Here is a 230,089-nt window from a genome sequence, read left to right as displayed (position 1 = left end):
CGGAACCGGTGGCAACGCCCGCCGTGAGCGCTCGGTCTGCGCGCGTCTAGCGCCCTGTTCGGCCGTGTGCAACGGGGTGCCGGGCTCGACCGAGATGCGGGAGGCTCGAGACGTCGGCCCGGAAACCGGGTCTCGACGGACGACGAACTCCCGAACCCAGGAGGTTTATTCATGTCACATCTCACCGGCAAGCGCGTAGCGGTTCTGGCAACCGACGGCTTCGAAGACTCAGAGCTCACGGAACCCATCTCCGCAGTGCAGGAGCACGGCGCGGAGGTCATCGTGGTGTCCACGAAGACCGGTTCGATCACCGGCAAGAACGGCCATGAGCAGGAGGTCTCGCTCACCTCGGCCGACGCGAACGCGAATGAGTTCGATGCGCTCGTTCTGCCAGGCGGCGTCGTGAACGGCGACCAGATCCGGCTCGATGCCGATGCGGTCGCCTTCACCAAGGACTTCTTCGCGCAGCATAAGCCCGTCGGCGCGATTTGCCACGGCGGATGGATTCTCGCCGACGCCGATGTGCTCAACGGCCGCACCGTCACCTCGTACGCGAGCCTGCGCACCGACCTCCAGAACGCAGGAGCAACCTGGGTCGATGAGGAGGTCGTCGTGGATCAGGGACTCGTGACGAGTCGCACTCCCGATGACCTGCCCGCCTTCAACACCAAGCTGGTCGAGGAGATCGGCGAGGGGGAGCATCCCGGCCAGACGGCATAGGCCGTAGGCTCTGCACTGCACAGCGATGCCGCCAGCACCGGGCTCCTCCAAGAGCGCAACGGTCGCGGGCGGCATCGCTGCATGTGCCCTGCGAGGGTTGCCCGCCGCGAGGATCAGGTGCCGCAGAACGTCACGTGCGCCGGGCCACCCTCCGGCGCCGGACGCTCGAACCGCTCGAAGCCCTCTCGCGCGGTGTACGGTCGCTCCAGCACCGAGAGCAGGTGTGAGAAGGGCTCCATGCCCCCCTCGGACGCAGCCTCGAGAGCCTCCTCGACGAGGTGGTTGCGAGGGATGTAGATCGGATTGACCCGATCCATCGCAGCGGGATCGGGTGCGGCCTGGAGCCAGCGATCGACCCAGCCCCCTGCCCCCTCGGCATGCGGGAGCACGTCGTCGAGCGCGGTGGTATCGCCCGAGCCGGCTCGCGCGAGCGCCCGGAAGAAGCTCGTGTAATCGATGCGATGCCGCTGCAGATCGGTGAGCATGTCGGCGGTCAGTTCCGCGAGCGCGCCGTCGTCGACGGCCGTGCGCCCCGCGGAACCCGCCAATCCCAGCTTGGCCCGCATACCCTCCATCCAGGCGTCGTTGTACGCCGCCCCGAAGCGGTCGAGCGATGCGACGGCGACCGCTTTCGCGGCTTCGGCATCCGGCGCGAGGAGGGGAAGGAGCGTCTCGGCGAAGCGCGTCAGGTTCCACAGAGCGATCGACGGCTGATTGCCGTACGCGTACCGACGCTGGTGGTCGATCGAGCTGAATGCGGCCGCCGGGTCGAACGCGTCGATGAACGCGCACGGACCGTAATCGATCGTCTCGCCGGAGATCGTCATGTTGTCGGTGTTCATCACGCCGTGCACGAATCCGACGAGCACCCAGTGCGCGACGAGCCGCGCCTGCGCAGCGACGACCGCGTCCAGCAATCCGGCGTAGCGATCGGGCTCCCCCGAGAGCGCCGGCGCGTGCCGCTCGATCGCGTAGTCGGCGAGGCGGGCCAGCAGGGCTGCGTCGCCCTGCGCGCGCGCGAACTGGAAACTCCCGACTCTGAGGTGGCTGCTCGCCACACGCGTCAGCACCGCCCCTTCGAGCAACTCGCCGTCGCGCGGAACGCTCCTCCCCGTGGCGACCACGCCGAGCGCGCGGGTCGTCGGCACGCCGAGCGCCGCCATCGCCTCACCCATGAGGTATTCCCGAAGCATCGGCCCCAGCGCGGCGAATCCGTCCGCCCGCGCGAAGGGCGTGCGTCCCGATCCTTTGAGGTGCAGATCGCGCAGCCGCCCCGCCGGATCGCGGATCTCCCCGAGCAGCAGCGCGCGACCGTCGCCCAAGCGGGGCGAGTACCCGCCGAACTGGTGCCCGGCGTACGCCTGAGCGACGGGCTCACTTCCTTCTGGCAGCGCATTCCCGAGGAGGAAGCGGACGAGGGAATTCCCGGTGAAGCGGTGCGCATCGATGCCGAGTTCTTCTGCCAGGGCTTCGTTCCACACGACGATACGCGGCGATTCGGGGCGGAACGCGTTCCACGGCACCGATAGTTCGGGGAGCCGGGATGCGAACCCATGTTCGAGGGTGACGCCGGCTGCGCTCGGCAAGGGATCGAACGACGTTTCGGCGCCGCGAGCGCTGTCCGCGCGCGTCGGATCAGTCGAAACAGCAGGGGCCGGGATGCGAGGCGATTCTGGCATGTGGCGAGTCTACGGAGCGGGCGCTCATCAGGAACGGGCTGGACAGCGGCGCCGAGACGTGGCACGCCGAATTTCGACTTCATAAAGCCCGTCACACCCGCTAGAGTTTCACTAGCTTAGCTAGATACTTTCTTTGGGAGATTGTAGAAGAATGTCTGAACACCACGCGTCACCCGCTCACGCCGCGCAGCCGGCCGCACCTCGGCCTCGACGCCGGTGGCTTCGCATCCTCCTGCCCGCCGTTCTCATCGTGCTCTGGTTCGCCGGCGCCGGTGCCGGTGGTCCGCTATTCGGGAAAGTCGACGAGGTGTCGTCCAACGACCAGACGACGTACCTCCCCTCATCAGCCGATGCCACCGCGGTGCGCGATGTGCAGGGCGATTTCCTCGGGGACGACTCCATCCCCGCCATCGTGGTGTTCTCCTCGAAGGACGGAACCGAACTCACCGACGATCAGCTGCAGGCCATCGACACGGCGGCCAGCGACGCGACCTCCCTCAGCGGTATCGGCGATGAGAGCTCTCCCGCGATTCCGTCGGAGGACGGGCAAGCCGTTCAGCTCTTCGTGCCCATCGATGCCAACGCGGAAGTCACCGACGTCGTCGCCGAGCTCGGCGAGACGCTGCGCGACGACGCTCCGCCCGGCGTCGATGTGCACGTCACCGGGCCTGCGGGCTTCACCGCAGATCTCGCAGCCGGCTTCGCCGGCATCGACGGCATCCTCCTGCTCGTGGCGCTCCTCGCAGTGCTCGTCATTCTCGTGATCGTCTACCGGTCGCTCCTCCTCCCGCTCATCGTGCTCAGCACGAGCCTGTTCGCGCTCTGCGTCGCGCTCTTCGTCATCTGGCATCTCGCCGACGCCGGAGTGCTGCTGCTGAGCGGCCAGACTCAGGGCATTCTCTTCATTCTCGTGATCGGCGCCGCGACCGATTACTCGCTCCTCCTCGTCGCGCGCTTCCGCGAGGAGCTGCGTGTGGCGCAGGATCGCGGAGCCGCCGTGATCGCGGCCATCAAGGGCTCGTTCGAGCCGATCCTCGCATCGGGCGGAACGGTGATCGTCGGACTGCTCTGCCTGTTGCTGAGCGATCTGAAATCGAACAGCACCCTCGGGCCCGTGGCCGCGATCGGCATCGTGTTCGCCATGCTCGCAGCGCTCACACTGCTCCCCGCGCTGCTCTTCGCATTCGGTCGGGCCGCGTACTGGCCCCGGCGCCCAAAGTTCGAGCCGGAGGTCGTCGCGGCGGAGAACGGCATGCCGACGCGGGGCATGTGGCGCCGGCTCGCCGCGTGGATCCGACGCCACCCGCGCCCCATCTGGATCATCACCACGGTCGTGCTCGCACTGGGCGCAGCCGGGGTCACGCAGCTGCAGGCGACCGGCATCCCGCAGTCCGACCTCGTCGTCGGGCAGTCCGAGGCTCGCGACGGTCAAGCCGTGCTCGGCGAGCACTTCCCCGGCGGCTCCGGCAGCCCGGCTTACGTGCTCGTCGATGAGGATCGCCTGCAGGAGACCGCAGACACCCTGCTCGCGCAGACCGGCGTCGACAGCGTCGCAGTGACGGCAGCGGACTCCCCGAGCGGCACCGCGACGGTCACGGAGGACGGCATCCAGGCCTTCGGTCCGCCCGGCACACCGGCCCCCGAGGCGACGGTGAGCGACGGCAAGGTGCTGCTGCAGGCGACCCTCGCAGACGCGGCCGATTCCGAGGCCGCGGCAGAGACGATCACCGGCCTGCGCTCCGAGCTCGATGGAACATCGGCGCTCATCGGCGGGGTCACGGCGACCGCGGTCGACACCAACCAGGCATCGATCCACGACCGGAATCTCATCATCCCGCTGGTGCTCGCGGTGATCCTCGTGATCCTCATGCTGCTGCTCCGCTCGATCCTCGCCCCCGTCCTGCTGATCCTCACCACGGTGCTCTCGTTCGGCACAGCGCTCGGCGTCGCGGCACTGGTGTTCAACCACGGATTCGGATTCCCCGGAGCGGACCCCGCCGTCCCGCTCTACGGCTTCGTCTTCCTCGTCGCTCTGGGCATCGACTACAACATCTTCCTGATGACCCGGGTGCGCGAGGAATCCCGACGGCACGGCACTCGAGAGGGAGTGCTCAGAGGACTGACGATCACCGGCGGGGTCATCACGTCCGCCGGCCTGGTGCTCGCCGCGACATTCGCCGCACTCTCGGTCATCCCGATTCTGTTCCTCGTGCAGATCGCATTCATCGTCGCCTTCGGCGTGCTGCTCGACACCTTCATCGTGCGCTCGCTGCTCGTTCCCGCCCTCGCAACCGACATCGGGAAGGCCATCTGGTGGCCTTCGAAGCTGTCGCGCATGGAGAATGGGGAGCGATGACGACCTCCGACACCTCACCCCAGGCCGCACCCGCCCCACCGCGGGTGGTGATCAGCGGCGCCTCCGGCCTGATCGGAGACGAGCTCGCACGATCGCTCGGCGCCGACGGCATCGCCGTCACGCGGCTCGTGCGCCGCGCTCCGCGCAGCACAGACGAGGTCGAGTGGCGCCCCGGCGAGACCCCGCTCGATCCCGCAGTGCTCGCGGGCGCCCTGGCCGTCATCTGCCTGAACGGGGCCAGTATCGGCAAGCTCCCGTGGACGCGCCGCTATCGGGAGACGCTGCGCGAATCGCGCCTCGCGCCGACGCGCACCATCGCCAGCGCCATCCGTGAACTCGGCCCGGACGCTCCGACCCTGCTGAGCGCCTCGGCCGTCGGCTTGTACGGCGATCGCCCGCACGAGCGACTCACCGAGCGCAGTGCGCCGGGGCGCACGTTCCTCGCCGAGCTCTGCGTCGCGTGGGAGGATGCGGCGCTCGAAGCCGGGCCACAGGCCCGCGTCGTGCTGCTGCGGACGGCGCCGCTGATCGACCGGGGCGGGGTGCTGAAACCGCTGCTACTCCTGACCCGGCTCGGGATCAGCGGGCCCCTCGGAGGCGGGCGACAGCACTGGCCCTGGATCTCGCTCGCCGACGAGGTTCGCGCGATCCGCCACCTCATCGACAGCGATGTCTCGGGCCCCGTGAACCTGACGGGCCCCGCACCCGCCACGGCCAACGACACCGGGCGCGCACTCGCGAGAACACTGCGCCGCCCGTTCGTCGTGCCCGCCCCGGCGTGGGCGTTGCGCCTCGCCCTCGGAAGCGACGCCGCAGACGCACTGCTCCTCACAGACGCCGTCGTCACCCCGGACGTGCTGCTCGGCTCGGGATTCCGGTTCACGCATCGCACGGTCGAAGAGGCCATCGACGCCGCGCTCACCCGCGACCATTAGACGTCGAGGTCGATCGCCGCACCCATCGCCCGAAAGGCGCGCTCCGCGATCGCAAGTTCCTCGACCGAGAACCCGGTCATCGCCTCCCGCATCGCGACCAACTGCGGCGCGAAGCGGCGGAAGAACTCGTGGCGCGCCGCATCCGTGAGCTCGATCACCCTGGCACGGCGATCGCTCGGATGCGGAGCACGGCGCACGTGCCCCGAAGCACTGAGGCGATCCAGCAGCTTCGTCGTCGACGCGGTCGAGATGCGCAGGTGCGTCGAGAGATCGCGAGGGCTGACCGGACGCCCCTCCTCCTCGCGGATGATGAGGAGGCGCAGCGCGGCGAGGTCGCTGGCGTTCATCGCCATGCCCTGCTTCATGCCCGCCGACATCCGATCGTGGGAGTCGCCGAATCCGCGCACCGCGCGCATCAGGGAGAGCACGAGGGCGTCGCGCTCATCGTCGCCATGCATCGTTCGCCGTCACTCCTGATCATCCCGATCGCCGGGCGCGACGACATCGCCGCATCGGAATAATACCGCCTCCGGCACGCGCGGAACCGCAGGTCAGAGGATGAGTGCGAAGAGCAGTACGAGGATCGCGAGCAGCGGGAGCGCTCCCTGCTTCACTGCTGCTCCGCGCTTGTCGGGCGACGTCGCGAACAGCACGACCGCGGCCGCGAGCATCGACCCCGTACCCGCGAAGGCCAGGGCGTACCCGACAGGCCCGCCGACGAGGAGCGCGAGGCCGACTCCGACCAGTGCGATCAGCGCCAGGAAGAGGTTGTAGAACCCCTGGTTGAACGCCATCTCCTTCGTCGCTTCCGCTTGTTCCGCGGTCAATCCGAAAGTGGCTCGGGTCTTCGCGCTCGTCCAGGTGACTGATTCCATCCAGAAGATGTAGACGTGCAGCAGTGCGGCCAGAGCGGCGAGCACCAAACCGAATACGACCATGACTGCACCTTCATCCGTCAGTGACCCGTGTGTGTCGGAATTCAGACTACCGGCGATGGCCGGGGCGGGCGCGATCGCTCCTCGCCCGAGATCATCATGCCGGCAGTTCAGGGCGCTCTCGGAGCACCCCGTGCGCGTCGATCTCGATGACCGTGTCGATCCGGAGGGTGTCGAGGAACGCGATGTCGTGACTCACGATGAGGATCGCCCCGCGATACGCGTTCAGCGCGTCGGTGAGCTGACCGATGCTCGCGAGATCGAGGTTGTTCGTCGGCTCATCGAGGATCAGCACCTCGGCGGGCGGATCTGCGAGCAGGAGGCGCGCGAGCGACACCCGGAACCGTTCACCGCCTGAGAGCGAGCCGACCGGCCGATCTGCACTCGAGCCGCGCAGAAGGAGTCGCGCGAGACCGTTGCGTATCGCTCCGGGTGGGGTGGCTGGCGCGACGGCCTGCACGTTCTCGAGCGCACTCGCCGTGTCGTTGAGCCCATCCAGACGCTGCGGCAGATACCCGAAGCGATTCGTCAGGAGCCGCCCGGTCGGCCCCGCACCGCTGCTCCCACGCACCAGGCGCTCGAGCAGCGTCGACTTGCCCGTGCCATTCGCGCCGACGAGTGCGACTCGCTCTGGGCCCTGCACCACGATCGGATGATCGGCGCCGTCGAATTCGATGAGTCGACGCCCCCGGGGCACCGAGGGGGCTGGCAGATCGACGGAGATGCGTTCATCTCGGCGCACCCGGGCATCGGCGTCGTCCACGGCGGCCTGCGCGGCCCGGACGTGCGCATCGAGCGACGAGCGCATCGAACCGGCCGCGACCTGTGCGCTGTTCGCCCGGCGGCCGGCGAGGATCTTCGGGATGTCACCGCTCAGCTGCGTCTTGCGACCCGCGCGTTCACGGCGCGCCAGCTTCGTCTCCGCCTCGACGCGTTGCCGCTTCTCGACCTTCAGCGCCTGCTGCGCCGCGCGCGCCGCCTGCTCTGCCGCTGCCTGCTCCACTTCGCGGTGCTCCCGCCATGCGCTGAACGGCCCGCCGAACGTGCTGAGCGCACCGTCGTGAATCTCCGCCGTGTGCTCCATGCGTTCGAGCAGTTCGACATCGTGGCTGACGACGATCAGCGTGCCAGGCCAGTCGTCCACGAACTCTCCCAGTCGTGCGCGCTTCGACCGATCGAGATTGTTCGTCGGCTCGTCGAGCAGGGTGATCGGCGCACGACGCAGCCGCAGGCCCGTGATCGCGATGAGCATCGCCTCCCCGCCCGAGACGGTCGCCACGCTGCGGTCCAGATCAGTGGTCGAGAAGCCGATGCGATCCAGCGCCTCTGCGGCCCGGGATTCGATATCCCAGTCCTCGCCGACCGCATCGAAATGGCGCACGTCCACGTCTCCGGACTCGATGGCGCGAAGTCCGTCGAGTGTGCGCTCGATGCCGAGCAGCGCCGCGATCGTCTGGTCCCGGTGCAGCGTGAGCAACTGCGGCAAGGCGGCGACATCTCCGACGGCCGAGATGGAGCCGGAGGTGGGTGTGAGCGTCCCGGCGATCAACTTGAGCAGGGTCGACTTGCCGGCGCCGTTTCTCCCGGTCAGGCCGGTGCGACCCGATGGGAACGTTCCCGAGACGTCGACGAGCGCCGGGGAGCCGTCAGGCCAGTGGTATGAAAGTCGATGCAGCGAAATCGCTGATGATGCGGACATGCAGACTCATTTCAGGTCAACCCGGCGACCGCCGAACGGTGCGGCGCGCAAACGGGGAGGGAACAGAGGGATCTCACCTGATCCGCTCGACGCTCAACGGCGTCGTGCGGCGGCGGATGAAGTTCTGTCGACCTCGATATCCATGTGAGGAATTCTACCCGAACGCGCGTTTCCCGCTACCCCCGGCGAAGCCGCACGACGCAGGCGACACCGGCGAACACGATCACCACGGCCCCGTACCCGAAGGCCACCGGGGTGAGCCCGACGAATTGCACGAGCAAGCCGGCGAGCACGGCGGGCACCCCGAATGCGAGATATGAGACGAGGAAGATCACCGCGAAGACGTCAGCGCGCTGGGTCGCGGGAATGTGCGGCGCGAGCGAACTCACCACGCCGAAGAACGCGGTGCCGAACCCCGAACCGGTGATGGCCACCGCAACGAGGTATCCGGGAAGGGAGCCTGCGGCGAGCGCGATCAGCGAGCACGCAGTGCCGATCGCGAGCGCAGCCGCGCCGTACACCGCGATCACCCGAGCCGAGCGCCTCCGGAGCAGGAATGCGGCGACGGCGCCGGCCCCCGCGAGCACGCCGACCGAGAGCCCTTGCCAGACGTGCGCTTCTCCCCCGAGCTCGACGTGCACGATGCTCGCCCCGAGCGAGAGGAACAGGCCGCCGGTCGCCCAGCCGGCGAAGATCGCCGGTGCGCCCTGCATGAACTCGACGCGCATCTCGCTCGGCACGGTGAGCCGGAACTGGAGGGACCGCAGGGCGCCCGGTGAGCGAGGCGCGGTCTCGGGCACGAATCGGAAGAGCACTGCCAGCACGACGTAGATCGCCGAGAGCGGGCCGAAGATCGCGGTCATCGCGTTCTCGGCGGCGTCGAGTGCGATTCCTGCTGCCAGAGCGCAGATTCCGAGCCCCAGCATCGGCGCGACCGCGTTCCACACGGCCGCAGAGCCCGGACGCTTCGGGGATTCGAGGTCGGTGATCGCTGCGGAGACGGCCGAGAGCAGCAGGCCACTCGCGATCCCCTGCAGCACGCGAGCGATGACCAAGAGCGGCACGGATTCCGCGTGCCAGAACACGACGATGCTCGCCGCGAGCAAGAGCAGGCCGACGCTCGCAACCGGACGTCGACCGACGTGGTCGGAGAGGGAGCCGGCAGTAAGCAGCGTGCAGAGCAGCGCGAGCGCGTACACCGCGAAGATCGCCGTGGTGACGAGCGCTGAGAACCCGATCGTCTCGGCGAGCACAGGGTAGAAGGGAGACGGCGCACTCGCTCCGGCCATCATGGCCGTGATGCTCGTGATCGACAGCGCGAAGCCGAATCGTCTCCGGCGAAGTGGATCGCCTGCGTCAGCAACTCGAGCGGTCACGCTTCCCCCGTTCAGTTCGAACAAGCTCGAACTGAACGAGCCTAGTCGCTTTCGGATCGAACCTCGCGCCGTGCGCCGTTCGTGCTGCCTCGAGTCGTCGCACGAGCGGCGTGCTCGACCGTCGGAGCGCGCTTCTCGGTCACATCGAACTCCTCGCGGTACGCGCCGATGAGCAGCCGGTACTGCGCCACCAGGGCGCTCGCGGTGTTGTAGCAGAGGAGCGTGACGGGGAGCAGCACCCACTGGGCGAGCATGCCGAAGCCGCGCAACCGGGAGACGCCGGGCGGGCGCTCGGGAGTCAGCAGCAGCGTCAGCACGACCGTCACCGCGACTCCGACGAGAGCGAAGCGCTGCACCGCGCCGATCATTCCCGGGAGTTCAGCGGCGAGTTGCGCCACGGAGAACGGAGGCGTCGCCACGATGTGCTGCAACGGGTTCGGGCCGGCGAACGCTGATCCCCGCACGGCTTCCACGGCTGCGGAGAACGGGATCCCGAGGGCGTGCGTGGCCCACGCCGCACCGTTGGCACTCGCGCTCCCGGCCTCCCGCAGCACCATCGCGAGGGGCGTCCCCGCTCCGCCCGAGATGCTTCCGACGATGATCGGAATCCACGCCCCGAACGCGACCATCGGCGCGATGCACGCGAGTGTCACGTGCGAGTCGAGCAGCGTCGCGAATCGGACGAGGGTTGTTCGGAACGGCGCCCTGCGATCCTTCGCGAACAGCCGCGTTCCGACGAAGGCGATATCCGATGCCCCGTACGCCCACCGGCACAGTTGCGTGAACTGGGCGCGCAGGGTGCGGGCGAACGACGCGCCGAGCACCGCGTCCTGCATGATGGGCAGGTGGATGGGGGTCACCCTGTACCGACCGTCGAAGTGGAAGTAGCTGCGCCAGTACTGGTGTCCGTCCTCGACGATGGTGCGTCGGCTCCAGTAATCCATCCCGATGAGCGCGCTCAGAGGTTGCGAATGCGACGCAAAGTTGCGCAGCGTGCGCGGTCGGACGGTGGAGATGAGGTTCCAGAGCGTGTTGCCGGCCGCCACGACTCGCGTGGGCGCCGGTGCGTGCCAGAGGTTGTTGACGAAGGTCGAAATCGGCTGATACGAACGCCGGGCGCGATCGGGGTCGAGCACGAACGCGTACGTGACGTTCTCGAAGTAGTTCGGGTGCACGCGGTTGTCGCAGTCGAGCGTGGTGACGACGACCTCGGCAGCCGGGATCTCGCGCCTGTGCAACCAGATGCGGAGCTGCCTGGCGGCATACGTGATGTTCGCCCCCTTGCCCGCGATCTCGTCAGCGAGGCCGGCTGGATGCTCCACTGCGAGAAAACCCGCGAAGCGGTCGGCATACTGCTCGCGCAATCGCATGGCGCTCGCACGCACGTCTGCACCGCCCCGCTCTTCATAGGCGAAGACGACGACCAGCCGCTCAGCCCCTGAAGCGGCCGCGAGCGACCGGAAGCTCGATGCGATCACCTCGAACGGCTCGTTGTAGGCGGCCACAATGACCGCATGCACGACACTCGAAGGCAGCGGGAAATCTTCCGGATGAGCCGACACCCGTCGCAAGAACCTCCGATGCGCTGCGGCGAACGGCTCGGGCAGGCGTCGAACCGCTGGCCCGGCGATGCGCTCCAGCGACCCCGTCGGCCGCATGCGCGCAAGCCGGACCGCGGTCTCGGTCTCGATCACAACGCCAGCCCAGTCGATCTGTTCGGCGCAGCGCAGACGCCGATACCCGCGAAGCGCGTCGACACCGCCGCGCGCAGCGCGAACCAGCGTGGTCGCGATGAACGCGATGACGAAGAGCATGCCGAGACGGAGATCGATGCAGGAGAGCAGGATCGCGAGCACGGGCACGCTGAAGCTGAGGAGCGCCGGCAGCATCTCAAAGAATCGGTATCGGGCGCTTCGACGGCCCCGCGGGATCTCGTTGCGGAGGTCAGCCTCAGGGGTGACCTCCGGCTCGAAGCCAGCGTCAGGGAACTCGAACCGAGGAGTGGAAACGCACCTGCTCACCGCACCGAGTGTATGATCTGCTGACCAGGAAAAACGGCCTGCTCACGCGCTGTTCACCCGGCGTTGATCGCGCGTTCGCGGACACGTTCCTTCGCGTTCGGGACGGCTTACAGGAGATCCGGATTCTTCTTCGCGTACGCGACCGCATCGTCCTCTGAGATGACGACCAGGCCCCGAGGGGTGTGCGAGAGCGCATTCATCGTCCTGACCCAGGCGACGTTCAACTCGGGCGGACGGCTCCCGGAGAACCGGAAACCCACGGTGATGTACGGGGACAGCCAGACCGACACGCGCCCGCTGCCCTCCTCCGGGGTTTTCGTCCAGCTCAAGAAGAAGCACTCCTGCTTCTTCAGCTTCTGACCGATCACCGTCTTCAAGTGCGCCAGCAGGCGATCCTCGAACTCGTACTCGCTTTTCCCGTGAATCAAAAACCCCATGTCCCCATGCTGCCAGCCGATTCGCGCGGTCGGCCGCGCTCCCGTTCACGCCACGCTGACCCGTACAATAGACGAAATCCCCGTTCGCTCGAGCTACCCTTTTGCGTCGTTTCGCGGCCCGAATCGTCGCTTCTCGTCTGAAACCATCTGCGATCCAGACCGGCTCTGCTGGAACTCGGGTACAACTGCATAGGTCGTAAGAGCACGCGTGCGCGCGCTCCGGAATGAAAGTCAGGTTCGGTGGCACCCATGGAGATGCGGCGGTTTCGCTCGACGAATTCCGAGACGGTTGCGGAGACGTGGCACGAGTTCGCCCCGTCCTCCCGTTTGCTCAGCGTTGACCCAGAGCAGTGCAAGCTGGAGTGGTTCTCCGCGACCGTCGACGGGTTCTCCCTCATCCGATACGAACTCACGGCGGACATCGAGTCCTCGATCGCGCCCGAATCCCAGTTGTTCTCGTGCAGCGTGCAGGCTCCCCGCGGCGGCACCATTGCAGGGCGCCGCCCGCTTCCAGCCGGAAGCCCGTGGGCCACTCACGGAACACCGGTCAGCGCGCGATGGGAGGACACCGCCGTGGTGCGCGCCATGGTGTTCGATCGCGACTATGCAGAACAACTCGCGCGTCAGATGTCGGGCGACGACGGGCTCACGCTCCAGCTGCGCACGCCAGAAGCTTCGGGTGAGCGAGAGGCGGCGCAGTGGGAGCGCACATTCAACTACCTGGCCGCCTCCGTGCTCGCAGGTGATGCCACGCTCGACCCGAGCACCATCGTCGGGACGGGCCTCCTCCGCCACGCCCTGTGGACCGTGCTGACGAGTTTCTCGACGAGCTTCTCGAATACGCGCGACTTCTCACCCCAGCGTTCCGCTGCCCCCGGCACCGTGCGCCGCGCCCTCGCACACATGGACGAGCACGCGCACGAGCCGATCTCCGTCGACGACGTAGCGAAAGCGGTGCACATCTCCACCCGGGGACTGCAGTACGCGTTCCGGCGGTCGCTCGATTTCACGCCGAGCGAGTACCTGCGACGCGCCAGACTCGCAGGCGCCCACCACGATCTTGCTGCCGACCCCGATGCCAGCGTCGGCAAAATCGCACGTCGATGGGGATTCACCAACGTCTCCCGCTTCTCCGCCGCCTATCGCGCCGCATACGGAACGCACCCTGGGCAGCCACGCTCAATGTGACGGATCGGAGCGCACAGGGCCTGTGCGCGGCGGCCCCGCCCCGCTAGGGTCGAACCATGGCTGATCCCGAAGAGTTCCAGGTCGACGAAAGCGTCATCGCTCTCACCGGCGCCCGCGGTACCGTGTGCGACGTGCGGCAGATGACGAACGGCGCCACCGTCTACGGCGTCGTCGACACGACCGGAGCCGTGCGCTACTACACCGCAGACAGCATCAAGCGCGTGCTGTGAGCTGAGCTTGATGCTGGCCGCGGTGTAGGTACTGCTCTTCCGAGCCCCCTTGCTCCCGCCTCAGCGCGAACTCAGGAGCGAGACCTTAGTCCTCTTCGTCGGGGGTGGGCGTCTCTTCGCCCGTGGAGGGGCGCCGAATGAGCTCCGGGTTCTCCTGACCGTACCGAGGGTTCTTCTCCTGGCCCTCCTGGCCGTAATCCTCGGTCGAGCCGTCCAGCACCGGGCGGTCTTGGGTGTCGCCCTCACGCGGGGTACTGACGGTGCCTTCCCCATTCGAGGCCTCGTGCTCGCTCGCGTGGTGCGGTTCGTTGTGTGATGCATTCATGAGTTACTCCTTCCCGAAGTGATTCTCACGTTAGCCAGGTTCACTCGCCGCCGGCTACCCCGGTGCGGCTCGAACTCGCAACATGCTAAGCGTCGACGAGAGGCCCGCCTCTCAGAGTTCCTCCGCTTTCGCGATTCAACCGACCGGAGTAGCACTAACAACCTTCGAATCGTAGAAGTGCACTGTTTGCCGAATGACATCCGCGAACCGATAGATTTCATCGAGCGATTCAATGGGATGACGCGTCTCGTTCTTCTCCGAGTCGAATAGGCCGATGTACTTCTGGTTCGTGTTGAACCACAAACGCGCGAGGGGTCGTCGATTATTGTCGTCCAGGAGCACTCCGAAGTAGGTTTTCGCATCTCGCTGGGAGATCCGCGACGGCGCAACCTCACTGCATGCGATGGCCCGGATGATCTGAAATGCCTCGATCTCTTCGAGCGTCGTCTCAATCCCGTCGGACCGGCGCGATTGCTCGACGGAGGCTTCGGCAACACGCTCACTCGCATCCGAAGATGACACGGATGTGTTATCGCTCGCCAACGCTTGACCGCCGAGGGCAGCCTTAAGCCGGTCGTTCACTCGATCATTCAGAAACTGCTTTGTCGCTTTTTCAACCAGGCCTGCGAACTGTTCTCGCACTTTCTGCGTGAAAGCACCTTCGTACACCCGCGCAGTAAGGAACTTCACCCAGTCGGAATCAGGCGACGCGAACTGAGCAGCCAGAACCCGCTTCAGCTCGCCAACATATTTCAGTTCCTCAGCCGCATTGACAATCGAATCAATATCGAAGGCGTCCTTCGTGAGTTTCCGAAGCTCAGGAACCAGAGCGGAATCGAGGTCCGACACCTGAATGACAAGAAAAGGCTTTTCATCCATCCGGTTCGGCGCGTCGAGGTCAGTGAAGAACTGGTACTCGTCTCCGTTGGTAAGAATGGCAATCCGCGCATGCGCAACGGCGAAATACCGGAAAAGCTGCGATGTGTGTTTGACATTCAGCGGCGCCCCGATGTGCTTACATTCGATGAGAATCTGGACCTCACCATCTTTCACGATGGCGTAGTCGATCTTCTCACCCTTCTTGGTGCCGACGTCCGCCGTGAATTCTGGGACCACTTCAGCTGGGTTGAAGACGTCGTAGCCAAGAACCAGCGAAATGAAAGGCATCACGAAAGCGTTCTTCGTCGCCTCCTCAGTTTCAATCTGCGCGCGCTGCTGCTGAATCTTTGTTGCCAAGCTCGCAAGGCGTTCCGCAATTTCAACCGACATTGACACTCCTATGTGTTCGTCGAACGTTTTACGGCTCACCTTATCGAAACCCGTCTCGACGTAGAAGACTGTCTTACTTCCGGAGCTCCCGCTCCCGGCAAGAATGTCTGAGCCGTCGCGTAACATCCATGTCAGCGAAGGGGGCCCCATTGGGAATCAGAGAAGAGCACACGCTCGCCAACGGATATTCGCGTTTCGACGCTGCCACGGCCGAGGAGACGCTGCGAGAGCTCGAGGCTCAGTTCGAGGCGGGCGAGCTCAGCCGTCACGCGTACTTCGAGAAGAAGCAAGCGCTGGTCCGACTCTTCGTGAAGTCGACCACGTCTCCGAGGCGCAAACGGCGCGACACGGATTACGACGCGGAGCAGGCGGGTCGCTAGCCCTTACGCCTTGCGGTACTGCGCGGTGATCGGGCAGTCGAACGGATCGCGTGCCGCCAGGCCGACCCGGTTCAGGTAGTCGACGACGATCGCATACGAGCGCCACAGCGACGTCTCCGTGTACGGCACGTCGAGGGTGCGGCAGTGCTCGCGTACGATCGCCCGCGCTTTCGACAGGTGCGGGCGCGCCATGCTCGGGAAGAGGTGATGCTCCACCTGGTAGTTCAATCCGCCCATGAGCCAGGTCGCCCACCATCCGCCGCGAATGTTGCGCGACGTGCGCACCTGCTTCGAGAAGAAATCGAGCTTCGCATCGTGCGCGATGACCGGCATGCCCTTGTGGTTGGGCGCGAACGAGGCCCCCATGTACACGCCGAAGACGGCGAGCTGCACGCCGAGGAAGGCGAACGCCATGCCGATGGGGAGCATCAGGAAGACGGGCACGAGCACGATGGCGAAGCGCGCGAAGATGATTGCGAGCTCGGTCCAGCGCCCGTTGACCGGCTCCTTGCTGAACAGGTACTTGAAGCTGTGGAAGTGCAGGTTCAAGCCTTCGAGCGTCAGCAGTGGGAAGAAGAACCAGCCCTGACGCTTGGTGATCGCCCGGACGAACCCGCGCGCCTGCACGGCATCCTCCTCGATGAACGAGATCGTATCGACCTCGATGTCGGGATCCTTGCCGACCTTGTTCGGGTTCGCGTGATGCCTGCTGTGCTTCGAGTCCCACCAGGAGTAGCTCATGCCGATCGCACCGGCGAGCCAGCGTGCGAGCCGATCGTTCGCCGGGCCCGACGCCAGGATCTGGCGGTGCGCCGCTTCGTGCGCGAGGAAGGCGATCTGCGTGAAGATGATGCCGAGAGCGCCCGCGATGAGCAGCTGGAACCAGCTGTCGCCCAGCAGGATGAACCCGGTGACGGCCCCGCCGAGGGCCACGGTGATGGCCAGCGCCACGGAGGCGTAGAACCAGTGCGCGCGGCGCAGCAGCCCTGATTCGCGTACGACCTGCGATACCCGCGTATACGCCTTGGCGATCGGAGGGAAGTCGGTCGCGCGAGCCCGCGTCGGCTGCAGTCGACCCATTCCTTCGAGGGTACGGGTATTCGCTGTCGTCATCGTCGGCACCGGTTCCGTTCCGAGCCATTCAGATACTGGCCCTTGTTTCGCCACAGGCCGTTTGCCGATCGCTGACTTCACGCTAGCGGGTTGAGCATGCGATCCGCTGCATACGCTCGAGCTGCACAGCGCACGCCCAGGTGCCCCTCAGGAGCGACGCGCGATCCTCGTCGCCACGATGCAGGATCGCGAGGGGCTAGGAAGCGAGCGTCTCGGCGCGGCTCAACTCGAGCAGCTCGCGCAGCACCGTTCGATCCACCTTCGAGAGTCGGGTGATGTACAAGCACGCCTTGCTCGCCCGATGCGGCCCGAGCGCCTCGAGCGCTTCGGGCCACCGTCCGGCGAAGTCGCTGACGAGGTAGAGCGTGTGCTTCGTCGCGCCGGAGGCGAAGGCGAGGACCGGCATCGTTCCCGAGTGCCCGCTCTCGTACTCGTAGCGCTGCTCGCCGAAGCCGATGATGCGATTCGCCCAGACGACGGGCGTCTCACCGCTCACCTCCTGGTGCAGGGCGAGCAACTCATCGGCCTCCGCGCGACGCGCACCGGTCACGCGGTCGAGCACGGAAGCGACCGAAACCTCGGACGGCGACATCGCCGGGGTGCGCGCAGACATGTTCGCTCCTTCAGTCGGGTTCTACGTCACTGTGACGCGCTCGGTCGTAGGCGGCGAGGGCACGCGCTCGGGACGCACGGAGGTCGACGATCTCGGGGAACAGCACACTGTCATTCGCCCACAGGTTGACATAGTGTCCGTCGGGATCGAACTTCTTCTGCTGGGTCGCCGGGTTGAAGATGCGGAAATAGGGTGCGGCGTCGGCTCCGCACCCGGCCACCCACTGCCAGTTGAACGGGTTGCTCGCCGTATCGGCATCGACCAGTGTGTCCCAGAACCAGGCTTCGCCGATCCTCCAGTCCGTGAGCAGGTTCTTCGTCAAGAACGACGCGGTGACCATGCGCACCCGATTGTGCATGTAGCCGGTGTGCCAGAGCTCGCGCATTCCCGCGTCGACGAGGCCGTATCCTGTCTTCCCCTGCTCCCACGCCTGCAACTGGTCGACGTCCGGCTCCTTCCATGGGAAGCGGTCGAACTGCGGATTGAGTCCGTGCAGATGCAGCGGCGGATTGTGGAAGGTCGTGTGCCAGGCGAACTCGCGCCACCCGAGTTCCGAGAGGAACGTTCCGACGTCGGCGCCCGAAGCGAGCGACCGGTGCCACACCGTGCGCGGGCTGATCTCACCCCAGCGCAGGTACGGGGAGAGCCCCGAGCAGACGTCCTCCGCCGGGAAGTCGCGGCGACTCGCGTACGCGTTCGTCGGACCGGAGAGGAAGCGCTCGAGCTGCTGCAAGGCCTGCTGCTCCCCCGGCTGCCAGCGCTCGGCGATCCCTGTAGCCCAATCTGGGTGAGTCGGCTGCAGCTGCCAGTCGTCGAGTGAGTCGCTCGGCAGTGAGATATCGGCACCGCGCAGCTCTTCGGGGATCGGCAGAGGCGTCGACGGTTCAGGCATCGAGAGGCAGGCCCGCCAGAACGGCGAGTACACGCGATAGTGGCCGCCCGTCTGCGTCTCGATCGTCCAGGGCTCGAAGAGGAGCCCGCCAATGAACGAATGCGCATCGATACCGCTATCCCGCAGCCGCTCCTTGATGCGCGCGTCGATGTGCCGCTCGGCGCCGTAGCGCCGATTCCAATACACGTGATCGGCGCCCGCTTCAGCCGCGACGTCGAGCACCACCTGCTCCGCAGCCCCGCGCCGCAGCACGAGCGGCACTCCGCGCTCGTGCAGAGCCTCAGCGAGTCGGGAGAGCGACTCGTGCAACCACCACTTCGCGGCACCGCCGAGGGCCCGTGTCTCCACCGATTCCTCATCGAGGACGTAGAGCGCGACCGCACCGTCCGGATCAGCGGCGCCCGCCGACAACGCTGCGTGGTCGGCAAGTCGCAGATCATCGCGGAACCAGATCAATGCGGTCATGTGCCCATCGTAGGGTTCCAGACCGACCACGCGCCCGGGCTCGCACTGATGCTTCTGCTTCACCGAAAAATCAAGGGGGTGATGCTGTTTTCGAGCAGAACACACACTGGATGCTGTCGTTCCCGCTAAACCGTGTACCCCATGCACTTGCGAGTAAACGACGCATCGCCCCTTCCAATGCCTGTGCCGGGAGGGGCGATACCTTTTCTCGGGCGAGGAGATCGCAACTCGTCCGAGTTCGAGCGACCTCTGCATCGGCGCAGAACGCAAAAAAGAACCCCCGCGTGTAGAAGCCACGCGAGGGTTCAGTGGCTCCGACGGGCGTCGATCCCGTGACCTCTCGATTTTCAGTCGAACAAGTCACAATTCACTTGTATGGGTGAGCAAAGGCTTCCCCAATTGAACCCCATCTCCAACAAGATGTTGATTCTCATGCAGTGTCTTGGCACGATGTCGGCATGGGCGACACGACCACCAGCACCTCACACGCACTCCACGTCCCAAGCGGAGAGATCATAAGCGCTTCGCAGGTGGGGGAAGCCACCAAGCCCGGCCCGTGGGAGTGTCCGAGCAATAAGTGCAGACTTGCGCTTACGCCAGTTCGAGCCACGCTTGTTGCCGGACAAGGCGCCTCAACTATCGAACGTGGTCCTTTCTTTAAACGCAAGACACCAGGAACACTGCACACGAAAAGCTGCGACCTCCACGTCGGCGATCTGGAAAAGATGTCCGCCTATACTCCCCGGCCAGGAAACGCGCCGCGCAACGAGACAGTACTTCTCTCAGTCGGGTCACACCCCAATACCAAGGTCCCAGAGGCCTCTCTGTCGCCTCGAACCCAACGTAATGTTGGGCCAGACTATGCAGGCAGAGCCGGGTCGATGGCCAGCCTCCTTCGCCTGATAGAACGAATGGGTGGTGAGGAAGCAATGAAGCGGCTTTGGCATTCCCACCATGGGCAACGATATCGCTGGCAGGAGATCGCCTATGGTGCCGAGCATTCTGAATACGTTCGTCTCCGCGATGAGGTGACTGGTCTCTTCAAGTATGACGAGCATCGGCCTTGGATCATCTGGGGGACAGTACAGGAGGGGCCAAAGGAGCCGAAGTATGACCACACTAAGAGAGTGCTTAGAGTAGGAGCCACGTACGGCGCTTCGGTCCCCAAAGTTCGAGTTTACGTTCCCAATACCTCCGAGTTTGAGCAAGTCATTGAGAACGCTATCGCAGGCACGGATGTGGCATTCGTGCTTTCCGGCGTGAAAGAAACCGATGTTGCCATTGGTGTATACGGAAACCTCAAAGCACCCTCCGACATCGCCTTCCTGAACTAAGCGTTCACGCAAAGTGATTTCCAGAGCGTCCGGTAAATCGCGGCCGTTGGGTCTGAGGGTCTGATGCACGTTTAGGTGACAGTTTGGTCAGGCAGCGAGTGCGACCTGCCTGTTCATGATGGTCTCGTATTCGATCGGCGTCAAACGCCCCAATCGGGCTTGCCTGCGGCGTCGATGGTAAGTGCGCTCGATCCACGTCACGATCGCTGACCGTAGCTCGTCACGTGTGGCCCAGGTCTTGCGGTTCAGGACGTTCTTCTGGAGCAAGCTGAAGAACGATTCCATCGCCGCGTTGTCGCCCGCAGCGCCCACGCGACCCATCGAACCGGCCATGCCGTGACTAAGGAGCGCTCGCTGTAGTTTCCGGCTTTGAAATTGCGATCCACGGTCCGTGTGCAGCACGCACCCTGCGACGTCACCGCGGCGCAGCACGGCGTTGTTTAACACGGTCACCGCAAGTGCGGACGTCATCCGCGAGTCGATGGAGTAGCCCACGATCCGGTTTGACCACACGTCTTTCACCGCACAGAGGTAGAGCTTGCCTTCACCAGTCCAATGCTCGGTGATGTCCGAAAGCCATAACTCGTTCGGGACAGCTGCCACGAACTCGCGCTGCACCAGGTCGTCATGAACGGGCGGGCCAGGCTTTCTTCCTTTCCCGCGGGCTTTCTTCTTCCCAAACGCTGACCACCATTGCTGATCGCGGCAGAGCCGCCACGCAGTCCGGTCACACATCGGTTCCCCGAGGCTCTTCGCTTCGTCTGCGAGGAACCGGTACCCGAATTCGGGGTCTTCAAGGTGTGCGTTGTGGAGCGCGTTCGCGCGATACGCCTGCATGAGCTCTCGCCCGGTGACTTGACTACGCAGCCACCGATAGTAGGGCTGTCGTGAAAGCTTCAATACCCGGCACGACACCACGACGGGGATCCCGTCATTGGTGAGCTCTTTCACGAGCGGGTAGAGCCTTTTCCCGGCAGATGCGCCTGCGAGAGATACGCGGCCGCACGACGAAGCACCTCGACTTCTTGCTCGAGGAGCTTGTTCCGTTTGCGTAGTTCACGCAGCTCAGCATTCTCAGAACGCGTGGCACCGGGTTTCTGGCCCTGTTCGACGCGTTCCTCACGGAGCCATTTGTCGAGGGTTCCGACGTGGATTCCAAAGTCCCTCGCGATCTGCGCGAGTGTCACTTCTGGGCCGCGGTCCAACGCGATCCGGATGACGTCATCGCGGAACTCTTTCGGGTAACGAGGGGGCATGGGTTCATCCTTCCAGGCCAGCAGAAACTAGCCATGTTGAATGTCACCTAAACCTGCATCAGACCCCGTTTCCCAAACAACGCCACAACTGGTCAGCGCCGAGATTTCATTGCCGAAGTTGTCCGACTCTTGCACGATCTAGAGATGAGCATCGAAACCGATGTAAGGATGCTCACCGAGGAGGTACGACGCGCCCATGAGTTTGGAAGCGGGCTCAACATCCGCGACGCCGCGGAAATGTCAGGGATCTCCGCCGCAACAATTTCACGATGGAGAGACAACAGCTACGAACTCAGTTACCCTCGCAACCGCAAGAACCGACCAGACTGGCACAAGAACGAATTCCCCAACGAGTTCAATCCTTTGACAGCACGAGGCGCATAACGAGAAATGGCACTCACACACGGGAGTCTCTCGAGGGATTCGTGACGGAGCAACTCCCAGCTGCCTACTAGTCCTGGATTCAATCCGGGATGGAGCCTGGGGCGAAGGCGGATCCGGGTAGATCCTTGAGGTTAAACGCCACCCTCTCGTAAGCCTCAAACAGCCTCGTCCTCGGTGCGTTCTGGCCACCGAGCCATGTAACCAAGCTCTCACAAACCACCTTCATGGCAAGTAGTAGCTGACTAGTAACCGACGTAATCACCGGAAGAGGCGCTCGTAAAGTCGGCGTAGATCCGTCGAGCGCATTCTCCACAAATGCGTTCAATCCCGCTAGCTGCCCATGTGCGATCGACGAGTACACTGAATACAACCTCCCCCGATCAGTGGACGAAGCAGTCTCCGCTATCAAACGCTGCACCAAATCTGTGAGCAGGGGCTTTTTGACGGGCTCAAGACCTAAACGCTTGATTTCACTCGCGTAATACGCACGCCGTTCATTAGCATCAACGTTGCGATCACCGAGGACCGAAACCAACGCATCCTCTTCATCTGCAGCATGCCGTAAGTCTGCATAGAGCATCGATAGCACCTTGTGCAAATAAACCCCTACAGGAACGTCTTCTATCAACCACAAGGAACGTGCGGCAGACTCAATGGCGCCCCGTGCCACCGTAATTAGAGCCGTGGATGGTCGGTTCGGGGTACGAATAAGCATCGCGAACGCCTTCACATGATCGCAGCTACTTAAGAACGATCGCTCAGCGAGACGCGCACCTTCTAGAACATGCTCTTCCGCATCGACGCCTGCAGCAGCTTGATACAGGTTTAGCACATTCGAAGGTTCTTCCAGGCCAACAGACATGCCTGCCGGAAGCGTCTTGACAGCCGCACTCACGAGATCCAAAAGCGAAGACGAGAGTCTCTTCGCGACCCTCGTGTCGTCGTCTAGAGCTTGATTCGAGTACACCAGGCCAGAATAGCGATTCTCATAGACCGGAGAGCCACCTGAACTCGGCGAAAATCCTCATCCCCTGAGCAGCGTAAATGAGACTCGCTTCGGAGCGGGAACAGGAAAATCAGATACACCAGGAAAGTTGTCCAGCACAGGAGGCAACACTCGGGATCAATCAATTAATCCAAATTGAGCTCAGAACCAAGCATGAGATCCTGAACGAAAGAACCCCCGCGTGTAGAAGCCACGCGAGGGTTCAGTGGCTCCGACGGGCGTCGATCCCGTGACCTCTCGATTTTCAGTCGAACGCTCTACCAACTGAGCTACAGAGCCAGGCACTCACCTTAGGCGACCGCCGGAGACGAAGAAGCCCTTCCGAGGAAGGGCTCTTCATCCAGCGACCCTGACGGGACTTGAACCCGCGACCTCCGCCGTGACAGGGCGGCGCGCTAACCAACTGCGCTACAGGGCCATAATGTGTTGCTATTCAATTGTGTTTCGGTAAGAGTGACCCCAACGGGATTCGAACCCGTGCTGCCGCCGTGAAAGGGCGGTGTCCTAGGCCGCTAAACGATGGGGCCGAAGCGATTTCTCGCTTGCTACCGAGATCAAATCTTACGGGGGTTCTCCACTGCGGCGCAAATCGAGCCCGCGATCGCGGTATCTCTGGCGTGTCGCGGCGGGAGCGAGAACGCGTGAGCGGTCAGTAAGGTGCACTTCAGGCGCGAATACTGCACCTCACTGACCGCTCGCCCGCACCGCCCCTACCAGTGCCGGTGCTCGTGCGATCCCGACAGATCGGTGCGGTAGTCGGGCCAGGGCAGGTCGATCGGCGGCTCGAAGTCCGCAGGCAGGAGCGGCGGCACCGGGTCGGCGGCCATGCGCTCAGCGAATTCCCGTCGCGCCTCGGCGAGCACCTCCGGCTTCGTGAGCAAGTCGAGGAAGGTGCCGGCGACGGTCTTCCCGGCGGTCACGATCGTGGGGGCGATCGTCTCCGGGATCCCCCCGAGTGCGTTCATCACCCACGAAGGGTACGGTCCGGCGCCCGGAACGGGTTGCAGCGCGGGGCGCGACACGTAGAAGCGCACGAGCGGCGCGTAGTGACTCATCTCGACGTAGTCGTCGCTCGTCCAGTTGCGCTGCCAAGCTGGCATGTGCTCGCGCAGCCCGCGTTCCGCTTCCTGGGGCGCGATGAGCTGCTCGGTCTCGGCGAGGAAGGGCCGTTCGCTCGGCTCCAGCCCGAGCGAACGCTGCACCTCCTGCGCCACAGCGACCGCTTCCGGTCCGTAGCTCGGCGCCCCCACCTCGGACAGGTTGTCGAAGAGCAACGTTGCCATCGCGTGATTCGTGCGGCCGGGTCGGCTGCGGGCGATCCAGCGCTCTTCGAGTTCGCAGTGCCCCATCGAGGCCGCTGCCGCAGCGTTGCGGTCGAGCACCTGCAGAATGTGCTCGGCCATCTCGATGTCGGGCGTGCGCCACGAGAACTGCACGCGAGCGACCCGCTGGGGCAGGTTGTCGGCGGTGGCCTGGCCATCGGTCAGGATCGCATCGGAGAAGCTCCATCCACCCGTCGCGGGCAGCATCGCGTCGAGCATGCTCCGCGATGCAGAGTACATCTGCATGAGCGACAGGTTCGCGCCGGGGGCGCGTGCGGCCGAGTGCGACGCCGGGATGGGCGAGTTCGGATCGGCGCTCGACAGCTGCCACTGCTCGGGGTGGTCGCAGATGAAGCTGTACACCTTGCTGTAGTACGCGCCGCACTGGGTGTCCCAGCGAGCCGTGTTGCACAGCGGCAGCATGTAGAAGGGGTGGAAGGAGACGATCGCGTCGGCGTCGTCGTAGTACCCGCGCAATCCGTGCACGACCTTCGACCCGTGCATCTTCTCCGCGGGCTCACCCGTGTAGTGCAGGGTGCCGGCGATATCGTGCTGACGCATCGCGTGCTGCGTCGCGAGCACTCCTGCGAGTGTCGAAATGCCGAGCACGGAGTGCGGGTCGGTGTGCCCTGGCGCGAACCGCGAGAGGCCGTCTCGCGGCGCCTCCGTCGTCGCAGCGGCCTGACTGTTGCCCGGCACGGCGTCGTACTCGGCGTAGGTGAGGAGCGTCGGGCCGTCTCCGTTCGACCAGCGGGCGCTGAATGCGGTGGGCATGCCTGCCGAGCCGTCTTCCACGGTGAAGCCCTCGGCGCGGAGCCGTTCGACGTACCACTGCTGCGAGCGGTACTCGCGCCATGCGGGCTCCGCGAGCTCCCAGATATGGGTGTGCCACTCGGTGAGCTGCTGCAGGTGCTCATCGATCCAAGCCTGGGCGGTGCGCTTGGCCGCTGCGGTGAGTTCGGTCACGATCGCGGTGTCCTTTCTGCTGCGGCGAGCGCGCGCACTGCGTGCTCAGCCGGCCGGTTGACGGGTGAGTCGGGTACCCCGTTCTCGGCGAACGACGCCCCGTTCTGCGCTTGGATGCGGACATACTCGATCTCGGTGCGCGCCGAGAAGTACGCGATGTGCGGCGTGAGCACGACGTCGCGGCGTCCGACGAGCGGGTGCCCATCGCTCGGCGGCTCTTCCGAGAGCACGTCGAGCGCCGCTGCCGAGAGCTGCCCGGCGTCGAGGGCTACGGCGAGCGCGGGTTCGTCGATGAGCGCGCCTCGCGACACGTTCACCAGTACAGCGCCCCGCGGCATCTGGCCGATGAACTCGGCGTCGACCATGCGCTCCGTCTCAGGTGTGAGCGGCAGGTGCAGCGAGAGCACGTGCGAGGATCGCCGCACCTCGTCGAGGTCGGTGCGCGTGACCCCGAGACGCTCCAGATCGGCACGCACCTCGGTGGTGTCCGGGAGCAACGGGTCGTACCCCAGCACGCGCCCGAACAGCGGGCCCGCGAGCCTCGCGAGTTCGCGACCGATCTTTCCGAGCCCCACGAGCCCCAGCGTCGTCTCACTGAGACGTGCCGGCGCGACCGCGGCGCGAGAGTTCCAGTCGCGCGGAGTGGCGGAGTCGAGGTAGAAGGGCAGTTGGCGAACGGCGTGGAGCAGGATCGCCAGTGCGTGCGTCGCCACCTCCTCGGTCGCGGCGCCGGGAACGTTCGTCACCCACACGCCTCGCTCCGTCGCGGCGTCGATGTCGACGTAGTCGAAGCCCATCGACATGAGTGCGATCACCCGCAGGTTCGGCAGCGCCTCGATGATCTCGCGCGTGACGCTCGCGTACCCGGGCAGGAGCACCTCGGCGTCGCGCGCCCCCGCGATGATCTCCGCGGCATCGCGGGTGCCGAGCACTCGGACGGTGTAGCCCGCGGCTTCGAGCAGCTTCACCCCCGGCGTGATGTCGGAGTCGTCGGCGTCGGTGTAGACGGCGACGGGGCGCGCGCTCCGTGTGTTCGTCGTCATCGCTGCACCTCTTCCGCGTCGAGTGCGAAGGTCGCCTGATCGATGTGGATCAGTTGCAGACCGCCGCCCGCGACCGCAGCGTCGACGGCCGTCGCGAGCTCCGCGCCGTTCGTCGCACGGTGCCCGGCGCCGCCGAAGGCCGCAGCCACTGCCACCCAGTCGGGCTGCACGAGATCGACGCCGACCGGGGCGATGCCAGCGTCCGCTTCGTTCTGCTTGATCTCCGCGTACCCGCCGTTGTCGACGACGATGACCGTGACATCGAGGCGCTGCTCGATCACGGTGATGAACTCCTGCATGGAGAACATGAGCGCACCATCACCGGTCACCACGAATGCCGGCCGTTCCGGCGCAGCGATGCGCGCGCCGAGCGCCGCCGGCAGGCCGTACCCGAGCGTCGCGTAGGTCGCCATGTACGGCGTCGAGTTCGGCTCGGAGACGCGCAGCGTGTTCAGCAGCCCCCAGTAGGCGATCTGCGACGAGTCGGTGGCCACGATCGCCCGCTCGGGCAGCGCCTCGGCGATGCTCTCCGCAAGCCCCGTGTTCTCAGCCGAGAGGTCGGCGGATTCGGCGCGTACGAGCTCCCGCGTTTCCGCGACCGACGCCTCGGCCCGCTCGCGGCGGGCGATCGCGGCAGCCGCATCGGCTGGATGGGCTTCGAGCGCGGTGAGGATCGCGGCGAGCGCCTGCGATGCGTCCGCGACGATGCCGACCTCGGCGCTCTGATTCTTCTCGATCTGAGAATCCAGCAGGTCGATGCGGATCACGGCGCCCTGCGCTTCGAGGCGGTCCACCCAGAGCTCGGCCTCGCCGAGCTTCGAACCGACGACGAGCAGCACGTCAGCCTGCTGCGCGCGCGAACGGGCCGCAGCGAGCCGCAGACTCGACCCGATCGCGAGCGGATGGTGCTCGTCGAGCACTCCCTTGGCGTTCAACGTCGTGACGACCGGCGCGGACAGCCGCTCGGCGAGGGCGCGCAGCTCTTCGGAAGCCCCTCGGGAGCCGCCGCCCGCGAGGATCACCGGCTCACGTGCCTCGGCGAGCAGCCGCGCGGCAGCGGCGACGCGCTCCGCATCGGGAGCGTTCACCGACGAGAAGGTGCGCGGCGCGAGGGCCGCGGCTGGGATTTCGGCGACCTCTTCGAGCAGGTCGAGCGGGATCTCGATGTACACCGGCCGAGGTCGCTTCGTGGCGAAGAGCTCGAACGCGTCGTGCACCGCCGCGACGGCTTCATCCGCGGACTGCACGCGGCGGCCCCACTCGACGATAGCGGAGGCGGCGGAGAGCTGATCCTTCGTCTCGTGGAGCGTGCCGACATCGGCGAACTCGGCGCCGCGCGCGGGCCCTGGCGACACGATGATCATCGGACGCGACTCGCAGTAGGCGGTGCCAGCGGCCGAGAGGGCGTTGAGCAGCCCGGGGCCGCTCGTCGTGATGACGACACCCGGCAATCCGGTCTGCAACGACCAGCCGTCAGCCGCGTAACCCGCGCCCTGCTCGTGGCGGGTCGTGACCGGGCGGATCCCGAGCGCGCTGAGCGGCCGGTAGAGCTCGAGGTTGTGCGTGCCGGGAATGCCGTAGACGGTGTCGACGCCGTAACCGCGGAGAGTTTCGATGACCACCCAGCCGGTGGTGCGGCGGGTCTCGGTCGTGGTGACGCCGCTCATCAGCGCGCCTCGTCTGCGGTGAAGCGGCGGCTGCCGTCGACCCAGGTCTCGTGCACCGTGATCGCCGCGATGTCGCTCCCCGCGACCTCGAGCGGATCGGCTCCGAGTACGACGAAGTCAGCGCGCTTGCCGACGGTGATCGAGCCGAGCTCGCTCTCGCGGCCGAGCGTGATCGCTCCCTCGAGGGTGTGGCCGCGGAGGGCGGCCTCCGGGCTGATCCGCAGGGAATCCGGTCCGAGCTGCGCGCCACGACGCGTGATGCGCGTCACCGCGGCTTGGATCGCCTCGAGCGGACGCGGCTCGGCGACGGGCGCATCCGAAGAGATGGTGACGGGCACACCGGCGGCGACGAACTCGCCGAGCGGGTTGAAGCGCTCACCGGGCGTGCCGATGGCCTGTTCCACGCCCTCGCCCCAGTTGTAGTAGTGCTGGGTCTGGTTGACGGGGCGGATGCCGAGCTCGGCCATGCGGGTGATCTCCTCCGGCGTCGGCAGGCCGCAGTGCTCGATGCGGTGCCTCGCGTCGGCGTCGGGGCGCTCGCCGAGCGCCTGCTCGATCGCGTCGACGACGAGCTTGATCGCGGTGGGCGACTGGGCGTGCGTCGCAGTCTGCAGACCGGCGGCGTGCGCCTTGCTCACGAGCTCCGTGTACTCGCGCGGCTCGTGGTAGAGCTGACCGGTGCGGCAGGGATCGCCGACGTATCCTTCCGGGAAGTACGCCGTCCACCCGCCCAGCGTTCCGTCGGCGTAGAGCTTGATGCCCGTCGCCGAGAGGAACGGGTTGCCGAACGGGCCGGTGAGCCCGAGGTCGAGCACCTGATCGAGCAGGTGCGAGAGGAAGTACATCGAGACGCGCATGTCGAGCGCACCGCGATCCGCGGCTTCGAGGTACGCCGCGAACTCGCGCTTCGACACCTGCGCATCGCCGATCGCCGTCACTCCCCCGCGCAAGAACTCGCGCTGCACCAGGTCGAGCTGGCGCTGGTGCTCCGCTGGCTCGTCGCCCAGGTGGAAGTTCGGCCCGTGATGCCCGATCTTCACGCCGTGCAGCCCGGTCAGCACGTTGCACGCGGCATCCGACAGCTCGCCCGTGAGCTCGCCATCGGCATCTCGGAAGAACTCGCCGCCCTCGGGGTTCGGCGTATCGCGGGTGATGCCGAACTTCTCGAAGGTGAACGTGTTCACGACACCGCCGTGACCGGAGGCATTCATGATGTACACCTCGCGATCCGTCGCGATCTCGTCGAGCTCCTGACGGGTCGGGTGGCGGCGCTCCACGAGATTGCGCTGCTCGTACCCGTAGCCGCGGATGGGCGTTCCGGCAGGCAGCTTCTCGGCGCCCTCGCGCATGCGGGCGACGATCTCAGGGATCGATCCGGCCTGAGCCGGCGAGATGTCGATCCAGGTGAGCATCTGGCCGTACATGAGCGGGTGCGCGTGCGGGTCGATGAATCCGGGAACGATCGTGGCCTCCGGATAGTCCGCCCGCTCGGGCGTCAGCCCTGCGGCGACAGCCGCCGCCTCGACGTCGGCTGCGCTCCCCACGGCGAGAATTCGCCCGCCGGCGCTGAGGAACGCCTCGGCCTCCGGGGTTTCGGCGTCGACGGTGAGGATGCGCTTCGCGGTCACGATCGTGGGGATCGAGTCGCGGGCGTCGTAGGTGGCGAGCTGTCGCACGGTGCTGCTCCTTGAGTGAGGTGGTGGTTATTTCCGGGCTGCTGAGCGGCCGGAAGTGGAAACGGCGGTGGTATCGAGGCGCGCCTTGAGCGAGCCCGTCGCCGGAGCCGTGTCGGAGTGCTGCGGCGCGAACACCGTGCCGAGAATCGCGAGCAGTGCGAGCAGTCCGAAGAACGCGATGACCGACCAGAAGTTGCCAGTCGCTACGAGCAGGCCGGTGGCGATCGCGGGCGACAGACCGCCCCAGACTGCGGCGCCGATGCCGTAGGAGAGCGACATCGACGTGTAGCGGGCCTGCGGCCGGAACATCTGAGCCATCAGTGTCGAGAGCGGAGCCCAGGCGCCGCTGAGCGTGAGTCGCAGCACCGAGACGAAGAGGTAGATCATCGCGACGTTGTGCGCGTCGATGAAGAGCACGAGCGGAATCACCGTGACGAGCGACAGTCCGGAGCCGAGGATCATGATCGTCTTCGCACCGATCTTGTCACCGAGCAGGGCGAGCGGCAGCGTGACGAGCGTCTCGACGAACGCGGCAACGGTCATCGCTCCGAGGATGATGTCGGCGTCCAGGCCGATCTCGGGGCTCGTGGCGTAGCTCTGCACGAATGTGGTCGCCAGCACGTATCCGCCCGAAGCCATCGCGATGATGCCGAAGCCGAGCAGCATGGGCCACCAGTTGTTCTTGAGTGCGAAGAGAATCGGCGTCGACTGCTCGTGTCCCTCGATCTTCGCTTCGAAGACCGGCGTCTCCTCGACGCGGTAGCGCACCCAGAAGCCGACGCCGATGAGCACGATGCTGAACAGGAACGGGATGCGCCAGCCCCAGGTGAGGAGCACGTCGTCGCCCATGAGGGCGAGGATCCAGAATGCGCCGGTCGACATGAGCGCGCCGAGCGGGTTGCCGATCTGCGTGAAGCCGCCGTAGAAGGTCTTGAACTTCGGGGGTGCGCTCTCGACCGCCATGAGGCTCGCACCGCCCCATTCGCCGCCGACCGCGAGGCCCTGCGCGATGCGGAGCACGATGAGCAGGATCGGCCCCCAGATGCCGATCGTGTCGTATGTCGGCAGTGCGCCGACGAGCGTCGTCGCGATGCCCATGAGCAGCAGCGTGATCGTCAGCGCCGGTTTGCGGCCGAGCTTGTCGCCGATGTGGCCGAAGATGATGCCGCCGAGCGGGCGGGCGAAGTACGCGACCGCGTACGTGCCGAACGAGGCGAGCGTGCCGAGACCCCGATCGAGCTCCGGGAAGAACACGACGGGGAAGACGATCGCGGCAGCCGTGGCGTAGACGTAGAAGTCGTACCATTCGATCGTGGTGCCGACGGCTGCGGCGAATCCTGATTTGAGCGCTCGACGGTGAGTGTTCACCGGGGCGGTGGCGGTAGACATACGGAAGCTCCCTTGCTTGAGGACAGCGCGATGCGCGCAACTGGAACGACTGTAGGCCAGCCGACGCGCTCGTGCACGGAAAGCGTTCGTCGATGCCGGGTGTTTCACCGCCGATTTGCAGCCGCGAAACCTCGATATTCCGATTACGCTTGCAGAAGACCAAATTTTGCCGCGTTCTTGCGGGCCGCTCGACTCAGATCCGCGTATTTCGAGAAGCCCTGAAGCGACGCCCGCTCACACCCAGAGGAGACGTTGCGGTGCAGCCCATCACCCGTCGCACGAACGCGCCGCGCACGCCGCAAGGCGCGGCCGATCTCGACGAGTTCGACGCCGCCCTCATCCGCGCCCTCCAGGCCGACGGGCGCGCCAGCATTCACGATCTTGCGATCCAGCTCGGCGCGAGCCGCGACTTCGTCGCCCAGCGCATGCACTTGCTCACGCACGGCGGGGGCCTGCGCGTCGTCGCGGCACTCGACCCCGGGTTCGTGGGGCACCACGTGCTCGTGCACGCCAAGGTCGAGGTCGACGGCCCGATCGCCCCGATCGCGGAAGAAGTCATCCAGCTCCCTGACGCGGTCTTCGTCTCCATGACGAGCGGCCCGCTGCCGCTCGTTTTCGAGTCCCGGCACGGCGACGGCCACGAGCTGCTCGACATGCTCGATCATGTCCGGCGCCTGCCCACGGTGCGGCGCGTGCTGGTCTCCACGTACGTCGAAGTGCTCAAGGGATTCTTCGTCTCGCACGGGCAGACCGACATCGTGCTCGATCGGATCGACTACGAGCTGATCGCCGTGCTGCAGCAGGACGGGCGCACCAGCTACCGAGCGCTCGCCGACACCGTGCACCTCTCCCCCTCGTCGACGCGGGCACGCGTGCAGCGGCTCATCGACGCCGGCGTCATCCGCATCGCGGCGATCAAGTCCGGGAGCTTCTCGCGCAACCGTCTCGCAATCGGCGTCGGCATCACCATCGACGGCCCTCCCGACCCCATCAGGGAGTTCGTCATGGAATCGCCGTACATCGACTTCGCGGTGCGCTGCCACGGAAGCTACGACTTCATCGCGACGCTCGTGTCAGCGTCTTCCTCGCAACTGCTTCCCGCCATGGACGCGATGCGTGGACTTCCGGGCGTCAGTGCGCTCGACTCGTGGACGCACTACGACATCGTCAAAGAGGACTACGCGCGAACGCTCGGCCGAGTGCTCGTCAGGGAGTGAGCGCGGAATCGGGCTGACGTGGCTCAGTAGCCGCCGAGCGCGCGCTGCACGCGGCTGAGCGAGATGTTCTCGTGCAGCATGACTCCGGAGCTCGTGCGCTGCTCGAAGTGGTAGCCCATCCGGCCCTGACGGAGCAGTCCGATCAGGTGCGGTTCGGCTGCGTTCCACATGATCCAGGTGGGAAGCCCCTCGGAGTTCTTGCCGAGGTAGGTGATTTCGATATTGCGAGACCCGATGCGCTGCACAACGGGCATCAGCTTATTCTTCGACAGGGCGACGCTGCCGGTATCCGCCTGCTCCATCTCACTCATAGCACGATCCTAGCGAATCAGGCGTGTCTCGGGCACCGAAACGGCCGATGAGGCGCGGATGTGTTGACCGATTCGTGCGTCGGGGGGATCAGCCGCCCGCAGAGCCGCTGGGCGGCCGATCCCGGCGCTGCATCTGCTCGGCTACGCGTGCGCGAAGAACGCGCCCGTGATCTTCGCGAGCCCGTGCAGGTCGTCGACGTGCGCGAGCTCACGTGCCGAGTGCATCGAGAGCAGGGGCACGCCGACGTCGACGGTGCGGATGCCGAGGCGGGTGGCGGTGATCGGGCCGATGGTCGAACCGCAGGGCACCGTGTTGTTCGAGACGAACTCCTGGGTCTCCACTTCAGCTGCTGTTCCGAGCCGGCTCCACAGCGCGGCGCCGTGAGCGTCGCTCGCGTACCGCTGGTTCGCATTGATCTTGAGCATGGGCCCGCGACCCGCGAGCGGTCTCACCCTGGGGTCGTGCTTCTCGGAGTAGTTCGGGTGCACCGAGTGGCCGGCGTCGGCCGACAGGCACCAGGAGGCCGCGAGCGCGCGAGCCGCGTCTTCTCCGGTCGCGTGCAGCCCGCCGCGAAGTCGCTGGAGCACGTCTGCGAGGAAGGGACCAGCGGCACCCGAGCGCGTGTTCGATCCGAGCTCCTCATGGTCGAACGCCGCAACCATCGAGATGGTGCCGGGATGCGGCTCGGTCTCGATGAGCGCCGCGAGGCCGGCGTACGTGGAGCTCAGGTTGTCGAGGCGGGGCGATGCGAACAGTTCGGCATTCGCACCGATGCGCTGAGGCCCGTGCGTGTCGTACAGGCGCACGTCGACGCCCGCGAGGTCGTCGGGCGTCAGCGCGGCACGCGCGGCGGATCGGGCTGCAGCGCGACCGCGGCCCGATCCCGTGCGCCCGCCGCCGAGCTCGCGCACGAGCAGTGCGAGTATCGACACCTCTTCACCGGCCAAGCCGATGATGGGCTGCGTATGCCGCTGCCGATCGAGGGTCAGATTCTTGTTGGCGTCGCGGTCGAGGTGGATCGCGAGCTGCGGGATGCGCGCGACGGCACCCGTGCGGACCAGGTGCTCGGCCCCGTCGCGCGTGACGACGCGACCCGCGAACCCGAGATCGCGATCCAGCCACGAGGTGAGCAGCGGGCCGCCGTAGATCTCGACGCCGACCTGCGCCCACCCGTCCGACTCGAAGTCGGGCCGCGGCTTCACCACGAACCCCGGCGAGTCGGTGTGGGCGCCGAGCACCCGCACGGGGCTGGTCGCGTCGACGTCGGCTCCGGCCCGCCACGCGATCACGGCGCCGTCGCGGCGCACGAATCCTCGACCCGAGGCCTCGAGCGGTGCCCACGCGGCCGTCTCATCGTGCTCTGCGAATCCCGCCTTCGAGAGGGTCTCGCCGAGCGCCCCGGCCGCATGGTACGAACTGGGCGACGCCGATACGAAGTCGCCGAACGCTCCGATGTAGGCGTCGCGATTCTGCAGCAGTGAACGGGACACGGGTGTCAGGCTCCTTCGCCGGCGGCTGCCGAAGGGGTGAAGTTCGTGGCGTACTCGGCAAGCAGTCGTGCTCCGAAACCCGTTGACCCGACGGAGCGCCACAGGTCGTCGCTCTCCGACTGCATCGTTCCTGCAATGTCGAGGTGGCCCCAGGGAGTGCCGTCGACGAACTCGTTCAAGAACAGCCCGGCGAGAATGACGCCGGCGTACTGCCCGCCGATGTTCGAGAGATCGGCCACATTCGATTTGAGCTGCTCGCGGTACCGGTGGTCCAGCGGGAAGCGCCAGATGTTCTCGTCGGTCGCGTCGGCGGCGGCCTGGAGCTGCGCCGCCACGGCGTCGTCGTTCGCCAGCATGGCGGCGGTGCGCGTGCCGAGCGCGGCCATGGCGGCCCCGGTCAGCGTGGCGATGTCGACGATCGCGTCGGGGCGGCGCTCGTCGATCGTGCGATCCTCGGTCGCGAGCACGAGGCCGTCGGCCATCACCAGTCGACCCTCGGCGTCGGTGTTCTTGACCTCCACCGTCTTGCCCCCACGGATCGTGAGCACGTCGCCGAGCTTCGTCGCACTGCCCGACGGCATGTTGTCGGTGCACATGAGCCAGCCCGTGACCGCCGTCTTCGCGCCGAGGTCGCGCAACGCGATCATCGACGAGAACACCGATCCGGCGCCCATCATGTCGAACTTCATGGCGGCGTGCATCGCGTTCGAGGGCTTCAGGCTGATGCCGCCCGAGTCGTACATGATGCCCTTGCCGATGAGCGCGAGGTGGCCCTCCGGATCGGCCGGCCGATAGGAGATCTTGATCATGCGGGGCTCTTCCACGCTGCCGGCGTTGACGCCGAGCAGCCCACCCGCGCCGAGCTCGATGAGCTGCGCACGGTCGAAGATCTCGGTTTCGAGCCCGAACTCGGGCGCGAGCCGCTCGATGACCTCGGCGAACTTCTCCGCGCTGAGGTGACGCGGCGGGGTGTTCGCGAGATCCCTGGCGACGCTCGCCGACCGTGCGAGGATCAGCCCGCGGTTCACGCCGTCGCGCGCCGCTTCGGCATCGGAGTCGGAGACTGCGATTTCGAGCGAGGCGAGCGCGACCGTGTTCGGTTCGCCCTTGAGCGCGTCGTAGCGGTAGCGGGCCAGCATCGCGCCCTCGGTGGCGGCGAGTGCCGCGTCTGCGACTGAGAGCCCGTCGCCCTGGGATACGACATCGCGCAGGTCGACTGCGAGGTCGGCGACCTCTCGAGCCGCACGCGTGAATGCGGCAACGGCATCGCGCAGCTGCGCGGTCGAAGCGATGCCGTCGCCGGTTCCCACGAGCACCTGCAGATGCGCTCCCGGGAGCACGAGGGTCTGGTTCTTCGCGGCGGTGAAGCCTGCTGCGGCGAGCGCTTCGCGGTCGACCGACCCGAGGCCCTCGGGCAGATCGCCCTCGCTCGATACGAAGCGGGCGACGGCAGCAGCCGCGTCTCCTTCACCCCCTGTCACGACGCGTACCGAGGCCTGGGCGGCGAGGGAGGGGACGGGATCGAATGCAGGGTCAATCACAACGCTCATGGCGTCCAGACTAGCCCTGACCGCAGACATCGCTGCGCTCAATCCGCTGCGAGCGCAGCGACGGGCGAGAGCCGGATCGCGCGTCGTGCCGGCACTGCGGCCGCGCCCACCGCGAGCACTGCGCCGAAGACGACGACGCCGAGCAGCACGGGCCACGGAACCGTGGGAGGGGCGAGCCCGACCTGCGACCCGAGGAGTGACTGAGCGGCCACCCAGCCGTATCCGATGCCGAGCACGAGGCCCAACCCGAGCGCCGCGATCGTCATCTGCGCGCTCTCCGCGATGATCATGCGCCGAACCTGCGCTCCCGTGAAGCCGAGCGTGCGCAGCAGCCCGAGCTCCCGTGTGCGCTGCAGAACGCCCAACGAGAGCGTATTCACGAGACCGACCGCCGCGATGACGGCCGAGAAGCCGACGAGACCCGTGAAGATGCCCGTCGTGATGCTGAGCGTCTGGTCCAGTGCACGGGCCATGGCTGGATCGAGCTCGAACGCGAGCAGCGTCATCGATCGGTAGCTGTCGAGCGCCACAGCGAAGAGCGTTACGAGCGTGACCCCGATCACGAGCCCGATCGTCGAGCGCGCACTCCGTTCCGGGTAGCGCACCGCGTTCGCGGCAGCCAGCGCGCCGGTCGGCCCCCGCCCCACGATGCGACCGGCCAGACGCAGCACGGGAGGCATGATCAGGTGTGCGCCGAGCGCGATCCCCGTGAACGAGGCCAGGCCGCCGAGGAAGGCCACGAAGAGTCCGAGGGGGGTGAGGAACCCGAGCACCAGGCCGAGGGCGAGCAATGCGCAGCCCGAGACGATCAGGATGACCGCCCACACCGACCGCCCGGAGCGACCGCGCGCCGCCTCGGGCCGGGGCTCCACGACCGCGCCGGTCGCGGCGATCGGAGAGACGGCTGCAACCCGACGCGATCCGACCCAGGCGGCCGCCCACGTCGTGAGCGCCACGACCGCGACGGCGATGAACGAGAGCGGATCGAAGAGCGGATACTCACGGCCTTCAGGCAGCCACCCCCATGCCGGTCCGAGCCTGGTGACTCCGAATGCGAGCGCCTCCGCGAGCCCCCAGCCGACGACGGCCCCGAGAGCTCCCATGATGAGGCCTTCGGCTGCGACGCGCGAGCGAACCGAGCGAGCCGTGGCGCCGACGAGCCGGAGGAGCGCAATGATGCGCGTGCGACCCGCGATCACCGTGGCGAAGGTGTTCGCGGTCACGATGGCGCCCACGTAGAGCGCGATGATGATGAAGATGACGCTCACCATCAGCAGCACGAGCCGGAAGGTCCCCGATTCTGCGATCAGTGCCGGGTCGAGCGCCGCGGTGAGGATGCCGGTGCCGAGGATCAGGGTGACGGCGAAGAGGGTGCTGAGCGCCGCCACCACGATTGTCGCGACGTGCTCGCGCAGCTGTCCCGTCGCAGTCCCGACCGCGCTCATGCGCGCTCACCGAGGCCGGCTGCGGCCCCCCGTTCGAGCCCCAGCATCGTCTCGGAGATCTGCTCGGGCGACATGGCGCCGCGGTCGGCGACGATGCGGCCGTCGGCGAGGAAGAGGATCCGGTCGGCGTGGCTCGCCGCGATCGGATCGTGCGTCACCATTGCGATGCTCTGCCCGGACTGCTCGACAGCCGATCGCAGCAGACTGAGCACTTCCCGCCCGGTGCGCGTGTCGAGAGCGCCCGTCGGTTCATCCGCGAAGATGATGTCGGGCTGCGTGGCGAGAGCTCGAGCGATCGCGACGCGCTGCTGCTGACCGCCCGAGAGCTCGTGCGGTCGATGGGTGACGCGATCGGCGAGACCGAGGCTGTGGAGCAGCGCGTCGATGCGGGCGAGTTCCTCCCGGCCGGGCTTCACTCCGTCGAGCTGGAACGGCAGGAGGATGTTGCCGCGAACGTCGAGGGTGGGCACGAGGTTGAAGGACTGGAACACGAAGCCGATCCTGCGCCGTCGCAGCCGGGTCAGTGCGGCATCGCCGAGCCCGGTGATCTCGTCGCTGCCGAGCCACACCCGCCCACTCGTCGGGGTGTCGAGGCCGGCCATCACGTGCATGAGCGTCGACTTCCCCGACCCCGACGGGCCCATGATCGCCGTGAACTGCCCGCGCGCGATGCCGATCGAGACGTCGTCGAGCGCGTGCACCCGCTGCTCGCCATCGCCGTAGTACTTGCCCAGGTCGGCGACGAGCGCGACCATTTCTCTTCCGCCAGTTCTTGTCTGCATACTCCGAAGGTACGAGCGGGGCGCGCTCGTGCGGATCGTGCCGAAGTACGACATCGATGGGTCTACGGTGCCGTTCACCGCCGGTACCAGCGGGCGTTCGGGCGCGAGGCGTCGCACGAACGGAAAGTGTATGCGAGGGAATATAGTTGGGAGCCCGGGGTTGTACCGGGCATGAAAGCATTCGGATTCCTCTCGTTCGGGCACTACGGCCCCGTTCCCGGTTCACGCGTCCGCACGGCGGGCGACATGCTGCGTCAGACCGTCGAACTCGCCGAGGGCGCCGATGAGATCGGCGTGAACGGCGCGTACGTTCGCGTGCACCACTTCGCCCGGCAAGCGGCCTCGCCGATCCCGCTCCTCACCGCGATGGCCGCCCGCACGAAGCGCATCGAGGTCGGCACCGGCGTCATCGACATGCGCTACGAGAACCCCCTCTACCTGGCCGAAGAACTCGCCGCGCTCGACCTGCTCGCCGATCAGCGCATCGCGATCGGCATCAGCCGCGGCTCCCCCGAGACCGCACTGCGCGGATACGAAGCCTTCGGGTACGGCGGATCCGACGACCCGCGCGGCGCCGATCTCGCTCGAGAAAAGTTCGACACGTTCCTCCGCGCGATCGATGGCGAAGCCGTCGTCGACAGCGACCCGCAGATGGCTCCCCCGGGACGGCTCGCCATCGAGCCCCGGTCGCCCGGGTTGCGCGACCGCATCTGGTGGGGCGCAGGATCGCGCGATTCCGCCGAGCAGGTCGGTCGGCAGGGCGTGAACCTCATGAGTTCCACCCTCCTCACTGAAGCGACCGGTCAGCCGTTCCACGTCTTGCAGCGGGAGCAGATCGACCGCTACCGGGAGGCGTACCGTGAAGCGGGTCACACCGGCAGCCCGCGCGTCTCCGTCAGTCGCAGCGTCTTCCCGATCGTGTCGGCCGAGGACGAAGCGTACTTCGGGCTGCGCTCCCGCGAGAACATGGACCAGGTCGGCATCATCGACGGGTTCCGGTCGACGTTCGGCAAGACCTACGCCGACGCCCCCGACCGGCTCATCGAGCAGCTCAAGGCGGACGAGGCCGTCATGTCGGCAGACACGCTCATGCTGACGATTCCGAACCAGCTGGGGCCCGAGTACAACCTGCACGTGCTCCAGGCGTTCGCCGAGTACGTCGCGCCCGCGCTCGGGTGGAAGCCGAACACGGAGGGACCGGTGCAGGGCGACGCGATGTGAGTGCGCCCGGGTGCGGTTCCGCCCCTCAGAGCCCGAGAAACTTGTCGAGGCTCCGATCGCTCACGAACAGTGTGAGATAGTCACCGCTCATGGCGTAGTGAAGGGCGTGCGTGTCCGAGGTCAGAACGGCTTCCGGCATCCCCGCGCCCTCCATGGCGGGATTCTCCTCGACGTCCCACCCCTCTGACGCGAGCCCCTCCATCCACGTCTGCACCTCCGGCTGAATCACCGGAGAGCCCTTGAGCGTCCACGTCGTGGACGCCGGTGTGAACCCGGCGCCGTCGCGGTAGCCCGACGACTCGCGCGCGTCGCAGTCCTCGAACGTTGCGGCCTCAGGGTGCGGGAAATCGCTCCAGCTCTCAGCAGGGGTGTTCTCCACGTGCACGGGAATCCCAGGCTTCGCAGTCTCCTGGAGATGGAAGCGGTAGCCGCCTGCGTCGAGGGATTCCCACCCCACGATCTTGGTCGCATCCATTGCGCTGGGGTGATCCTGAATCTGCCCTCGGCTTTCATGCCTCCGGTGTCGCTGTCTCGGATCGAATCCTGCCCGTGCCCCTGCCTCACATCCTCGGGAACGGCGAACAGATCTTGGATGCTCTCGAGATAGTCGCGCGTGCTCTGCTCCGTTGCGTCCGGACTGCTCACGAGGACCGCGAGCAGCGTTCCGTCGCAGGCGTAGTGATTCTCGATCTGGTCGAAACTCACGCCATCGGGAGTCGGGAGCGTCATGGTCGTCGGCCAGGGAATGCCACCCTGCGCATCTGCCAGACTGCCTGTCGTCGGCGCCGTCTCGGATGCGTCCGTCCCAGCCTCGGAGCCGGAGGGTGCTTCCGAAGATTCCAGGTGCGCCTCCGATTGCGGTTCCGCGTTCCCGGCGCAAGCGGTGGCGCCGAGCAGCAGCAGCGCGGTGAGGGTGAGCGAGAAGGTGCGCGCGAACATGAAGGCCATGGGTTCGACCGTAGTTTCGTCTGGGCGCCTCTCGGGGCTGCTCGCTGTTCAGGTTTGTGCGAAAACCGAGACGCGTGCCGTCCGACCGGGCGTTTCCCGCAGCGCCCCGAGCTGTTCGATGAGCGGCATGTGCTTCGCGGAGAGCCTCATTCGACTGCGGATCACTGCGAAGATCGCGAGGGCGATGAAACCCGTCAGCAGCTTGTCGAGGATCGACGTCGAGAGATTCGAGGTGAAGGTCGCCGCGATGAAGGGCATCCCCGCCTCCTGGAGCGATTCCGAGATTCGACCGATCGCGCCGTACGCGCCTCCTCGGATCGCCACGAGTATCGGTGTCGCGACGAGGCTGCACGCGGTCGCCGCCAGCAGGCTGAGAACGAAGAAGCCCAGAATGTCGTGCCCGAACCGGAAGCGGCGCACGCCATATCCCCAGACCAGGGCTCCGGTGACGTTGACGAGCGTGAAGGCCATGATGCCCGGCTCGAACATCGGCCCCGTGAGTCCGGTGGCGATCGCGACGGCGACGCCGTACCGCGGCCCGAGGGCGATCGAAGCTACGGCGGTGCCCACCATGTCCAGATACACGGGAAGGTCGAGCGGCGCCGCGAGGAACCAGTGGCTGGCGTGGTTGCACACCACGAGCCCGAGGAGCAGCAGCAGCACGGGCAGCGCCGGGAGCCGGCGTGCTGACTGAGCATCCGATCCCGGGCGGGGAGCACTGCCCGACGGCTCGGCGACGGATGCACGCTCGATCCTCCGAGCGTGCCGGGTGCGCTGCACCCACTGCACCGCTTCCTCTTCGCTCTGCCCGAGAGCGAGGACGATGTCTCGAAGCAGGGCCGGATCCATCCGGCTCCTCCCCGATTGGAAGGCGTTGTAGACCGTCGATCGAGCGGGAATGGCCGCTGCGGCGGACACCCCTCTCCCGATGCGAAGGTCGGCGATCCGGCGCACGAGTTCCGCGAATGAAACCGGGCCGGCCGCTTCACGGAGCTCTCTGAGGTCTCGAGCGATCCTGTCGAAGCTCTCGGCCCCGCCGTTCTCAGCCTCGCCGTTCTCAGCCTCGCCGTTCTCAGCCTCGCGACGGGGGAACGAGTCGGGGTTCGTCATCTTCCCTCTCCACTGTCGCAGCGCATATGGCTGCCGCGGCATATGGCTGAATCGAACGGCCTCATCATACTCTGAACGAGAGCTGCGACAAGTCGGCTGCGGATCTCACGAAGACGCGCTGTCGCGGTAGCCTCTCACGCATGGGCAAGAAAGAGTGGGATCGAAAGCCGATGCCCCGCGACCGCTTCATCACCGTGAAGGCGCGCACGGGATTCTCGTATCACATCGCAGCGCCCGACCTCGGCCCGCTCACGCTCTGCGGGCTCAGCGTGGGCGAAGTACTCGACGACGGCATCGACTTCGCCGACTACGACCGCCGATGCAAGCCGGAGCACATCGCCCCGCGCGGCTACTGCGCACCGTGCAACCGCGCCTACCTCATCGTGCACGGCGTCCACGAGCCGCGCTGGGACCGCTGGGACGCTGCGCGGAAACGCGATCGCGAGCGACGCGGGTAGCTCGTCGCGTTCGACCTCACACGCTCAGGCGCCCCGCAAGCTCTCCGACCCCGTCCCCCGACAGGTGCGGGAGGAACGCGCGCCGCCCCGCCATCACCATGACGAGCGAGAGGATCGGCCCGTGCACGGACGGCCCCTGCCCCGAGCGGAAGTCGGCGTCGCTCGCTTCGAGCGTCAGGCCGCGCACCATCTTCTTGCTGTTCACCGCGAAATCCCGAGTCGAGAAGAAGCGGGCGATCTCGAGCACGCTGCGCGAATCGGGATCGAGCGCCAGCCCGAGCGGGAACGCGATGTCCTGGCTGTGTACGACGACCTCCCCGAGAAAGGCCGCGTAGTCGCGGGTCGGGGTGATCCGGCTCGGCACAGCCGCACGGAAGCGGGCGAGTGTTCCCACCGCATCCGAGCCGCGGTAGCGCTCGATCATGCGGTCGTTGTGCTTCGCAGCGTCGAATCCGGCGCGCACGACGCTCAGCAGCCACGCTGCGGTTCCCGTACTCGCGGCCGCGGTGAGGTGGGCGACGACCTCCTCGACCGTCCACCCGTCGCAGAGGGATGTCGCCTGCCACTCGGCATCCGTGAACCCGCAGAGCACCTGCTCCAATCTGGATCGCTCGGCTCGCACGAGGTTCTCATACGCTTCGCGTTGCATATGCGCCTTTCAGAGGTTCTTCGGCCGCGCTCAGAAGGATCGCCGCAGCATATTCTGGCACGGCGCAGCCCGCAGCACGGCGCTCCGCCTGCCCGCGCCGGCGAGCCCAGCGCCGAAAGCGCGTTTCGGCACCTTCATTCCGCATAGCCGAGCACAACGTGCGCCCTCGCGAGCACGCGCCGCCGCCGCCCCGTCGCCGTCACGGATACCGCACACTGAAGCGCTCGCAGATCACCGGCATGTCGGGCTCGAAGCCGCGCTCATTCTCGGAATAACGGCGCCAGTAGCGCTCGTGGGTGTCGCGCCAGTCGGCGAGCGTGCGATCCCCTTCCCCTTCGGAGCGGGCGTGCTCGGCGGTCACATCGCAGAACGGTACGGTCTCGATCCGCGTCGTCTCGAGCACTGCTCGCGGCGCCCCGGACCCGTCGAGGATGATGCTGAAGTCACCGACCGCCGGCACCGGATCGCCGCTCGCTTCATAGTCCCAGAGCGACGAGGCTGTGCCCGTCTTCGTTCCGGCGAGCACGAGTTCGAGCAGCTGGTCGGCGTGCTCCGGGATCGCCCCGAACGCCCAGACCTCTGGGAAATCCTCCGGCAAGGCGGGGTCCTCGGCGCGGCGTTCCTCCCAGAACCGAACGACTGCAGCATCCACACTCATGCTGTGCAATCTATCTCGAACTGCCCGGTCCCGCGCGAATCACATCGCCAGGTAGGCCTCCCGCAGTTCGGGGTAGTACTGGTCGAATCCCGGGCGCTCGGTGCCCTCGGTGGACGCGACGAGCAGGTCGAGGTAGTACTCCCACCCTGGCCCGATCTCGCCGACCTCGTCGTCGGGGGTGAGGTGGTGCACGAAGGTCAGCAAGCAGTCGTCTCCGTCGGCCTCGAGGTGCAGCTCGAGCCGCCACGCACCGACCTCCTCATCGGACAGGAGCGCGAGAAAGCGCGGAGCCTCGCACGCGAGCACCTTCATCGTGATCTCGGGCTCGTGATCTTCGAACCGCATGCGCACGCGCACCGTGCCGCCAACCCGACGATCACCCTCCCACGGACCGAACCAGGTCTCCGTCAGCTCGGATTCGGTGAGGTGGGCCCAAGCCTCGGTGTCGCTGAGCGACAGCGAACGCACCAGGATCAGGTCTCGTCCGCGTTCGGTTGCGACGACGCGTCCGCTTGCTTCGGTCATGTCGGCCTCCAGGCTCATCGTGCGCGGAATCGAGCATCCCGCACGCACAGCCTAAGCCGCGGCGGCACCAGCCGAGAAAGTTCGCCCCATCGAACTCCCGACACACCCTGTTTCGAGGTCTGATCCCGGCTTCTCCCGATCGCCAGAAAGTTGCTACGGTTGCTGCTCGTGCGCCACCGCGCACCGCAACACTGGGAGCACACATGAGCGATTACAACATCGCGAACCCGCACGATTACGACCACCGCCACGCCGACATCGGCGCGGGTTGGCTGCGAGCGAGCGTCTTCGGAGCCATGGACGGCCTCGTGTCGAACCTGGGCCTCATCGCGGGCATCGCCGCGGCGGGCGCCGCACCCGGGATCGTCGCGATCACCGGCATCTCGGGCCTGATCGCCGGCGCGGTCTCGATGGCCCTCGGCGAATACACCTCGGTGCGCACCGCCAACGAGCAGCTCGACGCCGAGGTACGGATCGAACGAGAAGCGCACCTGCGCAACCCCGAGGGGGAGATGGCCGAGCTCACGGCGCTGCTCGAGAACCTGGGCGTCGAGCCGAGGATCGCGGAGACCGCTGCGGAGCAGGTCCACGCGAACGCCGATCAGGCCGTGCGCGTGCATCTGCTCTCCGAGCTGGGCGTCAGCCCGGAGGAGCAGCCGTCGCCGTGGGTCGCGGCGTTCTCGTCACTGGTGGCGTTCGGCGTGGGGGCGCTGATCCCGATCCTCCCGTTCATCTTCGGGTTCGGCACGCTCGGGTTCGGACTCGCCTTCGGCGGCGTCGGATTGCTCATCGCAGGCGGACTCGCGGCTCGCTTCACGAAGCGCAACTGGCTGATGGGCGCTGCCCGCCAGCTGCTCTTCGGCGGCATCGCCGTCGCCGCGACTTACACGATCGGCTCGTTGCTCGGCGTCTCGGTCGCCTAGCGAGGCACGGCGAACAGCCTCGCACTCACGCTCGAGCGCGTAGGCTTGAGGCATGCCCAGCGCCGAATTCGTCGAAGCGGTGCTCGACGTCGTCGCGCGCATCCCGCCCGGTCGCGTCATGACGTACGGCGATGTCGGAATCGCGGTCGGTTCCGAAGCGCCGCGCGCCGTCGGCCGAGTCATGGCGCTCTACGGCCACGGATCGCCCTGGTGGCGCGTCGTGCCCGCGAGCGGCAACCCGCCGCAGGGTCACGCGGTGCTCGCGCTCCCGCACTATGTCGACGAGGGCACCCCGATCCGCGTGACCGGAGCGCCGCGCGCCGGTACCGCAGCGGCTGCGGCGAGCGCGGAGGTCGCGCACCGCGCCGCACGCTCCGGGGAGTACCGAATCGCGCTATCGGCGGCTCGCCTCCCCTATACGCACGAGATCTACGGAGAGGTGGCGCTGTGAGCGACACGACCGCGAACGAATCCGATTCACCGACCGGCGCCGAATCCGCGCCGAGGCCGCTCCGCCTCGGGTTCGCCCGCGGCATCGCCCCGAGCAAGTGGGCGCGACGCTGGAAGGCGGCGACGCCCGGACGCAAGCTCGAACTGGTGCCGCTGGAGGTCGCGTTCGGCTCGCCGCTCGCAGCGCGCAACCAGGAGACGGCCTCCTCGGCCGCCGCGTGCGACGTGCTCATCGAGCGCACCGCGCCCGATGGCAGACCGGCGGACTCCGAGGGCGATGAGAGCCCTCGTCGCGCCATCCGGCTCTACGCAGAGTCGCTGGCACTCGTCGTGCCCGCTGACCACGAGCTCGCGGAGCAGGAATCGGTGAGTCTTGCCGAGATCGCGTTCGTCACACTGCTCGATCACCCCGACCATTTCCCGGCATGGCCTGCGCCGCAGCCGTGGGGGGATCCTGAATGGATGCCGAGGGGCCCGCGCGCTGCGCTCTCCCTCGTCGCCACCGGCGCCGGCGCCGTGCTCCTGCCCGTGCCGCTCGCACGGCACCTGATCAACAAGCGCGAGCACACGGTGCTCCCGGTCCGCCCGGAGCCGGGTGAGCGTCCGCTCGACGGTCCCGTCATCTGGGCGGTGTGGAACGTGGACCGGGACGACGCGACGGTGCAGCACCTCGCGGGCATCCTCCGGGGCCGCACAGCCAACAGCTCGCGGGAGTCGGCCCAGGAAGAGGCGAAGAGCACCGCCAGAGCCCCCCGAGTGCACGCACAGCCGAAGAAGCAGGCACCCAAGCTCAAGCCGAACTCCCGCGGCGCGCAGTTGCAGGCAGCGAAGGAGAAGGCGGAGCGCAAGAAGGCAGAGGCTCGGCAGGCCAAGCGGCGCAAGCGCCGCTGATCCGGCGTTCGCTACAGGTCGGCCGCGCTGACGTCGAAGGTGCCGCAGGCCGTCGGCCCTTGCTCGTAACCCGTCATGAACCAGCGCTGCCGCTGCTCCGAGGTGCCGTGGCTGAATCGCTCGGGGTTCACCTCGACGCCTGCGGCCTCCATGATGTGGTCGTCCCCCACCGCAGCGGCGGCGCTCATCGCGTCGTCGATCTGCTGCTGCGTCACCGGCTTGAGGTAGGTGACGCCCTGATCATCGGTGACGGTCGACGCGGCCTGCACCCAGGCCCCCGCGAAGCAATCGGCCTGCAGTTCGAGGCGCACCGAACCAGACGTTGGGCCCGTCTCGCGGCCGGCGCCCTGCAGCGAACCGATGAGGTTCGAGACGTGGTGCCCCCACTCATGCGCCAGCACGTACATCTGCGCGAGCGACCCCTCTGACGCTCCGTATTCGTTCGAGAGGGTGTCGAAGAAGGCGACGTCGATGTAGATGGTCTCATCCGCCGGGCAGTAGAAGGGGCCCGTCGATGCTGAGGCGGCCCCGCACTCGGATTGCGTCTGCCCGTCGAACAGGATCACCGGTCCTGGCGACCGATAGTTGCCGACCTCATTCGCCCAGTAGCGATCGAGAGAGTCCGCCGTGGCATTCATGCGGCACTCGTCATCGGAATTCGCGTCGACGCCGCTCTTGCAGGCGTCGAGCACGGCTTCCGACTGCTCGGAGGTGGTGCCGGCTCCGATCGCCTGCTGCACCGCCGGGGCGAACGGCGTGAGATCGAACCCGAGCAGCTGCGAGCCGAGCGCGAGCAGGAGCGCGATGCCGATGCCGCCACCTGCCACCATGCCACCGGTGCGCGCACCGCTGCGCTTTCGCACCTTGCTGTTGTCGATGCGCACGTTGTCGTTGAACGTCAAGGCTGCTCCTGTGCATGTTCGGGATTGATAGTGAGCATTGATAATACGCGGAAGTTCCGATAGCGCTTGATAGCTGATGATAGTGAGGAATTGGAACTTTTGCGGACTCCTTGCGGACTGGGGGTCGCGATTCAAACGCTCCCCTTCTCATCCCGCGTTTCAAACGCGACATGTCTCGCATGCCGTTTTGCCAACCACCGCGCGGAGTGGCTGGGATGAGCCTCCTACCGGTGGACCCCGTGCTTCGCCTGGAACTCGCGCACCATCACCTCGAGCTCATCTACGGAAGGCCCACCCGGCTTCCACGCGACCTCAGCAGCTTCGCGCGGTTCCGAGTTCATGATGCGAACCACCGCTTTCCCCAAAGCTCGTGCTGCGGTCCGCCTGCAAGATTCATATGTTTCGGTCATAGCACCCTCCTTAAAGGGGATGCAATCACCGCGCCCCCTCACGGCCGCACCTCGATTCGCGATGCTTCGATGATCGCATCGATCTCTTCCCGCTTATAGAGCGGTGCGCGTGAACCCTCGATCCGGTAGAAAGGGAACCTGCGATATTCGGAGCGGAGGTTCGCGAGGGTCTTCTGCGATAGGCCTGTCAATTCCGCGAGCTCATCGGGAGTCATCCATTCGGTCATCAGTCCAGTATCGAAGACATGGAAGACAACATCACCGCCGCAATCCGGAAGCTCGTTCGTGAGGAAGTAGCTACCCTACTCAAGCAACCGAAGCTGCCTTCCGTCGAACCCGAATCCCCGCTTCGCCAGTACTCCGTGAAGTCAGCGGCGAGACTCCTCGATGTCTCGGAGGACTACGTGCTGGCTCGAATCAAGGACGGGTCACTTCCCCGGGTTGTGGACCTTGGCGGCTCACGCGCGAAGTACCGTATCCCGATCCGGGCGCTGCAAGAGTTCATTGACTCAAAGACAATCCACTAGATGCCGATGTCGGTACCGAGTTCGGGACGGCGCGGATACTGTCAGCGCTCCCCGAGTGGCTGCCATGGGGTAGCGACCCGCATGCGCGTTTGCTCGCTTACCACCGGTGAGACTTAACTGACAGGGCACGGGCCACGCACCGGTGCCGCACGGAACTTTCAGGCGCCACCGCACGAAAGCTCTATTTAGTCTGGTTCTCGGTAAGCCTCCACGCCGCCTTGTTTCCACGTTTATTCGGCACAAGTTCGAGGCGTCCCACATCTCGCAGATGATAGAAGACTTCCTTCATCGAGTTCTCCGACCTGATGCCAGTAAGATCACGGCCAATCCTGTTGGTGATCTCCTCATTGGATTGGAGATACTCGAGAACGATTTCCTCGGGTCTCGCGAGACGCTCGTGAGGCAGCGTGACGATGAAGTAGTTGCCCTGCACCTCAAACGTCGGTTCCTTTAACCGCGCTTCGAGCATCTTCTCGCGAGCAGTCCGTAAGCCTTCGCCGATGTCTTGATTCAGAGGGCTGGGGTACTTATTCAGCAGCCGGAGGATCTTTGAGTTACGAGAAGCGCGTTCAACAAAAAGCAGTTCGAGCGTCATCCTCCCCGGCAAGCCTCCCGGGCTTTTGATCTCGACTCGATTGTCAAAGATCATCACCTGCACATCATCCGGCATGTTGTAGTCCCGGTGAATAACGGCATTGACCAGAATCTCTTTAAGGGTCTCGGGTGGATAGGACATTGGGGCGAGTGAACCGTCTGGCTGCAGGACCATGACGCCGTTGAGGATGGTTACCGTTTGTCTAAGGGCTTCCTCGATCATCGCTCTGGCCGGCCCTTCGACCGAAACTGGCGAGCCTGACAGATTCTCTCGCCGCGGCTCACCGGTGGTCCCGTAACGCGAGATCTTGATTCCACATCTGCGCGGGATGATGGCCGAAGGGTTCTCAGCGAACAGAACTGCCCCAGCAACTCGAGCCGCTCCAGACGCACGGTCCACCAAACGTTCACGCCTCAGGAATTCAGCAGGGCCGGTTGACGGCGAAAGAGTACTGAGCAGGTGACCCAGTTCAGCTTCAGTCTCCAGCTCCTCGAGATGGTATTCGGAGAGCAGTTGGTCCTCATAACTCTTCGACCCCTTTGCCAATTGCAAGTCAGTGACTTGCTGGCCAGTGATCGGCTCGGAAGATGCAATGCCCCGCACGAAGCATTTCTTGCCAGATGTGAAATGAACGTGAATCGACTTCTCTATCCGCACGAGCATCGCGAGGCCGAGGTCTTCGAGCCCCTCGATTTCCAGAACGTCAATCTCATACGCCACCGGTGGGTCCACATCACGGATCAGCGCTTCGGCTATGAAGTTTGCATCCTCTTGGCGCTCAAACCCTTCCCACCTGTCGATCCCATTGCCAGATTCGGCGTCCTCAATGCCGACAATAAATTCGCCACCCTCTGCATTCGCCAAAGCGACAGCAATTTTCTGGATCACGGCACCATTGCTCGACTTGCTCTTGTGATCCCAGAACTGAGATTCGTCACGTTCGGTCAAAGCAACAGCGTCTTCTTCACTGATGGATATCACAGACATAGCCAACAACCTACATCCACCGGTGGGCGCACCGGTGGAGAATGTTCTACCCTTATTCGAACATACTTTCGAATGGAGGAGCGATGGGAAAGCCGGCACCGATACGTCTGGACGCCGACACGTGGGCGGTGATGCGGGAAGCCACCGAGCATCCCACCGCGATCATCCACCGCGTCACCGACATGTACGGCACCGCACGCTTCCTCGTCATGAAATGGCACATGAACCCCGCCAACCAACGCATGACCGGGATCTACCCCACACTCGAGCAAGCCGATAACTCAGTGCTCTACGACCTCGCAAAGGTTAATGCGGCCGTCGCGAAGAACTCCGGACCACCCAACGGCGGCGGACCACTCCACAACATGCCCTAGAAACAGGAAAAGCCCCCTGCGACATCCCGAAGGACACCACAGAGGGCTCTGACAGTCGTTGACGCGTAGCACCACCGAATCTACCGAAGAGTAGAAGTAGCGGCAACAAGGCACGGAAAGAGGTGAACCGCGTATTTCACCCCGGCTTTCATCTATGCGGAAAGCTCAGATGATGTCAGTCTCGTTCCATGACTATGCCTCCCGCTGGTTGGTACCCCAGCCCCGAAGATCCCGCTACCAAGAAGTACTGGGATGGCTCGCAGTGGCTCGATATTCCCGCACCCGATGTTCAGCCGGCGAAGAAGCGTAGGCGGCTCTCGAAGCGTTCCATTCTGATCTTGTCGATCGTCGGCGCAATTGTTGTCCTCGGCACTACCGGCGGTCTCGTTTGGAAGAGCATCACTGACCAGAAGGAAGAAGAACGCCTCGCGTTAATCGAGGAACGCGCACAGGAGCGCGAAGCTGAGCGCGTAGCAGCGGCGGAGAAAGCCGAGGCAGAGGAAGCCGCGGCGCAGGAGAAAGTGGATGATGCGCTACGGGCGATGCGGCAAGACAGCGTGACGGGCATCGAAGAATCCGTGAAAGTAATGGCAGAGGGGCACGTGGCCGACGGCATACTCACCGGCCCCATCCTCTCGGTAAGCTGCAGCCCTACGGGGGGCGGCTCGACCGACGATCTCGACCAAAGTACTACCGTCTTCAAGTGCTTTGCTGCCAACGTCGACAATGGCGACGGGACCCTGAACGGCTACACGTACAACTCCACGATGAATTGGGAAACTGGCGAATACACTTACGGCCTCGGCGCGCCGTAACTATAGGAGAGGACATCATGGAAGTCTCTGAAGAAGTTGCTGGCCTGGGACTTCGACTAGCGGAGTTAATGGCTCGCAACGGCGCGACATTCGTCTCTGACAAAATTCGCGGTTATAAAGCCTCGGGTCGCTCCGAAGAAACGATTTCAGGCCTTGAAGAACTGGTCACGCAGCTTATTGCAGATAAGGCAGAAGTAGCCAGGATTGCCCAAGCTTACGAAGCCGAACTGGTTGCCCAGAGGCTCTCCCCCGGGGATGTCGATTACGTAACCAAGACAGTGGTACCCAAGATCGAGCAGCTGATCGAAAGCTCCGGTGGAATGGACGAAGCTACCGAGAAGCAGTTCGAGGGGGTGAAGGGCCTTCTCTCGGCCGAGACCGTGAACGTTCTGCAGCTTCTCGGTTTCAACTTTAGACAGGCGATAGGTGCTCCTCTAACAGAACTCGTAAGCAAGAAGATTCTCTCAAGTGTTGATACAAATGTTGAGTTACAGCTTGCGATAGAGAAACGACAACAGCTCCTCATGCAGCTTGCCCTCGACCCCGAGGCCACGGAACGTTTTCGTTCATTCTTCTGAAAACACAAATAGTGCCCCTCCCCGGCCATAGCCGGGGAGGGGCACTCATCGTTAGAACCCGGCTCGTCGCCGTTCTTTTGCCATTTGGTTCGAGTACTCGTCGATCTCCCGATTCGCCACTACTTGCATCGTGCCGATCAGGGCACCCTTGGTGTCAACAAGAGTGAGCTCCGTCGGCGTCTCCGTATGGACGCGCTCGATGACTGTCGTCTGAGCGGCGATCGAAGGCGCGAAGCTGCCCCGTGTCATCCCCTCAGAGAACTGCCCCGCATTGATCTGCTTCAACAGCGCACGATGCTTCGACGCTTCGGAAGCGCGAATCACTTCCTCACCCTTCGACAGGCGCACCAGAACCGAATCAGAAGTCGTCGTCCCCTGACCAAACACAGTGCCCGACGCGATACCGCCACCGATACCCGGCACTATGCCGCCCGCAGCGAGCCCAATCGTGCCGCCAACCGCATAGCCAGACGCATACCCGACCGTGCCTCCGTTCGCGTGCTTGCACTCGCCGAACAACTCCACGACCGCGGACTCATCAGCGACATCGCAGCATTCGGAGACTACCGCGACAACAGCTTCACACGCCGCACGATGCACGCCGAGCGTGCCAAGCATCAGCAGCACCAGAACGCAACACGGACGCCTCACGCACCCACCGGGCACAACGCCTACACAACCCAAGCCCCGAGCAACACTGCCGGGGCTTCGTCATTTCCGAAATCGGTACTTTCGGAGAACTTGGATACCTCTTCCCCGGCAAGCCCGGCGAGCCGCCCACCCGCGGACAGGTCGGCTACTGGTGGGCCAAGGCACGCACCGCGGCCAGTGTCGACGGCGTGCGCCTGCACGACCTCCGGCACTTCTATGCCTCGGGTCTCATTGCGAACGGCTGCGACGTCGTGACGGTGCAGCAGGCGCTCGGGCACGCGAAGGCGACGACGACCCTGAACACGTACAGCCACCTCTGGCCGACAGCCGAAGACAAGACCCGTGCTGCCGTCGGGGCAATCGCACGGACCGCTCTCGCTGCTGCTGCGGACTCCATGCGGACCGCGGACCCCGAGATCACCACAGCGTAAAGGATCGCGGCCCATTCTCGACGTTGTCGTTGAACGTCAAGGCTGCTCCTGGAGATGCGAGGGACTGTTCCCGAGCGCGTTTCGCGCGAGAGTACCGATCGTGGTGTGTAGCCGATACTAGTGAGGATTCGGACGAGCTGTGTCCCCCTGGTGCAGGAGCGAGCGCCGCACCGCCTCCTCGCTTACTCGAACGGACGCGACGAAGCAAGCGGGAGCGTGTGCACGCGCACTCCCCCTAACCTGGGAATCATGTCCGACAACGCACACTTCCGACGCCTCCCTCAGGCGATACAGCAATCGGTGACCTCGGGGCTCGACGCTGAAATCGAGGAGAGCTTTCGGCGCATCGACCGCGCGAAGCACGACCCTTCGGTTTCGGAGGCGGATGTGCGAGCGATGGAGAACGACATCGTGACCGCCGGTGAGCTGCGCCGACGTCTTACCGGCGAGTAGTGCGATGAGGGCTTGCTCAGAATCGCGCGGAACAGGCCGGTCGATACCCGATGAGCGGGGTCATTTCGGGAGCGTGTCGCGGGGCAACGCCCGGTCGGCACGCTCCCAAAGCGACCCCGCGCTCGCGTCGCTCCAGGCCGCGACCTAGAAGATCGACCAGCCGGTGCGCGACGTGAGCTCGTCGAGCGCCGCCATCCCGATGAGCGAGTTGCCGGAGGAGTCGAGTCCGGGCCCCCACACGCAGATCGAGCACACATCGGGAACGATGGCGAGAATGCCGCCGCCGACGCCCGATTTCCCGGGAAGGCCGACGCGATAGGCGAACTCGCCTGCAGCGTCGTAGAACCCCGAGGTGAGCATGACGGCGTTCACGCGCTTCGTCTGATTCCCGCTGAGCAGGTGACGGCCATCGGCGCTCTCGCCGCGTCGAGCGAGGAACGCCCCAGCCGCAGCGAGGTCCGTGCAGCTCATCGCGATCGAGCACTGTCGCACGTACCGGTCGAGCACCGCGTCCACATCGTTGATCAGGTTGCCGAAGCTCCGCAGCAGGTGCGAGATCGAGGAGTTGCGATCGGCGTGCGCGAGTTCGGACGCGGCCGTGAGCGCGTCGATCGAGATGTCGGGGTTGCCCGATTCCGTGCGCACGAAATCGAGCACGGGATCCTCCGCGTCCGGCGTCAGTGACAGCAGGTGATCGGCGACGACGAGAGCGCCCGCGTTCATGAAGGGGTTGCGCGGAATACCGCGCTTGTACTCGAGCTGCGCCAACGAGTTGAATGCCGCGCCGGAGGGCTCGCGGTCCACCCGCTGCCAGATCTCGTCGCCGTCTCCCGCCATCACCAGCGCGAGCGAGAAGACCTTCGAGATGCTCTGGATGGAGAACTCGACGTCGGCATCGCCCGACGAGACCTGGGTGCCATCGGTCATCATCACGGAGATGCCGAAGTGATCGGGGTTCACCGCGGCGAGACGGGGGATGTAGTCGGCGACGCTGCCCGAGCCGATGAGCGGTCGGACGGCCTCGTGCACATCCTCGACGAGTTCTTGGAGATCGATCGTCATCGGCGTCACTCAGGCCGTGGCGAAGCGATCGGTGGCGCGCACGAGCGCGTCGATGATGCCCGGCTCGCTCGCGGCATGACCCGCGTCGGGAATCATCTCGAACCGCGCTTCGGGCCACGCGCGGTGGAGATCCCAGGCTGTCTCCGGCGGGGTGCACGCGTCGTAGCGGCCCTGCACGATCACACCCGGGATGCGCGCGAGCCTCGCTGCGGCGTCTCGGATCAGCTGCCCCTCATCGAGCCACCCGGCGTTCGAGAAGTAGTGGTTCTCGATCCGCGCGAAGGCGACGGCACTGGCCGCGTCCTCGCGCACCTTCGCGATGCCAGCGAGATCGGGGATGAGCCGGATGGTCGAGTTCTCCCACACGGTCCAGGCGAGGCCGGCCGGCACGTGCACCGCAGGGTCCTCGTCGAACAGGCGCCGGTGGTATGCCGCAACCAGATCACCGCGCTCCGCCTCAGGGATCACCGAGAGGTACTCCTCCCACACGTCGGGGAAGAGATGCGACGCGCCGTCCTGGTAGAACCAACGGATTTCGCTCGTCCGCAGCGTGAAGATGCCGCGCAGCACGAGTTCGGTCACCCGCTCCGCGTGGGTCTGGGCGTAGGCGAGCGCGAGCGTCGAGCCCCAGGATCCGCCGAATACCTGCCACTGCTCGATGTCGAGCGACTCCCGCAGCCGTTCGATGTCGGCGACGAGATGCCAGGTGGTGTTCGATGAGAGATCGGCGTCGGGCGCGCTCGCGTGCGGCACGCTGCGGCCGCACCCGCGCTGGTCGAACAGCACGATCCGATAGCGTTCCGGATCGAAGTACCGGCGATGATCCGGAGCGCACCCTCCGCCGGGCCCTCCGTGCAGGAAGACGACCGGCTTGCCATCCGGATTCCCGCAGGTCTCCCAGTACACGGAGTGCCCGTCCCCGACATCGAGCATGCCGTGAGCGTAGGGCTCGATGGTCGGGTACAGTTCGCGCAGCGATTCGGTCATACCCCCACCCTAACGAGCAACGGTCGCGCTCGAAGTCGCATCCGGCACCCCGACTCCAGTGGGTTCCGGCGCCTCGGTCAGCTGGCTTTCGCCTGCCGGCTCTCGCGCTCGGCGGCCTGCCGCTGCTTCCGCAGCTCCTTCTCGTGCACCGGCCACGTCCCGGCGGCGCGCTGCGCCTCGACGTAGTCGTGCGCCTCCTGCTGCCGCTCCGCTTCGATCCCCGTCGCGATCTCCGCGCGCAGCAGTTCGGGGGTGAGGCCGAACGGCTCGACGAGGTCGAGCGCATGCGGGCGCAGTCGACTGATGAGCCGATCCACGTAGGCCGTGACGGATTCTGCGCGGTGGGGAGAGATACGCCCGGCCGTGAGGTACCAGGCGGCGTTGCGCTCGATGATCCCGAGACCGAACAGATCTCGCAGCCATGTCAGCACCTGTCGAGATCCCGCGTCGGCGATCTTCTCGAGCGCGTCGGTGAAGGCCTCCCACTGCAGCAGCTCACCGTGGGCGCGCGCCGCCTCGATGAGCTTGTACTGCTGCGCGTTGAAGGCGTTCTCGCTGGCGACGGCTCGGGCTCGGCCGTCTTCCTTCGGAATGCCCTTCGTCGCGTCGCGCAGAGCGAGCGCGATGTCGCCGACCATCGTCTGCACCCGATCAGCGAGCAGCTCTCGCTGCGCTTCCGGCGACCGCATGCTCTCGATCGAGCGGGCGATCTGCCCGAAATCCGCGATGCTCTGCCCGACTCGGCGCAGCCCGAACCGGCTCACGCGATCACCGATCTGATTCACGGCAGCGCGGGTGAGCGTCGCACGGTCGGCATTCTTGAACTGGGCGGCGTAGTCGCTGAGCAATCGCTTGCCGACCAGTTGCAGCAGCACGTTGTTGTCGCCCTCGAATGTCACGTAGATGTCGAGATCGGCGCGGAGACCGACGATGCGGTTCTTCGCGATGAAGCCGGCGCCGCCGCAAGCCTCGCGCGCCTCTTGCAGTGTATCGAGTGCGGCCCAGGTCGACAGCGGCTTGAACGCAGCCGCGAGCGTCTCGAGGTCCTCGCGATTCTCATCCGTGTCTTTCGCTCCTGAGAAGACCTCGTCGAAGACGGTCAGGAGGCGCTCGTCAGCGAACTGCATCGCGTACGTCTGCGCGAGGCGAGGAATCAGGCGCCGTTGGTGCAGACCGTAGTCGAGCAGCACCGTCTCACGCCCGGAGGCGCCGGGGAACTGCCGTCGCTCGCTGCCGTAGCGGATGGCGATGCCGAGAGCCGCCTGCATCGCGCGAACGGCCGACCCGTCGAGCGAGACGCGGCCCTGCACGAGCGTGCCGATCATCGTGAAGAAGCGACGCCCCGGGCTCTCGATCTCGGACGAGTAGGTGCCGTCCGGCGCGACATCGCCGTACCGGTTGAGGAGGTTCTCGCGCGGCACGCGCACGTGGGTGAAGTGCAGGCGGCCGTTGTCGATCCCGTTCAGCCCGCCCTTGACCCCGTCGTCCTCGCTGCCGACGCCGGGCAGCATCTCCCCGTCGGGGGTGCGGATCGGCACGTAGAATGCGTGCACGCCGTGATTCACCCCGCGGGTGATGAGCTGGGCGAAGACCACCGCTGCCCGTCCGTGCAGCGCCGCGTTGCCGAGGTAGTCCTTCCACGCGCCCGCGAACGGCGTGTGGATCTCGAACTCCTCCGTCGTGGCATCGTAGGTCGCGGTCGTGCCGATCGAAGCGACATCGGATCCGTGGCCGATCTCGGTCATCGCGAACGCGCCAGGGGTCTGCAGATTGATGACGTCGGGGAGCCACTGCTCGTGATGCTTGGCGGTGCCGAGATGCAGGATCGCAGCGCCGAAGAGCCCCCATTGCACGCCGCTCTTGATCTGCAGCGAAGGATCCGCGAGCACGAGCTCCTGGAATGCAGCGATGTTGCCCCCGTGGTTATCGCTCCCGCCGACGGCGGTGGGGAACGCGCGCTGGATGGCTCCGGCCTCGACGAGAATGCTCAGCTGCTCGAGGGCTCGTTCACGATGGTCGTCCATCGACTGCCCGGGAACAGTGTGCAGCCTCGGATCGGCTGCGAGCTTGCGCGACTCCAGTCGTTCCGTCTTCCATTTGCCGAGCAGCGCGTCGCTCACGGCTGCGGTGTCGATTCGGGGGTGGGACGACGAGCTGCGTTCGGCCATCGGAACTCCTTCGAGATGACAGGCGGGACGGCCCTGCTTGGCGAGCCCCGTTGATGCTGTCAGCCTAAAGTTGACCTCTGAGACTGCCAAGCGGAGCGGGTCGCACGCACAAACTGAGACGGGCCACGGCCCCGCCACCCTTGTGCACACCCTCCAAACTCAACGGAACTCAGCTGGCAATATCGTCAATCGCCGATGAGCGCAGTCCGGCGTGATGCAGGGCAGCGCGACGCGAACGAGCGGTCAGCGCAGGAACCGCTTTCCGAACCCCGGCTCCACCTCTCCGAAGAACGACGCCCCGACATCCACCTCGTCGAGCATCTCTCTCGTGCGCGCCTGGCGCGTCGGGGGAATCACGAGCACGACGCTCCCCGTCTTGCCCGCGCGCGCGGTGCGACCCGCACGGTGCAGATAGACTTTCGCGTCCTCGGGCGGATCGGCCTGCACCACCAGATCGACGTCGTCGACGTGGAGCCCTCTCGCGGCGACATCGGTGGCGACGAGCACGGACGCCTTGCCCGACGTGAACTTCGCGAGGTTGAGCTCTCGGCGCGCTTGGCTCAGGTTGCCGTGGAGCGCGGTCACCTTGAGCCCGGCCGTGGAGAGCATGTCAGCGACCTGCTCTGCGTACGCGCGAGTGCGGCAGAAGACGATGGTGCGACCGGGCGCCGACGCGAGTTCGGTGATGACCTCGTCCTTGTGCGCCCGTCGCACCACGAACACCCGGTGCTCCACCGGCATCGCCGCCGCCTCCTCGGCTTCATGGACGGCGGGATCGTCGAGGAACTCGGCGACGAGCGCCGACACCGAGGCGTCGAGGGTGGCCGAGAACAGCAGCCGCTGACCGCCGCGAGCCGTCTGACGCAGAACGCGCTGCACGGGCTCCAGGAAGCCGAGGTCGCACATGTGGTCCGCCTCATCGATGACCGAGACGAGCACCTCCCGCAGGTCGAGACGCCGGCGGGTGACGAGATCCTCCACCCGACCCGGGGTTCCGATCACGATGTCGACGCCGCGCTGCAGCGCGTGGATCTGCGGGTCCACCGGCACGCCGCCGACGAGCTGAGCGGTGTAGAAGCCAACGGAACGCGCGAGCGGCTGCACCGTGCGATCGATCTGGAGCGCGAGCTCGCGCGTCGGGGCGAGGATCAGCGCCTTCGGCTTTCTGGTGGCGAGACGCGTGTCGCGCACGCCGCGCTGCTTCTTCGCCGCGGACGGCTTCGGGTCCGACGCGAAGGCGCCCTGAGCTTTCAGCCGCAGAAGACGCTCGACCAGAGCAGCGCCGAAGGCGATCGTCTTGCCCGACCCGGTTCGGGCACGGCCGAGCACGTCATGACCGTCGATCGCGTCGGGAATCGTCGCCGCCTGAATGGGAAACGGCCGATCCGCCCCGAGCTCGCCGAGGACCCGGACGAGATTGCCGCCGAGCCCGAGATCACCGAAGGCGAGACCGGCCACGTCGGCTGCTGTGGTGCGTCGAGCGTCAAGACGTTGCGCCGGAACCGCACGCCTGGGCTGAGCGGGCGACGACGCTGCGCGCTCCTTCGTCGGCGCGGGCGCGTCCTTCTCGGCTCGCTTGGCGCGCTCCACGGGTGCGACTCCAGGCTCGGTCCGGCGTCCACGATGCCCGCCGGCTCCCTTCGGTTTCCGGTTGGGATCGTAGTTGGCGGGCGGCTTGAAGCCGCCGCGTCGCTTCTGCGCCATGGTTAGCGGGTCTCCCCCGGGTCGGTGCGCGGGCGGGGATCCCGTCCGTCGGTCTCGGTGGCGTCAGTGGCGGGCTCCGCTTCGTCGACCTCCTGCGTCGCCTGCCACATGAGCTGCTCCCAGTCGAGCTCTCCCGTAATCGGGGGCGCCGGTTCGCTCGGCTCCACATCCGTCTCGATCTCCGCCTCCGCCTCGACCTCGTCGTCGGAGCCTGTCGATACGTCCGAAACGGGTGACGCGTCGGTGAGGCTCTCGACCGCCGGATCGCGAGCGGCGTCGGCCGCGAAGAGCCGGCTCACGGGGGGAACGTCGGGCGCGGGCGGCGAGGAGGACGCGTGATCCGCCCCGTCGACCGCTCCGAGATCGGTCAGCGGGTTGTCATCCCCGGTGAAGCCGAGTCGATCCAGATCGAGCGACATCTGCTGCGTGGACGGCCCCATCGGCTCGTTCACGGTCGCCGGCTCGATGGTGACGGGAGCGTCTTCGGAATCCGACGGGGTCTCCTCAGAGAGATCTGCGGTGCGTCCCGCTGCATGTTCGGCGGCGGGCACTGCCTCGGGCAGGAGTCCCGGCGACTCTGCGATTCCGTGGGCGGGGGTCTCGTCAGGCACGACCAGCGCCTGCTCCGGGTACGCGGTGTCGCTGTCGCGCGATACCGCGGGAACCGGCTCGGGCGGGGCGATGACGGGATCGATGCCCGGCACCGATGTCGCGTCGTCGTCGTCGGCAGGCTCGACGTCGAGGGCGTCTTCGAGGCGACCCTCACCGTGGTCGGCATGCGACGTGTGTGCGGCAACGCCTCCGGTCGCCGCGCCCGCACCGGTCACCGCAGCCGCACCGGCCACCGCAGCCGCACCGGCCGCTCCACCCGCACCAGCGAGCGCCGCAGCCGGGACGGGGCCGAGCGCCGGGCCTCGACGGCGATTCGACGGGCCGCCGCGACGGGGCCCGCGCTCGCGGCGGCGTTCCACGAGGTAGTACAGCGTCGGGAGCACGACGAGCGTCAACACGGTCGAGGAGAGCAGACCGCCGATCACCACGACCGCGAGCGGCTGGGAGATGAAGCCGCCCTTTCCGGTGATGCCGAGCGCCATCGGGGTGAGCGCGAGGATCGTGGCGAGCGCCGTCATCACGATCGGGCGGAGTCGCTGCAGGGATCCGTGCAGCACGGCATCGCGGAGGGCGTCTCCGCGCATTCGATACTGATTCACGAGGTCGATGAGCACGATCGCGTTCGTCACGACGATGCCGATGAGCATGAGCACACCGATCAGCGACGCGACGCCCAGCGGGATGCCGGTGACGATGAGCAGCAGGATAGCCCCCGTCGCAGCGAAGGGCACGGAGATCAGGAGCAGCAGCGGTTGCAGCAGGCTGCGGAAGGTCGCGACCATCACCACGTACACGATGAGGATGGCGGCTAGCAGCGCGAGTCCGAGCTGCTGGAAGGCATCGGCCTGCTGCGAGAGCACGCCTCCGACGCTCGCGCTCGCACCCGCGGGAAGTTCGAGGGTCTCGAGCGCGGCAGTGACCTCGGCGCTCGCCGTGCCGAGGTCGTCGCCCTTCGGCAACGCCGATACGGTGACGGATCGCACGCCGTCCTCCGTGCGCACGGTCACCGGCCCGTCCGCGACCTCCACGAGGGCGAGGCTGCTCAGCGACTGCGGGCCGGTCGCGGTCTGGATCGTGAGCGCGGCGACGCCTGCCGGATCCGTCGGCGCCACAGCGTTCGCGAGGTACACCGAAACGGTGTCGGCGTCCATCGTGATCGTACCGATCTGAGCGGGCTGCATCTGCTGCGCGACCTGGCCGGCGACGCCCGCCTCGGTAAGGCCGGCCTGCGCCGCGAGCGTGCGGTCGACCGCGATGCGGAGGAACTCGCGCGATGCACCCAGGTCGCTCTCGACCTGCTGCAGACTGCTCTCGTCCTGCAGTGCGGCGACGACTGCGTCACTCGCTTCGGCCAGGGTCTCCTGATCCGGGGCCGTGACGTCGACCTCGATCGCACTGGACGAGGTCACGCCTCCTCCTGACTGCCCCAGCGAGAACTCCCCGGCGCCCTCGAGCTGGTCCACGGCGGCGCGGATGTCGTCTTGCACGCGAGCCTGGTCGGCGTCCGGGTCAGTCGTGATCGCGTAGTTCACGGCGCCATCGCCGCCGCCGCCGCCGAACAGCGCTCCGGCTCCGCCTGCGCTGCCGATCGTCACCTGCACGCTCTCGATCGCGGAGACCTCGTTCAACGCCTGCTCGACGTCCTCCGCCTGTGCGAGCTGCGCCTCGAGACTGGTGCCTGGCGCGAGGTTCTGCACGAGCCCGACCGAGTTCTGCTCGTCGGATCCGAGGAAGCTCGTCTTCATGAACGGGCTCGCGGCGATCGTCCCGGCGAACACGACGACCGCGATGAGCAGCGTGATCGCCGGGCGACGCAGGGTCCACTCGATGATGGGTCGGTACCGACGCTGCAACGCCGTCGGGTGCGCATCGATCTCCGCACCGGAGCTGCGCGGCTGCTCGTCGACGACGGCACCCGCGCCGGTGTCGACGCCGCTCCCGGCGGTGACGAACCCGCGTCGACGCCGCGACGGGCCCGTGCGCAGGAACCAGTAGGCGAGCACCGGCACGATCGTGAGCGACACGAGCAACGACGCGACCAGAGCGATCGTCACCGTGAATGCGAACGGCCGGAAGAGCTCGCCCACCATTCCCGCGACGAAGGCCATCGGCAGGAAGACGGCGACGGTCGTCACGGTCGACGCCGTGATCGCTCCAGCCACCTCTCGCACGGCGCCGATGATCACCGCCGACCGCTCCCCTCCATCGGCGAGGTGGCGCTTGATGTTCTCGATCACGACGATCGAATCGTCGACGACGCGACCGATCGAGATCGTCAAGGCGCCCAGCGTGAGCAGATTGAGCGTGTAATCGGCGAAGTTCAGGCCAACGAAGGTGAGCAGCACCGAGGTCGGAATCGAGATCGCCGTCACGAGCGTCGCTCGGATCGACATCAGGAAGACGAGGATCACGAGCACCGCGAAGACGAGCCCCAGCAGGCCTTCTGTGGTGAGTGTCTCGATCGACTGCTCGACGTACGGCGCCTGATCGAAGATCACGGTCAGCTTCGCGCCGCCGAGCTGATCCTGCAGCTCATCGAGCTTCTCCTGCACGGCGTGCGAGACGTCCACCGTATTCGCCGCAGAGGTCTTCGTGACGCCGATCGTCAGCGCCGGCGCGCCGTCCACTCGCGAGATGCTCTGCTCCGGCCCGGGCTCGAGACGGACGTCGGCGACCGCGCCGATCGTCACCGGCGCGGCGGGCGCCGCTGCCTCGCCGTCGAGCTGACCGGGGGATTGCGGAGCCTGCTGCTGCGCAGCCAGCTGCTCGGCGCCCAGCGCTATGGGGAGCGCGGCGATCTCATCGGCCGATTCGAGCTCGGTGCCCGCTTGCACGGCGAGGGTTCGATCCCCCTCGGTCACCGATCCTGCAGCGATCAGCACGCCGCTCTGCTGCAGCGTGTCGGTGATGGACTGCGGGCTCAGACCCTGTGCCGCGAGGGCTTCGAGATTCGGCTGGATCGTGACCCGCTCGGGTCGTGCGCCGCTCAGCTGCGCGTCGCGAACGCCGTCGAGGTCTGAGAGGTCGGGGATCGCGGTGCGCTCGACCAGTGCCGCGGTCGACTGCAGGTCCTCCCCTTCGGCGGGAGTCACCGCGATCTGGATCACGGGGAAGTCATCGATGGTGCCGGAGAGCACTTGCGTGTCCGCGGCTTCCGGGAGCACCTGGGAGATGCGGCTGATCGCCCGCTCGACCTTCTGCTCCGTCGAGGCGAGATCGACGCCATAGGTGAACTCTGCGAGCACCGTCGACGTCCCCGTGCTCGACGTCGCCGAAGAGGTCTCGAGCTGCGGCACTCCGCGCAAGGCGGTCTCGATCGGCATCGAGACGTCGTTGTTGACGACCTCAGGAGAAGCGCCCGGGTAGCTCGTCACCACCGCGATGGTCGGGAACTGCACCGACGGCATGAGTTCTTGCTTGAGCGATCCGGCTCCGATCACCCCGAACACGGCTGCGACGATCGTGACGAGCGCGATCAGCGCGCGGTTCTTGAGGCTCAGCGCCGTAAGGAGGTGCATGGGCTTGATTATCCCATGCAGCACCCGCTCCCGATGCGGCACCGGTGTGGCCTCTCGCGCGCCGGAGGGGAGATAATACTGGAATGCCGCAGCCCCGCACCCGCCGAACGCTCGGTGCCGTATCCCCCGTCGACTTCCAGCGCCTCGCCGAATTGAGACGCATGCAGGCCATCGCCGTCGGCCTGCTCATCGCGATGGCGGTGCTCTTCGTGGTCTCATTCATCTTGCAGTCGCGCTTCCCCGGTTGGGGCTTCGTCCGCGCCGCGAGCGAAGGAGGAATGGTCGGCGCCCTTGCCGATTGGTTCGCCGTCACCGCACTGTTCCGGCATCCTCTCGGGATCAAGATCCCGCACACCAATCTCATCTCGCAGAAGAAGGACGACATCGGCGAGGGGCTCGGCTCCTTCGTCGAGGAGAACTTCCTCGCCGAGGACGTCGTGCACGACAAGCTCTCCCAGATCAGCGGAGCGCGGCGGGCCGGTGAATGGCTCGTGGAACGTCAGAACGCCGAGCGGGTGAGCGCCATGGTGGCGACTGCGAGCCTCGGCGCGCTCGCGGTGCTCGATGACGACGATGTGCAGGAGCTTCTCGAGGTGCTCGTGCGTCGCCACGTCATCGATCCCGAATGGAGCCCGCTGCTCGGGCGAGCGGCGGAATCCTTCGTCGCCGGAGGCCACCACGAGGCGCTGCTCGACATCGCCGCCGAGCGCCTCGAAGGGTGGCTCGTGGAGCATCCGGACGCGTTCGACCGCGTCGTCTCGTCGCGGCTGCCGTCGTGGATGCCGGGCATCGTCGACCGCTTCGTCGACCACCGTCTGCACACCGAGACCGTTCGCTTCGTGCAGAGCGTCGCCGCCGAGCGCGATCATCCCTTCCGCATCGCCATGAGCAAGTTCCTGTCCGACCTCGCGGGAGACCTGCAGTCGCAGGAGCGCTTGCAGGGGCAGCTCGAAGCGTTCAAGCACGGCGTCTTCGACAGCCCGCGCATCAGGGCGCTCGCGCAGAGCACGTGGCAGACCGCTCGCGCCGCCATCGTCGAGATGCTCGAAGACGCCGAGAGCGATCTGCGCACTCGCATGGTGCGCGCTGCGCAGGACTTCGGGCTCAAGCTGCAGGAGGATGCGACGCTGCAGTACAAGATCGACGTCTGGGTGATGGAAGTCGTCGAGCGTCTCGTGCGCACGTACCGGCACGACCTCGCCAACGTCATCTCAGAGACCGTGCAGCGGTGGGATGCACGGGAGGCGGCGGAGAAGATCGAGCTCCAGGTCGGCAAGGATCTGCAGTTCATCCGCATCAACGGCACCGTGGTCGGCTCGCTCGCCGGCCTCGCCATCTACGCGATGGCGACCCTCGTGATCGCGCCCCTTGCCGGTATCTCCCACTAGCCGCCGACCGGATCGCGGACGCGTCGCACGCGCCCCCCGCACGCCCCGTCTCCCCTGCAGCGGGAGGGATCGCCTCACTCGTAGGCGATCGGGAGCAGGAGGTCCTGCACGCGATCCGCGGCGGCAGTGTGGTCGGCGCGCGTCGCGATCGCGCATCGCGTCTCCCGGCAGTCGAGGCCTTCTCCCGACGCTTCGGGCATGGTGAGCATCACCGAGAAGTCGCCCGCGGTTGCATCCGCGTACCGGTGCGTCGCGAAATTGCGCCAGGCCCAGTCGTTCGTCACCCATGCGCTCGTCAGCTGGGAGTCGTCCACGTCACCGGTCTCGGCGCCCTCCGGTATCCCTCCGAGGCAGGGTCCTGGTTTCTCACCGGTCACCTCGGGAATCGCGCAGACCGCGACGTATATGCCGATACCGGCATCGAAGCCGGAGCCCTCGATCCGGATCGCTTCACCCGGCTTCACCGCGTCGAGCTTCGCCGGCCCGTTCTCGTCGAAGGCGCTCAGCGTTCTCACTCGCCCATCCGCGCCACGCGCGGACGTCTCGGGCACGATGTCCGCGGGAATCTCCTGACCGGAGCCCCCTGCACTGCGATGGAGCAGGATGGGCGCGGTCACGGCGACGACTGCGACCAGCACCAGAGCGGCCACGATCAGGAGCGCGACGAGCACGATTCTGGAGGGGCGGACGCGCGTCGAAGACATGTCCACATGCTAACGCGCTGCGTTCGTCGCGCAGGTTCATCATGCTAGAATCTGCACCATACGTCTATGAACTGGTATCTGCCTCGGGGATCACATCTCGCGGGGCCCGACTGTGTAAGGGGGTCACGCATGGGGCGCGGCCGTCAGAAGGCAAAGCACACCAAGGTCGCCAGGGAGCTGAAGTATTTCAGCCCCGACACGAACTACTCTGCGCTGCAACAGGAACTCTCAGCGGCTGAGGCTGCAGAGGCGTCTCGAGTGCGAGAGGAAGACCCTTGGGCGGAATATGCCAGTAAGTACAACGCGGACGATGACGACGAGGATTGATTCTCGGTTCGCACAGCGCGCTTCGGCTTGACGAGTAAGGGCCCCTCCGACAGGAGGGGCCCTTACTCGTAGCTTGAGTGGGTGATCAGGCGCCCTTGCCCTGCGCGGCGACGGCTGCCGCTCCGGCTGCAGCGGCTTCCGGGTCGAGGTAGCGTCCCGCGCCGTTCGGCGTCCCATCCGCGTTGATGTTGTAGATGAGCGGCATACCCGTCGGGATGTTCACCCCGGCGATGTCGGTGTCCGAGATCCCGTCGAGGTGCTTCACGAGTGCGCGGAGTGAATTGCCGTGCGCGGTGACGAGCACCGTCTTGCCGGCGTTCAGGTCGGGCAGAATGCTCTGCTCCCAGTAGGGCAGCATGCGATCGATCACGTCGGCGAGGCACTCGGTCCTCGGTCGCTCACCGTCGATGTCGGCATAGCGCGGATCGTCGGCCTGCGACCACTCGCTCGCGTCGTCGAGCGCGGGGGGCGGGGTGTCGAACGAACGCCGCCACTCCATGAACTGCTCCTCGCCGTACTTCTCCAGCGTCTCAGCCTTGTCGAGGCCCTGCAGGGCGCCGTAATGCCGCTCGTTGAGACGCCACGAACGACGAACCGGGACCCAGAGCCGATCGGCGCTGTCGAGTGCGAGGTGAGCCGTCTGAATCGCGCGGCTCAGCAGCGAGGTGTGCAGCACATCGGGGAGCAGCCCTGCCTCGGCGAGCAGCTCGCCTCCGCGCTTCGCCTCGGCGCGCCCCTGGTCGGTGAGCCGCACATCGACCCAGCCGGTGAACAGGTTCTTCTGGTTCCACTCGCTCTGCCCGTGACGGAGCAGGATCAACGTATTCGTCATGCTCACCAGTCTATGGGGAGACCACCGCTCCCCGCCGCGCGGCTCATAGACGTTTCAACCGCGGCACCGAGCGTGCAGCGCCGGCGCTCGACGGAACGATAACCTCCTGCGTTGCGGCGATCGGGTCGCCCGGCGCGGCCTGCGGGTCGGCGCCCTCCGGGCCGCCGCGGACTTCGAGTGCGACGTCTTCGGCGACGGATCGCTTGAGCAGTGCGAGAGCGATGCCGCCCCACTCGTGGTGCAGCGCGGCGCGCGTGACGCGGCCGACCGGCCGTGCCCCCGGCTCGTTGGCCGAACCCGGCCCGGCGAACACGAGCGCTCCGGCCACCGGCAGCTCACCGCCGGTGCCGTCGAGGTGGAGCAACGCGAGACGACGGGGCGGATGCCCCAGGTTGTGCACTTTCGCCACGGTCTCCTGACCGCGGTAGCAGCCCTTCGTGAGGTGGACGGCGGTGCGCAACCAATCGAGCTCGTGCGGAATCGTGCGTTCATCGACGTCCCCCGCCTGCGAGGGTCGCCACGCTCGCACCTCGAGCGCATCGAGTGCGAGCACGCCCGCTGCGCGCACGGCACCGCGGGTCACGAGGTCGACCACGGATGCGAGGCGTTCGCGTTCGAAGACGAAGTGGGTGGCCGACCAGTGCGCACCCGCGTGCTCCGCATCGTCCCGGGCGTACTGCACGCCTCCGCGTGCCACCGCGGACCAGGGGTCTCGCCACTCGACCGCAGGTCCGAGGCCGTGCAGGGCGTCGCGTGCGTCGCCCTCGAAGGCGAGCACCGTCGCGTACTTCTCGCTGCGGTCCTCCACCTCGACGCGCAATGCGAAGCGCATTCGCGTGAGGAACGCGGCAAGGGGGGCCGCTGAGCCGGCGTCGACCAGCAGCCACGTCCGCTCACCGTCATCGACGACGCGCACGGCGCGCTCGATTCGCCCGTTCGGGTCGAGCAGAAGCGTCTCGGTGCTCTCGCCCGGTCGGAGCGCGAGCAGATGCTGACTCGTCATGGAGTGCAGCCAACTCAGTCGATCCGCCCCCGATACGACGACAATGCCGTGATGCGAGAGGTCGACGATTGCGCCGCCCGCTTCCAGCGCTCGCTGCTCGAGCAGCGGCTCGCCGTAGTGCGACGCCACGCCCTCGTCCGATGCAACGCGCCCCGGCAGCTCGGAGAACGGCGTCACGTCGACTCCGCGCCCCTCGGCGTCGCTCTCGAGAACGCTCAGCGCTGTCCCTTGAAGAGCTTGTAGATGACCGTGCCCGACACCCAGGCGATCGCGAGTGAGGCCAGGCCGAGCAGGCCGAGGTAGAAGAGTTCGAGCGCGAGAAGCATGACGACAGTCTACATCGCCTGTGCGACTTCTCGGTTAGAGGACGAGTCCGACTACGTCGATGATCGCGATGATGGCCACCGAACCTGCCACGCTGAACGAGACACGCGTGATGAAGCCTTCGCGCTGCGCGGTGCCGAGTTGCAGTGCGAACGTCACGAGCGCGGAGACTCCCACCGCGAGCACGAGCCACGAGAAGCGTTCTTCTGGCGCGGTGAGCAGGGTGACGAGCGTGCCCATGACGGCCGCCGCCGCCCACGCGAGGATCAGCCGCGGTACGTGCCAGGAGTGCGCATCGGGCATCTCCGCGGTCTCGGGGGGCATCTCGGTCATTGCGCCATTCTTCCACACGCCGCGAAACAGCCCGGCGAGCTCGAAACACTCGCGAAACGGGGGCGAAACAGGCCGCACAGTACTATTTGGTGCAGGCCACGAGACGAGGAAGGACGGGTAGATGCAACTCCTCTGCCTCTCAGATCGCGATCCGGCTGATTCACTCCCCGGGCTCGACCTCCTCCCGCACGATGTGCGCACCTCGCCGCTCTCCCTCCGAGTTCCGGAGACCATGGCGGATCGATTCGATGCCGTGCTCATCGACGGCACGCTCGACGCCCGCCGTGCACGCAGCGCGTGCCTCAGCATGGTCGACGGGAGCGAGACGCCGCGCGTGGTCATCCTCCCCGAGGTGGCGCTCACGGCGCTGACCTCGGATTGGGGCGTGCAGGAGCTGCTCCTGCCGACCGCGAGCCCCGTCGAGATCGAGCTCCGGCTGCGACTGCTCGAGCGTCCCAGGGCTGCCGCGCAGCCGGCCGCCGTGCACGCCGCCGGAGTCGTCATCGACGAATCGAACTTCACCGCTCGGCTCTTCGGCCGTCCGCTCGACCTCACCTACAAGGAGTTCGAGTTGCTGCACTTCCTCGCGGGCAACCCGGGTCGAGTGTTCACGCGCGAGCAGCTGCTGAGCGAGGTGTGGGGCACCGACTACTTCGGCGGCACGCGCACCGTCGACGTGCACGTGCGACGTCTCCGTGCGAAGCTGGGCGAACACGAGGGTCTGATCAGTACGGTGCGCGGGGTCGGCTACGGCTTCGCACGGGCCCGTATCGAGGAGGAAGAGACGGAATGACGCATCTCGAGTCGTACGCCGCAACCCGCCCGTCCGACTTCGAGCTCGCCCGGCGCATCATCGCCGAGGCGCATCAGCACGATGGAGCGTCGCCCGTCTCCGATCAGGCGCTGCTCGCCGCGGCGCAGGGCGAGCGATCGCTGCTCCTGTTCCGGGGCGATGCGAACGCGGATCCCGTGGCCGTCGGCGTCGTCGGCCAGGGCGAGGTCGATCTCGTCGTGCTCCCGACGGCGCGTGGGAACGGAGTCGGCACTGCGGCCCTCGCCGAACTGCTGCATCGCGTCGACGCCGAGGCGCTCGCTTGGGCGCACGGCGAGAATCCGGCCGCCGAGGCCCTCCTGCGCCGCGCCGGCTTCACCCCGGTGCGCTCGCTCTATCGCATGGCCCTCGATCCCGCGCTGCTCCCGCAGCCCGGTTCGGACGCGGTCGCACTCGACCTGCCAGACGGGTTCGAGCTGCGCCCATTCGACCCCGAGCGACCCGACGACGCCGGCAGGTGGGTGCGGGCGAACGCCGCAGCCTTCGCGACGCACCCCGAGCAGGGGCGCGTCACCGAATCGGACTTCGCCTTGATGCGGGCCGAAGAGTGGTTCGACCCGGAAGATCTGCTGCTCCTCATCGACGGCACCGGCGAGGCCGCGGGATCGACGTGGATCAAGACGCTCCGTGATCCCGAGGTCGAGACGGAGCTCTACGCCGTCGGAGTGCGCCCGGAGTTCGCCGGGCAGGGACTCGGGGGCCTGCTCCTCGACGCGACACTCGCTCGCATGGCGCAACACCGGCCGCAGCGGGTCTCGCTGTACGTCGACGGCGACAACGATCGCGCCGTGCGCATGTACGAACGCGCGGGGTTCACCATCGATTCACGCAGTCGCCAGTGGAGAACGGCCTCACCGGCCTCCCCTGGTGCCACAATGGATCCATGAACGACGAACCGCGCGACCCCTCCGATGTCCGGGTCGAACTCCCAGCAGACCGGTACATCGACCGCGAGCTGAGCTGGCTCGACTTCAACCAGCGCGTGCTCGAGCTCGCAGAGGACCCGTCGACGCCGGTGCTCGAGCGGGCGAACTTCCTCGCGATCTTCGCCGCGAACCTGGACGAGTTCTTCATGGTGCGCGTCGCCGGCCTGCGACGGCGCATCATCACCGGCCTCGCGGTTCCGACGAACGTGGGACGCGCTCCGACCGACGTGCTCGCGAACATCAACCGACGCGCCTACGAGTTGCAGTTGCGGCACGCCGAGTGCTTCCGCGGTCACGTGCAGCCCGCGCTCGCCGAGTCCGGAATCAACATCGTCGACTGGGATGAGCTCGATGACGCGGATCGCGAGATCCTCACCGACTACTACGAGCAGCGGATCTACCCCGTGCTCATGCCGCTCGCCGTCGACCCGGCGCACCCATTCCCCTACATCTCCGGCCGCGCCCTCAACCTGTCGATCCGGGTGCGCAACCCGAACACCGACAAGATCGAGTTCGCGCGCCTCAAGGTGCCGCAGATGATCCCGCGCTACGTCCGCGTCGACGGTCGAGAGAGCGTCGACAACGTGCGCTTCATCCCGCTCGAAGAGCTCATCGCGAATCAGCTCGGCGGCCTCTTCCCCGGCATGGAGGTCATCGACCACCACGTCTTCCGCGTGACGCGCAATGAAGACGTCGAGATCGAAGAGGACGAGACCGAGAATCTGATTCAGGCGCTCGAGAAGGAGCTGCTGCGCCGCCGCTTCGGCCCACCCATCCGCCTGGAGATCTCGGATGACATGGATGAGGCGACGCTCGAACTGCTCGTGCGCGAATTCGACATCGACGAGCAGCAGGTCTACACCCTTCCGGCACCGCTCGATCTCAGCGGCCTGTTCGCCCTCACGCGGGTGGCGCGGCCCGACCTGAAGTTCAAGCCGCACATCCCGGTCACCCACCCACAGTTCCGCGTCGGAGCTCCGAGCGACAAGCTCGACACGTTCGCCGCCATCGCTCGGCGCGAGGTGCTCGTGCACCACCCCTACGAGTCGTTCGCCACGAGCGTGCAGGCGTTCGTCGAACAGGCCGCGACCGATCCCGATGTGCTCGCCATCAAGCAGACGCTGTATCGCACCTCCGGCGACAGCCCCATCGTGGCGTCGCTCATCAAGGCCGCGGAAGCCGGCAAGCAGGTGCTCGCGCTCGTCGAGGTGAAGGCGCGGTTCGACGAAGAGGCGAACATCACGTGGGCCCGCAAGCTCGAGCAGGCCGGGGTGCACGTCGTATACGGGCTCGTCGGATTGAAGACGCACTGCAAGCTCGTCCACGTGATCCGCGAAGAAGGCGGTCGCCTCGCGCACTACTGTCATATCGGGACCGGCAACTACAATCCGAAGACCAGTCGCATCTATGAGGACTTCGGGCTGTTCACATCGTCTCCCGAGGTGGGACGCGACGTCACGAAGCTCTTCAACGTATTGTCCGGCTACGCCATCGAGACGGACTACGACCGCCTCCTCGTCGCCCCGCTGCAGCTGCGCAGCGGACTCCTCGAACGCATCGAGCGGGAGGCGGAGCATGCACGCGCCGGCCGCCCGAGCGGCATTCGGCTCAAAGGCAACTCGATGGTCGACGAGACCATCATCGACGCGCTCTACCGCGCGAGTCAGGCCGGTGTGCCGATCGACGTGTGGATGCGCGGCATCTGCTCGATCCGCGCCGAAGTGCCGGGCCTCTCCGAGACGATTCGCGTCCGGTCCGTGCTGGGCCGCTACCTCGAGCACTCGCGCATCTACTCGTTCGAGAACGGCGGAGAGCGCGAAGTGTTCATCGGCAGCGCCGACCTCATGCACCGCAACCTCGACCGTCGCATCGAGGTGCTCGTGCGCCTCGATGAGCGCGAACACCTCGAGCGCATCTCCCGCTTCTTCGACTTCGCCTTCAGCGACGATGTCTCGTCGTGGCGCATGCTGCCGGATGGCAGCTGGCATCGGAGCGTGACGAACGAGGCCGGCGAAGTGCTCCCCGATCTGCAGGATCTGGTCATGGAGGATCGCACCGAGGCGCGCCGTGCGCGGAGATCGCGGTGACGGAGGAGGTCTTCGCCGCCGGAACCGTCTGCTGGACCCGCGATGCCCGCCCTGACGGGAGCGAGCAGGTGCTCGTGCTCGTCATCCACCGACCGAAACGGCGAGACATCTCGTTTCCGAAGGGCAAGCTCGAACCAGGCGAGAGCCTGCCGCAGGCCGCGGTGCGCGAGACTCGCGAGGAGACGGGGCTGAAGGTGCGGCTCGATCAGCATCTCGGCACGATCCACTACGGTCTCAGTGGCAACCGTCGGAAGACGGTGCAGTACTGGGCCGTCCAGGTCCCGAGGAAGCGTGCGCTCGAAGCCGCGTTTCAGCCGAACGGCGAGGTCGATGCGATTGAGTGGGTGCCCATCGACGAGGTGCGCGGGCGGCTCACCTATTCCGCCGATCAGGAGCTCTTCGACGTCTTCCTGAAACTGGCCGAGCACGATCACCTCGACAGCTTCTCCGTGACGCTGCTGCGCCACGGGAAAGCACTTCCGCGCGCTCAGAGCGGTGAGCCAGACCATCTCCGCCCGTTGACCGGCTTCGGGAAGGCTCAAGCCGCCGCCCTGGTGCCGATCCTCGATGCATTCGGACCTCGGCGCATCTACACGTCGACGGCTGTGCGATGCGTGGAGACCGTCAGACCGTTCGCCGAGCGTCGGCGCAAACCGGCGCGACTCACCGACGCGATCAGCCAGGACTCGTGGGATGCGGGCGAACTCGCGGGGCTGCGCGAACTGATCGCCGCGATCGTCAGCCGCGGCAAGAACGTGCTGCTCTGCACCCACCGACCCGTGCTGCCGGATCTCGCTCGCGAGCTCGCACTCGCCACCGGAGGTCGCACCGGCGCCTATCTGGAAGAAGCGACCACCCTGCCGACCGCCGGGTTCTCCGTGTTCCATCTGTCGCGGCGGCACCCAGAGGCGGGCATCCTCTCCGTTGAGACGTACCCGCTGAAGCACTGACCCCGAAGCCTCGGGATGGCCGGAAGGGCCCCGCGGAGCAGGTGCAGCCGTCCGACGGCTGCGGATGCCGGCGGCGTGAGTTCACCTGTTGTTCACCCTCTGGCAGACCCCGCGTCACGCAGGGTGCTTAGCGTGGTGCTGTGGTCGTTTGAGGCCATCACCTCACATCCGTTTCCAGATTGGATCAATCTCAAGTGAAGCTCTCCGCATTCGCCAAGATCGCCGCTATCGGCGGTATTGCTGCACTCACGCTGACCTCCTGTGCCGCCAACGAAGGCGGCAGCGCCTCCGGAAGCGATGACTCGGCTGCAACCTCGAGCCTCTCCGGCGAACTCGTCGGCGCCGGCGCCTCGTCGCAGGGCTCGGCCCAGGAAGTCTGGGTCGCCGGCTTCCAGACCGCGAACCCCGACGTCACGGTGAACTACGAGCCCTCCGGCTCGGGCGCCGGCCGCGAGACCTTCCAGCAGGGCGCGAGCGCCTTCGCGGGCTCCGACCGAGCGTTCAAGGCCGAAGAGATCTCGGCGGGCCCCTTCGACGGTTGCGCCACCGGCGACATCGTCGAGTTCCCCGCCTACATCTCCCCGATCGCAGTGATCTTCAACGTCGAGGGCGTCGATTCGCTGAAGCTCGACGCACCGACCGTTGCGAAGATCTTCTCCGGCGCCATCACCAGCTGGAACGACCCGGCCATCGCCGACCAGAACCCCGACGTCGAGCTGCCCGAGGGCAACATCACTGCCGTGCACCGCTCCGACGACTCCGGCACCACGGGCAACTTCACCGAGTACCTCGCGGCAGCAGCGGCCGATGACTGGACCGCCGGTTCCATCGAGACCTGGCCGACCGAGTTCGGCGGCGAAGGCGCGCAGGGCACCTCGGGTGTCGTCAGCGCGGTGAAGAACGGCAGCGGCACCATCGGTTACGCCGACGCTTCGCAGGCCGGCGACCTCGGCACCGTCGACATCAAGGTCGGCGAGGATTACGTGCCGTACTCCCCCGAGGCCGCCGCAGCCATCGTCGACGCTTCGTCGCTCGAGGAGGGCCGCACCGAAGGCGACCTCGCCATCACGCTCGATCGCACCTCGACCGAGGACGGCGTCTACCCGATCGTGCTCGTGAGCTACCTCATCGGGTGCGCCGAGTACGAGGATGCGGCGAACGCCGAGCTCGTGAAGTCGTACTTCAGCTACATCGTGAGCGAAGAAGGCCAGTCGGCGGCTCAGGAATCGGCCGGCAACGCGCCGATCTCCGAAGATCTCCGCGGCCAGGTGCAGACCGCGATCGACTCGATCAGCTGATCTTCGAGGTGGGAGGGGCGCGGACGTGTCGCGCCCCTCCCACCTCCGATCGCCGCCAGGTGATCCCCCCAGCAGTTCCCTCCCAGACCTCGGAGACTCAGTGACCGTCACTTCCGCCCCCGCCAAGCCGGTGCTCAGCATCGGCGACCGCGTCTTCTCGCGCTCCGCGGTCTTCGCGGGCAGCATGATCCTCGTCACCCTCGCTGCCGTCGCGATCTTCCTCATCGTGCAGAGCATCCCCGCCTTCGTCGCCACCGATGAAAGCGCGTCGCTGCTCACCAGCAACTTCTGGTCGTACGTCGGTCCGCTCGTCTTCGGTACGGTCTGGGCCGCTGCTCTCGCCCTCCTGATCGCGCTCCCGCTGGCGATCGGCATCGCCCTCTTCATCTCCCACTACGCGCCTCGCCAGCTCGCGCAGGTGCTCGGCTACATCGTGGATCTGCTCGCGGCAGTGCCGAGCGTCGTATTCGGCCTGTGGGGCATCGGCGTGCTCGCGCCCGCGGCACGCCCGATCTTCGAGTGGCTCAACACGTACCTCGGGTGGATCCCGTTCTTCAGCGGCACGGTCAGCGGCACCGGTCGCACCATCCTGACGGCCGCGCTCGTGCTCGCCGTGATGATCCTCCCGATCATGACGGCGATCTGCCGCGAGATCTTCCTGCAGGCGCCCGTGCTGCACGAGGAGGCCGCGCTGGCGCTCGGCGCGACCCGCTGGGAGATGATCCGCATGGCGGTGCTCCCCTTCGGTCGCCCCGGCATCATCTCTGCCGCCATGCTCGGCCTCGGGCGAGCGCTCGGTGAGACGATGGCCGTCGCGATGGTGCTCTCGGCCACCGGACTCGTCTCGTTCCGGCTGCTCACCTCCGAGAACCCCTCGACGATCGCGGCGAACATCGCCCTCTCGTTCCCGGAGGCCTACGGGGAGAACATCAACGTGCTCATCGCCACCGGCCTCATCCTGTTCATCGTCACCTTCCTGGTGAACGCGCTCGCTCGCTGGATCGTGAGCCGCCGCGCCGAGTTCTCGGCGGCCAACTGATGCTCCAGCAGACCGAACCGAAACAAGAGGGGACCACTTCCGTGGCCATCACCGTCCGCCCCGTCCGCGCAGGTTCTTCGCTCGCCGGCAACCGGTTGTCGCGCTCGACGCCGTGGTTCGTGCTCGTCGGCTGCCTCGCCGCGGCGTTCGCACTCTTCGGCCTTCTCGCCGCGTCTTCCGGCAGCGAGTTCTCGATCGTGGGCGCGGTGCTCATCGGTGCGATCGCCTACGTGCTCGTGATCACGATCATGTCTGCCGCCGTCGAGGGCAGTCGCCAGGCCATGGACCGCTTCATCACGGCCATCGTCTCCGGAGCGTTCCTGCTCGCCATGGTGCCGCTGGTCTCGGTCGCGATCACCGTGGTCTCGAACGGCCTCGCACGCTTCGACGCCGAGTTCTTCAACTCCTCCATGCGCAACGTCACGGGCGAGGGCGGCGGTGCGCTCCACGCCATGATCGGCACGCTGCTGATCACGCTCGCGGCCTCGGTCATCTCGGTGCCGCTCGGCCTCATGACGTCGATCTACCTCGTCGAGTACGGACGCGGGCGGGTGGCGAAGACCATCACCTTCCTCGTCGACGTCATGACGGGCATCCCCTCGATCGTCGCCGGCCTGTTCGCCTACGCGGTCTTCGCGCTCTTCCTCGGCCCCGGCGTGCGCATGGGCATCGTCGGCGCGGTAGCCCTCTCAGTGCTGATGATCCCGGTCGTCGTCCGTTCGAGCGAGGAGATGCTCCGCCTCGTGCCCAACGAGCTGCGAGAAGCCTCGTACGCCCTGGGGGTGCCGAAGTGGCGCACCATCACCAAGGTCGTCCTGCCCACCTCCATCGCGGGCATCACCACCGGCATCATGCTCTCCATCGCTCGCGTCATCGGCGAGACGGCGCCGCTGCTCATCACCGCCGGGTTCACCGCCTCGATGAACTACGACCTCTTCTCGGACCGCATGCAGTCGCTGCCCGTGTACGTGTACACGCAGTTCATGAACCAGGGCAACCCGGCCGAAGCCTTCATCGACCGCGCCTGGGCCGCAGCGCTCGCGCTGATCCTCATCGTCATGGCGCTCAACCTGCTCGGCCGTCTCATCGCCCGCTGGTTCGCCCCCAAGACCGGCCGCTGAGCCGCTCCCCTTTCCGCAGACTCCGAACGAAAGAATCACCATGTCGAAGCGCATCGAGGTCAAAGACCTCAACGTCTACTACTCGAAGTTCCTGGCGGTCGAGGATGTCTCGATCAACATCGAACCCCGCAGCGTCACCGCGTTCATCGGCCCCTCTGGTTGCGGCAAGTCGACCTTCCTGCGCACGCTCAACCGCATGCACGAGGTCATCCCAGGCGCACGCGTCGAAGGCGAAGTCCTGCTGGACGGAGAGGACCTCTACGGCACCGGCGTCGACCCCGTGCTCGTGCGTCGCCAGGTGGGCATGGTGTTCCAGCGCCCCAACCCCTTCCCCACCATGTCGATCCGCGACAACGTGCTCGCCGGTGTGCGCCTCAACGACCGCCGCATGTCGAAGAGCGACTCCGAAGCGCTCGTCGAGAAGTCGCTGGTCGGCGCGAACCTCTGGAACGAGGTGAAGGATCGCCTCGACAAGCCGGGCTCAGGGCTCTCGGGCGGGCAGCAGCAGCGACTCTGCATCGCACGCGCCATCGCCGTGGAACCCGAGGTGCTCCTCATGGACGAGCCCTGCTCGGCGCTCGACCCAATCTCGACCCTCGCCATCGAGGATCTCATCGATCAGCTCAAGCAGGAGTACACGATCGTCATCGTGACCCACAACATGCAGCAGGCCTCGCGCGTCTCCGACCGCACCGCGTTCTTCAACATCGCGGGCACGGGCAAGCCGGGCAAGCTCATCGAGTACGACGACACCTCGACAATCTTCTCCACGCCGTCCGTCCAGGCGACCGAGGACTACGTCTCGGGCCGCTTCGGGTAACTCGCCCGCCGGGCAGCAGCCCCGGTGCACGCCGGTGTTCGGCGCGCACCGGGGCTGCTGCGTTGATCGGGGTCAGTCCTCGTCGCGGTTCGGCATCTCATCGGCGTGAGGCATGCGGTCGCGATCGTAGGTGATCTCCGTGTACCCGTGCGGCACCGGCACCCCTTCTGGGCCGATGTTGACGAACACGATGCGCTCGATCGACAGGATCGTCTTGCGTGTGATCATATTTCGCACCACGGCCCGCATCGTGAGCGAGGTCCTGCCGAATTCGGTCGCGACCAGTCCCATCTCGATGAGGTCGCCCTCGCGCGCCGACGCCTCGAAGTTGATCTCCGAGATCAGCTTCGTCACGACGTGCGGGTTGCCGAGCTGAATGATGGCGTAGATCGCCGCCTCTTCGTCGATCCAACGCAGCAGGCTCCCCCCGAAGAGCGAACCGTTCGCGTTCATGTCTTCCGGCCGCACCCACTTGCGCGTGGAGAAGTTGATGCCGTCTGCGTGCGCGTACTGAGATCTCATGCATCCGAGCTTAGAACGCGCGCATTTCGAGCAGGAGAACAGCGATGTTTCGGGATCGAGAACGCGAGCGCTTCAGACCGCCCTTGCCAGGGCATGAAAAGACCGAGCCGCAGAAACGCCTCTCGGCGGAAGGCCGCTCGAAGCGGCGAAAATTGGAGCCCGGGGTTACTGCGGCCCGGCACGAACCAGTTTAGCGCAGCGTGCGCTCCGCGTGAGGGCGTGCCGTTTGCGCTGGGCGAACGCGCTGCTGCTGCTCATCGGCGCGAACACGAGGATTCCCACCGAGAGCGACCCCATCGTCGGCGAATGCTCCCTCGTGCTCGCGCGTTTCACTCGTGCCCGCGAGTACCTCTCGACACCCACACCGTTACGAGAGCGTGCCGTCGCGCCAGCGCCGCGCACCGGCGTGGAGGTCGCTCGCGAACGTCGAGTAGCGCAGGGAACGGGTCGTGAGCTCCGAGGCGTGCGCGTCGTCGTGCACATCGCGCGTATCGGCGAGATCGGCGGCGGCGAGCGACATGATGCGGCAATAGCTCGACGAGCGTTCGAGAGCGCCGCCTAGGTCTCCGGCGAAGACACCGCGGAGGATGGTGTCGCAGAGTCCGGCGATCGACTCCGGGGTCACCGGCTCGGCTGCACCAGCGACCACCGGATCGATCGTCGCCGTGGCTGCCGCGCCGCGGCGGAAGAGGTCAGCTGATCCTTCGGGATCAGCGTCGACGACGCGGCGCAGCAGGTACAGCCGCCACAGCACACCCGCCAGCGAGTGCGAGCTCTCGCCCGCCCACAGTTCGGCGATGTCATCGAGCCCGGTGCCCGAAGCGAGCCCGACGACTCGCTCGACGACATCGGGGTCGGCGACGCTGCGCACACGGTCGAGCAGCGCCCACGAGGTCTCCTGGGCGAGCCGGCGCGCCGCCTCCGGTTCGTCGGACCCGATGATCCAATCGAAGGTGAAACTCGGCTGCAACACAGGGCGCTGGTGATTGCGTGACATCGGCCTCTTTCACGGTTCAGTCGGGACGGGAAGCGCGCGTGCGCATCGCGGACTTCGCGAGTCTACGCCGCTTCGCGCAGCACGATGCACAGCCCTCGCTCGACCCCGGGGCGTACCATTGAGGTCTCACGATGATCCACACTTCACGGCGGAAGTGCAACCCCCTGGGCGCCGCCCGGGCGGGATGGCAACGTAGTAGATGTTCCCGATACAGGGAATGCGCCCCATCATCTGAAGGAGGACTGCATGAGTGCATCTGACAAGATTTCCGCAGCAGGAGACAAGCTGAAGGGCAACGCCAAGGAGGCCGCTGGCCGGGCAACCGGAGACGACAGCAAGGTCGCCGAGGGCAAGCTCGATCAGGCCAAGGGCGATATGAAGCAGGCCGGCGCGAACGCGAAGGACTCTGCGAAGGACGTCTTCGACAAGTAGTCGAAGCGGACGAGAACGGCCCTGCACTTCTTCGGGAGTGCAGGGCCTTTCTGCGTGCTCCGGCCGAGCCGGCTCCGGTCACGGACGCGCGACGAGCGCTCTTGCACGTGGTGCCCCCAGTAGGGATCGAACCTACGACCTGCGGATTAAAAGTCCGTAGCTCTACCGCTGAGCTATAGGGGCCAACCCGAATAGCTTAGCGGATTCGAGGTGCCCGGCTCATCTCGGCGCCACGAGCTTCGCGCTCGCCGGGAGCGCACGCGTTCCGTCAGTGGATGAAGACGAGGAGTGCCGCGACGGCGACGAAGAGGCTGCCGAACACTGCGTTGAGCACCCGCTGGCCCCGAGCGGTCGCGGTGTAGCGGCGAAAGGGCCGGGCCGCCACCGCGAAGAAGCCCCACATCACGATCACGTCGACGCCCACGGCGGTCGCGACGAGGATCAGGTACTGCGGCATGATCGGTGCGTCCGTGTTGATGAACTGCGGGATGAAGGCCAAGAAGAATACGATCGCTTTGGGATTCAGCAGATTCACCCAGAATCCCCGGCGCAGCATCGCCATCCGCGTCGTCGCTTTCCGCGCCCCCTCCGAGTCGGCGGCTGGAGGCTGGGGCTTCGTGAAGATCAGTCGGAGACCGAGGTACACGAGGTAGGCAGCGCCCGCGTAACGAATCGCGTTGAAGAGTGTTGGGGTGCTGGCGACGAGCACCCCGACCCCGGCGGCGACGATGACGATGTGCACGAGCAGCGCGAGCTCTTGCCCGAGCACTCCCCAGATCGACCGGCGCCATCCGACCGCGAGTGAGTTCGACATCGTGTTGATCGCTCCGGCCCCGGGAGTGATGCAGATGACGACGGTGGCCGCCAGCAGGGAGAGCCAGATCGCGAGAGACACGAGCACAGTGTAACGGCGCGCGGGCGCGCGATTTTCACCAGGCCCCGCTCCCCTGCTAGAATCGATCGCTGTCAGGGTCTGTGGCGCAGTTGGTAGCGCGTCTCGTTCGCAATGAGAAGGTCAGGGGTTCGATTCCCCTCAGATCCACCGGTCAGAGTCTCGGTTTCCTCGTGGAGCCGAGACTCTTCTGCGTTCGGCGACTCGTCGCGAGATCGAGCTCAGGACTCAGCTCGGACGGAGCCCGAGCGCAGCGTCCGGCCCGTTACTCGGCCGCTTCCACGTGCACGCGGAGGACGTCGGGCGCGAGGCCGATGGCCCAGGCGGCCACATCGGTGACGAAGTGGTCGAAGGCGGGATGCGCGAAGTCGCCGAGGTCGTTCGCGTAGGCGCCGACGCCATCGATCGCGATGAAGATGCGGATGCAGGCGACGAGGGGGTCGGGGCACGTGAATTCCTCGGCGGCGACACCGGCCTGCAGGATCGCGACGAGCTCATCCCGATCGAGTCGCTCCTGCTCGGCGACGGCTCTGGCCAGCTCGGGGCGGAAGCGCGAGAGGTTGCGGGCGTTGAGCCAGAAACGGGCGAGGTCGATGGCGTCGCCGCTCTCGACGCGTCTGATCATCGTCGCGAGGCGTCGGGTCGGCGCACCCTCCGACGCGAAGAGCGTTGTGCGCTCGATCGATATCGCTCGCTCGAACGCCGCAATCACGAGTGCCTCGGACGACGAGAAGTAGTGGTGCACGAGGCTCGGCTGCACGCCCAGCGGCTCGGCGACCGCGCGGAGCGTCACCGATTCGAGGCCGTGAGCGATCGCGATCTCCGCGGCTCGGTCGAGAATCTGCTGACGTCGTTCGGTCGGCGCTTTACGGGTCCTCGTTGCGCGCGCGGGTGACACCATGCCTCGGAGTCTACGAGATGCGTGCCCCACGCGCTATTGAAGTGTGCTTCAATAGTGGCCGAACGCCTTCTATCGAAAGAGGATTTCAATGCCGAAATCGCCCCCGACACCACCGTCATCACTGCCGCAGCAGCTCGACCGCGCCTCCCGCCCTGAGACACGCGGCATCGACCTCGTGCCGCACGCCGAGCGACACGGACGGGCGCGCGACCTCTTCACGGTGTGGGCGGCCCCCAACATCAGCGTCCTCAACTTCACGATCGGCGCAACGCTCACGCTCGTACTGGGACTCGAGATCTGGCAGGCGCTGCTCGTCATCGTCGCAGCGCAACTGCTCTGGGTGCTCCCGGGAGTCGTCGCGATCAGCGGGCCCGCCGCCGGCACCTCCGGGTCCGTCGTGCAGCGGGCGATCTACGGGATCCGCGGCAACAAGGCGGTCATCGCGATCTACGGCTGGTTCATCTCGGGAGTATTCCTCGCCCTCAACTGGGTCGCCTCCTCGTTCATGGGCGCGGAGCTCCTCATGCGCTGGGGGTTCCCAGACCACCTCGCCGCCCTGATCCTCGTCTCCATCGCGGTCTCGGCCTGCACCGTGCTCATCGCGGTGTTCGGCCACGGACTGATCCTCCGCTCCTACACCTGGGTGACGATCGGCCTCCTGCTCGTGTTCGTCATCGTGACCGCCTGCATCCTGCCGCGGGTCGACTTCGGATACGCGCAGCCGGAGCCGCTGACGGGCCTGGCCCTCTGGTCGAGCATCACGATCGGCTTCGCGATCCTCGCCTCCACACCGCTCTCGTACTCGAACAGCGCCGACCTCGCGCGCTACCTGCCGGCCACCACGAGCCCCAAGCGCATCATCGCCGCGACGGCGCTCGGCGGCGCCCTGCCGAGCGCCGTCTTCGTTTCGGTGGGCGCGCTGCTCGGCACCACGGTCTCCCCGGACGGGGCTTCGGAAGGAATCGAGTACGTGCTCTTCGAGTTGCTGCCCGGTTGGCTGGGACCGGTCTTCGTACTCGGCGTCATCGTGAACACCGTCGCGCTGAATGGGATGACCACCTACACGGCCAGCATGGCGTTCCAATCCATCGGCGTGCCGATCCGGCGCATCCCCTCCGCGATCCTCATCGGAGCGCTCGGGACCGGGCTCACAATCGTGCTCGTCCTGTCGACCACCCTGCTCGGTGCCGTGAACCTCATGCTCCAGTTCCTCATCGTCATCTCCGCCCCGACCATGGCGGTGTACGTCGCCGACATCGTGCTGCGGCAGGGCCGCTACGACGGCCTGATGCTCTTCGACGAACGCCCCGGCGGGCCGTTCTGGTATCGCGGCGGATTCGGCATGCCCGGGCTCCTGGCGGTGGTCTCGGGCGGCACAGCGGCGGCACTCTGCATCTCGACTGACGTGTGGACTGGGCCGATAGCGGTGGCGCTCGGATACCTCGACCTGTCGGTACCGGCCGGCATGCTCGTGTCGGCCGCGCTCTACTGGGTGTTCGCCGGTCGCTCGATCAAGCGGGGAGCGAACGCGTGAGCGGGGACGACGCCGAGTGCCGCCGCACCGTCGACCCGTGCGAAGCACGGCCGACGCTCGACACGTGGCAGGATGCACCGCATCAGCCCTGGTCATTCGCGCACCTGTCCGAGCTCCTGCCGACCGCTCCCATATCCCGCATCGCCGAGCGCCGGCCTGAGCACGGACGGGGGCAGGGGCTCGAAGCGCTGGAAGCGCTCGTGCCGGGCCTGCGCGCACGGCTCGAGGCGACGCACACCGACGCGTTCCTCGTACTCCGAGGCGCTGAGGCGACCGTCGAATACGCCCGTTCCGGGCACTCGGTCGACGCCCCGCACCTGCTCATGAGTGTTTCGAAGTCGTTGTGCAGCACCGTCGTCGGCGCGCTCGTGGGCGAAGGGCGCATCGACACCGCGGCTCCGATCACCGCGTATGTGCCCGAGCTCTGCGGTTCGGTGTTCGACGGGCCCAGTGTGCAGCAGCTGCTCGACATGGAGATATCGATCGACTACTCCGAGAACTACCTCGACCCACGGTCAGAGGTGCAGACGCACGATCGCGCTTCAGGGTGGCGCAGCAGGCAGCCGAACGACCCGGCGCACGACCGCGCCTTCCTGAGGACACTGCGAGGGCTCGGCGCCGTCGGCGAGTTTCAGTACTGCTCAGCATCGACGGATGTACTCGCATGGATCGTCGAGCGGGCGAGCGGGCTGAGGTATCCGCAGGCCCTCTCCCAGTACCTCTGGGCGAGGATCGGGGCGGATCGCGATGCGTCGATCACCGTCGACGCGACGGGCTTCGGATACGCCAACGCCGGCGTCTCGTGCACCGCGCGCGACCTCGCCCGCGTGGGTCGCATGATCCTCGACCGCGGTCTCGCTCCAGGAGGCCGCGTTGTTCCGGGCGAGTGGACGGACGCGCTGCTCGCCGGCGGATCGGCGACGGCGATGGCACCGAGTGGATGGACGGCGGCGTTTCCCGGCGGCAGCTACACCCGGCAGTGGTGGTGCACCGGAAACTCTCGCGGCAACATCGCCGCGATCGGGATCCACGGCCAGCACCTCTGGCTCGATCCGCCGTGTGACAGCGTCATCGTGAAGCTCTCGTCGTGGCCCAGGCCCGACGACGATGCTGCGCATGCTGAGCAGACGCGCTTGCTCATGGACGTGTGCGAAGCGCTCGACGCGACCTGAACGAACGGGGAGTCGGCCAAAGTTCTGAGCTCGGTGCAGGTTGCCGACTGACCACTGAGCGAGCCGACGGGTGTCTCAACCGGCGTTGCGGCGACGGCGAAGCACGGCGTCGAGATCGGGCATGCCGGTGGCAGTATCGCCCACCACGCCCATGTTGCGGAGTCGCTGGCTCGCCTCCTGCTGCTGGGCGCGCAGTTCGCGCTGCCTGGCCTGCTCCCGCAGGCGCGCGTCCTCAGCGGCCTGCGCCTGCTGGCGCGCCTGCTCTTCAGCCGCAGCCGACGCTGCAGCGGCACGAGGATCGACCGGCGTCTCTGCGGCCTGAGCGAGCTGCTTGCGCACTTCGCGCAGCAGCATCGAATCCGTCTGGTTCTCCTGCGGCGCGGGGCGCTCCGCACGAGCGCGGGCCCGAGCACGGGCGAGTTCGATGCGCTCCGCGGCCGCGCGCTGAGCTTCCGCGTGCGCCGTCGCAGCGGCCGCCGCATGCGCGGGGTCCGGCGCCTCGACGAGTTGCGGCGCGGATTCCACCACTGCTGTCGCGATCGCCGTGGTCACCTGCTCGGCGGGAACCGCCTGCACTCGTGCTCGACCGGGAGCGAGAAGCACGAGCGCACCGCTCGAAGCGGCGAAGAGTGCGGCCGAACCGATCAACATCGAGGGCCCGCTTCCACCGATCGCGAAACCGGCGCCGACGAGCAGCCCGATGAGCCCGAGCAGGGCCCCGAGAGCGGCGGTCGCGCGCACGCGCCGCGCCACCGGTTTCCGCAGCTTCGCCGCACGTTCGGCTGCCGCCTGCTTGCGCTGCATCTGTCGGGCTCGAATCTCTGCACGCACCTGTTCTGCCTCCGCTTCTGCCAGAGCGGCTCGTCGCTCGGCATCTTGACGCTTCTGCGCGCTTCGCAGCATGCGTTCATGCGCGAGCGCCTCCCGCGCTGTGGCCTCGAGACGCACCTCTTGCGGCACCTCAGAGGTCTCCGCCAGCAGGCGAAGGGTGCGCTGGAGCCTCAGCGCATTCTTCTCGGCCGCGCGGAACTCGCGCCGTCGTGCCCAGTTGGGAACCAGCACGGCGCCCCACAGGAGCGCGGCGATCACGAAGATCACGCCTCCGCCCAGTACGCCGCCAGTCATGGGGATCACTGTACGGCGTCCGCGCGAGGCGCTGTCATCGGCGCGCCGCGATGCTGCGATGCCACCGCGAATGCGGCGCCGGAGCGCTCAGTCCCGGGATACCCTCGCGACGTAGCCAGCGCTCGCATCGCTTCGCAGAGCGACGAAGACGTCGTGATCGCGCCAGGCCCCATCGATGTGTATGTACGATTCCCTGCGCCCTTCGCGACGCAGCCCCAGCTTCTCGACGACCCGGAGCGATGGGTCGTTCTCAGGCCGGATGCACACTTCGACGCGATGCAGGCCGAGAGCGGAGAAGAGATGATCGATCACGAGCGCCACAGCCGTCGTGGTGACGCCCCGACCGGCGACGTGCTCCGAGACCCAATAGCCGAGCTGCGACGACTGCAGTGCTCCGCCGCTGATCTCGGACACGCTGAGTTGCCCGACGACGACGCCGTCGTAGAGGATCACGAAGGGCATGCCGCTTCCGGCTCGCAACTGCCTGCGCAGGGTGCGGATCATCGGCCGCATCGACACGGAACCCGGAACGAAGCTGCGACCTGATGGGTGCGTCGCCTCCCACCGCTGCAGCCAGGAGCGGTTGTCGGTGAGGAGCCTGCGCAGCGGCTCCGCATCCGCCCAGCGGATGATCCGCACGGCCACGCGACCCGACGCGAGCAGCCCCGGGTCGTCGATCTCGCGGCCGAGCGGCACCTCGGTCAGCCCTCGGAGCGCTGCTCGCGGAGGCGGTCCGCGAAGCCGATGACCCACTCGGTGATCTCGTCGCCGAGCTCTTCGTGGTCGACGCCGAGCAACACGTTCGCCTTGATCCAATCGGCGCGGTCGCCGGTGTCGTAGCGCCGCCCGCGGAAGATCACACCGTAGACGGGGCCGTCGCCCTTGCCCTCCGCCAGATAGTTCAGCGCGTCGGTGAGCTGGATCTCGCCGCCGCGCCCCGGCGGCAGCTCATCGATGACGTCGAAGATCTCGGGCCGCAGCACATACCGTCCGATGATGGCGAGGTTCGACGGCGCCTCCTCGGCGGAGGGCTTCTCGATGAGCCCCGTGATGCGCACGACGTCGGGATCGTCCGTGGTCTCGACCGCTGCGCACCCGTACAGATGCACCGACTCGCGCGGAACCTCCATGAGCGCGATGACCGTGGCGCCGCGGGAGTCGTGCTCTGCGATCATGCGGTCGAGCAGCGGGTCGCGCGGATCGATGAGGTCATCGCCGAGCAGCACAGCGAAGGACTCGTCGCCGACGTGGCAGCGCGCACGGCCGACTGCGTGACCGAGCCCGAGGGGCTGCCCCTGACGCAGGAAGTGCACCTCAGCGACCTCGCTCGACTCGCGCACCTTGTCGAGCTTGCCCTCGTCGCCCTTGCGCTCGAGCGAGTACTCGAGCTCGGGAACGCTGTCGAAGTGGTTGAGCAGGTTGTCCTTGTTCCGGCCCGTGATGATCAGCACATCGCCCAGCCCGGCCGACGCAGCTTCTTCGACCACGTACTGAATCGCCGGCTTGTCGACGATCGGCAGCATCTCCTTCGGCATGGCCTTCGTGGCCGGGAGGAAACGGGTGCCGAGCCCTGCGGCCGGCACAACGGCCTTCGTCACCGAACGGCTGTGCTTCACCTGCGTGTCAGTCATGAGGTCAGCCTATCCTCCGCACCCGAGGCGGCAAAGTCGTGCCGGTGGGCTCGCCTCAGACCTATGCTGAGTGCTATGTCTCAGCAGGGGCGCTCGGAGAAGATCGCGGTGCGAGCAGAAGTTCGCGCCCGACGCGCCTCGGCGTCTCCACGCGAACGCGAGCGGCGGCGCGACGCGCTCGCCGGGCAGCTCGTCGACCTGGTCTCCGACTTCGGCGCACGATCGGTGACCGCCTACGTGCCGCTCGGCAGCGAGCCCGACATCGGCGGGTTCTTGGAGTGGGCGTCGCACGCGGGCGTGCGCGTGCTGCTCCCGGTGGCGCTGCCAGGTCATCGCATCGAGTGGGCGATCGACACGGGCGCCCGGATCGAGGGTCGGCACGGAATCCTCGAACCCGAGGGCCCCAGACTCGGCACCGAGGCGGCGGGCGCCGTCGATCTGCTGCTCGTTCCCGCGTGCGCGGTCGACGCGAGCGGGACCCGTCTGGGGTGGGGTCTCGGGTACTACGACCGGATGCTCGCGACGCTGCATCGTCGCCCACCGGTCTACGCGGTCGTCGACGACGAGGACGTGTATCCGTCCCTTCCCCGAGATGCCCACGACGTGCCCGTCGCCGGTGCGGTCACACCGACGCGCATCCTGCGTTTCACAGACCAGCGAGAGGTGTAGGCCCGCGTCCGCGGAACCGTGCTGGCTCGGCGCTCGGGCGAGCGCGAAGAGGTATCATTGGTGCTTGTGCCTACGTACGCTTATCGCTGCTCTGAATGCGGCCACGCCTTCGATATCTATCAGGCGTTCTCCGACGCATCGCTGACCGAGTGCCCCGAGTGCGGGGGCACGCTGCGCAAGGTGTTCGGTTCGCTCGGAGTGACCTTCAACGGCTCCGGGTTCTATCGCACCGATTCCCGGTCTTCCGGCAGCTCATCGGACTCCGGCGCAGGATCGGCTTCGAAGTCTTCAGGGTCGAAGTCCGACTCCGGGTCGAAGTCGGGCTCGGGAGCGAAGTCGGGCTCCTCCTCCAGCGGATCGTCCGCCGGGTCGTCGTCCAACTGAGCCGATCGGCTACCCCCAGTGGGGCGGCCGATCTCGGCTGAGCGCCTCGTCGCGCGCCGATCGTGTTCCGGCACCGCGCGCGCCGGGCTCGCCCCAGCCCTCCGGCAGGTCCTCAGCAGCGCGCCCGTCGAGCGGGTGCTGCGACGGATGCTGATCGACGCCGGGCGCAGCGGGCCGACTGGCGCGACGAGAGCGGCGCTCACGCGGCGGCTCCCCTCCGTTCGCGCTCATGCGCGATCGGATCCGGCTGCGCCCTCCCCCGCGTCGTACCCGACGATACGCGCGATGCGCAGCGCGACCTCGTCGGGATCGGCGAAGAGATCGAAGCTCTGCACGCGGTGGTAGTGCCAGCCCAGACGACGGAGCACCGCAGGTCGCAGCCTCAGCGTGTCGCGGAGGCTGTCACCCCGGTAGTCGCCGGCGGCACCGAGGTCGAGGTCGATCGCGATCGCGCGATCCTCGAGCGACGCCGCGAGCGGAATGGCTCCGCGGTAGTCCATCGCGACGGTCAACCCGAGCGCTGCGAGCCGATCGGCGAGCTCCCCGAGCATCGGATCCCGCTCGGCGGGCAGTGACGGCGCCTCCGGCTCCGGGTGCTCGAAGGCCAGGAGCTCCGCGAGTTCGACGACCCCGTGCTTGATGCGTGCGCGATCGAGGTCCTCCGGCTTGAAGCAGCTGACGATCGTCATCGCACGACGCGCGCGGGTCATGGCGACCGCGAGCAGGCGCTCGCCGCCCGGGCGACCGAGGCCGCCGAAGTTCGACAGCACGCGCCCGTGGGGCGTGCGCCCGAAGCCGATGGAGAAGATCACGCGATCGCGACTCTGCGCCGTCGCCTGCTCGAGCGTGAGCACTGCGAACGGCTCTGCGCGCTCGCCGAGCAGGAAGTCGCGATACTGCGGGAACTTCGAGAAAGCCTGCAGCACGGCCTGATACACCCGCACCGCATGCCGCTCGCTCGCAGTGATGACCATCAGCGACTCGCCCGAGCGGTCGCTCGCGTGCTGCAGCACCAGCTGCACCACGCGTTCGACCTCGGCGTCGGTACTCTCGACCGCGCCGGTCTGCTGATCGGGGAGCCCCTGGCCGCCGCGCACGAACTCGTACGTCAGGCTCGAGTGGTTGAGGAAGCTTCCGGCCCAGGGCAGCGACTGAATCGCCCCGCCGTAGAAGCGGCTGTTCACCAGGTTCGTGAGGTCTTCGCCGCCGGCCCGATAACTGCGGGTGAGCGTCAGGGTCGGCAGCACCTCGCCGAGCTGCGCGAATGCCGAGCTGCGGTGCAGTGCGTCGGCGTCGACCGCTTCGCGCTCTTCATCCGACGCGCCCACGGCGATGTCGAAGTGCGAGGGCGTCTGCGTCATGGTGTCGCCGAAGGCGATGACCTGGTCCGCGCGTCGAATGGCGCCGAGGTTCTCGGCGAGCGTCGTCGCTCCAGCATCGACCACCACCGCGGCGTCGAAGCGCATCGAGTCGGGCAGCATGGCGACCTCGTACGGCGACATCGTCCACACGGGGGCGAGCACGCCGAGCAGGTTGGGAGCCCGCTGGGCGAGCGACTGCGGCGAGACGTATCCGCTGCGCAGCGCCTCCCGCATCGCGAGAGCCTCCTGCTTGAAGTCGAGCACCGCGATGCGCCACGAGTCGGCGAGCGAGGCTGCGAGCAGCGCACCGTTCGCTCCCGCGTGCGCGTCGTCGACGAGGCGGAAGTCGGCCTCGAGTCGTTCGATGACGCTCGTGTTCGCGCTCAGCAACGCCTCATTGCTCTGCAACATGCGTTCGAGCGCGGATTGCCACCAGGCCAGTTCGAGCTCGTCGGCGACGTCTTCAGCTGGCACGTGGCGCGCTGAGAGGTCGTCGAGGAGGGGCTCGAGGTGCGCCGAACGCATGCGCTCGACGATGGCGGTGCGCTCCTGGATGTTCTGCAGCACCTCGGACTCGCGGGCGAGATCCGAAATGCGGCTCGCGAGCCGGGCGAGGGACTGCGTCTTCAGCCGATCGGCGTCCGCCGTGGTGCCGAGCACGCGATCGAGCGCGTCGAGATCTTGGTACGCCGACTGGAAGGCGACGACGACATCCGAGATGCCGAGGGGAACCTCCGGGCGGGCTCCGACCACCGTCGTGTATCGCTGCCAGAGCACGCGCTGCTGCTGGATCTGCACGAGTCGCGAGTACATGTCGGAGATGTGCACCCCGGGTCGCACGTACTCGCGGGCGAGCTTGCGGAGCCGTCGCTTGTTCGCCGCCGACATCTCGTCATCCCCCCGCGGGGCGTGCGCGGCGATGACCTCGGTGAGCGACCGGTCGTACACCTCGGGAGTGAAGCGGTCGAGGGTCTCCCGGATGCCCATGAGCAACCGGAGATAGACGCCGAGCTCGGCGATCGTCTCGTACGGGCGCATCGACGTCTGGCCGATGAGCTCGTTCGACATCGAGATCAGACGCGGCAGCTGGGACTCGGCGAGATCCACCGCCGTGCCGTAGGCCGAGCGCGCCTCCTCGGTCGTGCTGAAGCTGACGCCGTACCAGGGCGAATCCTCCGGGCCGTACTGGAACTGCCCCAATCGGGCGACCTCGGTGAGCGCTTCGGCGACCGAGGATCGATCGAGGGTGAGCTGGCCGAGGGCCTGGTCGTCGAGCCGCACCGTCGTACTCGGCGGCCGCTCCTCGAGCGACAGGGCGGTGAGCCTGCGCAGCGCGTCGAGCGGCGAGACGCCGAAGCGCTCGTCGGGTGTGGAGAGCGCCGTCTGATAGTCGAGCAGCACGCCGCGCAGTCGCACCAGTGCTTCATCGACGTCGCGCAGTTGCTCAGTTCGGGCGTTCTCGTTCCGGCTGATCGACTCGACCAGATTGCGCCGCAGACGGCGCGGGCTGACCGAGAGACCCGCGAGACCCACACGGGCCAACCGGTGCGTGATGCCGTCGAGCGTCGCGCGCCGCGGGGAGACGACGAGCACGCGCTTGCCAGCGCGCACGAGGTTGCCGATCGCGTTCACGACGGTCTGCGTGCCGCCGGTGCCCGGGAGAGTGTGCACGACGAGCGAATGGCCGGCGTCGATCTGCGCGAGCACATCGTCCTGCTCCGCGTCAGCGTCGTAGAGGGTCCGATCAGTATCGGGCGACCGCTCATCGGGCGGCGTCGCCGAGACGGGACGATAGGTCGCGGCGAGCTGACGTTTCGCCGGTTCGTTCCCGCAGACCGCAGCGAGCACGGGTGACGTCAGGTCCTTCGCGTCGGCCACCATCGACTGGGCGACATTGTGGAACGACGAGACGACGAGGCGCGGCTGCACCACGAACCCCGGCACCCCGGCCGCCATCTGCCGCAACCGATCGATCACGGGCTGGGGCTTGAAGACGCCCTCCGACTGCGACAGCTCGATGAGGGAGCGCGCATCGACGCTGATGCCGAACTGCTCGCGCATCGCGCGGATCAACTCGGAGTTCACCACGGGGAACTGCTTCAGCTTGAGCTCGAAGTCACGACCGTAGCGGCGGATGGCGAGCGGGCGCAGCAGCACCGGCGCGCAGAACTCTTCGCCCTCGAATTCCCACTTCGCGATCCCGACACCCAGGTTGACGGTCTCGAGCCCACGGACGGTGCGCATCTCGATCGCCTTGTCGGTGACTCGGCCGGCGGCCTTGCGGGCGTGCCGCAGGGCGAGATCGTCACGGATGAGCGCGGAGAGGAGGATCTTATTGCCCGTGATGAACTGCGGGAGCCCGCCGGGGTGGGTCGTCGAGAGCTCGATGCGGTTGAACGGTCGATCATCGAAGTGCAGCAGGGCGTTCTTCCCGCCGATGCTGGCGAGCTCGCGCCGCCAGTCGGCGTGCTCGTCGGCGTACACGTCGACGAGCGATACCGGTCCGCTCAGCTCGGCTGCGAGGTCGGGCTCATCACGGGGCGCCGGGGAAGGCGCCTTGGCGAGCGCGCCCTCGTTCACCGGCTGCTCCGCGACGTTCTGCGTCTGCGCCGCCGCTTCCGAGTCCACGCCGTTCGCGCGCGTGGAAGATGACTCGGCGCTCTCCGCGCCGCGGCCCTTTTCAGGTCGCCGTAACCGATCTACACTCCACACACCGCCACCCTACGCAGAACTCCCGGGAATCCGCGCTGATTCCCCGGAGTTTCGCGGCGCGTCGCCGTCTCAGTCGCGCGTTGCGCCCGTCACGACAGGATCAGCCACCTGCACTTCACCGCCGCGCAGCTTCGCGAGCCCGCGCATGAGGTGGTAGACGGCCACAGCGGCGATCGTTCCGAGCGCGATGCCGTTGAAGAGCACCGACCCGACCTGGAGGGTGAAGTCCGCGATCCCGACGATGAGGGGCACTGCGGCCGAGAACTGATTGATCGGCTTCGAGAAGTCGACGCCGTTATCGATCCAGATCTTCACTCCGATGAGGCCGATGAGGCCGTAGAGCGCGACCGTCACACCGGCGAGCACACCGGAGGGCACCGAGAAGATGAGCTCTCCGACCTTCGGAGAGAAGCTCAGCAGCACCGCGAAGAGCCCGGCGACCCAGTAGGCGGCAGTGGAGTAGACGCGCGTGGCGGCCATGACGCCGATGTTCTCGCCGTACGTGGTCGTGCCAGATCCTCCCCCGAACCCGGCCAGCATCGTCGACACCCCGTCGGCGAGCAGCGCGCGCCCGGTGAGCGGATCGAGATCCCGTTTCACCATGAGCCCGACACTCTTGACGTGGCCGACGTTCTCCGCGATCAGCACGAGCACGACCGGCAGGAACGCTGGGAGCAGGCCCCAGAGCGTCGGATCGGCGAACGGGTTGCCGACCGCATGGAACGACGGCAGACCGAGCCACGGGGCATCGCCGACCTTCGAGAAGTCGATCTCCCCCATGAGGGCCGCAGCGACGTAGCCGACGACCATGCCGAGCACGATGGAGAGACGGCCGAGCAGCCCGCGGAACAGCACCGTGATGAGCAGCACCGCGGTGATCGTGATGAGCGCCACCCACCCGGAGAGCTCTGTGGCGTTCCAGTTGTTCTTCACGGCGGGCGCGAGGTTGAAGCCGATGAGGGCGACGATGGCTCCCATCACCACCGGCGGCATCAGCGCGTTGATCCATCGAGAACCGAAGCGGTGCACGATCAGTCCGACGATGGCCATGAGCACGCCGATGGCGAGGATGCCGAACGATGCCCGGCCGAGATCCGGATTCTCGGGATCGCCGCCGGCGGTCGCGGCGAGAATCGGCGCGATGAACGCGAACGAGGAGCCGAGGTAGCTCGGCAGGCGATTACCGGTGATCAGCAGGAAGAGCAGCGTGCCCAGCCCTGAGAAGAAGAGCGTGGCGGTGGGGCTGAAACCAGTCAGCAGCGGCACCAGGAACGTGGCGCCGAACATGGCGACGACGTGCTGCGCTCCGAACCCGATGGTACGCAGCCAGCTCAACCGCTCCTCGGGGAGGACGATCGCTTCCGGGGCGACATGCGTGCCGTCTCCGTGCTGCTTCCAGGTCAATGCCATCGGGGCTCCTCAGGGGTTCCGGATCGCGAAGAGCCGCACGGCCACCCCTTCGAGCGCACAGCCAAGCACATATCCTAGTGCTCAGCGAGCGCTCAGCTTTCCATGGACCGGGGTTCCCCTACGCGTCCGACCCGGCGGCGACGTACACCTTGCGAATGTGGTCGGCGACCGTCCAACGCGTCCGCGTTCCAGCGACGAGCCGCATGACGTCTCCTGCGGCCACCTCGACGACGCGACCGGACTCCTCCGGCGAACCGGGCACCTCGAGCAGCTCGATCGAAGCGCCGCCGCTCAGCACGACGAAGATCTCGTCGACCTCGGTGTCGGTGACGGTTCCGCCGCGGAGCTCCCAGATGCCGAGCTCCGCGTCGCCGATGAGCCCGAGCTCCGCGATGCCCTGTTTCGGGCTGCCTGCCACGGTGTCTTCGGCGTCAACCGGATCGAGTGCGATATCGACCCGGGCACCCTGCACGGAGACGTTGCGGCCGTCGGGAAGCAGCGCGTTCACGAGTCGAATCCGAATCCGACGGCGTCCATCGTCTTCAGGAAGAGATTCCGCTTGCCGCCGTTGTGGTCGGCGCGGTCGAAGGACCAGCGGAAGAGGTTGACGCCGATCGACGCCGCCGGCTCCGGCGGGAAGGGCAGCGGCATCTGCTTCACCATCTCGAGCTCGGTGCGCTCAGTGACGCGGCCCTCGAAGCGATCCACCATGACGTCCGCGGCGAAGTGCGTCGCGCCCACGCCGAGGCCGGTGAATCCGGACACGTACTGCACCCTGCCGCCGTGCGCCTGCCCGAAGAACGCGCAGAACCGGGTGCTCGAGTCGATCGCTCCGGCCCACCGATGGGAGAACTTGACGCCTGCGAGCTGGGGGAACGTCGTGAAGAAGTGACTCGCGAGCTTCCGATGGCTCTCCATGCGGTCTTCGTACTCCCGCTTGATGCGGCCGCCCGCGTGATACACCGCGTCGTAGCCTCCCCAGAGAATGCGGTTGTCCTTCGTGAGCCTCGAGTAGTGGAACTGGTTCGCGAGGTCTGAGAGCCCCTCTCGCCCCTCCCATCCGATCGACGCCAACTGCTCGTCGGTGAGCGGCTCCGTCATCAGCACGTAGTCGTAGACCGGAATCGTGTGGAAGCGGTAGCGCTTCAACAGTGACGGGAACACGTTGGTGCACAGCGCGACGCGCTCTGCGACGACGGCGCTGCCGTTCGCGATGGTCAGGCGAATCGGCTCTTCGGCAGAACCCTCGAGCTTCTCCACCGGGGAGCCCTCGTAGATCTCGACGCCGATCGAGGCGGCGTGCCGTGCGAGTTCGAGCGCGAGTTTCGCGGGATGGATGTTCGCATTCTCGCTCGGCGAGAACTCACCGCCGAGGAAGGTCGGCGAGGCGATGCGCCGCTGCACGGCTTCCTGATCGAGGGTGACGACGTGCTCGTCCTCGCTCTCGCCGAGCCAGTCGAGCTGGTAGGCCTCGTTCGCCACCGACAGGGCGCCGTTGCGCTCGAAGTCGACATCGAGATTGTGCTCGTTCACGAAGCGCTCGATCGCGTCGAGGTTCTCGTAGCCGATGCGACGGAGCGTGCCCGTCTCGTTCGGCCACCGCGATTCCGCGTTGGGCTCGCCGTGCGTGATGCTCGCCTCGCAGAACCCGCCGTTGCGACCGGAGGCCGCCCAGCCGACCCGAACCGCCTCGATGAGCACGACACGGCGATCCGGGTGCTCGGTCTTCAGCTTGATCGCCGTCCACAGCCCGGAGAATCCACCTCCGACCACGGCGTCGTCGACCTGCTGGTCTCCGCTGAGCTCGGGGTGCCTCGGAGCCTGCGCCTCCACGTCATCCGTCCAGAAGCAGGAGAACTTCGTGTCGGCGAGCGAGTCGTCGATCACTTTCGTGTCGGGCGTGCGGGTTTCAAAAATGGTGGGGTGCATGGATTCCTCGTCCTCGATGTCCGTCTCGATCCTCGCACACTCCGGCTGAGGTGTACACCATCATTCGTGAAGTAAATCTACGCGATCCGGCAAATTCTCACCGAATGCGCTCGATTCCGCAATCGAGATGGCAATATCACTGCGAAATCAGCAAACGCTTGCAGCAGCTCCCTGCTCAGGACCGGTCAGCCGGCGGCTTCATGATGGCACCCGTCGCGAGCCCCATCGCGAGACCGGCCGGAAGCCAGAGCCAGAACTGCGTCAGCGCGCCGAGCACCACGCCCATGATCAGTCCCATGACGAGCCCGACGATGATCTGTTTGCGCCGCGCGCCGGGCGACGGCGGCTCGGATGGCGATCGGTCACGATCGCCTCGATCCGGGGTGTTCCTCATTCTGCAGCTCCTTCGGTTCGGGAATCAGCGCGCGCATCAGCAGCGGCTCGATCCGCCCGGTCGAGTGCTTCGAGCGCGACGATCCGATCCGCGCCAGCACCCGAACGTCGCGCCGCGTCGACGAGGCGGCCCGTTGCGCGCGCGATCTTCGCCAGACTGAGCGACGGCGCCGCCCCTGCGGCGAGCAGCACAGGTTCGACGACGTCGAGAGCGCTGGCCGGGGCACCGGGAAGAAGTTCGGCCTCCCACTCGCGCCAGGCGCGCGCGACACCCTCGACACGGTCGAACGCCTCGACTCGATCATCCGCGAGCTCGACGAGCTCTGCACCGGCGGCGTCGCTGAGCACGACGACGGTGCGCTCCGTGCTGAGCTCAGCGATCGGCGAGACCGCGTCAGCTGCACCGCCGATCCGCTCACGCAGCTCCGAACGCACTCCCTCGGGCATGGCGTCGCTCAGCGGCCAGAAGAGCTCCCGCACACCATCCTCACCCCGTTGCTTCAGGTGCCACCCCGCATCCGACCCGCCGCGCCGCACGCGAAGCGCGAGGTCGCGCCTCGCGAGATCTGAATCGCTGGTGTCGAAATAGATCGCTGAGAGCTCGTACGTGATCGGCGCCTCGGCACGCAGCCCCGCCTCTTCGAATGCCGCATCGGGAGGCAGCAGGAGATCCGCCGCGACATCGTACTTGCGCTCGACTTCGAGCGATTGCTGACCGGCGTTCTGACTCATTCCTACAGTCTATGTCGCCGCTCTCGCACGGATCGGAGAGCCTCGTCGAACGGATCGTCCGGCTGCTGGTGCGCCCGATGGATCGCGCATCGCGCCGGCGTTACACTGTGCGGGTGTCCGAGTCACCCGAGCCGCGAGCGACAACCGAGCCACCCGAGTTCGTCGCCGCGGTCGAGCGCGCGCGGGCCGCGTGCAGCGCGACCGCGCAACGCCTCGCGGCATCGAGGGTTCCGCGGGAGTTCTTGGCGGAGTACGTGCCACCCCGCCGCGGCTTCTTGCGCATGAAACCCGGAGTGATGCGTCCGATCGGCGAGATCTGGCGCATCGGATCGTTGCTGCTCGCCGACTCGGGTTCGCTCTACGGGCTCGGACAGGCGACACGCGCCGCGGAGCGCGGGCGCCCTGGCTACCAGTCGGTCTCCCGGGAGGAGCGGCGGGAGATCGCCGCCGCCGCGCTGCGCGGCGGGTATGCCGTCGGGGAGGCCGTCAACTTCGACGCGACGCCCATCCCACTCGACGCCGATGCGCCAGCGCCTCGTTCGGCGCTGTCGGGTGACGGACTCCTCGGTTACGCCTCCGGAGAGATCCGCGTGCGATGGAAGGCCGGCGCACCCCTCTCGGGTGCACCGGCCCTCAGCTCGTTTCTCACCGAACGCGCGGACCTGCTGATCAATCCGCCCTTCAGCGGCGGATGATCGCACTTCGTTCGCGCCGCTCGTAGTTACTTCGCGAGGAAGCTCGCGAGCGCCGCGTTCACCTCGTCGGCATGCGTCCAGAGCAGGCCGTGCGGTGCACCCTCGACCTCGACGTAGTCGGCATCCGGCACGAGCTTCGAGAAGCGCCGGGCGGTCGCGTCGATCGGCAGGATGTTGTCGGCGGTGCCGTGGAGAATCAGGGTCGGCTTGCCGCTCTCTCGCACGGCCGAGACGTCGCCGCGGAAGTCCTCGATCCAGCTCGGCACCACGGCGTACGCCGCGACCGGAGCGCTCCCGGTGGCCACATTCCAGCTGCCCGTCACGGCCTCCTGGCTGATGCGGGAGCCGAGCGTGTCATCCAGGTTGTAGAAGTCTGAGAAGAACTGCGTGTACCAGGCGTACCGGTCGTCTTTCGCTGCTGCTGCGATCCCATCGAAGACGCTCTGGGGGACGCCCTCCGGGTTGTCGTCGGCCTGCACGAGGAAAGGCTCGAGCGAAGCGAGGAAGGCGAGCTTCGCGATCCGCTCATGACCATAGGTGCCGACATAACGCGCAAGCTCCCCGGTTCCCATGGAGAACCCGACCAGCACGACGTCGCGCAGATCGAGCGTTTCGAGCACGGTGTTGAGATCAGCGGCGAACGTGTCGTAGTCGTATCCCCCATGCACCTTCGAGGAACCGCCGAAGCCACGGCGATCATAGGTGATGACACGGTAACCCGAGGCGAGCAGCTCGCGAGTCTGACGCTCCCAGCTGTGCCCGTTCAGCGGGTAGCCGTGAATGAGCACGACGGGCTGACCGGATCCGTGGTCTTCGTAGTACAGATCGATGGGGGCGCTGTTCTCGGTGCCGACGGTGATGTAACCCATGATGTGCTCCTTCTTCCCGACGAGAACGATCGTTCTCGCGCTGGTTTCACTGTACGAGAACGTACGTTCTCTGTCAAGTACACTGGTGGGATGGATGATGCAGAGGCGCGTGAGCGCATTGCCGGAGCAGCGGAGGATCTCTACTACCGCAAGGGCTTCTCCGCCGTCGGCATGGATGAGATTCGATCGAGCGCCGGTGTGTCTCTTCGTCGCCTCTATGCTCTCTTCCCATCGAAAGACGCCGTGATCACCGAGGTGCTCGCGCGCAGACACGCGCAGTGGGAGCGCGGCCTCGCCGAGCAGGTATCGCAGGCCGGGGACGACACCCGGAGGCGCTTGCTCGCCGTATTCGACTACCTCGACGGCTGGTTTCGCGATCCAGCATTCCGCGGATGCGCGTTCATCAACGCGTTCGGCGAACTCGGCGGCACCCGATCGCACGTCGCTGCGATCGTGCGAGATCACAAGGCGTCGTTCCAGCAGTACATGACCGAGCTCGTACGCACCGCCGGCGGCTCGGAGCTGCTCGCCGCCCAGCTCTCCATCCTCGCAGAGGGGGCGCAGAGCACTGCGGCGATCGGAGAGGATCCATCGTCCGCAGCACAGGCTCGCCTGGCGGCGGAAGTGCTCATCGCCCACGAGACGTCGCGTGAGACAGACGGAACGCAGGCCGAGAGCACGGGGCATGAATCGGCGGAATCCGATCCAAACAAACCGCGCGCGCCCCAGTAGAACACGACCGCCTCGGATACACTGTCCCGGCGACCCTGGCACACGACGTGCCTGTCCTGGCATCAGCTTGATGCCGCGCATGACGGTCGCGGAAAGGCTCAGATCCATGAGCACCATCTGTTCCGCACACGCCGACATCATCTGGGCGGAGGTGGAGCACGGATTCTATGTGGGAAGCCGGAGCGGAGAATTCCTCGGCTACATCGACGTAGAGACCGAGACCCGACACGTTGTCTGCGACATGTACTCCCAGCCCGTGGGCGAATACGCCTCGCTCACAGAAGCCATGCTCGCCCTCGAAGCCCTGCACCTCTCACCAGAAGGGGCGATCACCGTTGCTTGAGCCTCAGTCCACCACCGGCGGCGTGCCGCTCCCCGATGGAGCACTCCGCTCACTCGTCTACTCGAGCGAGGCGGTCTCCCGCTTCTACCAGGCCGACCTCGATCAGCTCCTGCTCGAAGCGCGGGCGCACAACGCGGCGGCCGGCATCACCGGCATCCTGCTCTACCGGAACGATCAGTTCATCCAGTTCCTCGAGGGCCCCCCAGAAGCGGTCGACGCTCTCACCGAACGCATCCGGCGGGATGCGCGCCACACCAACGTGCGCGTGCTCATCGACGAGTTCACGCTCGAACGGCAGTTCGACGACTGGACGATGGGATACCAGCCGTTGAAGAACCAGTCGTCCTCGGCTCTTCCCGGATTTCGGGACTCATTCGCCGACATCGCCGCTGCACCCGACGAGTTCACCACCGGTCGCGCAGCGAAAGAGCTCGCCCTGTGGTTCCGCGTGCGGGCCGGAAAGCCCTCGCGGACTGCCACCTAACCACGCCTTCCGCGGTGCGCAGCCCCTTCGAGCTTCACTGCGCGGAGGGGCTGTACTTCTGCCACGGCACCTCCCCCGTTCCGATGCGCCCGTGCGCTGGCGCTCCGCACTGCAGCGGAGCATCTCCCCCTCCCGGGGGATGTGCGTTCGGTGCCGCAGCCGTAGATTCGTGAGCACCACGAATGGAGGGCACACATGGACGAGAACCACTCGAAACCCGCAGCGCAAGACGAGCACACCGGTCTTGCGATCGGCATGTCGCTCGGCGTGAGCCTCGGCGTCGTACTCGGAATCACGCTCGACAACCTCGCCTTGTGGTTAGGGGTCGGGATCGCACTCGGCCTTGTGGCCGGCATGTTCGTCGACGAGAACCGCAAAAAGCGCACTGCGGCGGGGCCGGTGAAAACCCTCGACGGGTCGACGTTCACGCTCATCGCGCGGAAGCACCCGGAGCCGGGACAGCGCAGCCACTACTGGTTGGGCGACAACGGCCAGGAGATCGAGCTCACCGACGCGGAAGCAGCAGAGCTGCTCTGAGCGCCTGAACCCAGCGGGCGGCTGCGCGGTGGGCGGCTGACCGACGAGCGGCGGCCCGGCGCCCTGAGCAGCCAGGAGAGGGTGCCCCGGATAGGAATCGAACCTACGACACCTTCTTTAGGAGAGAAGTGCTCTATCCACTGAGCTACCGGGGCGCTGGGCCGGAAAGCGGCCCATGCGATTCTAGCGCACGGACGCCCTCAGACTCCCCCGCGCCCCGCGCCCCACCTGGGAGCAGGGTCACTCTTCGTGCGTGTCGACCATGCAACACGCACGAAGATCGACCCCGCTCGCAGATTGGAAGGGGTGCGATCGGCTAGGCGGGCGCGAACGCGCAAAACGGGCGAGGTCGAAACCCCGCCCGTTTGCACACACGAATCGTCTTAGCCGAAGCGAACCACCGTCAGGCCCGACTCGCCGCCAGGAGCGATCGGCCCGATGCGGGTGGTGCCACCCCATCCGCCGTGCACGGCCTGGCCGTTGCCGATGTAGACGCCGACGTGCTGGCCCGGGAACACGAGGATGTCGCCGGGAGCGTAGTTGCCGCTTCCCACGATCGTTCCACCGAGCGCGGTGTACTCGTGCACCTGCGTACCGAGGTCACCAGCAGGGATACCGACAGCGCGCAGCGACTTCTCCACGAGCGCGGTGCAGTCCTGGTTCACACCGAGCTGCGCGAGCGCTGCGTCGACGATGCCCTGCGCGCCGCTTCCGGCAGGAACGTCGCCGCCCTGGGGAGCGGAGGGGTCCGGAGCCGAAGCTTCTGCGGCACCCGCGGGGGCGGGCGCGGCGCTCTGGGCAGCAGCGCGAGCCGCTGTTTCCTGCTTCGCCTTCGCCTCGTCTACGGCCTTCTTGGCTGCGGCTGCCTCGTCGGCGGTCGCTGCCTCGTCGCTGCCGGCGGGCGTCTCGCCCACGGCTACGACGGTCTCGGCATTGTTCGTCTGCAGCGTCTGCGCGGCGAGGAACCCGTCGGGGAGCCCCTCGGGTGCCGGGCTCGTCGCATATGCCGGAAGCGAGAAGGTGCCGACCATGCCCAGGCTCAGTGCTGCTGCGCCGGCCATCTGTACGATCCGCTTCGCTCGCGACGGGGTCCGTCCGACGAGCTCGCTCGGAAGCACGACGTCCGTGCTGGAGTGCTGAGTCACGTGTATATCTGCCTTACTGTTGCCAACTGGTGTCTGCGTCAGGTGCAGCCCGTGCGGGCCGCGACCGTTTAAGGGTAACCGAACATCACGAATATGTCACGCTCAGGTCACGAAACCTTCAAGTACCGCTGAAACGTGCGGCAGTCGGGGCCAATGAGCGACTCACAATAGCTCGACGCCGAGAGATCGCGGCTCAGATCACACCCTGCGCCAGCATGGCGTGCGCCACCGTTTCGAACGCGGCGGAGTTCGCACCGAGCACGTAGTCGCCTGGGCGCCCGTACCGCACCGATGCGTCGTACGCGGAGGCGTGAACGTCCCGCATGATGTCGCGCAGACGCGACTCGCTCTTGTCGCGATCCCAACGCGAACGCGCGGCGTTCTGGCTCATCTCGAGCGCCGACGTCGCCACCCCTCCCGCATTGGCCGCCTTGCCCGGCGCGAAGAGCACGCCGGCTTCGCGGAACAGGGCCACGGCCTCCGGTGTGGCCGGCATGTTCGCGCCCTCGGCGACCGCGCGCAGCCCTCCGGCGATGAGCGAACGCGCGTGCTCGGCGTCGAGTTCGTTCTGAGTCGCGCACGGGAATGCGAGCTCCCCCTTGACGTCCCAGACCGAACCGGTCGCGACGAAGTGCGCGCCGTGACGGCGTTCCGCGTAGACGGAGATGCGAGACCGCTCGACCTCTTTGACCTGCTTCAGCAGATCGACGTCGACGCCGGCCTCGTCCACGATGAACCCACTCGAATCGGACGCCGTGATCGCGGTGCCGCCGAGCTGCTGAATCTTCTCGATCGCATAGGTCGCGACATTGCCCGAGCCCGAGACGACGGCGCGGCGACCCTCGATCCCGTCACCAGCGCGCAGCAGCATCTCCTCGGCGAAGAAGACCGCTCCGTAGCCCGTGGCCTCGGTGCGCACCTCGGCCCCGCCCCACCCGAGACCCTTGCCCGTCAGCACCCCGGCTTCGTAGCGCTGCGTGATGCGGCGGTACTGCCCGAAGAGGTAGCCGATCTCGCGGCCGCCGACGCCGATGTCGCCCGCCGGAATGTCGGTGTGCTCGCCGATGTGGTGCACGAGCTCGGTCATGAAGCTCTGGCAGAAGCGCATGACCTCGGCATCGCTCTTGTCGCTCGGGTCGAAGTCCGATCCTCCCTTGCCGCCGCCGATGCGCTGCGACGTGAGGGCGTTCTTGAAGATCTGCTCGAAGCCCAGGAACTTCACGACGGAGAGATTCACGCTCGGGTGGAAGCGCAGTCCCCCTTTATAGGGGCCGAGCGCGGAGTTGAACTGCACGCGATACCCGCGGTTGACGTGCACCCGACCCGCATCATCGGTCCAGGGCACCCGGAAGATGAGCTGACGTTCGGGCTCGACGAGCCGTTCCAGGATTCCCGCCTCGATGTACTCGGGGTGCTCGGCGAGTACCGGCTCGAGCGTCTCGAGCACCTCGCGCACCGCCTGCAAGAACTCGGGCTCCGCAGAACTGCGCCTGCGGACGGTCTCGGCGACGGCTCGAAGGTGGGCTTCAGGGGTAAGCAACGTCAATGTCGACTCCTCGGTCTCAGTACCTTGTGGATCGGCCCGGTCTGGGCAGATCAGATTGCGCCCGCATTCCGGCCGAACCGCATTGCTGCGGCGATGGAATGAGGGGTCGTCAGATCGAGACGAAGATGTGCGCAGCGACCTCGGTCGGCAGGTCGATCGCTTCGCTCGAACCCTCGACCTCGACGTGCACGGTGTGCCCGCTGCGACTGAAGGACGCCCGGTTCCCGGGCAGGACGCCCGCTGCCGCCAGCTGCTCGAGCAGCTCCGGGTCGACCTGGAGGGGTTCGGCCAGTCGCTTGATGCGCGCGACGACGGCCACCTCGGGATCGATGAGCAGCTCGGTCAGCCCCGTAACTCCGGTCTGGAAGGACCCGGCGCGCACGGCGCCCAGCTCTTCGAGCCCGGGGATCGGGTTTCCGTACGGCGACTCCGTGGGATTGCCGAGGATGCCGAGCAGCTTCCGCTCGACCTGCTCGCTCATCACGTGCTCCCACCGGCACGCCTCCTCGTGGACGTACGCCCACTCGAGCCCGATGACATCGGCGAGGAGTCGCTCTGCGAGACGATGCTTGCGCATCACGTGCACGGCTTTGCTCCGACCCGGGATCGTCAGTTCGAGACGGCGATCGTCCGTGACGACGACGAGGCCGTCACGCTCCATGCGCCCGACGGTCTGCGAGACGGTCGGACCCGAATGACCGAGCCGCTCGGAGATGCGCGCGCGCAGGGGGACGATCCCTTCTTCTTCGAGCTCCAGAATCGTGCGGAGATACATCTCGGTCGTGTCGATCAGGTCCGTCATCGCCGTCCTTTCGGGTCCACCGTCCAGTTTAGGGCATCCTGACCTGGCGGAGCGGGCCGCGAAGCACGCGCTCGATAGAATTGCGCTCATGGCTGACATCACGATTCCCACTGAGCTCCTGCCCGCCGACGGACGATTCGGGTGCGGCCCGTCCAAGGTGCGCGACGAGCAGCTCGCCTTCCTCGGTTCGCTGCAGCCCGGAGTTCTCGGTACCTCGCACCGCCAGGCTCCCGTGAAAGATCTCGTGGGAAGCGTCCGCTCTGGCCTCGCCGATCTGTTCCGCGCGCCGGATGGGTACGAGATCCTGCTCGCGAACGGCGGAGCGACCACGTTCTGGGATTCGGCAGTGCACTCGCTCATCGAGCACCGCAGCCAGCACCTGACCTTCGGCGAGTTCGGGGCGAAGTTCGCGAAGGCGGCGAGCTCTGCGCCGTTCCTGGCGGAGCCCGACGTGCGAGCAGCGGATGCCGGTTCGCGATCCACCGCTGAGGCAGTCACGGGAATCGACGTGTACGCGTACCCGCACAACGAGACCTCGACGGGCGTGATGGCCCCGGTGCAGCGAGTGGCGGGCGATCCCGGCGCCCTCACGGTGGTCGATGCGACCAGCGGCGCCGGCGGCATCGATTTCGATGCGAACGAGGTGGATGTCTACTACTTCTCCCCGCAGAAGAACTTCGCCTCGGATGGAGGAATCTGGTTCGCCCTCGTCTCCCCCGCCGCGATCGAGCGGATCGAGCGCGTCACGGCGTCAGGCCGGTACATTCCGGAGACCCTCAATCTCGCGGGTGCCATCGAGAACTCGCGGAAGAATCAGACGCTCAACACCCCGGCGCTCGCGACGCTCGGCATGATGGACGAGCAAGTGCGCTGGATCAACGCCAACGGCGGTCTCGGGTGGGCTGCCGCCCGCACCGCCGAGTCGTCGGGGGTGCTGTACGAGTGGGCCGACCGCACCTCGGTCGCGACCCCCTTCGTTTCCGATCCGGATCATCGCTCGCAGGTCGTCGTCACGATCGACTTCGATGACACCGTGGATGCCGCAGCGATCTCGAGCGCGCTCCGCGCCAATGGCGTGGTGGATACCGAGCCGTACCGCAAGCTGGGGCGCAACCAGCTGCGCATCGCGACGTTCACCGCGATCGATCCGGATGACGTGCGCGCGCTCGTCGCATCGATCGATTACGTGCTCGATCGCCTGAGCTGACGCTCGCAGACCGAAGGGCCCGGATCAAGGGGGAGTCTCCGGGCCCGACGGGAAGCGGTGGCCACGATCGCCCCGGCCGAGCCGGTGCAGAATTCGCAGCCGCGAACCCGCTTCTTGTGCGGGGCGCCAGTGCGGAGGAAGGCCGCGGACGCCCCGGTCTGTGAGTTGCTCGCCGTTGTGTGTGCTGCGTCGCATAGCTTCCCCGTTCCGCCCAGCTCCCACGGGCGTCCGAGTCGGCGTTGACGCGATCTCCTCCCCCTCTGGCAGTGACTCTAGGGAGTGTGGAAGATGAGCGGAACCGGGAGAACTACGTAGTTCTGGGAAGATCTCCACCTGATCGCATACCGACGCACGCAACGCACGACGCCCTCGACCCGTATCGGGTCGAGGGCGTCGCTCACTCAGGCCGACTACTCGTCGTCGTCCTCATCATCGTCATCGTCGTCGTCTTCGTCTTCGTCTTCGTCTTCGTCTTCGTCATCGTCGGAATCATCATCGTCGTCGACGTCATCGCTGTCCTCATCGAACAGTGCCGTGTCATCGGCATCGTCGTCGATGTCCTCATCGGAATCGTCGTCGTCAGAATCGTCGTCGTCATCCGAATCGTCGTCGTCGGAATCGTCGTCGACATCCGACTCCGCGTCGTCGGCGCCGAATTCACCGTCGTCATCGATGTCGGCGCCATCGAGCTCGTCGTCGAAGTCGCCGTCCAGCTCGTCGCCGGCGTCATCGAGTTCGTCGCTCTCCGCATCTGCGGCGCCATCGTCCCCCTGCTTGGCGTGCCCCTCGCGATACTGCGCGAGACGCTCCGACCAGGGCACCCAATCAGGAGCGATCACCGAATCCGGCCCCGGCAGCAATTCGACCTCGAGCACCGTCACCGGCGCGTCCTCGCTCGTGCGCGCGAGGGTCGCCGCCCACCGCCATCCGGGGTAGCCCGCCAGTCGGCACTCGAAGAACAGCGTGAGCACGTGCGCTTCTTCGACCTCGTGACCGTTGTCGTCGCCGATCGACGCGGGGTCGGTGATCTCGGCGAGCGCAGCGCGCGCCTGGTCACGCGCGTCGAGGAGCACCGGATCGGGAGCGAGCCCGAGCTCCGATTCGGTCTCAGACATCGAAATCATCCGCCACTCGTCGCAGCATCGTCGCGACCTTCCGCGACTGTGCGCGCTCCGGGTACTGCCCGTGCTTCAGGCGTTCGCCGAGACCATCGAGCAGTTTCACGAGATCTTCGATGATCACCGCCATCTCGTCGGCCGACTTCCTGCTGCGCTTGGCGAGGCGCGGGGTGTCGAGGACATGCACCGACAGCGCCTGGGGGCCGCGTCGCCCGTCGGCGACGCTGTACTCCAGACGTGTGCCCGCCTGGATCTCGGCATCCGCCGGCACGACCGAGGCGTGCAGGTACACCTGAGCGCCATCATCCCCCTGGATGAAACCGAAGCCCTTGTCTTCGTCGTAGAACCTGACCTTGCCGTTCGGCATGCCTCGTTCCTTTCCGTCTCGTCGAGATGCCCCGCGTTCCGCTCACGCCCGTTCGCGAGCGCGGGTTCCCGAGCATTCAGCCAATTCTAGCGGGCCATCTTGCCCTCGCGCGGAGGCCGGAACCCGATAAAATGAAGCGGATGTCCACTGAACCCAGCACGCCGTCGATCCTCGAGCGGATCCTCGCCTACGCGTCCCTTTCCATCATCGGTCTGGCGCTCCTCTCTTTCTTCGCGACCCTGATCGTCGGCCTGAACAATCGCTTCGCACTTGCGGAGGGGTTGTGGCCGATCGTCTACGGCATCTCGATGATCGGCTTGCCTGTCGGCTTCGTCCTGCTGATCGTCCTGCTGATCCTCACTCAGCGCCGCCGCCGCACAGAGACCCGAAGGCTCTCCGGCCGTTAGGTCGGATGCGCTGATGAGCGGCACACTCGCGCTCGCCTCCGCTCTCGCGGAGATGGACCGCGACACTCTCGCTGCGCTCGTGCGCAGCCGGCGCCCGCACGCACCCGCGGGCATCACCGATCCCATCGGGCTCGCCTCCGATCTCCTGAAGACGGAGTCGATCGCGCGAGCTCTGGCTCCGCTCGATCGCGCGAGCCTCGCAGCGGTGCGCGATCCGACTGGCGCCGATGCCGCACTCGTCTCCGAGCTGTCCGGAATGGGCCTGCTCGGTCGCGATGGCGGATCGGCCGTCAGTCTGCCCGAAGTCGCCGCTGCACTCAGCGACGCGCTCGACGCAGCGCACGTGGTGATCGACTCGCTCGCATCCGACCCCTTTCCTGGCGATATCAGCAGCGACGTCGACACCAGCGCCTGGTTCACCTCGGCGCTCACGGCCGTCGGGCAGGCCGCGGAGTGTCTGCGCACCCTGCGCGACCGCCCCGGCAAGTTGAACCGCTCGGGGAGCATCGCCGTCGCGACGGTCAAGCAGCTGGCGGAATCGACCGGGGTCGAACCCGACGAGGTGTCGCTCGCACTCGCCGCGCTCATGCGGGCGGGGCTGGTCACCGCGCTCATCGACGACCACCTGCTGATCACCGCCGCCGCCTCGAGCGCATGGTTGCACAGCTCGCATGTCGAACGATGGCTCTCCCTCGCGCATGCCGCCGGTTGCAGCATGCCCTCGACGCTGCGCACCGAATGGAACCGAGCAGACCAGGCAGAGATCGATCTGCGTGCGCTCGCGGCAGGGGTGCCGACGCGGTACCCCCTGTTACCCGCGACCGATCTCACGGCGGTGGACGATTTCGTGCGCGGAGCCGAATACCTGGGCTTGACGGTCGAAGGGCGCTTCACGGAGGTTGCCGACGCACTCCTCGTCGGAGAAGTCGTCACCTCCGAGATTGCGCGCGCAATGCCAGAGACGGCGACGGGCGTCTACGTGCAACCCGACCTGAGCGTGGTCGTACCCGGCCCGCTGCCGCCAAAGGATGAAGCGGTGCTCGCAGCGCTCGCTCGCCCCGAGCACATCGGCGTCGCCTCGACCCGGCGGATCAGCGAGGCGTCGATCGCCGAGGCGTACGAGCGGGGCCTCTCGCCGGCCACCGCACGGGAGGCGTTCACCCGCATCTCGCTCACGGGCATCCCTCAACCCCTCGAGTACCTGCTCGACTCGTTGGGCGAGCGCGTCGGCGGCATCGTCGTCGGCGAGTACGCGGGTGACGAGGGACGCACGCGCCTCTCCTTCGCGCGGGCGGACGTCGCCGCCACGATCTCCGTGGATCGTGCGCTGCAGCACCTCCAGCTGCAGCGCTCGCGCGCGTCCGACACGGTGCTGTACTCCCGCCTGAGTGCTGACCATGTGCTCGCCGCGCTCGCCGATGCCCGGTATCACGCGTCGTCGCAGGTGGCAGCACTGCGAGATGCAGAACCCGCGGAACCCGCGGAAGTCGGCGCCCTCCAGGCTGGTGCGACCGCGTCCGAGGCGGCGGGAGCGACCGCGAGCCGGCGGGCGGGAGCTGGCGAGGGACCGACGGCCCCGTTCGACGCACTGGTCGAGCGCGTCTTCACCGCTGCGCGCTCCGAGCCGGGCACGGGTGACTTCACCAGGCGACTCGAGCTCGCGATTCGCGACCGCAGCCCCGTGCGCGTGACGGCGGAGGCGCGCGGAGAGGTGCGCACGTTCACGTTGCTCCCGGTCTCGGTCAATGCCGGGCGTCTGCGCGCCGCGGATCAAGCAGCGGGTGTCGAACGCACGCTGCCCGTGAACATGATCACGGCCGTCGAACCGGCCTGAACCGGCGCCCCGGCGGTCCAGCGATGCGCGGTAGACTTGCTGGTTATGACTCTCGGCCCCCTCATCGTGCAGAGCGACCACACCGTACTCCTCGAAGTCGCCCATCCCGATGCCGAAGACGCGCGGCACGCGCTCGCGGTCTTCGCCGAGCTGGAGCGCGCCCCGGAGCACATCCACACCTACCGGGTCACCCGGCTCGGGCTGTGGAATGCGCGGGCGGCCGGGCACACGTCCGACGAGATCCTCGAGACGCTGAACCAGTACGCCAAGTTCCCGGTGCCGAGCGGTGTCGCCAACGAGATCGCCGACACGATGCGCCGCTATGGGCGACTCACCATCGAGCGCGCGAAGGTCGCGGGCGACGCCGCGGAGGCTCCCGCGGGCGACTCTGCAGCGACTGCCGCCGAGGAGGCGGCACCCGCGCAACTCGTGCTCCGCTCGGAGGATCCGATGGTGCTCCGCGAGGTCGCGAGCGCCAAGAAGATCGCCCCGCTCCTCGGCAACCGCATCGACGAGCACACGTTCCCGGTGGAGGCGTGGGCGCGCGGAGAGCTGAAGCAGCAGCTGGTCGCCCGGGGGTGGCCGGCGGAGGATCTCGCCGGGTACCGCCCCGGTGAGCCCTACGACATCTCGCTGGCAGAGGACGGCTGGCAGCTGCGCGACTACCAGGCGAAGGCGGTCGAGGCCTTCCAGCGCGGGGGTTCGGGCGTCGTGGTGCTGCCCTGTGGGGCGGGCAAGACGATCGTCGGCGCGGCGGCGATGGCGGCGGTCGGCGCGAAGACGCTGATCCTGGTCACGAATGCGGTATCGGCGCGGCAGTGGCGGGACGAGCTGCTGCGTCGCACCACGCTCACCGAGGATGAGATCGGCGAGTACTCGGGGCAGGTGAAAGAGGTGAAGCCCGTCACCATCGCGACGTACCAGATCCTCACGAGCCGCAGAAAGGGCGAGTACGCGCATCTGTCCCTGCTCGACGCGGAGGACTGGGGCGTCATCGTCTACGACGAGGTGCATCTGCTGCCCGCGCCGGTCTTCAAGCTCACCGCGGATCTGCAAGCGCGCCGCCGTCTCGGGCTCACCGCGACGCTCGTGCGCGAGGACGGCCGCGAGGGCGATGTGTTCAGCCTGATCGGCCCCAAGCGGTACGACGCCGCCTGGAAGGACATCGAGGCGCAGGGGTTCATCGCGCCTGCGGAGTGCTTCGAGGTGCGCGTCGACTTCGGCGAGGCGGAGCGCATGGACTACGCGGTGGCCGAGGATCAGGATCGCTACCGCATCGCGTCGAGCGCGCTCATCAAGCAGCCCGTTGCGCGCCGCATCATCGACCGTCATCCCGGCGAGAGCGTGCTCGTGATCGGGCAGTACATCGATCAGCTCGAGTCGATGTCGGAGGCGCTCGGCGCACCCCTGATCACCGGGCAGACTCCCGTCGACGAGCGAGCACGCCTGTTCCAGGCCTTCCGTGACGGGGAGGAGAAGATCCTCGTCGTGTCGAAGGTCGCGAACTTCTCGGTGGATCTCCCCGATGCCTCGGTCGCGATTCAGATCTCGGGATCGTTCGGTTCCCGCCAGGAGGAGGCGCAACGCTTGGGGCGTCTGCTGCGCCCGAAGGCGAACGGGGCCACGGCGTCGTTCTACACGTTGATCACCCGTGACACCGTCGATCAGGATTTCGCGCAGAACCGCCAGCGGTTCCTGGCTGAGCAGGGGTACGCGTACACGATTCTCGACGCACATCAGCTGTGAGGGCGTGCCCGGGCGGGCCCGCGCGTACACTAATGTGAACGTACACATTCGAGTTTCACCGCGGAGGCCCTGATGTCCGGAGACGGAGAGGCGAGGGCCAAACCGGCAAGCATCCGCGACGTCGCGCGCCTCGCCGCCGTCTCCTATCAGACCGTCTCTCGGGTGCTCAACGATCACCCGAGCATCCGGGACGACACGCGTCAGCGGGTGCTCTCGGCGATCCAGACCCTCGACTACCGCCCGAACCAGGCCGCGAGGGCGCTCGCCTCGTCGCGTCCCAATGTCCTCGGCATCCTCTCCGCGACGATCGGCGAGTACGGCACCACGTCGGCGATCGTCGCGATCGAGCGCGTCGCTCGGGAGCGCGGCTTCTCGATCAGCACGCTCAACCTTCCGGACGCCTCGCCGGAGGCGATCGGCGAGGCGGTGCGTCAGTTCGATCACGAACAAGTGGCCGGCATCATCGTACTCGCCCCCCAGGTGCGCGTGTTCAACGTCATCGGCGGGCTCGGAGTGCGGGTTCCGGTCGCTTCGTTGCACACGGGAGCGGGCGGCACGGCCGAGAGCATCGCATCGGACCAGCGGCTGGGGGCGAGCATGGCGGTGCAGCATCTGGTCGCGCTCGGGCATCAGGACATCCTGCACATCGCCGGCCCGCAGGACTGGATCGAAGCAGAATCGCGCATGCACGGGTACTTGGATGCGATGTTCGAGGCCGATCTGTCGACGCTGCCGCCGATCCGGGGCGACTGGACCGCCGACTTCGGGTACTTCGCGGGCCGCGAATTGTCGGGGAGGCGCGACTTCACCGCGATCTTCGCCGCCAACGACCTGATGGCGATCGGTCTGATGCACGGATTCCGCGATGCCGGGGTGCGGGTGCCTGACGACGTCTGCGTGATCGGGTTCGACGACATCCCCGTCGCCGCGCACACCTGGCCGACGCTCTCCACGGTGCGCGTGGACTTCGCGGAACTCGGCCGCCGGGCCGTGATGCACCTGCTCGCATCCATTGAGCAGCAGCCCGATCCGGAGTTCGAACTGCTGAGCCCTGAATTGATCGTGCGGGAATCCACAACCTCCCCCGCAATGCGACGGTAACGATTCTGTAATCAGCCGACAACGGCTTGACACGCGGCGTAACATGTTCCACGATGTGAACGGTCACACGAGTGGCGAGATGGATGACAGCGAGGTCAATCAAGTGGAACCAGCGACGACGCAGGCAGAGCCGGCTCCCGTGCTGCAGATGCACGACATCACGAAGGTCTTTCCGGGTGTGAAGGCACTCTCCGACGTGTCGCTCACGGTGCGTCCGGCCACCATTCACGCGATCTGCGGCGAGAACGGCGCCGGCAAGTCGACGCTCATGAAGGTGCTCTCCGGCGTCTACCCGCATGGCACCTACACCGGCGACATCATCGTCGAGGGGCGGGAGATGCGCTTCCGCGACATCCGCGCGAGCGAAGAAGCCGGCATCGTCATCATCCATCAGGAGCTCGCCCTGATCCCCGAGCTCTCCATCACGGAGAACATCTTCCTCGGCAACGAACTTCGCCGCGGGGTCAGCATCGACTGGCGCTCCGCTCGCACGCGCACGGTCGAGCTGCTCGAACGCGTCGGACTGCGAGAGGATCCCGATACGCCCATCAAGGCCCTCGGCGTCGGCAAGCAGCAGCTCATCGAGATCGCCAAGGCGCTGAATAAGAACGTGCGACTGCTGATTCTCGACGAGCCGACCGCAGCCCTCAACGACACCGATTCCGAGCACCTGCTCGGGCTCATCCGAGGCCTCAGGGATCGCGGCATCGCGTCGATCATCATCAGCCACAAGCTCAATGAGATCGAGCAGATCGCCGATGACATCACGATCATCCGTGACGGCCGAGTCGTCGAGACGCTCGACGTGCAGCACGGCACGATCAATGAGGATCGCATCATCCACGGCATGGTCGGCCGCTCCCTCGAGCACCGCTACCCCGACCGCACACCGAACCCCGGTGACGTCTTCTTCGAGGTGCGCGACTGGGTCGTGCAGCACCCGACGGTGCCGGAGCGATACGTCGTGAAGGGGTCGAGCCTCAACGTGCGCCGCGGAGAGGTCGTCGGCATCGCCGGCCTCATGGGCGCGGGGCGCACGGAGCTCGCCATGAGCATCTTCGGCCGCTCCTACGGCAGGTTCCTCTCGGGGACGATCACGAAAGACGGCGCCCAGATCGACGTCCCCGATGTGCCGGCCGCGATCCGCCACGGCATCGCCTACGTGAGCGAGGATCGCAAGTCGCTCGGCCTCAACCTCCTCGACTCGATCAAGCGGTCGGTGGTCTCGGCCAAGCTCTCGAAGATCACGCATCGCGGCATGGTCGACGCTCGGGAGGAGCGCACCGTCGCGGAGCAGTACCGCAAGTCGCTGCGCATCAAGACGCCCGACGTCAACAACGGGGTCTCGAGCCTCTCGGGCGGCAACCAGCAGAAGGTGGTGCTGGCCAAGTGGATGTTCACCGACCCCGATCTGCTCATCCTCGACGAGCCGACGCGCGGTATCGATGTCGGCGCGAAGTACGAGATCTACTCGATCATCAACGAGCTGGCGAACGCTGGCAAGGGAGTGATCGTGATCTCGAGCGAACTCCCCGAGCTGCTCGGCATCTGCGACCGCATCTACACCGTGTTCGAAGGCCGCATCACCGACTGCATCCCGGCCGACCAGGCCACACCCGAGACGCTCATGCGCAGCATGACGTCGTTGAACGAGAAGGCGCACGCATGACCTCGACCGACACGAAGACCACGGAGAAGCACGGCTTCCGGTTCTCAGACATCCGCGGAATGTTCGGCGGTGGGCAATCGACGCTCCGCCAGTTCGGCATCCTCGGCAGCCTGATCGCCATCATCCTCATCTTCCAGATCTTCTCCGACGGGTTGACGTTGTCGCCCGGCAACGTGATCAACGTGATGCAGCAGTACTCCTACATCCTGATCCTCGCGATCGGCATGGTGATGGTGATCATCATGGGTCACATCGATCTGTCGGTCGGCTCGGTCGCGGCCTTCGTCGGCATCGTCGTCGCGAAATCGATGGCGGAATGGAATTTCCCGTGGTGGGCCGCCATCATTCTCGGCATCGGCCTCGGCGCCCTCGTCGGTGCATGGCAGGGTCTCTGGGTCGCCTACGTCGGGGTTCCCGCATTCATCGTGACGCTCGCGGGCATGCTCTTCTTCCGCGGCGCGAACCAATGGATCGGCGACTCCATCTCGGTTCCCGTTCCCAAGGAGTTCGTGACCATCGGTGCTGGGTACCTGCCCGAGATCGCGGGGATCCCGATCCCCTACAACGTGCCGACGCTCATCCTCGGCGTGCTGGCCGCCGCATGGCTCGTGTTCTTCGAGTGGCGCACGCGCCGCCAGCAGAAGAAGATGGGATCGGAGCGCGCACCGCTTTGGGTGAGCGTCGTGAAGGTCGTGCTGCTCTGCGCGGTGATTCTCGGGGCCGCACTGCTGTTCGGCAGCGGTCGGCCCGGCACGAGCTTCCCGGTCTCCGGCATCATCCTGCTGGCGCTCGTCATCCTCTACTCGTTCGTGACGAACCACACGGTGTTCGGCCGCCACATCTACGCGGTCGGCGGCAACCGCCAGGCCGCGAAGCTCTCGGGCGTGAAGGATCGTCGCGTCGATTTCTTCGTGATGATGAACATGTCGGTGCTCGCCGCGGTCGCCGGCATGATCTTCGTCGCCCGCTCGCAGGCCTCCGGCCCGCAGGACGGGAACGGTTGGGAGCTCGACGCGATCGCCGCGGTCTTCATCGGCGGGGCGGCGGTCTCCGGTGGCATCGGCACCGTGATCGGGTCGATCATCGGCGGCCTCGTGATGGCATTCCTCAACAACGGCATGCAACTGCTCAGCTTCGGCGCCGACACCGTGCAGATGGTGAAGGGTGCAGTGCTGCTCGTCGCCGTCGGCATCGACGCGTACAACAAGCAGCAGGGCCGCCCCTCGGTGCTCGGGTTCCTCACGAAGCGGCGCAATCCGCCCGGTGAGTTCGCAGGTATCGACACCACCCCCATCGGCGCCCGCGCCATGGAGGCTCCCCCAGCCGCCCCGCCCGCACCGGGCCCGCGCAGCTCCTCCTCCCAAACCCCTCCCGCCGCCGACGACAGCGCGACGAAGGAACCCGGCTCTCGCTGACGAGAGTTCGACGATCACAGAAAGTGAATGGAATCCATGAATAAGAGAATCCTCCTCTCCACGGGCGCTCTGCTGGCCGCGGCCGCCCTGGCGCTCACCGGATGCTCCTCGGAGCGCGGCGGCGACGCGGGTGGCTCGGGCGGCTCCGACGCCGGCGCCACGTCAACCGGGTTCGAAGAAGGCGCCACCATCGGCGTCGCGCTTCCCGACAAGACCAGCGAGAACTGGGTGCTCGCCGGCAAGCTCTTCACGGACGGTCTCGAAGACGCCGGGTACAAGGCCGACGTGCAGTACGCGCCCGCCTCGAACACCGTCGCCGAGCAGCAGAACCAGATCCAGGCAATGGTCACGGGCGGTGCGAAGGTCATCGTCATCGGCGCGAAGGACGGCAAGCAGCTCGCCACCCAGGTACAGGCCGCGAAGGACGCAGGCGCAACGGTCATCGCGTACGACCGCCTCATCGAGAACACCGACGCACTCGACTACTACGTCGCGTTCGACAACTTCAAGGTCGGCCAGTTGCAGGGCCAGGCGCTGCTCGACGGGCTCGAGGAGCGCACCGACCACGATGCACCGTACAACGTCGAGCTGTTCTCCGGATCGACCGACGACGCGAACTCCGCGGTCTTCTTCAACGGCGCCATGGACGTGCTGCAGCCGAAGATCGACGACGGCACCCTCGTCGTGGGATCGGGCCAGACCGACATCCAGCAGACCGCGACCGCCGGGTGGAAGGCCGAGAACGCTCAGAGCCGCATGGACACGATCCTGACCTCCGCCTACAGCGACACCGACCTCGACGGCGTCCTCTCCCCGAACGACACGCTCGCGCGCGCCGTGCTGACCTCGGTCGAGCAGGCGGGCAAGCCACTGCCCGTCGTGACCGGCCAGGACTCGGAGGTCGAGTCGGTTCGCTCGATCATGGAGGGCAAGCAGTACTCGACCATCAATAAGGACACGGCGCTGCTCGTCGAGCAGACCATCAAGATGATCGGTCAGCTGCAGCAGGGCGAAGAGGTCGATGTGAACGACACCGACCAGTACGACAACGGCTCGAAGGTCGTGCCCGCCTACCTGCTCGATCCCGTGATCGTCACGCAGGAGAATGCAGCGGATTCGTACCAGAACGTGCCGAACCTGCTCGAGATCGTCGAAGAGTACAAGTAGCACTCGCGATATCCCCGCACTGAGCTGCGCCGGGATGCGGCAGGATCTTCCTCCGCACCCCGGCGCAGTGCCGTTTCGAAAGGCAGCGCATGACCGACACTCGCTTCTCCATCGACACCGACGCCCACCGGGCGTGGCTGGACGCCCAGACCGATCGGCTGCTCGCATTCGCAGAGCCCGCGCTCGACCCGGATGGCGGCTTCTCCTGGCTCGACGATTCCGGCGCTCCCGTCGCGTCCCAGGGCGCCCAGCTCTGGATCGCCGGCCGCTACACCTACTGCGCGGTGCTCGGGCACTTGCTCGGATTCCCCGGTCAGGCCGAGCGCGTGGAGCACGGGCTCGCCTTTCTCCGCTCCGGCGCGCTGCGCGACGCCGAGCACGGCGGCTGGTTCGTCACCGTCGGCGCGGCCGATCCTGCGACGAACTCCGACGCGAAGGAGAGCTACGGGCACGCATTCGTCCTGCTGGCCGCAGCTTCGGCGAAACTCGCGGGTTTCGAGGCCGACGATCTCTACGCCGACGCGCTCGGAGCACTCGAGCGCTGGTGGGAGCCGGAGGCGCGCATGTACGCGGACACGTGGAACCGCGAGTTCACCGTGCTCGACCCCTACCGCGGCGCCAATCCCAACATGCACCTCGTCGAAGCTGGCCTGCTCGCGTACGAGGCTGACGGCGATCCCCGCCATGTCGAACGATCGACGGCCATCGCGCGACGCCTCATCGGCGACGTGACCGCGAGCAACGAGTGGCGCCTGCCGGAGCACTACCTGGAGGATTGGACGCCCGATCCCGAGTACGGCGCCGACTCCCCCGACAGCCACTTCAGGCCGTACGGCGCGACCGTGGGCCATTGGCTCGAGTGGGCTCGCCTGCTCATCGCGCTCGAGGCCGCGCAGCGCGAAGCCACCGGTTCGCCTGACACCTGGTTGATCGATGCGTCGCGCAGCCTGTTCGGCCGTGCGGTCGCCGATGCCTGGGACGAGGATCGCGGTGGGTTCGCATTCAGCACCGACTGGGCGGGCATCGTGTTGAACGACCACCGCTTCCACTGGGTGATCGCCGAGGCCATCGGCACGTCGGCGGCGCTCTTCCGCGCCACCGGCGACGCGTCCTACGCGAAGTGGTACGCCCGGTTCTGGGAGTACGCGGCGGCCCACCACATCGAGGCCGACGGCAGCTGGATCCACGAGCTCGACGCCGATGGGGCGCCAGCGGACGGCACGTGGAGCGGCAAGCCCGACCTCTACCATGCGCTCCAGGCAACGCTCTTCGCGCGACTGCCGGTGACGCACAGCCTGACGCACGGTCTGCGATCCGGCGCCCGCGACGCGAGCTGAGCCGCCAGCCCTGCAACGCGGATCGGGGTCGGCATCCGGGTGCGACCCCGCATACCGACCCCGACCCACAGGGAGGAGCGACGTACTACACCTCCACCAGCACCTTCACCTGCTCGGGATCGTTCGACGCGTCGAACGCCTGCTGCGCCTGGTCGAGCGGGAAGACGCCCGTGATGAGCTCGTCGAGGGGCAGGCGACGCTCGCGCAGCAGCGCGATGGCGGCCTCCACGTCCTCCCGCACGTACATCAGGTTCCCGAGCAGTGCGATCTCGCGATCCTGGATCAGCTCGAGGTCGATCGTGGTGGGCCCGGAGGGCACGCCGACGGTCATGATGGTGCCGCCCTTCTCGAGCATCTCGATCGCGAGGCGCACGGTGGCCTCCCGCGAGACGCAGTCGAACACGACGTCAGCCTTGCCGCCGAGCTCGCGCATCGCGGCTTCGGCGGCATCGGGGGCGCTCGAATCGAAGCTGCCGGAAGCGCCGAGACGCTCCGCGCGGGCGCGCTTCGACTCGAGCAGATCGGCGACGACGACGCGTTCAGCTCCCGCGTGCAGCGCGGCGATCGTCACGAACAAGCCGATGGGGCCGGCGCCGAGCACCACGACGCGAGCGCCCGTGAGATCCCCTGCGCGGCGCACCGCGTGCACGGGAGTCGCGAGCGGCTCGATGAGCGCAGCCTCTCGGTCGCTCAGGTCGTCGGGCAGCGCGATGACGCGATCTGCGGCGATGGTGAAGCGATCCGTCATGCCGCCGGGGGTCTGGCAGCCGAAGACGTCGAGCGTCGCGCAGATGTTGTACCGACCCCGCTGGCACGGCGTGCACTCCCCGCAGGCGAGGTTCGGCTCGATGACGACGCGGCGGTTCACGAGATCCGCCGGAGCCTCGGGTCCAGCGGCCTCGACGACGCCGATCACCTCGTGCCCCGGCCAGAACGGCAGGGACATGAACGGGTGTCGGCCGTGCGCCGCGTGCACGTCCGACCCGCAGATGCCGACGATGGTCGAGCGCACGAGCACCTCGCCGGCGCCCGCGGCGGGCGCCGGAATCTGCTCGACACGGATGTCATCGGCCGCATTGACGACGATGCGACGGACGGCGTCCTGCACGTCGCTCATCAGACTGCCGTGTATCCGCCGTCGGCCACGAGGACCGAGCCGGTGATGAACGAGGCGGCGTCGCTCGCGAGGAAGACCACGCTCGGCGCGATCTCCTCGGGCAGGGCGAAGCGCTGCTGCGGGGCATCCTCGATCCAGTAGCGCTGGAACTCGGGGTTGTCGACGGGAGCCATCTCCGTCTTGACGTAGCCGGGCGCAACCGCGTTCACTCGGATGTTCAGGGGAGCCCACTCGACGGCGAGCGACTTGGTGAGGTGGTGCACTGCAGCCTTCGACGCGTTGTACGCCGGCTGCCACTGCGGGCGGTTGACGATCAATCCCGACATCGAGCCGATGTTCACCTGCGATCCGCCACCGATCTCGCGCATGTGCTCGCCGACCGCGACGCTCGCTTTCCAGAGGGCGCGCACGTTGAGGTCCCACACCGCGTCCCACTGCTCGTCGGTGACGCTCCACGATTCGCCGTGGAAGCAGGTGCCAGCGTTGTTGACGAGGATGTCGATGCGGCCGAGACCCGACTTGGCCTCTTCTACCATACGGGTGATCTGCGCGTCGTCGGTGATGTCCGCGGTGATGGCGACGAACTCGATCCCGCGCTCCGCGGCTTCGGCGACGACCTGCGCGTTTCGCTCGGCGCTGCGGCCGACGATCGCGACGCGCGCGCCGGCCTCGGCGAGCCCGAAGGCGAATGCCTTGCCGAGACCCTGGTTACCGCCGGTGACGAGGGCCGTTTTGCCCTCGAGGCTGAACGAAGTCATGTTTCGTGTCCTTTTCATGTTGGTACGTCGTGCGAGGAAGCGACGGATCGTCGCGAGAGGTGGTGGCTGATCAGCGACCCGGGTAGACGACCGATTTCAGGCTGTCCGGGTCGGTGTCGCTCTCGAGTGCCTGCTCGACCTCGTCGAGACCGAATTGCCCGGTGACGAGCGAGTCGAGATCGACCTGGCCGTTCGAGACGAGCTGGATCGCGACCGGCCAGGTCTCGGTGTAGCGGAAGATCCCGGTGACGGTGATCTCGCGGTTCTGGATGTCTTCGACGGGCAGCGTCATCTCCGGGTTGCCGAGGCCGACGAGCACGGCGGTCCCGGCAGGACGCACGGCGCGGATGCCGGACTGCACGGCGGGTGCCGCGCCGCTCGCATCGATGAAGGCGTCGATCGGCACATCGAGATCCGCCGGGTTCTGCGTGCGCGGGTCGATGACGCGGGTCGCGCCGTACTGCAGTGCGCGGTCGCGGCGCGCCTCGACGAGATCGGAGACGATCACTTCGCCGGCGCCGAATGCGCGTGCCGCCTGAGCGGTGATGATGCCGATGGGGCCGGCTCCGGCGATGAGCACGGTCGAGCCGGGGACGATGCCGGCTTTGCGCACCGAGGTGATCGCGACCGACAGCGGCTCGAGCAGGGCGGCCGCCTCGTCGGTCACGTTGTCGGGCACGTCGTGCGCGAAGGCCGACTGGATGGTCACGAACTCCGCGAAGGCGCCGTCGATCGGGGGCGTCGCGTAGAACTCCATGTCGGGGCAGAGGTTGTAGGCGCCGATGCGGCATTCGCGGCAGCGCCCGCATGGCCGCTGCGGCTCGATCGCGACCCGGTGGCCGACGCGGGCCGGATCGACGTTCTCGCCGACGGCGACGACGACGCCGCCGACCTCGTGCCCGAGCACGAGCGGAGCCTCGACGACGAAGTCTCCGATCCGCCCCTCGCGGAAGTAGTGCACATCTGAACCGCACACGCCGACGGCGCCGACGCGAACGAGTACCTCGTCGGCGGCGGGCACCGGCACCGGGCGCTCTTCGATCGTGAGCTCTCGCGTGCCGAGGAGCACGCTGGCGCGCATCCGCTCCGGGATCTCAGGGTGAGTCATGACTGTTCTCCTCGTACTGCTTGGGTGTGTGCGCGGCCGAGCAGGGCGCGGCCGACGATGACGTGATGGGCTCCGAGCTCGATCGCGCGGAGCGCGATGGCGGCATCGACGCCTCCGTCGACACTCACCTGCACCGCCGGAGCGAGCTGCGGAATGCGTTCGAGCAGTTCGGGGCGCGCGGGCTCCCGCGTGCCGGGCTCGATGAGCATGATCAGGGCGCCGGCAGTGCCGGCGCCGAGACTCGCCGGGTCGTCCCCCGGTTCGAGCACCGTCCAGACCTCTCCGCCGGCGGCGCGGAACGCCTCGGTCAGGGAGGCGTCCGCTGCCACGCCGGCGGGCACTGCGGCGCGCTGCGCACCGACCGAGGCGGCGGCCTCGAGTACGGCGGCGATCTCGTCGCGCAGCTCGGGGTCGTACCCGTCGACGGCGCGGCCTCGCGCTCCCGCGAGCACGATCAGGTGGACCTCGAGCAGCGAATCAGGATGCCGCGCGCCGAGGTCTCGCAGTTCGGCTGCGACGATCCCTCGATGCACCAGCTCCCCGGTGTCTTCGCGATCGAGAATCACATCGAGATGAATCGGCAGGCCGATCGCCGCGAATCGGTCGGCGACGGCTTCCCGATCCGGCGCAGGCGCGGCGTACAGGCTGCCGTACACCGATCCTTCCGGCACATCGGTGATCCATGCAGCATGGGGCGGGGCGGCAGCGGACGAGCGCTCCGCGAACTGCACCGCGCTCATCCGCGGCTCCGGTCGAGCGTGTCGATCGCTGCGACCTCGGCGTACCGCGCGAAGCGCTCGGTCGAGACTCTGGCGGGCTCGGCCGCGACCCGCCGGGCCGGCTTCCAGTTCTCCGCGAGCTCCATGATGGGCGTCTCGCTCAGCACCGCGGCGGCCTGCACGGCCGCTCCGCGCGCGACCGCCTCCGGTGCGTCGACGAGATGCACCGGCTTGCCGAGCGCATCGGCGAGGATCTGCCGCGTCGCGGCGGAACGGGCGGCGCCGCCGATGGCGATCACTTCGCCGTCGGTGCGCACCCCGCAGCGCTCGAAGTGGGACAGCCCGGCGACGAGACCGAACACCACGCCTTCGTACGCCGCACGTGCCAGTTGCTCACGGCTCGTCTCGGTGGTGAGGTCGGCGAGCAGGCCGGAGGCCAGCGGCCGGTTGGGCGTGCGCTCCCCATCGAGGAACGCCGCGAGCACCGGCCCATCGCTCCCCGCCTGCAATGCGAGGGCGGAGAGTTCGTCGTGGTTCGCTCCCATGAGTCTCGCGAACGTGTCGATCACCTTCGCTCCGTTGAGCGTGCAGACGAGCGGCAGGAAGCCGCCCGTGAGGTTCGCGACGCCGTTCACGAATCCTCGTGCATCGCGCACGGGCTCTGGTGTGGTCGAGAACACCACCCCGGAGGTGCCGAACGCGAAGACGGCGTCTCCTTCCGCGATCCCGAGGCCCAGGGCCGAGGCGTGCTGGTCGCCGCCGCCGGCGGAGACGAGTGCCGGCTCTGCGATGCCGAGCTCGGTCATGGCCGCCGAGGTCGTGGTGCCGGCCACGCCGTCGGGCGGGAGCACCTCGGGCAGCATCGCCGCCCAGTCGCGCGACTCGTCGATGAGCGCGAGGTGATCGAGCAGATAGCGGTTCGCCGACGGGTCGAAGTACCCGGTGCCCGATGCTTCGGAGCGGTCGGTCGCGAACGCCCCGGTGAGCCGGTACGTGAGATAGTCGTGCGGCAGCAGGATGGTCGCGAGTCTCGAGAAGTTCTCCGGCTCGTGATCGGCGAACCACGCGACCTTGCTCAGCGTGAATGCGGCGGTCGGGAGCGATCCGGTGGACGCGATCAGGCGATCCGCACCGATGCGCTCGGTGAGCCGGCGCAGCTCGCCGTCGGTCGTCGTGTCGTTCCAGAGCTTCGCGTCGCGAATCACCTCGCCGTGCGCGTCGAGCGGCACCATGCCGTGGCACTGCCCCGCGACGGAGATCGCGCGAACGCTCACGTCGCCCGCTTGCGCGAGCGCAGCGCGGAATGCGCCGACGAACGCATTCCACCAGGCATGGGGATTCTGCTCGCTGCGCGGCGGCGCGACCGGCGGATGCGCGGCAGTGGCCCCCGCGATCCGGCGCCCGTCGTCGAGCGCGAAGAACTCCACCTTGCACGACTGCGTCGACGTATCGACGCCGCAGACGACGGCGATCATGCGGCGCCTCCCCGCGTCGGCGCCTCGATCGTATCCGGCAGGTCGCGCTGCTGGCCGACGATCCCGGCCGGGTGGATCTGCACGACCTCTTCCCAGCTGAAGCCGCGCAGGCCCATGAGCGTGACGGTGAGGGCGTCTCCCCACGCTCCGGCCACGAGTGTGCTGCCGAGTGCGATCAGACCGCCTGCGTCGGCGTCGACCGGATCTGTGGTGAGGTGGACGACGCGTGTCGCGGCCGCGGCGAAGGGCGATTCGGGTCGCTCGGTCACCGCGACGACGTCGGTTCCGCGCTCGACGAGGCGCTCGACGAGCTGGGTGAGTTCGACTGATTGCCCGCCCTTCGAGAAGGCGATCACGAGGTCGTCCGAGGTCACGGCTCCCATGCCTCCGTGGAGTGCGTCTTGCGAGGGGAGGTAGAACGCCGGCGTCCCGGAGACCGACAGCAGGTGAGCGAGGCGCTCGGCCATGATGCCCGACGTGCCGGCTCCCGTGGTCACGACTTTGCCGGTGCAGCGCTGCACGGCCGAGACCACGTCGGCGAAGCTGTCGTCGATCTGCTCGGCGAGATTCGCCAGTGCTTGAGACTCGCGAAGAATCGACTCTCGTGCGTGATGCACGAGGTCGGCGGCGGTTGCGCTCATATGATTGACCTGATCTCTCATTTGTTGCATTTATTCTATCGTTTTGCGCGATGTGAAGCGACTTCCGGCTCGACGCAGTGCGCGCTCCGGAATCATCCGGTGTGAGATGATGACCCATCGAGAGGAGACGACCATGGAACCCGGTCCCAACAGGCTGGTCGAGATGGCGCACGTCGCCCGAGAGCACTTCATCAACGACGTTCCGATGGTGGAGCTGGCCGCGCGAACCGGCATGTCCCGCTTCCGCGTTGCCCGGCTCATCGCCGAGGCCCGCGACCTCGGCGTGCTGCGCATCAGCGTCGGCGCGCCGCAAGCGCTCAGCCGCGATGACGTCGCCGAACTGCGCAGACGGTACGGACTCCGCGACGTCCGGTGCGTCACGATGCCCGACGGCGACGCCGACCCGCGCGCGCTCCGCGCCGCTCTCGGCCGCGCCGCAGCCGAGTACCTCGAGACGCAGGTCCAAGCCGGAGAGGTGCTGGGGTTCGCGAGCGGTCGAACGCTCGCCGCGATTCCCGAGCACCTCCGCGCGCTCCCGCAGTGCGATGTCGTCCAGCTGACCGGGCTCGCGGGCCCTCCAGGTGAAACGGCTGGAGATCTGGTGCGCACCGTCAGTGCGATATCGGGAGGCGAGCCCGCGTCGCTGTACGTTCCGCTCGTGGCGTCCGACGCCGAAGCCGCAGCCATGCTCTGCCGCCAGCCCGGCGTCGCCGAGACGCTGGCGCGCATGGGAGAGGTGACGCGCGCCGTGCTCGCGGTCGGCAGCTGGAGCCCCGTCGTCTCCCAGCTCGCGGATTCGATCTCCGACGACGATGCGGGCGGTCTGATCGCGAGCGGTGTGCGCGCCGATGTCGCGGCGTCGCTCTTCGACGGTTCGGGCGGCCGGGTTTCGGCCCTCGATACTCGCACCATCGCGATCCCCTTCGATCAGTTGCGCGCGATCCCCGAGATCGTCGTCGTCGCGGGTGGAGCCGAGAAGCACGCCGCGCTCCGGGCCGTGCTGCTCGCCGGGTTCGTGACGACCCTCATCACCGACCGCGCCTCGGCGCTGTCGCTGCTCTCCGGGCCGCGCACAACCTGAACGGCGGCGCCTTCCACCCCTGCCCGGGAGGAAACCGCCGCCGCTCGATCGCTGACTACTCCTGGCCGGGCAGACCCTCGTACGCGATATCGCCGGTCTTGAGGTTCTCGGCGATCAGTTCGCTCAGCCCGTCGAGGAAGGCCGGGCGATCGTTGACGACGTGATCGAGAGCGTCCTCGACGTTGTCCTGCGTGATGGGGGGCATGGTGTAGACGAGGTTGTTGTCGACATCCTCATCGCGTGCGATCGCAGCAGCCACCGCAACACCGGTCGCGAGCTGGACCGTGCCGTTCTGCAGCGAGGTGCCGATGAAGTCGCCGTTCTTCACAGCGTTGAGACCATCCTCGATGCCGTCGATGCCGACGACCGGAATGTCGTCCATGCCGGCCTCGCGCAGCGCCTGCTTGGCGCCGAGACCCATGTCGTCGTTCTGCGAGATGACGCCGTCGATCTCATCGCCGAAGGCGGAGATCCAGTTCTTCATCTTGTTGACGGCCTCGTCGCGGCTCCAGTTCGCGGTGTCCTTCGCGAGCACGCTCACATCGGGGTTCTCCTCGAGCACCTGGTCGATGCCGGCGCCGCGGTTGATCTCGCCCGAGCCGCCCAGCGGGCCCTGCAGGATGACGACGTTGCCCTTGCCTCCGAGCTCGTCCATCATCATCTGCGCTTCCTGCGCGCCAGCGGCGACGTCGTCGGGCTGCACGCTCCCGGCGACCTCGTCATTGTTCAGCGTCGCATTGACGTCGAGGAAGGGGATCCCCGCCTCGCTCGCCGCGGTCACCTGCGGCTGCAGCGTATCCGCCTGAACGGGGACGACCATGATCGCGTCCACGCCGGCCTGGATGAACTGATCGACCTGGGTCGCCTGCGTCGAGACGTCCATCTTCGCGACGTTCCACAGGATCTCGATGTTGTTGTCTTCCGCGTAGCGGTCGATGCCTTCCTTGCCTTCGGTGATGAAGGAGGACATGTCGTAGACGCTCACGCCGACGGTGACGCGTTCCTTGCCGCTGTCATCGGCGCCCTGCTGCGCTGCAGGATCGCCGGCACCGCAAGCCGCGAGCGACAGCACTGCCGCGCCGGCCACGGCAACCGCGAATCCGCGGTTCATTCGGGAGGTGAACTTCATGGGGTACTCCATTTCGATGGTGAGTGGTGAGGGGAGAGTCGTGCACTGGGGGATCTCGCCGCGCCCGTGGGAGCGGCGACGGTCAAGATCGTCGACGTTTGCTGGCCCACACGTCGACCGCGACTGCGGCGACGATCAGCACGCCCTTGATCACGTCCTGCCAGTAGGCGGGGACGGTCAGAATGTCGAGACCGTTGTTCAGGGTCTGAATGAGCAGCAGGCCGAGCGCGGTGCCCCAGACGGTGCCGCGGCCGCCCATGAGGCTCGCCCCGCCGATCACGACTGCGGCGATGGCGTCGAGTTCGTAGCCCTGGCCGAGGTTCGGCGACCCGCTGATCACGCGGGAGGAGAGCATGATGCCGGAGAGGCCGGCGAGCGCGCCGCTGATGGCGTACACGCTGTAGAGCACCCGGCCGGTCTTCACGCCGGCGATCTGCGCGGCGAGCGGGTTGCCGCCCACTGCGTAGACGCGCAGGCCGTAGCTGGTGCGGCGCATCATCAGTCCGAATCCGATGATCATGAGGATCATGAGGATCACGGGGACGGTGAGCCCGAAGACCCGCGTGTTCGCGAACTGACCGTACTCGGTGGGCAGACCGTTGATCGGCGCACCGTCGCCCAGCACGAAGGCGAGGCCGCTGGCCAGCGTGAGCATGCCGAGTGTCGCGATGAACGGCGGCACCTTCATGACCGAGACGACGAAGCCGTTCACCGAACCCGCGGCGAAACCGACGGCCACGGCGACGATCGGCGCGAGCCAGATCTGGTCGGGCATCTCCTTCGCCGCGACGGCGGCGGCCATGGCGCTCAAGGCGATGACGCTGCCGACCGACAGGTCGATCCCGCCGGTGAGGATCACCAGCGTCTGCCCGAGCGCGATCAGCGCGAAGGGCGCCGCGGCGACCAGAATCGTCGTCACATTGTCCACCGTGCCGAAGCGCGCGCTGCGGTACAGGAAGAAGGCGATGATGAGCAGCATCACGATGACCATCGCGTAGCGGATGGCCAGTTCGCGGAACCAGGGTCCCGAGAAGCGGCGGAGATCGCCGCTCTCGGACACCGTCCGCATCACTTCAGTCTGTGTCGGATTCGACATGTCATGCGTCCTTTCGAGGAGCGTCTGCGGGTTCGGCGGCAGCCGCGTCCGCTTCCGTGGCTTCGAGTCCGCTGGCGAGGCGGAAGATTCGGTCCTGCACCTCGGCGCGGGAGAGGTCGGCTGCGGTGAGCTCACCGGCCACCGCACCCTCTCGCAGCACGAGTGCACGGTGGGAGAGGCTGAGGATCTCGGGCATATCGCTCGACGCCATGAGCACGGCCATGCCGCTGGCGGCCAATTCGACGATGATGCGGTAGATCTCGCTTCGCGCTCCGACGTCGACGCCGCGCGTCGGCTCGTCGAGCAGCAGCACGTCGACATCCCCGGTGAGCCAGCGGGCCAGCACCACCTTCTGCTGATTGCCGCCGGAGAGCGTCTCGAGCGACTGGTCGAGATCGCGGCTGCGCAGTCGCACCGAATCCATGACCTCGCCGACCCGCTCGCGACGAGCGCGCTGACGCAGGAACCCTGCGATGGAGAATTGGCCGAGGCCCGGCAGAGTGCCGTTGTCGAGCACCGACATCGGGAGCACAGCGCCCGAGCCCTTGCGATCCTCCGGCACGAGCGCCATCTTCGCTGTGATGGCGGCTGCTGGCTCGCCCGGCTTCACGCGCGATCCGCGAACCCTGACCTCGCCGCTCTCCGACTTGCGGACGCCGAACACGGTCTCCATGAGCTCCGTGCGTCCGGCGCCGACCAGACCGGCCAATCCGACGATCTCGCCGCGGCGCACCTGCAGCGAGATGGGGGCGTTCGCGCCGCTGACCTGCAGCGCGTCCAGCTCGAGCACGACGTCAGCGCTCGGCACACCGCGCTCGGGGAAGAGGTCTTCGAGCTCTCGTCCGATCATCGCCGTCACGATGTCGTCGTCGGTCAGGTTCGCGAGCGCCTGGTCTTCGACGAGCTCACCGTCGCGGAGCACGATCACGCGGTCGGCGATGGCCCGAATCTCTTCCATCTTGTGCGTCGTGAACAGCAGCGCGACGCCGCGGTCGCGCAGCAGCCCCATGACCTCGAGCAGTCGGCCGACCTCCCGCTCCGAGATCGCGCTCGACGGCTCGTCGAGCAGGATCACGTTCGCGCCGGTGTTGGTGGCTTTGACGATCTCGATGATCTGACGGATGCCGACGGCGAGGTCGCCCATGCGCTTGCGCGGATCGATCGTGAGCCCGAAGACCGCGAGCTGCTCGCGGGCCTGCTCGATCATCGCGCCACGGCGAAGCCCAAGCGGTCCGCGCAGCTCGCGTCCGATGAAGAGGTTCTCGTACACGGTGAGCTCGAGGATCGACGCGAGCTCCTGCGGCACGATGGCGACGCCGAGTCGGTGCGCCGCTTGAGCGTTGCCCGCGGGAAGCGGGGTGCCCTGGACCTCGACGGTGCCGCCGTCCGGGCGGTACTGACCCGATGCGATCTTCATCAGCGTGGACTTGCCCGCGCCGTTCTCACCCGCGAGCGCGGTGATGGTTCCCGCCTCGAGGCTCAATGAGATTCCCCTGAGCACGGGGATCCCTCCGAAGCCCTTGACGATGTTCGTGCATTCGAGCAGCGTCCCGGTGGCCGGCACGTGCTGCGCGGAGTCGCGCGTGTGTGCCTGCTGGTTACTCATGTTGCATTCACCCCTCTCCACGGCGAGCGGAGGTTCCTCGTCGTCCCGGCATGTGGGCGCTTCGTTCGAGGCCCGTATAGGTTTTTACCATGACTTGTAACATCTGAGAAACATGCCCGCACATTTGAGCGATGCTACAGTCTCTGTGTCCCACTGCGCCAATCCGATGGAGGAGCCCCATGAGCGAGGTCGAACGCCGCATGGCCCTCGTCGCAACGCGGCACTATCTCGATGGCTTGTCTCGCATAGAAATCGCAGATGAGCTCGGAATTTCCCGGTTTGCCGTCGCGCGCCTGCTCGAGCAAGCGCGCGAGCGGGGAATCGTGCGATTCGAGATCGCTTCACCCGACGATCTCGACCTCGGGCTCTCCGCTCAGTTGCGCGCAGCCTTCCAACTTCGACACGCAATTGTTGTACACGCACCCGGCGGCGCGGAGGACACGTTGAAGCGGCGTCTCGGTACCGCCGCGGCGCGACTCGTCGAAGAGGTGATGACGCCCGGCGAGGTGCTCGGCCTGGCCGCAGGCCGCACCTTGCGCCAGATGGTGATGGCGTTCCAGTCGCTCCCGCCCGTCGATGTCGTCCAATTGGAGGGCGTCGCCGCAGGTTTGCAGGAGAGCGGCGTCGAACTCGTGCGGCACGCCGCGAGGGTATCCGGCGGCACCCCGCATGCGCTGCTCGCTCCGCTCCTGACACGCAGTGACGAGACCGCCGAGCTGCTCCGCGACGAGCCCGCTGCTCGCGAGACGTTCGCCCGATTCTCAGAGGTCACCACCGCGGTCGTCGGCATCGGAAGTTGGAATCCGGAGGATTCGCAGGTCTCGATGCTCGCGGGGCAGCTCGGGATCCGCGAATCGCTCCTCGACGCCGGCGTGCGCGCCGACCTCGGCGCCGTACTGCTCGACATCGACGGTGCGGTAGTCGAGAATGCTGTGGGACGGAGCGTCGGCATCGACGCCCCGGGGCTCCGCAACGTCCCCCATGTGCTCGCCGTCGCCGGCGGGCCGCTGAAGTTCGTTGCGGTGCGCGCGGCGCTCCGCAGCGGGCTCATCCACTCGCTCGCATGCGATGCGAGCACCGCCCAGGCACTGCTCGCAGATGCCTCACGTACCGACCCGCACCGAAGGAGCGATTCATGAAGTTCGAAGACCTGCAGGGCCGCACAGCTGTCGTCACCGGCGGCGGACGCGGCCTCGGCTACTCGCTCGCGGAGGCGCTCGCGGGGCAGGGTGCGAATGTCGCACTGCTCGATGTGCTCCCCGACGTCGACGCGACGGCTGTCGCTCTCGGCGAGCGATTCGGCGTGCAGGCAGTCGGCATCCACACCGACGTCACCGACCCCGAGCAGATCAGCGTGGCGTTCGACCGGATCGGCGCTGCCGTCGGCACCCCCCAGATTCTGCTCACGGCCGCCGGCATCACCTTGCTCGAAGCCGCCGTCGATATCGACCCGGCGCAGTGGCGCCGAGTGCAGTCGATCAACGTCGACGGAACCTTCTTCGTGGCCCAGGAGTTCGCGCGACGGGTGCTGGCCGAGGGACTCGCGGGCTCTGCGATCCTCGTCTCGTCGATGTCCGCGAAGATCGTCAACGTGCCGCAGCAGCAGACGGCGTACAACACGTCGAAGGCCGCCGTGGACCACCTCACGAAGTCGCTCGCCGTGGAGTGGGCCGCTGCAGGTATTCGCGTCAACGCCATCTCCCCGGGCTACTTCCTCTCCGACATGACGAAGCAGTTCACCGAGAGCAACCCGGAGCTCGCCGCCGAGTGGACGTCGCGCATTCCGATCGGCCGCATGGGCGATCCCAGTGACCTGCATGGGCTCGTCGCCTACCTCGCATCCGACGCGTCCTCCTACCTCACGGCCCAGTCGATCGTCATCGACGGCGGATACACCGCGCTGTGAAGCACGCGACGACCGGGGCGCCGCGCGCACTCGTCTTCGGCGAGGCGCTCGTCGACGTCATCGACGGCACCGCGTTTCCCGGGGGTTCGCCTCTGAACGTCGCCGTCGGCCTGAGCCGGCTCGGCGTAGCCACGACGCTGGTCACCCGGTTCGGCGACGACGCGCACGGCGCGCAGATCGCCGATCATCTGCGCGCCTCCGACGTCTCGTTCGCCGAGCCCGTACCAGGCGCGGAGACCTCTCGTGCCGAGGTGACGCTCGACGCCACCGGGCAGGCGCAGTACCGCTTCGTGCTCGACTCGGAACTCCCGACGACTCCGCTCGACGGCATCGGCCTCGTGCACACGGGCTCGCTCGGCGCGGTGCTGACACCCGGCGCTGCCACCGTCGCGGCCGCATTCGACGATCCAGGATCGCGGCTGCGCAGCTACGACCCGAACATCCGCCCCGATCTCATGAAGGATCACGGCGCGACGCTCGACCAGGTCGAGCGCCTCGCCGCGCGGAGCCACATTGTGAAGATGAGCGATGAAGATGCGGAATGGCTCTACCCCGGGCAGGACCTCGATGCAGTGCTCGCACGCATGGTCGCTCTCGGCGCGTCCCTCGCCGTCGTCACGCGTGGTGCGGCCGGTTGCATCGCACGGTTCGCCGACAGCCGGGCCGCTGCCCCCGCGGAACGGGTGGCGGTGGTCGACACGGTCGGCGCAGGCGATTCGTTCATGGCCGCGCTCCTCGCGGCCGTGCTCGACGGTCCGCTCGCCGCTTCCTTGCTCGCGGGTGATCCGCCCGCACCGCACGACGTCGAGCACGCGCTGCAGTTCGCCGCACGAGCGGCGGGCATCACCGCCTCTCGCGCTGGTGCCAATCCGCCGTGGACGCGCGAACTCGCAGGCGAGGCGCATGGAGAACCCGCCACATTTCCAGCCGCTTCATAGCAAACCATCAGAGACTGGGTGCATGAACACTCAGCCAAAAGGACCCCGGATTCTCATCGTCGATGACGAGCCCAGCATCCGCGAGCTGCTCAGCACGAGCCTCCGCTTCGCCGGGTTCGGCGTTCGCGCCGTCGGCAACGGCGCGCAGACGATCTCAGCGGTGCTCGAGGAGGAACCCGACCTCATCGTGCTCGACGTGATGCTGCCCGACATGAACGGCTTCAGCGTGACCAAGCGCCTGCGATCCGCGGGCTACACCGCGCCGATCATCTTCCTCACCGCGAAGGATGACACGGAGGACAAGGTCGAAGGCCTCACGGTCGGCGGCGACGACTACGTCACGAAGCCATTCAGCCTCGACGAGATCATCGCCCGCATCAAGGCCGTGCTGCGCCGCACGATCCAGGAAGACGAGGATTCGGTGCTCAGCGTCGGCCCCATCACGATGGATCAGGACACGCACGAAGTGACCGTGCAGGGCGCGTCGGTCGAGCTCTCCCCCACCGAGTTCAAGCTGCTCCGCTACCTCATGCAGAACGCGAACCGAGTGCTCTCGAAGGCTCAGATCCTCGACCACGTCTGGGAGTACGACTTCAACGGCGACGCCGGCATCGTCGAGTCCTACATCTCGTACCTGCGGCGCAAGCTCGATCCGCTGACCGAAGAGTCGCTGATCCAGACGAAGCGCGGCTTCGGGTACATGCTGAAGACCGAAGTCAAGTAGCGTGGCTCGGCCCAACTGGTCGGAGCGTTGGGCCGACGTCTCGCTGCGGGCGAAGATCACCGGCGTCACGGTCTTCATCCTGTTCCTCGGGCTCATCGTGGCGGGCGTCGGCACCCTCGCCGTGCTCCACCCCATGCTCACTGCGAATCAGACGCAGGCGCTCGAACGCCTCCGCGAGAATCCGACGCCGGCGCTGCGCCCCTACGCGAACTTCAACGGACTGACGCCCGAAGACATTACGCAGGCTCCCAGCGGGTACTACGTCGCATTGCTCGACGCCGACGGCAACGTGATTCGCGACAACACGCGAGATCAAGATCGAAAAACGCTGCCCCAGGTCACGGGCATCACGCTCGACGACGTCATGTCGCAGTACGAGTCCGCCCTCGTCGGACTGCGCGCTGCCGATGGCGTCAAATGGAACGCGATCGTCAAGCCGATCTATCAGGAGGGGCAGGCGGCTGGCACGCTGCTCATCGCCTCTTCTACGGCACCGGTCACCCAGACGGTTGCGCAGTACATCATCATCTTCACCGGGTTCGGCATCGCCGTCATCCTGCTGGGCGCCGCACTCACCCGGCTGCTCGTCACCGCCACCTTCCTTCCACTCGCGGAGGTCGAGCGCACGGCGCTCGAGATCGCACGCGGCGATTATTCCAAGCGCATCATGATCTCGAGTCCCCATACCGAGGTGGGGCACCTGGGCCAGTCGCTGAACATCATGCTCGATCGCCTCGACGGGTCGCTGGAAGACCAGGCGCGCACGATCGAGCGCATGCGCCGGTTCATCGGGGATGCGAGCCATGAACTCCGCACCCCGCTCGTCTCCGTGCGCGGGTACGCCGAGCTCTATCGGATGGGTGCGTTGCAGGAGGAGGAGAACGTCGCCCAGGCGATGGAGCGCATCGAGAAAGAGGCGATCCGTATGACCTCGCTCGTCGAGGATCTGCTGGCGCTCGCCCGCCTCGACGAACGGCGGCCGCTCGCGCTTGCGACGCTTCCGCTCAACAAGCTCGCCACCGACGCGGCACTCGATGCGCGGGCACAAGCCCCGGACCGCGAGGTCACCGTCATCACTGATCCCGCGGAGCCCGCGGTCATCGGTGACGAGCACAAGGTGCGGCAGCTCATGACGAACCTGCTCGGCAACGCCATGCGGCACACACCGGACGGCGGCCCGATCGAGCTCGTCGTCTCCAGCCCCGAACCTGCACCCGGTGCGAAGTCGTTCACGCGCTTCGAGATCGTCGACCACGGTGAGGGCGTTCCTGAGCAGATCAGGGACAAGATCTTCGGCCGCTTCTGGCGCGCCGACACCTCCCGCAATCGTGAGACCGGCGGTTCCGGCTTGGGCCTCGCCATCGTGAAGTCCATCGTCGACGCCCACGGCGGCACGGTCAGCGTGCATGAGACGCCCGGCGGCGGGGCGACCTTCCGGGTCGATCTGCCAAGCGCGGAGGCCTCCGACGACACGGTCCCGGTACCGCGTCTCACCTGACCCGCTTCAGCGCTCGCAGCCGCGGGCGCTTCCACGTGCCTGCTGCGGTCGCCCGCCTCTTACGGCCGCGCGCCTCGAGCAGCCGCGCGTCCAGCAGTGGATCCTGAGTGGTGCGGAGCGTATCCTCCGTACCGGCTCCGCTCTGCGCAGGACCGCCGGCGCGATGAAGTTCGGTCCGTATGCTCATAGCTCCATCGTGGTCGCTGTCTGCATCGGTCTCCCGTTCGAGGAGCGCGTCTGTGAGCAATACGGCGAAATGACCGAAAGCCAGCACCTGTGAGCGAATGACGCACTGCGCGGTGCCGACCCCGTGGCGCAGCGATCGCCGCACCACCAACAACTCTGTGGCGCTCGCGCAGTGGGTTCCTGTGGCGCAGTGCGCGATTTCAAGATGCGTCCGCTGGTGACCGAATCCCCTGCAGGACTCGCGGTACCGGGCTCGCGGGGAAAGCACGAACAGGGGCCGCACCGGACCCCCGCGAAACGCGAACAGGGGCCGCGTCCGAAGACGCGACCCCTGTTCGGGTATCTCTGTTGGAGGCTGAGGACTTAGAAGTCCATGCCACCGGTCGGATCGCCGGCGGGAGCGGCGGATGCCGGCTCCGGCTTGTCGGCGACGACGGCCTCGGTGGTGAGGAAGAGCCCTGCGATCGACGCTGCGTTCTGCAGTGCCGAGCGGGTGACCTTTGCCGGGTCCAGGATGCCCTGGGCCACCAGGTCGCCGTACTCACCGGTTGCGGCGTTCAGGCCGTGACCGATCGGCAGGTTCGCGACGCGATCCGCCACCACACCCGGCTCGAGACCTGCGTTGAGCGCGATCTGACGCAGCGGCGCCTCGATAGCGGTCTGCACGATCTTCGCGCCGACAGCCTCGTCACCCGAGAGCTCGAGGCCCTCGAAGACGTCCTTGCCGGCCTGGATGAGCGCGACGCCACCGCCGGGGAGCACGCCCTCGTCGACTGCAGCCTTCGCGTTGCGCACTGCGTCTTCGATGCGGTGCTTGCGCTCCTTGAGCTCGACCTCGGTCGCCGCGCCCGCCTTGATGACGGCGACGCCGCCCGCGAGCTTCGCGAGGCGCTCCTGCAGCTTCTCGCGATCGTAGTCGCTGTCGGTGTTCTCGATCTCGCGACGGATCTGCGTGACGCGACCCTGAATGGCTTCGTCGTCGCCGCCGCCCTGGACGATGGTGGTCTCGTCCTTGGTGATGATGACCTTGCGAGCGGTACCCAGCATGTCGAGGGTCGCGTTCTCGAGCTTGAGGCCGACCTCTTCCGAGATGACCTGGCCGCCGGTGAGGATCGCGATGTCCTGCAGCATCGCCTTACGGCGATCGCCGAAGCCCGGAGCCTTGACGGCCGCCGACTTGAAGATGCCGCGGATCTTGTTGAGCACGAGGGTTGCGAGAGCTTCGCCCTCGACGTCCTCGGCGAGGATGAGCAGCTGCTTGCCCGACTGGATCACCGGATCGACGACGGGGAGCAGGTCCTTGATGTTCGAGACCTTGCTGTTCACGATGAGGATGTAGGGATCCTCGAACACGGCTTCCTGGCGATCGGTGTCGGTGACGAAGTACGCAGACAGGTAGCCCTTGTCGAAGCGCATGCCCTCGGTGAGCTCCAGCTCGGTTCCGAAGGTGTTCGACTCCTCGACGGTGACGACGCCTTCCTTGCCCACCTTGTCGATGGCCTCGGCGATGAGCTGACCGATCTGCTCGTCAGCTGCCGAGATCGATGCGGTAGCCGCGATCTGGTCGGTGGTCTCGATCTCCTGAGCGTTCTCGAGGAGCTTGGCCGACACTGCCGCGACGGCCTTCTCGATGCCCTTCTTGATCGCGATCGGATCGCTGCCGGCCGAGACGTTGCGCAGACCCTCGCGCACGAGTGCCTGTGCGAGCACGGTAGCGGTCGTCGTGCCGTCGCCTGCGACGTCGTCGGTCTTCTTCGCGACCTCCTTGACGAGCTCGGCGCCGATGCGCTCGTAGGGATCGTCGAGTTCGATCTCCTTGGCGATGGAGACGCCGTCGTTGGTGATCGTGGGGGCGCCCCACTTCTTCTCCAGCACGACGTTGCGGCCGCGGGGGCCGAGCGTCACCTTCACAGCGTCAGCGAGCGTGTTGAGACCCCGCTCGAGTCCACGACGCGCTTCCTCGTTAAACGCAATGATCTTTGCCATGTATTTGCCCCTCCGGAGGTGTTTCGATGTGGTGAGCATCGTGCCGACGCATAGCGCCGTCGCACGAATGTTTAGCACTCAGTCGGATCGACTGCTAACACTCATTTTGGCACTCTGACCGGGCGAGTGCAAGCGTGTCTGCTCGCGCGCAGCGAACAACGGGGGAATGGCCCCCGCCCCGCAGGTCAGCCCGAGATCGAGCCGCCCACTGCGGGGTCGCTCGGCGGGATCGTCGCCGGGTCGGTGGGCAGACCGGTCGCCGGATCGATCGGGAAGCCCGTCGTCGGGTCGATGTCCCATCCGGTCGCCGGGTCGATGTCGAGACCCGTCGTCGGGTTGATCTGCAGACCCGTCTCGGGATTCGTCTCGGGTTCCGCTGCACCGTCGGCATCGGCATCGGCATCGGTCGCATTGTCGGCGGAGCCGTCGGTGATCGCAGCGGCCTCTTCGAGGCCCGGTCCCTTGTAGTCCGCGCCCAGAAGCACGACCAGTCGCACTCCGTACGATTCGTAATCGGTCGACGTGTACGTCGAGACCCCGCCCAGCTTCTCGGCGAGGCCGGCGGCGGCGGCGGCATCGTCGGGGTTCGAGTAGAACACGGCGGAGATCGCAACATCGGTCGTCGCCGCGCTCCCCGAGAACTGGATCTTGCCCCACTGCTCGGTCGTGACGATCGCGTCGAGCGCCGCGGCGAGGTTCTCCGTCGGGGTTCCATTGAGGATCGCGATCGTCGCCTCAGGATCGAGCTCTGCCTTGACGGTCGGCGCCGCTGAACCGGAGGAGTTCCCGGAGGTGGCGAGCGGCAGCTTGCCCGTGGCGCCGATGCTCTGCACGGCGAGGATGCCGACGGTCGTGAGCAGAGCGAACCCGAGCAGACCGGCGATCAGGTACTGCCAGATGTATCGTGGGCGCGCGGTGACGCGGTGCGCTCCGACCCGACCCGTGTGTTGCACGCGGTCGAATCGATCCTCGGGGTATGACTGACGGGCCGAGGGACTCTTCGTCCCTGCTTCGGTCGGTCGCGCCACGCGGTACCCCTTCAGATGTCGCCGATATGCAGCAGAACTTGCGCACTGCGAGATTCTGCCACACTACCGTGGCAGACCTGCCAGAACGGTGACAGGATCAGCGTTCTCGTCGCGGAATGACGATCGGTCGCCCGGTGTCGGGATCCTGCAGTACGCGCACGGGGGCCCCGTACACCTCGGCGATGCGGGCTTCGGTGAGCACCTCCCCCGGGGCGCCGCGGGCGACGAGCGCGCCATTCGCGAGGATGGCGACCTCGTCGGCGTACGCCCCGGCGAGCGACAGATCGTGCAGCACGACGATAACGGCCCTGCCGCGTTCGGCGAGCCCCCGCGCGATCTGCAGCACCGCCTCCTGGTGCTTCAGGTCGAGGGCTGCGGTCGGCTCGTCCAGGAGCACGATCCGTGTTTCCTGGGCGAGCACGCGCGCCAGAGAGACGCGCGCTTTCTCACCGCCGGAGAGATGCGGAAAGCCGCGCTGAGTCAGATGCCCGACGTCGGCCGCGGTCGTCGCATCGCGAATGGCTCGTTCGTCATCGTCTGCATCCGGTGTTCCGATCCAGGGTGCGCGCCCCATGTCGATCACCTGCTGAGCGGTGAACGAGAACGCGACCTGATTGGCCTGCAGCAGTACCGCGCGGGCACGTGCGAGGTCGCGGGCCGGCCAGCTTCCGAGACCCCGCCCGTCGAGAGCGACCGAACCGCTCGACGGAACGATGTCGCCAGAGAGCACGCTGAGCAGGGTCGACTTCCCGGCACCGTTCGGGCCGACGAGGGCGAGCACTTCGCCGTATCGCACCGCCATCGTGACGTCGGTCAAGATCGGGACGGAACCGACGTGATAGCTCACGCCGTCCACCTGCTGGGCGACTGCGCCGGCTTGCTGCGAGACGGCGGGCTCCTCGACATTCATGCCCAGCCTCCCGAGCGACGACGGTTGCGACGGATGAGCCAGAAGAAGAACGGCCCGCCGACGAGCGATGTCAGCATGCCGATGGGCAGATCCGCGCCGTCGACCAGTGTGCGTGCCAGGAGATCGGCGTAGATCAGCAGCACGGCTCCGCCGAGCAGTGAGCAGATGAGCAGCAGGCGGTGCGCGGGGCCGAGGATCATGCGCATGAGGTGGGGCACGACGAGGCCGACGAACGAGATGACGCCGACGAAGGCCACGCCGACGCCGGTCAGCAGCGCGACGAGCACGATCGACACGATGCGCAGTCGCTCGACGCGCACCCCGAGGTGCGCTGCAGTGCGGTCCCCGAGCGAGAGGAGATCGTATTGCTGGGCGAACAGGATCGCGATGCAGGCGGCGACCGCGGCGACGACCGCCACGATACCGACTTCGTTCCACCGGGATCCGTTGAGCGAGCCGAGCTGCCAGAAGACGATCTGCTCGCGACTGGCGGTGTCTCCGATGAAGGTGAACAGCGCGAGGCCTGCACCGGCGAACGCGTTGATGGCAACGCCGGTGAGCAGCAGCGTGACGATCTCGGTGCGACCCTGCGCGCGTGCCGTCAGGTACACGATGAACGTCGCTGCGAGGCCGCCGAGGAAGGCGAAGATCGCGATCGTCCACCCGCCGAACGCGGTGATGCCGAGCGTGATCGACGCCGATGCGCCGAGCGCCGCACCTGACGAGACGCCGACCACACCGGGCTCGGCGAGCGGGTTGCCGAAGATCGCCTGCATGACGGCGCCGGCGACCGCCAGTGCGGCGCCGACGAGCAAGGACATCATGACGCGCGGGAAGCGGATCTGCCACAGCGTGCGGTCCAGCAGCTCGTCGGTGGGAGCCCAGGAGTTGGCGATGCCGATCCGGCGCAGCACGGACCCGACGACCTCTGTCGGCCCGATCGAGAGCTGACCGAGCCCTGCCGAGAGGATGATGCCGACGATCACCAGGATGACGGCGGCGGTGATGACGATGGCACCGCGGCCTGCACTGCGGCGGCCGAGGGTACTCGGTGTGGCGTTCGTCACGTGATGCTTTCTCTGCGCTGGTGAGTACCGCTGCGACCCGGGGCCCCGGGGCCGGCACGATCACCTATTGTATCGGCGTTCGCCGCGCCGGAGCGCGGCAGCTACTGACCTTCCGGCGCGTAGATGGCGCGCGCGAGCGCGTCGAGAATCTCGGCGGATCGCGGGCCGAACGAGAGCACCGTGCCGTCCTCCATGTCGACGAAGCGGCGGTGCTCGCCGGCGGTGGTCACGGCGATCGCGGGCTTCTCCTCGAGCAGCCCGTCGACGCCGCCGACCGACTCGATGCCGTGCGACATGACAAGAATGAGGTCTGGGTTCGCTTTTACGAGCGCCTCGTCGGTCATCGGTTTCATGCCATCCCAGCCCATGTCGGTGGCCACGTCGACCCCGCCGACCGCCTCGATGAGCTGATCGGCCCCTGATTCCTTGCCGAAGAGGTAGTAGACGCCCGCCGATCCGCGAAGGTACACGAATGCGATGCGCAGCTTGTCGGCGGGGGTGCCGGGTGCGATCTCCGCGATCTCCGCGATCTTCGCCTCGACTTCGCTCGCGATGCGCTCGGCCAGCTGCTCGCCCGCTTCGGGGCTGCCGTAGATCGCGGCGACTTGACGGGCGAGCTCCTCGGCTCCCTCGAACGACGGGTCGTTCTCGACGAAGACGACCTGGATGCCGACGTCCTGCAATTGCTCGATGACGTCTCGCGGACCCACAGACCCGTCGGTCACCACGACGTCCGGATGCAGGTCGATGATCGCCTCGGCGTTCACCGTGTGTCCCCCGCTCGTGACGCGAGGGAGGTCGGCCAGGCTCTCGAGCGTGGTCGACTGGTCGACGCCGACGAGGCTGTCGGCGAATCCGAGCCCTGCGATCGTCACGGAGATGTTGCCGCCGAGATCGGCCGCCACCACCTTGTCGGCCCGCTCGACCGTGACATCCGTGCTGGAGCCGTCGGTCGCGAACGAGGGTACGGTCGCCGGCAGCGACTGCACCGGATTCTCAGCCACGGGCTCGATGGTGGAGTGCTGCAGCACCGCCGTCGACGGTCCGACGTAGGCCTTGGGATCTTCGAGGGTCGCGAGCTCGGCGAGCGGTGTCGTCGACACCGCGGCGGGCGCATCAGTGCCGGTCGAATCCGACGGAGCAGCACAGCCGGCGAGCAGCAGAGACCCTGCGAGGAGGGCCGCGAAGCCGGCGGCGACGCGGTGGCGCATCACCGAGTCTCCCCGGAAGGACGACGGTCAGCTCCCGTGTCGGATGCCGGCTCGGACGGCTGCGCGGGATCCGGGGTCGGCGCCGCCGCCTTGCCCTTGCGCCCTGCGAGCAGCATGCCTCCGGTCACTCCGATCACCAGGATCGCGATGCCTCCGATGATGATCGGGAGCCACGGGATCGCAGCGAGCGACGCCGCGGGCGCGGCAGTCTCGGCGGCGTCGGGGGCGGGGAGGATCTCCTCGGAGGCCCCATCCGAATCGGAGGGAGCCGCGCCGGCGCCGGCCGCACCGGCATCTGCGCAGCTGGCGAACTGCAGGTCGAGATCGACCGGATCGAGCTCTGCGCCCGCTTCGTAGAAGCCCGCGAACGCTTTGGCACCCGTGTTCGTGAGGGTCGTCGAGAGCGCGTCAGCGACGAGCGCATCGTCGGAGATGGGCAGCTGATCCGGCACGATCACGTCGCCGACCCACTCCTGCTGGGTGTCGATCGCGACCTCGCCCTCCATGTCGGTGCTCCGCGCGTCGAGCAGCAGAGCCGCTTTGCCGTCGCCCTCGAACTCGAGGGTCGGGTTCGCGATGGTCAGGTCGAGCACCCCGTCATGGCCGGTGAAATGCACGGTTCCCGTGAATGAGACGCTTCCCTCGCCCGTCTCCGTATCGATGCTGCCGGTCGCACCGCCCCACGTGAACTGGGGCGTCTCGTACGTCGCACCGTCGCTCGCCTCCCACGATCCGTTCGCAATGCTGCCGCTGATGTACGCGCGGAAGCTCTCTTTGACGCCCCACGACAGCTCGCCGCCCGTGATCTCGCACACGCCTGCTTCGCCTGCGGCGCGAACCGGTTGCTGCGCCTGCGCCGCAGTGGGAGCGAGCAGCAGCCCGCCGATGATCGCAGCGCCTGCGAGCAGTGCGCCGGAGCGGCGGATTCGGGCGTTCACTGATGAACCTCCTGGAGATCGTGGGGTGGGACGGGAAAGGGAGGATCGCTAGGCCGAGTTGCGGCGCTGGCGAATCGTGAGGAGCGTCATGCAGGCAGCGATCGCTGCGAGCCCGGCCGCACTCGCCCACCACTCCCAGGGTGCCATGCCGCCGGCAGGAATGATGGCCGCTGAGGTGACGCGATCCTCGGCGACTGCGCCGGAGAGCGCCTCGGTTTCGACGTCAGCCGAACGCGCCGACTTCTTCTTCTTCGGCTCGACGATGTCGATGACGGCGCCGGCATTCGTGCTGCCCTGGATGGTGATGGTGTGCGTGCCGCGCACGTCCTTCGGGAGCGTGCCCGACCAGCGCACGACGCCGTTCTTGTCAGCGGTCGCGGCATCGTCGAGCACGATCGGATCGGAGTAGAGCACGACCAGCACACCCTCGTCGTCGGGGTCGAAGCCCGACGCCTCGATCTCGATGCGCCCGCCCGGTGTGAGTTTCTCGGCGTCGGTGAGCACGGTCACACCGGTCGTCGCCGGGGGCGTATCGGCTGCGGTGTACTGCTTCTTCTCGCTGCCGGCCGCGGTCGCGCCGAAGCTGACCTGGGACTCTGCGCCCACGGTGAAGGTGAGGGGATCGAGCCCGATCGACTGGCTGCCGCTGCCCCCGGCGCCTCCGCTGCTCAGCGTGCCCAGAACCGGCACATTGCTCCAGGTGACCTCTCCGCCTGCACCGACCGACTTGCTGCCGCTCGCGAGATCGAGCTGGTAGGTGCCGGAGCCGAACGACGTCGAGTTGCCGGTGCTGAGCGTCGCGCTCGCAGGGCCCGAGACGGTGATCGAGGGGTTGGAGACGTTGTACATGGTCATGCCGTAGCCCGTGAAGGCGACCGAACCGCTGTAGCTCACCGTGCCGGTCTGGCTCGCTCGATCCCAGCTCGAGCTCGCCGCCTGCGGGAAGAGGTAGCCGGCGCCGACGCCGTTCGTCTCGATGCTCCCCTTCGCGCAGTGCGCGTATCCGTACGCCTCCTTGTTGGTGCACGTCGTGTACGCGGCGAAGGCGTTCGACACGCTCCACGAGAGGGATCCGGCCGCGGCGCCGTCGGTCGACGCCGGGGCAGCCGGAGTCTCGGGCGTGCCAGCGGGCTTCGGCTTGCTCGCGGGATCGGTGGGCTCCGCGGGCTTCGTGCCGCTATCCGCTCCGATGATGAAGGTGATGTCGTCGAGCTTGGTTCCAGCGTCGTAGAAGGTGCCGGTCGGCCCCGCACCAGTGCCGTTCACGAAGAAGCGCTCCGCGCCCGCCTTCGAGAGAGTGGTCGGAGCCTTCGTGAACTTGACGGCGTTCCCCTCGAGCTTCTGCGGCTTGATCTGTGTCAGATCGATGTGCGCGAGCGTGAGCGTCGTGCCGTCGAACGGGATGCGCACTTCTGCGCTCCTCGCGTTCTTCACCACGATGGTGGGGTTGAGGAGATCGACGTTCATCTGCCCGTGATGCCCGAAGAAATTCACCTTTCCGGCGTACTGCACCGAGCCAGACGCTCCGTTCCAGTTCTGGGTGGACGACTGCGGGAAGGTGAAGACGCCGTTGTTCTCGGCCTGTCTCGCTCCAGCGGATGCCTTGATCTTGCCGCCGGCGATGGGGCCTACGACGTAGTCGCGGAACGACTCCTTCACTCCCCACTGCAGCGTGCCGGCGGTGCCCGTCAACTCGCGCTCGAGCTTCACCGTCTTGGGCGCCGACTTCGACGCCCGGAACGCTTCGGGGTCACTCGGCGTGAAGACCGCGCCATACGAGTAAGACCCGGGCTTCGACGGCTTGGCAGACGTCTCGGCGACGCCATTCTTCACAGGCTTCGCGTCTCCGAGGTTCTCGCCGTTCTGCGTGAACTGTACGGCCCCGGAGGCATCGGTGGGGCCGACTGCTGCGGTGAGCGCGACATTCGCCCCGACATAGGGTGAACTCGACTTGGCCGTCAGGGAGGTGGTCGTGGCGGTCGGGCTCGGTTGCTCCGGCTGCTCCGTCATGTCGGCGGAGAACGTGATGGGATCGAGACCGGCGTCGTTCGCGCTGTAGAAGCCGCCGAACGCTTCGAGACCGGCAGCCGTCATCTCCGCGGTCGCGTTCTTCCAGGTGTACCTCGTGCCTTCGATCGCGGGCTTCGACAACTGGATATCGGCGAAGTGCACGTCGTCGAATTCCTGCATCTCGCCGACGGTGACCGTGTCTACGTACTTTCGGCTGGCGACGTCGACGTACAGTTCGGCCGTCTTGGACGACGTGACGGTGAGTCTCGGCTCGGTGATCTTCAGGTCGAGAATGTGCACCTCGCCGCTCTCATGGCCTTGGAAGTGCACCCCTTCGTTCTCGCCGAAGGTCACTTCGAGGTCGGTGCCGTCGGTCTGGGCGATGCCCGATCCCGATCCATTCGGCCAGACGAAGGGACCCGCACCTGTTACGGCACCAAGATTTGTGATCGTGCCGTTCGCGATCGGCCCCGTGATGTAGTTCCGGAAGGATGCGCGTACCCCCCAGGACAGCGTCGCATTCCCCGCGCCGGTCTCGACGGCGTCAGACGCAGCTTCCACGGCCTGCTCCCCAAGCTGCGGCGCGGCAGCCGCGGCTTCGCTCACCTGCGGGTCGCTCTGGACCAGCACTTCCGGATCCTCCGACACCTCGGGCGCGGGTGCCTCCGCCGGAGCCTCAGGCGAAACGACGGGTTCGACTTCCCCTTCGAAGACCCCGGGAGCAGTGCTCTCACCGGGAATATGCTGCCCCGACTCAACCCCACCGATCGAGCCGATGGTCGCGCCGTCATCCGCGCGGGCTACAGAGGCACCGCCGAAGATAGCTCCTGCAACGAGCATCCCGATCAGGCCGAGAGCGCTGGTGCGAGCGATACGCGTGCGAGCAGACACAGATATTCCTTTGCGAGTCGACATCAATCTGAACAACGTAAAACGAGTGACGGGCAAAATTCACCACACACGGGAGTCGCCGTCACTGGTTCGATCAGAGCCACCCGTACGAACAGCCTCTTCCGCGATCAAGCGAGAAGAGGCTGTCCATGCGAATAACGGGCTAGTTTGAGGCCAGCCGCCGGCGAGCGACCATCAGGGCGGCTCCGAGCAGCAGCGCCAGCGCGCCGCCGGCGAGAAGGCCGGTGAAGTCGGCGGCGCCAGTTGAAGCGAGGCCCTGTGCACCGGCTGCGGGAGCCGAAGCGATGGAACCGATCGTGCCCGTCCCGCCGCCAGTGCCGTTGCCGTTCGCGCCGCTCCCGCCGGCTCCGGTGCCATCGGCACCGCCGTCTGCAGCGCCACCACCGGCTCCGGCTCCGCCACCGGTGACGGTGATCGTGAGGGCGTCCGAGACCGAGTCGGAAACGGTGTCATCGCTCGATACGAACGTCGCCACGATCTCGTTCGCGCCAGCGGCGAGGTCAGCCGTGGCAGTCGCGGTGCCGTTGGCCACGGCAACGGTGGCGAACGGGACGCCGTTGTTGGTGAAGGTGACTTCACCGGTCGCAGTCTCAGGTGCGATGGTCGCAACGAATTCCACGCCGTTCGGGCTCCCACCGACACCGGCCGACGAGGTCAGCGTGGTCGTCGAGATCGTGTACTCCGAGACGGTGAAGTCCGCCTCGAGGTACTCCTCGACATTGGTGCCCGCGAACGAAACGACGTAGTCTCCCGCTGCGAAGTCCGCGGGAACATCCCACGTGATTTCGGCCGAGCCAGAATCGTCGACGGTCACGTCGCCGACCTTCAGCGGTTCTGCAGCTGCCGGGGCGGCGTCACCTGCTGCAAGGGACTGCATCTGCCCGGCGGGGTTGATCCAGACCGCAAATTCGCTGCCCTCGTCGAACGGGCCAGCTGCGAACTCGATGGGTTCGCCCTGGCGGACCTGGGCAGCTGACGGCTTCTCGCCGTCGATCGAGATCGCGGGCACCGCTGCGACGGTAACCGTGACGGCTGCCGACTTCGAGCCGACGACGTCACTCGTGTTCGCGGGAACGAACTCGGCGGTGATCTCGTTGGCCCCGACCGGCAGCTCGGAGGTCTGCAGCGTCGCGACGCCGTTCGCGACCTCAACGGCCTCGCCCAGAGCGGTCGAGCCGTTCGAGAACCGCACGGACCCTGCCTGGTCCGCGGGGGTCACGTTCGCGGTGAGAGTGACCTCATCGCCGGCTCGTACGCTGGCGACGTCGGACGTCAGCTCGGTCGAAGTCTCCACGACCGGTACGCCGTAGTTCACGCGCGCTTCCTGCTCCTGCGCTGCGTTCTTCACGCCGCCTGCGGCGTAGGTGAAGACACCGTAGCTGCCGTTCTCGGGTGCGGGCTTGGACGCATCGCGATCCTGCAGCGTCGTCGTCCACTCGAACGAACCGTCGGCGTTGATCGGCACCCACTGCGCGCGGATCGTGCCCTGGTACATCGCGGGAACCTGGTCGAGCGTTGCTTCAGACAGAGCCCAACCCTGAGTCGCGATCAGGCGCTGAGCCGAGGCGGCATTCTCTGAGGGCTTCCAGTTCTCACCGAACTCGCCGAAGACGACGTAGGTGCCCTGCGGCAGGGTGTTCGGGATCGGCACGCCGCGGCCACCGATGTTCGCCTCCGGATCGTAGCCCTCTCCCTTGACCACGATCTCATCGCCTGCAGACACTCGGGTGTCGCCCACCGGAGTCACGCCGTCTTCGAGGAAGACCTCGATCTTCGGCGTCCACACCTTCTGCTCCTCGACGGTGACCGTGGTGCTCGTCGAAGTGGAACCGGCGAATGCGGATGCATCCGTCGGAGTGAACATGGCCTCGACCTGGTTCGCGCCGGCCGGAAGGGCATCGGTGGTGAACTTCGCCACGCCGCTCTCAACCGGAATCGCGGGCGAGATCTCGCCGGCTCCGTTCGCGGTGCGGTTGCTGAAGACCACGGCACCCGCGGCCTCTGCAGGAGCGACCGTTGCGGTGAACTCGACGCTGTCGCCTTCGGTCGCGGTGACCGCGCTCGCGGCGATCGACGTCGTGGTCTCCACGGCGGGAACCGATGCGATCGGAGCCGAGAACGTGATCGGATCGAGGCCCGCCGTCGAAGCGTTGTAGAAGCCGCCGAAGGCGTCCAGGCCATCAGCGGTCATCGTGGCGGCGGCATTGGTCCACGTGTAGGTGGATCCGGAGACCGTCGGAGCCGGGAGCGTCACATCGGCGAAATGGACGTCGTCGAGCGAGTAGAACTCGCCGAGCGTCGTCGTGTCGACGAACTCGCGCCCATCGACGTCGAGGTACAGCTCCGCAGTCGTCGGCGAGGTGACCTTGAGCTGCGGCTGCGTGAAGGTGAGATCGAGAATGGACTCTTCGCCCTCGGCGTGCCCCTGGAAGTGCACGCCATCGTTCTCGCCGAAGGCGACGTCGACGCCGGTGCCGTCGAGATTCGCCGTTCCCGTTCCCCCGGTCCACGAGTACGGACCCGAGCCGGTGGTGGCTCCCAGGTTCGTGACGCTTCCCTTGGCGATCGGGCTGGTGATGTAGTTGCGGAAGGAGGTCTTCACGCCCCAGTCGAGCGTTGCGTTCGCAACCTCGCCGTCGCCTGGAGCCGCGTTGGCCACGGCAGGCGCAATCGCCAGACCGCTGGCGACGAGCAGCCCCGTTGTCGCAGTGGCGACCATGCGCCGCCAGTTCTTCTGTGCAGTCATTACGATTGCACTCCTTTTCTCTTCGGTTCTCGGCCACCGCGCAAACAGCAACCCGCTCATCGGATTGAACTGAGGCTCCCCTAACCTGCAGTACCACCGTATAGTCTGACGATTTTCATCAGACCTTGCAACTCATACCCTAAGGTCGGGTGCTGCACAGGGCGTACACGGCCGCTCTTGAGGCTTCGCGCCCGGCGAACGCCGCACGCTGCGGCTGCTCACGCCACCGGCGTACACTGGGCGAGCCAATCCACGACACCGGAGGTCGCCATGAGCAAGCCCATCGATTCGGCCGACTACCCGTTCCAGCTCAGCGAGAGCGAATGGCGCGAACGACTCGCACCAGAGGAGTACGCCGTGCTGCGCAACCAGGGAACGGAGCGCGCGGGTACCGGGGAGCTGCTCGACGAAGAGCGAGACGGCCTGTACCGGTGCCGTGCCTGCGGCAACGAGCTGTTCATCGCTGGCACGAAGTTCGACTCGGGCTGCGGCTGGCCGAGCTTCTACGAGAGCGTGCGGCCCGGTGCCGTCGAACTCCTCGGCGACACGAGTCTCGGCATGGTGCGCACCGAAGTGCGTTGCGCCCAGTGCGGGTCGCACCTCGGGCACGTGTTCCCCGACGGCTTCGGCACTCCGACCGGCGACCGCTACTGCATGAACTCGCTCTCGTTGAGCTTCGAACCCGGCGCACGCCCCTCTGACGCATGACCGCGCACGGCGGCCCGGCGTACCGCGCGCTCAGACGTCGTCGGTCCCATTCGAAGGTGACCGACGAGGCGCCCAGCCGTGAGGAGCTCGAGGAGTACGTGGCCGTCATGGCGAGCGTCTCGGATCATTCCCGCATGCGGCCGTGGCGCATCATCGAGCTGCGCGGCAAGGACCGCAAGAAGCTCGCGAAAGGTCTGGCGAAGGCTTCGGGTGAGGATCGCGGCAAGCACATCGCCAAGATGACGCGAGCACCGCTCGTCCTCGTCATCGTGGTCAGCCCCGGCAACACGAGCAAGGTGCCGTTGTGGGAGCAGGAGGCTGTGGCGAGCGGCGTGACGCACTTCCTGGGACTTCTCCTGCATGAGTCCGGGTGGGGATCCATCTGGAAGAGCGGCACGCACACCCGCAGCAAGGCCGTGCGCAAGGCACTCGGCGTGCAGAAGCCGGAGTATCTGCTCGGCTGGCTCCTCGTCGGCGGCATCCCCGAGCGCGACCGCGGTGAGAAGCCCCGCAAGCCTCTGGATCTATCGCGGCACCTCTCCGGCCCGGGCTAGTCCGGCAGCCCGCGTCTCCGGGAGGGGAGCGCCGCGACGACGACCGCGAGCAGCGCCACAGCCGACCCGGCGATCATGCCCTGCGTCAGGCCTCCGGCGAGCGGCGCCCCCGCCTCGAAAGCGACGGAGGCCAGCAGTTGCCCCGCGACGTTCGACATGCTGAGCAGCAGCACCCCGGCAGTGCGCACGAGCATTGCGGCCACGGCGATGAACAGCGTTCCGATGATGCCGCCCAGGTAGAAGTAGGGAGCTGAAGGCCAGTTCGTCGGCCATCCGTTCATGGCCACCGACACCGCCGCGATGATCGCGAGGATCGCCGTGCCCACGACGAAGTTCACGAATGTCGAGGCGACCGCGCTCTGAGCGGCCGCCCGCACGAGCCCGTTCACCATGGATTGCGCTGAGACGCACACCCCGATGATCACCGGGAACACGATCAGCCATGCGCCGTGCACCCCGCTGAACCCGACGGACAGAGCGACCGCGACGATCGCCAGCACGGTGCCGGTGACCCGCATGGGCGTCGGATCGATGCGGCCTCCCGGCCCCAAGCCGGCGCGATCCAGCACCAGGCCGCCGAGCACTTGGCCGGCGACGATGCCAACGGTGAACAGCGCGAGTCCCATCGTCGGGGCGATCAGCCCCTGCGCCAGCACGAAGAAGGCGCCTCCGGCCCCGCCGAAGAGGGTCCACACGGGGAGCGAGCCCGAGCGCACCTCGCCGCGCAGCCGGGCGAGGCCGGTTCGGCCGCGACGCGTTGCGAGCACCGCGAAGCACATGACGATGAGCCCGGAGCCGAACGACGCTGCAGCCGTGACGTATCCGTTGCCGAGTTCTTGGCTCAACCCGCCGTTGATGCGCGATTGCACGGCGACGAGGACGCCCGCGAGCCCCGACCCGAGGAGGGCGGCCCAGATGGGGAACTTGGAATGCGGCACTCCCCCAACCTTACTCCGGCTGACCGGCTCGCTCGCAGCACACCACGGCAACGCGTCGGCGTTGCGTGCGGCGAGCCGATGGAGCCTGCGACATCGGAGTCGGTTCGCAAGCCGACTCGCGGCGCAGTGAGCGAAGCGAATGGAGCCGCCAGTCGGACTCGCTCGCCGCACACCACGGCAACGCGTCGGCGTTGCGTGCGGCGAGCCGATGGAGCCTGCGACATCGGAGTCGGTTCGCAAACCGACTCGCGGCGCAGTGAGCGAAGCGAATGGAGCCGCCTGTCGGACTCGAACCGACCACCTGCGCTTTACAAGGGCGCTGCTCTACCAGATGAGCTAAGGCGGCATAGGGGCGGACGATTGCTCGACCGCCCCGACTATCTTACTCGGAGTCGGCCGACTCGTCGTCAGCCGATGCGTCGTCCGACGAACCGTTCTGCTCGAGCTCGCCCTTCACCTTCAGCAGGTACGACTCGAGATCGCCGTCGCGACTCTGACTCCACTGCTGACCGTTGACGATCACGGTCGGCGTGCTGACCAGTCGTTGCGGCTCGTCAGCGTTCTGGGGCGTGACGCCGTCGGCGCCGAGCAGCTGGGCTCCCTTTGCGAGGCCCTGCATGCCCACTTCGCTGACCTGCTTGTAGTTCGCGGAGATGAAGCTCGCGAAGGTGCGATCCTTCACGCACTGGCGCAGCTCCGTCGTCGCCTCGGCACCGGCGGCTTCCGCCTGCTCGATGAGCTGGGCGTCCGTCAGGCCGGTGGTGCTCTCAGCAGGCTGGACCTCGGCGCTGAGCAGCGCGTTGTTCAGCTTGAAGGCGTGGTCGGGCTGCTGGTCGACAACGCAGGCGAACAGGTTCGCCGCTCGGGTGGAGTACTTCGAGCCGAGCGATGCGTTGTCGAGGAAGTTGAGCGGGTACACCGTGAGCTCGACATCACCCGCACCGACGTAGTTCTCGAGCATCGTGCCGTACTGCTGCTCGAACTGACCGCAGAAGGGGCACATGTAGTCGGAGTAGACCGTGACCTCGACCGGGAGCTCATCGAAGTTCGCCTCGGGAGCGACGCGTTCGTCACCGGGCTGCAGAGCGGGGCCGGTGACGACCTTCAGATCCTTGCCGAAGACGGCGCCGCCCGACGCCATGTTCTCGGGGCCGGGGCCTGCCGGTTTGATCGACTGCGTCAGCACGAGCGCGATGATCGCGAGCACGGCGATCACGCCGACGGCGATGCCGCCCTGCAGGAAGAGGCGGTTCCGCTTCTCGCGCTTCTTCTCCTGCTCGCGCGCAGCGGCGGCCTCGACGCGCGCCTGGGCGCGCCGCTCATTCTTCGTGGGACGTGGATTCGTCTCGTTTGCCATGGAAGTTCTCTCAGTCGGTCCGCCGGAGCGGATCACGGGTCAAATCGGTAGGCACGGTCGCCTTACTTGTTCTTCGAGGAACGGCGGTCGGCGCGATTGGTCGCCCCGTTGCCGGACTGCTGCCCGAACGCGCCGCGTGCCTGACCCTGCTGGGCGGGCTTGCCTGCTGCGCTCTTCGGCGGCTCGGCTCCGCTGACCGCGGGAGCCCCGTCTTCGTCGGGTGCGCTGTAGCTGAGCTTCGACTGATCCGTCGCCTGCTCGGCCTCGAGCCCACCGCCTTCGAGATGGACGTGATCTTGCGGGCCCTCTGCCGGACGAACCTTGACCTCGAGGTTGTAGAGCAGCCCCATGGACTCCTCCTTGATCTGCCCCATCATGCCCTCGAAGAGGGTGAAGCCTTCACGCTGGTACTCCACGAGCGGGTCGCGCTGCGCCATCGCGCGCAGTCCGATGCCCTCCTTGAGGTATTCCATCTCGTAGAGATGATCGCGCCAGCGGCGATCGATCGTGGCGAGCACGACGCGGCGTTCGAGCTCGCGCATGGCCTCCGCACCGAGCGTCTCTTCACGCTTGGCGTACGCGACCTCGGCGTCGGAGAGAATCTCCCGGCGCAGGAACGCGCGATCGACGCGGCGGGCGCCTCCGGCCTCGGCGACGAGCTCATCGACCGTGAGGCCTACCGGATACACCTGGCGCAGATCGTTGAAGAGCGCGTCGAAGTCCCAGTCGCCGTCGTGGCCGTGCGAGTCGAGGATCGCGTCGATCGTCTGCTGGCGGAAGGTGTCGATGCGCGGCTCGATCTCTTCGCCGTCGAGGATCTGCTGACGATCGCTGTAGATCGCCTTGCGCTGGCGGTCGAGCACGTCATCGTATTTCAGCACGTTCTTGCGGATCTCCGCATTGCGCTGCTCGACCTGGCTCTGAGCGCTCTGAATGGCGCGCGAGACGACCTTCGACTCGATCGCGAGGTCGTCGGGGAAGCTGTCGCGGTTCATCAGCGCGGCAGCTGCGCCCGAGTTGAACAGCCGCATCAGATCGTCGCCCAGTGAGAGGTAGAAGCGGCTCTCGCCCGGGTCGCCCTGACGGCCGGAGCGGCCGCGCAGCTGGTTGTCGATACGGCGCGACTCGTGGCGCTCGGTGCCGAGCACGTACAGGCCTCCCACCTCGATGACCTTCTGGGCTTCGCCGTTGACGGTCTCCTTGACCGCTGCGAACACGTCGTCCCACGCAGCCTCGTAGGCATCGGGATCGTCTTCGGTGGAGAGTCCGCGAGCCGCCATCTCCTGGACTGCGAGGAACTCGGCGTTTCCGCCGAGCATGATGTCGGTACCGCGACCGGCCATGTTCGTGGCGACGGTCACCGACCCGAGGCGACCCGCCTGGGCGATGATCGCGGCCTCGCGAGCGTGGTTCTTCGCGTTCAGCACCTCGTGGCGCACGCCGGCCTTCGCGAGGAGGCGCGACAGGTACTCGCTCTTCTCGACGCTCGTCGTGCCGACGAGCACCGGCTGGCCCTTCTCGTACCGCTCGGCGATATCGACGACGACCTGCGCGAACTTCGATTCCTCGTTCTTGTAGACGAGATCCGGTTGATCCTTGCGCTGCATCGAGCGGTTGGTCGGGATCGGCACGACGCCGAGGCCGTAAGTCGACATGAACTCGCTCGCCTCGGTTTCGGCGGTACCGGTCATGCCGGAGAGCTTCTCGTACAGACGGAAGTAGTTCTGCAGCGTCACCGTGGCGAGCATCTGGTTCTCGGCCTTGACCTGAACGCCTTCTTTGGCCTCGATGGCCTGGTGCATGCCCTCGTTGTACCGGCGCCCCGCCAGGATGCGCCCGGTGTGCTCGTCGACGATGAGCACCTCGCCGTTCAGCACGACGTAATCCTTGTCGCGGGTGAACAGCGCACTCGCCTTGATCGCATTGTTCAGGAACGAGATCAGCGGTGTGTTCACCGACTCGTAGAGGTTCGTGATGCCGAGGTGATCCTCGACCTTCTCGATACCGGGTTCGAGTACACCGACCGTGCGCTTCTTCTCGTCGACCTCGAAGTCGACGCCCGGCTCGAGCTTCCGAGCGATCCGGGCGAACTCGGCGAACCAGCGGTTGGCCTCGCCCGAGGCGGGACCGGAGATGATGAGCGGCGTGCGCGCCTCGTCGATGAGGATCGAGTCGACCTCGTCGATGATGGCGAAGAAGTGCCCGCGCTGCACGCGCTCCGAGGAGGCCGATGCCATGTTGTCGCGCAGGTAGTCGAACCCGAATTCGTTGTTCGTGCCGTACGTCACGTCGGCGTTGTACTGCTCGCGGCGCGTCGCCGGGTCCTGGCCCGAGACGATGCACCCGGTCGTGAGCCCGAGCGCGCGGAACACGCGGCCCATGAGTTCGCTCTGGTACGTCGCGAGGTAGTCGTTCACGGTGACGATGTGCACGCCCTTGCCCGCGATGGCGTTGAGGTAGGCGGGCATCGTCGCCACCAGGGTCTTGCCCTCGCCGGTCTTCATCTCGGAGATGTTGCCGTGGTGGAGATTCGCTCCACCCATGATCTGCACCGGGAATGGATTCAGACCGATGGTGCGCTTCGCAGCCTCGCGCACCGCCGCGAATGCTTCGGGGAGCAGGTCGTCGAGCGTCTCGCCCTTTTCGAGCCGCTCGCGGAACTCCGTGGTCTCCTCGCGCAGCTCCTCATCGCTCAACTCCGCGAAGGTGCCTTCCAGATTCGCCACGAGCTTCGCCTGCCGCTCGAGCTTCTTCAGGATGCGCCCTTCGCCGACGCGAAGAAGCTTCTCGAGAACTGTCGCCACGTTGTCTCTCCTGTACGTTCGGCGCGGTGTGGTTTCCCATGATTCGGGATCACCGCCGTTGCCACATTGTGACAACTCCTCAGCTTAGCAATTGCATGCTCACTCCCGGCTGAGGAGATGCCAATATGGAGGAACCATACGTCTCGGCTTCCCCGCATGCGGGTGCTCGCGTCGCTCATCATCAGAGAAAGGACGCCATGGCGCCTGCAGCGGTTGAGCTGCTCGTCGTGCTCCCCACATACAACGAGCGGGACTCGCTGGCCGCAGTGGTCGCCGGCGTGCGGCGGTCGCTTCCGGAGGCCGACATCCTCATCGTCGACGACGGGAGCCCGGACGGGACCGGCGCCATCGCCGACGCGCTCGCTGCTGACGATTCCCATATCTCCGTTCGGCACCGCGCTCGAAAATCCGGCCTGGGAACCGCGTACGTGCTCGGATTCGCTGCAGCGCTCTCCGACGGGTATCGCGCTGTCATCGCGATGGACGCCGACGGATCGCATCGGGCGGAGGATCTGCCCGCGCTCGTCGCGGCCTCACGCGCCGGGGCCGGGCTCGTGATCGGCACGCGCTGGATGGAGGGCGGACGGATCGTCAACTGGCCGGCCTACCGCAGGTGGATCTCCCGCGGCGGCACGTGGTTCGCGCGCGCTCTGCTCGGTTCTCGACTGCGCGATCTCACCAGCGGATTCCGAGTCATCCAGCTCGAATGGCTCCGCCGGATCGATCTCGAGGCACTCGACTCGCAGGGGTACGGATTCCAGGTCGAGACCGCGTGGACGCTCGAGCGGATGGGCTGCCCCGTCACGGAGATACCCATCACCTTCGTGGAACGCGTCGATGGCCGTTCCAAGATGTCGCTCGGCATCGTGCTCGAGGCATTCGCCAACGTAGTGCGATGGTCGTGGAGATCGCGAAGCAGACGCACCACCGCCGACTGACCGGAACGCAGCCGCGCCGTTCGAGAACGGCTCGCTGCACCCGCCCAGCCGGCGGCTGGTGGCGCGGTGGATCTACTCGACTTCGGAGAGCGAGATCACTCCGTAGTTCCACCCCTTGCGCCGGTAGACCACGCTCGGATTGCCGCCGGTCTCCTCGATGAAGAGGAAGAAGTCGTGGCCGACGAGCTCCATACGATCGACGGCGTCTTCGACGGCCATGCGCTCGGCGGGGAACTCCTTGGTGCGGATGACCACCGGCGAATAGTCCTGCTCGCCGGAGTCGACAACCGGTACTTCACCGGTCGCGACGGCCTCGAGCACTTCGAGGGGTGCTGGGGTGACATCGATCATCTCGAAGTCGTTGGCGGCAGCATCCGCCAGTGACGTGCGGCCGCGGCCGCGGCGATCCTGTCGCTTGTCCTTCATGCGACGGATGCGTTCGAGCACTCGCCCGTACGCGATGTCGAACGCCGAGTACTTGTCGCCTCCGGCGGACTCCGCGCGAATCACGGGCCCCGGCCCGATGAGGGTGATCTCGACGTGATCGCCGTGTTGAGGGCTCCGGTCGCTCTGCCGAGAGACTCTCACTTCGAACGCCTGGGCCCGGGGCAGCAGCCCCTCCACTTTGTCCGTTTTCGCTTCGACATAGCTTTCGAAACGATCGGTAATCCCGACGTTCTTGCCGCGGATGTTCACGTCCATGGTGACCTCCCTGGAGACTCGGGCGGGTGTGCCATCTGGCGCACCGTTACGCCTTTCTCGAACTCTACTCCACTCGCGCGACGCGTTTCCACCGGATCAGGGATTCTCCCGCGACTTCGCAGGAACACCTCGCGCATCGCGTCGCCCGGCCACGCACAGCGCCACCATCGCCACGACGTTCGCGCCCGCGTGCTCGAGCGCTTCCCGTGCCGCGCGCATGCTCGCCCCGGTTGTGATGATGTCGTCGACGAGCACGACGCGGCGCCCGCGAACGAGGCGTCGCGCCGAATGCCGCACCGCGATGCGCCGCGCGTTGCGTTCTCGTGCCGAGGCCGAGAGACCGACCTGCCCGACCCTGCCCCGCGTCGTCCGGAGCGCGCGCAGGCGCAGCGACGGAATGCGCGAGCCCCGGAGCGCTGCAGTGACGAGCAGCTCGAGGTGTCGGTACCCCCGCTTGCGCACCCCGTTCGGTCGCGATGGCATCGCGACGATGAGCGGAGCCGATGGCCCACCGCCCTCGGTGCGAGCCGCGCACCGGATCGCACTGAGCAGGGGGTCGCGCAGCACCGCTCCGAGCACTCGGCGAAATCCCACCCGCCCATCGTGCTTGAACGCCACGAGCACCGAGCGCAGTGGCCCTTCGTAGCTGCCTCCCGCGAAACAGGGCACCCCATCGAGCTCCCGCTCGTGCACGGCGGGCAGCTCGCCCAGCGCTGCGAGACAGACGTCGCAGCAATCGCGATCCTCTGCACCGCACCCCACGCAGGCGGTCGGCCACACGAGCGCCGCGAGATCGAGCACCAGCTCGCGGAGGTGCTGAGCGCGGAGAGTGGGCATGCGTCGAGTATTCCGAGACGGACTCCCGCATGCCGCGAGGACGGACACTCGGTGGAGAACCGCGGTGCGCGCCGCTCTGCCAGAGATCTGTGAGCGACGGCGGCGCGGCCCTCCCCTACCCGTGCTTCGCGAGCAGCTCGATGCCCGTCACGGCCCGCTGCCATCCGCTCCCCTGCGACGCATACAGGTCGCCCTTCGAACTCAGCACGCGCAACTGCGAGCGGGCCGAGCCGCCGGCGAGCTGCACACCCCCCTGCACGGCGCCCTGCTCCGCAGAGATGAGTCCGATACCGCCGATGGTGACGCGACTCGTCGAATCGGCCTTCGAGAGCACCGCGAACCGTGTCTGCCCCACCCAGTCGAGGTCGACGGGCGCACCACTCGTCCACAGGTGAACGTCGGCCTCGTCGGTGGTGCGCACCGGCAGCCCTTCCGCGTCCCGCTCCACACCGGCGACCAGCACCTGACTCCCCTGCTCGTCACGCACGAGTGCCGCGATCCGCATGCCATCGGGCGACAGGCGCACGGCGACCGGGGCCCGTCCGGCGAGCCACGGAGCGGCGATCTCGATCACCGAACCCTCCCGGGTCGTCGCCCGGAGCGTCTGAGGCGTCGACGCCTGCACGGTCCAGATGAAGTCGAAGGCGTCGAACATCGGAGCGAGCAGCCCGTCGCGCTCATCGATCGGAACGACGCCGAGTGCGTCCACCCGCGTCACGCCCTGAGCGTTGAGAATCGCTGCCGCGTCCCCTTCCGGGTTGAGCGTGATCGCGCTCGGCTCGTAGTCGCTGAGCGAGGTCGCGAACCCGGGCGCGGCGACGAACTGACCTGCGACGATGGCCCCGAATTGCTCGTCGACGAGCACCGCAGGGTCGGTGACGTCGTTCAGCAGGCGCGGTTCGACGGCGTCATTCCTGGCCTCCGAACGGATCTGCGTGCCCTCTGCCGACAAGTCGTATCCGTTGACGCTCTGCACCGTCTGCAGGCTCAATCGCAGCTGCTGCCGAATCTCGGCCATCGCCGTCGTTCCGGCTTCGAGCAGGTTCCCGGAGAGATCGACCTGAGCTCTGCCGTTCTCGATCGGCACCGAGTTCATCACGAGCGTCGTGCCAGAGGGGAATCCGCTGTGCAGCACCCCTGACATGCGCTCGCCGGGCCCTTCGAGGAGGGCGCTGACGATCTCCGTCGGCAGTGCGGAGCGCGTCATGAACCAGCGCGTCTCCGGCACCATGATGCCTCCCGGCCCGACGAAGTACAGCTGATGCGGGGCCCAGATCGTGGTGAAGGTCGTCGTATCGAGGATGATGCCGTTCGGAGCCGACGAGATCCGCCACTCGCCGCCGACGCGTTCGAGCTCGAACCGCAGCTCGGTGTTCGCACCAGGTTCGACCGGCAGCATGAAGCCCTCGGCATCGACGGTCGCGAGAGCCGAGATCTCGAGCGTGCCGGAGCCGTCGTCGTTCTCCGTGTACGGCCGGCTCCCATCGTCGACGAGGACGTTCGACGACGGATCCCACTGCTTCGCATAGTCCGGCGAGAGGAACTCTCGCGCGGTCCCGTAATCGTCGGCGCTCGAGACCGCCGCAAGCACGAAGCCGCGCACGACATCCTCCTGGGAGGATCCCGAAGCCGGCCCCGCCGCGTTGAACTGCACCGGCTGCTCGGCCTGCTGAAGGTCTTGGGCGCCGACCTGCACCGGGCCGGAGCTCGGGATGGCGGTGCAGGAGGTGAGCGCCAGCGAGGCTGCGGCGGCTGCCGCGAGCACCAGGGCCCTCGTCCGAATGCGAAATCGTCTCACTTCCGACCCTCCTTCCGGATGCGGCGGCCCGGGCGCCTGAGCCAACCGCCCGTGGCCTGCGGATCGGTCTGCTCCGGTGTCACGTCTTCGGGGACGAGCGGCAACGGCGACATGAAACTCGTGATGCCGTCGCCACGAGGCAGCGTGAGCCTGAAGTTCGTTCCGACACCGAGCTGCGACCAGGCCTCCAGGATGCCGCCGTGCACCGCGGCATCCTCCTGTGCGATCGCGAGCCCCAGGCCCGTGCCTCCGAGCGTCCGCTTGCGGGACGGATCGGCGCGCCAGAAGCGGTCGAAGACGTGGGCGAGATCCTCCTCCCGCATACCGATGCCCCAGTCGCGCACCGACAGCGAGATCGCGGCAGCGTTCGAGTCGATGGACACCACGATGCTCCGCCCCTCGCCGTGCTCGATGGCGTTGCCGACGAGGTTCGAGACGATGCGCCGGATGCGTCGTGCGTCGACATCGATCGGCGAATAGCCTCCCAGAGCGCGCACCTCGATGATGCCCTCCGACAGCGGCTGCAGCCCCTCGACCACCTCGGTCGCCAGGGTGACGAGATTCGTCGGCTCCGTCTCGAGTGTGACGCGGCCGGCGTCGTAGCGGGAGATCTCGAGCAGATCTTCGAGGAGCGTCTCGAACCGGTCGATCTGACCGCCGAGCACCTCCACTGCGCGCTGCTGACCCGGCTCGAGCCCGTGCGTGCTGCTCTGGAGCACCTGGCTCGCCAGGCGCACGGTCGTCAGCGGCGTGCGCAGCTCGTGGGAGACGTCCGAGACGAAGCGCTGCTGCATCTCGGAGAGCTGGTCGAGCTCCTCGATGCGCATCTGGAGCGTCTCGGCCATCTCGTTGAAGCCCTCCGAGAGCACGTCGAAGTGCTCATCGTTCTGCAACGGCATCCGCGCGTCGCTCTCACCTGACGCGAGACGACGGCTCGCGGCTGCGGCGGAGCGGATCGGCCGGAAGACGATGCGGGACATGATCCAGACCAGGATGCCGATGAAGGCCATCATCGCCGCGGCCGTGATCAAGAGTGTGCGCTGCACGAACGAGAGCGTGTCCTGCGTGTCGGCGAGGTTGTATCCGATGAAGAGATCGTAGGTGCCAGCTCCGGCGGGGAAGGTGACGCTCGATCCCACCACGATGCCGGGCGACGGCGAGCCATCCTCCTCGATGAACGTGACGGCCTGCCAGTACTGGGCCGCTGTGCCCGCTTCGACGGCGTGCGCGAGCTCCGGGGTGACCGCCTCCGGCAGCAGCGAGCTCGTGAACGAGGGCGGCGGTGCGTCGGCGAACACCTCCTGACCGGCCTGCCTGCGCAGGTAGACCATCTGGCTCGAGGTCGTGTCTCGCACGGTGCGCCGCACCGAGGCGGCCAGCGTCGAAAGGGCGCCACGATCAGACGCATCCGAGGCGTCGATCTGGCGCTGCGCCGCGAGCGTCGCGCGCGCCGAGTCCTGCAGCGCCTGCTCCTGCCGGGAGGAATAGAGGTCGCTCGCGACGCTGCCGAGGATGAACAGACCGGCGGTCAGCACGATGAACCCGGTGACGAGCCCGGTCACCGTCATCGTGCGCACCATGAGCGACCGCCGCCAGCGTGCGCGGAATCCTCCGAGCACCGGCTCGGAGAATCGCAACCAGCGCACTCGGATCCGCCGGAGCGCGGTGACGAGGCGGGAACGGCGGGAGCGCGTCATGGCGCTCCTAATCGACGGGCGTGCCGGCCCGGTACCCGACGCCCCGCACAGTGGTGACGATGGTCGGGTGATCGGGATCCTGCTCGATCTTCGCGCGCAGGCGCTGCACATGGACGTTCACCAGACGGGTGTCGGCCTTGTACTGGTAGCCCCACACCTTCTCCAGGAGCACCTCGCGAGTGAACACCTGCTGCGGCTTGCGTGCCAGGATCGCGAGGAGATCGAACTCGAGCGGCGTCAGCGGGATGGACTGGGATCCTCGGCGCACCTCGTGCGCCGACACATCGATCGTCAGATCTCCGATCCGCAACGACTCGGCGCTCTCCTGCTGCGGCTCGCGCAGGCGGGCTCGGATGCGGGCGATGAGTTCGGCCGGGTTGAACGGTTTGACGACGTAGTCGTCGGCCCCGGCTTCGAGGCCGCGCACCACGTCCCGCGTATCCGTGCGAGCGGTCAGCATGATGATCGGGGTACCCGACTCGGCTCGAATCTTCTCTGCGACTTCGATGCCGTCGAGTCCGGGCAGCATGACGTCGAGCAGCACGAGGTCGGGGCGCATCTCGCGGAATCTCTCGACCGCATCGGCCCCGTCGGCAGAGTGCTCCGTGACGAACCCTTCGGCCTGCAGCACCATGCCCAGCATCTCCGCCAGAGCCCTGTCGTCGTCTACCACCAAGATACGCGCGCTCATGGTCTCCATTATGTCTGCAAAGCATCGGGATACGCGGAGCATCGCGCGGCCGCCCTTGTGGCGAGGTTCGGCGTACCGATGGCGGCGACGTCAGTAGTGCTCGAAACGACCGGGAATCAAGTCCCACGGATCCGCGCCGAGATACTCGCAGACGGCGCGATACACGCAGTACTCGAGGAACGCGCGCCGGTGCTCGGCGTCGTCGACGTGCAGCGTCTTCGCGCGCTGGATGGGCATCCGATAGAGCACGATGCTCTTCGACGGCCGGTCGATCATGTAGAGCAGCGGGAGCTGGCTCTCGCCATCGCTCGTAGGCGCGGTCTGGAAGCCGAATCGCACCCCGTGCAACTCATCCGGGAGATACCCCTGCACGACTGCGATGGCAGCGCGGGCATCGGCCTCGAAGCGTCGGAAGCGACCCTCGGGATCGGGGAGCGCCGGGCCCGTGAGCGAGGATCGGATCGGACGCCGCCCGTGCCGCGACGCCCGCGCCCTCGACGGCATTGCGGGAGCATCCCGAGAAGGAGCACGACGACGACCGAACATGCCCTCAGTCTACGTCGGCTAGCGCGGGTAGACCGTCAGCGTGCCGTCCCGCGGATCGGGTGCGAGGATCGGGTACCCGGCGATCGCGGAATCGGACACGTACCGCACGCCTGCATGGACGGGTGCCGAACTCGTGAGGATGGCGTTCGCCGGAGCATCCAGCACGACCGCTGCGCCCGGCCGGACGGTCTCGGTCGTGTCCTTGCCCTTGCCATCCGCGCGCGCGATGGTGATCTCTGCTTCAGTGTCCGCCGGATTCACGACGACCAGACGCCCACCGGCCACGACGGGCGCGGCGACCTCGGCGTCGGCGGCGATGACGGGAGCCGGAGCGAACCACTCGAAGTCGTGCTCCCGGGTGTCAGCATCGTCGGCTGAACCGGCAGCGCCCGCGATGATGGGAACGTCGGCGTCGATGACGAGCGCGTTCGCACCGTCCGGCAGCGTCCCGACACTCAGCTCTCCGACCGCGTTCGGCGCCAGTTCGATCTCGCCGACCTCGGTGCTCTTCCCATTCTTGTCGAGCACGCGCACTGATGCGGTGCCGGCGAGCTCCCCCGGGGCGAGCGCGCGGACGATGAACGGGAACGCGTCCCCCTCACCCGAATCGTTCGGGCCGCGGTCGTCTCCGTCCGCGTTCTCGATGGCCGGGATGACGAGCGAAGTGGACGGTTCGACCTGCGGTGTCGCCCCGGAGACGCCGAACGGGGTGATGCCCGAGCTCTGCGCCACCCCGACGTGCGCGGTGACCGGAGCTCCCGTGCTCACGACGCGCACGGCGAGCCGCTCGCGATCGGGCGCGTACCCGTTGAGCGACACCGTGTGCTGGGTGCCTGGAGCGACGATGACTCCGGCCGTCTGCACCGAGTCGACTGCGCCGTTCTCGTCGTACACGGCGATCGAAACCGTCGCCGGCACCGTGCCCGGGTTCCCGAGACTCAGCGTCGTCGAGAAGCCGAGCGACGAAGCGCCGCCCATGATCCACTGCTCGTTGCTCGGTTCCGCGCAGCTGCTCGCCGCGGCGCCCCGCAGATTCTCGGTGTCGATCGCCTGGAACTGCGCCGCGGCGAGCGGCTGCGACATCGGCGCGAAGACGACACTCGGAAGGCCCGTTCCCTCACCGCGAGCGAGCGTCGCAGTGTCCGATGCTTCTCCGGATACCGCGGTCGTGGCTTCGCCGACGGGGATCGCGACTCCCGGCCGCGCAGGGTCGGCGCCGAGTTCGGAGAAGGACCCGGCACACGCAAGCGTGCGCGCCGTGTCCTGCGTCGTATCGACCGTGAGCGCGAGCGGTTCGTGCACCACCGACGGCAGCGGAACATTGCCCATGAGCACGACGCCGCCGACGGCCGCCGCCGTCACCAGCAGACCGGTGACCGCCCGGGCGCCGCCGCGCAGTAGCCGTGAACGATCGGTCATCGTCCGTCTCCGTTCGTCTCGTCGGTCGTCCGCTCGCCGGGCGCATCAGCGGTCCGGTCCACTGCCGGCTCCGCTGTCGGCTCCGCAGGGTCCGTCTGCGCGTCGGCCGCGTCAGCCCGAGACTCGGCAGGCGCCTCGGTCGCGGTCGCCTCGGTCGCCGCGGTCGAACGTGCACGAGTGGCGCGGTTCTTCCGGCGCGATGGGCGCCTGCGCTTCTCGGGCCGCCAGGTCACTTCGGCGGTGGGAAGCGCGAGCAGGATCACGCCGAACAGCACCGCGAGCTGCACCGCCCAGACGGTCGTGCCGCTCAGCGAGGTGCCTCCCAATCGAGTTGCGGAGTCGCCGACTTCGGCATCCTGGCCAGGCGCCTGCTGAACGCGCCAGAGCAGTCCTTGATCGGTGAGTCCGGCGTTCGCGAGCGCCTGATGCTGATCGAACACCCGCTGCAGCTCCGAGCGCTCCGCGTCGTCTCCGCCGACGGGCAGCAGCACGAAGCCGACACCCGCTGATTGCAGCGCTTCGGTCACGTCGCGCCCGCCGACGCTCGCGAGACCTGCGACGAGTTCGGCGACCTGGCGGTCGGCTTCCCGCTCCTCCGGCGTGGTCAGCGCGGTGCGGATCTCGTCGAGACGCAGGCCGCTCCCGGTCACGAGCTCGGCGCGGACGGCATGATCGCCCTCCGCGGTGATCACGAGGGTGCGCACTCCCGGGTCGGTCTCCCCCGCGGCCTGCACCAGCGCCGGCATCTGGGAGCTCGCCGGAGCGAAGGGCACGCGATTCAGCACGAGCTGCGCTGAGACCGGGAGCACCGCGATGATCGCAGCGGCGAGAGCGACGGCGACGACCGGAGTCGCGCCGCGCCGCAGTGCGGCCGCGCCGACCGCTGCGAGTCCGAGGAGCGCGATCCAGTACAGCGCGAGCCCGGAGCCCGTCCAGACAGCGATGCTCGAGCCTCCTGCCGCGGTGAGCTGCAGCTGCCCTGCCGCGACGGCCGTCGCGAGCCCGAGCGCACCGAGCGCCGAGTGCAGCAGCGTCACGGCGACGCGCCCGGTGAACAGGCCCAGCAGGGCGAGCAGCGCGAGCGGGAGCATCAGTACTCCGATGAGCAGCGTGGCCGGAGGCCCGCCGAGGCCGATGCCGTCGAGAATGCCGGCCCAGCCCTCGAGCCCGAACTCGGGGTAGCCGATCAGCAGATGCCAGGTCGTGCCCGGCTGGAAGGGAGAGTTGATGCCCGGATCGAGGAGCACGTCGAGGGGGCGCCCCGAGACGATGCTCGCGAAGAACTTCGGCGCGAAGAGGATGGCCGGCACGAGAGCGGTCGTCAGCACGCGGGCGACGCCGCGCAGGGTTGTGAACAGCCCCAGAATCAGCATGATCACCGCTGCGGGAATGAGGATCGGCGCGGAGGCCAGCGCGGCTGCGGCGAGCAGTGACGCCGTTCCGGCCCAGCTCCACGACTCCCGGCAGCGGGACGCCGCGAGCAGCAGCCACGGGAGCACGACGGCGAGGACGAGGGTCTGCAGCCGGCCGGCTTCGATGGATCCCAGGAGCACGGGGCTCAGCGCGAACCCGAGACTCAGAAGGGCTCGCCCCGCTTTCGACTCGGTGAGCTGAGCCGCCCAGATCCAAGCGCCGAGCGCTGTGAGCGGGATCGAGACAATCATCAGCAGGACGACCGCGTGCGACGGGTTCCAGAACGTCAGCGTCCCGATCAGCGCGAGCACCCAGGTGAACGGATCGGCTGGAATACCGTCGATCGGGCGCGTATTCGCCCAGAGCTGGTCGAGCGGGCTCAGCGGAGCGAGACCGCCCCCGAAGAGGCTCGTCTGCGGGAACGCCCACCACATCAGCACGACGGCGGCGACCGCCGCCGCGGAGAGCACTGCGAGTCCGCCCATCGAGATGAAGTGCATCTCGCGTCGCTGCCGCCCGGAAGACGCAAGGATCGCTTCACGGTCGATCATGCGCGCGGTGCGCACGCTCTTCGGGTCGATGCGCAGCTGCCGCACGGCCGACCAGCCTGCCGACGAGTGCGCCGCGATGCGACGACGGGAGGCGAGGATCGCGTGCGGCCGGAAGAAGACGGCGAAGGCCGCCACGAACTCGCCGACCATGTACCCTGGCTGCTCGCGGATCAACGCCCACAGCACCCGCAGCAGCGCGTATACCGGCAGGCAGAACCAGGTGAGAAACGCGACGACGGGCGAGGCGTAGGCGATCCGGCGGTGCAGATGCGCGGTGCGCGCCTGGCGGTGCGCGTGACGGAGCACGGAGCGCCTGCGATCGATGCGCGGGCCTGCCACACCGCTCTGGGCGAATCGTACGCGCGACGCGGGGGCCACCTCGACGCGATGACCGGCGAGGCGGGCGCGCACGCAGAAATCCAGGCCGTCGTCGTACACGGGAAGGGCGGGGTCGAAGCCGCCGAGCTCGTCCCAGACGTCGCGGCGCACGAGCATGCCGACGGGTCCGACGCCGAGCACGTCTTGCATGTGGTCGTACTGCTGCTGGTCGAGCTCCTGGCGGCGGAGGGTCCACCGCGAGCCGTATCGAGTGAGACTCTGGCCGAGTTCGATGATGCGGTCGGGATGATCCCAGTCGACCAGCTTCGGCCCGGCGACGACCACCGATGGCGAGCGCTGCACGCTGCTGACGATCCGCTCGAGCGCTGCAGGTTCGGGGCACGAATCCTCGCTGAGCAGCCAGATCCACTCATCCGGAGCCGTCCCCGGCAGCAGTTTCGGCTGCCCCTCCCCCTGCCGGGTGAGGGGGGCGTCCGCTCGTACGCCGGCATTGCCCTCATCGGAGGCCGGAGCCATTGCTTCCACGGCGCGCGCGACCGCCTCGCCGAACGGCAGCCGCGACGGGAGGCCGACCACGCGGTCCGCGCCGCTCGCAAGCAACTGCTCTCGAACGTCGTCAGAGCCGCCGTTGTTGACCGCGATGATGTTCGCGGGCGCGAGCGTTTGCCCGGCGATGCCGGCTATCGTCTGGTCGAGCCATTCGCCGCCCCGCTGGGCGACCAGGATGGCGGTTACTCGGGTGCGCATCACTCGGCAAGTCTAGGCGCGGATCATGTGCGCGCCCCGGAGCCATGCCGGGCGCTGATCAGATCGCTTCTCGGCGGAGCTTGCGGCGCTCGCGCTCCGAGAGACCGCCCCAGATGCCGAAGCGCTCGTCGTTCTCGAGCGCGTACTCGAGGCACTCCGACCGGACTTCGCAGCCCTCGCAGATTCGCTTCGCTTCGCGCGTCGATCCGCCTTTCTCGGGGAAGAACGCCTCGGGGTCGGTCTGCGCGCACAGGGCGTCCGTCTGCCAGGACAGTGCCTCTTCGTCATCGCGCCGAATCCCGGGAGTGCCGAGGAAGACCGGGTCCACGAACCAGTTGCCGGGTACCGGCGTGTGCGAAGTGTCGCTCAACATCCCGTCCCTTCCTCGACTTCAGCGGCTCGTGCTCGCAACCGCGCTCACATAATTACACCGTTGTGATTCCCTCAAGTCAAGCTGAGGATTCTAAACCCTCAATCACGCATTGAGGGTGGAGGACACGCCAGCGAGTCGCAACTGTACGCGAAACCGCCATCCGAGGTCAGCCCCAGATCACCAGCATCCGGTACGTCATCACGCCGACCGAGAGATGCACGACGGCGAGCACCAGGTTCGCCCAGCGCGTGCGGTCGACCAGGGCCCAGAATCCTGCCCCCAGCGGAAGCATCAGCGCGACGATGAGATACATCCAGAACTCGAGTGGATCACCCGCGGGCGCGTTGCCGGCGGCGGGTGCCGCGATCGCCACGACGACCTGCGCGATCAACGCCAGAGCGACGAGGAGCGTGGCGCCCATCGTGAAATCGTTCGGCGCGCGTCGGCGCAGCGCCTCCACCAGGCAGAGCACCGCGGCGGCGAGAGCGACGACGATGACCGCGACGCCGTACCAGGCGATCATGGAGCGCCTCCCGTCTCCACCGGGAAGTTCGTGACGGCGCGCACTCGACCGCGCTTCACCTGCACCAGACCCACGAGACGCTCATCGGGCCCCACGGCCGCCGCGATGGAGGCGTCGGGGACGACGGCGGGATCCACCTCGAGTTTCTTGCCGTTGCCGAGGTCGATCGTCTGCTCTGCACCGAGATCCAGGCGCGGGAACAGCGACGTGGCCACCGACGTCGGAGCGAGGAGCGGCAGTGCGCCGCCCTGCGCGAGCGCCTCCGTGCCGACAGCGTCCGCGACATCGAACGGGCCGACGCGCGTGCGACGCAGCATCGTCAGATGACCGCCGACCCCGAGTGCCTTTCCGAGATCCCTCGCGAGGGCTCGGATGTAGGTGCCGGTCGAGCACCGTACCGTCGCGTCGATGTCGATGACAGGCGCCCCGGTGTCGTCGACCCCGTGACGAGCTTCTCCCAGTTCGAAGGCGTGCACGGTGACCGGTCGCTGCTGCAATTCGACCGCCTCGCCGGCGCGCACCCGGTCATAGGCGCGCTGCCCGTTCACCTTGATGGCGCTCACTGCACTCGGCGCCTGCAGGATGTCCCCCGTCAGCTCCGCCGCCGCGGCGCTGATGCGCTCGGGCGTCACCTCGCCCATGGCTCCCGCATCCGCGGTGCTGATCCGATCGCCCTCGCGATCATCGGTCACAGTCGCGTACCCGAGTCGAATCGTCGTGAGGTAGGTCTTGTCGAGCCCGACGAGATGCGTCAGCAAGCGCGTCGACGGCCCCGCACCCAGCACGAGGAGGCCCGTCGCCATGGGATCGAGGGTGCCGGCGTGCCCCACCTTGCGTGTGCGGAGCGCACGCCGAGACTTCGCGACGACGTCATGGCTCGTCCAGCCCTCCGCCTTGTCCACGAGCAGAATGGCGCCCTGCGCGGGCAGAATGGCTGGGTCGTTCGTCACCCGTTCAGCCTACCGGCGGCGGCAGCGCCCTCCCGCCGCCCCGCATCCGAGAGGCGGCCTACACTGGAGCCGATGAAGCCGACCGAAGACGTCGCCTCCGAGATCGCGGCGGCGCTGAGCGCCTGGTTCGCGCGCGCAGCGCGAGACCTGCCCTGGCGGGGCGCCGACGTGACGCCCTGGGCGATCCTCGTCTCCGAGTTCATGCTGCAGCAGACCCAGGTGGAGCGCGTGCTCCCCCGCTGGGTCGCCTGGATCGAACGCTGGCCGACACCCTCTGCGCTCGCCGCCGACGAGCCGGGCGAAGCGGTACGGGCGTGGGATCGCCTGGGGTATCCCAGGCGCGCGCTCTGGCTGCATCGTGCCGCCGTCGAGATCAGCGAGCAGCACAGCGATGCGGTGCCGTCGAACGTCGACGACCTGCTGGCGCTCACCGGCATCGGCCCGTACACCGCGCGCGCGGTCGCCACCTTCGCGTACGGTGAACGCCACCCGGTCGTCGATACCAATACCAGGCGCGTGATCGCGCGGCTCGTGCACGGCCGCGCAGCCGCCGGCATGCCTGCACCGGGCGACCTCACCGATATGGAAGCGCTCCTGCCCGAATCTCGCGAGTCGGCCGCCGTGTTCAACGCGGCAGCGATGGAGCTCGGCGCAACGGTGTGCACCGCTCGGGCTCCGCGATGCGGCGAGTGCCCCGTGGCTGCATGGTGCGAGTGGCGAGGCGCCGGCTACCCCGACAACGCACCTGAGAAACGACCGAGGCAGGCGAAGTTCGACGGAAGCGACCGCCAGGTGCGGGGCCGGATCATGGCGCTGCTGCGTCGCTCGAGCACGTCCGTCGACCGCGAGACCGCGCTCGACGCGGCAGCCGAGGGAGGCGTCCGCGATCCGGAGCAACCGCGTCGCGCGTACGACTCGCTCCTCGCCGACGGCCTCGTCATCGAGCTCGACGGGAAGGCGCGCCTGCCCTAGGGAGTGCCCCTAGCGGTCGTCGTCCTCGCGCGGCTTCACATACGGGTCCTCTTCACCCGCGTACTGCGCCTGAGCTGCGAGCGCCGCGGCTTCATCGTCTCGCCGCTTGGCCTCCGCGAGCAGCTCGTTGAGATGCTGGGCGCTTTCGGGGAGTTCGTCGTGAATGAACTCGAGCACCGGGGTCAACCGTGTGCCGAGCTGCTTGCCGACCTCGGTGCGCAGCATTCCCGTCGCCGCCTTCAACGCGGCCGCCGTGTCCACCTGCTCCTGCTCGTCGCCGTACACCGTGTAGAACACGCTCGCCTGCTGCAGATCGCCCGTGACACGCACATCGGTGATCGTCACGAAGCCGAGGCGCGGATCACGGAGCCCCTTCTCGAGGCGCCGTGCGATGATCTGCTGGATGCGCTCGGCGACTTTTCCCGCCCGTGGATTGCTCATGCACCCAGACTACCGCCGGATTTCTCTCAGACGATGCGTACGCATGCCCCTACGATGGATGCAGTCAGACGTACGCGACGAACAGTTGAGGAGGCGTCTTCATGACGTACCCGCCCACCCCCGAGAACCCGGAACAGCCCGAGAGCCACGATACGGGCAAGTCCGTGCCGGGCTCCGCGCCGACCGACGACCAGCCGACACCCCCGAACACCGCGCCTCCGCAGTACCAGGCACCGCAGTACCAGGCCCCGGAGCAGCCCGAGCAGCAGCAGTACCAGGCACCGCAGTACCAGGCCCCGCAGCAGCCCGAGCAGCCGCAGGCGCCCTACGCCCCTCCCGCAGCCTCGCTGTACCCCAGTCAGCCCCAGCCGCACTACGCCTCGGCTCCGGCCTACGCAGCCGGCATGACGGGCGTGCCGGGCCCGGGCGAGCCGTTCAACGGCGCGACCGACCCTGAAGATCTCAGCCGCCCGCTCTACGGGGCGACCTTCGGCCAGGCGATCCGCCGCTTCCTCAAGAATTACGCCGGCTTCAGCGGGCGCGCATCCCGGAGCGAGTACTGGTGGGTCGCACTGTTCAGCTTCCTGGTCACGCTCATTCCGCTGGCGCTCTACATCATCGGCGTCGTGATGCTCGCGGTCGCGAGCGACAATTCCTCCACGTACGACGACGGCTTCGGCGACGGATACGGTTCGGCCGCCGTCGCGCCAGCGGCAGGCCTGGGGCTCACGCTCCTCTTCGTCGGCCTCGGGCTCCTCATCGTGATCGGGCTCGCCCTGCTCGTGCCGAGCATCGCCATCAGCTGGCGCCGCTTCCACGATGCGAACTTCGCCGGCCCGTTCTACTTCTTGAGCTTCATCCCCTACGTCGGCGGCCTGGTCGTGCTCGTCTTCATGGTCTTGCCGCCCAGCCCGCTGGGTCGGCGCTTCGACCGCGTGTAACTGCTCGCGGCCGTCTCGAAGGCCCGCGCCCGCTTCGGCGGCGCGGGCCTTCGTCGTACCTGCTCGCTGACGCGCGGCCCCGTACTCGGGCTCACGCAGGAGATCCGCGCTTCAGCAGGATAGCCGCGCTCGAGCAGTAGCTCATCGCTCGAGCAGGGGATCCGCGCTCCCCCGGGCCCGATCGCAGCAACCGGCCCGCACGAGCGCGGATCTCCTGCACGGCGACGCTCCACCCCCAGGAGGAGCATGACGGCCCGGGCTCCTCCCATGGGCCGAGAACATGTTGTGCGCACGCAACAGGGGCGGGGCGGATCAACCGAAGCTGATCCTCCCCGACCCTGTCAGGCGAGCACCGCGTGTTAGCCGCGCGGCTTCTCCACCATCTCGGTCGTCTCGATCTCGTCACCGATCTGGATGTCGTTGAACTTGCCGAGACCGATACCGGCCTCGTAGTCCGTCTTCACCTCGGTGACGTCATCCTTGAAGCGACGCAGCGACTCGATGGCCAGGCCATCGGCGATGACGACGCCCTCGCGGATGACGCGAGCCTTCGCGTTGCGCGTAATGGTGCCGCTGCGCACGATGACACCGGCGATGTTGCCGACCTTCGAGGAGCGGAACACCTCGCGGATCTCGGCGACACCCGAACGGACCTCTTCGTACTCCGGCTTGAGCATGCCCGTGAGCGAGTTCTCGATGTCATCGAGCGCGTTGTAGATGACGTTGTAGAACCGGATGTCGATGCCCTCGCGCGCTGCGCGCTCGCGAGCCTTGACATCGGGGCGCACGTTGAAGCCGATGACGATCGCGTTGTCGATCGTGGCGAGATCCACGTCCGACTCGGTGATCGCACCGACACCGCGGTGCAGGATGCGGAGCTGGACCGAATCGTCGACCTCGATCTTCATGAGCGATTCCTCGAGCGCCTCGACGGCACCCGACACGTCACCCTTGATGATGAGGTTGAGCGACTCGACCTTGCCATCCTCGAGCGCCTTCGTGAACTCTTCGAGGCTGATGCGCTTGCGTGCCTTGGCGAGCATCGCGTTGCGCTCTGCAGCCTCGCGCTTCTCGGCGATCTGACGGGCGGTGCGATCCTCGGAGGTGACGATGAAGTTGTCACCCGCGCGCGGAACGCTCGAGAGACCCTGCACCTGGACCGGACGCGAGGGGACGGCTTCGAGCACGGGATCGCCGTTCTCATCGCTCATCGCACGAACACGACCGTAGGCCGTACCCGCGACGATCGCGTCACCGACGCGCAGCGTACCCGACTGGATGAGCACGGTCGCGACGGATCCGCGGCCCTTGTCGAGCTTCGCCTCGATCGCGACACCGCGTGCGTCCTTGTTCGGGTTCGCACGCAGGTCCAGACCTGCGTCAGCCGTGAGCAATACCGCATCGAGCAGGTCGTTGATGCCGACGTTGTTCTTCGCCGACACGTCGACGAACATGACGTCGCCGCCCCACTCCTCGGAGAGCAGACCGAACTCGGTGAGCTGCTGACGCACCTTCTCCGGGTTCGCGCCTTCCTTGTCGATCTTGTTGACCGCGACCACGATCGGCACGTTCGCCGACTGCGCGTGGTTCAACGCCTCGATCGTCTGCGGCATGATGCCGTCGTCAGCTGCGACCACGAGGATCGCGATGTCGGTGACCTGCGCACCACGGGCACGCATGGCGGTGAACGCCTCGTGGCCCGGAGTATCGATGAAGGTCAGCGCGCGCTCGATGCCATCGTGCTCGGTGTGCACCTGGTACGCACCGATGTGCTGCGTGATGCCACCGGCCTCGCCGCCACCGACGTCTGCCTTGCGGATCGCATCGAGCAGGCGGGTCTTACCGTGATCGACGTGACCCATGACGGTGACGACCGGCGGACGAGCCTGCAGCACGTCGTCGCCCTCTTCTTCGAGCTCGGCATCGATGTCGATGTCGAACCCTTCGAGGAGTTCGCGATCCTCGTCCTCGGGAGAGACGATCTGGATCTTGTACCCCAGTTCGTCACCGAGGATCTGGAACGTGGCCTCATCGAGCGACTCCGTCGCCGTTGCCATCTCTCCCAGGTGGAAGAGGACGGTGATGAGGTTCGAGGCATTCGTGTCGATCTTGTCCGCGAAGTCGGAGAGCGATGCACCGCGACGCAGACGAACCGGCGTGTTGCCGTTACCGCGGGGAACGCTGACACCGCCGAGCGACGGGGCCTCCCGCATCTCGAACTCTTGCCGCTTCGCCCGCTTCGACTTGCGCGCCTTGCTCTTGGAGCCGCCACGGCCGAACGCACCAGCGGTGCCTGCACCGCGGCCGCCGCGGCCACGGCCGGCGAAGCCGCCTGCCGGGCGCGGCGCGCCGAAGCCGCCTGCACCGGGAGCGCCACCGCCGCCGCCTGGACGGTTGAAACCGCCACCGCCGCCACCGGGACGACCGCCGCCGGGACGACCGGGGCCGCCGGCACGACCGCCGGGGCCGCCTGCGCCGCCGCCCTGAGGGCGCGGAGCGGGGCGCGGGATGTTTCCGGGGTTCGGACGCCCGGCACCGCCGGCACCGGGACGACCCATGCCCTGATTCGGGGCGAACGGGTTGTTGCCCGGGCGCGGGGGACGGGGGATGCCCATGCCCTGGCTGGACGCGAACGGGTTGTTGCCCGGACGCGGGCCACCCGGCTTGGGGCCACCCGGCTTCGAACCGGAGGCGGGCTTTGCCGCACCCGGCTTCCCGTCAGCGGACTTCGCCGCACCGGGCTTCTGCCCGCCCGGCTTCATCTCGGCCAGCGCTTCTGCAGCCGGGGATGCGGGTTCTGCCGCCGGCTGCGCCGGGGCGGCCTCGGTCGGGGCAGGAGCCTCGGGCTCCGGCTTCGGGGCGGGCTTCGGGCCCGGCTTCGGGGCGCCAGCAGCCTTCTTGGCGGCGGGCTTCGCAGCCGCATCGCCGTCACCCTGGGCCTTGGTCACACCGTCTGCCTCGAGGGCAGCCTTGACCTTGCGCGCCACCGGGGGCGCAATGCTTGACGAGGACGCCTTGACGAACTCGCCCATATCTTTGAGCTTGGCCAGAACGACCTTGCTATCGACACCGATCTCCGCAGCGATCTCGTGTACGCGTGGGTTTGCCACTTTTCTCCTGTCTGGGTTCACGCCAGACAGGCGAGAACCATTAATTAGCCGACGGGCTTCATTGTGAGCCGCTCATTAGTTGTCCATGAGTGTTTTCAGCCTGTTCTCTAAGGGACTTACGTCGGGTTTCCCCGACACTCGCAGTGCACGGAGGAGGATTCCTCGCGTCACCGCACGATCCAGACACTGGAACACGGGGTGCACCCACGCTCCTCGCCCCGGAAGCACCGCGCGATCGTCGACCAGAAGTCGACCTTCGCGCACCACCACCCGCAGCATCTCTGTGCGCGGGGCGCGTTTGCGACACGCGACACAGGTCCGAACCGGAACCATCTTACCAGCTTCCTACTTTCTGCTCTCCCAGATGCGGCGGCGCTCTCAGGCGAAGCCGCATCTGGGAGCCTCAGACGCTCACGATCAATCGCGTGCGTCAGTCGTTCATGATGCGGGGCAGTGCCCTGCCGCGCGGCTCGCGCGGAAACGCTGACCCGTTTCCGCCCAAGCGATCCGCGCCGGCTGGATGTCTGAGATCCGGACATTCCATGTCGGGCTCCGCCACTCCACGGAATGCGCGAAGATTGACATCCCGTTTCAGTCGTTCATGATGGAATCCGGCTGGATGTCTGAGATCCGGACATTCCATGTCGGGCTTCGCCACTCCACGGAATGCGCGAAGATCGACATCCCGTTTCAGTCGTTCATGATGGAATCCGGCTGGATGTCGATCTTCGCGCCCGTCAGCTTCGCGGCGAGGCGGGCGTTCTGACCTTCCTTGCCGATCGCGAGCGAGAGCTGGAAATCGGGAACGAGCGCACGCACCTGCTTCAGCGATTCGTTCAGCATGAACACGTCGGTCACCTTCGCCGGCGACAGCGCGTTGGCGACGAATGCCGGCAGCGCGGGCGAGTAGTCGACGATGTCGATCTTCTCTTCTCCGAGCTCGCTCATCACGGCGCGCACGCGGCTGCCGAGTTCGCCGATGCACGTGCCCTTGGCGTTGATTCCTGCCTGCTTCGCGCGGACTGCCACCTTGGTGCGGTGACCGGCTTCGCGGGCCAGCGACACGATCTCGACGAGCCCCTCGGCGAGCTCGGGCACTTCCCGTTCGAAGAGCTTGCGCACGAGTCCGGGGTGGGTGCGGGAGACGATGACCTGCGGCCCCTTCGTGCCCTTCGACACGCTGGTGACGTACACGCGCAGACGTGTGCCGTGCGCGTAGCTCTCACCGGGGATCTGCTCCTCTGGAGGAAGGATCGCCTCGAGTTCGCCCAGGTCGATGTGCACCATGCGAGGGTTCGGCCCCTGCTGCACGACGCCGGAGACGATCTGGCCCTCCTTGTCTTTGAAGGTGCCGAGCACTGCGTCGTCGGTGAGGTCGCGCAGACGCTGATTGATGACCTGCTTGGCAGCGCTCGAGGCGACTCGGCCGAATTCATCGGTGGTCACGTACGACTCGCCGATGACCTGGCCCTCGTCGTCGAGTTCGGGGATGAGCACGGAGATCTCGCCGCTCTTCCGGTCGAGGGTCACGCGCACATCGCTCTCGCGGGGAACAGGGAGCTTCTGGTTCTCCGCATGGCGCAGGTATGCCGACTGAATCGCTTGCTCGATGATCTCGATCAGTTCGTCGAAGGGGATTTCCTTCTCACGCTCGATCTGACGCAGCGTGACGAGTTCGATCTTCACGAGTGGCCTCCTGTGGTATTGAGATGTCTATTCAAATATGGTCCGCGCGCAGGCGGACCACTCAGGATACCCCACTCGGCTCATCGCCTTTCGAGCACATCTCCTCGTCGGTCAGTCCTCTGGAAACGCGACGTGCACCGGTTGCACGCGCCCTGATTCGATCGCGACACCTCGGCCGACCGGAAAATCGGCGCGCTTCACGCGGCCCAGCGGTTCCCGGAACGGCGACTGCCCTTCGGTGCTGTCGGGCTGAAGCGCGAGCCCCCAGTTCGGCTGCTTGAGTGCGCTGAACAGATCCCAATTCGCACTCCCACTGCCCTGCTCGAACTCGAACAGCACGAGCACGTCCGAGCGCCGGGCGGCCTTCGCGAGCGCGATGAGTTCGGGGAGCGCTTCGGTGCCTTCCGCATCAGCCGGCCGTTCGATCACGACGATTCCGCGCTTTCCCGACGGCGGGAAGACCGGCACGGGTTCCTCGCGGGCAGGATCAGGCAGACCGCCGGGCGCCCCGAGGGGTCCGCCGACGATTCCGGCTCCGATTCCTCCAGGCGGGGATCTTCTGGCCCCGGGCTTCCCTCCGAGCGCTATCGTCAGCGCCCGGGCTCGCTCCCTGACCCCGTCTTCGCCGAGTCCGATGTGATCCCACCCGTCTTGCCGGCAGAGTCCATCCGGGGTGAAGGTGAGGAGCACCCGTTCGAGAGCCTCCCCCCGAGCACCGGCCCACCGCCGGAGCGCCTGCACGCAGACGCGAGCCGCTGTCGAAAGGCCTGAGCCCGGAGGCCCTGCGATGACGCCGAGCCCAGTGGCAGGCATCCCGATCGGTGCGAAATCATCGGTGTTGATGCCGTACACCGGTCGCCCACCGGCGTCCTCGCTGAGCGCCGAGAGAGCGATGTGCGTCGGCGCGTTGCGGATCGGCAGGGCCTCCGGCACCCCGAGCCCTCTGAGCTGTTCGGCGAGCCGTTCGAGCCCGTGCGCCTGCGCACCCAAGCCGTCTCCGTCTCCGATGCGGGCGATCTGGATCTCGTCGTCCGACCGCACCATCAGTGCGCGGCCCGCAGACGCGCCCTCAAGCGCGTCGGCGCTCACACCGAGCTGGTGGTAATCGTGCGTACCCGCGAGGCGGAGCACGAACTGCTGCTGCACGGCGGACGCCATCGCGGCCGGGATGGCTGCGGGCCGGTCGCTGGTCAGCACGACATGCACACCGACCGAGCGTCCAGCGGACATGATCTCGCCCAGCATCTGCATCGGGGAGGTGGGCCCTCCGAGAGTCTCGGTCGCCTGCCGGAAGGCGGCGACACCATCGACCAGAAGCACGATCCGCGATTCATCTTCCCCGTTCGGCGTGCGGCGGAAGGCCCGCAGGCCGGCAGCCCGCGCTGAGGCGTAGCGGGAGCCGCGCTCTCCGATCAGGCCGAGCACGTGTCGCAGTATGCGCGCGGTGAGCTCCGAGTCCGCGAGTGGGGCTACGGCACCGACGGTGGGCAGCACGTCGAGCGCCTCGAGCGCTCCCCCGCCCGCGTCGATGGCGTAGAGCTGCACCGGGAAGTCGTCGGCACGGGTGCTCAGCGAGGCCGCGAGCGTGATGAGCGCTGTAGATTTTCCGGTACCGCTCGCGCCGATGAAGGCCACGTTTCCCGTCTCTTCGAAGTCGATCGCGACCGGACGCTGAGCTTGAGAAGCTGGCTCGTCCCGCAGGCCGATGATCGGCGCATCGTCGATGTCTTGGAGCAGATCATTCGCCTCCTGCCGAACTGACTGGAGTCCGAGTGACACGGGAAGCGCGTCGAGCCACGGGCGGCGCGGCGCGGCGACCCCGGTCTTCACCGCCGCCGCCACGATGCCGTCGCGGAGCTGTTCGATATCCCGCGGAGGCTTCGCGCGACGGCGCGGTACGAGCTGGGGTTCCGGTGGGATGTTCCACGGTTCCCCCTCCGTGAAGCCCAGCGATCGAAGCTCGACACGAGATCCAGGGGCGCTGTGTGCGGCTCGCCCTCCGAGGTATCCCGTCTGGAAGTGGGCGATACGCCCTGGGCCGACCTTGAATGCGCCGCGGCCCGGAGTTTCGGCGGCGAAGAAGGCCGCATCGGAGACGCCGAGCACGTCGGTACTGTCCGATTCGTCTGCCATGCGCAGTGCGATGCGCAGATTCGTATTGGCGCGCAGATTGTCGGTGATGACCCCCGCGGGCCGCTGGGTCGCCATCACGAGGTGCAGCCCGAGCGAACGGCCGCGCTGGGCCACGTCGATGACGCCGTCCACAAATTCGGGAACGTCTGCAGCGAGCGCGGCGAACTCGTCGATCACGATGACGAGCACTGGCGGTGCCGCAGGATCCGAACGTCGCTCCATGGTGATCAGATCCTTGGCGCCATGCGCGGCGAGCAGTTCCTCTCGATGATGGAGTTCCGCCTTCAGCGACGCGAGTGCCCTGCGCACCAGGTGGGGGCTGAGGTCGGTGACGAGCCCGACCGTGTGCGGAAGATCGACGCATTCCGCGAACGCGGCGCCGCCTTTGTAGTCGACGAGCAGGAAGGTGAGCCGGTCCGGGCTGATCGTCGCGGCCAGGCTCATGATCCACGATTGCAGGAACTCCGATTTCCCGGCTCCAGTCGTGCCGCCGACGAGTGCGTGCGGGCCGTGCGTGCGCAGATCGATCACAGCGGGACCGTCTGGGCTCTGGCCGATGACGGCGGCGAGGGAGATCGGTTCGCGCTCGTCCCCGGCTTTCCAGTTCCGGGACACGCTGCCGGACTGGTGCCATGCGCGCACCACTGGCTCTGCCCCGCCCAGCAGGTCGGTGCCGTGCAAGTCCCTCAGCTGCACCGTCTTCGGGAGATCGCTTTCATCCAGAGCACGTGCGCTCACATCTTCTACCGGAGCGAGGCGCCTCGCCAGTTCGAGTGCTTGCAGCGATTCCATCGGTGCAAGGCGTTGGAGCTGGATCGAGGTGCCCGTTCGCACGAAGCTGACCCGGCCTTCGGCGGTGCTGAGCTCGACGAAGGTGCGGCATGCTGCGGGGAGTCGGTCCGTGGAGGGGGCCACCCAGATGAGGTGCATTCCGTGATCCGGGCCGTCTTCCGCGAGTGCGATGATGCGCGAGGGATCGATGAGCCCGGTGTCGAGCACGAGCACGACCACTGCTGGAACTACCGGAAGGTCGCCGACTGCAACGCCGGAGTCCTCGTCGTTGCGCGTCTCTTCCTCGAGATGCGACCGCACGGTTCGGCGGCGGTTCGTCGCCTGCCGCCTGGATTCGAGCAGCCCTTCGAGAGCAGTGATGAGTCGCGCCGAACTGGAGGAATCGTCGGCCAGCTGCCAGGAGGGGATCGGACTGGTGACGGTGTCGATATGCGGAAGCCATTTCAACCATTCCCACTCGCCCGCGTGGTGCGCCGATGCGAAGCAGGCGAGCACCAGTTCGGACGGAGAGTGGAGGCCGGCGACTTGCATGATGAGAGACCGCGCGATGCCCTCCGCCCAGATCGGTTCTCCCACCACGCCGATCGACCCGCACCGCTCGAAACGCTCGAGCAGCGGGACCGGTGCGACGTGAGCGAACTCCGCTTCGACGCGCTGAAGCGCCTCCCACTGCACGAGGTCGGTCTCGCCTCGCGCGGGCAGTGCGATCTCGGTGCGACTGGGAAGCTCACCGTCACCGAAACGAACCTCGAGGAAGGATCGGTGCTCCGGTCTGCGCGTCCAGAGCAGGCCCGAGCGGTGCTGCACCGCATCAGCGATCTCGGCGAGCGTGGGGGTCTCGGAGGCGCGAACCTCGATTTCGCGTGTTCTCAGGTCGGTGAGTTCAGCGCGATCGAGGGCGAGTGATTCCACGAACCTCGCGAGGTCGCGCTTCTGCTTGCGTTTGCTTCCCGCGCGGGTGTCGAGCCATGATCCGATCATCATGAGCGGGGAGAACGCGACCATCATGAGGCTCATGGGCGATTGGGTCACGAGGTACATGGCGCCACCCATCATCATCGGCGCCAGCATCGCGAGCATCGGGATTCGATTCCGTTCCGCGGGGCGCGGCGGGGCCGGGAGTTCGCGCTGCGATGCTGGAAACATCGGGGCCACGCGCGGAGCGCGGACGTGCATGACGCGGTGCGAGAAGCTCGGGGTGTCGGGCACGGGCGGTCCCGGCGTGATCCGCACCGTGACGTCTCCGAGGGCGAGTTCGCGGGGTCGATCGACACGGCACTCCGTGATCGCCTCTCCTTCTGGTCCGCCGAGCAGCACGCCGTTGGCGGACCCGAGATCGTGCACGACGATGCTCGTCGTACGGCCGGCGACGATTTCGATCTGGGCGTGCCGTCGCGACACGCTCGCATCGGTGAGGTGCACGCGGGAGCTGGGGTCGCGGCCCACCGCGTTCGTGCCGGCGATCAAACTGTAGGTCGCTCCGGCGTGCGCGCCGGTCAGCACTTCGAGGTATGCGGCGACGTCGATGAGCCGTCGTTCGGCGCTGCGATTGCCGAACTCGGGAACGGCTTCGATGATCCACCCCGATTGCAGCCCGGAGGCGCCGAGCGGTGACATCGGGTCGAGGAGGAGCACGGGTTCGGATGCTCCGGCTCTGCCCCGCAGGGTGACCGGTATGCGACGGGTCTGCGCGGCGCGAGCGAGTCGTCCGTCTCCGGAGACACCGGCTCTGAGGAGCGCTCGTGCCGCGTCGCCGACCGTTGCCGTCACATCGCATGAGAGCGTCACGTCGTGAAGACCGAGGTTCGGCACGGCGAGGGTGAGCTTCAGCTTCATGTGAGTTGTTTGTACAGCGTCTGCTCACTCCACGGGCGTGTTCTGGAAGCGGTACAGGGGAGCATCCGTATCCTCATCACCGCCGGGTGCTGACGTTTCGCCACGAAAGCGAGCGAGGTCGCGCACGTTCTTCTGCACGGCTACGGACGCGAACAGGCTCATGGCGAATCCGATGCCGTAGAACCCCTTCTCGCTGAGCGTCATGCTGCCCGCATTCCAGAGGCCGATCGCGAGGAGACCGAGCGCGAGCGCAACAGCGCACCAGGCGATTCCATAGTAGAGATTCGTCACCGGCAGTTTCTCAGCACGGTCGCGCACGGTCTTCTGCAGTGAGACCGCAGCGAAGAGACCGAACATGAGCACGGTGAAGTAATAGCCCTTCTCGTTGAGTTCCATCCGCGCATTGAACAGGCCGATCAAGTACGTCGACATTCCGATCAGGAGCGCGAGCCACGAGGCGCCGATGAAGGCCGGCGTGGGCTTGTGCGGCGATTCCTGGGGTTCGTGCATGGTGTGTGTCCTTCCTGCAGCAGCGTTTGATGTCGCCACTGGTGTTCGTGCATACCGTGGTGGGCTCGTGAGCGAGCGGCTCCGAGCATGCCGCTCATTCCTCCGATTCGTTCTCCATCTCGCTATGGAGCTGCCAATTGGTTACCGTGTTGTTCACCGAGCAGGCGGTCGCGACTTCCAGGGACATGCCCTCCTTCGATGCCTGGAAGGCCAGCTGCGCGCCGTCCTCACCGTCGGCGCGGAAGTACGGATCTGACTCGTATGAGCGAATATCGGATACCGCCCAACCCTCCGATTCCCAGAAGGAACGCACCGCTGCAGCCGCGGCCAAAGGATCGTCTGCGCTCAGGTTCTTCAATGACTCGTCCAGCCGCCCTCCTGAACCGCAGTCGCGAGGGAACAGGGAGTTCAAAGTCCGAGCGCGATCTTCGGGCCTGTCGCGTGCCCACAGAACGTCATTGTTGTAAATGTCGTACCAACCCTCCGCGACCCCACTCGCGGCGATCGCAGCATCGAACTGCTCTCCCACCCATTCCCGCTGCTCGTCCAGCGTCATGTTCGTCGTCTGATTCCCGGGTTCGCTCGACACGATCGGCACCTCCTGCATGCAGCTCGACAGCATCATGACTGCAGCGAGGCCTATCGCCACAATCATCGTCTGTTTCGGTCTGGTCCAACTCATCGTCATTCGGCCTCGCAGGTCACTCGAATCGGTGTCACCGTGCGGCCGATGCCCGTGGTCTCGACGCACATTCCCGCGGTGCGCGTGAACGACCGCCACAGATCCGGGTCGATGTGACCGGTGGTGATCTTCGCGACGGTGTCCAAAGATTGGGTTCGCACGTCGAGGTACCCGTGGCCTTCCGACGCGGACATTCCTATGATGTCCCGGCTATCGCCTTCGCCGATCGTGGAATGCCCGTCGGTATTCTTCAGATTCTGGTTTGGATCGCCCTCGGAGGAGAACGCGAGACCTCCCGCATACACGGGGCTCTGCAGATGCAGCTGGAAGAGGTCGCGCGCATCTGGGTTCGGTTGCCCGCGCCCAGAGAAGCCTGCCCCGAGCGGCGCCAGATGATCGCCCGAGGCGTGCGTGGTGAAGATCGCCTTCTGTCCAGTTGCGATCTCCCGTACCCGTAGCACGTCGTACGAGGGAACCGTTTCGGTATCGAGACCCGCGGAGCCGAGCATGGTGAGCGAGTCCACCGGATGGTCCTCCCCGATCAGGGTCAGCGCGAATGTGGCGAGCGTGGTGCCGTAGGAGTGGGCGAGCACGTTCACCTCCGGGAGGCCGGACTCGCCCACACTTCGCGCCGCGTGAGCACCCTCGAGCTCAGCCGCGAAACGCGGCGCGCCCGCCCTCGCCGCGTCCACGGAGAGCACCCCGAAGTCGCCCGTTTGCGGTAGATTCGGGGTGTCGTACCCGAGCCAGGCCACCGTCGCGGTCGAACCAGAGAACCCCGACACCTTGTTCTGCGCGCTGTAGACGTGCCGGCTCGCTTCATCCCAGCCTTCCAGCGCCAGATGGGCGTCGCTGTTCATTCCCGCGACCTGCCAGGTCGTGTGCGTCGCCGTGTCCAGGCCTCCGTACCCGACCGCAGCCTTCGGCACCTCACTCGTCATATCGAGTGCGACGAGTTGGATGGGCGGCCTTCCCTCTCCGAACTGCTTTGCTTGATCGGCTTCGAGCTTCAGAATGTCTCGAATATCGGCCAGCAGCTGCAGCTGCTCGGGGGTCATGATCTGCGGATACTGCTGGTAGAACTCCACCATCTTGCGGTTCGCCGCATCGCGGACCCCATACGGGAGACCGGGAAGATTGCCGACGACCCATGGCACCTCATCGATCAGGCGCTCGCGTTCGACCGGCTCCAGTGCCGCCCAATTCGCCGCGACGGTTTCAGGATCGGGCGGGTGGTCCCACGTGCGCTCGCCCGATTCGGTGCCGAGCAGTTTCGTCAGCAGCGGATGCGACTTCTTCGTCTCGGGCGCATCTTCACTCGTGCCCCACAACTCCCCGGATATGGTCACGGCGATGGTGAATCTACGCGCCTCGGCACTGTCGGAACTCACGCTGATGAGCTGCCCGATCGCGGTGTCGTCGAGGGCACCGATCAGACGCTCCTCAGCTCTCCGACGCTCCTCGATGAGGTTCGACCACGTCGTCTTCGCGTCTTGGATGCTCACGAGTGCGGCTTGCCAGATCGATGCGGCGCGCATCCATTCGTGCTCGTGCATCGAATGCAGGTGCTGCACGGCGAGTTCCTGCTGATTGGCGTCGAGGTCTCGCGCCTGGCTTCCGAGCTGGGGTCGGGGCATCACGCCTGGTGCCCCGACAGACCACTCATACGGCGTCTCGACGCGAATCACTGAAGCGATGCTCTCGATCTGGACGGTGCACTGACGAATCTCCGACAGGGCCTCGTCGACGCTCTGCCGTATCCGATCTGCACTGTCATGAATCCGATCCACCTCCGACGCGTAGGCGTCGAGGGCGCTCTTTGCATCGCTCGCCGCTCGGAATATCGTGTTGGCGCCTGGGAGCAGGAATTCGTTGATCTTCGTGCTGAGGGTCGCCAGGGCAGTGCTCTTCTCCGACCCGAGGGTGAACCGAGCATTCTGCACATCTGCCGCGTACTGCATCGAATCCGAGGCGACATCCTGCACGAATCGACCTCTTGCATTGATTTCTTCGACGGTGCCGAACACCGGTGTCCCCTCGAGCAACGTCGCACCGTCGACTGGAACGTGGATCGTCACCGCCCGGTCCCCCTCACGGCGAATCCGGTGTAGAGAGCGCTCGCCAGACGCGCGTCCAGATCAGAGCTGTCGCTCATGATGCCGGCGACCCCGGTGCTCGCGGTCTTCGCGGCGTCAGCGAGGGCGAGTCGGCCGGTCGAGAGTCCGGTGATGAATCGCGCTATCTCTTCGCCGACTCCCGTCATCGTCGCGGGAGCACCGGCCGGCAACGATTGGTTTCCGTCGATCATCACACGCGATGCAGCGACGAGATGTGAGGCTGCCGCTTCGAGCACCGCGTCGGAGATCTTCAGACCGTCAGGCATAGTCATTCCCTCGTTTCACAGAGACTCGGCGCGACCCGCAGCGTGCCATTGCGCCCCGGCCGCACCGGAGCACGACCGGAGCTGCGAGTCGCGCCGATCAGCCTCAGTTGATCTTGGCGGCGATCTGGGCATCCATCTCGCGCATCGCGTTCGCGGTCTGCGTGAGGAAGGTCTGGATCTCGGAGAGCTTCTGCACGACCGTGTTCGCGCTCGTCGTGTAGTCGTTGTAAGCCGCGTTGAACTTGCCCGACGCCTGGTCGGTGACGAAACCGGAGGTGACCAGATTGTTGATCTGCATCTGCAGTGCGCGAAGCTTCTCGGTGATTTCGTCGCGCCCGGTGCCGAGCTGCGAAGCAGCCTGCTCCATCTCGCCGTAGGTCACATTGATGTTGGCCATGGGGATCCCTTCTCTCGCGCGATCCCCCCGGCTCGCGTCAGTGCTGATGGTCATCGCCCGGAGTGTCCGGGAGATGACTCCCACCGTATGGAGTCGCGAGACGGGAGGGCACCGCACTCGGCATGAATGTGGATAACTGCGGTATAGGAGGGCGCGCACTCCGGTATGAGCGGCGATGCGATGCGGTGATTCGGCGAGAGGCTCCGCGCGGCCATATGGAAAACGGGGCGCCGCTGCACCAGCAGCGACGCCCCGTCACACCTGCGCGACCGAAGGCCGCGATCCTCACATCACACGCGCACGCCGAAGAGGCCGGGCACGTCGGAGAGCGCGACCTTCTCCTTGGTTCCGGCGGCCCGATCCCACACCTCGGCGAAACCGTCCGCCGCATCTCGGCCCACGACCACCACGCGAGGAACCCCGAGCAATTCGGCGTCGCCGAACTTCACGCCGGGCGACACCTTCGGGCGATCGTCGAAGATGACCTCGACACCGGCGGCATCGAGCGTCTCGACGAGCGACTCGGCGACCTCGTATACAGCCGCATCCCGGCCTGTGGCGACGACGTGCACGTTGAACGGCGCGACGGCTTCCGGCCAGATCAGCCCGCGATCGTCGTGGTGCAGTTCGGCGAGAATGGCCATGATGCGAGTCACTCCGATGCCGTACGAGCCCATGGTCACCGTGACGAGTTTGCCGTTCTCGTCGAGCACCTTCAGTCCGAGCGCTTCAGCGTATTTGCGGCCGAGCTGGAAGATGTGACCGATCTCCATGCCGCGCGCGGTCTCGATCGGCCCTGATCCGTCGGGAGCGGGGTCGCCGTCGCGCACGTCGGCGATCTCGACCGTGCCGTCCGCATCGAAGTCCCGCCCGAAGACGAGATGCGCGACGTGCTGGCCTTCGACGTTCGCCCCGGTCACCCAGGTCGTGCCCGCGACGACGCGCGGGTCGACGAGGTACCGCAGGCCCGTAGCGCTCTCCGCGCCGAGCACAGCGGTGATCCCGCCCTGGTCGTCGAAGCGCGCCGGCCCGATGTACCCCTTCACGAGACCGGGGTGGCGGGCGAGATCCGCGGCCGTCGCCGGCTCGACCTCAGCGCCGGGGAACGCGACTTCCGCGCGCTTCATGTCGGCGTCGCGGTCTCCGGGGATGCCAACGACGACGATCTCGCGCTCGCCGCCGATGGGCGTCACTGCGAGCACGAGGTTCTTCAGCGTGTCGGCGGCGGTCCATGAGCGCCCGTCCTCACGCGGCAGCACCGCGTTCGTGTGGGCGACAAGGGTGTCGATCGTCGGGGTGTCGGGCGAGTCGTAGACGACGGCCGACGGCGCATCGTCGAACGGAATGGCCTCGGGAACGGGGGTGGAGTACGCCTCGACGTTCGCCGCGTATCCGCCGGCAGAGCGCACGAAGGTGTCCTCGCCGATCGACGTCGGCAGGAGGAATTCTTCACTGCGCGATCCGCCCATCGCGCCAGCATCGGCGGAGACGATGGCGTATTCGAGGCCGAGCCGGGTGAAGATGCGCTCGTAGGCGGCGCGCTGGCGCTCGTAGCTCGCGTGCAATCCCTCGTCGGTCGCATCGAACGAGTAGGCGTCCTTCATCGTGAACTCGCGGCCGCGCAGCAGGCCGGCGCGAGGCCGAGCCTCATCGCGGTACTTGTCCTGAATCTGGAAGAGCGCCAGCGGCAGGTCCTTGTACGACGTCACGATGTCCTTCACCATGTTGGTGAAGACCTCTTCGTGCGTCGGTGCGAGCAGGTAGTCGGCGCCGTGGCGATCCTGCAGGCGGAAGAGGGCGTCTCCGTACTCATCCCACCGACCGGAGGCTTCGTATGGCTCGCGGGGCAGCAGTCCGGGGAAATGCACTTCGTGCGCACCCGCGGCGACCATCTCCTCGCGGATGATCTGCTCGAGCTTGCCCTTCACCCGCAAGCCGAGCGGCATCCACCCGAAGATTCCCGGGGCCTGGCGCCGGATGTAGCCCGCGCGCACGAGCAGCCGGTGGCTCGCCACCTCGGCGTCAGAGGGATCTTCTCGGAGGGTCTTGAGAAAGTAGGAGCTGAGCCGCGTAATCACCTCACCATCGTAGCCCGCGCGCCGCGCGTCGGAGGTGCGCCGTACGCTGGAGCCGTGATGCGAAACCGCTGGCTGCACTGGCTCGCACCGGCACTGGTGCTCGCGATCGCTGGTGCGCTGAGGTTCTGGGCTCTCGGCCGTCCCGGGGTGCTCGTCTTCGACGAGTTGTACTACGTGCGGGATGCCATCAGCCAGCTCGCGCACGGATACCCGACGACCTGGCCCGATGACGAACCGGACATGAGCGGGTCGCGTGCGCTCGGCTTCTCCGACGAGCCCTCGAACGCGGTGCACCCTCCGCTCGGCAAGTGGCTCATCGGCCTCGGAGTGCTCGTATTCGGGCCCGGTTCAGGCTGGGGGTGGCGAAGTGCGGTCGCGCTCGCCGGCGTGCTCACCGTGGCGGTCACGATGCGCCTCGGCTGGCGCATCACCCGGAGCGTCGTCGTCGCATGCACCGCGGGTCTCCTCCTCGCGATCGACGGAGTGCACGTCGTACTCACGCGAGTGGGTCTGCTCGACGGCTTCCTCACCCTCGCCGTCGCGATCGGCGCGCTGTGCGTCTGGCGCGACATCGAATGGACCGGGGCACGGGCGACGACTCCGGATCAGCGTGACCGCTCCGGTCCACCGCCGCCCCGCGTTCCGGTGCTCTGGCGCCGCCCGTGGCTGCTCGCGGCCGCGGGAGCCTTCGGCGCTGCGGCATCGATCAAATGGTCCGGCCTGTACCCGCTCGCTGCCTTCCTCGTCTTCATCACCGTGCGCGATCTCGTCGTCCGGCTCCGGGCACGGGAACGCCACGCCGTGCCGCGCGCTGCGTGGCAGGCCGTCGTCGCCGGGCTGGTCGCCCTCCCCGCTGCCGCGCTCGTGTACGTCTCCAGTTGGGCGGGTTGGATCCTGAATCCCGGCGGGTGGAGCCGCACCGCAGGAGAAGCATGGTGGCCGGCGCTGCTGCAGTATCACGCCGAGATGCTCGACTGGCACCGGTCGCTCAGCGCGCCGCACCCCTACGCCTCCCATCCGCTGACGTGGCCGCTCGCGCTTCGCCCGACCGGGATGTACGAATCCCGCTGGGGTTCTGATGCTGGTTGCCCGTGGTCGGCCTGCGCAGCGGTCGTGTCGCCCCTGCCGAACCCGCTCGTGACCTGGGGCGGCGTGATCGCGCTCCTCGCACTCGTCTGCGTCATCGTCTTCCGCGCACGCCGCGGTCCCGACCCGCTGGTGACCGCGAGCGCGTTCGTCGTCGTCGGCTACCTCTCGGGGTGGCTCCCGTGGGTGCTCACCGTGTCGCGTTCCGCGGTCTTCCAGTTCTACGCCGTGGTGCTGACGCCGTTCTCGGCGATCGCTCTCGCGATGGGGCTCGCGCTGCTGTGCCGCGTGCGCATGCGACCTCGGCTGAGCGCGGGTGAACCGCATCCGGCGGCGAGCGCGGCCGGCGATGCGGCGGCGAGCGGTGTGACGGCGAGCGGTGTGACGGTGGCGAGCGAGCACGGGCGCGAGTTCGAGAATCCCGGCGGGGGCTCGCCCGAGACCCTGCTCGGAATCCGGATCGCGGTCGCCCTGTATGTGGTCGCCTGCATCGCTCTCGCCGTCCTGTTCCTCCCCGTCTGGTCCGGGGCGCCGATGGCCGAGTGGTTCTGGCGCGCGCACCAGTGGTTGCCCGGCTGGCAGTAGCAGGGCGGCGGACTCAGTTCGCCTGCTCCCTCAGAGCAAGCGCCGTGACAGCGCCCACGCCGTGAGTTCGTGCCGATTCGAGAGCTGGAGTTTGCGCAGCACGTTCGAGACGTGCGTCTCCACCGTCTTCACCGAGAGGAACAGCTCGGCTGCGACCTCCTTGTAGGCGTAGCCGCGGGCGATCATGCGCATCACCTCTTGCTCGCGCGCCGAGAGACGGTCCAGTTCATCGTCTCGCGCCGCGGTCTCCCCGCCGCCCGTGCCGAACGCATCGAGCACGAACCCCGCGAGCCGCGGCGCGAACACGGCGTCTCCGCTGTGCACCCGCCCACCGCTGCCGTCACCTCGGCGCCGGATGCGGTCTTCGTCAGGTACCCCCTGGCGCCGGCGCGGCTGACCTGCACGACATCGTCGGCCGCGTCCGAGACGCTCAGCGCCAGCACACGGATGCCGCGCGTCGCAGGGTTGCCCGCGAGACGCTGCAGCACCTCGGCCCCGCCACCGCCGGCGCCGCCGGGCAGGTGCACGTCGAGCAGCACTACGTCGGGCACGGTCGCCGTCACCACCGCGACCGCCTCGTCGACGTTCGCGGCTTCGCCGACCACCGCGAGCTCGTCCCCGAGTTCGGCCCGGAGACCGGTGCGGAAGATCTGATGGTCGTCGACGATGACGATGCGGATCTCGTGCAGTGCGCGATTCATCGGGTCTCCTCGTTATGCGCGGTCTCATGGTGCGTCGTTCCCGCGGGTTCGGTCGGCGTCTGCCGGGGAATCCCGAGCCGTACCGAGGTGCCCCCGCCCGGACCGCGCACGATCCGAGCCTGCCCACCGGCTCGTTCCATTCTGCCGAGGATCGACTCGCGCACGCCCATTCGCCCCTCGGGAAGGTCGTTCGGGTCGAGCCCGACTCCGCGGTCGGTGATGTCGATCGTCACCCGATCCTGCGTCGCTTCGAGATAAACGGTGACGTCGCCGCCCGCGTGACGCGCGGCGTTCAGCATCGCCTCGCGCGCCGCTGCGACGATGGGTGCCGGCGCGACGAGCCCCTCGCCCGCGCCGACTGAGACGACCTCGAAGCGCACGGGATGATCGGCTTCGAGCGCTGCGGCGTGCGCGCGGAGCTCGGTGTCGACGGCCTCGCGAGGCCGCGGGGCGCCTCCATCGGCCGCACGAAACAGCCACTCGCGCAATTCTCGCTCCTGGCCTCGCGCCAACCGGGCGACCTCGCTGCCCGGTTCCGACCGCTGCTGGATCAGCGCGAGGGTCTGCAGCACCGAGTCGTGCAAGTGCGCGGCGATGTCGGAGCGCTCGGCCTCACGAGCCCGGGCCGCGCGCTCGCTCATCAGCTCGCGATTGATGCGGAGCAGCCAGGGCGCCACTGCAAGGGCGACGCCTCCGAGCACCGCGAGTGCCGCACCGATGACGGTCCAGGTGTTCGGCTCGCGGGCGGTGACGAAGAACATGAGGACACCGACGGCGACGAGCGCGAGGGCCCCGAGGGCTCGGGGCAGCGCATGACGATCCGGGCGGTCGCGATCTGCGATCTGCCACCAGGTGAGGCCGACGCCCACCAGTACGGCGAGTGCGGGGAGCAACAGCTCGAGTCGCAGCTGCACCCCGAGTCGCTCGAGCACGAGACCGGCGCCCGCCAGCAACAGACACGTGCCGAGCAGCAATTCGGCGATGGGCCAGCGGGGTCGGCGTTCGTTCGCAGCGTCGGCTGCGGGCGCTCCGAGTTCGATGGGAGGCACCTGCGCCGCGGGCATGCGCGTCGCAGGTGCCGATGGCGCTGTCGCCGACGGGGCCGACGGAGTCGCTGCAGCCGCCGGAGCCGCTGCAGCTGCCGGAGCAGCAGCTGCGGCCGGAGCAGCAGACGCAGTGGACGTCGCAGCAGCAGGCGGGGTCAGCGCCCGTCGAAGCGGCACGATGCCCGCATCGTCGCCGTTCCACGGCACAGTGGCCCAGAGCCACAGGTAGAGCACGGCCCCGGCTCCGCCCAGCGCGGTCAGCACGAGCATCGCAATGCGCACCGTCTGCGACGAAACGCCGAGATGCGCCCCGAGTCCCCCGCAGACGCCCATGAGCACGCGGTCATCGCGCGAGCGGGTGAGAGGAGCATCGGCCATGCCCCCATCCAATCAGGTCACGCGACGCGTGGGGGGTCTCGGGGTCTCGGGATCAGGGAAGGATCAGGGTGATCCCCCATGGCCGAGCATTCCCGTCTCAGCCAGACTCGAACCATGGACACCACACCTCCCACACCGGGCCCCGCAGGGCCGCCTGCGGGCCAGGGCTTCTTCACCTGGTTGCGCGGTCTCGGCATCACCCGCAGCAGCGACCGGTGGTTCGCCGGCGTCGCCGCCGGAATCGCAGATCGCCTTCGGATCGATCCCATCATCGTGCGCGGCATCTTCATCGTGCTCGCGCTGCTGGGAGGCCCTGGCGTTCTGCTCTACCTCATCGGCTGGCTCCTCCTGCCCGACGCGAACGGCCGCATCCACGTGGAGGAGATCATCCGGGGGCGAGCAGAGACCGGGATGATCGTCGTCGCCGTGATCCTCACGGCAGTCGTCATCGTTCCGGGCATTCTCGGCCTCGTGAGCCCTGGAGACGCCTACCCGCTGTTCAGCGTGTGGAGCTGGGGCGTCTGGGGGTCGCTCGGCATTCCCGGATGGGTCACTGCGACAGCCGCCTGGCTGTCCTGGATCGCGATCCTCGTGCTCGGGTTCTTCTGGGTACGGAGCATCGTGCTCAAGCGCGGCCGAGAATACGGTGAACACGCACCCGGTGCCGACGACGCGGCGTCACGAGAGGCCGGGGCCGATCCGGATCACGCGGATCGCGCTGCAGACCGCGAGTACGCCCGCACCCCGCAGGACTCCGCCGATTCCGCTGCATCGTTCGCCGCGCGGGCGAGCGAGAGCGCCGACCGCGTCGCACGAGACGCCGCTGACTGGGGTCGCCGCGCGGGCGCCGCTGCCGATAAGTGGGGGCGAGAGGTCGGCGAGCAGACCGAGGCGTGGAGCGCCCGCTACGCGGAGCACCACGACGCGCATCGGCTGGGAGCCGCCCACACGGTGATCACCCTGGCACTCGCGCTGCTCGCGGGCGGACTCGCGGCACTGTGGACGACCTCAGTGCACGGTCCGCTCTCGATCGAGAGCGTCGCTCCCGACGCGCTCATCACGGGCCTCATCGCGGCGCTCGCCGTGCTGGCATTGTCGTTGATCGTCGCCGGAACACGCGGTCGGTACACCGGGTGGATCGGGTTTCTCTCGTTCTGCGGTGTGGTGGCGTTGCTCATCACCGTCGTGCTCCCCTGGGGCATTCGCTTCCAGCCGTTCGGCAATCTGCATGTGACCGGAGCGGAGACCGGTGCCGTCGTGCTCGCGGGCAACACCACGGTCGATCTCGGGGATATCGAGACGAGAGCGGGTGGCGCCGATGATCTCGAGGTGTGGGTGCTCGCGGGTCGCAGCACCATCGAGCTTCCTGCGTCGTCTCCGGTCATCGTGCACGCGCGCGTACTCGCTGGACGGATCGATGAATCCGGCCGCAACGACCTCGACTCGTCTCGAGCGACCCAGATCGTGACGAGCGGGCCCTTCATCTCGCGGGAGATCCGATCGAACGTCACGCCCGACAACGAGGACGCGGCACCAGTCGTCACGGTGACGCTGCTCGCGGGCAACGTCGACGTCACGGGCGGTGCGGCCGGGCGGGATGCCGAGAGGGCGGATGAGAACGAGCGCGCAGGGGTCGATACCCCTGCAGACACGGACGCGGATCGGCGTCTGGAGCAGGAGGCCGATCGCCTCGACGGCCAGCTCGACGTGCTCGACTGGAAGCTCGCAGAACCGGGCCTCAGCCCGTCTGAGCGCCGGAGCCTGGAAGACGAGCGCACCGATATCGCACAGGAGCTCGAAGCCCTGGAACTGGAGATGAACTCATGAGCGTCGAACCTACGAGCCCCGGGACGAATGAAGAGACGACGGCCAGGATTCCGCTGACGCCACCGCCCGCGAGCGGCGTCGCAGCGGCTCCCACCGACGCGGAGGGCGGTCCGGGAGAATCCGCCGGCCTGGGTGCACCGAGCGCACCGAGCGCAGCCGCCGCACCCGCCGCACCTCGACCGGACGCACGCGAAACGCCTCACGCATTCGGGGCGCCGACGGGCGACCGCGCGGCCGGAAACACTGCTGCGGGCGATCGCGCACCGTCGCGGCCGAGCCCGCGGACGGGGCCCATCGTCTGGGGAGCGCTGATCCTGGTCTTCTGCGGATACATCTCGCAGCAGGTGCTCGGCGGCGGCGGCCTGGACGCGGCCGGCTGGATCACCGCGACGATTATCGGGCTGGGCGTCCTGCTGCTCGGTGTCGGCTTCGCCGTGCTGATCCGCGGCCGTCGCGATACCCGGCGTCGGCGGTAGGGATCAGGCTGGCACCCGCGGGATCTCCCGCGTCTGCGTTGAGATCCAATGCAGCGGGACCTGGATCGCGACGCGGGTGCCACCGCCGGCGTCCGGGCCCCAGGTGATGCTCCCGCCGAGTTCGCCTTCGATCAGCGTGCGCACGATCTGCGTGCCCAGCCCGTCGCCGACCGTGCCGCCGGGAAGCCCGGTGCCCGTATCGACCACTTCGACCGTGAGCTGCTCATCGGTACGCCGGGCGGTGACGAAGACCTCGCCCTCGCGGCCTGCGAGTCCGTGCTCCACGGCGTTCGTCACGATCTCGGTGAGCGCGAGGGCGAGAGGGGTCGCGTACTCCGAGGGCAGCTCGCCGAACTCCCCTTCCTTGTGCGGGTGCACCGTCGTGTTGTGCAGGCTGGCCACCTCTGCGGCGAGCCCGATCACGCGGTCGAAGACCTTGTCGAAGTCGACGATCTGCGAGAGCCCGGTCGACAGCGTATCGTGCACGACGGCGATTGCCGCGACCCGACGCATGGCCTGGCCGAGCACCTGCTTCGCCTCTTCGCTCCTGGCGCGGCGGGCCTGCACGCGGAGCAGTGATGCGACGGTCTGCAGATTGTTCTTGACCCGGTGATGGATCTCGCGAATGGTCGCGTCTTTCGTGATGAGCTCCTGCGCCTGCTGGCGCAGCTCGGTCACGTCCCGCGTCAGCACGATGCCGCCGACGCGGGCTCCGTCGCGGAAGACCGGTATCGAACGCAACGTGATCGTATGTCCGTGCGTGTCGATCTCAACGCGCTTCGCGATCTTGCCCTGCGCGATCAGCGGCAGCGACTCGTTGGTGTCGAACTGCCCCTTCACGATGTCGGCGACCACTTCGCTGAAATTCTCGCCCTCGATCTCATCCCGGAATCCGAGGGACGAGAACGTGGTCTGGGTGTTCGGGCTGGCGAACGTCGCGACCCCGTCGAGATTGATGCGCACGAGCCCATCGGCTGCGCGAGGCGCGCCCTGCTCCCCTCCGCGGGAGCTCCCGGGAACGGGGAACATCCCCTTCTGGATCATGCCGAGCAGGTCAGCCGCGACCTCGCGGAACGCGGCTCCGATGCGAGAGGCCGGTTGCGTATCGGCCACGCTCGTGTGCACGGTGATGACGGCGAACGGACCCTGCACCTCTCCGTCGGCATCGGTGCGACTCACGGAGTACGCGGCAAGACGCATCGGATTCTCTTCATACCAGGCCGGTGACGTGGAGACCGTCGGATTCGTACTGGTCATCGCCTCGTCCACGAGTTCGCGCCAGTCGGCGCGCAGCAGATCGCCGATCACGTCGCGGTAGAAGAGCGTCACCGAACCTGCCGGCCTGCTGTGGGCGATCGCGAGGTAGTTCTCGTCACTCGTCGGCACCCAGAGCACCACGTCGCCGAGGGCGAGATCCGCGAGCAGGCGCAGATCGAGCGTGAGCAGCTCGAGCCATTCGATCTCCTCTTCGTCGAGGGAGGAATACTTCGTTGCAAGATTGCGCAGTGTGGCCACGACCCCAGACTAGAGCACCGCGTCCGGGAGCGAACTCCGAGATCCGCGTCTGAAAGCACGGGAGCGGCGTCTCCCGCCATCCGGGAGTTCTTGACACTCCATAGGGCGCAGTGCATAGGGTGATGACCACATCATCTCGAATCCGGCAGTGCAGTGAGGGTGAGTCGCAACGGGAGCGGCGCGCGGATCCGTTCGAAGGGACCCGTCATGCCTGCCTCCGCTCCAACGCCCCAGCACGACCGTACGCTGCGCGCGGTTCCGCAGCAGCCGCGCGCCCACGCGCGCAGTCATCTCCATGCGGTGCCGGATGTGGTGCCGAGTGCGACCGGGCTCGGTGCGGCACCTCCCGCACGCTCCCCATCGCCGTCGCGGGTGCCCGGTCGTCGCGCGGTGCTCGACGGTCCACCGGTCGATCCACCTCCCGACGCGTTCGTGCAGCGTCTCGCGGTGTATGCATTCGAGGTGCTCGAGGGGGTGCGGTCGGTCGCGCAGTTCGGTGGCTGGATCACTCCGGAAGTCGCTGCTGCGCTGAAAGCGCGACGAGCTCTCCGCGCGGAACGCGAGGCCCTCACGCGAGACCGTCGACGGCGCACGGCGACGCCGGGCCGAGCGCATCTCAGCACGCCGCTCCCCCACATCATCGAGGCGACCGTCGTGCTCCACACCGAGTCGCGCTCGACCGTCGTGGCGATCCGCCTCGAACACCGCAGGGAACGTTGGCGCGCGACCGACATCACGGTGCTCTGACACGCGGCGCGAGCTGGACCGGCTGAAACCTACCGGTCGTTCAATCGCGACAGCTTCTCGACTTCGTACATCACGTCGACGGGAACCCCCGCGTTGCGCAGCACGTCGCGCGTCGACCGCGGCGCCGTGAGCCACCCGGCCTTCCATCCGCGCCGCAGGCAGTCGCGCAGCTGCGCGCGATCGCGCGACGCCCGGAAGGTTCGGAACCAGCGCCGCGCGGTCGCGGCGGAGTACAGCAGCTTCTCCCACCCGAAGAGTGCCGGGCTCCGCCGGAACACCCAGAGCTTGTTGCGCACCTCGTAGAAGAACCGTGGACCCGGATCCTGATCGCTCGACCCACGCTTCACCGTGCGATGCGTGACCACCGAGGCCGGGACATACAGCCCGCGCGCGCCGCGCAACAGGCGCGCCGAGTACTCGAAGTCGTCGTTCCACAGGAAGTAGTCGGCGATGGGCAGACCCTGCTCGCGGACGCGGGCGGCGCGCAGGAATGCCGAGACGAACGAGATGGAACGGATCTCCATGGCGTCGACGGACGCGGCCCGCGCTCGCTCAGCTTCCGATGCGCGGATCTTCGGCTTCGGCGTATTCATCGGGTGGTCCTCCCCGTCGGTCCACACGACGCGTGAGCCCATCACGGCGAGGTCGTCCGGCCCGGACGCGCGGTACCGCTCGTACGTCTCGAGGGCTCCCGCGAGCGCATCGGGCCCTGGCACGGTGTCGTCGTCCATGACCCAGACCCAGTCGGTATCGTCCTCGACGACGGCGGCCGCGATCCCGGTCGCGAACCCTCCCGCGCCGCCCGTGTTCTCGGTGAGCTCGATGTGACGCGCACGCTCGCCCCAGGCCTCCAGCATCTCGGCGGCGACCTCGACCGATCCGTCGTCTGACGCATTGTCGACCACGACGAGACGGTCGACGGGTCGGCTCTGCGCGGCGAGAGCGGCGAGTGATTCCCGCAGCAGTTCTCGCCGGTTGTAGGCCACCAGTACGGCGGTCACACGCATGCGATCGGTCTCCTTCACGTTTCGAGCAAACCCGGCAAGTCTAGCCCGCCTCTTCCTCGGCCGGAGACGAGGCGGCGATCCCATCGGCGATGAGCTGCTGCACCGTCGCCCAGTCCGGGGCCTCTGGGTCGATCGCTGGCGGAACGAGCTCGACGTTGACCGGCTCGTACCCGCGGGCGTCGGCGGCAAGGTCGACGAATCGGCCGAGCATGGAGTCAGGGATGTCGGTGTCGACGAGCTGCGAACCCGCCGAGAGCACCTCCTGGAATCGCGCGAGGACGTTCTGCGGATTCATCTGCGCGAGGATGGCCGATTGGAGTTCGCGCTGCCGCTGCATCCGCGCGTAGTCGCCATCGGCCGACCCGTACCGCGATCGGGCGTACCAGAGCGCCGTGAACCCGTCCATCTGCTGCTCGCCCGGCTCGATCCAGCCTTCGACGCCGACCAGCTCGCCCGTCATCTCGTCGACCTGGCCTCCGATCGGCAGGCGCTCCTGCACGTTGATGGTGATGCCCCCGAGCGCGTCGATGAGGCTCTCGAACGCGTCCATGTTCACGAGGACGTAGAACTGCACTTCGAGTCCGGTCGCTCCCGAGACCGCGTCCTTGGTCGCCTCGATGCCGGGCGACGATCCCTGGGAGACGGCGTCGGCGTACATGCCGTCGTAGGACGGCGACCCCGAATCCTCGAGTTCGGTGACGAGCGAGTTGAGGTTGCCGGTGGTGAAGCAGTAGTAGCCGCCGCCGTCCACGATCTCGTAGTTGTTGACCTCGTCGCAGTATCCCTCCGGATAGACGGGGGCGAGAGGAGAGCCCTCGGGGAACGGGGTGTCCTTGAGCTCGCGCGGCAGTCCGACGATCATCGACTGCCCGGTCTCGGCGTCGATGCTGACGAGCGAGATGCTGTCGGGACGCAGGCCCTCGCGGTCCGATCCGGCGTCTGTGCCGAGGAGCAGGATGTTGTACCGGCCGTCGACCGGCGCGACCGCCGGTGCGCTGCGGAAGAGGTCGCCAATGAGCCCGCGGCCGGCTCCGACGGCGTTTCCGGCCCAGGCGGCGCCAGCGGCGGGGACGATGGTGAGCAGCACCGAGAGCATCGCGACCGGAACGCGCCACCCGCGCTGCACGCGCACGAGCTTCGTGAGCCGGAGCGTGTCGATGCCGAGCACCACCCAGATCACCGCGTAAATGAAGAGCAACCACTGCACGATGAGCAGCACGATGCTGTTCGTGAAGAACGTGAGCGTCGCCGTGCGCGCGAGCACCAGGCTCACTCCCGCGATGATGACTCCGACGACGAGGATCGCCGTGGCGATGAGCCCGAACCGACCGAGGCGGCGGTTGCCGGCGACCAGCTGAGCGGTCCCCGGCAGGATGAAGCCGAGGATCACGAGCCATCTGGCTCGCTTGCTCATGAGCGGTTCTGACGCCAGATCGGGGTGGCGCAGCGGCCGCTCGAGGTCGAGCGTCATGCGCGGTATCCCGCAGGATTCCCGGACTGCCAGTTCCACGAGTCGCGGCAGGCCTCGGCCAGGTCGCGGGTGGTGCGCCATTCGAGCTCGGCGTTCGCGAGCGACGGATCTGCCACCGTCTCCGCAACGTCACCCGATCGCGGCGCTTCGATCGCATAGGGGACCGGCCGGCCGGAGGCCGTCTCGAAGGCTCGCACGACCTCGAGCACGCTCGAGCCGATGCCCGATCCGAGATTGTACGTGGAGACGCCGGGGGTGTTGTGCTCGAGCGCCGCGACGTGCCCCTCGGCGAGATCCATCACGTGGATGTAATCACGCACGCCCGTACCGTCGACCGTCTGATACGTGTCGCCGAAGACGCTGAGCCGCTCGCGCTTGCCCACCGCGACCTGCGCGATGAACGGCATGAGATTGTTCGGGATCCCGCTCGGGTCTTCCCCGATGCGCCCCGAGGGGTGCGCCCCCACGGGGTTGAAGTAGCGGAGCAGCACGGCGCCGAGTTCGGGCCACGCGACCTGCGCATCTCGCACGATCTGCTCGTTCATGAATTTCGACCACCCGTAGGGGTTGGTGAGGCCGACGCCTGCGGGGTGCGCCTCATCGATCGGGGAGTACTGCGGGTCGCCGTACACGGTGGCCGAGGAGCTGAAGATGAAGTTCGTGATGCTGCGCTCGCGGAGGAGGTCGAGCAGCACGATCGTGGAATCGAGGTTCACCCGGTAGTACCGCGTCGGCTGCGCCACCGATTCGCCGACGGCCTTCAGCCCGGCGAGGTGGATCACCGCGTCGAAGGCGACATCGGCGAGCGCACTCCGCGCCGCATCCCGATCGGCGAGGTCGGCCTCGACGATCTGCGCCGTCGCACCGCTCAGCTCCTCGACGCGCCGCACCGCCTCGCGACTGCTGTTGGAGAAGTCGTCGAGCACGATCACCTCATGGCCGCGTTCGATCAGAACGAGTGCAGTGTGCGAGCCGATGTAGCCGGCGCCGCCTGTCAACAAAACACGCATGGGGACAGGGTACTTCGCGGATCGTGGGGGAATCCTCAAGCCGCACCGCAATGATCTGCTTTGCGTGCCGAGAATGTGCCGACCGGTGCTCGCTCTCCCCGCCTGCGTGAGCGGCTGGAGCGTCGGCGAGACACGTCGAGAGCGCGAAAACTCGGAGCGCGCCCCGAATTGTTGCAATTACGTCTCACTCCAGTGCTTTACGCCGTGGCGCACAGCCGCTCTCAGCTTCGCATTCCATACAATGTGGAGTGCGGGCTCGTACCGCACGCACGTGAGATGACGATTCGAGGGGAGTTCGATTGGCGACGCTCACCCTCATCGCCGACCCGTTCCCCGATTGGGAAGCCGCGGCGCACGCCTCAGCGGCTCGTGATCTCGCACAGGCGGTCGCTGAAACCGCTCCGCGCAGTTGCAGCGCCCGATACCTGCTCGCTCGCGGCGGCGAGATGCCGGACTTCGCGTCTCCGCGACTCGCCACGGAGATGCTTCCGCTGCGCGCCAGCGTCCTGCCGCTCGTCTGGCAGAACGGCGCCACCGCTCGTCCTCTCGACGGCGAGTTCGTGCACGCGCTGACTCCGATGATGCCGCTGCGATCCCGCGGCGACGATGACGGCTCGCAGACCTCGGTCACGATTCCGCACAGCATCGCCTGGGAGGCGCCGTCGCTGCTCGGGAATTCGCAGGCGCGCCTCTTCCGCGCGTTCGCGCGACGGGCCGTCAAGCACGCCGACATCATTCTCACTCCGACGCACGCCACCGCGCGCGTGCTGCAGCAGCAGTACGGCAGCGACCTCCCGGTGCAGGTGTTCCCGCTCGCCACACCCTCCGCCTTCGCCGCGCCCGCTGACGCTGCGGAGCGCCGGGACGCGTGGGGGCTCCCCGATCGCTTCGCGGTCACCACGGCCCGACCCGGCGAGCACGGCAGACTCGAGTGGGTGTTCGACGCGATGCGCAGCGACGAGCGCCTTCCGCCGCTCGTCGTGCTCGACGGCTTGGATCCGCAGGGCGCGAGCACCCGCGAGAAGGACCGGGAAGCCGCACTGGATATCCCGCAGGACCTGCAGGGCCGTGTGCACACGGTGCGCATCGCAGATCTCTCGGACGTGGGCGCAGTGCTCGCCGCAGCCCTGGTGCTCGTCCAGCCGCAGTCGTTCGCCGGAACGGGCTACACCGTGCTCGCCGCGCTCGACGCGGCCGTGCCAGTGGTGCACGCCGGCCACCCCGCCACGGAGGAGCTCGTTCTCGATGCTGGCGTGTCAGGAGATACCGCGGAAGCATTCGCCCGTGAGTACCACGACCTGGTCGGCCAGACCGGTGCTCTGCCCACGCTCACGGTGCTCGCATGCGACCGGAGCCGAGGGTTCAGCTGGCGCGCTTCGGCCTGGAACCTCTGGGAGACCCACGCGAACCTGTAGCTCGCGTGCGCTGCCGTTCGTGCCGGTGACCTGCGCTGGGTCGCGGCTGGTCGACGGTTACTCGGCCGCGATGCGCTCCTTGAGCGCGTCGTTCTTCTCCCCCACGGCGGCAGTGAGGCCGTCGGCGTAGTCGGCGAGGCGCTTCGCGACCGTCGTGTCGGATGAGCCGAGGATGCGCGCCGCAAGAATCCCTGCGTTTTTCGCGCCGCCGATCGACACAGTCGCCACGGGAATGCCGCCGGGCATCTGCACGATCGACAGCAAGGAATCGAGTCCGTCGAGCTTCGCCAGCGGCACGGGAACGCCGATCACCGGAAGCGTCGTCATGGACGCCACCATGCCGGGCAGATGCGCCGCTCCGCCCGCACCCGCGATGATCACGTGGAGACCGCGGGCGGCGGCCTCGCGAGCATAGGTCACCATCTTGTCGGGGGTGCGATGCGCGCTGACCACCTCGACCTCGTGGGCGATGCCGAACTCGCGCAGCACCTGCACGGCGTCGGTCATGACCGAGTAATCGGAATCGGAGCCCATGATGACGCCGACGAGGGGTGCGGAGGATTCAGCCATGCTCTCCATCGTATCGGCGCGCAGGATCACTCGAAGTGCTGGGCAGCGGCGATCGCCTCCGCGCGCACCACGTCGAGCTGCTCGCCCGTCACGGTGACATGCCCGACCTTCCGTCCAGGCCGCGGCTGCTTGTCGTAGCTGTGGAACTTGGCGCGCGGGTGCGCAGCGAGGGCCTCGGCGTATCGCACCGGCATCGGGCCTTCGGCCGGCCCGCCCAGCACGTTCACCATGACCGCTGCGGGCGCGGTCATGGAGGTATCGCCGAGCGGCAGGTCCGCGACGGCGCGGAGGTGCTGCTCGAACTGGCTCGTCACCGACCCTTCGATGGAGAAGTGCCCCGAATTGTGGGGGCGCATGGCCAGCTCGTTGACGAGCACCCGACCGTCGCGGGTCTCGAACATCTCGACGGCGAGCACACCGGTGACATCGACGCCCTCGGCCACGATCGCGCCGATGCCGGCGGCCCGCTCGAGGACCTCGGCACGGTCGGTCGGGGCGGGAGCGAGCACCTCGGCGCAGACGCCGTCGCGCTGGATCGTCTCGACGACCGGCCAGGTGCATGTCTCCCCGCTCGGCCGACGTGCGACCAACTGCGAGAGCTCTCGCACGAAATCGACGAGCTCTTCGACGAGCAAAGAACCGCCGTTCCCGTCTTCGGCGAGCGCGGTGAACCAGTCGCGGACCTCTGCGGCGTCGGAGATGACGCGCACGCCTTTCCCGTCGTACCCGCCGCGCGCGGTCTTCACCACGGCTCGTCCGCCGTGCGCGTCGAGGAAGGCCTGGAGATCGGTCTCGTCGGCGGCGGCGGTCCAGTCCGGGATGGGCACGCCCAGCTCTGCGAGCTTCTCGCGCATGACGATCTTGTCTTGCGCGTACTGCAGCGCATCCGGGCGCGGGTGCACGGCGACGCCGCGCGACACGAGCTCGTGCAGGATCGACTGCGGCACGTGCTCGTGGTCGAACGTGATGACGTCGACGGTCTCGGCGAACGCGTACACCGTCTCGGCGTCACGGTAGTCGCCGACGACATCAGCAGCACGCTCGGCGCTCGCTCCCTCGCTCTCGGCGAGCACGCTGATGCGCAGCCCCAGGTGGATCGCCGGGGGAACCATCATGCGGGCGAGCTGCCCGCCACCGATCACGCCGATCTTGATGCTGCCGTTTTGCGTCACGTCTCGCCTCTCGGGTTCGCGTCGTCGGCGCAGTGCGACGCCGACTCACGCCTCCATTCTGCCGCATTGCCGCGGGTGCGCATTCGCGCCGCGGGCCGGGCGCCTGCGCAGCGCGAGATGAACCGACGCGCGGGAACACTCCAGCGCGCCGGGCGCGGCAGCGGGCTGGGCGCGGCACACTAGTAGCTATGCACGACGCCAGCGAGCCCGCCGCGGATGCCGCGAACCACGACGGCATCTCCGAGATCATCGCTGAGTTCTCCGAGGTCTTCGCCTTCGCGCGCACTCGGTGGGCGCGGTACGCGGAAGAGGTGGACCCCGAGCTCAAAGGCATCGGCATCATGATGCTGCAGCTGATCCTGCGCAAAGGCCCGATCTCCGCGACGGGGATCAGCCAGATGCTCGACATGGATAAGGCGATGGTGAGCCGGCAGGTGACGAAGCTGCGCGAGCTCGAACTGGTCGACACGCAGCCAGCGGCCGAGGATCGCCGTGTCGTACTGCTCACGCCGAGCCCCAAGGCGGAGGAGCTGCTCGGTGCCATCCGCCAGAAATGGGCGCACGCGTACCACGAGCGCTTCGCCGATTGGAGCCCAGGAGAGCTCGAGCAGTTGCGCGTCTCGCTGCACCGGTTCAACGCATCCGCCGACGGCATGAGCAGCGAGCCCTTCGGGCCCCGCCGCGGGCGGGACCACCGAGGCGACTCCGACGGCGCCGGATCGACGCCGACGGGAGTCGACTCCGCCGATCCTCTCCCGCAGTAGGGCCGGCCCCTTCGTCTCACCCGCCGTTCGCCGATCGTTCACGCAGCCGTTACCCCACGGGCGGCCGTAACCAAGTCGTGACTTATACAGTGGCCACATGACGACCTCATCGCCGCTCCACGTGCAGTTGTACGAGGAGATGATCCACCGCATCCGAACGGGCGCGTGGCAGCCCGGCGAGAAGGTTCCGAGCGAGAAATCGCTCATCGCCGAGTTCGGCACATCCCGCGGCCCGGTGCGCCAAGCGCTCGCCGCTCTGCGCGCCGACGGCATGATCGTGGGTGGCCGGGGAACCCCGCCTCGTGTGCAGCACACCGCTCCCCCGCAATCGTTCGACACGTTCATCTCGTTCAGCGAGTGGGCCCGCGAACTGGGGCTGACGCCCGGCCAACGCGTCATTGAGGCGAGTCGCCGATCAGCGACCGAGGAGTGCGCCCGCGAGTTGCAGATCGCGCCGGATGCACCGGTGATCGAGATCATCCGCGTGCGCTACCTCGACGAGAAACCTGCGATGCTCGAGCGCTCGCTGTTCCCGTACGAGATCGGCAAGCACCTGCTCGGCACCGACTTCCAGCACGGCAGCGTGACGCAGGCACTCGCCAACGTCGGAATCGTCCCGACTCGCGCGCGCCACGTCATCGACGCGATCGCGGCGCACCCGCTCGAGGTGGAGCAGTTGCACATCGCGCCTGGCAGCCCACTGCTGCGGGTGCGCCGCCTCGCCTACAACGAGTTCGGCACCGTCATCGAGAGCGCCGACGACCGGTATCTCCCGACCATGGCGACATTCGTGGTCGAGAACAGCGCGAAGCACCGCAACCATCTGTCCCGCCACACGGCGACCCCGGGGAGCGGCCTCCTCTCCCTGTACGACGGGGCGGGCCGCTAGCCGGATCCGAGGTCCGGAACCGCGTCGCACGACACAGGCGGTGCCTTATGCGGCAGCGGTCTGCAGCGCCGGGATCTCGGACATCGAGGCGGTCACCATGATCGGAAGGTGATCCGACGTGCCGCGGTCGAGCGTACGCACGCTGTCGATGTCGAGGCCCATCGAGGTCGCGAAATCGAAGTGGCCTCGGAACATCTTGTAGCGCGTGTAGGTGCGCTTGTCGCTGAGGCTCAGCTCGTAGCCGGTGTCGCGCATCTCGGTATCGAGGCGTCCTTTGAACACCGGGTAGTTGTAGTCTCCGACCATGAGTGCCGGCAGACCGGGCCCGAGGTGGCGCAGCTCGGCGAGGGCGGCGTGGATCTGATGCCGGCGCAACGAGTTGAGCGCCGTGAGCGGGGCCGCGTGGAACGAGGCGACGACCAGGTCGCGCTGCAACTCCGAATCATGCATCCGCACCCCCAGGAGACGCTCGTGAGCGGGGGCGAGCAGACGGTCGTGCAGTGACTTCTTCAATTGGAACGTGTGGGCGGAGCGCGTGTGGAAGCGCCCGTCGCGCACGTACATCGCAAGACCGAGGCGGTTGCGCTCGGTCGCGTGCACGAGTGAGAGGTGCCCGAGTCGTGCGGGAAGCGCGACGGCTTCAGCTTCTTGCAGGCAGAGCACATCGACGCCGTGATCGTCCGTGAGCGCATCCAGCTCACTGAGGGCGCGGTTCTTCCGCAAGTTGTAGCTGATGACCTTCATATCGCGTACCTCCATGTGGTCGTGCAGGGCGGCTGAGCCCAACAGAAGACACCCTACGCCCGGCGGCCTGTGGAGTCAGCGTGTCACTCCTGACAAATCACTCAGCTTGCTGCTGGCGCCGCGCGGGGCGTTGCAGTGCCCCATCGGGCGCACCAGAGCCGAGGCGCACCGCTGCCCCTGCTACAGCTGCCGCAACCGCACCTCGAGCGTGCCGATGATCATCTGCTCCGTAGCCGGAGCGACCCGGCCCGGTTCGAGCTGCGTCGCGGTTCCGTCGACGCCGACGAGCGAGACGCCATTGGTCGACTGGAGGTCCTCGATCGACCAGTCCTCGCCTGCGCGTCGCAGGCGCGCGTGCGACTTCGACGTCGTACGCGTCGGATCGGTGATCTGCAGCACCGACGACGCCTCACGCGCCTCCGGCTTGCGACCGATGACGATGTCGTCGCCGTCGAGTTCGAGGAGTTCGCCGCCGGGCAGTTCGAGCGCCCACCGCGAGCGTCGCGACACGACGACCGTGTGATCTTCATCGAGCCCGCCCGGTGCGGCGACAGGAGGCGCGGCCGGAGGCGCGGCAGCGACGGGCGCCGCCGGCGTCGTGGCGGGAGCCGTCGATGCCGCGACCGGAGCAGTGGGTGGAGCGACGGAGGCGGCGGGAGTCGGCGCAGCGGGCTCGGCCGCCGGCTGGGCTACGGGCTCGGCCGCCGGCTGGGCTGGAGCGCCACGGTCGAAGATCGACGGCTCAGGAGCGGGCGTCGGAAGCGGCTCCGCCCCCGGGCCCACGGGAGGGTGCGCGGGCACTGGGGGTGGACCGGGCGCTGCTCGCTGGTCGCTCTCGGGAGCCTGCGACAGCACTGCGGCTGACGGCTCGGGAAGGACCATCGGGCCGGACTCGTGCTCGACGTTGGTGTCTTCGACGGCGGGCCAGGAGAAGGGGCGCGGAGGGGCTTCCACGCCGAGTGGCTGCGGCGCGCGCGGCGCGACTCCCTCAGCCGCGAGACGCTCGAAATCGCCTTCTGTCGTATTGCTGAACCCCCAGTTGTTCACGACCGGCTGCTGCGCGCTCGACCCTGCCTGCTGGTGCTGCACCGGCTGCTGGCTCTGCACCGGCTGCGGGGGCGCGGGCTGCTGCCATCCGCCATTCGCAGGTTCCGGCACGGGGGCTGCGGCCCACGGGTCCTGCGCAACCGCCGGCTGCTGCGGCACCGGAGGCAGGCCCTGCCAACTGGGATCGTGCTGACCCGCTGCGGGCTGCGGCGCGAAGCCGCCAGTCCCGTACGCCGGCGCACCGGCGTAGCCGGCTCCGTCGGCCCCGAAGCCATCAGCCGCGGGGTAGCCGGCGGCGGCGTATCCCGCTGCGTCGAACTCTCGATCCCGCAGCTGAGCTGAGAAGAGTGTCGCCCACAACGGCGGGATGAACGCTCCGAGCACCGTGAAACCGGCGCCCTTGCCGAACTCGGTGTTGATGCGGTGAATCGCGATGATCGAGACCACGAGCACGATGATGCTCAGACCCGGAACGATCATGAACAGCGCGAGCCAGCCCGGGAGACCGCCCCGCTGGATCAGCTGCCACTGGTTCCAGAGCGGGATCCAGCCCCACCCGGAGGGCAGTCCCAGGTAGGGGAAGAGTCGCGAAAGCGACCAGAGGTACCAGACGTAGACCGCGAGGCCGACGAGCGACCAGACACCGAAGACGAGGAAGAACCCAGCACCGAGCTGCGTCGAATTCTCGTAGACCATGAATCACTCTTTTCCGTTTGGCGATGTGTCAGGCTGCCGATCGGCACGGCAGCCTCGCGATCGGGGCGCGACGCGGCGGTAACTCTGACAGGGTACCGTTCTGGGGCCCATTCGAGAATCCCGGCGATCACGACTCGTCATGCGGGGCGTCTTGCGACGATGGGGCGTACGCGAGTTGCACCACCTGATACCCGCGCGACCGCGAGATGACCTGTGCGCGACCCGGGGCGCTCGGAATCGCCTTGACCTTTCCGATCAGCTGGCCCTCTTCGGGATTTCCGCTCAGCAGGATGCCGGTGACGCCGAGATCGGTCATGCCCTGCAGGATCGGATCGTACGCCGCACGTGACGCGCCGCCGGAACGACGCGTCACGACGACGTGCAGTCCGAGGTCTCCGGCCTGGGCCAGGAGCTGCGCGAGCGGTGCCGCTGGGTTGCCCTGCTGCGTGGCCACCAGATCGTAGTCGTCGATGAGAATGAATCCTTCGGCCCCGGTCCACCAGCTGCGATTGCGCAGCTGGTCTGCCGTCACGTCGGGTCCGGGGAGCCGCCCCCGGAAGAACTCGACGAGCTGGTTCACCGCACCGGCGGCCTGCTCGGCGGTCGTCAGGTAGGCCCCGAGGTAGTCCTCGGGAATCTCGCCGAGGTGCGCGCGCCGGTAGTCGATCATGAAGATGCGGGCCTGGCCCGGCTCGTAGCGACGCGTGATCTCGTGCACGATGCCGCGCAGCATCGACGACTTGCCCGAACCCGAGTCGCCGTACAAGAACAGGTGCTGTTCGCGAGCGGGGTCGATGCCGATCGGCGCGAGTGCTGCCTCGTCCAGTCCGAGCAGCAACTGCTGGGGGTTCGCGGCCGGATGCTGCCGCAGTTCGTCGAGCGGCAGCCGTTCCGGCAGCAGACGCAGTTTCGGGCCCTGCTCGCGCTGCCAGGCGCTGCTGACCTTTGCGACGAGGTCGTCGACGCCGTCGACGAGGGTCTCTGCTGCCGTGTCGGTGTCGATGCGGGGAAGGGCGGTGAGCATCTGGAGGCCGGAAGGATCGAGGCCGCGACCAGGCAACGCCGATACGTTCGCCGCCGCACGGCGGTTGACCTCGGAGTCGGCGGCGTCGCCGAGTCGCAGCTCGATGCGCCCGCCCATGAGGTCCTTGACATTGGGTCGGATGTCGAGCCAGCGACTCGCCGTCAGCACGATATGCACGCCGAAGCTGAGGCCGCGGGCCGCCAGCTGCTGCACGGGAGCCTCGAGATTCTCGTAATCGCTTCGGAGCGTCGCCCACCCGTCGACGACGAGGAAGATGTCGCCGTAGCCGTCGTCGACGATTCCCTGCTCGCGCCGTGCACGGTACGTGTCGATCGAGTCGATGCCGTGCGCGCGGAAGTATGCCTCTCGTGCGTTGAGGAGCGACGTGACCTCGGCGACCGTGCGACGGATCACCTCCGGCTCGCCTCGCGTGGCGAGGCCCGCGAGATGGGGGAGATTGCGCAGCCCGGCGAAGCTGCCGCCGAAGTCGATGACGAACACCTGCACCTCGTGCGGGGTGTGCGTGAGCGCGAGCGCCGAGACGAGCGTCCGAGCCGCGGTGCTCTTGCCGGAGAGCGGAGCACCCACGATCGCGACGTGCCCTGCGGCACCCGACAAGTCGAGGGTGAGCACGTCCCGTCGCTGATAGAGCGGCACGTCGACGATGCCGACCGGAACGGTGAGTCTGCGGTGCTCGCGCCAGCGGGGAGCGTGCAGGCCGAGCTCGTAGCTGACCGCGAGCTTTCCGAGCAGCTGGTCGAGCGTCGCCGGCTCCTCCAGCGGAGGCAGCCACACCTGGTGCGCGGCCGGCCCGATGCCTGACATCCGGGCGACCGCCAGCTCGAAGGTGCTGCGCGTCTCCTCCGGTTCTGCCGCTGCGAGCTCCTCGGCTCGACGCTCGGCTTCGGCGGCCTGGCGCGCTGCCTCGTCAGCGGGGTCGGTGAGCTGCTTCGCAGCCGCCGTGAACGGGGTGATACGCACCGCGCCCGGCGCAGCCGACGCATCGTCTGCTGCGATCGCGCGTCGTGCGGGCGGTGGTCCGGAAACATAGGCCGCGCGGAACTGGGTGAGGTTGTCATCGCTGCCGACTTTGAGCAGACCGCCGCCCGGCTCCTGCGGCAGGTGATACGCGTCGGGTACGCCGATGACGGTGCGCGACTCAGCCGCCGAGAAGGTGCGCAGTCCGATGCGATACGAGAGGTGCGTGTCGAGTCCCTTGAGGCGCGACTCCTCGAGTCGCTGCGAAGCGAGCAGCAGGTGCACGTGCAGCGAACGACCCAAGCGGCCGATCGCGACGAACGATTCGATGAACTCGGGCTTCGCGCTCAGCAGCTCGGAGAACTCGTCGGCGACGATGAGCAGCGCGGGCAACGGCGGCAGGTCGCTGCGACCGTTCTTTCTCGCCTTCTCGTACTCGCCGACGTTCACGAAGTTCCCCGCCGAGCGCAGAAGCTCCTGACGCCGCGTCATCTCGCCCTGCAGGGCGTCCTGCATGCGGTCGACGAGGCTGATCTCCTCGCCCAGGTTGGTGATGATCGCCGACACGTGCGGCATGTCGGCCATGCCTGCGAATGTCGCACCGCCTTTGAAGTCCACCAGCACGAAGTTAAGCTGCTCGGGCGAGTGCGTCAATGCGAGCGAGAGCACGAGCGTGCGCAGCACTTCGGACTTGCCCGAGCCCGTGGCGCCGATGATCAGACCATGCGGGCCCATGCCCTGCGAAGCGGACTCCTTGAGGTCGAGGATCAGCGGGGCGCCATTCGTGTCCTGCCCGATCGGCACGCGCAGCCGGTCTCGCTCGGGCAGATATCGCCACTGCTGCTCGAGGTCGAGATCACGAACGTCGGGCAGGCTCAGCAGCTCGAGCAGCTCCTGCTGTCGCTTGCTCGCTCGGGATACCGACCCTCCGCCGCCGCCTTCTCGGTGCAGCGGTGCGAGACGGCGCGCAACCGCTTCCGCCTCGACCAGGCTCATGTCGTCGGGCGCGATGGTCTGCGCCTGCGTGCGCCCCTCTGCCACCTCTGCGGTGCCGGAGCCGATGTAGACGCGTGCGGTGTACGCATCGTCGTTGTCGTCCCAAGCGCTCGGCAGATCGAGCACGGTGACTCCTTGCAGGCCACCGGCGAATACCGAGTCACTGGGCGGCACGGTGGCGCCGTCGACGACGACGAGGAGGTGCGGGCCGCTGGAGGGCGAGCCCCCGCCTGCCGAGAATCGCGGGCGTTCGCGCAGATCCGCCGGGAGCATGCGGAGCAGGGTGTCGAGATCCGAGCCGATCATCCGAGCCGGGCCGAGCGAGTCCCTGAGTCGGGTGGACTGCGCATGCGGCAACCACTTCGCCCACTCCCACTGCGGGAGCGATTCGGGGCCGGCAGCGATGACGATCTGCAGGTCGTCGGGACTGTGCAGCGCTGCGAGGTGGCAGATCATGCCCCGAGCCAGGCCCCGGATGCGATCGACGTCGTCGCCGACGAGCTGCACGCTCCGGTAATGCGAGACGCGCACATAGGTGGGCAGGTCCGGTTGGGTCTCATGCGTTGCGAGAAAGCGGTGCGCCGCCGTCGTCGCCACCGGATCGAGATCTGCGATCGGAGGCAGCTCTGGGGCGACCAGCGTGAGCGCGAGCGGCTGTTCGCAGGTTCCGACGCGCACCGTGAGGAAGTCGTCGTCTGCAGCGCCGCGCTCCCACACCCTGGTACCGTCTTCGACCAGATAGCTCAGCGTCTCAGGGGCGGGATAGCGCCAGTTGCGCTCGCGGCGCTGCGCTTTCGCCGCGGTGCGCACGGTGTCGCGCAGATCGGTGAGGTACGCGAGATACTCGCGGCGCGAGCTCAGAATCGATGCCTGCCGCGTCGCCCGCTGCCGCCAGCCGTTCACGAAGACGAACCCGAGCGCCGAGATGAGGAACATTCCACCGGTGATCCAGCCCGTCGGACCGGCGTTGCTCACGGAGACCATGATGATCGCGCCCACGCTGCCGAGCATCGGAAGCGCCGAGGTCAGCAGACTGCTGCCTCCCTCGGAGGGTTCGATCTCGGGGGGCGCCTGCAGATTGACGCTGCCGGAGGGCACGCGCGGCGGCGCGAGTCGACTGCTCATCGATGTGCTCCTTCGAGCCGGTGTTCGGCCCGGCCGTTCCCTGGTGCTGCCACCGGTTCAGACTACCAACGGCTCCCGACGCGGATGCAGCCCTTTTCCCCCGTCGCGCCACCTCGGGAACGATTAAGCTCTCGGACAGGAGCGGGTCATCGGCGCAGCGCCCCGATCCGCGGTCGACGCGAGCGTCGACGCTGATGAGAAACGTGCATGAAGGGATACTTCGGTGGAGCTCGCTGAGGGAACGGCCGCGACGCCGCCGGCCGCGTGGTACCCGGATCCGGCCGGCAGCGGCATGCTGCGCTACTGGGACGGATCGGGCTGGACCGGTCACCTCGCCCCGGCTTCGACGCAGGCGCCCCAGGCCGACCCGGCGCACCCGCATGTCCGGCCCGCATACGCGCGGGCTCGCAGACCGCCCCACGAGCGGGCTTGGACGACGGGCACGATCATCACGCTCATCGTGTGCGCTCTGCTGGTCATCGCGACGGTTCCGGCGCTCGCCTGGCTCGCGGGCGCCAAGGCGCACGCACTCGAGGGCGGCGCGGCGGCGGCCGTCGAGAAGTTCCTCGCCGCTGCGACGACGGGTGATCCGGCGTGGCGCGACGCAGCCGACCCAGCGCTGCATCCCGAGACCGACGACAGCGCCACCCCGCTCTACGGAGATATCGCCTCAGCAGAGCAGCTCGGCCTCACCCTGGACTACCGATACGACCCCGGCGATTTCGTCTATGCGAACGCCGGGTCGAGTTACCTCACCGGCGAACCGCAGACTGCGGACACTGTGTCCGTTCCCGTCGCTCTCACCTATGACTACACGGTCGATGGCGAGTCGTTCACCTCGGAACTCACGCAGGCCCTCTGGCTCACCCGCCCCTTCTACTACGACGGAGACGACGAGCCGAGCGCCTCCGATGCATCGCGCGCGCCCTCGGCCGTCGGCCCCTGGCGCGTGGCGGGGATCGCGGCCGGATCGACCATCGATTTCGACATCGCAGGCGACGAATTCGAGACCACGTTCTCCGATGCCGGCACCGGGAGCGACGAGAGCGTCTGCGCCGACCCGAAATCGATGATTCTGGAGATGTCTCAGCTCTCGCGTCAGGACGGCATGCTCAGCAGCTCGTGCCTGGTGCGACAGGGGGACGCCCGACTGCGCCCCGACGACCTCGACCCGCAGGCGGTTGCTGCGAAGTTTCCGGTGATGAACGAGTTCAGCACGATCCCCGACGACGTCATGGGAGCGGAGGTCGGCTACGACACGCTGCCACCGCTCTCCCAATACCCGATCACGATGGGCGATACGCAGTACGTCTTCACGATCGCGGCTACCCCGAGCGGTGGCGCAGGCGTGCAGGGCCAGACGCTCCGGTTCATCCAGGTCGCAGAGGTGGCGGGCGAATGAGCGCAGACACGAGCGGCGCGGGTGCCTCCCGCGAAACCGGCGACGTTGCGACGCAGCCGCGTCGAAGAAACCGCCGGGCGAGACTGGCCCAGCTGATCGTCATCGGGGCGACCGTGCTCTGCCTCGGCGTCGCAGGTTCGGTCGCGGCCCTGAACTGGCCCACCCCGTACCCGGCGGGGGAGGCAGCGGCGGTGCCGGCTGGCGACACGACCCCAGCCTGGGTCGAGGAGGACTACGACGCTGAGACGAGCAGCTACGATCAGGCGTGGTTCGACATGAACGAGGCCCTGCAGCAGCACGATCGAGAGCTGTTCCTCTCGTACGCGGAGGGTGACGCGCAGGCGCAGCTGGCGCTGTGGTGGGACAACCTGTCCGCACTCGGCTGGACCACGGGTTTCATCGCCCCGAACACCGACGCCGATGGGTCCCAACTGGTCAACATCGGCGTCGACCTCGGCTTCCCTGCGAACGAAATGCGCGGGAGCGGGGCGGCCGACGCTGGGCTGATTCTCACCCAGGGCAGCTATTACCGCATCACGACGACAGGCAGCGGCGATTCGCTGCGCATCACCTCTTTCGTGCCGCGCGACGTGATCCAGCCCTGGGACGACGGCAAGATCTACGTCGAGCGACGCGACCACGTCGTGCTGTTCGCACTGGAGGACGAGCGAGAGTTGGTGACGCGCACCATCGATGAAGCCGAAGAGGCGGCGGTGACGACGCTCGAACTCGCCACGCGCATGGGCGGTGACGTGCCGCAAACCGGTTTCACCTCGGGCATCACGGCGAGCAATGAACGTCTCGAGCGGTGGCGGTACGGAAACTTGGAGAAACCGGAGGGCGAGATCGACGCCGCCGGGTTCGCCCGGTCGAGCTATCGCCCCCAGGGCTCGGAGATCATCGACCCGAGCATCGCGACCGGCCAGGCGACCGGCGGCACGACCGTCGTACTGGGGCCCGGTGCCGACTTCGACCGGCGCGCGGTCTTCATCCACGAATTCGCCCATGCGATCCACTACACGGCGGCGCCGTCCCAGAGCTGGGCGACCTCGACGGCGGCGCTCGAGGGCTTCGCCCGGTATGCCGAGTACGCCTCCGGCGCCGCGCAGTTCATCGCCTATCCGGAGCTGAAAGCCGCCGTGGCGTCGCTGGGCGTCGACGTGTTCTCGGACGAGCGCATCTACCAGGAGGCCGGGGCGCTCGAAGCCTACGACGCCGCCGGATCGTACTATCTCTTCGTCGCTGAGAACGGCGGCGACCCGTGGGCGCTCGCGGTCGACTCGGTCACCGAGGGCCGACCCATCTCCGAGGTCGCCGCGGCATCCTCCGCTGCGCTCTCGGCCGAGAACTGGCAGCTCTGGGTCGCGGGCCAGTAGGCCGAGCTACCCGCGTTCCCCTCAGCTGCCGTCGCTCTCCGAGGTGCGGCCGCCGGCGCGCGAGGCACGTGCTGCCGGTCCGCCGTCGCCCTCGTCCTCGAGCTTGGGCGCGATGTACCCGCCCAACCCAGACCGGGCCGACTTCTTCTCAGCGCCGCCGCCGGCGCCGCCGCCCATCATCATGCCTCCAGGGCGCGCGCCGCGGCCTGAGCCGGCGGTGTTCGACGATGCGCCGGATCCGCCACCCGATCCTCCGGCACCGGCCGCCGCCGCCGCACCGCGCAGGCCGCCGCCGCCGCCGGTCAGGCCTGCCCCGGCGGGAGCCGCGCCGAGCCCTCCGTGGCCGACCGCGCCGAGGCCCATGCCGAAGCCGGAGTTGCCGCCGCCGGCGCCCGCCAGCTTCGCTCCCGCTGCGAGGCCGGCCGCGCCGAGCCCGGCTGCCCCGAGACCGCTGCGCACCGCCGACCCGTCGAGGTTGCTGTCGACGCTCGGGCGCTGCCCGGTATCGGTCCAATTCGGATCCTCCGGGCCGCCGGGGCCATCAGAACCCGGCCCGTCGGGGTCGAAGGGCGGTGGGTCCGTGATCACCGGCGGCCAGTCGGGGTCGAGCGGCTGCGGGAGCGTGGGGTCGTTCGGACCGTCCGGGCCATTCGGTCCGGTCGGATCAACCGGTCCCCCAACGTCGCCCGATCCGCCGCCGCCCGATCCGGGGCCGGTACCCGTCGGACCGCCTCCGCCCGGATTTCGTCCGACCGGCGGCGGCACACTCGGGCCAGGGCCTCCCGTGACCGGAGACGAGGTGCCGTCGCGGTCACCAGTGGGCTGATTCTTGATATTCGGATCGCTCGGATCGACACGATCGAAACCGGTGCGGATCGCGAGGTCGAGTTCCTCAGAGCGCTCGACGACGAACTTCCTCATCCGATCCACAGCTTTGCGGGCCTCCTCCTCCCGGCGCTCCTGGAAGAACGCGCTCGCAACCGCGACTCCCACGGGACCGGTTCCGAGCCCGATCAACCCGTAGGCGGTCATCGCCTCTGGCTGCCCACGGTCGATCGCGTCGCGAACGGTGGAAGGGAGGCCTCCCATCGGCAGCGCTTCAATCTCCTGTTGAGCCCGTTCCCGGATCAGCTCACTGTGCTTGGGAATGATCTTCTCGATGTCGTCCAGCCAGCTCCGGGCGTTCTGCAAGGTCAGTTCCATGGCCTGCAGATGCGCGGCAGCGACGCTGGCCGCCGTGCCCGACCATTCTCCGTTCTCGATCGATTCGCGCACCTCCTGGGTTCGCGTCTTGACGTTCCGCAGTGACTCCTGCATCCAGGAGAGTTTGTCGAGGTGCCACGACGCGCCGGATGCGAGATGGTGCAGTTCTTCCTCAGCGCTCATGTCCGCCTCCTACAGTCTGATGATGATTCTCTGCTCGCGGGCGCTTTCTCGTGGCGAGGACCACGACTGCGATCAGCACGAGTACGACGATTCCGCCTCCGACGGCGATCCAGACCCACAGCGTACTGCCGGTCGCTTCACTCGGGGCATCGTCGGCCTGCCCGTACACCGAATCGACCCGCTCGCCGCTGTCTGAGAGGACCTGGGCACCGTCGTTCACGACGGCTGCATAGGCTTCAGCCTGCGGCGGGAACGGCCCGAGTGACCACTCGCACGCCCATTTGTCGCCATTTTCCGACACGGTGCCGACCGAGCCGTCCGGTGCCGCGCATCTCGAATCGGAAACATCGGAGACGAACAGCGGATTCACGTCGGGGAGCTCTCGCGGATCCAGTTCGAGGGCGCTCTTCGGGTTCGCGTACCCGTAGCCGAACCGGGTGTCGTTCCACACGGGCTCGTGCTCACCACCGGCGCCGGTCGTGCGCACCATCGCCTGCAGTGCCTGAAATACCGTGGCATCGGGATACTTCTGCATGATGAGTGCAAGCGACCCCGCGAGGATGGGCGCCGCATACGAGGACCCGTCGATCCGCGTCGGCCCCCACGCGGACTCATCGCCCACACCGAGGAGGGACGCACCAGGTGCGGCGAAGGCGAGATTCGACGATCCGGAGCCCCGGTCTCCCGTCGCTGCACTCGTGAGCAGTTCGCCATTCGCGTCGATCGCGCTCACGGGCGCTGCACCATTCGTGAGCCACGGGCCGCCGATGAACCCCAATTCCGTATCAGGATTGGGTGTGCCCGTCACAACAGCGACCCCACGCGCCTGGGCTTCGATCAACACCTGATCCCAGTCGCCGAGTCCGCTGAGCACCGACACCGACACGATGTCGGCACCGTCGCGGATCGCCGCACGCGCGGCGAGAGCGGTCGCATCACCCTCCCCGCTCGGATTCTCGTAGATCTCGGTCCCATCGCCGAGGCTGATGTCGCGCGCGAGATCGATGTCTCCATCGGCCCGGGTCGGATCCCGAAGTTCGCACTGGTCGACTTCTTCGACGTCACCGACTCCGTAGAACCAGACGGAAGCCTTCGGTGCGATTCCCGCAGCTCCAGGGCCGCCGTCCTCCGCCGTCCCAGACCCCGCGAGCATCGACACGACGTTCGTCCCGTGCTCCGAGATCGCCGGGTCCGTCGACTCGATCTGCACGGGCTCGCCGGTTTCGGGATCGACGCATGTGGTTCCCCGCACCTCCACGTCGGCCCCCGCCAGCTCGGGTACCTCGGTGTTGATGGCCTCATCGATCACCGCCACGGTGACGCCCTCGCCCGTGACGCCCTCCTCCTGAAGCGCAGCGTAATCGAGCCATCGCTTGGCATTCCACAGCAGATCCGAGCGCTCGCCGGGACCCACCGGTGCGGCCACCGCCGGCGATGCGTAGCTCATCAGAACCACGGCCGAAGCCAGCATGAACGCGCCGCTGGAAAGTCTGATTCCGCGCCGGATCACAGCATCCACTCCGTACCGGAGTTGGGGTCCTCGGTCTCACCGGCAGGGTTCTTCGGAGTCTGCGGAGTCTTCGGCGTTTCAGGGGCAGGTTGCGATCCCGTCACATCGTGAGTGAGACCTTCGACGTCGGCAAGCAGCGCGTTCAGTGTGGCGGCCGCTTCTGCATCGACTGCCTGCTGCTCCGCGACCGCCAGCTTCATGGCTTCCTGAATCCGCTGCAGTTCGTCGTCCAACTTCTCGACCTGACCGTATATCTGCCGTCCGCCCTGCTCGAGCGCGGAGAAATACTCGCGTCCCAGCCCCGAGCTGATGCCGCTCACCGACGCCATCTCCGCCCTGTTGGGGTAGTCCCCCTGGATCGCGCGCAGCGTGCCGAGCAGATCTCCGAAGCCCTCGGCCAGGCCGATCCGTTTTCCGCTCATGACCCTGTCTCCCTGTTCTCCCCCGTGCACATCACTGCAGTCCGCTCGCCCTCGTCGACTCTCTCAACCGCTGGAGCGTCTCGACGAGACGCTGCTGAGCCTCGACCATCTCTGGCGTGAGCGGCACCGGCCCCTCGTGCTCCTCTTCCGCAGCATCCTCGAGCTCGCCCAACGTCTTGCCCATCGCCGTGCGCACCGCCCGCGCCTCGGTCGAGAGGTCGAGGCCCTGCAGTACGGCGAACTCACTCGTCTGACCGAGGTCGATGCGCTGCTGCAAGATCTGCCAATCACGACCGTGCTCACCACGACGGCGCGCCTCAGCCGTTTTCACGGCCTCGTCCCGACGTGCTGCCTCGCGCTGCTCGCGCGCCGCGGCCATCGCGCGAGTGCGCGCGTCGAGCTGCGCCGTCGCGGCTTGCAGCTGCGCGATGGCCTCTGCTGGATCTCTCGTCATCCCTGCGTCTCCTGGTCCTGCGTAGTGACGATCACGTTCACGGCTGCGAGCCGGAGCCCGAGCCGCCAGCCCCCGAGCCGCCAGCGCCGGGTGCGCCGCCGCCAGCACCCCCCGAGCCGCCGCTGATCGTTCTGATGTCTCGCACGCCGCCCACGACCGAGCTCACGGTCTCGTAGACCGCGAGACCGATCGATGCGGCCGCCGTCAGACCGGACAACGCGCTTCGCACGCCACCGAGCAGATTCGCGATGCCCGTGTGAATCGCGATGACCGCCTCGATGAATCCCAGGAATTCGTTGAAGAGGTCGATGACCTCGATGACCCAGCCGGCGACGATCGGGATGGCGATCGCGAGCACCTTCGCGGCGTTGATCTGACCGAGAACGGGCACGGCGATGATCGACAGGAGGTCGAGCCCGAACGACACGATTCCCGAGATCACCTCGTTGATGAATTCCAGGATGCCGCGGGCGAAGTTCGCCAGCTGCTGATCCATGACACCGGCTTGCTCGCACTGCTGCGGCAACCCGTCGAGCAGCTCGCCGAGGCGCTCGTGACAGCGTCCGAATTCGTAGGCGGCTTCGCCCTGCCAGTCATCGGTGACGAATTCGCCGAACGACGACACGCGCTCGTTGATGAGCTGTACCGCCTGTCCGCACCGCGGCCAGGCCTCGGCTGCGAGTTCCATCGAGCGCCAATCGCCCACGAAGGGCTTGTGCACCCATTCCTCGAGCGGGCTGAACCCGACGAGCAGGCTGACGACCGTGTCGATCATGCCGAGACCAGATGCGCTCTGGTGCTCGACGCGCCACATGGTCTGTTCGAGCACCGTCGCGGGCGTCGGCGGCGTCAGCACCGTGTCGATGCCGAGGGGTGGAGCGTACGCATTCATACCGTTACCTCCGTGCGATCGGTCACCACAGTGGGCGCATCGGAATACGCGGCCGTGATCAGCGCGTCGAGATCGAAGGCGATCCCCGTCTTCGACGACGTGCCGGGCTGCGTTTCCAGCGAGGCGTCGACGAGCCGCACGTCATCCGTACCGGGACGCACTGGAGTGACCGGCTCCCGGTTCTCCCACAGCTCCTGCAGGTCCGCGAGCTCCTGAGGGGAGGGCTCGCGATCGCCGAAGAACAGCTCGCGCACCCACTCGGGCACATGCGCGACGCCGTCTTGGCATCCGGAGCACTCCGGAGGGCAGCCCACCTGGGTCTCGTCCATGGCGCAGGCCGCGCACTGGCACCCGCCCGGATGCATATCGCACGACGCGCAGCGGCACCCGACCGGGTGCCCCTCGCACACGCCGCAGTGGCATCCGCTCGGATGGAACGCGTTGCACGCCTCGCAGCAGCAGCCCTCCGGATGCCCGTCTGGGCGCTCGCCTTGGGCGTTGTCGCCGTCTTCATCGTGGGGCGACTCATCGTCGGACTCACCATCGCCCGGCGTCGGCGGTTCTGGCAGCTCTGGTGTGTCCACCTCGGGTGTCGTCACCTCGGGCGTCGCCACGGGAGCCCCGCCGCCTCCGGGCGATCCGCCGCCACCGGGCGATCCGCCGCCTCCGGGCGATCCGCCGCCTCCGGGCGATCCGCCGCCGGGAGCAAGAGCGGGAGCAGGTGCGGGAGCAGGTGCGGGCGCCGGTTGCTCGCCGCCCGGCTCGGTCGGGCAGACCGTGTCGAGTTCGCCCTCGTGGCACTGGCAGATGTCGATCACGTGCTGCTCGCAGTTGCCCATGTCCTCGAGCGCATCGCGCACGCTCTGCGAGGTCACGGCGAGGGTGTCGCCGAGGGCTTGCAGATTGTTCATGACGGCGTCGCGCGCACCATTGTGAATGGGTTGGAGGGGCTGCAGCAGCAGCCCGAAGGCACCCTCGAGCGAACAGTATTCGCGGGCGTACTCCACAGTCCGCTGCAACGCGTTCTCGCACTCGGCGATGTTCGCGATCGCAGCTTCCATCGCGGAGGGATCGTAACTTATGCAATCACTCGACATGGTGATTCCTCGTGCTCGGCGTCCCGCCGGCCAACGACGTCCGGGGTGTGAGGCTCGCGAATCTCCGTCCGCGACTCCTCACACCCGTGTCAGGCCGGAAAGATCAACCGGCGAAGCGTCCGGCGTTGCGCGCGTCGCTGGCGTCGTAGGTCTGGGCGATCTGCTCAGTGCTGCCCGAGATGCGCTCGAGCAGCGCCTGCAGCTCGTTCAGCGACTGCGTCCACTTGCGCTGTGCGACATCGTAGGAGCCCTGCGCTTCACCGCTCCACGCCCCACGGAGCTTCGCGACTTCTGATTCGAGTCGCTCGATCTCCGAGCGGATCCCCTGTGATCCGGTACGGATTTCGGCGGCCAGCGCGCTCACCTGTGCGGTCTGCACCGACATTGACTGCATGCTCATGATTCTTCGTTCCCCTTGAAAGTGTTCGGTGTGTGCTTAGTTGCCCGACATCATTGCGCCGAGACCTGAGATCGCCTGCTGGTGCTCCTGCTCCGTGGCCGACTGATCCTGCTCGGTGCCGCGCAGCGAGTTCTCGAGCTCGACGAGCACGTTGTTGAGCTTCACCGTCTCGGCGTCCCAGCGCTGCATGAGCTGCGTGAACGCGCCCGCGGCGGAACCCTTCCAGTACCCGCGAAGCTGCTCGATATCACCGCGCACCTTCTTGGTCTGCTGATCGATGCCCGACTTCGCCTCGGCGACAGCCTGCTGCCCTCTGCGCAGGGCCCCTTCTTCAGCGGAAATGGTCTGAGCCATGTCGACTCCTCCTTCTCAACGATTCGGCCCCGTTGCGGAGCACATGACGTGATGACGCTTCGCTCTGAGCGAGGCCGCCAGTAGAGACGGTACGCGATACTCGGCGCAGACGCCAAGAAACAATTCCCCTCAGCCGCATCTCGCACTCCGCCGAAGTGCAGCCCGACCAGCGACGGAGCCGCTTCGCGCCGCCGCCGTCGGCGAACCGTCACCTACAGTTCACCCGTGATCGTCGCGACCGTGAAGCTGCGCTGACCCATGCGCACGCTCGCACCGTCTTCGAGTCGCACCCGGGCCCCGCGCACGAGGGCGCTCGTCGCCCCCGTGTCATCGACCATCTCCGATCCGTTGGTCGACCCGAGATCCGAGACCCAGACGCTGTCTCCACGGTATTCGAGACGGAGATGGGTTTTCGAGACCGACCCGTCAGGATCCTCCACGACGACGAGCTGGTCTTCGGGGTCGCTCGCCTCGGGCCGTCGCCCGAGATTCACGACGGTCGGAATGCGCAACTGCGCGCGCTGACCCGTGTCGAAGTTCAGCAGCAGCAGCGTCCCCACCTCGCGCGGAGCGGGCGCTGCGGCGACCGGTGCGTCGACGGCGACCACTCCTGGCGGTAGCGGCGGCGCTGCGGCGCTCGCGACCGTCGCCGCTGCCGGAGCACGGGGCGCCGTCACCGGAGGCGTCGGCTGCGCGATCGGCACTCCCCCGGCGTGCGCGAGCTGCGCCTGAGGGGCGACGGCCTGCTGGTGAGCGAGCATCGCCGCTTCTGGAGTATGCCCGCCCGCCCCCGTCATCGTGCCGGGGGCGGGCGGCGCATCGGCGGGACGCACCGGTGCCTGGAGCGCCCACGCCTCGGCGTTCCTCGACCAGAGTTCGCGCTCCGCAGCTGAGGGAACCTTGACCACCAGCGTCCGCCCAGCGCGATCCGCGAGGCTGCGTCCCATGTGCTCGGGATCGGCTGCGCTCGTCGCGACCATGACCCAGCCGCCGATGAAAGCGGCGAAGCTGCCCGCGCCCTGCACCAGGCCGCGGACGAGGCCCCGGGCCATGCCCGGAGAGTAGGGCGCGTCATCGCGTGCGGTTCGTTGACGGAGCGCCAGATTGCCGACCGTCGCACCGGTCCGCGCTTCGACGACGAGCAGAATGATCGCGGCTTCGGCGAGCACGAGGCCGCCGACGAGGAGGCTGCCCGTGAGCAGCCAGGCCGCGACCGCCAGGATGAAGCAGACCGCGGCATCGATCGAGTACGCGGCGAGTCTGGCCCCCAGGCCGGCAGGGCGGGCCCAGGCTCGCGAGCGGGCGAGCGCCGCGCTCACCCGGCCGATATCCGACCGTTGAGCGGAGGCCGGCCGACCGGCGGCGCGCCGCTCAGCGGCACGTCTGGCAGTAGCGCGCTGCGCTGCGGCCCGCTGCGCCGGGGCGCCCTGGACGGGCACTCCCCTGGCGGGAGCACCTTGCGCAACGCCGCCGACGGGCGCGCCCGGAACCGGCGGTCGCGGATGCTGCGCGCGCTGGGGCACGGAGTGCTGAGCGGGCGACGAGGGCGGCTGCGTCGGCTGCGGGCGCGCCACTGCGGACGGGCGGGTCGGCTGCGCGGATCCTCGACGACTGCGCCTGCGTGCACCATCGTTCATGCGGCCAGCACTCCCTGCAATAGGTTCAACGTTCCGGCAGCCAGTATTCCGGAGGGGAGCACCAGGGCGACCGCGATGCTGTCCACGATATCTCCCGTGCGCGACCAGCCGAGCGACCGCTCGCCTCGCGCGAGCGGCGGGATGACAGCGGCCGCGATCACCCCGGCCGCCAGCACGAGGCCTGCGACGAGGGTGGCGATGACGCCCGGGACGATCGGCGCCACTCCGACGGCGAGCCCGGAGAGTCCGACCGCGACGGCGACGCGCGGCGGCACACGCAGAATGTTCGCGGCCGTTCGGCGGGAGGTGAGGAGCAGACCGAGCACCATCCACATGACGAATACCGCGGCCGAGATCACTTGGACCAGATCACCGCTCCGGAACGGCACGACAGCTGCAGGAATACCCGCAGCTGCGATGACCGACAGGGCGACGACGGTCGAGGCGAGACGCGCCTCTGCGGCGTCGACGAGGTCGCGCACGCGGCTCTCGTCGACGCGCTCGATGTACTCGGGCACCCGGCCGCGCACGGTCCACCGCAGCACCATGAAGCGCCCGTAGTCGATGTGGTAGCCCGGATCCACGCCCACCAGCAGGCTCGGCGCGGCGCGAACTCCGACCGCGGCAGCGGCACCGGCGACGATGAGTAGCTGCGCGGGCGACCAGCCGAGCGCAGGGCTGACCATCGCGAGAGCTGCGAAGAGTGCGGAGATCACCACGATCGGCGTCGCCGCGGCGCGGAGCAGTGGCGCACTCGCCACGAATCCGAGCATGGCGGCGAGCACTGAGACGCTCGCCGCGCCGACCGCGATGGCAAGACCAGGCGTGCCCGCGACGCTCGGCCACACGGCGATCGCGGCGGAGATCCCGGCGAGCACGAGTGCGGAGGCGAACGCCGCGCCGCGCCCTCGGCGTTCGAACGAATTCGACGCCAGAGCCGCGACGGCGGCGAGCGCGAGCACGATCACCGTCGGCCATCGCGATTCAGGGGCCGCGGTCACCAGCGCGGCTCCGGCAAGGCCGAACCCGGTCAGAGCCCACGGCAGCGAGCTGACGTGCGCACTGCGGTCGGAAGCGCCTGAACGCGCGGCGGAGGAACCGGCCGCGCCGGCCACAGCGTAGAGCCCGCCCTCGCGGAGGTCGCGAACGCTGGTGGCGGTGTCGACGACGGAGCCGTCCGGGCCGAGTACCTGCTCCCCTGCCCCGAGGTGCACGCCGATCGCCGCGAGCGCTCCGGCGAGCGCCTCGTTCTGAGGCACCACCAGATCATGCCGGTCTCCCGCCGCATCGAGCGCGATCCGGCGCAGGTGCGGCGCAGGCTGACTCACGCCAGCAAGTGTAGCGCCGCCCTGCGGAATGCGATCGAGGGGACGGAGAGGCCCGATCCGCACTAGGATGCTTGCTGGAACCTGGGGAAAGCCCGATCATTCGGATGGGGAGGCAGTACGTGAGCGCAGAAGCGACCGACACGAGCGCCGTAGTGCGGCTATCGGTCGTGCATGCTGAGCGCCGAGTCGACCTCGCGATACCCGGTCGCCTGCCCCTCCTGGAGGTGCTGCCCGGCGTCGCACGCGGTCTCGGGGTACTCGACGCCACGCTGCTGCACGGCGGCTACCGTCTCACACGCGCCGACGGCTCGGAGCTCGATCCCACGCGCGGCGCGATCGCGCAGGGCGTCGACCAAGGCGAGATACTCACGCTCACGCGGGGCCAGCTGGTGGCGGTCCCCCGCCGGTACGACGATGTCGTCGAAGCCGTGATCGATGCGACCAGCGCCCATCACACGGCCTGGCGGCCGGAGGATGCCGCTCGCACGGCCACCGCCGTCAGCCTGACGCTCGTCGCGCTCAGCGCGATCCTCCTCGCCCTGCAACCCTCCACGTCGTACCTGCCGGCCATCATCGCCGGGGTCGGCACCCTCGTGTTGCTCGCCCTGACCGCCACGCTGTGCCGCATCCGTCAGCACGAGGCCGGACTCGGGTTCGGCCTCGCTGCGGCGACGTTCGCCGGTCTCACCGGATATCTCATCGCGCAGAACCAGCCCCTGTGGGGATTCGCACTCGCGGCAGCCGGGCTCGGGCTGATGGCGGGCGGCGGTGCTGCGCTCCTGCTCGCGACGAAACCCGCTGAGATGCTGCTCCTCCCCGTGGCGCTCGGTCTCGCGCTCGTCGTACCGGCCGGCATCGTCGGCATCACGGGCGTCGACCCGTCTGGCCCGTACGCGATCATGGTCGCCTGTGCCGGGCTCCTCGCCGGGGCGCTCCCCTGGCTCACGCTCAGCAGCACCCGCATTCGTGTTATCTCGCCGATGACCGAGAACGAGATGTTCGATCCACCGCCCCCGGTCGACCCCGAACGCGTCGCCGCCCGAGTCGACGCCGGGCACCGACTGCTCGTCGCCCTGCGCATCGCGTTCGCGATCGCCGTGCTCGTGGCCACCCCTGTCGTGGCGAGCTCCAGCTGGATCGGGACGGTGCTCACCCTCATCTGCGGCGCCGTCCTGATGTTCCAGTCCCGGCAGTCGGCGCGTCGCGCCTCCGTCATCGTGCTGCTCGCGGGCGGCACCGCGATCCTCGCGGTGACCGGTGTGGCCGCGATCCTCTCGCATCGAGAGCAGGCCCCCATGCTGCTCGCTGGCCTGCTGATCGCCACCGGGCTGGTCTCCGGCCTCACACTGCTGAGCGAACGCGCGCGCATGCGCATCACGACGCTGGGAGACACGATCGAGGTCGTCCTGCTGGCGCTGCTGCTCCCGCTCGGTGCGATCACCGCAGGGCTCGCGTAACCCGTGGCGACGAAAAAGGACCTGCTCGAGGCGCAGAACTTCAGCAAGGCTAGGCTCCTGTCCGCCTTCATCGGCGGTGCTCCCGGTGGCAAGGAGCTGGAACCGGCGAAGCCGCTGCGAGCGGTATTCGCCGGTATCGCCTTGACCGCGATGGTGATTCTGGCCGGAGTCTTCATCGGGCTCATGCAGCCCAAGCTGCCGAGCGGCTGGGAGAACAATCGTCTGATCGTCGCGAGCGACACGGGCGCCCGGTACATCAGCGTCGCGGGAGAGCTCCACCCCGTCATCAACACCGTGAGCGCCCGCATGGCGATTCCCGAGGGCGAATTCGGTGTGGTCACGGTGAAGCAGGGCGCACTCGAAGGGATACCGATCGGCGGTACGGTCGGTATTCTCGGCGCCCCCGACACGCTGCCGGAGACGAGTCATCTCGACGGCACCGGATGGGCGGCCTGCGCCACTCCCGGCGCCACATCCGTGCACGTGGGCGACGAGCAGATGCGAGCGGCGGCCGACGGCAGCGGCATCGTGGTCGAGCGCGACGGCGAGACCTACGTCGTCTCGGGCGGAACGAGCTACCTGGTGCCCGAGCAGGATCGCACGGCCGTGCTCCGAGCGATCGGTCTCGACGCCGCCGCAACCGTCGAGGTGCGCGGCGAATGGCTCGCACTCTTCACGCGCGGCTCCGATCTGCAGCCGCTGACCTTCGACGGACGCGGCACCATCGAGGGCGTCGACCTGCCAGCTGGATCGGTGATCCGCCCCACGGGCGGCGGCGACTCCGAACGCTACCTGCTCACGGCCGATGGATCGCTCTCGCGGCTGAGCGACCTCGCCTACCGCCTCTACCTGCTCGGCGGCGGCGCTGGTGCGCTCGGCGACGAGGTCGAGATCAGTCCGGCGGAGATCGGGGTCCTGCCCTCGGCCGATGCGGCTGGCGCCGATGACTGGCCGCAGCAGACGCTCACCCCGCTGACCGGTACCACGGCACCCTGCGCAACGCTCGTGGGTGATGCGAACGAGCAGCGCACAGCACTCGCGGAGGGCGGATCGGCGATCGACGACCGCGATGGCGTGGATGACAAAGCGGTGACCGAGACCGGCAACACGCGCGTCACCGTCTCGGAGGACGGCGGCGCTCTCGTGCGGGGCGGAGCGGCGGGCACGCTCACCCTCGTCGACGGCGGCGGCACCGCCTACGCGGTTCCGGGCGACCCCGCCTCGGGCGCGGCACGACTCGGCTACACGGCGAGCGACATCACCACCGTGCCGGCGCCCTGGATCCTCCTCCTGCCCGCCGGACCCGCGCTCACACCGGAAGCCGCAGGGGCGACACCGGAGGCGCAGTGATGAGCCGACGCCGCGCGGTTCCGGATCGCGGGGGGCTCCGACGCGTCGGCGCTCTCGCGCTGGCATCCGCCATCGCCTCCGGTCTGCTGATGGCCGCCCCCGACGTCGTCGCGCCGGTCCGGGCATCCGCTGCTGAGGAGTGCGGCGTCGGTGTGATGGCGCGTCTGCCCGGTCCACCGAGCGCGTTCGCCGCGATGGGCTGGGCTCCCCAGGGCACCGCGGACACCGGGGCGGCCGCGCCGACCGGGGCGGGCGTCACCGTCGCCGTCATCGACTCCGGCGTCGACGTGTCACGGCCGCAGCTCGCCGATGCATTCGCGCCGGGAAGCACGTCGCTCATCAGCGACGGGGAGCGGCCGGACGGTCTCGGCGACCCTCAGGGCCACGGCACTGCGCTCGCCGGCGTCATCGCCGCCCGCCCCGCCGACACCTCCGGCGCGGTCGGCCTCGCGCCGGATGCGAGGATCGTGTCGCTGCGCATCTTCCGCGGCACCGACGAGGAGAGCGAACGGGCGGGGTTCGGGCCCGACGCCGAGCGTCTGGCCGAGGCGATACGCAGCGCCACCGACCTCGGCGCGCAGGTCATCGTCGTCGCGCTGAGCGATGACGTCGACACCCCTGCGCTTCGCGATGCGACCGCGAACGCCGCGGCCAGCGGCTCCCTCGTCGTCGCCAGCGGAGGCAACCGGAGCACGACCGAGAACACCGAAGACTCCCCGCGCTTCCCGGCGGCGTACCCCGGGGCGCTCTCCGTCACCGCGGTCGACGCGAACGGTCTGCCGACCTCGGATTCGATTCACGGCCAGCACATCGAAGTGGCCGCTCCCGGGCAGGACGTGCTCACCACATCGACCGGCGGCGGCGACTGCCGCTACGCGCCGGACGCCCCGTCTTCGAGCTTCGCGACCGCGTACGCGGCGGGCGCGGCCGCGCTGCTCGCGGAGGAGTACCCCGATGAAGGCCCCGAGGGATGGGCGTATCGACTCATGGCGACCGCCGCGCGGTCGAACCCGGACGCCCGCGACGACCAAGTGGGGTGGGGCGTGATCCGCCCCGCTGCCGCACTCGACCTGCGCCCGGATTCCACCACGCGCGGACCCACGAGCCCGTTCGCCGACACGAGTGATGCGGCCTTCTCGTCGAGCAGTACGCGCGTCGCCCCCGAGCCGGCGGAGCCGGGGAACGCGGCGTTCATCACTGCGATCGCCGTCGTCGCCGCCGGGCTCGTGTCCCTCTTCGGCCTCGGAGCGATCCTGCGCCGCCGCCCGCGCAACGACTCCGCGTCTCGCTGAGAGACCCTCGCCGTTGCCCCGGCGGTCCGGATCGGAGGGTCAGCCGAAGGCGAGTACGGCGACCAACCAGAGCCCGCCGACCGCCACGATCAGGCTGCTCCCGAACCCCACGACCGCTCCGATGCCGAAACGCCGGTTCGCGCGGGCGGTCGATCGCACGCCCGTGCGATCCGCCGGGGGCGGCGCCGGGCGGGATTCCGGCGGCGGGCCGAAATTCGCGTCAGTGTCGGTGCCCGAAGCGGAGCGGCGGCCGGAACGCTGCGAGGTCATCACCGGCAGCGCGGGGCTGACCCCTCGGCGGGGCAGCGCATGGTCGGGTGCCGGGCTCGGCGCCTCCGGCACACGGTACCTGGCGTCGAGCGGCGATTTGAACATGCGGGCTGCGAGTTCGGGCGGGAGTTCGAGGGGAGCCGGTTCGTCGACGGGCGGCGCCGGGTTTCGCGATAGGGCGCGGGGTGCTGCGGGGGTCGCGGGCGCCGCCGATGCTGCCTGCGACGCCCGCGGCGTCACGATGGTCTCGTCGTGACGCTCGGACTGCGACGCGCCCGACACGGCAACTGTCTCGTCCGTCGCCTCCCGCCGGGCGCGACGGGGCGTCACGATGGTCTCGTCAGGCGCCTCGACGGGCTCGACCCGAGGGGTGACCACCGTCTCGTCGCTCGGCTCCCGCGACTCGTTCACTGCGCGCGCCTCGGCACGGTCGCAGTGAGCGTGCGATCGTCCTCGCTCTCGGTGTCGACCTCCGACCCCGGATCGGAGGTCACGTGCCACGCCGAACCGCCGGAGAGCACATCGACGACGAGCACCGTGATGTTGTCGCGCCCGCCTGCCTCGTTCGCGCGTTGCACGAGCTCCTCGACCACGGCCTCGGGCTGCCCGCCCATCGTGAGGGCGGCGCGCAGCTGCTGATCGTCGACCTCAGTGGTGAGCCCGTCCGAGCAGATCAGCAGCCGCGATCCGTCTTCGACCGGCAGCAACCAGCTGTCGGCAGTGGTGTCGGCTGACCCCAGGGCCCGCGTGATGACGTTCCGACCGGGCAGAGCGTCGAGTCTCGCCCCGCCGGCGATCATCTCGTCGCGCAGAGAATGATCGATCGTCACCTGGTGCAGCTCGGCGCCGCGGTGCAGGTACACCCGAGAATCGCCGACATTGAGCACGAGCCAACAGGCGCGGCCTTCGTGGCGCACGAGTACCGCCCCGGTGAGCGTGCACCCCGCACCCCGCTCCCGGTCAGCGGCGATGCTGCTGACCGCTTCGCGGGCGGCCTCGAGCGCGAGGCCGACATCGCGCACGGTCGACAGCTCGCCGGGGCGGATCACTGACGCGAACGCGTCGACGGCCGCGCGGCTCGCCTGGTCTCCGGCCTCGTGCCCGCCCATTCCGTCCGCGACGAGGTAGCTCGGGAACTCCAGGAGCGCCGAATCCTCATTCACGGCCCGCAGCATGCCGGGGTCGGTGCGCACGGCAGCGGTCACCTCTGGCGCATTTCCGATTCGCATTATCGTCCTCCTGCGTTCGCGCGTCGCAGCGGGCGCGCGACGCGTCGTGTACGTGCTGATGGCAGCAGCGAGCGCAGCGAGTATTCGGCGCGCAGGCGCTTCCACATCCCGAGTTCCGCTCGTCGTGCCGCCAGTTCTTCATCGACCAACGTCCACAGCTGGTCGGCGTCGCTTCCCTCGATTCCCTCGTGAGAATACACCGCCCGGTCGACGGTCCACGCGAGCCACGAGCCCGATGGCACGCCCAGCTGCTCCATCACGTCCCGGCGGCTGCCGGGCTCTGCGGCGACGCGGCCCGTGTCGGCGAGTCCGTCGATCAACGCGTCCCAGGCGCCGAGCGCCCGCTCTTCCGGCGAGGCGGCGGCCCGGCGACGCTTGCGGCGCAGCCGCTTCGCGACGGGCAGGAAGAGCAGTGGCAGGGCGAGCAGCACGAGCGCGAGCAGCGACAAGCCGACCGCGCGCAGCACCGGCCAGAGCGCGGCGAACGCGTTCCGGTCGGTCGAGTCCGCCGGCTCGTTCGCGTCACCGCTCGTGCCAGAGGGCGGATCAGCCTGACTCGCATCGCGCTCCTCCGGAACGGACGGGAACTCCGGCAGTTGCTCGCCGCGTTCGAGCGTGCTCGGCGGCGTCTCGACCTGCGGGCTGGCATCGACCGGCGCCCATGCTCCGCCGTCGCCCCGCACTTCGACCCACGCCGCGAGGTGCTCCCCGGTGCACACCTCCGCGCAGGCGGGCACGCCTGGCACGCCGGCGTCGTCGTCATCGCCGAGGCGGACGCCGAGCACCACCCGTGATTCGAAGCCCATCGCCCGAGCGATGAGGCCGGCGGCGGCGGCGAACTGCTCGTCGTCGCCGATGCCCGCCACGAGAGCCCGTTCGTCGGCACCCTCACCGGCGGCGCGCTGCTGCTCGTTGAGCTGCAGGAAGAGCGATTCGAGGCGCGCGATCGAATGGCCGCCCGCACTCGGAACGAACTTGGTGCCGTACTCCGTCGCGGCGGTCTCGAGCCATTCGCGTTCGCCCGCTCCATCGGTGAGCGAGTGACTCAAGTAGCCGCGGTCGCGCAGACGCTGGATCGCCTCGAGCAGTCCGTCCATCGTCGTCGGCAGCTGTTGCGCGTCGAGCCACTGCGCGAGTTGCGGGGTGCGTTCGAGATCGATCAACGGCGCGTCTTGCACGGGGGCGCCGCTCGGCTCGCGATCTGCGGCAGCGCTCATCTCGCCGGTGTAGCCGTCGCCGGCGCGCACGCCGCGACCGCCGGGAACGGCGATCGCTGCCCAACTCGCGCGGTTGACGTAGAAGGCGTCTCCCAGAGCGCCGGATCGCGGCCCGTCGAACGTGAGCGGCGCCGCCAGTGGCGGGGCGACCGGCAACCAGATGCCGTCGTATCCCTCTGCGATCTCGACCGAGACCGTCACGGGGTCGTCGACCGGTTCGCCGCTGGGGAAGCGAGTGAAGCGCCCGTCGGGGCCGGCGTCGACGAAGAAGTCGACGCCGTCGTACCCGTCGAGTACCGCCATGCGCAGCCTCGCGGGAGCTGCGCCTTCGGTTCGCACCGAGAACATGGGCGCAGCGAAGGCTTCGTCGCGTTTCGCGGCGCGATACCCTGCGAGTGGGCTGGTCTGCTCGCGCACCACGAGCTGGGGATCGACGCGGTCTCGCGGTACGTTTCGGTCGGCGTTCGCGAGCGGCGCGACGGCGGCGCCGATCCCGAGAGCGACCAGCGCGGTGAGCACTCCGCTGATCGCGCGCACCGCCGCGTTGCGGCGAACCCCGCCCGCACCCTCGGCCGGCTGCGCGGAACGACCGAGACGGAGGGCGCGCCGGCGACCCATCCCCGAAGACCACGCCACCCAGATCGCCCCGGCGACGCAGACGACCGCCCAGAGCGCGAGCTCTCGAGGAGCCGTGACGGTGAACGCGCCGAGTTCGATGGGCGCGCTCACCTGCGACGAGCCGAAGGTGACCCCGAAGGCGACGGGGAGGAGCGTCGGGATGGCAGCGAGCGGCGCAAGACGGCCCCCGCGCAGTGCCAGAGCCGCGCTCATCGCCGTCGCTCCCATGGCGACGAGCAACCACGGCACCATCACGGCCTGATAGATGCCGACGGGGAGCGTGAGGGTGAGCAGTTGCTTCCACCCGAGCGTCACGGTCGCCAGACCATCGACGAGTCCGCTGAGGAGTCCCAGCGGGCCGGTGCCGAGTGCGCTCGGAACGGCGAGCGGTACCACTCCGACGACGAAGGCGCCGATGAGGGCTGCGACGGTGCCGACTCCCCATCGCAGGCGGCGACCGAGCCAGACGATGCCGAAGGCCGATGCCCAAGCCACACCGCCGACGAGCCACACCCACGGAGTGCGATAGATCGGCATGACCGAGAGTGCGCCTGCGATGACGGCGACGGCGCTGAGCACCGCCGCACCCGCCACGAGGGCAGGGCTCGTGCGCGTGCGGCGACCCCGAGCCGGGCGGCGAGCGCGCGGCTCGCGCTTCGGCTTCGGGGAGCGGAGGCGCGCGAAGGCGGCCCCGCGAGCGGCACGACGCGGCCCTGCTTCGGATGGGATGTCGCTCACGACAGACCCCCTCGCACCATCAGCTGCGGGAGATCGCCGATCGCACCGACCGTGAACATGGTGCAGTTGTCGATCAATCGTGCAGCAGGATCGGCGAGCACCTCCGCCCGCACCACGAGCACGCGCACGTCCTCGGTGAACGCTGCGGCGGCGCGGCGCAGGCGCGCCGGATCCGGCACCGAACCCGTGACGACCGCGACGATGGAGAGCGGGCGCCGCGACTCTGCGAGGCTCCGTGTGAGCCGTTCGATCGGGAGAGCGTCGACGGCGGGTTCGAGCTCGGCCCACGCGTCGAGCAGCTGCGCCGGAGTGCTCGACGGCAGTTCTTCGAGACCGTCGATGCTCGGACGGACACGTCCCGGGGCCCACTGCGATGCGATGAAGCGCTCCCGCCCCTCGCGCACGGCCTGCAGCCCGAGGGACGCTGCGATGCTCACGCCGAGTTCGAACTCCTCATCACTGGCGTACTCCTCGCGCGACGCGTCGAAGAGAATGGCTGCGCGCGCCGTCTGCGACTCCTCGTACTGGCGCACCATGAGCGTTCCGGTCTTCGCCGTCGACTTCCAGTGGACGTGTCGCATCGCGTCGCCGCGCACGTACTCGCGCACGGCATGGAACGAGAGATCGGAATCGGTGAGACGACGACTGGCCGCACCGTCGAGATCCCGCACGAGCCCCGCCGACCCCTGCGGCAGTCGAGCCGTGCGCGGGTGCACGTGGACGAGATGGCGGTCGCGCCAAGTGATTTCACGGCGCACGAGCCCGAGCGGATCACGGCGCGCCAGGGTCAGCGGACCGACTTCGATGACGCCGCGGGAGACCGCAGGGATTCCCACCGGCACCGCTGCGGTGGCGTGCGGCCCGATGAATGGGATCGGAATCTCGCGGAGCGCTTCTCCGACGGGCAGTTCAGCCGTGGCCGGCAGCGCAGGGCGCGCACCGGCGTTCTCGACCTCCACGCGAAGCGCGACCTCGCCGCCCACGACCACTCTCAGCCGATCGACGGTGATGCGGATCAGGTAGGCCCGCGAACCGAGGAGAAACGGCAGGCCGACCAGCAGCAGCACGCCGAAACCGATCGCGACGAACCAGGCCTCGACCCAGCCGAGCGTCGCGCCGAGCACCGCCGAGAGCACCGCGACCCCGAGCACGAAATAGCCCGTCGGCGTCACCGTCTCACGCACGCGGCGCCACTGACGGCGCAGACGACGGCGATTGCGACGCCACCAGCGTCGGGCCGCGCGACGCCGACGCGTGACACCGCGGCCGGTGCCCTGCACGGTGTCGCCGAACCGCGTGGCGGTGCCGCCACGCGTTCCCGTTCCGGTGTTCGAAACCGGGGCGCGCGAGGTGTCGAGGCTCACGCGGTGCCGTTCTCCTGGGGCGCTGCGATATCGAGCATGATCTGACCGAGAATCTGGGCCGCGGTGACCCCGTCGAATTCGGCCTCCGGCTCGAGCACGAGGCGATGGGTCAGCACGGGCATCGCGAGATCGCGCACGTCATCGGGCGTGACGTAGTGCCGCCCACTCGCCGCCGCCCACGCGGAGGCGAGGCGCACGAGCGCCAGCGCTCCGCGCACGCTCGCGCCGAGACGTACCTCGCTCGCTCGCCGCGTCGCCTCGACCAGACGCACCGCGTATTCGGCGACGAGCGGGCTGACGTGCACGCGACTGATGAGTTCCTGCGCCTGGGTGACCATACCAGTGCTCACCACCGGCGCAAGCGGGTGCTGCTGCAGGCGATCACCCTGCAGGATGCGCGTCATCGCGGCCTGATCGGGGTAGCCGATCGAGGTCTTCACCATGAAGCGGTCGAGCTGCGCCTCCGGCAACCGATACGTGCCGGCCTGCTCGACCGGGTTCTGCGTGGCGATCACCAGGAAGGGACTGCCAACGTCGTGACTGGTGCCGTCGACGGTGACGCGCCCCTCCTCCATCACCTCGAGCAGCGCCGACTGCGTCTTCGGGCTCGCCCGGTTGATCTCGTCCGCGAGCACGACGTTCGCGAAGATAGGACCGGGATGGAACTCGAAGGCGCCCACGCGCTGGTCGAACACGGTGATGCCGGTGATGTCGCCGGGCAGCAGGTCGGGGGTGAACTGCACCCGTGAGGTGGTGCCCTGGATCACTTGACCGAGCGCTCGTGCGAGCGCCGTCTTTCCCGTCCCGGGCACGTCTTCGAGCAGCACATGGCCGCCGGCGAGCGCGCAGGCGATCACGAGCTCGACCACCCGGCGCTTGCCATGAATCGCCTGTTCCATCGCGTCGGCCGTGGTGGCGAACAGCTGCGCGACCCACTGCGCCTGATCGGGCGTGATGGCGTGGGTTGAGGTCTGCGGCTGGGAGGTCATGCGGCTCCTTCGGCGGGGCGGGTCGAAACGTGGTGCGTGCGGACGAGAACTACGGGGTCTGCGGCGGAGTCTCCGGGGCGGGATCGCCGCCCGGGTCCGGCGGTGTTGGCGCTGCGCATATTGGGACGTTGATGGTCGCTGCGTTGAGCTGGTACGGATTGCTCCAGCCGCCCCAGGAGATTGCGACAGGCATATTCGTGCCCGCCGCGGTGCCCGCCTGCGGCCGGGCGTACTGCGGATCTGCACCGGTGAAGGTGAACATCTCGCGCAGCTCTGATTCGTTCGGCGGATTCGACGCGTCGTAGCAGACGCCCGGGTCCGGCTTGAGCTGAACAGTGATCGGGTTCGGCGCATTCCGCCACTGAACTGCGGAGCTCGACGAGCAGCTGCCGCCGTCGTTCGGGTCACCGGCGCACTGCATCACGGTCATCCCGGGTTCGAAGACGAACCTCGCATCACCCGTGTTACTGAAGCGCAGTTCGGCTCCATCAGCTTTCGTGATCTCGAGCGCGATCTCATCTCCGTTCTTCACGAAATCGTACGTCGCCGTCGTACCGCTCACCACCGGGTCCTGAGCGATGGTGAATCGCACCGATGGGGCGTCCAGTTCGCGACCGATGATCGTTCGGCCTGTCTCCGCGACGCTCACTCCGTATTCGCTCTGCATGCACACTCTCGCGTGGTACCAGCGATACTTCTGCAATCCCGTGAAGTTCGGGGAGTTCTGGCCGCCGTCCGTGCAGCTGCCGATGCTCTGGGACGCCCGCGCGATCGCATATTTCGTGGTGACGGCTTCTCCGGTGTGCGCACCGGCCGCATCGACGCCGACGGCGGCGGACGTGTCGCCGGTGCTCGTGAGAGTGGCGCTGTTCAAGCGCGGAGCACCGATGACGAACCCGTCGCCCTGCGCCGCGGCGCCCGTGTTCGATCCGCCGCCGATCTCGGGAACGTCGAACTTGGTCGTCGGGGTGACCGTGAACGAGATCGGCCCGACCGAGAGCCCGGGGTAGTCCCGGCTCCCCTGCGAGCCGTCGATCGTGCCGCCGTCGACGCCCCGGTATGAAACGGCGAACTGCCTGGTGTCGTTCGAGCCCGAAACCGAGAGTCGCACTCCACCGGTCGACTGATCCTGGTTCCCCGGGTTCTTGATCGACTCGACCGTGACCTTCGGGGCGGCAGGGGCTGCGTACGCCCACGCGGTCACCGAGGTGGATGCTGCGGACGAGCCGACGCCGTTCACTGCGACGGCGGTGAACTCGTGCTTCTCGCCGTTGGCGAGCCCGGTGGCGACGCACTGGAACGAGGAGCCGCCGACCGCGTTGCAGCTCGTCGAGCCACCGCCCGAGAGGGTGACGCCCGACACGTCGGGGTGCGCTGCCCTGCCGCCGAGCGTCACCGTGAAGCTGGCGCTATCGGCCGTGTACCCGGTCTGCTGGATGCTGGGCCGGCTCGGGATCCCCTGCGCGTCGAACTCGATGACGCCTTCGCCGGTGCGCCCCTGGGCGTCCACCACGGTGAAGCCGACGCGGCACGTGCCGCCGATCTCGGGGCCTCCCGGCCACGACACCGAGACGCCGGAGTCGCCGACGCGCGTGAAACTGCCGTACGAGCACCCGGCACCGCTCACTGCGGCAAGTTTGAGCCCACCGCCGCTCTTGCCCGCGAAGGGGTCGTGCTCACCGGAGACGCCAACGAGCTCAGCGCGACAGTCGCTCCCGACGGTGCACTGCAGCGCGACGGTCGCGCCCTTCGGCAGATCGCGCGGCGCCTGACCGACGCGCAGCGTCAACGGGGCGCGGGATTCTCCGGCGCCGCTCACCGACACCGAGAGCGACTCCTGACTCCCGGGGACCGCGTCGGCACGGACCTCGACCGCGAGCGATGCCCCGCTCTGCGACACCGTGAACAAGGAGCTGCCGCCCGACACGTCGAATTTCAACTTCGACACGTCGCCTTCGCGGCCGCCCTGCCACGTGATCATGTCGGCCAGTTCGATCTTCGCGTCCGCGCCGGGGTCGATGG

General features: G+C 67.6%; 201 protein-coding genes, 7 tRNA genes and 2 pseudogenes (1 of these 210 cut by a window edge). 73 read left to right on the top strand and 137 right to left on the bottom strand.

The annotated features are described in order from the left end of the window. Positions 1-171 precede the first annotated feature (171 nt). Complete coding sequence (locus JSQ98_RS14200) at positions 172-720, top strand: type 1 glutamine amidotransferase domain-containing protein (protein WP_211650260.1); 549 nt, start codon at positions 172-174, stop codon at positions 718-720. Positions 721-833: 113 nt separating this feature from the next. Here JSQ98_RS14200 and JSQ98_RS14195 read toward each other — a convergent pair whose 3' ends face one another. Further along, positions 834-2,399, bottom strand: coding sequence for a protein adenylyltransferase SelO (locus JSQ98_RS14195; RefSeq protein WP_211650259.1), 1,566 nt, complete (start codon positions 2,397-2,399; stop codon positions 834-836). Between the two features lie 151 nt (positions 2,400-2,550). Between JSQ98_RS14195 and JSQ98_RS14190 the strand changes: the two genes are divergently transcribed. Next, positions 2,551-4,755 (top strand): MMPL family transporter, encoded by a 2,205-nt coding sequence (locus tag JSQ98_RS14190; protein WP_211650257.1) that lies wholly within the window; start codon positions 2,551-2,553, stop codon positions 4,753-4,755. Continuing rightward, on the top strand, positions 4,752-5,690 hold the full coding sequence (locus JSQ98_RS14185) for a TIGR01777 family oxidoreductase (protein ID WP_211650255.1): 939 nt from the start codon (positions 4,752-4,754) through the stop codon (positions 5,688-5,690). The genes JSQ98_RS14190 and JSQ98_RS14185 overlap by 4 nt, the downstream gene beginning before the upstream one ends. On the opposite strand, the gene JSQ98_RS14180 is transcribed toward JSQ98_RS14185, so the two are convergent. From JSQ98_RS14180 to JSQ98_RS14155, 6 genes are all read right to left on the bottom strand, one after another. Then, on the bottom strand, positions 5,687-6,148 hold the full coding sequence (locus tag JSQ98_RS14180; protein ID WP_090147035.1) for a MarR family winged helix-turn-helix transcriptional regulator: 462 nt from the start codon (positions 6,146-6,148) through the stop codon (positions 5,687-5,689). The two genes, JSQ98_RS14185 and JSQ98_RS14180, sit on opposite strands and share 4 nt — an antisense overlap. A 93-nt stretch (positions 6,149-6,241) precedes the next feature. Continuing rightward, positions 6,242-6,628, bottom strand: coding sequence for a DUF1304 domain-containing protein (locus JSQ98_RS14175; protein WP_200329858.1), 387 nt, complete (start codon positions 6,626-6,628; stop codon positions 6,242-6,244). Positions 6,629-6,722: 94 nt separating this feature from the next. Next, positions 6,723-8,324: an ABC-F family ATP-binding cassette domain-containing protein gene (locus JSQ98_RS14170; RefSeq protein ID WP_211650253.1), complete on the bottom strand. Its 1,602-nt coding sequence runs from the start codon at positions 8,322-8,324 to the stop codon at positions 6,723-6,725. 176 nt (positions 8,325-8,500) lie between these two features. Next, entirely contained in the window at positions 8,501-9,700 is a 1,200-nt protein-coding gene (locus tag JSQ98_RS14165) for an MFS transporter (protein ID WP_346728801.1), read from the bottom strand. 41 nt (positions 9,701-9,741) lie between these two features. Beyond that, the gene (locus JSQ98_RS14160) at positions 9,742-11,721 is read right to left on the bottom strand and encodes a glycosyltransferase family 2 protein (RefSeq protein ID WP_211650251.1); all 1,980 of its coding nucleotides are present in this window, start codon (positions 11,719-11,721) and stop codon (positions 9,742-9,744) included. Between the two features lie 107 nt (positions 11,722-11,828). Further along, on the bottom strand, positions 11,829-12,158 hold the full coding sequence (locus JSQ98_RS14155; RefSeq protein WP_090147031.1) for a DUF7882 family protein: 330 nt from the start codon (positions 12,156-12,158) through the stop codon (positions 11,829-11,831). Positions 12,159-12,407: 249 nt separating this feature from the next. Between JSQ98_RS14155 and JSQ98_RS14150 the strand changes: the two genes are divergently transcribed. Then, positions 12,408-13,346: an AraC family transcriptional regulator gene (locus JSQ98_RS14150; protein ID WP_249291217.1), complete on the top strand. Its 939-nt coding sequence runs from the start codon at positions 12,408-12,410 to the stop codon at positions 13,344-13,346. 56 nt (positions 13,347-13,402) lie between these two features. After that, complete coding sequence (locus JSQ98_RS14145) at positions 13,403-13,576, top strand: hypothetical protein (RefSeq protein WP_211650246.1); 174 nt, start codon at positions 13,403-13,405, stop codon at positions 13,574-13,576. Positions 13,577-13,661: 85 nt separating this feature from the next. Here JSQ98_RS14145 and JSQ98_RS14140 read toward each other — a convergent pair whose 3' ends face one another. Both JSQ98_RS14140 and JSQ98_RS14135 read right to left on the bottom strand, forming a co-directional pair. After that, positions 13,662-13,901 (bottom strand): hypothetical protein, encoded by a 240-nt coding sequence (locus tag JSQ98_RS14140; protein ID WP_211650244.1) that lies wholly within the window; start codon positions 13,899-13,901, stop codon positions 13,662-13,664. Between the two features lie 135 nt (positions 13,902-14,036). Beyond that, positions 14,037-15,170 (bottom strand): type I restriction endonuclease, encoded by a 1,134-nt coding sequence (locus JSQ98_RS14135; RefSeq protein WP_211650242.1) that lies wholly within the window; start codon positions 15,168-15,170, stop codon positions 14,037-14,039. A 149-nt stretch (positions 15,171-15,319) separates the two neighbouring features. Between JSQ98_RS14135 and JSQ98_RS14130 the strand changes: the two genes are divergently transcribed. Continuing rightward, positions 15,320-15,550, top strand: a complete 231-nt coding sequence (locus JSQ98_RS14130) for a hypothetical protein (protein WP_090147025.1) — start codon at positions 15,320-15,322, stop codon at positions 15,548-15,550. Between the two features lie 3 nt (positions 15,551-15,553). Here the strand turns inward: JSQ98_RS14130 and JSQ98_RS14125 are convergent, their stop codons facing one another. The 3 genes from JSQ98_RS14125 to JSQ98_RS14115 all read right to left on the bottom strand — a co-directional run bounded on the left by JSQ98_RS14125 (position 15,554) and on the right by JSQ98_RS14115 (position 18,633). Next, a complete protein-coding gene (locus JSQ98_RS14125; RefSeq protein WP_211650490.1) occupies positions 15,554-16,630 on the bottom strand; it encodes a fatty acid desaturase family protein in 1,077 nt (358 codons plus the stop codon). A 229-nt stretch (positions 16,631-16,859) separates the two neighbouring features. After that, a complete protein-coding gene (locus tag JSQ98_RS14120; RefSeq protein WP_211650241.1) occupies positions 16,860-17,276 on the bottom strand; it encodes a DUF1801 domain-containing protein in 417 nt (138 codons plus the stop codon). A gap of 10 nt (positions 17,277-17,286) precedes the next feature. After that, positions 17,287-18,633 carry a cryptochrome/photolyase family protein gene (locus JSQ98_RS14115; protein WP_211650240.1) on the bottom strand — a complete coding sequence of 449 codons (1,347 nt, stop codon included), beginning with the start codon at positions 18,631-18,633 and terminating at the stop codon, positions 17,287-17,289. Between the two features lie 458 nt (positions 18,634-19,091). Between JSQ98_RS14115 and JSQ98_RS14110 the strand changes: the two genes are divergently transcribed. Next, positions 19,092-19,967: a hypothetical protein gene (locus JSQ98_RS14110; RefSeq protein WP_211650239.1), complete on the top strand. Its 876-nt coding sequence runs from the start codon at positions 19,092-19,094 to the stop codon at positions 19,965-19,967. Between the two features lie 87 nt (positions 19,968-20,054). Here the strand turns inward: JSQ98_RS14110 and JSQ98_RS14105 are convergent. Continuing rightward, a protein-coding gene (locus JSQ98_RS14105; protein WP_211650238.1) for an IS3 family transposase occupies positions 20,055-21,223 on the bottom strand; the annotation gives its coding sequence in 2 pieces (ribosomal slippage) (positions 20,055-20,936 and positions 20,939-21,223; 1,167 coding nt in all). A 144-nt stretch (positions 21,224-21,367) separates the two neighbouring features. Here JSQ98_RS14105 and JSQ98_RS14100 point away from each other — a divergent pair. Next, entirely contained in the window at positions 21,368-21,607 is a 240-nt protein-coding gene (locus tag JSQ98_RS14100; protein WP_211650237.1) for a hypothetical protein, read from the top strand. Between the two features lie 79 nt (positions 21,608-21,686). On the opposite strand, the gene JSQ98_RS14095 is transcribed toward JSQ98_RS14100, so the two are convergent. From JSQ98_RS14095 to JSQ98_RS14055, 9 genes are all read right to left on the bottom strand, one after another. After that, positions 21,687-22,502 carry a hypothetical protein gene (locus JSQ98_RS14095; RefSeq protein ID WP_211650236.1) on the bottom strand — a complete coding sequence of 272 codons (816 nt, stop codon included), beginning with the start codon at positions 22,500-22,502 and terminating at the stop codon, positions 21,687-21,689. 317 nt (positions 22,503-22,819) lie between these two features. Continuing rightward, positions 22,820-22,892, bottom strand: a tRNA-Phe gene (locus tag JSQ98_RS14090). Between the two features lie 65 nt (positions 22,893-22,957). Continuing rightward, a tRNA-Asp gene (locus tag JSQ98_RS14085) sits at positions 22,958-23,031 on the bottom strand. A gap of 36 nt (positions 23,032-23,067) precedes the next feature. Further along, a tRNA-Glu gene (locus JSQ98_RS14080) sits at positions 23,068-23,140 on the bottom strand. Positions 23,141-23,323: 183 nt separating this feature from the next. Continuing rightward, positions 23,324-24,901, bottom strand: a complete 1,578-nt coding sequence (locus JSQ98_RS14075) for a zinc-binding metallopeptidase family protein (protein ID WP_211650234.1) — start codon at positions 24,899-24,901, stop codon at positions 23,324-23,326. Beyond that, complete coding sequence (locus JSQ98_RS14070) at positions 24,898-25,944, bottom strand: C-terminal binding protein (protein ID WP_211650232.1); 1,047 nt, start codon at positions 25,942-25,944, stop codon at positions 24,898-24,900. The genes JSQ98_RS14075 and JSQ98_RS14070 overlap by 4 nt, the downstream gene beginning before the upstream one ends. Then, the gene (locus JSQ98_RS14065; RefSeq protein ID WP_211650230.1) at positions 25,941-27,611 is read right to left on the bottom strand and encodes a thiamine pyrophosphate-dependent enzyme; all 1,671 of its coding nucleotides are present in this window, start codon (positions 27,609-27,611) and stop codon (positions 25,941-25,943) included. The genes JSQ98_RS14070 and JSQ98_RS14065 overlap by 4 nt, the downstream gene beginning before the upstream one ends. Next, complete coding sequence (locus tag JSQ98_RS14060) at positions 27,611-29,287, bottom strand: amidohydrolase (RefSeq protein ID WP_211650228.1); 1,677 nt, start codon at positions 29,285-29,287, stop codon at positions 27,611-27,613. Before JSQ98_RS14060 ends, JSQ98_RS14065 begins: the two co-directional genes overlap by 1 nt. Before the next feature lie 27 nt (positions 29,288-29,314). Next, entirely contained in the window at positions 29,315-30,676 is a 1,362-nt protein-coding gene (locus JSQ98_RS14055) for an MFS transporter (protein ID WP_200329878.1), read from the bottom strand. A 257-nt stretch (positions 30,677-30,933) separates the two neighbouring features. Between JSQ98_RS14055 and JSQ98_RS15310 the strand changes: the two genes are divergently transcribed. Next, a complete protein-coding gene (locus tag JSQ98_RS15310; RefSeq protein WP_211650226.1) occupies positions 30,934-31,893 on the top strand; it encodes an Lrp/AsnC family transcriptional regulator in 960 nt (319 codons plus the stop codon). Between the two features lie 23 nt (positions 31,894-31,916). Here JSQ98_RS15310 and JSQ98_RS14045 read toward each other — a convergent pair whose 3' ends face one another. From JSQ98_RS14045 to JSQ98_RS14025, 5 genes are all read right to left on the bottom strand, one after another. Further along, positions 31,917-32,204, bottom strand: a complete 288-nt coding sequence (locus JSQ98_RS14045; protein WP_090147002.1) for a hypothetical protein — start codon at positions 32,202-32,204, stop codon at positions 31,917-31,919. A gap of 141 nt (positions 32,205-32,345) precedes the next feature. Then, on the bottom strand, positions 32,346-33,695 hold the full coding sequence (locus tag JSQ98_RS14040; protein WP_336661314.1) for a M18 family aminopeptidase: 1,350 nt from the start codon (positions 33,693-33,695) through the stop codon (positions 32,346-32,348). 5 nt (positions 33,696-33,700) lie between these two features. Beyond that, positions 33,701-35,245 (bottom strand): leucyl aminopeptidase family protein, encoded by a 1,545-nt coding sequence (locus JSQ98_RS14035; RefSeq protein ID WP_200329880.1) that lies wholly within the window; start codon positions 35,243-35,245, stop codon positions 33,701-33,703. A 38-nt stretch (positions 35,246-35,283) separates the two neighbouring features. Beyond that, a complete protein-coding gene (locus JSQ98_RS14030; protein ID WP_090147000.1) occupies positions 35,284-36,690 on the bottom strand; it encodes an ABC transporter permease in 1,407 nt (468 codons plus the stop codon). After that, positions 36,687-37,472 (bottom strand): ABC transporter ATP-binding protein, encoded by a 786-nt coding sequence (locus tag JSQ98_RS14025; RefSeq protein WP_336661311.1) that lies wholly within the window; start codon positions 37,470-37,472, stop codon positions 36,687-36,689. The genes JSQ98_RS14030 and JSQ98_RS14025 overlap by 4 nt, the downstream gene beginning before the upstream one ends. 171 nt (positions 37,473-37,643) lie before the next feature. Between JSQ98_RS14025 and JSQ98_RS14020 the strand changes: the two genes are divergently transcribed. Then, positions 37,644-38,693 (top strand): LLM class flavin-dependent oxidoreductase, encoded by a 1,050-nt coding sequence (locus JSQ98_RS14020; protein ID WP_211650224.1) that lies wholly within the window; start codon positions 37,644-37,646, stop codon positions 38,691-38,693. 25 nt (positions 38,694-38,718) lie between these two features. Here JSQ98_RS14020 and JSQ98_RS14015 read toward each other — a convergent pair whose 3' ends face one another. Both JSQ98_RS14015 and JSQ98_RS14010 read right to left on the bottom strand, forming a co-directional pair. After that, positions 38,719-39,168 (bottom strand): hypothetical protein, encoded by a 450-nt coding sequence (locus JSQ98_RS14015; protein WP_211650223.1) that lies wholly within the window; start codon positions 39,166-39,168, stop codon positions 38,719-38,721. A 521-nt stretch (positions 39,169-39,689) separates the two neighbouring features. Continuing rightward, positions 39,690-40,751 (bottom strand): ECF transporter S component, encoded by a 1,062-nt coding sequence (locus JSQ98_RS14010; RefSeq protein ID WP_211650222.1) that lies wholly within the window; start codon positions 40,749-40,751, stop codon positions 39,690-39,692. Between the two features lie 140 nt (positions 40,752-40,891). On the opposite strand from JSQ98_RS14010, the gene JSQ98_RS14005 reads away from it, so the two are divergent. Next, positions 40,892-41,209 carry a hypothetical protein gene (locus JSQ98_RS14005; protein WP_090146996.1) on the top strand — a complete coding sequence of 106 codons (318 nt, stop codon included), beginning with the start codon at positions 40,892-40,894 and terminating at the stop codon, positions 41,207-41,209. 16 nt (positions 41,210-41,225) lie between these two features. Here the strand turns inward: JSQ98_RS14005 and JSQ98_RS14000 are convergent, their stop codons facing one another. The 3 genes from JSQ98_RS14000 to JSQ98_RS13990 all read right to left on the bottom strand — a co-directional run bounded on the left by JSQ98_RS14000 (position 41,226) and on the right by JSQ98_RS13990 (position 43,041). Next, positions 41,226-41,858 (bottom strand): maleylpyruvate isomerase family mycothiol-dependent enzyme, encoded by a 633-nt coding sequence (locus JSQ98_RS14000; RefSeq protein WP_211650221.1) that lies wholly within the window; start codon positions 41,856-41,858, stop codon positions 41,226-41,228. A 199-nt stretch (positions 41,859-42,057) separates the two neighbouring features. After that, complete coding sequence (locus tag JSQ98_RS13995; RefSeq protein ID WP_211650220.1) at positions 42,058-42,516, bottom strand: ASCH domain-containing protein; 459 nt, start codon at positions 42,514-42,516, stop codon at positions 42,058-42,060. A gap of 39 nt (positions 42,517-42,555) precedes the next feature. Next, positions 42,556-43,041, bottom strand: coding sequence for an SRPBCC family protein (locus JSQ98_RS13990; RefSeq protein ID WP_090147460.1), 486 nt, complete (start codon positions 43,039-43,041; stop codon positions 42,556-42,558). Between the two features lie 203 nt (positions 43,042-43,244). Here JSQ98_RS13990 and JSQ98_RS13985 point away from each other — a divergent pair, with 203 nt between their 5' ends. From JSQ98_RS13985 to JSQ98_RS13975, 3 genes are read left to right on the top strand one after another with little or no spacing between them, the layout of a single operon-like run. Further along, positions 43,245-43,964 carry a VIT1/CCC1 transporter family protein gene (locus tag JSQ98_RS13985; protein WP_200329897.1) on the top strand — a complete coding sequence of 240 codons (720 nt, stop codon included), beginning with the start codon at positions 43,245-43,247 and terminating at the stop codon, positions 43,962-43,964. A 52-nt stretch (positions 43,965-44,016) separates the two neighbouring features. Next, on the top strand, positions 44,017-44,415 hold the full coding sequence (locus JSQ98_RS13980) for an MGMT family protein (protein WP_211650219.1): 399 nt from the start codon (positions 44,017-44,019) through the stop codon (positions 44,413-44,415). Beyond that, a complete protein-coding gene (locus JSQ98_RS13975; RefSeq protein WP_211650217.1) occupies positions 44,412-45,305 on the top strand; it encodes a LysR substrate-binding domain-containing protein in 894 nt (297 codons plus the stop codon). The genes JSQ98_RS13980 and JSQ98_RS13975 overlap by 4 nt, the downstream gene beginning before the upstream one ends. 11 nt (positions 45,306-45,316) lie before the next feature. Here JSQ98_RS13975 and ypfJ read toward each other — a convergent pair whose 3' ends face one another. Next, entirely contained in the window at positions 45,317-46,207 is an 891-nt protein-coding gene (gene ypfJ, locus JSQ98_RS13970; protein WP_090146985.1) for a KPN_02809 family neutral zinc metallopeptidase, read from the bottom strand. 448 nt (positions 46,208-46,655) lie between these two features. Further along, a complete protein-coding gene (locus JSQ98_RS13965) occupies positions 46,656-46,844 on the bottom strand; it encodes a helix-turn-helix transcriptional regulator (RefSeq protein WP_211650216.1) in 189 nt (62 codons plus the stop codon). A gap of 18 nt (positions 46,845-46,862) precedes the next feature. Between JSQ98_RS13965 and JSQ98_RS13960 the strand changes: the two genes are divergently transcribed. Beyond that, the gene (locus JSQ98_RS13960; protein WP_211650215.1) at positions 46,863-47,144 is read left to right on the top strand and encodes a helix-turn-helix domain-containing protein; all 282 of its coding nucleotides are present in this window, start codon (positions 46,863-46,865) and stop codon (positions 47,142-47,144) included. 181 nt (positions 47,145-47,325) lie between these two features. On the opposite strand, the gene JSQ98_RS13955 is transcribed toward JSQ98_RS13960, so the two are convergent. After that, a complete protein-coding gene (locus JSQ98_RS13955; protein ID WP_211650214.1) occupies positions 47,326-48,726 on the bottom strand; it encodes an RNA/DNA-binding domain-containing protein in 1,401 nt (466 codons plus the stop codon). A gap of 83 nt (positions 48,727-48,809) precedes the next feature. Between JSQ98_RS13955 and JSQ98_RS13950 the strand changes: the two genes are divergently transcribed. The 3 genes from JSQ98_RS13950 (at position 48,810) to JSQ98_RS13940 (ending at position 50,493) form a co-directional block, all read left to right on the top strand. After that, a complete protein-coding gene (locus JSQ98_RS13950) occupies positions 48,810-49,100 on the top strand; it encodes a hypothetical protein (RefSeq protein ID WP_211650213.1) in 291 nt (96 codons plus the stop codon). Between the two features lie 188 nt (positions 49,101-49,288). After that, positions 49,289-49,915, top strand: coding sequence for a DUF2510 domain-containing protein (locus JSQ98_RS13945; RefSeq protein ID WP_211650212.1), 627 nt, complete (start codon positions 49,289-49,291; stop codon positions 49,913-49,915). A 17-nt stretch (positions 49,916-49,932) separates the two neighbouring features. Further along, positions 49,933-50,493, top strand: a complete 561-nt coding sequence (locus tag JSQ98_RS13940) for a hypothetical protein (RefSeq protein WP_211650211.1) — start codon at positions 49,933-49,935, stop codon at positions 50,491-50,493. 51 nt (positions 50,494-50,544) lie between these two features. On the opposite strand, the gene JSQ98_RS13935 is transcribed toward JSQ98_RS13940, so the two are convergent. After that, a complete protein-coding gene (locus JSQ98_RS13935) occupies positions 50,545-51,120 on the bottom strand; it encodes a hypothetical protein (protein ID WP_211650209.1) in 576 nt (191 codons plus the stop codon). Between JSQ98_RS13935 and JSQ98_RS15460 the strand changes: the two genes are divergently transcribed. Further along, on the top strand, positions 51,048-51,575 hold the full coding sequence (locus JSQ98_RS15460; RefSeq protein WP_211650554.1) for a tyrosine-type recombinase/integrase: 528 nt from the start codon (positions 51,048-51,050) through the stop codon (positions 51,573-51,575). The two genes, JSQ98_RS13935 and JSQ98_RS15460, sit on opposite strands and share 73 nt — an antisense overlap. 249 nt (positions 51,576-51,824) lie before the next feature. Beyond that, positions 51,825-52,028, top strand: coding sequence for a hypothetical protein (locus tag JSQ98_RS13925; protein ID WP_200329903.1), 204 nt, complete (start codon positions 51,825-51,827; stop codon positions 52,026-52,028). A 144-nt stretch (positions 52,029-52,172) separates the two neighbouring features. Here the strand turns inward: JSQ98_RS13925 and JSQ98_RS13920 are convergent, their stop codons facing one another. From JSQ98_RS13920 to JSQ98_RS13900, 5 genes are all read right to left on the bottom strand, one after another. Then, positions 52,173-53,090: a glutaminase gene (locus JSQ98_RS13920; protein WP_200329907.1), complete on the bottom strand. Its 918-nt coding sequence runs from the start codon at positions 53,088-53,090 to the stop codon at positions 52,173-52,175. A gap of 9 nt (positions 53,091-53,099) precedes the next feature. Further along, complete coding sequence (gene pip, locus JSQ98_RS13915) at positions 53,100-54,077, bottom strand: prolyl aminopeptidase (RefSeq protein WP_211650207.1); 978 nt, start codon at positions 54,075-54,077, stop codon at positions 53,100-53,102. A 77-nt stretch (positions 54,078-54,154) separates the two neighbouring features. Continuing rightward, positions 54,155-56,245 carry an acyl-CoA dehydrogenase family protein gene (locus JSQ98_RS13910; RefSeq protein WP_200329912.1) on the bottom strand — a complete coding sequence of 697 codons (2,091 nt, stop codon included), beginning with the start codon at positions 56,243-56,245 and terminating at the stop codon, positions 54,155-54,157. Between the two features lie 243 nt (positions 56,246-56,488). After that, positions 56,489-57,949, bottom strand: a complete 1,461-nt coding sequence (locus JSQ98_RS13905) for a DEAD/DEAH box helicase (RefSeq protein ID WP_211650205.1) — start codon at positions 57,947-57,949, stop codon at positions 56,489-56,491. Between the two features lie 2 nt (positions 57,950-57,951). Beyond that, positions 57,952-62,079 (bottom strand): efflux RND transporter permease subunit, encoded by a 4,128-nt coding sequence (locus tag JSQ98_RS13900; RefSeq protein ID WP_211650203.1) that lies wholly within the window; start codon positions 62,077-62,079, stop codon positions 57,952-57,954. An 83-nt stretch (positions 62,080-62,162) separates the two neighbouring features. On the opposite strand from JSQ98_RS13900, the gene JSQ98_RS13895 reads away from it, so the two are divergent. Continuing rightward, entirely contained in the window at positions 62,163-63,467 is a 1,305-nt protein-coding gene (locus tag JSQ98_RS13895) for a DUF445 domain-containing protein (RefSeq protein WP_211650201.1), read from the top strand. 74 nt (positions 63,468-63,541) lie between these two features. Here the strand turns inward: JSQ98_RS13895 and JSQ98_RS13890 are convergent, their stop codons facing one another. After that, the gene (locus tag JSQ98_RS13890) at positions 63,542-64,171 is read right to left on the bottom strand and encodes a hypothetical protein (protein ID WP_211650199.1); all 630 of its coding nucleotides are present in this window, start codon (positions 64,169-64,171) and stop codon (positions 63,542-63,544) included. Positions 64,172-64,300: 129 nt separating this feature from the next. Between JSQ98_RS13890 and JSQ98_RS13885 the strand changes: the two genes are divergently transcribed. Next, positions 64,301-64,498, top strand: a complete 198-nt coding sequence (locus JSQ98_RS13885) for a DUF3073 domain-containing protein (RefSeq protein ID WP_090146959.1) — start codon at positions 64,301-64,303, stop codon at positions 64,496-64,498. 85 nt (positions 64,499-64,583) lie between these two features. Here the strand turns inward: JSQ98_RS13885 and JSQ98_RS13880 are convergent, their stop codons facing one another. The 3 genes from JSQ98_RS13880 to JSQ98_RS13870 all read right to left on the bottom strand — a co-directional run bounded on the left by JSQ98_RS13880 (position 64,584) and on the right by JSQ98_RS13870 (position 66,990). Further along, positions 64,584-65,330 carry a phosphoglyceromutase gene (locus JSQ98_RS13880; protein WP_249290842.1) on the bottom strand — a complete coding sequence of 249 codons (747 nt, stop codon included), beginning with the start codon at positions 65,328-65,330 and terminating at the stop codon, positions 64,584-64,586. A gap of 43 nt (positions 65,331-65,373) precedes the next feature. Then, entirely contained in the window at positions 65,374-66,510 is a 1,137-nt protein-coding gene (gene ygfZ, locus JSQ98_RS13875) for a CAF17-like 4Fe-4S cluster assembly/insertion protein YgfZ (RefSeq protein ID WP_211650197.1), read from the bottom strand. 183 nt (positions 66,511-66,693) lie between these two features. Next, positions 66,694-66,990 (bottom strand): hypothetical protein, encoded by a 297-nt coding sequence (locus JSQ98_RS13870; protein ID WP_211650196.1) that lies wholly within the window; start codon positions 66,988-66,990, stop codon positions 66,694-66,696. Positions 66,991-67,111: 121 nt separating this feature from the next. On the opposite strand from JSQ98_RS13870, the gene JSQ98_RS13865 reads away from it, so the two are divergent. From JSQ98_RS13865 to pstB, 8 genes are all read left to right on the top strand, one after another. Further along, on the top strand, positions 67,112-67,783 hold the full coding sequence (locus tag JSQ98_RS13865; protein WP_211650195.1) for a winged helix-turn-helix domain-containing protein: 672 nt from the start codon (positions 67,112-67,114) through the stop codon (positions 67,781-67,783). Next, positions 67,780-68,709, top strand: coding sequence for a mycothiol synthase (gene mshD / locus JSQ98_RS13860; protein ID WP_211650194.1), 930 nt, complete (start codon positions 67,780-67,782; stop codon positions 68,707-68,709). Before JSQ98_RS13865 ends, mshD begins: the two co-directional genes overlap by 4 nt. Next, positions 68,706-70,835 carry an RNA degradosome polyphosphate kinase gene (locus JSQ98_RS13855; RefSeq protein WP_090146946.1) on the top strand — a complete coding sequence of 710 codons (2,130 nt, stop codon included), beginning with the start codon at positions 68,706-68,708 and terminating at the stop codon, positions 70,833-70,835. The genes mshD and JSQ98_RS13855 overlap by 4 nt, the downstream gene beginning before the upstream one ends. Then, positions 70,832-71,785: an NUDIX hydrolase gene (locus tag JSQ98_RS13850; protein WP_211650193.1), complete on the top strand. Its 954-nt coding sequence runs from the start codon at positions 70,832-70,834 to the stop codon at positions 71,783-71,785. Before JSQ98_RS13855 ends, JSQ98_RS13850 begins: the two co-directional genes overlap by 4 nt. A gap of 194 nt (positions 71,786-71,979) precedes the next feature. Then, entirely contained in the window at positions 71,980-73,083 is a 1,104-nt protein-coding gene (gene pstS / locus JSQ98_RS13845; protein WP_090146941.1) for a phosphate ABC transporter substrate-binding protein PstS, read from the top strand. 100 nt (positions 73,084-73,183) lie between these two features. Beyond that, complete coding sequence (pstC, locus tag JSQ98_RS13840; protein ID WP_211650192.1) at positions 73,184-74,122, top strand: phosphate ABC transporter permease subunit PstC; 939 nt, start codon at positions 73,184-73,186, stop codon at positions 74,120-74,122. Continuing rightward, a complete protein-coding gene (pstA, locus tag JSQ98_RS13835; RefSeq protein WP_090146937.1) occupies positions 74,122-75,243 on the top strand; it encodes a phosphate ABC transporter permease PstA in 1,122 nt (373 codons plus the stop codon). The genes pstC and pstA overlap by 1 nt, the downstream gene beginning before the upstream one ends. A 40-nt stretch (positions 75,244-75,283) precedes the next feature. Continuing rightward, positions 75,284-76,063 carry a phosphate ABC transporter ATP-binding protein PstB gene (gene pstB / locus JSQ98_RS13830; protein WP_211650190.1) on the top strand — a complete coding sequence of 260 codons (780 nt, stop codon included), beginning with the start codon at positions 75,284-75,286 and terminating at the stop codon, positions 76,061-76,063. Positions 76,064-76,135: 72 nt separating this feature from the next. On the opposite strand, the gene JSQ98_RS13825 is transcribed toward pstB, so the two are convergent. Both JSQ98_RS13825 and JSQ98_RS13820 read right to left on the bottom strand, forming a co-directional pair. Beyond that, entirely contained in the window at positions 76,136-76,585 is a 450-nt protein-coding gene (locus tag JSQ98_RS13825; RefSeq protein WP_090146932.1) for an acyl-CoA thioesterase, read from the bottom strand. Between the two features lie 367 nt (positions 76,586-76,952). Beyond that, the gene (locus JSQ98_RS13820) at positions 76,953-77,582 is read right to left on the bottom strand and encodes a hypothetical protein (RefSeq protein WP_211650188.1); all 630 of its coding nucleotides are present in this window, start codon (positions 77,580-77,582) and stop codon (positions 76,953-76,955) included. A 246-nt stretch (positions 77,583-77,828) separates the two neighbouring features. Here JSQ98_RS13820 and JSQ98_RS13815 point away from each other — a divergent pair, with 246 nt between their 5' ends. After that, the gene (locus JSQ98_RS13815; protein ID WP_090146928.1) at positions 77,829-78,014 is read left to right on the top strand and encodes a CsbD family protein; all 186 of its coding nucleotides are present in this window, start codon (positions 77,829-77,831) and stop codon (positions 78,012-78,014) included. A gap of 108 nt (positions 78,015-78,122) precedes the next feature. Here JSQ98_RS13815 and JSQ98_RS13810 read toward each other — a convergent pair. Continuing rightward, a tRNA-Lys gene (locus JSQ98_RS13810) sits at positions 78,123-78,197 on the bottom strand. An 85-nt stretch (positions 78,198-78,282) separates the two neighbouring features. Continuing rightward, positions 78,283-78,909, bottom strand: coding sequence for a LysE family transporter (locus JSQ98_RS13805; protein WP_211650186.1), 627 nt, complete (start codon positions 78,907-78,909; stop codon positions 78,283-78,285). Between the two features lie 74 nt (positions 78,910-78,983). Between JSQ98_RS13805 and JSQ98_RS13800 the strand changes: the two genes are divergently transcribed. Next, a tRNA-Ala gene (locus JSQ98_RS13800) sits at positions 78,984-79,056 on the top strand. A gap of 115 nt (positions 79,057-79,171) precedes the next feature. On the opposite strand, the gene JSQ98_RS13795 is transcribed toward JSQ98_RS13800, so the two are convergent. Continuing rightward, positions 79,172-79,807, bottom strand: a complete 636-nt coding sequence (locus JSQ98_RS13795; RefSeq protein ID WP_090146925.1) for a TetR/AcrR family transcriptional regulator — start codon at positions 79,805-79,807, stop codon at positions 79,172-79,174. 88 nt (positions 79,808-79,895) lie between these two features. Here JSQ98_RS13795 and JSQ98_RS13790 point away from each other — a divergent pair, with 88 nt between their 5' ends. Together JSQ98_RS13790 and JSQ98_RS13785 are read left to right on the top strand one after the other, a co-directional pair. Beyond that, complete coding sequence (locus JSQ98_RS13790; RefSeq protein WP_200329931.1) at positions 79,896-81,341, top strand: purine-cytosine permease family protein; 1,446 nt, start codon at positions 79,896-79,898, stop codon at positions 81,339-81,341. Continuing rightward, positions 81,338-82,513, top strand: a complete 1,176-nt coding sequence (locus JSQ98_RS13785) for a serine hydrolase domain-containing protein (RefSeq protein WP_211650184.1) — start codon at positions 81,338-81,340, stop codon at positions 82,511-82,513. Before JSQ98_RS13790 ends, JSQ98_RS13785 begins: the two co-directional genes overlap by 4 nt. 75 nt (positions 82,514-82,588) lie before the next feature. Here JSQ98_RS13785 and JSQ98_RS13780 read toward each other — a convergent pair whose 3' ends face one another. The 3 genes from JSQ98_RS13780 to galU form a co-directional block, all read right to left on the bottom strand. Then, on the bottom strand, positions 82,589-83,638 hold the full coding sequence (locus JSQ98_RS13780; RefSeq protein WP_200329935.1) for a hypothetical protein: 1,050 nt from the start codon (positions 83,636-83,638) through the stop codon (positions 82,589-82,591). An 87-nt stretch (positions 83,639-83,725) separates the two neighbouring features. Beyond that, complete coding sequence (locus JSQ98_RS13775) at positions 83,726-84,334, bottom strand: GNAT family N-acetyltransferase (RefSeq protein WP_211650182.1); 609 nt, start codon at positions 84,332-84,334, stop codon at positions 83,726-83,728. A gap of 5 nt (positions 84,335-84,339) precedes the next feature. After that, entirely contained in the window at positions 84,340-85,269 is a 930-nt protein-coding gene (galU, locus tag JSQ98_RS13770) for a UTP--glucose-1-phosphate uridylyltransferase GalU (protein WP_090146916.1), read from the bottom strand. 75 nt (positions 85,270-85,344) lie between these two features. On the opposite strand from galU, the gene JSQ98_RS13765 reads away from it, so the two are divergent. Both JSQ98_RS13765 and JSQ98_RS15550 read left to right on the top strand, forming a co-directional pair. Beyond that, entirely contained in the window at positions 85,345-85,938 is a 594-nt protein-coding gene (locus JSQ98_RS13765) for a 5-formyltetrahydrofolate cyclo-ligase (RefSeq protein ID WP_211650180.1), read from the top strand. Between the two features lie 18 nt (positions 85,939-85,956). Beyond that, positions 85,957-86,145, top strand: a pseudogene (locus JSQ98_RS15550) (FmdB family zinc ribbon protein); the annotation flags it as partial. Positions 86,146-86,159: 14 nt separating this feature from the next. Here the strand turns inward: JSQ98_RS15550 and JSQ98_RS15545 are convergent. From JSQ98_RS15545 to JSQ98_RS13725, 7 genes are all read right to left on the bottom strand, one after another. Continuing rightward, on the bottom strand, positions 86,160-86,525 hold the full coding sequence (locus JSQ98_RS15545; RefSeq protein ID WP_430413607.1) for a hypothetical protein: 366 nt from the start codon (positions 86,523-86,525) through the stop codon (positions 86,160-86,162). A 24-nt stretch (positions 86,526-86,549) separates the two neighbouring features. Further along, a complete protein-coding gene (locus JSQ98_RS13750; protein WP_211650176.1) occupies positions 86,550-90,311 on the bottom strand; it encodes an AAA family ATPase in 3,762 nt (1,253 codons plus the stop codon). 153 nt (positions 90,312-90,464) lie between these two features. After that, complete coding sequence (locus JSQ98_RS13745) at positions 90,465-91,805, bottom strand: uracil-xanthine permease family protein (RefSeq protein ID WP_090146907.1); 1,341 nt, start codon at positions 91,803-91,805, stop codon at positions 90,465-90,467. A 118-nt stretch (positions 91,806-91,923) separates the two neighbouring features. Continuing rightward, a complete protein-coding gene (locus JSQ98_RS13740) occupies positions 91,924-92,313 on the bottom strand; it encodes a cupin domain-containing protein (protein WP_211650175.1) in 390 nt (129 codons plus the stop codon). Beyond that, positions 92,310-93,734, bottom strand: a complete 1,425-nt coding sequence (locus JSQ98_RS13735; RefSeq protein ID WP_211650174.1) for an NAD(P)/FAD-dependent oxidoreductase — start codon at positions 93,732-93,734, stop codon at positions 92,310-92,312. The genes JSQ98_RS13740 and JSQ98_RS13735 overlap by 4 nt, the downstream gene beginning before the upstream one ends. Before the next feature lie 175 nt (positions 93,735-93,909). Then, entirely contained in the window at positions 93,910-94,128 is a 219-nt protein-coding gene (locus JSQ98_RS13730) for an HPP family protein (protein ID WP_200329950.1), read from the bottom strand. Then, a complete protein-coding gene (locus tag JSQ98_RS13725) occupies positions 94,125-94,859 on the bottom strand; it encodes a CYTH domain-containing protein (protein ID WP_090146897.1) in 735 nt (244 codons plus the stop codon). The genes JSQ98_RS13730 and JSQ98_RS13725 overlap by 4 nt, the downstream gene beginning before the upstream one ends. A gap of 113 nt (positions 94,860-94,972) precedes the next feature. On the opposite strand from JSQ98_RS13725, the gene JSQ98_RS13720 reads away from it, so the two are divergent. Further along, positions 94,973-95,554 (top strand): hypothetical protein, encoded by a 582-nt coding sequence (locus JSQ98_RS13720; RefSeq protein WP_211650173.1) that lies wholly within the window; start codon positions 94,973-94,975, stop codon positions 95,552-95,554. A gap of 26 nt (positions 95,555-95,580) precedes the next feature. Here the strand turns inward: JSQ98_RS13720 and JSQ98_RS13715 are convergent, their stop codons facing one another. Continuing rightward, positions 95,581-96,423 carry an alpha/beta fold hydrolase gene (locus JSQ98_RS13715; RefSeq protein ID WP_211650172.1) on the bottom strand — a complete coding sequence of 281 codons (843 nt, stop codon included), beginning with the start codon at positions 96,421-96,423 and terminating at the stop codon, positions 95,581-95,583. A gap of 90 nt (positions 96,424-96,513) precedes the next feature. Between JSQ98_RS13715 and JSQ98_RS13710 the strand changes: the two genes are divergently transcribed. From JSQ98_RS13710 to JSQ98_RS13695, 4 genes are all read left to right on the top strand, one after another. Continuing rightward, positions 96,514-97,155: a TetR/AcrR family transcriptional regulator gene (locus JSQ98_RS13710; protein ID WP_211650170.1), complete on the top strand. Its 642-nt coding sequence runs from the start codon at positions 96,514-96,516 to the stop codon at positions 97,153-97,155. Positions 97,156-97,261: 106 nt separating this feature from the next. Next, the gene (locus JSQ98_RS13705) at positions 97,262-97,498 is read left to right on the top strand and encodes a hypothetical protein (RefSeq protein ID WP_211650167.1); all 237 of its coding nucleotides are present in this window, start codon (positions 97,262-97,264) and stop codon (positions 97,496-97,498) included. After that, complete coding sequence (locus tag JSQ98_RS13700) at positions 97,491-97,982, top strand: BLUF domain-containing protein (RefSeq protein WP_249290840.1); 492 nt, start codon at positions 97,491-97,493, stop codon at positions 97,980-97,982. The genes JSQ98_RS13705 and JSQ98_RS13700 overlap by 8 nt, the downstream gene beginning before the upstream one ends. Positions 97,983-98,177: 195 nt before the next feature. Further along, positions 98,178-98,519 (top strand): glycine zipper domain-containing protein, encoded by a 342-nt coding sequence (locus JSQ98_RS13695; RefSeq protein WP_200329960.1) that lies wholly within the window; start codon positions 98,178-98,180, stop codon positions 98,517-98,519. 82 nt (positions 98,520-98,601) lie between these two features. On the opposite strand, the gene JSQ98_RS13690 is transcribed toward JSQ98_RS13695, so the two are convergent. The 4 genes from JSQ98_RS13690 to JSQ98_RS13675 form a co-directional block, all read right to left on the bottom strand. Further along, a tRNA-Arg gene (locus JSQ98_RS13690) sits at positions 98,602-98,674 on the bottom strand. 228 nt (positions 98,675-98,902) lie between these two features. Beyond that, on the bottom strand, positions 98,903-99,664 hold the full coding sequence (locus JSQ98_RS13685) for an NlpC/P60 family protein (RefSeq protein WP_346728800.1): 762 nt from the start codon (positions 99,662-99,664) through the stop codon (positions 98,903-98,905). A gap of 193 nt (positions 99,665-99,857) precedes the next feature. Further along, on the bottom strand, positions 99,858-101,210 hold the full coding sequence (gdhA, locus tag JSQ98_RS13680; protein ID WP_211650165.1) for an NADP-specific glutamate dehydrogenase: 1,353 nt from the start codon (positions 101,208-101,210) through the stop codon (positions 99,858-99,860). A gap of 109 nt (positions 101,211-101,319) precedes the next feature. Then, the gene (locus JSQ98_RS13675; protein ID WP_200329964.1) at positions 101,320-102,012 is read right to left on the bottom strand and encodes an iron-dependent transcriptional repressor DtxR; all 693 of its coding nucleotides are present in this window, start codon (positions 102,010-102,012) and stop codon (positions 101,320-101,322) included. Between the two features lie 88 nt (positions 102,013-102,100). Between JSQ98_RS13675 and serC the strand changes: the two genes are divergently transcribed. Further along, positions 102,101-103,219: a phosphoserine transaminase gene (gene serC / locus JSQ98_RS13670; protein ID WP_211650163.1), complete on the top strand. Its 1,119-nt coding sequence runs from the start codon at positions 102,101-102,103 to the stop codon at positions 103,217-103,219. 410 nt (positions 103,220-103,629) lie between these two features. Here serC and JSQ98_RS13665 read toward each other — a convergent pair whose 3' ends face one another. Beyond that, positions 103,630-104,334 (bottom strand): DUF3027 domain-containing protein, encoded by a 705-nt coding sequence (locus JSQ98_RS13665; protein ID WP_211650161.1) that lies wholly within the window; start codon positions 104,332-104,334, stop codon positions 103,630-103,632. Further along, positions 104,327-104,704, bottom strand: a complete 378-nt coding sequence (locus JSQ98_RS13660; RefSeq protein ID WP_090146876.1) for a cold-shock protein — start codon at positions 104,702-104,704, stop codon at positions 104,327-104,329. Before JSQ98_RS13660 ends, JSQ98_RS13665 begins: the two co-directional genes overlap by 8 nt. A gap of 140 nt (positions 104,705-104,844) precedes the next feature. Between JSQ98_RS13660 and JSQ98_RS13655 the strand changes: the two genes are divergently transcribed. The 8 genes from JSQ98_RS13655 to JSQ98_RS13620 all read left to right on the top strand — a co-directional run bounded on the left by JSQ98_RS13655 (position 104,845) and on the right by JSQ98_RS13620 (position 115,380). Then, entirely contained in the window at positions 104,845-105,111 is a 267-nt protein-coding gene (locus JSQ98_RS13655; protein ID WP_090146874.1) for a hypothetical protein, read from the top strand. A gap of 13 nt (positions 105,112-105,124) precedes the next feature. Beyond that, complete coding sequence (locus JSQ98_RS13650) at positions 105,125-106,945, top strand: helicase-associated domain-containing protein (RefSeq protein WP_211650160.1); 1,821 nt, start codon at positions 105,125-105,127, stop codon at positions 106,943-106,945. A gap of 45 nt (positions 106,946-106,990) precedes the next feature. Next, complete coding sequence (locus JSQ98_RS13645) at positions 106,991-108,691, top strand: DNA repair helicase XPB (protein WP_211650158.1); 1,701 nt, start codon at positions 106,991-106,993, stop codon at positions 108,689-108,691. Positions 108,692-108,763: 72 nt separating this feature from the next. After that, positions 108,764-109,792: a LacI family DNA-binding transcriptional regulator gene (locus JSQ98_RS13640; protein ID WP_200329989.1), complete on the top strand. Its 1,029-nt coding sequence runs from the start codon at positions 108,764-108,766 to the stop codon at positions 109,790-109,792. A gap of 79 nt (positions 109,793-109,871) precedes the next feature. Next, positions 109,872-111,461, top strand: a complete 1,590-nt coding sequence (gene mmsA / locus JSQ98_RS13635) for a multiple monosaccharide ABC transporter ATP-binding protein (RefSeq protein WP_211650157.1) — start codon at positions 109,872-109,874, stop codon at positions 111,459-111,461. Then, a complete protein-coding gene (gene mmsB / locus JSQ98_RS13630) occupies positions 111,458-112,876 on the top strand; it encodes a multiple monosaccharide ABC transporter permease (protein ID WP_211650156.1) in 1,419 nt (472 codons plus the stop codon). The genes mmsA and mmsB overlap by 4 nt, the downstream gene beginning before the upstream one ends. 36 nt (positions 112,877-112,912) lie before the next feature. Continuing rightward, on the top strand, positions 112,913-114,043 hold the full coding sequence (locus tag JSQ98_RS13625) for a substrate-binding domain-containing protein (RefSeq protein ID WP_090146844.1): 1,131 nt from the start codon (positions 112,913-112,915) through the stop codon (positions 114,041-114,043). Between the two features lie 89 nt (positions 114,044-114,132). Further along, positions 114,133-115,380: an AGE family epimerase/isomerase gene (locus tag JSQ98_RS13620; RefSeq protein WP_211650155.1), complete on the top strand. Its 1,248-nt coding sequence runs from the start codon at positions 114,133-114,135 to the stop codon at positions 115,378-115,380. 85 nt (positions 115,381-115,465) lie between these two features. Here the strand turns inward: JSQ98_RS13620 and JSQ98_RS13615 are convergent, their stop codons facing one another. The 6 genes from JSQ98_RS13615 to JSQ98_RS13590 all read right to left on the bottom strand — a co-directional run bounded on the left by JSQ98_RS13615 (position 115,466) and on the right by JSQ98_RS13590 (position 121,198). Further along, complete coding sequence (locus JSQ98_RS13615; RefSeq protein WP_211650154.1) at positions 115,466-116,497, bottom strand: zinc-dependent alcohol dehydrogenase; 1,032 nt, start codon at positions 116,495-116,497, stop codon at positions 115,466-115,468. After that, a complete protein-coding gene (locus JSQ98_RS13610; RefSeq protein ID WP_211650153.1) occupies positions 116,497-117,255 on the bottom strand; it encodes an SDR family NAD(P)-dependent oxidoreductase in 759 nt (252 codons plus the stop codon). The genes JSQ98_RS13615 and JSQ98_RS13610 overlap by 1 nt, the downstream gene beginning before the upstream one ends. A 70-nt stretch (positions 117,256-117,325) precedes the next feature. Beyond that, positions 117,326-118,363, bottom strand: coding sequence for an NAD(P)-dependent alcohol dehydrogenase (locus tag JSQ98_RS13605; protein WP_211650152.1), 1,038 nt, complete (start codon positions 118,361-118,363; stop codon positions 117,326-117,328). Further along, a complete protein-coding gene (locus tag JSQ98_RS13600; protein ID WP_211650151.1) occupies positions 118,360-119,103 on the bottom strand; it encodes a beta/alpha barrel domain-containing protein in 744 nt (247 codons plus the stop codon). Before JSQ98_RS13600 ends, JSQ98_RS13605 begins: the two co-directional genes overlap by 4 nt. Continuing rightward, positions 119,100-120,557 (bottom strand): xylulokinase, encoded by a 1,458-nt coding sequence (xylB, locus tag JSQ98_RS13595; RefSeq protein WP_211650150.1) that lies wholly within the window; start codon positions 120,555-120,557, stop codon positions 119,100-119,102. The genes JSQ98_RS13600 and xylB overlap by 4 nt, the downstream gene beginning before the upstream one ends. Beyond that, positions 120,554-121,198 (bottom strand): SIS domain-containing protein, encoded by a 645-nt coding sequence (locus tag JSQ98_RS13590; protein WP_211650148.1) that lies wholly within the window; start codon positions 121,196-121,198, stop codon positions 120,554-120,556. Before JSQ98_RS13590 ends, xylB begins: the two co-directional genes overlap by 4 nt. A gap of 133 nt (positions 121,199-121,331) precedes the next feature. Here JSQ98_RS13590 and JSQ98_RS13585 point away from each other — a divergent pair, with 133 nt between their 5' ends. Beyond that, complete coding sequence (locus JSQ98_RS13585; protein WP_176698275.1) at positions 121,332-122,279, top strand: sugar-binding transcriptional regulator; 948 nt, start codon at positions 121,332-121,334, stop codon at positions 122,277-122,279. A 55-nt stretch (positions 122,280-122,334) separates the two neighbouring features. On the opposite strand, the gene JSQ98_RS13580 is transcribed toward JSQ98_RS13585, so the two are convergent. The 3 genes from JSQ98_RS13580 to JSQ98_RS13570 all read right to left on the bottom strand — a co-directional run bounded on the left by JSQ98_RS13580 (position 122,335) and on the right by JSQ98_RS13570 (position 126,110). Next, positions 122,335-123,408, bottom strand: a complete 1,074-nt coding sequence (locus tag JSQ98_RS13580) for a substrate-binding domain-containing protein (protein WP_090146826.1) — start codon at positions 123,406-123,408, stop codon at positions 122,335-122,337. An 82-nt stretch (positions 123,409-123,490) separates the two neighbouring features. Further along, complete coding sequence (locus JSQ98_RS13575) at positions 123,491-124,504, bottom strand: ABC transporter permease (protein WP_090146824.1); 1,014 nt, start codon at positions 124,502-124,504, stop codon at positions 123,491-123,493. A gap of 1 nt (position 124,505) precedes the next feature. Next, the gene (locus JSQ98_RS13570) at positions 124,506-126,110 is read right to left on the bottom strand and encodes a sugar ABC transporter ATP-binding protein (RefSeq protein WP_211650147.1); all 1,605 of its coding nucleotides are present in this window, start codon (positions 126,108-126,110) and stop codon (positions 124,506-124,508) included. Positions 126,111-126,289: 179 nt separating this feature from the next. Between JSQ98_RS13570 and JSQ98_RS13565 the strand changes: the two genes are divergently transcribed. From JSQ98_RS13565 to JSQ98_RS13545, 5 genes are read left to right on the top strand one after another with little or no spacing between them, the layout of a single operon-like run. After that, a complete protein-coding gene (locus tag JSQ98_RS13565; RefSeq protein WP_211650146.1) occupies positions 126,290-127,249 on the top strand; it encodes a sugar-binding transcriptional regulator in 960 nt (319 codons plus the stop codon). Further along, the gene (locus tag JSQ98_RS13560) at positions 127,246-128,016 is read left to right on the top strand and encodes an SDR family oxidoreductase (protein WP_211650145.1); all 771 of its coding nucleotides are present in this window, start codon (positions 127,246-127,248) and stop codon (positions 128,014-128,016) included. Before JSQ98_RS13565 ends, JSQ98_RS13560 begins: the two co-directional genes overlap by 4 nt. Beyond that, positions 128,013-128,954, top strand: coding sequence for a carbohydrate kinase family protein (locus JSQ98_RS13555; protein ID WP_211650144.1), 942 nt, complete (start codon positions 128,013-128,015; stop codon positions 128,952-128,954). The genes JSQ98_RS13560 and JSQ98_RS13555 overlap by 4 nt, the downstream gene beginning before the upstream one ends. Positions 128,955-128,976: 22 nt before the next feature. Beyond that, the gene (locus JSQ98_RS13550; protein WP_010156155.1) at positions 128,977-129,678 is read left to right on the top strand and encodes a response regulator transcription factor; all 702 of its coding nucleotides are present in this window, start codon (positions 128,977-128,979) and stop codon (positions 129,676-129,678) included. Between the two features lies 1 nt (position 129,679). Beyond that, positions 129,680-131,176: a sensor histidine kinase gene (locus JSQ98_RS13545; RefSeq protein ID WP_211650143.1), complete on the top strand. Its 1,497-nt coding sequence runs from the start codon at positions 129,680-129,682 to the stop codon at positions 131,174-131,176. Positions 131,177-131,725: 549 nt separating this feature from the next. Here JSQ98_RS13545 and groL read toward each other — a convergent pair. The 8 genes from groL to JSQ98_RS13505 all read right to left on the bottom strand — a co-directional run bounded on the left by groL (position 131,726) and on the right by JSQ98_RS13505 (position 144,170). Beyond that, on the bottom strand, positions 131,726-133,348 hold the full coding sequence (gene groL / locus JSQ98_RS13540; RefSeq protein ID WP_090146809.1) for a chaperonin GroEL: 1,623 nt from the start codon (positions 133,346-133,348) through the stop codon (positions 131,726-131,728). Between the two features lie 185 nt (positions 133,349-133,533). Further along, positions 133,534-134,376, bottom strand: a complete 843-nt coding sequence (locus tag JSQ98_RS13535) for a LytR C-terminal domain-containing protein (protein WP_211650142.1) — start codon at positions 134,374-134,376, stop codon at positions 133,534-133,536. A 97-nt stretch (positions 134,377-134,473) separates the two neighbouring features. Further along, positions 134,474-135,286, bottom strand: a complete 813-nt coding sequence (locus JSQ98_RS13530) for a heme ABC transporter ATP-binding protein (protein ID WP_200330013.1) — start codon at positions 135,284-135,286, stop codon at positions 134,474-134,476. Next, complete coding sequence (locus tag JSQ98_RS13525; protein WP_200330015.1) at positions 135,283-136,353, bottom strand: FecCD family ABC transporter permease; 1,071 nt, start codon at positions 136,351-136,353, stop codon at positions 135,283-135,285. Before JSQ98_RS13525 ends, JSQ98_RS13530 begins: the two co-directional genes overlap by 4 nt. Before the next feature lie 101 nt (positions 136,354-136,454). Next, positions 136,455-137,564 carry a heme/hemin ABC transporter substrate-binding protein gene (locus JSQ98_RS13520; protein ID WP_211650551.1) on the bottom strand — a complete coding sequence of 370 codons (1,110 nt, stop codon included), beginning with the start codon at positions 137,562-137,564 and terminating at the stop codon, positions 136,455-136,457. Next, entirely contained in the window at positions 137,564-138,502 is a 939-nt protein-coding gene (locus tag JSQ98_RS13515) for an HtaA domain-containing protein (RefSeq protein WP_211650141.1), read from the bottom strand. The genes JSQ98_RS13520 and JSQ98_RS13515 overlap by 1 nt, the downstream gene beginning before the upstream one ends. A 48-nt stretch (positions 138,503-138,550) precedes the next feature. Beyond that, positions 138,551-141,403 carry an HtaA domain-containing protein gene (locus JSQ98_RS13510; RefSeq protein ID WP_211650140.1) on the bottom strand — a complete coding sequence of 951 codons (2,853 nt, stop codon included), beginning with the start codon at positions 141,401-141,403 and terminating at the stop codon, positions 138,551-138,553. A 163-nt stretch (positions 141,404-141,566) separates the two neighbouring features. Continuing rightward, positions 141,567-144,170 (bottom strand): HtaA domain-containing protein, encoded by a 2,604-nt coding sequence (locus JSQ98_RS13505; protein WP_211650138.1) that lies wholly within the window; start codon positions 144,168-144,170, stop codon positions 141,567-141,569. Between the two features lie 270 nt (positions 144,171-144,440). Between JSQ98_RS13505 and msrB the strand changes: the two genes are divergently transcribed. Together msrB and JSQ98_RS13495 are read left to right on the top strand one after the other, a co-directional pair. Further along, positions 144,441-144,878 (top strand): peptide-methionine (R)-S-oxide reductase MsrB, encoded by a 438-nt coding sequence (gene msrB / locus JSQ98_RS13500; RefSeq protein ID WP_211650137.1) that lies wholly within the window; start codon positions 144,441-144,443, stop codon positions 144,876-144,878. Then, complete coding sequence (locus JSQ98_RS13495) at positions 144,875-145,432, top strand: nitroreductase family protein (protein ID WP_211650136.1); 558 nt, start codon at positions 144,875-144,877, stop codon at positions 145,430-145,432. The genes msrB and JSQ98_RS13495 overlap by 4 nt, the downstream gene beginning before the upstream one ends. Here the strand turns inward: JSQ98_RS13495 and JSQ98_RS13490 are convergent. The 4 genes from JSQ98_RS13490 to secA all read right to left on the bottom strand — a co-directional run bounded on the left by JSQ98_RS13490 (position 145,429) and on the right by secA (position 150,531). Next, complete coding sequence (locus JSQ98_RS13490; protein WP_211650135.1) at positions 145,429-146,370, bottom strand: DMT family transporter; 942 nt, start codon at positions 146,368-146,370, stop codon at positions 145,429-145,431. The genes JSQ98_RS13495 and JSQ98_RS13490 overlap by 4 nt on opposite strands. A gap of 270 nt (positions 146,371-146,640) precedes the next feature. Next, positions 146,641-146,716: transfer RNA gene (locus JSQ98_RS13485), tRNA-Thr, on the bottom strand. A 36-nt stretch (positions 146,717-146,752) separates the two neighbouring features. Continuing rightward, complete coding sequence (locus JSQ98_RS13480) at positions 146,753-147,727, bottom strand: DsbA family protein (protein WP_090146784.1); 975 nt, start codon at positions 147,725-147,727, stop codon at positions 146,753-146,755. Positions 147,728-147,789: 62 nt separating this feature from the next. Then, positions 147,790-150,531 carry a preprotein translocase subunit SecA gene (gene secA / locus JSQ98_RS13475; protein WP_200330029.1) on the bottom strand — a complete coding sequence of 914 codons (2,742 nt, stop codon included), beginning with the start codon at positions 150,529-150,531 and terminating at the stop codon, positions 147,790-147,792. 197 nt (positions 150,532-150,728) lie between these two features. Here secA and JSQ98_RS13470 point away from each other — a divergent pair, with 197 nt between their 5' ends. Then, on the top strand, positions 150,729-151,469 hold the full coding sequence (locus JSQ98_RS13470; protein ID WP_211650134.1) for a polyprenol monophosphomannose synthase: 741 nt from the start codon (positions 150,729-150,731) through the stop codon (positions 151,467-151,469). A gap of 72 nt (positions 151,470-151,541) precedes the next feature. Here JSQ98_RS13470 and hpf read toward each other — a convergent pair whose 3' ends face one another. The 11 genes from hpf to truB all read right to left on the bottom strand — a co-directional run bounded on the left by hpf (position 151,542) and on the right by truB (position 164,055). Continuing rightward, on the bottom strand, positions 151,542-152,171 hold the full coding sequence (hpf, locus tag JSQ98_RS13465; protein ID WP_211650133.1) for a ribosome hibernation-promoting factor, HPF/YfiA family: 630 nt from the start codon (positions 152,169-152,171) through the stop codon (positions 151,542-151,544). Between the two features lie 96 nt (positions 152,172-152,267). Continuing rightward, a complete protein-coding gene (locus tag JSQ98_RS13460; RefSeq protein ID WP_211650132.1) occupies positions 152,268-153,008 on the bottom strand; it encodes a ComF family protein in 741 nt (246 codons plus the stop codon). A 115-nt stretch (positions 153,009-153,123) separates the two neighbouring features. Then, a complete protein-coding gene (locus tag JSQ98_RS13455; protein ID WP_211650130.1) occupies positions 153,124-154,806 on the bottom strand; it encodes an LpqB family beta-propeller domain-containing protein in 1,683 nt (560 codons plus the stop codon). After that, complete coding sequence (gene mtrB, locus JSQ98_RS13450) at positions 154,803-156,503, bottom strand: MtrAB system histidine kinase MtrB (RefSeq protein ID WP_211650127.1); 1,701 nt, start codon at positions 156,501-156,503, stop codon at positions 154,803-154,805. The genes JSQ98_RS13455 and mtrB overlap by 4 nt, the downstream gene beginning before the upstream one ends. Before the next feature lie 7 nt (positions 156,504-156,510). Beyond that, positions 156,511-157,194, bottom strand: coding sequence for an MtrAB system response regulator MtrA (gene mtrA, locus JSQ98_RS13445; protein ID WP_211650126.1), 684 nt, complete (start codon positions 157,192-157,194; stop codon positions 156,511-156,513). Between the two features lie 90 nt (positions 157,195-157,284). After that, complete coding sequence (locus tag JSQ98_RS13440; RefSeq protein WP_200330033.1) at positions 157,285-157,740, bottom strand: metallopeptidase family protein; 456 nt, start codon at positions 157,738-157,740, stop codon at positions 157,285-157,287. An 18-nt stretch (positions 157,741-157,758) separates the two neighbouring features. Continuing rightward, a complete protein-coding gene (locus JSQ98_RS13435) occupies positions 157,759-159,159 on the bottom strand; it encodes a DUF5719 family protein (RefSeq protein ID WP_211650124.1) in 1,401 nt (466 codons plus the stop codon). Continuing rightward, a complete protein-coding gene (locus JSQ98_RS13430) occupies positions 159,156-162,209 on the bottom strand; it encodes a glycosyltransferase (RefSeq protein ID WP_249290838.1) in 3,054 nt (1,017 codons plus the stop codon). The genes JSQ98_RS13435 and JSQ98_RS13430 overlap by 4 nt, the downstream gene beginning before the upstream one ends. Before the next feature lie 58 nt (positions 162,210-162,267). Next, the gene (locus JSQ98_RS13425; RefSeq protein WP_090146764.1) at positions 162,268-162,582 is read right to left on the bottom strand and encodes a WhiB family transcriptional regulator; all 315 of its coding nucleotides are present in this window, start codon (positions 162,580-162,582) and stop codon (positions 162,268-162,270) included. Positions 162,583-162,748: 166 nt separating this feature from the next. Next, the gene (locus tag JSQ98_RS13420) at positions 162,749-163,105 is read right to left on the bottom strand and encodes a hypothetical protein (RefSeq protein ID WP_090146761.1); all 357 of its coding nucleotides are present in this window, start codon (positions 163,103-163,105) and stop codon (positions 162,749-162,751) included. Then, positions 163,102-164,055 carry a tRNA pseudouridine(55) synthase TruB gene (gene truB / locus JSQ98_RS13415; protein WP_211650120.1) on the bottom strand — a complete coding sequence of 318 codons (954 nt, stop codon included), beginning with the start codon at positions 164,053-164,055 and terminating at the stop codon, positions 163,102-163,104. Before truB ends, JSQ98_RS13420 begins: the two co-directional genes overlap by 4 nt. Positions 164,056-164,127: 72 nt before the next feature. On the opposite strand from truB, the gene JSQ98_RS13410 reads away from it, so the two are divergent. Further along, positions 164,128-165,027 carry an HhH-GPD family protein gene (locus JSQ98_RS13410; RefSeq protein ID WP_211650118.1) on the top strand — a complete coding sequence of 300 codons (900 nt, stop codon included), beginning with the start codon at positions 164,128-164,130 and terminating at the stop codon, positions 165,025-165,027. 9 nt (positions 165,028-165,036) lie between these two features. Here JSQ98_RS13410 and rbfA read toward each other — a convergent pair whose 3' ends face one another. Continuing rightward, on the bottom strand, positions 165,037-165,468 hold the full coding sequence (gene rbfA / locus JSQ98_RS13405) for a 30S ribosome-binding factor RbfA (protein WP_200330041.1): 432 nt from the start codon (positions 165,466-165,468) through the stop codon (positions 165,037-165,039). Between the two features lie 101 nt (positions 165,469-165,569). On the opposite strand from rbfA, the gene JSQ98_RS13400 reads away from it, so the two are divergent. After that, positions 165,570-166,409, top strand: coding sequence for a DUF805 domain-containing protein (locus JSQ98_RS13400; RefSeq protein ID WP_211650116.1), 840 nt, complete (start codon positions 165,570-165,572; stop codon positions 166,407-166,409). Positions 166,410-166,768: 359 nt separating this feature from the next. On the opposite strand, the gene infB is transcribed toward JSQ98_RS13400, so the two are convergent. The 10 genes from infB to JSQ98_RS13350 all read right to left on the bottom strand — a co-directional run bounded on the left by infB (position 166,769) and on the right by JSQ98_RS13350 (position 182,016). Next, on the bottom strand, positions 166,769-169,519 hold the full coding sequence (gene infB / locus JSQ98_RS13395) for a translation initiation factor IF-2 (RefSeq protein ID WP_211650113.1): 2,751 nt from the start codon (positions 169,517-169,519) through the stop codon (positions 166,769-166,771). A gap of 75 nt (positions 169,520-169,594) precedes the next feature. Then, positions 169,595-169,852, bottom strand: coding sequence for a YlxR family protein (locus JSQ98_RS13390; protein WP_090146750.1), 258 nt, complete (start codon positions 169,850-169,852; stop codon positions 169,595-169,597). Between the two features lie 357 nt (positions 169,853-170,209). Next, positions 170,210-171,205 (bottom strand): transcription termination factor NusA, encoded by a 996-nt coding sequence (gene nusA / locus JSQ98_RS13385; protein ID WP_090146748.1) that lies wholly within the window; start codon positions 171,203-171,205, stop codon positions 170,210-170,212. A 111-nt stretch (positions 171,206-171,316) separates the two neighbouring features. Then, complete coding sequence (locus JSQ98_RS13380) at positions 171,317-175,966, bottom strand: type VII secretion EssC family protein (RefSeq protein WP_211650111.1); 4,650 nt, start codon at positions 175,964-175,966, stop codon at positions 171,317-171,319. Positions 175,967-175,990: 24 nt separating this feature from the next. Continuing rightward, a complete protein-coding gene (gene yiaA / locus JSQ98_RS13375) occupies positions 175,991-176,476 on the bottom strand; it encodes an inner membrane protein YiaA (protein WP_211650110.1) in 486 nt (161 codons plus the stop codon). A 94-nt stretch (positions 176,477-176,570) separates the two neighbouring features. After that, positions 176,571-177,164: a hypothetical protein gene (locus JSQ98_RS13370; RefSeq protein WP_211650109.1), complete on the bottom strand. Its 594-nt coding sequence runs from the start codon at positions 177,162-177,164 to the stop codon at positions 176,571-176,573. After that, positions 177,161-179,236, bottom strand: coding sequence for an alpha/beta hydrolase (locus tag JSQ98_RS15455; protein WP_211650108.1), 2,076 nt, complete (start codon positions 179,234-179,236; stop codon positions 177,161-177,163). The genes JSQ98_RS13370 and JSQ98_RS15455 overlap by 4 nt, the downstream gene beginning before the upstream one ends. Beyond that, a complete protein-coding gene (locus tag JSQ98_RS13360) occupies positions 179,233-179,541 on the bottom strand; it encodes a hypothetical protein (protein WP_211650107.1) in 309 nt (102 codons plus the stop codon). The genes JSQ98_RS15455 and JSQ98_RS13360 overlap by 4 nt, the downstream gene beginning before the upstream one ends. Before the next feature lie 103 nt (positions 179,542-179,644). Then, positions 179,645-179,992, bottom strand: a complete 348-nt coding sequence (locus JSQ98_RS13355) for a WXG100 family type VII secretion target (protein ID WP_249290837.1) — start codon at positions 179,990-179,992, stop codon at positions 179,645-179,647. 236 nt (positions 179,993-180,228) lie between these two features. After that, on the bottom strand, positions 180,229-182,016 hold the full coding sequence (locus JSQ98_RS13350) for a proline--tRNA ligase (protein ID WP_211650106.1): 1,788 nt from the start codon (positions 182,014-182,016) through the stop codon (positions 180,229-180,231). Positions 182,017-182,073: 57 nt separating this feature from the next. Between JSQ98_RS13350 and JSQ98_RS13345 the strand changes: the two genes are divergently transcribed. Beyond that, positions 182,074-183,687, top strand: coding sequence for a dolichyl-phosphate-mannose--protein mannosyltransferase (locus JSQ98_RS13345; protein ID WP_249291197.1), 1,614 nt, complete (start codon positions 182,074-182,076; stop codon positions 183,685-183,687). 30 nt (positions 183,688-183,717) lie between these two features. On the opposite strand, the pseudogene JSQ98_RS13340 reads toward JSQ98_RS13345, so the two are convergent. Both JSQ98_RS13340 and JSQ98_RS13335 read right to left on the bottom strand, forming a co-directional pair. After that, a pseudogene (locus JSQ98_RS13340) lies at positions 183,718-184,388 on the bottom strand (response regulator). Further along, a complete protein-coding gene (locus tag JSQ98_RS13335) occupies positions 184,385-185,812 on the bottom strand; it encodes an ATP-binding protein (protein WP_211650104.1) in 1,428 nt (475 codons plus the stop codon). Before JSQ98_RS13335 ends, JSQ98_RS13340 begins: the two are co-directional and overlap by 4 nt. Before the next feature lie 114 nt (positions 185,813-185,926). Here JSQ98_RS13335 and JSQ98_RS13330 point away from each other — a divergent pair, with 114 nt between their 5' ends. Together JSQ98_RS13330 and JSQ98_RS13325 are read left to right on the top strand one after the other, a co-directional pair. Then, positions 185,927-187,639: a PspC domain-containing protein gene (locus tag JSQ98_RS13330; protein WP_211650103.1), complete on the top strand. Its 1,713-nt coding sequence runs from the start codon at positions 185,927-185,929 to the stop codon at positions 187,637-187,639. Further along, complete coding sequence (locus JSQ98_RS13325) at positions 187,636-188,115, top strand: hypothetical protein (RefSeq protein WP_211650102.1); 480 nt, start codon at positions 187,636-187,638, stop codon at positions 188,113-188,115. The genes JSQ98_RS13330 and JSQ98_RS13325 overlap by 4 nt, the downstream gene beginning before the upstream one ends. A 3-nt stretch (positions 188,116-188,118) precedes the next feature. Here the strand turns inward: JSQ98_RS13325 and JSQ98_RS13320 are convergent, their stop codons facing one another. After that, on the bottom strand, positions 188,119-189,630 hold the full coding sequence (locus JSQ98_RS13320; protein ID WP_090146722.1) for a histidine kinase N-terminal domain-containing protein: 1,512 nt from the start codon (positions 189,628-189,630) through the stop codon (positions 188,119-188,121). 207 nt (positions 189,631-189,837) lie between these two features. Here JSQ98_RS13320 and JSQ98_RS13315 point away from each other — a divergent pair, with 207 nt between their 5' ends. Beyond that, on the top strand, positions 189,838-190,377 hold the full coding sequence (locus JSQ98_RS13315; protein WP_211650101.1) for an Rv3235 family protein: 540 nt from the start codon (positions 189,838-189,840) through the stop codon (positions 190,375-190,377). A 29-nt stretch (positions 190,378-190,406) separates the two neighbouring features. On the opposite strand, the gene JSQ98_RS13310 is transcribed toward JSQ98_RS13315, so the two are convergent. The 3 genes from JSQ98_RS13310 to galE are packed head-to-tail and all read right to left on the bottom strand — an operon-like array spanning position 190,407 to position 193,865. Further along, on the bottom strand, positions 190,407-191,384 hold the full coding sequence (locus tag JSQ98_RS13310) for a glycosyltransferase (RefSeq protein ID WP_211650100.1): 978 nt from the start codon (positions 191,382-191,384) through the stop codon (positions 190,407-190,409). A gap of 40 nt (positions 191,385-191,424) precedes the next feature. After that, on the bottom strand, positions 191,425-192,855 hold the full coding sequence (locus JSQ98_RS13305) for an LCP family protein (RefSeq protein ID WP_211650099.1): 1,431 nt from the start codon (positions 192,853-192,855) through the stop codon (positions 191,425-191,427). After that, positions 192,852-193,865, bottom strand: coding sequence for a UDP-glucose 4-epimerase GalE (galE, locus tag JSQ98_RS13300; RefSeq protein ID WP_211650098.1), 1,014 nt, complete (start codon positions 193,863-193,865; stop codon positions 192,852-192,854). The genes JSQ98_RS13305 and galE overlap by 4 nt, the downstream gene beginning before the upstream one ends. Positions 193,866-194,164: 299 nt before the next feature. Here galE and JSQ98_RS13295 point away from each other — a divergent pair, with 299 nt between their 5' ends. Then, positions 194,165-195,280: a glycosyltransferase family protein gene (locus JSQ98_RS13295; RefSeq protein ID WP_211650096.1), complete on the top strand. Its 1,116-nt coding sequence runs from the start codon at positions 194,165-194,167 to the stop codon at positions 195,278-195,280. A 57-nt stretch (positions 195,281-195,337) separates the two neighbouring features. On the opposite strand, the gene purE is transcribed toward JSQ98_RS13295, so the two are convergent. Both purE and JSQ98_RS13285 read right to left on the bottom strand, forming a co-directional pair. After that, positions 195,338-195,850: a 5-(carboxyamino)imidazole ribonucleotide mutase gene (gene purE / locus JSQ98_RS13290; protein WP_211650094.1), complete on the bottom strand. Its 513-nt coding sequence runs from the start codon at positions 195,848-195,850 to the stop codon at positions 195,338-195,340. A gap of 26 nt (positions 195,851-195,876) precedes the next feature. After that, positions 195,877-197,022, bottom strand: a complete 1,146-nt coding sequence (locus tag JSQ98_RS13285; RefSeq protein WP_211650093.1) for a 5-(carboxyamino)imidazole ribonucleotide synthase — start codon at positions 197,020-197,022, stop codon at positions 195,877-195,879. 188 nt (positions 197,023-197,210) lie between these two features. Here JSQ98_RS13285 and JSQ98_RS13280 point away from each other — a divergent pair, with 188 nt between their 5' ends. Together JSQ98_RS13280 and JSQ98_RS13275 are read left to right on the top strand one after the other, a co-directional pair. Beyond that, positions 197,211-197,786: a MarR family winged helix-turn-helix transcriptional regulator gene (locus tag JSQ98_RS13280; protein WP_211650092.1), complete on the top strand. Its 576-nt coding sequence runs from the start codon at positions 197,211-197,213 to the stop codon at positions 197,784-197,786. A gap of 97 nt (positions 197,787-197,883) precedes the next feature. Then, entirely contained in the window at positions 197,884-198,675 is a 792-nt protein-coding gene (locus tag JSQ98_RS13275; RefSeq protein WP_211650091.1) for a GntR family transcriptional regulator, read from the top strand. Between the two features lie 45 nt (positions 198,676-198,720). Here JSQ98_RS13275 and JSQ98_RS13270 read toward each other — a convergent pair whose 3' ends face one another. The 3 genes from JSQ98_RS13270 to eccCa all read right to left on the bottom strand — a co-directional run bounded on the left by JSQ98_RS13270 (position 198,721) and on the right by eccCa (position 205,285). After that, positions 198,721-199,419 (bottom strand): endonuclease/exonuclease/phosphatase family protein, encoded by a 699-nt coding sequence (locus JSQ98_RS13270; protein ID WP_090146703.1) that lies wholly within the window; start codon positions 199,417-199,419, stop codon positions 198,721-198,723. A 180-nt stretch (positions 199,420-199,599) separates the two neighbouring features. Further along, the gene (locus JSQ98_RS13265) at positions 199,600-201,162 is read right to left on the bottom strand and encodes a DUF5684 domain-containing protein (RefSeq protein ID WP_211650090.1); all 1,563 of its coding nucleotides are present in this window, start codon (positions 201,160-201,162) and stop codon (positions 199,600-199,602) included. Between the two features lie 127 nt (positions 201,163-201,289). Next, positions 201,290-205,285, bottom strand: coding sequence for a type VII secretion protein EccCa (gene eccCa, locus JSQ98_RS13260; protein ID WP_211650089.1), 3,996 nt, complete (start codon positions 205,283-205,285; stop codon positions 201,290-201,292). A gap of 223 nt (positions 205,286-205,508) precedes the next feature. Between eccCa and JSQ98_RS13255 the strand changes: the two genes are divergently transcribed. Then, on the top strand, positions 205,509-206,687 hold the full coding sequence (locus JSQ98_RS13255) for a DUF2510 domain-containing protein (RefSeq protein WP_211650088.1): 1,179 nt from the start codon (positions 205,509-205,511) through the stop codon (positions 206,685-206,687). Then, positions 206,684-208,063, top strand: coding sequence for a hypothetical protein (locus tag JSQ98_RS13250; RefSeq protein WP_211650087.1), 1,380 nt, complete (start codon positions 206,684-206,686; stop codon positions 208,061-208,063). The genes JSQ98_RS13255 and JSQ98_RS13250 overlap by 4 nt, the downstream gene beginning before the upstream one ends. Before the next feature lie 21 nt (positions 208,064-208,084). Here the strand turns inward: JSQ98_RS13250 and JSQ98_RS13245 are convergent, their stop codons facing one another. From JSQ98_RS13245 to JSQ98_RS13200, 10 genes are all read right to left on the bottom strand, one after another. Further along, the gene (locus JSQ98_RS13245; RefSeq protein WP_211650086.1) at positions 208,085-209,449 is read right to left on the bottom strand and encodes a hypothetical protein; all 1,365 of its coding nucleotides are present in this window, start codon (positions 209,447-209,449) and stop codon (positions 208,085-208,087) included. Then, the gene (locus JSQ98_RS13240) at positions 209,439-210,896 is read right to left on the bottom strand and encodes a S8 family peptidase (protein ID WP_211650084.1); all 1,458 of its coding nucleotides are present in this window, start codon (positions 210,894-210,896) and stop codon (positions 209,439-209,441) included. Before JSQ98_RS13240 ends, JSQ98_RS13245 begins: the two co-directional genes overlap by 11 nt. A 59-nt stretch (positions 210,897-210,955) precedes the next feature. Then, entirely contained in the window at positions 210,956-211,381 is a 426-nt protein-coding gene (locus JSQ98_RS13235) for a hypothetical protein (RefSeq protein WP_211650082.1), read from the bottom strand. Between the two features lie 31 nt (positions 211,382-211,412). Next, a complete protein-coding gene (locus JSQ98_RS13230) occupies positions 211,413-211,835 on the bottom strand; it encodes a hypothetical protein (protein ID WP_090146691.1) in 423 nt (140 codons plus the stop codon). Positions 211,836-211,872: 37 nt separating this feature from the next. Continuing rightward, positions 211,873-212,727 carry a hypothetical protein gene (locus JSQ98_RS13225; RefSeq protein WP_090146689.1) on the bottom strand — a complete coding sequence of 285 codons (855 nt, stop codon included), beginning with the start codon at positions 212,725-212,727 and terminating at the stop codon, positions 211,873-211,875. Continuing rightward, complete coding sequence (locus tag JSQ98_RS13220) at positions 212,724-213,788, bottom strand: hypothetical protein (RefSeq protein ID WP_211650081.1); 1,065 nt, start codon at positions 213,786-213,788, stop codon at positions 212,724-212,726. The genes JSQ98_RS13225 and JSQ98_RS13220 overlap by 4 nt, the downstream gene beginning before the upstream one ends. A gap of 139 nt (positions 213,789-213,927) precedes the next feature. Continuing rightward, positions 213,928-214,224, bottom strand: coding sequence for a WXG100 family type VII secretion target (locus JSQ98_RS13215; protein ID WP_249290836.1), 297 nt, complete (start codon positions 214,222-214,224; stop codon positions 213,928-213,930). A gap of 36 nt (positions 214,225-214,260) precedes the next feature. Further along, the gene (locus JSQ98_RS13210; protein ID WP_090146683.1) at positions 214,261-214,578 is read right to left on the bottom strand and encodes a WXG100 family type VII secretion target; all 318 of its coding nucleotides are present in this window, start codon (positions 214,576-214,578) and stop codon (positions 214,261-214,263) included. Positions 214,579-214,790: 212 nt separating this feature from the next. After that, a complete protein-coding gene (locus JSQ98_RS13205) occupies positions 214,791-216,215 on the bottom strand; it encodes an RDD family protein (protein WP_211650080.1) in 1,425 nt (474 codons plus the stop codon). Continuing rightward, the gene (locus JSQ98_RS13200; RefSeq protein WP_211650079.1) at positions 216,212-217,543 is read right to left on the bottom strand and encodes a hypothetical protein; all 1,332 of its coding nucleotides are present in this window, start codon (positions 217,541-217,543) and stop codon (positions 216,212-216,214) included. The genes JSQ98_RS13205 and JSQ98_RS13200 overlap by 4 nt, the downstream gene beginning before the upstream one ends. 119 nt (positions 217,544-217,662) lie before the next feature. Between JSQ98_RS13200 and eccD the strand changes: the two genes are divergently transcribed. Genes eccD through JSQ98_RS13185 form a run of 3 tightly spaced genes read left to right on the top strand, consistent with a single transcriptional unit; the run spans position 217,663 to position 221,642 of the window. After that, positions 217,663-219,000 (top strand): type VII secretion integral membrane protein EccD, encoded by a 1,338-nt coding sequence (gene eccD / locus JSQ98_RS13195; protein ID WP_346728799.1) that lies wholly within the window; start codon positions 217,663-217,665, stop codon positions 218,998-219,000. 3 nt (positions 219,001-219,003) lie between these two features. Beyond that, entirely contained in the window at positions 219,004-220,350 is a 1,347-nt protein-coding gene (gene eccB, locus JSQ98_RS13190; RefSeq protein ID WP_211650077.1) for a type VII secretion protein EccB, read from the top strand. Next, positions 220,350-221,642 carry a S8 family serine peptidase gene (locus tag JSQ98_RS13185; protein WP_211650076.1) on the top strand — a complete coding sequence of 431 codons (1,293 nt, stop codon included), beginning with the start codon at positions 220,350-220,352 and terminating at the stop codon, positions 221,640-221,642. The genes eccB and JSQ98_RS13185 overlap by 1 nt, the downstream gene beginning before the upstream one ends. A gap of 39 nt (positions 221,643-221,681) precedes the next feature. Here JSQ98_RS13185 and JSQ98_RS13180 read toward each other — a convergent pair whose 3' ends face one another. The 6 genes in view from JSQ98_RS13180 to JSQ98_RS13155 are tightly spaced (at most 49 nt apart) and all read right to left on the bottom strand, a layout consistent with a single transcriptional unit that may run on beyond the window. Further along, positions 221,682-222,323, bottom strand: a complete 642-nt coding sequence (locus JSQ98_RS13180) for a hypothetical protein (protein ID WP_211650074.1) — start codon at positions 222,321-222,323, stop codon at positions 221,682-221,684. After that, the gene (locus tag JSQ98_RS13175; protein WP_200330108.1) at positions 222,320-223,141 is read right to left on the bottom strand and encodes a PP2C family protein-serine/threonine phosphatase; all 822 of its coding nucleotides are present in this window, start codon (positions 223,139-223,141) and stop codon (positions 222,320-222,322) included. Before JSQ98_RS13175 ends, JSQ98_RS13180 begins: the two co-directional genes overlap by 4 nt. Then, positions 223,141-225,714, bottom strand: coding sequence for a transglutaminase domain-containing protein (locus JSQ98_RS15450; RefSeq protein ID WP_346728798.1), 2,574 nt, complete (start codon positions 225,712-225,714; stop codon positions 223,141-223,143). Before JSQ98_RS15450 ends, JSQ98_RS13175 begins: the two co-directional genes overlap by 1 nt. Beyond that, positions 225,711-227,078, bottom strand: a complete 1,368-nt coding sequence (locus JSQ98_RS15445; RefSeq protein ID WP_090146666.1) for a DUF58 domain-containing protein — start codon at positions 227,076-227,078, stop codon at positions 225,711-225,713. Before JSQ98_RS15445 ends, JSQ98_RS15450 begins: the two co-directional genes overlap by 4 nt. Next, the gene (locus tag JSQ98_RS13160; protein ID WP_211650072.1) at positions 227,075-228,067 is read right to left on the bottom strand and encodes an AAA family ATPase; all 993 of its coding nucleotides are present in this window, start codon (positions 228,065-228,067) and stop codon (positions 227,075-227,077) included. Before JSQ98_RS13160 ends, JSQ98_RS15445 begins: the two co-directional genes overlap by 4 nt. Before the next feature lie 49 nt (positions 228,068-228,116). Beyond that, positions 228,117-230,089, bottom strand: the 3' portion of a protein-coding gene (locus JSQ98_RS13155; RefSeq protein ID WP_211650070.1) for an Ig-like domain-containing protein. Its footprint extends 4,189 nt past the window's final position; the window shows 1,973 of its 6,162 coding nt (coding positions 4,190-6,162); its start codon lies off the right edge, out of view; it ends in the stop codon at positions 228,117-228,119.

Source organism: Leucobacter manosquensis, assembly GCF_018304845.1.
In the GTDB taxonomy this organism is placed as follows: Bacteria; Actinomycetota; Actinomycetes; order Actinomycetales; family Microbacteriaceae; genus Leucobacter; species Leucobacter alluvii.
This window is presented reverse-complemented; position numbering and strand designations above follow the sequence as displayed.

Excerpts from the sequence above, each read along its gene's own strand:
- JSQ98_RS13210 (WP_090146683.1), bottom strand. The coding sequence starts at position 214,578 with ATGGCTCAGACCATTTCCGCTGAAGAAGGGGCCCTGCGCAGAGGGCAG.
- JSQ98_RS13570 (WP_211650147.1), bottom strand. The coding sequence starts at position 126,110 with ATGAGTAACCAGCAGGCACACACGCGCGACTCCGCGCAGCACGTGCCG.
- JSQ98_RS13745 (WP_090146907.1), bottom strand. The coding sequence starts at position 91,805 with ATGGCATTGACCTGGAAGCAGCACGGAGACGGCACGCATGTCGCCCCG.
- JSQ98_RS14030 (WP_090147000.1), bottom strand. The coding sequence starts at position 36,690 with ATGAGCGCGGTCGGGACTGCGACGGGACAGCTGCGCGAGCACGTCGCG.
- mtrA (WP_211650126.1), bottom strand. The coding sequence starts at position 157,194 with ATGAGCGCGCGTATCTTGGTGGTAGACGACGACAGGGCTCTGGCGGAG.
- JSQ98_RS13640 (WP_200329989.1), top strand. The coding sequence starts at position 108,764 with ATGTCCGGAGACGGAGAGGCGAGGGCCAAACCGGCAAGCATCCGCGAC.
- pstA (WP_090146937.1), top strand. The coding sequence starts at position 74,122 with ATGCTCCAGCAGACCGAACCGAAACAAGAGGGGACCACTTCCGTGGCC.
- JSQ98_RS13360 (WP_211650107.1), bottom strand. The coding sequence starts at position 179,541 with ATGCCTGACGGTCTGAAGATCTCCGACGCGGTGCTCGAAGCGGCAGCC.
- JSQ98_RS13660 (WP_090146876.1), bottom strand. The coding sequence starts at position 104,704 with ATGCCGAACGGCAAGGTCAGGTTCTACGACGAAGACAAGGGCTTCGGT.
- JSQ98_RS13480 (WP_090146784.1), bottom strand. The coding sequence starts at position 147,727 with ATGGCAAACGAGACGAATCCACGTCCCACGAAGAATGAGCGGCGCGCC.
- JSQ98_RS13715 (WP_211650172.1), bottom strand. The coding sequence starts at position 96,423 with ATGGGTTACATCACCGTCGGCACCGAGAACAGCGCCCCCATCGATCTG.
- JSQ98_RS13440 (WP_200330033.1), bottom strand. The coding sequence starts at position 157,740 with ATGTTCGGTCGTCGTCGTGCTCCTTCTCGGGATGCTCCCGCAATGCCG.
- JSQ98_RS13280 (WP_211650092.1), top strand. The coding sequence starts at position 197,211 with ATGCACGACGCCAGCGAGCCCGCCGCGGATGCCGCGAACCACGACGGC.
- JSQ98_RS13380 (WP_211650111.1), bottom strand. The coding sequence starts at position 175,966 with ATGAAGCTGAAGCTCACCCTCGCCGTGCCGAACCTCGGTCTTCACGAC.
- JSQ98_RS13560 (WP_211650145.1), top strand. The coding sequence starts at position 127,246 with ATGAAGTTCGAAGACCTGCAGGGCCGCACAGCTGTCGTCACCGGCGGC.
- mmsB (WP_211650156.1), top strand. The coding sequence starts at position 111,458 with ATGACCTCGACCGACACGAAGACCACGGAGAAGCACGGCTTCCGGTTC.
- JSQ98_RS14155 (WP_090147031.1), bottom strand. The coding sequence starts at position 12,158 with ATGGGGTTTTTGATTCACGGGAAAAGCGAGTACGAGTTCGAGGATCGC.
- JSQ98_RS13795 (WP_090146925.1), bottom strand. The coding sequence starts at position 79,807 with ATGGTGTCACCCGCGCGCGCAACGAGGACCCGTAAAGCGCCGACCGAA.
- JSQ98_RS13895 (WP_211650201.1), top strand. The coding sequence starts at position 62,163 with ATGCCGCAGCCCCGCACCCGCCGAACGCTCGGTGCCGTATCCCCCGTC.
- xylB (WP_211650150.1), bottom strand. The coding sequence starts at position 120,557 with ATGATCGCCGTCGTCTGCGGCGTCGATACGTCGACGCAGTCGTGCAAG.
- JSQ98_RS13925 (WP_200329903.1), top strand. The coding sequence starts at position 51,825 with ATGTCCGACAACGCACACTTCCGACGCCTCCCTCAGGCGATACAGCAA.
- JSQ98_RS14175 (WP_200329858.1), bottom strand. The coding sequence starts at position 6,628 with ATGGTCGTATTCGGTTTGGTGCTCGCCGCTCTGGCCGCACTGCTGCAC.
- JSQ98_RS13600 (WP_211650151.1), bottom strand. The coding sequence starts at position 119,103 with ATGAGCGCGGTGCAGTTCGCGGAGCGCTCGTCCGCTGCCGCCCCGCCC.
- galE (WP_211650098.1), bottom strand. The coding sequence starts at position 193,865 with ATGCGTGTTTTGTTGACAGGCGGCGCCGGCTACATCGGCTCGCACACT.
- mmsA (WP_211650157.1), top strand. The coding sequence starts at position 109,872 with ATGGATGACAGCGAGGTCAATCAAGTGGAACCAGCGACGACGCAGGCA.
- JSQ98_RS14200 (WP_211650260.1), top strand. The coding sequence starts at position 172 with ATGTCACATCTCACCGGCAAGCGCGTAGCGGTTCTGGCAACCGACGGC.
- JSQ98_RS13325 (WP_211650102.1), top strand. The coding sequence starts at position 187,636 with ATGAGCGTCGAACCTACGAGCCCCGGGACGAATGAAGAGACGACGGCC.
- JSQ98_RS13870 (WP_211650196.1), bottom strand. The coding sequence starts at position 66,990 with ATGACCGAGATGCCCCCCGAGACCGCGGAGATGCCCGATGCGCACTCC.
- JSQ98_RS14100 (WP_211650237.1), top strand. The coding sequence starts at position 21,368 with ATGAGCATCGAAACCGATGTAAGGATGCTCACCGAGGAGGTACGACGC.
- JSQ98_RS13980 (WP_211650219.1), top strand. The coding sequence starts at position 44,017 with ATGCCCAGCGCCGAATTCGTCGAAGCGGTGCTCGACGTCGTCGCGCGC.
- JSQ98_RS13900 (WP_211650203.1), bottom strand. The coding sequence starts at position 62,079 with ATGCACCTCCTTACGGCGCTGAGCCTCAAGAACCGCGCGCTGATCGCG.
- JSQ98_RS14170 (WP_211650253.1), bottom strand. The coding sequence starts at position 8,324 with ATGTCCGCATCATCAGCGATTTCGCTGCATCGACTTTCATACCACTGG.
- JSQ98_RS13185 (WP_211650076.1), top strand. The coding sequence starts at position 220,350 with ATGAGCCGACGCCGCGCGGTTCCGGATCGCGGGGGGCTCCGACGCGTC.
- JSQ98_RS13335 (WP_211650104.1), bottom strand. The coding sequence starts at position 185,812 with ATGGCCGATGCTCCTCTCACCCGCTCGCGCGATGACCGCGTGCTCATG.
- JSQ98_RS13310 (WP_211650100.1), bottom strand. The coding sequence starts at position 191,384 with ATGCGTGTGACCGCCGTACTGGTGGCCTACAACCGGCGAGAACTGCTG.
- JSQ98_RS13505 (WP_211650138.1), bottom strand. The coding sequence starts at position 144,170 with ATGACTGCACAGAAGAACTGGCGGCGCATGGTCGCCACTGCGACAACG.
- JSQ98_RS13620 (WP_211650155.1), top strand. The coding sequence starts at position 114,133 with ATGACCGACACTCGCTTCTCCATCGACACCGACGCCCACCGGGCGTGG.
- JSQ98_RS13625 (WP_090146844.1), top strand. The coding sequence starts at position 112,913 with ATGAATAAGAGAATCCTCCTCTCCACGGGCGCTCTGCTGGCCGCGGCC.
- JSQ98_RS13575 (WP_090146824.1), bottom strand. The coding sequence starts at position 124,504 with ATGTCGAATCCGACACAGACTGAAGTGATGCGGACGGTGTCCGAGAGC.
- JSQ98_RS13580 (WP_090146826.1), bottom strand. The coding sequence starts at position 123,408 with ATGAAGTTCACCTCCCGAATGAACCGCGGATTCGCGGTTGCCGTGGCC.
- JSQ98_RS14145 (WP_211650246.1), top strand. The coding sequence starts at position 13,403 with ATGGCTGATCCCGAAGAGTTCCAGGTCGACGAAAGCGTCATCGCTCTC.
- JSQ98_RS13920 (WP_200329907.1), bottom strand. The coding sequence starts at position 53,090 with ATGACGATCGATCTCCAAGAACTCGTCGAGGATGTGCACGAGGCCGTC.
- JSQ98_RS13265 (WP_211650090.1), bottom strand. The coding sequence starts at position 201,162 with ATGGTCTACGAGAATTCGACGCAGCTCGGTGCTGGGTTCTTCCTCGTC.
- JSQ98_RS13430 (WP_249290838.1), bottom strand. The coding sequence starts at position 162,209 with ATGCGCACCCGAGTAACCGCCATCCTGGTCGCCCAGCGGGGCGGCGAA.
- JSQ98_RS13400 (WP_211650116.1), top strand. The coding sequence starts at position 165,570 with ATGACGTACCCGCCCACCCCCGAGAACCCGGAACAGCCCGAGAGCCAC.
- rbfA (WP_200330041.1), bottom strand. The coding sequence starts at position 165,468 with ATGAGCAATCCACGGGCGGGAAAAGTCGCCGAGCGCATCCAGCAGATC.
- JSQ98_RS14150 (WP_249291217.1), top strand. The coding sequence starts at position 12,408 with ATGGAGATGCGGCGGTTTCGCTCGACGAATTCCGAGACGGTTGCGGAG.
- JSQ98_RS13530 (WP_200330013.1), bottom strand. The coding sequence starts at position 135,286 with ATGAATGTCGAGGAGCCCGCCGTCTCGCAGCAAGCCGGCGCAGTCGCC.
- JSQ98_RS14055 (WP_200329878.1), bottom strand. The coding sequence starts at position 30,676 with ATGTCTACCGCCACCGCCCCGGTGAACACTCACCGTCGAGCGCTCAAA.
- JSQ98_RS13710 (WP_211650170.1), top strand. The coding sequence starts at position 96,514 with ATGGATGATGCAGAGGCGCGTGAGCGCATTGCCGGAGCAGCGGAGGAT.
- pip (WP_211650207.1), bottom strand. The coding sequence starts at position 54,077 with ATGACCGAATCGCTGCGCGAACTGTACCCGACCATCGAGCCCTACGCT.
- JSQ98_RS13910 (WP_200329912.1), bottom strand. The coding sequence starts at position 56,245 with ATGGCCGAACGCAGCTCGTCGTCCCACCCCCGAATCGACACCGCAGCC.
- pstB (WP_211650190.1), top strand. The coding sequence starts at position 75,284 with ATGTCGAAGCGCATCGAGGTCAAAGACCTCAACGTCTACTACTCGAAG.
- JSQ98_RS14115 (WP_211650240.1), bottom strand. The coding sequence starts at position 18,633 with ATGACCGCATTGATCTGGTTCCGCGATGATCTGCGACTTGCCGACCAC.
- purE (WP_211650094.1), bottom strand. The coding sequence starts at position 195,850 with ATGGCTGAATCCTCCGCACCCCTCGTCGGCGTCATCATGGGCTCCGAT.
- JSQ98_RS13990 (WP_090147460.1), bottom strand. The coding sequence starts at position 43,041 with ATGACCGAAGCAAGCGGACGCGTCGTCGCAACCGAACGCGGACGAGAC.
- JSQ98_RS13230 (WP_090146691.1), bottom strand. The coding sequence starts at position 211,835 with ATGACGAGAGATCCAGCAGAGGCCATCGCGCAGCTGCAAGCCGCGACG.
- JSQ98_RS13330 (WP_211650103.1), top strand. The coding sequence starts at position 185,927 with ATGGACACCACACCTCCCACACCGGGCCCCGCAGGGCCGCCTGCGGGC.
- JSQ98_RS13650 (WP_211650160.1), top strand. The coding sequence starts at position 105,125 with ATGAGCGGCACACTCGCGCTCGCCTCCGCTCTCGCGGAGATGGACCGC.
- JSQ98_RS13585 (WP_176698275.1), top strand. The coding sequence starts at position 121,332 with ATGGAACCCGGTCCCAACAGGCTGGTCGAGATGGCGCACGTCGCCCGA.
- JSQ98_RS13995 (WP_211650220.1), bottom strand. The coding sequence starts at position 42,516 with ATGAGTGTGGATGCTGCAGTCGTTCGGTTCTGGGAGGAACGCCGCGCC.
- JSQ98_RS13955 (WP_211650214.1), bottom strand. The coding sequence starts at position 48,726 with ATGTCTGTGATATCCATCAGTGAAGAAGACGCTGTTGCTTTGACCGAA.
- JSQ98_RS14045 (WP_090147002.1), bottom strand. The coding sequence starts at position 32,204 with ATGAGTGAGATGGAGCAGGCGGATACCGGCAGCGTCGCCCTGTCGAAG.
- JSQ98_RS13315 (WP_211650101.1), top strand. The coding sequence starts at position 189,838 with ATGCCTGCCTCCGCTCCAACGCCCCAGCACGACCGTACGCTGCGCGCG.
- JSQ98_RS13985 (WP_200329897.1), top strand. The coding sequence starts at position 43,245 with ATGAGCGATTACAACATCGCGAACCCGCACGATTACGACCACCGCCAC.
- JSQ98_RS14020 (WP_211650224.1), top strand. The coding sequence starts at position 37,644 with ATGAAAGCATTCGGATTCCTCTCGTTCGGGCACTACGGCCCCGTTCCC.
- JSQ98_RS13695 (WP_200329960.1), top strand. The coding sequence starts at position 98,178 with ATGGACGAGAACCACTCGAAACCCGCAGCGCAAGACGAGCACACCGGT.
- JSQ98_RS13605 (WP_211650152.1), bottom strand. The coding sequence starts at position 118,363 with ATGACTCACCCTGAGATCCCGGAGCGGATGCGCGCCAGCGTGCTCCTC.
- JSQ98_RS14135 (WP_211650242.1), bottom strand. The coding sequence starts at position 15,170 with ATGTCGGTTGAAATTGCGGAACGCCTTGCGAGCTTGGCAACAAAGATT.
- JSQ98_RS14195 (WP_211650259.1), bottom strand. The coding sequence starts at position 2,399 with ATGCCAGAATCGCCTCGCATCCCGGCCCCTGCTGTTTCGACTGATCCG.
- msrB (WP_211650137.1), top strand. The coding sequence starts at position 144,441 with ATGAGCAAGCCCATCGATTCGGCCGACTACCCGTTCCAGCTCAGCGAG.
- JSQ98_RS14000 (WP_211650221.1), bottom strand. The coding sequence starts at position 41,858 with ATGCAACGCGAAGCGTATGAGAACCTCGTGCGAGCCGAGCGATCCAGA.
- JSQ98_RS14180 (WP_090147035.1), bottom strand. The coding sequence starts at position 6,148 with ATGCATGGCGACGATGAGCGCGACGCCCTCGTGCTCTCCCTGATGCGC.
- JSQ98_RS13460 (WP_211650132.1), bottom strand. The coding sequence starts at position 153,008 with ATGCCCACTCTCCGCGCTCAGCACCTCCGCGAGCTGGTGCTCGATCTC.
- JSQ98_RS14065 (WP_211650230.1), bottom strand. The coding sequence starts at position 27,611 with ATGAGCGGCGTCACCACGACCGAGACCCGCCGCACCACCGGCTGGGTG.
- JSQ98_RS13615 (WP_211650154.1), bottom strand. The coding sequence starts at position 116,497 with ATGAGCGACGTGCAGGACGCCGTCCGTCGCATCGTCGTCAATGCGGCC.
- JSQ98_RS14120 (WP_211650241.1), bottom strand. The coding sequence starts at position 17,276 with ATGTCTGCGCGCACCCCGGCGATGTCGCCGTCCGAGGTTTCGGTCGCT.
- JSQ98_RS14140 (WP_211650244.1), bottom strand. The coding sequence starts at position 13,901 with ATGAATGCATCACACAACGAACCGCACCACGCGAGCGAGCACGAGGCC.
- JSQ98_RS13370 (WP_211650109.1), bottom strand. The coding sequence starts at position 177,164 with ATGACGATGAGTTGGACCAGACCGAAACAGACGATGATTGTGGCGATA.
- groL (WP_090146809.1), bottom strand. The coding sequence starts at position 133,348 with ATGGCAAAGATCATTGCGTTTAACGAGGAAGCGCGTCGTGGACTCGAG.
- JSQ98_RS13590 (WP_211650148.1), bottom strand. The coding sequence starts at position 121,198 with ATGAGCGCAACCGCCGCCGACCTCGTGCATCACGCACGAGAGTCGATT.
- JSQ98_RS14070 (WP_211650232.1), bottom strand. The coding sequence starts at position 25,944 with ATGACGACGAACACACGGAGCGCGCGCCCCGTCGCCGTCTACACCGAC.
- JSQ98_RS13345 (WP_249291197.1), top strand. The coding sequence starts at position 182,074 with ATGCGAAACCGCTGGCTGCACTGGCTCGCACCGGCACTGGTGCTCGCG.
- JSQ98_RS14005 (WP_090146996.1), top strand. The coding sequence starts at position 40,892 with ATGGGCAAGAAAGAGTGGGATCGAAAGCCGATGCCCCGCGACCGCTTC.
- JSQ98_RS13655 (WP_090146874.1), top strand. The coding sequence starts at position 104,845 with ATGTCCACTGAACCCAGCACGCCGTCGATCCTCGAGCGGATCCTCGCC.
- yiaA (WP_211650110.1), bottom strand. The coding sequence starts at position 176,476 with ATGCACGAACCCCAGGAATCGCCGCACAAGCCCACGCCGGCCTTCATC.
- mshD (WP_211650194.1), top strand. The coding sequence starts at position 67,780 with ATGACGCATCTCGAGTCGTACGCCGCAACCCGCCCGTCCGACTTCGAG.
- JSQ98_RS13275 (WP_211650091.1), top strand. The coding sequence starts at position 197,884 with ATGACGACCTCATCGCCGCTCCACGTGCAGTTGTACGAGGAGATGATC.
- JSQ98_RS13885 (WP_090146959.1), top strand. The coding sequence starts at position 64,301 with ATGGGGCGCGGCCGTCAGAAGGCAAAGCACACCAAGGTCGCCAGGGAG.
- JSQ98_RS13780 (WP_200329935.1), bottom strand. The coding sequence starts at position 83,638 with ATGACTGGCGGCGTACTGGGCGGAGGCGTGATCTTCGTGATCGCCGCG.
- JSQ98_RS14010 (WP_211650222.1), bottom strand. The coding sequence starts at position 40,751 with ATGACGAACCCCGACTCGTTCCCCCGTCGCGAGGCTGAGAACGGCGAG.
- JSQ98_RS13950 (WP_211650213.1), top strand. The coding sequence starts at position 48,810 with ATGGGAAAGCCGGCACCGATACGTCTGGACGCCGACACGTGGGCGGTG.
- JSQ98_RS14185 (WP_211650255.1), top strand. The coding sequence starts at position 4,752 with ATGACGACCTCCGACACCTCACCCCAGGCCGCACCCGCCCCACCGCGG.
- eccCa (WP_211650089.1), bottom strand. The coding sequence starts at position 205,285 with ATGAGCAGTCGACTCGCGCCGCCGCGCGTGCCCTCCGGCAGCGTCAAT.
- JSQ98_RS13355 (WP_249290837.1), bottom strand. The coding sequence starts at position 179,992 with ATGACCATCAGCACTGACGCGAGCCGGGGGGATCGCGCGAGAGAAGGG.
- JSQ98_RS13765 (WP_211650180.1), top strand. The coding sequence starts at position 85,345 with ATGTCTCAGCAGGGGCGCTCGGAGAAGATCGCGGTGCGAGCAGAAGTT.
- JSQ98_RS13865 (WP_211650195.1), top strand. The coding sequence starts at position 67,112 with ATGCAACTCCTCTGCCTCTCAGATCGCGATCCGGCTGATTCACTCCCC.
- JSQ98_RS13645 (WP_211650158.1), top strand. The coding sequence starts at position 106,991 with ATGACTCTCGGCCCCCTCATCGTGCAGAGCGACCACACCGTACTCCTC.
- JSQ98_RS14035 (WP_200329880.1), bottom strand. The coding sequence starts at position 35,245 with ATGAGCGTTGTGATTGACCCTGCATTCGATCCCGTCCCCTCCCTCGCC.
- JSQ98_RS14190 (WP_211650257.1), top strand. The coding sequence starts at position 2,551 with ATGTCTGAACACCACGCGTCACCCGCTCACGCCGCGCAGCCGGCCGCA.
- serC (WP_211650163.1), top strand. The coding sequence starts at position 102,101 with ATGGCTGACATCACGATTCCCACTGAGCTCCTGCCCGCCGACGGACGA.
- JSQ98_RS13610 (WP_211650153.1), bottom strand. The coding sequence starts at position 117,255 with ATGACTTCGTTCAGCCTCGAGGGCAAAACGGCCCTCGTCACCGGCGGT.
- JSQ98_RS13390 (WP_090146750.1), bottom strand. The coding sequence starts at position 169,852 with ATGGTTCCGGTTCGGACCTGTGTCGCGTGTCGCAAACGCGCCCCGCGC.
- galU (WP_090146916.1), bottom strand. The coding sequence starts at position 85,269 with ATGACTGACACGCAGGTGAAGCACAGCCGTTCGGTGACGAAGGCCGTT.
- JSQ98_RS13965 (WP_211650216.1), bottom strand. The coding sequence starts at position 46,844 with ATGACCGAATGGATGACTCCCGATGAGCTCGCGGAATTGACAGGCCTA.
- JSQ98_RS13825 (WP_090146932.1), bottom strand. The coding sequence starts at position 76,585 with ATGAGATCTCAGTACGCGCACGCAGACGGCATCAACTTCTCCACGCGC.
- JSQ98_RS13520 (WP_211650551.1), bottom strand. The coding sequence starts at position 137,564 with ATGCGCCACCGCGTCGCCGCCGGCTTCGCGGCCCTCCTCGCAGGGTCT.
- JSQ98_RS13235 (WP_211650082.1), bottom strand. The coding sequence starts at position 211,381 with ATGAGCGGAAAACGGATCGGCCTGGCCGAGGGCTTCGGAGATCTGCTC.
- JSQ98_RS14025 (WP_336661311.1), bottom strand. The coding sequence starts at position 37,472 with ATGCAGACAAGAACTGGCGGAAGAGAAATGGTCGCGCTCGTCGCCGAC.
- JSQ98_RS14125 (WP_211650490.1), bottom strand. The coding sequence starts at position 16,630 with ATGGGTCGACTGCAGCCGACGCGGGCTCGCGCGACCGACTTCCCTCCG.
- JSQ98_RS13905 (WP_211650205.1), bottom strand. The coding sequence starts at position 57,949 with ATGGCGCAGAAGCGACGCGGCGGCTTCAAGCCGCCCGCCAACTACGAT.
- JSQ98_RS13225 (WP_090146689.1), bottom strand. The coding sequence starts at position 212,727 with ATGAATGCGTACGCTCCACCCCTCGGCATCGACACGGTGCTGACGCCG.
- JSQ98_RS13940 (WP_211650211.1), top strand. The coding sequence starts at position 49,933 with ATGGAAGTCTCTGAAGAAGTTGCTGGCCTGGGACTTCGACTAGCGGAG.
- JSQ98_RS14110 (WP_211650239.1), top strand. The coding sequence starts at position 19,092 with ATGGGCGACACGACCACCAGCACCTCACACGCACTCCACGTCCCAAGC.
- JSQ98_RS13305 (WP_211650099.1), bottom strand. The coding sequence starts at position 192,855 with ATGACGCTCGACCTCGAGCGGCCGCTGCGCCACCCCGATCTGGCGTCA.
- JSQ98_RS13270 (WP_090146703.1), bottom strand. The coding sequence starts at position 199,419 with ATGAAGGTCATCAGCTACAACTTGCGGAAGAACCGCGCCCTCAGTGAG.
- JSQ98_RS13410 (WP_211650118.1), top strand. The coding sequence starts at position 164,128 with ATGAAGCCGACCGAAGACGTCGCCTCCGAGATCGCGGCGGCGCTGAGC.
- JSQ98_RS13665 (WP_211650161.1), bottom strand. The coding sequence starts at position 104,334 with ATGTCTGAGACCGAATCGGAGCTCGGGCTCGCTCCCGATCCGGTGCTC.
- JSQ98_RS13790 (WP_200329931.1), top strand. The coding sequence starts at position 79,896 with ATGCCGAAATCGCCCCCGACACCACCGTCATCACTGCCGCAGCAGCTC.
- JSQ98_RS13890 (WP_211650199.1), bottom strand. The coding sequence starts at position 64,171 with ATGTCTTCGACGCGCGTCCGCCCCTCCAGAATCGTGCTCGTCGCGCTC.
- hpf (WP_211650133.1), bottom strand. The coding sequence starts at position 152,171 with ATGGACGTGAACATCCGCGGCAAGAACGTCGGGATTACCGATCGTTTC.
- JSQ98_RS13205 (WP_211650080.1), bottom strand. The coding sequence starts at position 216,215 with ATGAACGATGGTGCACGCAGGCGCAGTCGTCGAGGATCCGCGCAGCCG.
- JSQ98_RS13420 (WP_090146761.1), bottom strand. The coding sequence starts at position 163,105 with ATGATCGCCTGGTACGGCGTCGCGGTCATCGTCGTCGCTCTCGCCGCC.
- JSQ98_RS13945 (WP_211650212.1), top strand. The coding sequence starts at position 49,289 with ATGACTATGCCTCCCGCTGGTTGGTACCCCAGCCCCGAAGATCCCGCT.
- JSQ98_RS13815 (WP_090146928.1), top strand. The coding sequence starts at position 77,829 with ATGAGTGCATCTGACAAGATTTCCGCAGCAGGAGACAAGCTGAAGGGC.
- JSQ98_RS13820 (WP_211650188.1), bottom strand. The coding sequence starts at position 77,582 with ATGTCACGCAATCACCAGCGCCCTGTGTTGCAGCCGAGTTTCACCTTC.
- mtrB (WP_211650127.1), bottom strand. The coding sequence starts at position 156,503 with ATGACGCGCTCCCGCCGTTCCCGCCTCGTCACCGCGCTCCGGCGGATC.
- JSQ98_RS13220 (WP_211650081.1), bottom strand. The coding sequence starts at position 213,788 with ATGGAAGCTGCGATCGCGAACATCGCCGAGTGCGAGAACGCGTTGCAG.
- JSQ98_RS13565 (WP_211650146.1), top strand. The coding sequence starts at position 126,290 with ATGAGCGAGGTCGAACGCCGCATGGCCCTCGTCGCAACGCGGCACTAT.
- JSQ98_RS13175 (WP_200330108.1), bottom strand. The coding sequence starts at position 223,141 with ATGCGAATCGGAAATGCGCCAGAGGTGACCGCTGCCGTGCGCACCGAC.
- JSQ98_RS13470 (WP_211650134.1), top strand. The coding sequence starts at position 150,729 with ATGGCGCCTGCAGCGGTTGAGCTGCTCGTCGTGCTCCCCACATACAAC.
- JSQ98_RS13250 (WP_211650087.1), top strand. The coding sequence starts at position 206,684 with ATGAGCGCAGACACGAGCGGCGCGGGTGCCTCCCGCGAAACCGGCGAC.
- JSQ98_RS13855 (WP_090146946.1), top strand. The coding sequence starts at position 68,706 with ATGAACGACGAACCGCGCGACCCCTCCGATGTCCGGGTCGAACTCCCA.
- JSQ98_RS13735 (WP_211650174.1), bottom strand. The coding sequence starts at position 93,734 with ATGCACCCCACCATTTTTGAAACCCGCACGCCCGACACGAAAGTGATC.
- JSQ98_RS13215 (WP_249290836.1), bottom strand. The coding sequence starts at position 214,224 with ATGAGCATGCAGTCAATGTCGGTGCAGACCGCACAGGTGAGCGCGCTG.
- JSQ98_RS13880 (WP_249290842.1), bottom strand. The coding sequence starts at position 65,330 with ATGACGAATACGTTGATCCTGCTCCGTCACGGGCAGAGCGAGTGGAAC.
- JSQ98_RS13960 (WP_211650215.1), top strand. The coding sequence starts at position 46,863 with ATGGAAGACAACATCACCGCCGCAATCCGGAAGCTCGTTCGTGAGGAA.
- JSQ98_RS13725 (WP_090146897.1), bottom strand. The coding sequence starts at position 94,859 with ATGAGTCAGAACGCCGGTCAGCAATCGCTCGAAGTCGAGCGCAAGTAC.
- JSQ98_RS13240 (WP_211650084.1), bottom strand. The coding sequence starts at position 210,896 with ATGAGCTACGCATCGCCGGCGGTGGCCGCACCGGTGGGTCCCGGCGAG.
- JSQ98_RS13705 (WP_211650167.1), top strand. The coding sequence starts at position 97,262 with ATGAGCACCATCTGTTCCGCACACGCCGACATCATCTGGGCGGAGGTG.
- JSQ98_RS13425 (WP_090146764.1), bottom strand. The coding sequence starts at position 162,582 with ATGTTGAGCGACACTTCGCACACGCCGGTACCCGGCAACTGGTTCGTG.
- JSQ98_RS13495 (WP_211650136.1), top strand. The coding sequence starts at position 144,875 with ATGACCGCGCACGGCGGCCCGGCGTACCGCGCGCTCAGACGTCGTCGG.
- JSQ98_RS14015 (WP_211650223.1), bottom strand. The coding sequence starts at position 39,168 with ATGGATGCGACCAAGATCGTGGGGTGGGAATCCCTCGACGCAGGCGGC.
- JSQ98_RS13160 (WP_211650072.1), bottom strand. The coding sequence starts at position 228,067 with ATGACCTCCCAGCCGCAGACCTCAACCCACGCCATCACGCCCGATCAG.
- JSQ98_RS13730 (WP_200329950.1), bottom strand. The coding sequence starts at position 94,128 with ATGAGGAACACCCCGGATCGAGGCGATCGTGACCGATCGCCATCCGAG.
- JSQ98_RS13550 (WP_010156155.1), top strand. The coding sequence starts at position 128,977 with ATGAACACTCAGCCAAAAGGACCCCGGATTCTCATCGTCGATGACGAG.
- JSQ98_RS13245 (WP_211650086.1), bottom strand. The coding sequence starts at position 209,449 with ATGAGCGCTGAGGAAGAACTGCACCATCTCGCATCCGGCGCGTCGTGG.
- JSQ98_RS13435 (WP_211650124.1), bottom strand. The coding sequence starts at position 159,159 with ATGACCGATCGTTCACGGCTACTGCGCGGCGGCGCCCGGGCGGTCACC.
- JSQ98_RS13675 (WP_200329964.1), bottom strand. The coding sequence starts at position 102,012 with ATGACGGACCTGATCGACACGACCGAGATGTATCTCCGCACGATTCTG.